Origin of the sequence: Streptomyces sp. CA-249302, assembly GCF_050936785.1 — a bacterium.
In the GTDB taxonomy this organism is placed as follows: Bacteria; Actinomycetota; Actinomycetes; order Streptomycetales; family Streptomycetaceae; genus Streptomyces.
In genome coordinates this window covers 1,818,590-2,047,178 of the sequence record NZ_JBNJMG010000001.1, presented here as the reverse complement: position 1 = coordinate 2,047,178, position 228,589 = coordinate 1,818,590, and the positions used below count along the sequence as shown (strand labels likewise).

At 70.5% G+C, this 228,589-nt stretch carries 199 protein-coding genes, 6 tRNA genes and 9 pseudogenes (2 of these 214 cut by a window edge); 142 read left to right on the top strand and 72 right to left on the bottom strand.

Annotated elements, in window-relative coordinates:
- From ACQEWB_RS09245 to ACQEWB_RS09210, 8 genes are all read right to left on the bottom strand, one after another.
- Positions 1-343, bottom strand: partial view of a FadR/GntR family transcriptional regulator gene (locus tag ACQEWB_RS09245; RefSeq protein ID WP_432828939.1) — the 5' portion only. 329 nt of this gene lie to the left of the window's left edge; 343 of the gene's 672 nt are visible here — the first part of the coding sequence; its start codon is at positions 341-343; the stop codon falls past the left edge of the window.
- A gap of 123 nt (positions 344-466) precedes the next feature.
- Entirely contained in the window at positions 467-1,774 is a 1,308-nt protein-coding gene (locus ACQEWB_RS09240; RefSeq protein ID WP_432843716.1) for an amidohydrolase, read from the bottom strand.
- Positions 1,775-1,776: 2 nt separating this feature from the next.
- Positions 1,777-2,529, bottom strand: a complete 753-nt coding sequence (locus tag ACQEWB_RS09235; RefSeq protein WP_432828937.1) for a nucleoside phosphorylase — start codon at positions 2,527-2,529, stop codon at positions 1,777-1,779.
- On the bottom strand, positions 2,526-3,392 hold the full coding sequence (locus ACQEWB_RS09230) for an ABC transporter permease (protein WP_432828935.1): 867 nt from the start codon (positions 3,390-3,392) through the stop codon (positions 2,526-2,528). Before ACQEWB_RS09230 ends, ACQEWB_RS09235 begins: the two co-directional genes overlap by 4 nt.
- Positions 3,392-4,429 (bottom strand): ABC transporter permease, encoded by a 1,038-nt coding sequence (locus ACQEWB_RS09225; RefSeq protein WP_432843714.1) that lies wholly within the window; start codon positions 4,427-4,429, stop codon positions 3,392-3,394. Before ACQEWB_RS09225 ends, ACQEWB_RS09230 begins: the two co-directional genes overlap by 1 nt.
- Entirely contained in the window at positions 4,429-5,958 is a 1,530-nt protein-coding gene (locus ACQEWB_RS09220; protein WP_432828933.1) for an ABC transporter ATP-binding protein, read from the bottom strand. The genes ACQEWB_RS09225 and ACQEWB_RS09220 overlap by 1 nt, the downstream gene beginning before the upstream one ends.
- Positions 5,939-6,991: a BMP family ABC transporter substrate-binding protein gene (locus ACQEWB_RS09215; protein WP_432828931.1), complete on the bottom strand. Its 1,053-nt coding sequence runs from the start codon at positions 6,989-6,991 to the stop codon at positions 5,939-5,941. Before ACQEWB_RS09215 ends, ACQEWB_RS09220 begins: the two co-directional genes overlap by 20 nt.
- Before the next feature lie 89 nt (positions 6,992-7,080).
- On the bottom strand, positions 7,081-7,218 hold the full coding sequence (locus ACQEWB_RS09210; protein ID WP_432828929.1) for a hypothetical protein: 138 nt from the start codon (positions 7,216-7,218) through the stop codon (positions 7,081-7,083).
- A gap of 94 nt (positions 7,219-7,312) precedes the next feature.
- Between ACQEWB_RS09210 and mtnA the strand changes: the two genes are divergently transcribed.
- Entirely contained in the window at positions 7,313-8,344 is a 1,032-nt protein-coding gene (gene mtnA, locus ACQEWB_RS09205) for an S-methyl-5-thioribose-1-phosphate isomerase (RefSeq protein ID WP_432828927.1), read from the top strand.
- Between the two features lie 58 nt (positions 8,345-8,402).
- Here the strand turns inward: mtnA and mtnB are convergent, their stop codons facing one another.
- From mtnB to ACQEWB_RS09190, 3 genes are read right to left on the bottom strand one after another with little or no spacing between them, the layout of a single operon-like run.
- Entirely contained in the window at positions 8,403-9,011 is a 609-nt protein-coding gene (gene mtnB, locus ACQEWB_RS09200) for a methylthioribulose 1-phosphate dehydratase (RefSeq protein ID WP_432828925.1), read from the bottom strand.
- Positions 9,008-9,742 (bottom strand): acireductone synthase, encoded by a 735-nt coding sequence (gene mtnC / locus ACQEWB_RS09195; protein WP_432828923.1) that lies wholly within the window; start codon positions 9,740-9,742, stop codon positions 9,008-9,010. Before mtnC ends, mtnB begins: the two co-directional genes overlap by 4 nt.
- On the bottom strand, positions 9,739-10,338 hold the full coding sequence (locus tag ACQEWB_RS09190; RefSeq protein WP_432828921.1) for a 1,2-dihydroxy-3-keto-5-methylthiopentene dioxygenase: 600 nt from the start codon (positions 10,336-10,338) through the stop codon (positions 9,739-9,741). Before ACQEWB_RS09190 ends, mtnC begins: the two co-directional genes overlap by 4 nt.
- 527 nt (positions 10,339-10,865) lie before the next feature.
- On the opposite strand from ACQEWB_RS09190, the gene ACQEWB_RS09185 reads away from it, so the two are divergent.
- The 4 genes from ACQEWB_RS09185 to mtnK are packed head-to-tail and all read left to right on the top strand — an operon-like array spanning position 10,866 to position 15,744.
- Positions 10,866-11,963: a substrate-binding domain-containing protein gene (locus ACQEWB_RS09185; protein ID WP_432828919.1), complete on the top strand. Its 1,098-nt coding sequence runs from the start codon at positions 10,866-10,868 to the stop codon at positions 11,961-11,963.
- Positions 11,950-13,485, top strand: coding sequence for a sugar ABC transporter ATP-binding protein (locus tag ACQEWB_RS09180; RefSeq protein ID WP_432828917.1), 1,536 nt, complete (start codon positions 11,950-11,952; stop codon positions 13,483-13,485). Before ACQEWB_RS09185 ends, ACQEWB_RS09180 begins: the two co-directional genes overlap by 14 nt.
- Positions 13,486-13,508: 23 nt before the next feature.
- Positions 13,509-14,552, top strand: a complete 1,044-nt coding sequence (locus ACQEWB_RS09175; RefSeq protein ID WP_432828915.1) for an ABC transporter permease — start codon at positions 13,509-13,511, stop codon at positions 14,550-14,552.
- A 22-nt stretch (positions 14,553-14,574) separates the two neighbouring features.
- Positions 14,575-15,744, top strand: coding sequence for an S-methyl-5-thioribose kinase (mtnK, locus tag ACQEWB_RS09170; protein ID WP_432828913.1), 1,170 nt, complete (start codon positions 14,575-14,577; stop codon positions 15,742-15,744).
- On the opposite strand, the gene ACQEWB_RS09165 is transcribed toward mtnK, so the two are convergent.
- From ACQEWB_RS09165 to ACQEWB_RS09145, 5 genes are all read right to left on the bottom strand, one after another.
- Positions 15,680-18,658, bottom strand: coding sequence for an NACHT domain-containing protein (locus ACQEWB_RS09165; RefSeq protein ID WP_432828911.1), 2,979 nt, complete (start codon positions 18,656-18,658; stop codon positions 15,680-15,682). The two genes, mtnK and ACQEWB_RS09165, sit on opposite strands and share 65 nt — an antisense overlap.
- Before the next feature lie 254 nt (positions 18,659-18,912).
- Entirely contained in the window at positions 18,913-20,529 is a 1,617-nt protein-coding gene (locus ACQEWB_RS09160) for an FAD-dependent oxidoreductase (protein ID WP_432828909.1), read from the bottom strand.
- Between the two features lie 47 nt (positions 20,530-20,576).
- The gene (gene glpK / locus ACQEWB_RS09155; protein WP_432828907.1) at positions 20,577-22,115 is read right to left on the bottom strand and encodes a glycerol kinase GlpK; all 1,539 of its coding nucleotides are present in this window, start codon (positions 22,113-22,115) and stop codon (positions 20,577-20,579) included.
- Positions 22,116-22,164: 49 nt separating this feature from the next.
- Entirely contained in the window at positions 22,165-22,965 is an 801-nt protein-coding gene (locus tag ACQEWB_RS09150) for an MIP/aquaporin family protein (RefSeq protein ID WP_432828905.1), read from the bottom strand.
- Positions 22,966-23,289: 324 nt separating this feature from the next.
- Positions 23,290-24,054, bottom strand: a complete 765-nt coding sequence (locus ACQEWB_RS09145; protein ID WP_432828903.1) for an IclR family transcriptional regulator — start codon at positions 24,052-24,054, stop codon at positions 23,290-23,292.
- A gap of 286 nt (positions 24,055-24,340) precedes the next feature.
- Between ACQEWB_RS09145 and metH the strand changes: the two genes are divergently transcribed.
- The 4 genes from metH (at position 24,341) to ACQEWB_RS09125 (ending at position 32,445) form a co-directional block, all read left to right on the top strand.
- Positions 24,341-27,856: a methionine synthase gene (gene metH / locus ACQEWB_RS09140; RefSeq protein WP_432828901.1), complete on the top strand. Its 3,516-nt coding sequence runs from the start codon at positions 24,341-24,343 to the stop codon at positions 27,854-27,856.
- 185 nt (positions 27,857-28,041) lie between these two features.
- Positions 28,042-28,737 carry an HAD family hydrolase gene (locus tag ACQEWB_RS09135; RefSeq protein WP_432828899.1) on the top strand — a complete coding sequence of 232 codons (696 nt, stop codon included), beginning with the start codon at positions 28,042-28,044 and terminating at the stop codon, positions 28,735-28,737.
- 452 nt (positions 28,738-29,189) lie between these two features.
- Positions 29,190-30,794: an ABC transporter substrate-binding protein gene (locus ACQEWB_RS09130; RefSeq protein WP_432828897.1), complete on the top strand. Its 1,605-nt coding sequence runs from the start codon at positions 29,190-29,192 to the stop codon at positions 30,792-30,794.
- A gap of 70 nt (positions 30,795-30,864) precedes the next feature.
- On the top strand, positions 30,865-32,445 hold the full coding sequence (locus ACQEWB_RS09125; protein WP_432828895.1) for an ABC transporter substrate-binding protein: 1,581 nt from the start codon (positions 30,865-30,867) through the stop codon (positions 32,443-32,445).
- Positions 32,446-32,547: 102 nt separating this feature from the next.
- Here the strand turns inward: ACQEWB_RS09125 and ACQEWB_RS09120 are convergent, their stop codons facing one another.
- Both ACQEWB_RS09120 and ACQEWB_RS09115 read right to left on the bottom strand, forming a co-directional pair.
- Positions 32,548-33,219, bottom strand: a complete 672-nt coding sequence (locus ACQEWB_RS09120; RefSeq protein WP_020141342.1) for a response regulator — start codon at positions 33,217-33,219, stop codon at positions 32,548-32,550.
- Between the two features lie 14 nt (positions 33,220-33,233).
- Positions 33,234-34,250 carry a RecB family exonuclease gene (locus ACQEWB_RS09115; protein ID WP_432828892.1) on the bottom strand — a complete coding sequence of 339 codons (1,017 nt, stop codon included), beginning with the start codon at positions 34,248-34,250 and terminating at the stop codon, positions 33,234-33,236.
- Between the two features lie 174 nt (positions 34,251-34,424).
- On the opposite strand from ACQEWB_RS09115, the gene ACQEWB_RS09110 reads away from it, so the two are divergent.
- From ACQEWB_RS09110 to ACQEWB_RS09100, 3 genes are all read left to right on the top strand, one after another.
- Positions 34,425-36,251 carry a site-2 protease family protein gene (locus ACQEWB_RS09110; protein WP_432828890.1) on the top strand — a complete coding sequence of 609 codons (1,827 nt, stop codon included), beginning with the start codon at positions 34,425-34,427 and terminating at the stop codon, positions 36,249-36,251.
- A 38-nt stretch (positions 36,252-36,289) separates the two neighbouring features.
- Positions 36,290-37,189: a tRNA (adenine-N1)-methyltransferase gene (locus ACQEWB_RS09105; RefSeq protein WP_432828888.1), complete on the top strand. Its 900-nt coding sequence runs from the start codon at positions 36,290-36,292 to the stop codon at positions 37,187-37,189.
- A 255-nt stretch (positions 37,190-37,444) separates the two neighbouring features.
- A complete protein-coding gene (locus ACQEWB_RS09100; protein ID WP_432828886.1) occupies positions 37,445-38,017 on the top strand; it encodes a hypothetical protein in 573 nt (190 codons plus the stop codon).
- Between the two features lie 58 nt (positions 38,018-38,075).
- Here ACQEWB_RS09100 and ACQEWB_RS09095 read toward each other — a convergent pair whose 3' ends face one another.
- Positions 38,076-38,381, bottom strand: a complete 306-nt coding sequence (locus ACQEWB_RS09095) for a ferredoxin (protein WP_432828884.1) — start codon at positions 38,379-38,381, stop codon at positions 38,076-38,078.
- Positions 38,382-38,623: 242 nt separating this feature from the next.
- Between ACQEWB_RS09095 and arc the strand changes: the two genes are divergently transcribed.
- The 6 genes from arc to prcA all read left to right on the top strand — a co-directional run bounded on the left by arc (position 38,624) and on the right by prcA (position 44,453).
- Positions 38,624-40,390, top strand: a complete 1,767-nt coding sequence (gene arc / locus ACQEWB_RS09090) for a proteasome ATPase (RefSeq protein ID WP_432828882.1) — start codon at positions 38,624-38,626, stop codon at positions 40,388-40,390.
- 246 nt (positions 40,391-40,636) lie between these two features.
- The gene (dop, locus tag ACQEWB_RS09085; protein ID WP_432828880.1) at positions 40,637-42,148 is read left to right on the top strand and encodes a depupylase/deamidase Dop; all 1,512 of its coding nucleotides are present in this window, start codon (positions 40,637-40,639) and stop codon (positions 42,146-42,148) included.
- A 189-nt stretch (positions 42,149-42,337) separates the two neighbouring features.
- Positions 42,338-42,556 (top strand): ubiquitin-like protein Pup, encoded by a 219-nt coding sequence (locus ACQEWB_RS09080; protein ID WP_432828878.1) that lies wholly within the window; start codon positions 42,338-42,340, stop codon positions 42,554-42,556.
- Positions 42,557-42,708: 152 nt separating this feature from the next.
- Entirely contained in the window at positions 42,709-42,831 is a 123-nt protein-coding gene (locus tag ACQEWB_RS09075) for a hypothetical protein (RefSeq protein WP_432828876.1), read from the top strand.
- Complete coding sequence (gene prcB, locus ACQEWB_RS09070) at positions 42,783-43,628, top strand: proteasome subunit beta (RefSeq protein ID WP_432828874.1); 846 nt, start codon at positions 42,783-42,785, stop codon at positions 43,626-43,628. Before ACQEWB_RS09075 ends, prcB begins: the two co-directional genes overlap by 49 nt.
- 60 nt (positions 43,629-43,688) lie before the next feature.
- The gene (prcA, locus tag ACQEWB_RS09065) at positions 43,689-44,453 is read left to right on the top strand and encodes a proteasome subunit alpha (RefSeq protein WP_432828872.1); all 765 of its coding nucleotides are present in this window, start codon (positions 43,689-43,691) and stop codon (positions 44,451-44,453) included.
- Between the two features lie 57 nt (positions 44,454-44,510).
- Here the strand turns inward: prcA and ACQEWB_RS09060 are convergent, their stop codons facing one another.
- Positions 44,511-45,527 carry a LacI family DNA-binding transcriptional regulator gene (locus tag ACQEWB_RS09060; RefSeq protein ID WP_432828870.1) on the bottom strand — a complete coding sequence of 339 codons (1,017 nt, stop codon included), beginning with the start codon at positions 45,525-45,527 and terminating at the stop codon, positions 44,511-44,513.
- Positions 45,528-45,643: 116 nt separating this feature from the next.
- On the opposite strand from ACQEWB_RS09060, the gene ACQEWB_RS09055 reads away from it, so the two are divergent.
- The 11 genes from ACQEWB_RS09055 to ACQEWB_RS09005 all read left to right on the top strand — a co-directional run bounded on the left by ACQEWB_RS09055 (position 45,644) and on the right by ACQEWB_RS09005 (position 56,973).
- Positions 45,644-46,903: an MFS transporter gene (locus ACQEWB_RS09055; RefSeq protein ID WP_432828868.1), complete on the top strand. Its 1,260-nt coding sequence runs from the start codon at positions 45,644-45,646 to the stop codon at positions 46,901-46,903.
- Between the two features lie 9 nt (positions 46,904-46,912).
- Positions 46,913-48,274: a Pup--protein ligase gene (pafA, locus tag ACQEWB_RS09050; protein ID WP_432828866.1), complete on the top strand. Its 1,362-nt coding sequence runs from the start codon at positions 46,913-46,915 to the stop codon at positions 48,272-48,274.
- Positions 48,275-48,400: 126 nt separating this feature from the next.
- Positions 48,401-49,405: an FKBP-type peptidyl-prolyl cis-trans isomerase gene (locus ACQEWB_RS09045; protein WP_432828864.1), complete on the top strand. Its 1,005-nt coding sequence runs from the start codon at positions 48,401-48,403 to the stop codon at positions 49,403-49,405.
- A 60-nt stretch (positions 49,406-49,465) separates the two neighbouring features.
- Positions 49,466-49,837, top strand: a complete 372-nt coding sequence (locus ACQEWB_RS09040; protein ID WP_432828862.1) for an FKBP-type peptidyl-prolyl cis-trans isomerase — start codon at positions 49,466-49,468, stop codon at positions 49,835-49,837.
- 131 nt (positions 49,838-49,968) lie between these two features.
- The gene (locus ACQEWB_RS09035; RefSeq protein WP_432828860.1) at positions 49,969-50,922 is read left to right on the top strand and encodes a helix-turn-helix transcriptional regulator; all 954 of its coding nucleotides are present in this window, start codon (positions 49,969-49,971) and stop codon (positions 50,920-50,922) included.
- An 18-nt stretch (positions 50,923-50,940) separates the two neighbouring features.
- Entirely contained in the window at positions 50,941-51,978 is a 1,038-nt protein-coding gene (locus ACQEWB_RS09030; protein WP_432828858.1) for a helix-turn-helix transcriptional regulator, read from the top strand.
- Positions 51,975-52,265 (top strand): hypothetical protein, encoded by a 291-nt coding sequence (locus ACQEWB_RS09025; RefSeq protein ID WP_432828856.1) that lies wholly within the window; start codon positions 51,975-51,977, stop codon positions 52,263-52,265. The genes ACQEWB_RS09030 and ACQEWB_RS09025 overlap by 4 nt, the downstream gene beginning before the upstream one ends.
- A 20-nt stretch (positions 52,266-52,285) precedes the next feature.
- A complete protein-coding gene (locus ACQEWB_RS09020; protein WP_432828854.1) occupies positions 52,286-52,480 on the top strand; it encodes a hypothetical protein in 195 nt (64 codons plus the stop codon).
- A 262-nt stretch (positions 52,481-52,742) separates the two neighbouring features.
- Positions 52,743-53,030, top strand: a complete 288-nt coding sequence (tatA, locus tag ACQEWB_RS09015; RefSeq protein WP_432828852.1) for a Sec-independent protein translocase subunit TatA — start codon at positions 52,743-52,745, stop codon at positions 53,028-53,030.
- 47 nt (positions 53,031-53,077) lie between these two features.
- Complete coding sequence (gene tatC / locus ACQEWB_RS09010; protein ID WP_432828850.1) at positions 53,078-54,028, top strand: twin-arginine translocase subunit TatC; 951 nt, start codon at positions 53,078-53,080, stop codon at positions 54,026-54,028.
- Positions 54,029-54,114: 86 nt separating this feature from the next.
- Positions 54,115-56,973: a DEAD/DEAH box helicase gene (locus ACQEWB_RS09005; RefSeq protein ID WP_432828848.1), complete on the top strand. Its 2,859-nt coding sequence runs from the start codon at positions 54,115-54,117 to the stop codon at positions 56,971-56,973.
- Positions 56,974-57,064: 91 nt separating this feature from the next.
- Here the strand turns inward: ACQEWB_RS09005 and atzF are convergent, their stop codons facing one another.
- The 4 genes from atzF to ACQEWB_RS08985 are packed head-to-tail and all read right to left on the bottom strand — an operon-like array spanning position 57,065 to position 63,690.
- Complete coding sequence (gene atzF, locus ACQEWB_RS09000; protein ID WP_432828846.1) at positions 57,065-58,720, bottom strand: allophanate hydrolase; 1,656 nt, start codon at positions 58,718-58,720, stop codon at positions 57,065-57,067.
- 19 nt (positions 58,721-58,739) lie between these two features.
- The gene (locus ACQEWB_RS08995; RefSeq protein WP_432828844.1) at positions 58,740-62,246 is read right to left on the bottom strand and encodes a 5-oxoprolinase/urea amidolyase family protein; all 3,507 of its coding nucleotides are present in this window, start codon (positions 62,244-62,246) and stop codon (positions 58,740-58,742) included.
- A complete protein-coding gene (locus ACQEWB_RS08990) occupies positions 62,243-62,869 on the bottom strand; it encodes an urea amidolyase associated protein UAAP2 (protein ID WP_432828842.1) in 627 nt (208 codons plus the stop codon). The genes ACQEWB_RS08995 and ACQEWB_RS08990 overlap by 4 nt, the downstream gene beginning before the upstream one ends.
- Positions 62,866-63,690, bottom strand: coding sequence for an urea amidolyase associated protein UAAP1 (locus tag ACQEWB_RS08985; RefSeq protein ID WP_432828840.1), 825 nt, complete (start codon positions 63,688-63,690; stop codon positions 62,866-62,868). The genes ACQEWB_RS08990 and ACQEWB_RS08985 overlap by 4 nt, the downstream gene beginning before the upstream one ends.
- 179 nt (positions 63,691-63,869) lie before the next feature.
- Between ACQEWB_RS08985 and ACQEWB_RS08980 the strand changes: the two genes are divergently transcribed.
- The 6 genes from ACQEWB_RS08980 to ACQEWB_RS08955 all read left to right on the top strand — a co-directional run bounded on the left by ACQEWB_RS08980 (position 63,870) and on the right by ACQEWB_RS08955 (position 69,327).
- Positions 63,870-64,496 carry a TetR/AcrR family transcriptional regulator gene (locus tag ACQEWB_RS08980; RefSeq protein ID WP_432828838.1) on the top strand — a complete coding sequence of 209 codons (627 nt, stop codon included), beginning with the start codon at positions 63,870-63,872 and terminating at the stop codon, positions 64,494-64,496.
- 279 nt (positions 64,497-64,775) lie between these two features.
- Positions 64,776-66,368, top strand: coding sequence for a sensor histidine kinase (locus ACQEWB_RS08975; protein WP_432828836.1), 1,593 nt, complete (start codon positions 64,776-64,778; stop codon positions 66,366-66,368).
- A complete protein-coding gene (locus tag ACQEWB_RS08970) occupies positions 66,365-66,772 on the top strand; it encodes a roadblock/LC7 domain-containing protein (RefSeq protein ID WP_058926362.1) in 408 nt (135 codons plus the stop codon). Before ACQEWB_RS08975 ends, ACQEWB_RS08970 begins: the two co-directional genes overlap by 4 nt.
- Positions 66,769-67,170, top strand: coding sequence for a DUF742 domain-containing protein (locus tag ACQEWB_RS08965; protein ID WP_432828834.1), 402 nt, complete (start codon positions 66,769-66,771; stop codon positions 67,168-67,170). The genes ACQEWB_RS08970 and ACQEWB_RS08965 overlap by 4 nt, the downstream gene beginning before the upstream one ends.
- Complete coding sequence (locus ACQEWB_RS08960) at positions 67,151-67,771, top strand: GTP-binding protein (RefSeq protein ID WP_432828832.1); 621 nt, start codon at positions 67,151-67,153, stop codon at positions 67,769-67,771. Before ACQEWB_RS08965 ends, ACQEWB_RS08960 begins: the two co-directional genes overlap by 20 nt.
- Positions 67,772-67,860: 89 nt before the next feature.
- Complete coding sequence (locus ACQEWB_RS08955) at positions 67,861-69,327, top strand: cytochrome P450 (protein WP_432828830.1); 1,467 nt, start codon at positions 67,861-67,863, stop codon at positions 69,325-69,327.
- Between the two features lie 19 nt (positions 69,328-69,346).
- Here the strand turns inward: ACQEWB_RS08955 and ACQEWB_RS08950 are convergent, their stop codons facing one another.
- Positions 69,347-70,291 carry an RluA family pseudouridine synthase gene (locus tag ACQEWB_RS08950; protein ID WP_432828828.1) on the bottom strand — a complete coding sequence of 315 codons (945 nt, stop codon included), beginning with the start codon at positions 70,289-70,291 and terminating at the stop codon, positions 69,347-69,349.
- Between the two features lie 1,091 nt (positions 70,292-71,382).
- On the opposite strand from ACQEWB_RS08950, the gene ACQEWB_RS08945 reads away from it, so the two are divergent.
- On the top strand, positions 71,383-72,426 hold the full coding sequence (locus tag ACQEWB_RS08945; RefSeq protein ID WP_432828826.1) for a terpene synthase family protein: 1,044 nt from the start codon (positions 71,383-71,385) through the stop codon (positions 72,424-72,426).
- 26 nt (positions 72,427-72,452) lie between these two features.
- Positions 72,453-73,841: a cytochrome P450 gene (locus ACQEWB_RS08940; RefSeq protein ID WP_432828824.1), complete on the top strand. Its 1,389-nt coding sequence runs from the start codon at positions 72,453-72,455 to the stop codon at positions 73,839-73,841.
- Here ACQEWB_RS08940 and ACQEWB_RS08935 read toward each other — a convergent pair.
- Entirely contained in the window at positions 73,827-75,389 is a 1,563-nt protein-coding gene (locus tag ACQEWB_RS08935) for an amino acid permease (protein ID WP_432828822.1), read from the bottom strand. The genes ACQEWB_RS08940 and ACQEWB_RS08935 overlap by 15 nt on opposite strands.
- Before the next feature lie 225 nt (positions 75,390-75,614).
- On the opposite strand from ACQEWB_RS08935, the gene ACQEWB_RS08930 reads away from it, so the two are divergent.
- The 3 genes from ACQEWB_RS08930 (at position 75,615) to ACQEWB_RS08920 (ending at position 78,222) form a co-directional block, all read left to right on the top strand.
- Positions 75,615-76,235, top strand: coding sequence for a PadR family transcriptional regulator (locus tag ACQEWB_RS08930; protein WP_432828820.1), 621 nt, complete (start codon positions 75,615-75,617; stop codon positions 76,233-76,235).
- Positions 76,236-76,432: 197 nt separating this feature from the next.
- The gene (locus tag ACQEWB_RS08925; protein WP_432828818.1) at positions 76,433-77,449 is read left to right on the top strand and encodes an ATP-binding cassette domain-containing protein; all 1,017 of its coding nucleotides are present in this window, start codon (positions 76,433-76,435) and stop codon (positions 77,447-77,449) included.
- Positions 77,446-78,222 (top strand): ABC transporter permease, encoded by a 777-nt coding sequence (locus ACQEWB_RS08920; protein ID WP_432828816.1) that lies wholly within the window; start codon positions 77,446-77,448, stop codon positions 78,220-78,222. Before ACQEWB_RS08925 ends, ACQEWB_RS08920 begins: the two co-directional genes overlap by 4 nt.
- Positions 78,223-78,271: 49 nt before the next feature.
- Here ACQEWB_RS08920 and ACQEWB_RS08915 read toward each other — a convergent pair whose 3' ends face one another.
- Both ACQEWB_RS08915 and ACQEWB_RS08910 read right to left on the bottom strand, forming a co-directional pair.
- Positions 78,272-79,120: a siderophore-interacting protein gene (locus ACQEWB_RS08915; protein WP_432828814.1), complete on the bottom strand. Its 849-nt coding sequence runs from the start codon at positions 79,118-79,120 to the stop codon at positions 78,272-78,274.
- 101 nt (positions 79,121-79,221) lie between these two features.
- Positions 79,222-80,165, bottom strand: a pseudogene (locus ACQEWB_RS08910) (5'-3' exonuclease).
- 281 nt (positions 80,166-80,446) lie between these two features.
- Between ACQEWB_RS08910 and ACQEWB_RS08905 the strand changes: the two are divergent.
- The 3 genes and pseudogenes from ACQEWB_RS08905 to ACQEWB_RS08895 all read left to right on the top strand — a co-directional run.
- Positions 80,447-81,153, top strand: a pseudogene (locus ACQEWB_RS08905) (glycine betaine ABC transporter substrate-binding protein); the annotation flags it as partial.
- Positions 81,154-82,088: 935 nt separating this feature from the next.
- Positions 82,089-82,667: a helix-turn-helix domain-containing protein gene (locus ACQEWB_RS08900; RefSeq protein WP_432828812.1), complete on the top strand. Its 579-nt coding sequence runs from the start codon at positions 82,089-82,091 to the stop codon at positions 82,665-82,667.
- Positions 82,667-83,392, top strand: coding sequence for a helical backbone metal receptor (locus ACQEWB_RS08895; RefSeq protein ID WP_432828810.1), 726 nt, complete (start codon positions 82,667-82,669; stop codon positions 83,390-83,392). The genes ACQEWB_RS08900 and ACQEWB_RS08895 overlap by 1 nt, the downstream gene beginning before the upstream one ends.
- Here the strand turns inward: ACQEWB_RS08895 and ACQEWB_RS08890 are convergent.
- A complete protein-coding gene (locus tag ACQEWB_RS08890) occupies positions 83,319-84,479 on the bottom strand; it encodes a TDT family transporter (RefSeq protein WP_432828808.1) in 1,161 nt (386 codons plus the stop codon). The two genes, ACQEWB_RS08895 and ACQEWB_RS08890, sit on opposite strands and share 74 nt — an antisense overlap.
- 70 nt (positions 84,480-84,549) lie before the next feature.
- On the opposite strand from ACQEWB_RS08890, the gene ACQEWB_RS08885 reads away from it, so the two are divergent.
- On the top strand, positions 84,550-85,473 hold the full coding sequence (locus ACQEWB_RS08885; protein ID WP_432828806.1) for a LysR family transcriptional regulator: 924 nt from the start codon (positions 84,550-84,552) through the stop codon (positions 85,471-85,473).
- A gap of 114 nt (positions 85,474-85,587) precedes the next feature.
- Here ACQEWB_RS08885 and ACQEWB_RS08880 read toward each other — a convergent pair.
- Both ACQEWB_RS08880 and ACQEWB_RS08875 read right to left on the bottom strand, forming a co-directional pair.
- Positions 85,588-86,279 (bottom strand): annotated as a pseudogene (locus ACQEWB_RS08880) (gamma-glutamyl-gamma-aminobutyrate hydrolase family protein).
- A gap of 72 nt (positions 86,280-86,351) precedes the next feature.
- Positions 86,352-87,086: a FadR/GntR family transcriptional regulator gene (locus tag ACQEWB_RS08875; protein ID WP_432828804.1), complete on the bottom strand. Its 735-nt coding sequence runs from the start codon at positions 87,084-87,086 to the stop codon at positions 86,352-86,354.
- Between the two features lie 93 nt (positions 87,087-87,179).
- On the opposite strand from ACQEWB_RS08875, the gene ACQEWB_RS08870 reads away from it, so the two are divergent.
- From ACQEWB_RS08870 to ACQEWB_RS08855, 4 genes are read left to right on the top strand one after another with little or no spacing between them, the layout of a single operon-like run.
- Positions 87,180-88,544 (top strand): glutamine synthetase family protein, encoded by a 1,365-nt coding sequence (locus ACQEWB_RS08870; protein WP_432828802.1) that lies wholly within the window; start codon positions 87,180-87,182, stop codon positions 88,542-88,544.
- 11 nt (positions 88,545-88,555) lie between these two features.
- Entirely contained in the window at positions 88,556-89,920 is a 1,365-nt protein-coding gene (locus ACQEWB_RS08865; protein ID WP_432828800.1) for an aldehyde dehydrogenase family protein, read from the top strand.
- A gap of 6 nt (positions 89,921-89,926) precedes the next feature.
- Positions 89,927-90,709, top strand: a complete 783-nt coding sequence (locus ACQEWB_RS08860) for a 3-oxoacyl-ACP reductase (RefSeq protein WP_432828798.1) — start codon at positions 89,927-89,929, stop codon at positions 90,707-90,709.
- Between the two features lie 25 nt (positions 90,710-90,734).
- Positions 90,735-91,970, top strand: coding sequence for a haloacid dehalogenase-like hydrolase (locus tag ACQEWB_RS08855; protein WP_432828796.1), 1,236 nt, complete (start codon positions 90,735-90,737; stop codon positions 91,968-91,970).
- Positions 91,971-91,980: 10 nt separating this feature from the next.
- Here ACQEWB_RS08855 and ACQEWB_RS08850 read toward each other — a convergent pair whose 3' ends face one another.
- Positions 91,981-93,183 (bottom strand): amino acid deaminase/aldolase, encoded by a 1,203-nt coding sequence (locus ACQEWB_RS08850; protein WP_432828794.1) that lies wholly within the window; start codon positions 93,181-93,183, stop codon positions 91,981-91,983.
- A gap of 2,273 nt (positions 93,184-95,456) precedes the next feature.
- Between ACQEWB_RS08850 and ACQEWB_RS08845 the strand changes: the two genes are divergently transcribed.
- On the top strand, positions 95,457-96,173 hold the full coding sequence (locus tag ACQEWB_RS08845; protein WP_432828792.1) for a hypothetical protein: 717 nt from the start codon (positions 95,457-95,459) through the stop codon (positions 96,171-96,173).
- Positions 96,170-97,357 (top strand): type VII secretion-associated serine protease mycosin, encoded by a 1,188-nt coding sequence (gene mycP, locus ACQEWB_RS08840; RefSeq protein WP_432828790.1) that lies wholly within the window; start codon positions 96,170-96,172, stop codon positions 97,355-97,357. Before ACQEWB_RS08845 ends, mycP begins: the two co-directional genes overlap by 4 nt.
- Here mycP and ACQEWB_RS08835 read toward each other — a convergent pair.
- Entirely contained in the window at positions 97,354-98,349 is a 996-nt protein-coding gene (locus ACQEWB_RS08835) for a serine hydrolase (protein ID WP_432828788.1), read from the bottom strand. The two genes, mycP and ACQEWB_RS08835, sit on opposite strands and share 4 nt — an antisense overlap.
- Positions 98,350-98,509: 160 nt before the next feature.
- On the opposite strand from ACQEWB_RS08835, the gene ACQEWB_RS08830 reads away from it, so the two are divergent.
- The gene (locus ACQEWB_RS08830; RefSeq protein WP_432828785.1) at positions 98,510-99,238 is read left to right on the top strand and encodes an SseB family protein; all 729 of its coding nucleotides are present in this window, start codon (positions 98,510-98,512) and stop codon (positions 99,236-99,238) included.
- Positions 99,239-99,242: 4 nt separating this feature from the next.
- On the opposite strand, the gene ACQEWB_RS08825 is transcribed toward ACQEWB_RS08830, so the two are convergent.
- Entirely contained in the window at positions 99,243-99,617 is a 375-nt protein-coding gene (locus tag ACQEWB_RS08825) for a DUF1844 domain-containing protein (RefSeq protein WP_432828783.1), read from the bottom strand.
- A gap of 339 nt (positions 99,618-99,956) precedes the next feature.
- On the opposite strand from ACQEWB_RS08825, the pseudogene infC reads away from it, so the two are divergent.
- The 10 genes and pseudogenes from infC (at position 99,957) to ACQEWB_RS08775 (ending at position 110,961) form a co-directional block, all read left to right on the top strand.
- Positions 99,957-100,656: pseudogene (infC, locus tag ACQEWB_RS08820) on the top strand (translation initiation factor IF-3).
- A 112-nt stretch (positions 100,657-100,768) separates the two neighbouring features.
- Complete coding sequence (gene rpmI / locus ACQEWB_RS08815) at positions 100,769-100,963, top strand: 50S ribosomal protein L35 (protein ID WP_003977225.1); 195 nt, start codon at positions 100,769-100,771, stop codon at positions 100,961-100,963.
- 101 nt (positions 100,964-101,064) lie between these two features.
- Entirely contained in the window at positions 101,065-101,448 is a 384-nt protein-coding gene (gene rplT, locus ACQEWB_RS08810; protein ID WP_020938960.1) for a 50S ribosomal protein L20, read from the top strand.
- Positions 101,449-101,598: 150 nt separating this feature from the next.
- Positions 101,599-102,441, top strand: coding sequence for a TrmH family RNA methyltransferase (locus ACQEWB_RS08805; protein ID WP_432828778.1), 843 nt, complete (start codon positions 101,599-101,601; stop codon positions 102,439-102,441).
- Between the two features lie 52 nt (positions 102,442-102,493).
- On the top strand, positions 102,494-103,567 hold the full coding sequence (locus tag ACQEWB_RS08800) for an ATP-binding protein (RefSeq protein ID WP_432828776.1): 1,074 nt from the start codon (positions 102,494-102,496) through the stop codon (positions 103,565-103,567).
- Between the two features lie 140 nt (positions 103,568-103,707).
- Positions 103,708-104,829: a phenylalanine--tRNA ligase subunit alpha gene (pheS, locus tag ACQEWB_RS08795; protein WP_432828773.1), complete on the top strand. Its 1,122-nt coding sequence runs from the start codon at positions 103,708-103,710 to the stop codon at positions 104,827-104,829.
- Positions 104,829-107,339: a phenylalanine--tRNA ligase subunit beta gene (gene pheT, locus ACQEWB_RS08790; RefSeq protein ID WP_432828771.1), complete on the top strand. Its 2,511-nt coding sequence runs from the start codon at positions 104,829-104,831 to the stop codon at positions 107,337-107,339. Before pheS ends, pheT begins: the two co-directional genes overlap by 1 nt.
- Positions 107,340-107,667: 328 nt before the next feature.
- Positions 107,668-108,654, top strand: coding sequence for a PP2C family protein-serine/threonine phosphatase (locus ACQEWB_RS08785; protein ID WP_432828769.1), 987 nt, complete (start codon positions 107,668-107,670; stop codon positions 108,652-108,654).
- A 351-nt stretch (positions 108,655-109,005) separates the two neighbouring features.
- Positions 109,006-110,346 (top strand): transcriptional regulator, encoded by a 1,341-nt coding sequence (locus tag ACQEWB_RS08780; protein WP_432828767.1) that lies wholly within the window; start codon positions 109,006-109,008, stop codon positions 110,344-110,346.
- A 75-nt stretch (positions 110,347-110,421) separates the two neighbouring features.
- Positions 110,422-110,961, top strand: coding sequence for an NUDIX hydrolase (locus tag ACQEWB_RS08775; protein ID WP_432828765.1), 540 nt, complete (start codon positions 110,422-110,424; stop codon positions 110,959-110,961).
- A gap of 128 nt (positions 110,962-111,089) precedes the next feature.
- On the opposite strand, the gene ACQEWB_RS08770 is transcribed toward ACQEWB_RS08775, so the two are convergent.
- Positions 111,090-111,347 (bottom strand): hypothetical protein, encoded by a 258-nt coding sequence (locus tag ACQEWB_RS08770; RefSeq protein ID WP_432828763.1) that lies wholly within the window; start codon positions 111,345-111,347, stop codon positions 111,090-111,092.
- Positions 111,348-111,563: 216 nt separating this feature from the next.
- The gene (locus ACQEWB_RS08765; RefSeq protein WP_432828761.1) at positions 111,564-112,424 is read right to left on the bottom strand and encodes a 3-hydroxybutyryl-CoA dehydrogenase; all 861 of its coding nucleotides are present in this window, start codon (positions 112,422-112,424) and stop codon (positions 111,564-111,566) included.
- Positions 112,425-112,611: 187 nt separating this feature from the next.
- Here ACQEWB_RS08765 and ACQEWB_RS08760 point away from each other — a divergent pair, with 187 nt between their 5' ends.
- Positions 112,612-113,883 (top strand): glycoside hydrolase family 10 protein, encoded by a 1,272-nt coding sequence (locus tag ACQEWB_RS08760; RefSeq protein WP_432828759.1) that lies wholly within the window; start codon positions 112,612-112,614, stop codon positions 113,881-113,883.
- Position 113,884: 1 nt separating this feature from the next.
- On the opposite strand, the gene ACQEWB_RS08755 is transcribed toward ACQEWB_RS08760, so the two are convergent.
- Positions 113,885-114,079, bottom strand: a complete 195-nt coding sequence (locus tag ACQEWB_RS08755; RefSeq protein WP_432828757.1) for a DUF1918 domain-containing protein — start codon at positions 114,077-114,079, stop codon at positions 113,885-113,887.
- 93 nt (positions 114,080-114,172) lie between these two features.
- Entirely contained in the window at positions 114,173-115,096 is a 924-nt protein-coding gene (locus ACQEWB_RS08750; RefSeq protein WP_432828755.1) for a DMT family transporter, read from the bottom strand.
- Between ACQEWB_RS08750 and ACQEWB_RS08745 the strand changes: the two genes are divergently transcribed.
- Positions 115,095-116,531 carry a PLP-dependent aminotransferase family protein gene (locus ACQEWB_RS08745; RefSeq protein WP_432828753.1) on the top strand — a complete coding sequence of 479 codons (1,437 nt, stop codon included), beginning with the start codon at positions 115,095-115,097 and terminating at the stop codon, positions 116,529-116,531. The genes ACQEWB_RS08750 and ACQEWB_RS08745 overlap by 2 nt on opposite strands.
- 34 nt (positions 116,532-116,565) lie before the next feature.
- Here ACQEWB_RS08745 and ACQEWB_RS08740 read toward each other — a convergent pair whose 3' ends face one another.
- The gene (locus ACQEWB_RS08740) at positions 116,566-116,952 is read right to left on the bottom strand and encodes an Imm32 family immunity protein (protein WP_432828751.1); all 387 of its coding nucleotides are present in this window, start codon (positions 116,950-116,952) and stop codon (positions 116,566-116,568) included.
- Between the two features lie 131 nt (positions 116,953-117,083).
- Here ACQEWB_RS08740 and ACQEWB_RS08735 point away from each other — a divergent pair, with 131 nt between their 5' ends.
- Together ACQEWB_RS08735 and ACQEWB_RS08730 are read left to right on the top strand one after the other, a co-directional pair.
- Positions 117,084-117,521, top strand: a complete 438-nt coding sequence (locus ACQEWB_RS08735) for a GNAT family N-acetyltransferase (RefSeq protein WP_432828749.1) — start codon at positions 117,084-117,086, stop codon at positions 117,519-117,521.
- A gap of 103 nt (positions 117,522-117,624) precedes the next feature.
- On the top strand, positions 117,625-118,218 hold the full coding sequence (locus ACQEWB_RS08730; RefSeq protein ID WP_432828747.1) for a histidine phosphatase family protein: 594 nt from the start codon (positions 117,625-117,627) through the stop codon (positions 118,216-118,218).
- On the opposite strand, the gene ACQEWB_RS08725 is transcribed toward ACQEWB_RS08730, so the two are convergent.
- Complete coding sequence (locus tag ACQEWB_RS08725) at positions 118,200-118,661, bottom strand: DUF6314 family protein (protein WP_432828745.1); 462 nt, start codon at positions 118,659-118,661, stop codon at positions 118,200-118,202. The genes ACQEWB_RS08730 and ACQEWB_RS08725 overlap by 19 nt on opposite strands.
- 160 nt (positions 118,662-118,821) lie before the next feature.
- On the opposite strand from ACQEWB_RS08725, the gene ACQEWB_RS08720 reads away from it, so the two are divergent.
- Entirely contained in the window at positions 118,822-121,308 is a 2,487-nt protein-coding gene (locus ACQEWB_RS08720; RefSeq protein ID WP_432828743.1) for an alpha-L-arabinofuranosidase C-terminal domain-containing protein, read from the top strand.
- Here ACQEWB_RS08720 and ACQEWB_RS08715 read toward each other — a convergent pair.
- Together ACQEWB_RS08715 and ACQEWB_RS08710 are read right to left on the bottom strand one after the other, a co-directional pair.
- Positions 121,295-121,735: a carboxymuconolactone decarboxylase family protein gene (locus tag ACQEWB_RS08715; RefSeq protein WP_432843712.1), complete on the bottom strand. Its 441-nt coding sequence runs from the start codon at positions 121,733-121,735 to the stop codon at positions 121,295-121,297. The genes ACQEWB_RS08720 and ACQEWB_RS08715 overlap by 14 nt on opposite strands.
- 81 nt (positions 121,736-121,816) lie before the next feature.
- Positions 121,817-123,049 carry a cysteine desulfurase gene (locus tag ACQEWB_RS08710; RefSeq protein WP_432828741.1) on the bottom strand — a complete coding sequence of 411 codons (1,233 nt, stop codon included), beginning with the start codon at positions 123,047-123,049 and terminating at the stop codon, positions 121,817-121,819.
- An 81-nt stretch (positions 123,050-123,130) separates the two neighbouring features.
- Between ACQEWB_RS08710 and ACQEWB_RS08705 the strand changes: the two genes are divergently transcribed.
- The 9 genes and pseudogenes from ACQEWB_RS08705 to ACQEWB_RS08665 all read left to right on the top strand — a co-directional run bounded on the left by ACQEWB_RS08705 (position 123,131) and on the right by ACQEWB_RS08665 (position 132,814).
- Positions 123,131-123,727 carry an ABATE domain-containing protein gene (locus tag ACQEWB_RS08705; RefSeq protein WP_432828739.1) on the top strand — a complete coding sequence of 199 codons (597 nt, stop codon included), beginning with the start codon at positions 123,131-123,133 and terminating at the stop codon, positions 123,725-123,727.
- Between the two features lie 176 nt (positions 123,728-123,903).
- Positions 123,904-126,564, top strand: a complete 2,661-nt coding sequence (locus ACQEWB_RS08700; RefSeq protein ID WP_432828737.1) for a YfhO family protein — start codon at positions 123,904-123,906, stop codon at positions 126,562-126,564.
- Positions 126,565-126,583: 19 nt separating this feature from the next.
- Entirely contained in the window at positions 126,584-127,534 is a 951-nt protein-coding gene (locus ACQEWB_RS08695) for a glycosyltransferase family 2 protein (RefSeq protein WP_432828735.1), read from the top strand.
- Complete coding sequence (locus ACQEWB_RS08690; RefSeq protein ID WP_432828733.1) at positions 127,534-127,944, top strand: GtrA family protein; 411 nt, start codon at positions 127,534-127,536, stop codon at positions 127,942-127,944. Before ACQEWB_RS08695 ends, ACQEWB_RS08690 begins: the two co-directional genes overlap by 1 nt.
- A gap of 45 nt (positions 127,945-127,989) precedes the next feature.
- Positions 127,990-129,018 (top strand): N-acetyl-gamma-glutamyl-phosphate reductase, encoded by a 1,029-nt coding sequence (gene argC, locus ACQEWB_RS08685; RefSeq protein WP_432828731.1) that lies wholly within the window; start codon positions 127,990-127,992, stop codon positions 129,016-129,018.
- A complete protein-coding gene (gene argJ / locus ACQEWB_RS08680; RefSeq protein ID WP_432828729.1) occupies positions 129,015-130,166 on the top strand; it encodes a bifunctional glutamate N-acetyltransferase/amino-acid acetyltransferase ArgJ in 1,152 nt (383 codons plus the stop codon). The genes argC and argJ overlap by 4 nt, the downstream gene beginning before the upstream one ends.
- Positions 130,163-131,074, top strand: a complete 912-nt coding sequence (gene argB, locus ACQEWB_RS08675; RefSeq protein ID WP_432828727.1) for an acetylglutamate kinase — start codon at positions 130,163-130,165, stop codon at positions 131,072-131,074. The genes argJ and argB overlap by 4 nt, the downstream gene beginning before the upstream one ends.
- Positions 131,071-132,258 carry an acetylornithine transaminase gene (locus ACQEWB_RS08670; RefSeq protein WP_432828725.1) on the top strand — a complete coding sequence of 396 codons (1,188 nt, stop codon included), beginning with the start codon at positions 131,071-131,073 and terminating at the stop codon, positions 132,256-132,258. The genes argB and ACQEWB_RS08670 overlap by 4 nt, the downstream gene beginning before the upstream one ends.
- A gap of 17 nt (positions 132,259-132,275) precedes the next feature.
- Positions 132,276-132,814 (top strand): annotated as a pseudogene (locus ACQEWB_RS08665) (arginine repressor).
- Between the two features lie 81 nt (positions 132,815-132,895).
- On the opposite strand, the gene ACQEWB_RS08660 reads toward ACQEWB_RS08665, so the two are convergent.
- The 5 genes from ACQEWB_RS08660 to ACQEWB_RS08640 all read right to left on the bottom strand — a co-directional run bounded on the left by ACQEWB_RS08660 (position 132,896) and on the right by ACQEWB_RS08640 (position 137,815).
- A complete protein-coding gene (locus ACQEWB_RS08660; RefSeq protein WP_432843710.1) occupies positions 132,896-133,633 on the bottom strand; it encodes an FAD:protein FMN transferase in 738 nt (245 codons plus the stop codon).
- A gap of 58 nt (positions 133,634-133,691) precedes the next feature.
- Positions 133,692-134,486, bottom strand: a complete 795-nt coding sequence (locus tag ACQEWB_RS08655; protein WP_432828723.1) for an FMN-binding protein — start codon at positions 134,484-134,486, stop codon at positions 133,692-133,694.
- A 29-nt stretch (positions 134,487-134,515) separates the two neighbouring features.
- The gene (locus ACQEWB_RS08650; RefSeq protein ID WP_432828721.1) at positions 134,516-135,898 is read right to left on the bottom strand and encodes a ferredoxin reductase family protein; all 1,383 of its coding nucleotides are present in this window, start codon (positions 135,896-135,898) and stop codon (positions 134,516-134,518) included.
- A gap of 77 nt (positions 135,899-135,975) precedes the next feature.
- Positions 135,976-136,443: an FMN-binding protein gene (locus ACQEWB_RS08645; RefSeq protein ID WP_432828719.1), complete on the bottom strand. Its 468-nt coding sequence runs from the start codon at positions 136,441-136,443 to the stop codon at positions 135,976-135,978.
- Positions 136,444-136,462: 19 nt separating this feature from the next.
- The gene (locus ACQEWB_RS08640; protein ID WP_432828717.1) at positions 136,463-137,815 is read right to left on the bottom strand and encodes a ferredoxin reductase family protein; all 1,353 of its coding nucleotides are present in this window, start codon (positions 137,813-137,815) and stop codon (positions 136,463-136,465) included.
- 149 nt (positions 137,816-137,964) lie between these two features.
- On the opposite strand from ACQEWB_RS08640, the gene ACQEWB_RS08635 reads away from it, so the two are divergent.
- Together ACQEWB_RS08635 and ACQEWB_RS08630 are read left to right on the top strand one after the other, a co-directional pair.
- Positions 137,965-138,705, top strand: coding sequence for a response regulator transcription factor (locus ACQEWB_RS08635; protein ID WP_432828715.1), 741 nt, complete (start codon positions 137,965-137,967; stop codon positions 138,703-138,705).
- Positions 138,702-140,189, top strand: a complete 1,488-nt coding sequence (locus ACQEWB_RS08630) for a sensor histidine kinase (RefSeq protein ID WP_432828713.1) — start codon at positions 138,702-138,704, stop codon at positions 140,187-140,189. Before ACQEWB_RS08635 ends, ACQEWB_RS08630 begins: the two co-directional genes overlap by 4 nt.
- On the opposite strand, the gene ACQEWB_RS08625 is transcribed toward ACQEWB_RS08630, so the two are convergent.
- Positions 140,176-140,883, bottom strand: coding sequence for a L,D-transpeptidase family protein (locus ACQEWB_RS08625; protein WP_432828711.1), 708 nt, complete (start codon positions 140,881-140,883; stop codon positions 140,176-140,178). The genes ACQEWB_RS08630 and ACQEWB_RS08625 overlap by 14 nt on opposite strands.
- A gap of 187 nt (positions 140,884-141,070) precedes the next feature.
- The gene (locus tag ACQEWB_RS08620) at positions 141,071-141,955 is read right to left on the bottom strand and encodes a hypothetical protein (RefSeq protein WP_432828709.1); all 885 of its coding nucleotides are present in this window, start codon (positions 141,953-141,955) and stop codon (positions 141,071-141,073) included.
- A 182-nt stretch (positions 141,956-142,137) separates the two neighbouring features.
- Between ACQEWB_RS08620 and argH the strand changes: the two genes are divergently transcribed.
- The 4 genes from argH (at position 142,138) to ACQEWB_RS08600 (ending at position 146,763) form a co-directional block, all read left to right on the top strand.
- The gene (argH, locus tag ACQEWB_RS08615; protein WP_432828707.1) at positions 142,138-143,565 is read left to right on the top strand and encodes an argininosuccinate lyase; all 1,428 of its coding nucleotides are present in this window, start codon (positions 142,138-142,140) and stop codon (positions 143,563-143,565) included.
- A 70-nt stretch (positions 143,566-143,635) separates the two neighbouring features.
- Positions 143,636-144,607, top strand: a complete 972-nt coding sequence (locus ACQEWB_RS08610) for an aldo/keto reductase (protein WP_432828705.1) — start codon at positions 143,636-143,638, stop codon at positions 144,605-144,607.
- An 81-nt stretch (positions 144,608-144,688) separates the two neighbouring features.
- A complete protein-coding gene (locus tag ACQEWB_RS08605; RefSeq protein ID WP_432828703.1) occupies positions 144,689-145,240 on the top strand; it encodes a TetR/AcrR family transcriptional regulator in 552 nt (183 codons plus the stop codon).
- Positions 145,237-146,763, top strand: a complete 1,527-nt coding sequence (locus ACQEWB_RS08600; protein ID WP_432828701.1) for an MFS transporter — start codon at positions 145,237-145,239, stop codon at positions 146,761-146,763. Before ACQEWB_RS08605 ends, ACQEWB_RS08600 begins: the two co-directional genes overlap by 4 nt.
- An 81-nt stretch (positions 146,764-146,844) precedes the next feature.
- Here the strand turns inward: ACQEWB_RS08600 and ACQEWB_RS08595 are convergent, their stop codons facing one another.
- Positions 146,845-147,516 (bottom strand): lysophospholipid acyltransferase family protein, encoded by a 672-nt coding sequence (locus ACQEWB_RS08595; RefSeq protein WP_432828699.1) that lies wholly within the window; start codon positions 147,514-147,516, stop codon positions 146,845-146,847.
- A 318-nt stretch (positions 147,517-147,834) separates the two neighbouring features.
- Here ACQEWB_RS08595 and ACQEWB_RS08590 point away from each other — a divergent pair, with 318 nt between their 5' ends.
- The 3 genes from ACQEWB_RS08590 (at position 147,835) to ACQEWB_RS08580 (ending at position 150,126) form a co-directional block, all read left to right on the top strand.
- Complete coding sequence (locus ACQEWB_RS08590) at positions 147,835-149,001, top strand: glycerophosphodiester phosphodiesterase (protein ID WP_432828697.1); 1,167 nt, start codon at positions 147,835-147,837, stop codon at positions 148,999-149,001.
- Positions 149,002-149,075: 74 nt separating this feature from the next.
- Positions 149,076-149,582 carry an RNA polymerase sigma factor gene (locus tag ACQEWB_RS08585; RefSeq protein ID WP_432828695.1) on the top strand — a complete coding sequence of 169 codons (507 nt, stop codon included), beginning with the start codon at positions 149,076-149,078 and terminating at the stop codon, positions 149,580-149,582.
- Between the two features lie 46 nt (positions 149,583-149,628).
- Positions 149,629-150,126, top strand: a complete 498-nt coding sequence (locus tag ACQEWB_RS08580; RefSeq protein ID WP_432828693.1) for a GNAT family N-acetyltransferase — start codon at positions 149,629-149,631, stop codon at positions 150,124-150,126.
- On the opposite strand, the gene ACQEWB_RS08575 is transcribed toward ACQEWB_RS08580, so the two are convergent.
- Positions 150,116-150,553 (bottom strand): hypothetical protein, encoded by a 438-nt coding sequence (locus ACQEWB_RS08575; protein ID WP_432828691.1) that lies wholly within the window; start codon positions 150,551-150,553, stop codon positions 150,116-150,118. The two genes, ACQEWB_RS08580 and ACQEWB_RS08575, sit on opposite strands and share 11 nt — an antisense overlap.
- A complete protein-coding gene (locus tag ACQEWB_RS08570) occupies positions 150,534-150,893 on the bottom strand; it encodes a hypothetical protein (protein WP_242770902.1) in 360 nt (119 codons plus the stop codon). The genes ACQEWB_RS08575 and ACQEWB_RS08570 overlap by 20 nt, the downstream gene beginning before the upstream one ends.
- Positions 150,894-151,026: 133 nt before the next feature.
- Here ACQEWB_RS08570 and ACQEWB_RS08565 point away from each other — a divergent pair.
- The 11 genes and pseudogenes from ACQEWB_RS08565 to ACQEWB_RS08515 all read left to right on the top strand — a co-directional run.
- Positions 151,027-151,320: pseudogene (locus tag ACQEWB_RS08565) on the top strand (HAD-IA family hydrolase); the annotation flags it as partial.
- Between the two features lie 329 nt (positions 151,321-151,649).
- On the top strand, positions 151,650-152,687 hold the full coding sequence (locus tag ACQEWB_RS08560) for a methionine ABC transporter ATP-binding protein (RefSeq protein ID WP_432828688.1): 1,038 nt from the start codon (positions 151,650-151,652) through the stop codon (positions 152,685-152,687).
- Positions 152,684-153,388 (top strand): methionine ABC transporter permease, encoded by a 705-nt coding sequence (locus tag ACQEWB_RS08555; RefSeq protein WP_432828686.1) that lies wholly within the window; start codon positions 152,684-152,686, stop codon positions 153,386-153,388. The genes ACQEWB_RS08560 and ACQEWB_RS08555 overlap by 4 nt, the downstream gene beginning before the upstream one ends.
- Positions 153,389-153,453: 65 nt before the next feature.
- Positions 153,454-154,290 (top strand): MetQ/NlpA family ABC transporter substrate-binding protein, encoded by an 837-nt coding sequence (locus tag ACQEWB_RS08550; RefSeq protein ID WP_432828684.1) that lies wholly within the window; start codon positions 153,454-153,456, stop codon positions 154,288-154,290.
- 142 nt (positions 154,291-154,432) lie between these two features.
- Positions 154,433-155,071 carry a GNAT family N-acetyltransferase gene (locus tag ACQEWB_RS08545; RefSeq protein ID WP_432828682.1) on the top strand — a complete coding sequence of 213 codons (639 nt, stop codon included), beginning with the start codon at positions 154,433-154,435 and terminating at the stop codon, positions 155,069-155,071.
- A 101-nt stretch (positions 155,072-155,172) separates the two neighbouring features.
- Positions 155,173-156,390, top strand: coding sequence for a precorrin-6y C5,15-methyltransferase (decarboxylating) subunit CbiE (cbiE, locus tag ACQEWB_RS08540; RefSeq protein ID WP_432828680.1), 1,218 nt, complete (start codon positions 155,173-155,175; stop codon positions 156,388-156,390).
- 391 nt (positions 156,391-156,781) lie between these two features.
- Positions 156,782-157,435, top strand: a pseudogene (locus ACQEWB_RS08535) (nicotinate-nucleotide--dimethylbenzimidazole phosphoribosyltransferase); the annotation flags it as partial.
- A 50-nt stretch (positions 157,436-157,485) separates the two neighbouring features.
- Positions 157,486-161,013 (top strand): nicotinate-nucleotide--dimethylbenzimidazole phosphoribosyltransferase, encoded by a 3,528-nt coding sequence (gene cobT, locus ACQEWB_RS08530; protein ID WP_432828678.1) that lies wholly within the window; start codon positions 157,486-157,488, stop codon positions 161,011-161,013.
- 158 nt (positions 161,014-161,171) lie between these two features.
- Entirely contained in the window at positions 161,172-162,404 is a 1,233-nt protein-coding gene (gene cobA, locus ACQEWB_RS08525; RefSeq protein WP_432828676.1) for a uroporphyrinogen-III C-methyltransferase, read from the top strand.
- Positions 162,405-162,468: 64 nt separating this feature from the next.
- Complete coding sequence (locus tag ACQEWB_RS08520; RefSeq protein WP_432828674.1) at positions 162,469-163,287, top strand: TrmH family RNA methyltransferase; 819 nt, start codon at positions 162,469-162,471, stop codon at positions 163,285-163,287.
- Positions 163,288-163,292: 5 nt separating this feature from the next.
- The gene (locus ACQEWB_RS08515) at positions 163,293-163,685 is read left to right on the top strand and encodes an NUDIX domain-containing protein (RefSeq protein WP_432828672.1); all 393 of its coding nucleotides are present in this window, start codon (positions 163,293-163,295) and stop codon (positions 163,683-163,685) included.
- Between the two features lie 141 nt (positions 163,686-163,826).
- On the opposite strand, the gene ACQEWB_RS08510 is transcribed toward ACQEWB_RS08515, so the two are convergent.
- Positions 163,827-165,278, bottom strand: coding sequence for a protein kinase domain-containing protein (locus ACQEWB_RS08510; RefSeq protein WP_432843708.1), 1,452 nt, complete (start codon positions 165,276-165,278; stop codon positions 163,827-163,829).
- Positions 165,279-165,474: 196 nt separating this feature from the next.
- Here ACQEWB_RS08510 and ACQEWB_RS08505 point away from each other — a divergent pair, with 196 nt between their 5' ends.
- The 4 genes and pseudogenes from ACQEWB_RS08505 to ACQEWB_RS08490 all read left to right on the top strand — a co-directional run bounded on the left by ACQEWB_RS08505 (position 165,475) and on the right by ACQEWB_RS08490 (position 167,948).
- On the top strand, positions 165,475-165,750 hold the full coding sequence (locus ACQEWB_RS08505) for a hypothetical protein (RefSeq protein WP_432828670.1): 276 nt from the start codon (positions 165,475-165,477) through the stop codon (positions 165,748-165,750).
- A gap of 196 nt (positions 165,751-165,946) precedes the next feature.
- Positions 165,947-166,141: a hypothetical protein gene (locus tag ACQEWB_RS08500; RefSeq protein ID WP_432828668.1), complete on the top strand. Its 195-nt coding sequence runs from the start codon at positions 165,947-165,949 to the stop codon at positions 166,139-166,141.
- Between the two features lie 385 nt (positions 166,142-166,526).
- Positions 166,527-167,562, top strand: a pseudogene (locus tag ACQEWB_RS08495) (phosphotransferase family protein).
- 80 nt (positions 167,563-167,642) lie between these two features.
- Positions 167,643-167,948 (top strand): zf-TFIIB domain-containing protein, encoded by a 306-nt coding sequence (locus ACQEWB_RS08490; protein WP_432828666.1) that lies wholly within the window; start codon positions 167,643-167,645, stop codon positions 167,946-167,948.
- Between the two features lie 49 nt (positions 167,949-167,997).
- On the opposite strand, the gene ACQEWB_RS08485 is transcribed toward ACQEWB_RS08490, so the two are convergent.
- The 4 genes from ACQEWB_RS08485 to ACQEWB_RS08470 form a co-directional block, all read right to left on the bottom strand.
- A tRNA-Val gene (locus ACQEWB_RS08485) sits at positions 167,998-168,069 on the bottom strand.
- Between the two features lie 34 nt (positions 168,070-168,103).
- Positions 168,104-168,175, bottom strand: a tRNA-Val gene (locus tag ACQEWB_RS08480).
- A 1-nt stretch (position 168,176) separates the two neighbouring features.
- Positions 168,177-168,250: transfer RNA gene (locus ACQEWB_RS08475), tRNA-Cys, on the bottom strand.
- Positions 168,251-168,289: 39 nt separating this feature from the next.
- Positions 168,290-168,362 (bottom strand) — tRNA-Gly (locus tag ACQEWB_RS08470).
- A 178-nt stretch (positions 168,363-168,540) separates the two neighbouring features.
- Here ACQEWB_RS08470 and ACQEWB_RS08465 point away from each other — a divergent pair.
- Genes ACQEWB_RS08465 through ACQEWB_RS08455 form a run of 3 tightly spaced genes read left to right on the top strand, consistent with a single transcriptional unit; the run spans position 168,541 to position 171,284 of the window.
- A complete protein-coding gene (locus ACQEWB_RS08465) occupies positions 168,541-169,587 on the top strand; it encodes a chorismate-binding protein (RefSeq protein ID WP_432828664.1) in 1,047 nt (348 codons plus the stop codon).
- On the top strand, positions 169,584-170,405 hold the full coding sequence (locus ACQEWB_RS08460; protein WP_432828662.1) for an aminotransferase class IV: 822 nt from the start codon (positions 169,584-169,586) through the stop codon (positions 170,403-170,405). The genes ACQEWB_RS08465 and ACQEWB_RS08460 overlap by 4 nt, the downstream gene beginning before the upstream one ends.
- Positions 170,406-170,459: 54 nt before the next feature.
- The gene (locus ACQEWB_RS08455) at positions 170,460-171,284 is read left to right on the top strand and encodes a GNAT family N-acetyltransferase (RefSeq protein WP_432828660.1); all 825 of its coding nucleotides are present in this window, start codon (positions 170,460-170,462) and stop codon (positions 171,282-171,284) included.
- Positions 171,285-171,287: 3 nt separating this feature from the next.
- On the opposite strand, the gene ACQEWB_RS08450 is transcribed toward ACQEWB_RS08455, so the two are convergent.
- A complete protein-coding gene (locus tag ACQEWB_RS08450; protein WP_432828658.1) occupies positions 171,288-171,815 on the bottom strand; it encodes a DsbA family protein in 528 nt (175 codons plus the stop codon).
- A 241-nt stretch (positions 171,816-172,056) separates the two neighbouring features.
- Here ACQEWB_RS08450 and ACQEWB_RS08445 point away from each other — a divergent pair, with 241 nt between their 5' ends.
- Positions 172,057-172,500, top strand: a complete 444-nt coding sequence (locus ACQEWB_RS08445; protein ID WP_432843706.1) for a hypothetical protein — start codon at positions 172,057-172,059, stop codon at positions 172,498-172,500.
- Positions 172,501-172,654: 154 nt separating this feature from the next.
- A complete protein-coding gene (locus ACQEWB_RS08440) occupies positions 172,655-172,807 on the top strand; it encodes a hypothetical protein (RefSeq protein WP_432828656.1) in 153 nt (50 codons plus the stop codon).
- 62 nt (positions 172,808-172,869) lie between these two features.
- Here the strand turns inward: ACQEWB_RS08440 and ACQEWB_RS08435 are convergent, their stop codons facing one another.
- Together ACQEWB_RS08435 and ACQEWB_RS08430 are read right to left on the bottom strand one after the other, a co-directional pair.
- On the bottom strand, positions 172,870-173,430 hold the full coding sequence (locus ACQEWB_RS08435) for a CGNR zinc finger domain-containing protein (protein WP_432828654.1): 561 nt from the start codon (positions 173,428-173,430) through the stop codon (positions 172,870-172,872).
- Positions 173,431-173,668: 238 nt separating this feature from the next.
- The gene (locus ACQEWB_RS08430) at positions 173,669-174,082 is read right to left on the bottom strand and encodes an SsgA family sporulation/cell division regulator (protein ID WP_004002642.1); all 414 of its coding nucleotides are present in this window, start codon (positions 174,080-174,082) and stop codon (positions 173,669-173,671) included.
- 201 nt (positions 174,083-174,283) lie between these two features.
- Between ACQEWB_RS08430 and ACQEWB_RS08425 the strand changes: the two genes are divergently transcribed.
- From ACQEWB_RS08425 to ACQEWB_RS08395, 7 genes are all read left to right on the top strand, one after another.
- Positions 174,284-174,748 carry a TIGR02611 family protein gene (locus ACQEWB_RS08425; protein WP_432828651.1) on the top strand — a complete coding sequence of 155 codons (465 nt, stop codon included), beginning with the start codon at positions 174,284-174,286 and terminating at the stop codon, positions 174,746-174,748.
- 65 nt (positions 174,749-174,813) lie between these two features.
- Positions 174,814-174,885, top strand: a tRNA-Val gene (locus tag ACQEWB_RS08420).
- A 437-nt stretch (positions 174,886-175,322) separates the two neighbouring features.
- A complete protein-coding gene (locus tag ACQEWB_RS08415) occupies positions 175,323-176,612 on the top strand; it encodes an ABC transporter substrate-binding protein (RefSeq protein ID WP_432828649.1) in 1,290 nt (429 codons plus the stop codon).
- A gap of 32 nt (positions 176,613-176,644) precedes the next feature.
- Complete coding sequence (locus tag ACQEWB_RS08410; protein ID WP_432828647.1) at positions 176,645-177,610, top strand: carbohydrate ABC transporter permease; 966 nt, start codon at positions 176,645-176,647, stop codon at positions 177,608-177,610.
- Positions 177,607-178,494 (top strand): carbohydrate ABC transporter permease, encoded by an 888-nt coding sequence (locus tag ACQEWB_RS08405; protein WP_432828645.1) that lies wholly within the window; start codon positions 177,607-177,609, stop codon positions 178,492-178,494. Before ACQEWB_RS08410 ends, ACQEWB_RS08405 begins: the two co-directional genes overlap by 4 nt.
- Before the next feature lie 10 nt (positions 178,495-178,504).
- A complete protein-coding gene (locus tag ACQEWB_RS08400; protein WP_432828643.1) occupies positions 178,505-179,101 on the top strand; it encodes a hypothetical protein in 597 nt (198 codons plus the stop codon).
- Between the two features lie 123 nt (positions 179,102-179,224).
- Complete coding sequence (locus ACQEWB_RS08395; RefSeq protein WP_432828641.1) at positions 179,225-181,963, top strand: Tat pathway signal sequence domain protein; 2,739 nt, start codon at positions 179,225-179,227, stop codon at positions 181,961-181,963.
- 4 nt (positions 181,964-181,967) lie between these two features.
- Here ACQEWB_RS08395 and ACQEWB_RS08390 read toward each other — a convergent pair whose 3' ends face one another.
- A complete protein-coding gene (locus tag ACQEWB_RS08390; RefSeq protein ID WP_432828639.1) occupies positions 181,968-184,388 on the bottom strand; it encodes an SCO7613 C-terminal domain-containing membrane protein in 2,421 nt (806 codons plus the stop codon).
- An 84-nt stretch (positions 184,389-184,472) separates the two neighbouring features.
- On the opposite strand from ACQEWB_RS08390, the gene ACQEWB_RS08385 reads away from it, so the two are divergent.
- Entirely contained in the window at positions 184,473-184,919 is a 447-nt protein-coding gene (locus ACQEWB_RS08385) for an SRPBCC family protein (protein WP_432828637.1), read from the top strand.
- A 39-nt stretch (positions 184,920-184,958) separates the two neighbouring features.
- Positions 184,959-185,030: transfer RNA gene (locus ACQEWB_RS08380), tRNA-Val, on the top strand.
- A 79-nt stretch (positions 185,031-185,109) separates the two neighbouring features.
- Here ACQEWB_RS08380 and ACQEWB_RS08375 read toward each other — a convergent pair.
- The gene (locus ACQEWB_RS08375; protein ID WP_432828635.1) at positions 185,110-185,835 is read right to left on the bottom strand and encodes a 3'-5' exonuclease; all 726 of its coding nucleotides are present in this window, start codon (positions 185,833-185,835) and stop codon (positions 185,110-185,112) included.
- Between the two features lie 169 nt (positions 185,836-186,004).
- On the opposite strand from ACQEWB_RS08375, the gene ACQEWB_RS08370 reads away from it, so the two are divergent.
- The 3 genes from ACQEWB_RS08370 (at position 186,005) to thrS (ending at position 189,891) form a co-directional block, all read left to right on the top strand.
- Entirely contained in the window at positions 186,005-186,571 is a 567-nt protein-coding gene (locus tag ACQEWB_RS08370) for a DUF4365 domain-containing protein (protein WP_432828633.1), read from the top strand.
- On the top strand, positions 186,568-187,794 hold the full coding sequence (locus tag ACQEWB_RS08365) for a hypothetical protein (RefSeq protein WP_432828631.1): 1,227 nt from the start codon (positions 186,568-186,570) through the stop codon (positions 187,792-187,794). Before ACQEWB_RS08370 ends, ACQEWB_RS08365 begins: the two co-directional genes overlap by 4 nt.
- A gap of 120 nt (positions 187,795-187,914) precedes the next feature.
- Complete coding sequence (thrS, locus tag ACQEWB_RS08360) at positions 187,915-189,891, top strand: threonine--tRNA ligase (protein ID WP_432828629.1); 1,977 nt, start codon at positions 187,915-187,917, stop codon at positions 189,889-189,891.
- A gap of 31 nt (positions 189,892-189,922) precedes the next feature.
- On the opposite strand, the gene ACQEWB_RS08355 is transcribed toward thrS, so the two are convergent.
- A complete protein-coding gene (locus ACQEWB_RS08355; RefSeq protein ID WP_432828627.1) occupies positions 189,923-190,579 on the bottom strand; it encodes a potassium channel family protein in 657 nt (218 codons plus the stop codon).
- A 79-nt stretch (positions 190,580-190,658) separates the two neighbouring features.
- On the opposite strand from ACQEWB_RS08355, the gene ACQEWB_RS08350 reads away from it, so the two are divergent.
- Positions 190,659-191,210 (top strand): HIT family protein, encoded by a 552-nt coding sequence (locus ACQEWB_RS08350; RefSeq protein WP_432828625.1) that lies wholly within the window; start codon positions 190,659-190,661, stop codon positions 191,208-191,210.
- Positions 191,211-191,225: 15 nt separating this feature from the next.
- Here ACQEWB_RS08350 and ACQEWB_RS08345 read toward each other — a convergent pair whose 3' ends face one another.
- Entirely contained in the window at positions 191,226-192,887 is a 1,662-nt protein-coding gene (locus ACQEWB_RS08345; protein ID WP_432828623.1) for a hypothetical protein, read from the bottom strand.
- Between the two features lie 240 nt (positions 192,888-193,127).
- Positions 193,128-195,326, bottom strand: coding sequence for an elongation factor G-like protein EF-G2 (locus tag ACQEWB_RS08340; RefSeq protein WP_432828621.1), 2,199 nt, complete (start codon positions 195,324-195,326; stop codon positions 193,128-193,130).
- 217 nt (positions 195,327-195,543) lie between these two features.
- Between ACQEWB_RS08340 and pgsA the strand changes: the two genes are divergently transcribed.
- The 15 genes from pgsA to ACQEWB_RS08265 all read left to right on the top strand — a co-directional run bounded on the left by pgsA (position 195,544) and on the right by ACQEWB_RS08265 (position 210,833).
- Complete coding sequence (gene pgsA, locus ACQEWB_RS08335; protein WP_432843704.1) at positions 195,544-196,287, top strand: phosphatidylinositol phosphate synthase; 744 nt, start codon at positions 195,544-195,546, stop codon at positions 196,285-196,287.
- Positions 196,284-197,213, top strand: a complete 930-nt coding sequence (locus ACQEWB_RS08330) for a phosphatidylinositol mannoside acyltransferase (protein WP_432828619.1) — start codon at positions 196,284-196,286, stop codon at positions 197,211-197,213. The genes pgsA and ACQEWB_RS08330 overlap by 4 nt, the downstream gene beginning before the upstream one ends.
- Positions 197,210-198,382: a glycosyltransferase family 4 protein gene (locus tag ACQEWB_RS08325; protein WP_432828617.1), complete on the top strand. Its 1,173-nt coding sequence runs from the start codon at positions 197,210-197,212 to the stop codon at positions 198,380-198,382. Before ACQEWB_RS08330 ends, ACQEWB_RS08325 begins: the two co-directional genes overlap by 4 nt.
- Before the next feature lie 61 nt (positions 198,383-198,443).
- Positions 198,444-198,986, top strand: coding sequence for a hypothetical protein (locus tag ACQEWB_RS08320; protein ID WP_432828615.1), 543 nt, complete (start codon positions 198,444-198,446; stop codon positions 198,984-198,986).
- Between the two features lie 139 nt (positions 198,987-199,125).
- Positions 199,126-200,031: a pyridoxal 5'-phosphate synthase lyase subunit PdxS gene (pdxS, locus tag ACQEWB_RS08315; RefSeq protein WP_432828613.1), complete on the top strand. Its 906-nt coding sequence runs from the start codon at positions 199,126-199,128 to the stop codon at positions 200,029-200,031.
- Positions 200,031-200,627, top strand: a complete 597-nt coding sequence (gene pdxT / locus ACQEWB_RS08310; protein ID WP_432828611.1) for a pyridoxal 5'-phosphate synthase glutaminase subunit PdxT — start codon at positions 200,031-200,033, stop codon at positions 200,625-200,627. The genes pdxS and pdxT overlap by 1 nt, the downstream gene beginning before the upstream one ends.
- 58 nt (positions 200,628-200,685) lie before the next feature.
- On the top strand, positions 200,686-201,438 hold the full coding sequence (locus ACQEWB_RS08305; protein WP_432828609.1) for a YebC/PmpR family DNA-binding transcriptional regulator: 753 nt from the start codon (positions 200,686-200,688) through the stop codon (positions 201,436-201,438).
- A gap of 123 nt (positions 201,439-201,561) precedes the next feature.
- Positions 201,562-202,101: a crossover junction endodeoxyribonuclease RuvC gene (gene ruvC, locus ACQEWB_RS08300; RefSeq protein ID WP_353695839.1), complete on the top strand. Its 540-nt coding sequence runs from the start codon at positions 201,562-201,564 to the stop codon at positions 202,099-202,101.
- Positions 202,098-202,703, top strand: a complete 606-nt coding sequence (ruvA, locus tag ACQEWB_RS08295) for a Holliday junction branch migration protein RuvA (protein ID WP_432828606.1) — start codon at positions 202,098-202,100, stop codon at positions 202,701-202,703. The genes ruvC and ruvA overlap by 4 nt, the downstream gene beginning before the upstream one ends.
- 10 nt (positions 202,704-202,713) lie before the next feature.
- Complete coding sequence (gene ruvB, locus ACQEWB_RS08290) at positions 202,714-203,784, top strand: Holliday junction branch migration DNA helicase RuvB (RefSeq protein ID WP_432828604.1); 1,071 nt, start codon at positions 202,714-202,716, stop codon at positions 203,782-203,784.
- A gap of 187 nt (positions 203,785-203,971) precedes the next feature.
- On the top strand, positions 203,972-204,463 hold the full coding sequence (yajC, locus tag ACQEWB_RS08285; RefSeq protein WP_432843702.1) for a preprotein translocase subunit YajC: 492 nt from the start codon (positions 203,972-203,974) through the stop codon (positions 204,461-204,463).
- A 135-nt stretch (positions 204,464-204,598) separates the two neighbouring features.
- Positions 204,599-206,389, top strand: a complete 1,791-nt coding sequence (secD, locus tag ACQEWB_RS08280; RefSeq protein ID WP_432828602.1) for a protein translocase subunit SecD — start codon at positions 204,599-204,601, stop codon at positions 206,387-206,389.
- Between the two features lies 1 nt (position 206,390).
- Entirely contained in the window at positions 206,391-207,515 is a 1,125-nt protein-coding gene (secF, locus tag ACQEWB_RS08275; RefSeq protein WP_432828600.1) for a protein translocase subunit SecF, read from the top strand.
- Entirely contained in the window at positions 207,512-208,051 is a 540-nt protein-coding gene (locus tag ACQEWB_RS08270) for an adenine phosphoribosyltransferase (RefSeq protein ID WP_432828598.1), read from the top strand. The genes secF and ACQEWB_RS08270 overlap by 4 nt, the downstream gene beginning before the upstream one ends.
- A gap of 247 nt (positions 208,052-208,298) precedes the next feature.
- Positions 208,299-210,833: a RelA/SpoT family protein gene (locus ACQEWB_RS08265; protein ID WP_432828596.1), complete on the top strand. Its 2,535-nt coding sequence runs from the start codon at positions 208,299-208,301 to the stop codon at positions 210,831-210,833.
- Positions 210,834-210,907: 74 nt separating this feature from the next.
- Here ACQEWB_RS08265 and ACQEWB_RS08260 read toward each other — a convergent pair whose 3' ends face one another.
- Both ACQEWB_RS08260 and ACQEWB_RS08255 read right to left on the bottom strand, forming a co-directional pair.
- Positions 210,908-212,137, bottom strand: a complete 1,230-nt coding sequence (locus tag ACQEWB_RS08260) for a DUF349 domain-containing protein (protein WP_432828594.1) — start codon at positions 212,135-212,137, stop codon at positions 210,908-210,910.
- A 168-nt stretch (positions 212,138-212,305) separates the two neighbouring features.
- Positions 212,306-213,124, bottom strand: a complete 819-nt coding sequence (locus tag ACQEWB_RS08255; RefSeq protein ID WP_432828592.1) for a peptidylprolyl isomerase — start codon at positions 213,122-213,124, stop codon at positions 212,306-212,308.
- Between the two features lie 191 nt (positions 213,125-213,315).
- On the opposite strand from ACQEWB_RS08255, the gene ACQEWB_RS08250 reads away from it, so the two are divergent.
- Together ACQEWB_RS08250 and hisS are read left to right on the top strand one after the other, a co-directional pair.
- Positions 213,316-214,026: an MBL fold metallo-hydrolase gene (locus ACQEWB_RS08250; protein ID WP_432828590.1), complete on the top strand. Its 711-nt coding sequence runs from the start codon at positions 213,316-213,318 to the stop codon at positions 214,024-214,026.
- 11 nt (positions 214,027-214,037) lie between these two features.
- The gene (gene hisS, locus ACQEWB_RS08245) at positions 214,038-215,300 is read left to right on the top strand and encodes a histidine--tRNA ligase (protein WP_432828588.1); all 1,263 of its coding nucleotides are present in this window, start codon (positions 214,038-214,040) and stop codon (positions 215,298-215,300) included.
- Between the two features lie 159 nt (positions 215,301-215,459).
- Here hisS and ACQEWB_RS08240 read toward each other — a convergent pair whose 3' ends face one another.
- Genes ACQEWB_RS08240 through ACQEWB_RS08225 form a run of 4 tightly spaced genes read right to left on the bottom strand, consistent with a single transcriptional unit; the run spans position 215,460 to position 218,987 of the window.
- Positions 215,460-216,086: a response regulator gene (locus ACQEWB_RS08240; RefSeq protein WP_432828586.1), complete on the bottom strand. Its 627-nt coding sequence runs from the start codon at positions 216,084-216,086 to the stop codon at positions 215,460-215,462.
- On the bottom strand, positions 216,083-217,282 hold the full coding sequence (locus ACQEWB_RS08235; RefSeq protein ID WP_432828584.1) for a sensor histidine kinase: 1,200 nt from the start codon (positions 217,280-217,282) through the stop codon (positions 216,083-216,085). The genes ACQEWB_RS08240 and ACQEWB_RS08235 overlap by 4 nt, the downstream gene beginning before the upstream one ends.
- Positions 217,279-218,124 carry an ABC transporter permease gene (locus ACQEWB_RS08230; protein WP_432828582.1) on the bottom strand — a complete coding sequence of 282 codons (846 nt, stop codon included), beginning with the start codon at positions 218,122-218,124 and terminating at the stop codon, positions 217,279-217,281. Before ACQEWB_RS08230 ends, ACQEWB_RS08235 begins: the two co-directional genes overlap by 4 nt.
- Positions 218,121-218,987, bottom strand: coding sequence for an ABC transporter ATP-binding protein (locus ACQEWB_RS08225; protein ID WP_432828580.1), 867 nt, complete (start codon positions 218,985-218,987; stop codon positions 218,121-218,123). The genes ACQEWB_RS08230 and ACQEWB_RS08225 overlap by 4 nt, the downstream gene beginning before the upstream one ends.
- Positions 218,988-219,132: 145 nt before the next feature.
- Between ACQEWB_RS08225 and ACQEWB_RS08220 the strand changes: the two genes are divergently transcribed.
- The 3 genes and pseudogenes from ACQEWB_RS08220 to rpsD all read left to right on the top strand — a co-directional run bounded on the left by ACQEWB_RS08220 (position 219,133) and on the right by rpsD (position 222,102).
- Entirely contained in the window at positions 219,133-219,795 is a 663-nt protein-coding gene (locus tag ACQEWB_RS08220; protein ID WP_432828578.1) for a vitamin K epoxide reductase family protein, read from the top strand.
- Positions 219,796-219,838: 43 nt separating this feature from the next.
- Positions 219,839-221,194: a replication-associated recombination protein A gene (locus ACQEWB_RS08215; RefSeq protein WP_432828576.1), complete on the top strand. Its 1,356-nt coding sequence runs from the start codon at positions 219,839-219,841 to the stop codon at positions 221,192-221,194.
- 294 nt (positions 221,195-221,488) lie between these two features.
- Positions 221,489-222,102, top strand: a pseudogene (gene rpsD / locus ACQEWB_RS08210) (30S ribosomal protein S4).
- Between the two features lie 27 nt (positions 222,103-222,129).
- Here the strand turns inward: rpsD and ACQEWB_RS08205 are convergent.
- Complete coding sequence (locus ACQEWB_RS08205; RefSeq protein ID WP_432828574.1) at positions 222,130-224,307, bottom strand: ATP-binding protein; 2,178 nt, start codon at positions 224,305-224,307, stop codon at positions 222,130-222,132.
- Positions 224,308-224,458: 151 nt separating this feature from the next.
- Here ACQEWB_RS08205 and ACQEWB_RS08200 point away from each other — a divergent pair, with 151 nt between their 5' ends.
- From ACQEWB_RS08200 to mltG, 5 genes are all read left to right on the top strand, one after another.
- Complete coding sequence (locus tag ACQEWB_RS08200) at positions 224,459-224,893, top strand: DUF948 domain-containing protein (RefSeq protein WP_432828572.1); 435 nt, start codon at positions 224,459-224,461, stop codon at positions 224,891-224,893.
- A 9-nt stretch (positions 224,894-224,902) separates the two neighbouring features.
- Entirely contained in the window at positions 224,903-225,262 is a 360-nt protein-coding gene (locus ACQEWB_RS08195; protein ID WP_432828570.1) for a hypothetical protein, read from the top strand.
- Positions 225,262-227,934 carry an alanine--tRNA ligase gene (gene alaS / locus ACQEWB_RS08190; RefSeq protein WP_432828568.1) on the top strand — a complete coding sequence of 891 codons (2,673 nt, stop codon included), beginning with the start codon at positions 225,262-225,264 and terminating at the stop codon, positions 227,932-227,934. Before ACQEWB_RS08195 ends, alaS begins: the two co-directional genes overlap by 1 nt.
- Positions 227,935-227,951: 17 nt before the next feature.
- On the top strand, positions 227,952-228,416 hold the full coding sequence (gene ruvX / locus ACQEWB_RS08185) for a Holliday junction resolvase RuvX (protein WP_432843700.1): 465 nt from the start codon (positions 227,952-227,954) through the stop codon (positions 228,414-228,416).
- A 120-nt stretch (positions 228,417-228,536) separates the two neighbouring features.
- Positions 228,537-228,589: the 5' portion of an endolytic transglycosylase MltG gene (gene mltG, locus ACQEWB_RS08180; RefSeq protein ID WP_432828566.1), read on the top strand. It continues 1,639 nt past the right edge of the window; 53 of the gene's 1,692 nt are visible here — the first part of the coding sequence; it begins with the start codon at positions 228,537-228,539; its stop codon lies off the right edge, out of view.

Here is a 228,589-nt window from a genome sequence, read left to right as displayed (position 1 = left end):
GCTCGCTGATGCGCGAGGCCGCCATCGCCGTCGCGGCCGGCTCCAGGATCCGGCGCACGGCCAGGAACTCCAGCACCGTGTCGTCACGGTGGAAGTCGACGACGAAGCTCAGCGCCTCCAGCAGGAGTTGCGGATCCAGGCTCGTCACATACGTGCCGTCGCCCTGCCGCACGTCCAGGATCCGGATCAGCGACAGGGCGCGCACCGCCTCCCGCAGGGAGTTGCGCGAGAGCCCGAGCTCGGAGGCGAGTTCGCTCTCCTTGGGCAGCCGGTCGCCCGGCCGCAGCGCGCCGGAGACGATCATGCCCTTGATCTTCTCGATCGCCTCGTCGGTGACTGCCATGACCGGCCTCCCTGTGGTTCCGCACCGCTCCCGCAACACCGTTCCCGCACGTCCGAGGAGACGTCCGATGTCTTACGCCATTATGGGGGTTCAACGGGGTGAACGGGACAGCGAAGGCCAAGCTCAGACGCCCGGATCGGCCAGCGCCTCCAGGTCGGCGATCAGCACCGCCTCGTCCAGCGTGGTCAGGACCCGGTCCCGCAGCAGCACCCGCCCGTCCACCACGGTGTCCCGCACGTCCGCCGAGTGCGCCGCGTAGGCCAGCGTCGACCAGGGGTCGTGCAGCGGCCGCAGATGCGGGGCGCCCAGGTCGAGCACGACCAGGTCGGCCCGCTTGCCCGCCTCCAGGGAGCCCAGGTGATCACCGAGCCCCAGCGCCCGCGCGCCCTCGATCGTCGCCATCCGTACGGCCTGTTGGGCGCCGACCGCGGTCGGGTCGCCGCCCGCCTTGTGCACGAGCGCCGCCTGCCGCACCGCCCCCAGCACGTCCAGCGTGTTGGAGCTGACGGCCCCGTCGGTGCCGAGCCCGACGGTCACCCCGGCGCTCAGCAGCCGCGGCACCGGCGCGATCCCGCAGCCCAGCTTCAGGTTCGACACCGGACAGTGGGCGACCGAGGTGCCGGTGCGGGCCAGCGCGGCGATCTCCGGGCCGGTGAGGTCCACGGCGTGCGCGAGCAGCAGGTCGGGGCCGAGCAGGCCGAGGGAGTCGAGCAACTCGACCGGGCGCTTGCCGTAGCGCACCTCGACGGTGGCCACTTCGGTCGCGTTCTCCGCCGCGTGGATGTGCAGCAGCGCCCCGAACTCCCGGGCCAGGGCGGCGATTTCGGTGAGCTGCTCGGGGGAGAGGGTGTACGTGGAGTGCGCGAAGAGGACGGGGCGGTGGCCGGGGCGGGCCGGGCCGCGAGCTGCCAGGTCGCGGCGGGCCCAGTCGAGCCGGTCCGCGTAGGGCATGCCGTCGGGCGGCTCCGGGACGTCCATGAAGGTGGGCCCCGAGTGCAGCCGCCAGCCCGCCTCGCGGGCCGCCTGCTCGGCCGCCTCGTGGAACCAGTACATGTCCAGCGCGGACGTCACCCCCGCCCGTACGCTCTCCGCGATCGCCAGCCGCACCGCCGCCGCCACGTTCTTCGGCGTCAGCAGCCGCGCCTCGGCCGGCAGCACCCGCTCCAGGAAGCCCTGGAGGGTGACGTCGTCGGCGAGACCGCGCAGCAGGGTCATCGCGAGGTGGGTGTGGGTGTTGACGAGCCCGGGCAGGACGAGGCAGCCCGCGGCGTCAATGACCTCCGTGGCTGTGAACCGAGTTCTCAGCTCCTCGGCCGCCCCGACGGCGACGATCTCGCCCTCGTGGACCGCAACTGCCCCGTCCCGTACGACGGTTCCGGCCTCGTCGACGGTGAGTACGTCCCCGCCGTGCACCAGCAGATCGACACTCACGCTCACGCCTCGTACTCCTCGGCCAGCAGCCGCAGCGCCTCCAGCGACACCACCGCACCCCGTTCGACACCGGCCGCGACGACCTCCCGGTGCGGGTCGTAGACGCTGGCGCCCCCCTCGTCCACCAGCTCGTCCGCGTTCGCCCCGTCGACGACCAGCACACCGCCCGCGAACAGACCCCGCAGCGAGGCCGTGACCAGCAGTGCGGACAACTCCATCTCGATGGCGGCGAGTCCGGCACCCTCGTAGGAGAAGAGGGGCAGCAGCCCCGGCTGGAACGCGGCCCGCGTCCACACGATCCCCCGGTGGTGCGGGGCACCCGCCTCCCGCGCCGCGCGTTGCAGCGCGAACACCGCCTCCGGCGCCGCGACCGCCGGATACTCCGGCGGCAGCAGCTGATGCGTGACCCCGTCGTCCCGTACGGCCGCCTCCGCGATCACCAGGTCGCCGTCGCCGATCCCCGCCTTCATCGCACCCGCCGTACCGAACCGCACAAAGGCGCGCACGCCCGCGTCGGCCAGCTCCTGGAACAGCAGGATCGCGCCCGGCGCACCCACCCCGTGCGAGGCCACGACGACCGGCACGCCCTTCCAACTCCCGCTGAACACACGGTATTCGCGGTGGTACGACACCTCTTCGGCACCGTCCAGCAGCGCGGCGACGGCGGCCGCGCGGGCCGGGTCGCCGACGACGACGGCGTGGGCCGGAAGGCCGGTGCGCGGTATTCGGGTGACGGGCAGCAGGTCCTGGGTCATGAGGCGACTCCGGGGGAGGGGCGGGTACGACGGCGGCGGGCCGTCGTGAGGAAGAGGGCGCCGAGCGTGACGACGTACGGCGCGGCGTCGGTCGCCTGCTGCGGCAGACCGAGGCCCTGGAGGCGGAAGCCGGCCGCCTCGGCCAGACCGAACAGCAGCGCGGCGAGCAGCACGCCGAGGGGCAGGGCGCGGCCGAGCATGACGGCGACGACGGCGATCCAGCCGCGGCCCGCGGTCATGTTCTCGGAGAACAAGGTCACGTTCCCGAGGGCGAGTTGGGCACCGGCGAGACCGCACAGCACGCCCGAGACCAGCACGGCCGCGTACTTGTACTTCGCCGGGCTCACCCCGAGCGTCGCCGCCGCGTCCGGCGCCTCGCCGACCCCGCGCAGCCGCAGCCCCCACACATGCCGGGACAGCATCACCGCGGCCAGCGCGACGGCTACGAACGCCAGATACGCCAGCGGCGTGAAGCCACCGACCAGTGGCAGCCCGGCGAGTGACGGATCGTCAAAAGTGCCCTGCACACCGAAGACCGTACGCAGCAGGAAGCTGGTCAGGCCAACCGCCAGCAGATTCATGGCGATTCCCAGCACCACCGCGTCGCCCTTGAGCGTCACCGCCCCCACGGCGAGGATCAGTGAGTACGCGGCGGACGCGAGCGCGGCGGCCAGCACCCCGAGCCACGGGCTGCCGGTGAACCAGCTCGTCGCCACGGAGGTGAAGCAGCCGAGCAGCATCATGCCTTCGAGGCCGATGTTGAACACCCCGGCCCGCTCGCAGATCGCTCCGCCGAGCGCGGCCAGCAGGATCGGGGTCAGCGCGCGCAGCGCCGACATCAGGAGATCGGAGTCGAAGAACATCAGACAGCTTCCCTTCGCTTCCCGAACCACCGCTCAGGGAACCGCAGCCGGGCGGCCAGGAACACGATGACGACCGCTTGCAGCACCTGCGTCAGCTCGCGCGGCACCTCCGTGGTCCGCTCCATCGCGAGCCCGCCGACCTGGAGGACGGCGAAGAAGAAGGATGCGATCACCGTGCCGAAGGGAGCGGCGGCCGCCAGCAGCGCGGCGGTGAGTCCCGTCCAGGTGTAGCCGGGTGCGGTGAGCGAGCCGTCCACGAAGCGGTACGGGAAGCTCAACACCCCGATGGCGCCCACGAGTCCGGCGAGCGCGCCCGAGACGGACATCAACTTCAGGGTCAGGCCCCGGCGTTCGACGCCCGCGTACGCGGAGAAGCGGGAGTTGAGGCCGGTCATCCGGATCTCGTAGCCGAAGGCGGTGCGCCGGTCGGTGAACCAGTACGCGGCCGCCGCGAGGACGACCAGCAGCAGTCCGACCGTCACCGTCGAGTCGCCGAACGCGGGCAGCGCCACGCCGTCCGGCATGGCCCGCGTCTGGGGGAGGCTGGAGCCGGGCTCCTTGAGCGGATAGCGGGCCAGGTAGGAGGCGAGCGAGACCGCCGGGTAGCTCAGCAGCAGGCTGCTGACCAGCAACGGGACGCCGAAGTGGTTCTCGCAGAGGGCGGCCAGGACGGCATACGCGGCGCCGGCCGCCATGCCCGAGAGGAGGGCCAGTACGACGGTGAGAGGCGCGGGCAACGGCGAGTAGAGGCCGGTCACGGCCGCGGTGATGCCGCCGAGCACCATCTGTCCGTCGCCACCGAGGTTGATCAGCCCGGCTCGCAACGGGATCGCCAGCGCGAGCGCCATACCGAGCACGCTGGTGCCGGTGGTGAGCGTGGAACCGATGCCGTCGGCGCCGAGCGAGCCGGTGAGTACGGCCTGGTAGGCGGCGATCGGATCGGCGCCGGTGCCGATGAGGAAGAGGGCGCCGATGAGGACACCGGCGAGGACGGAGAAGGTGATGGGGGAGCGGAAGGCCCCGGATACTCGACTGATCACCGGGCGCCCCCGGCCATCGCCAGCCCCAACACCCGCTCGTCCGCCTGATCCTTCGCGTACGTAGCCGTCACCCGCCCCTCGAACATCACCAGCACCCGGTCCGCGAGCCCTTGTATCTCGCTCAGCTCGGCCGAGACCAGCAGCACCGCATGTCCTGCGTCGCGGTAGGCGATCAGCTGGTCGTGGATGTTCTGGATGGCGCCGATGTCGACCCCGCGCGTGGGCTGCTCGACGAGCAACAGCGGGGCCTCATGGGCGAGTTCGCGGCCGATGAGCAGCTTCTGCAGGTTGCCGCCGGACAGCGCCGAGGCCGGCACATCAGTGCTCGAGGCCTTGATGCCGAAGCGCTCGACCAGCTTCCGCGCATGCGCACGCACGGCCGTCGGCGGCAGCAGCCCACGTGAGGACAGCGACGTACGGTGATGCCCCATCGCCAGGTTGTCCGCGACCGAGGCCGCCGGTGCCGTACCGACCGCGTGCCGGTCCTCCGGAACGTACGCCAGCCCCTTGGCCCGGCGTTCGGCGGCCGACGCGTGGGTGATGTCCTGGCCGCCCAGCGACACCCGCCCGGCGACGACCGGCCGCAGCCCGGCCAGCGCCTCGACCAGCTCGCTCTGCCCGTTGCCCGCGACGCCGGCGATTCCGACGATCTCACCCGCCCGGACGGTGAGTTCCACATCCTGGACGGAGTCCGTGGCCAGTCCCGACACATCGAGGACGACCTCACCCGGCGAACCCGCCGCATGGATGCGGTCCAACTCGACCGCGCGGCCCGTCATCGCCGCCGCGATCTCGTCCGCGGACGTGTCCGCGGTCACCAGCCGGGCCACCACCCGGCCGTCCCGCAGTACGGTCACGCGGTCGCTGCCCTCCAGCACCTCGCGCAGTTTGTGCGTGACGAGGATCACCGTGCGGCCTTGCGCGGCCAGCGACTTGAGCACCGCGAACAGGGCGTCCGCCTCGGCCGGCGTGAGCACGGCGGTCGGCTCGTCGAGGATGAGCGTGCGGGCGCCGCGGTGCAGCAGCTTCAGGATCTCCACGCGCTGGCGCAGACCCACCGGCAGTTCGCCGACCCGGGCGTCCGGGTCGACGGCGAGGCCGTGCTCCTCCGCCAGTTCACGCACCCGGCGGCGGGCCGCGGCGCGGTCCACCAGGCCGAAACGGCGCGGCTCGGCGGCGTAGACGACGTTCTCGGCGACCGTCAGCGAGTCGAAGAGCTTGAAGCTCTGGTGGACCATGCCGAGCCCGGCGGCCATCGCGTCGGACGGGCTCGCGAAGCTCACGTCCCGCCCGTCGATATGGATCGTCCCGGCATCCGGGCGCTCCATGCCGTACAGGACCGCCATGAGCGTGGACTTGCCGGCGCCGTTCTCGCCCATCAGGGCGTGGATCTCGCCGTGGCGGACGGCCAGGTCGACCTCGTCGTTGGCGAGCGTGCCGGGGAACCGCTTCGTGATTCCCCGGAGTTCGACGGCGAAGTCGGCCCGGCCGGCGCCCGCGTCGGCGTCAGCTCGCGGCGGGGTCATCGACCTTGAGCTTTCCGGCGACGATCTGGTCGCGCAGCGCCTCGACCTGCTTCAGCACGTCCTTGTGGTCGGCGATCACGCACTTCGACGAGTCGACACCGGCCTCCAGACCGGTGAGGCTGATGCCGCCCTCCTTCAGGCCGTACGAGACGGTGGTGCCCGCCTTTCCGCCCAGGACCGCCTCGATGCCCTTCTCCACGGCGACGTCCGTGCGCTTGATCACGTTGTCGACGACCGTGCCCGGCGCCGAGGGGCACTGGTTGACGTCGACGCCGTACGCGAACGCGCCCTTGGCCTTGGCGGCCTCGAAGACCCCGTAGTTGCCGGCCGCGGCCGCCGCCATCAGCTGGTCGTAGCCCTTGGCGAGCAGCGAGTTCGCCTGCTCCTTGGCGCGGGCCGAGTCGTCGAAGGGGGACTGGCCGCCGACGAAGCGCGTGGACGTCTCGGTCTTGGCGGCGACCTTCTTGGCGCCGGCCGCGAACGGGTCGCTGTAGCGGCGGAACTGGGGCGTGTCGAGGACGTCGACCGCGCCGACCTTGCCGGACTTGCTGAGCAGCCCGGCCTCGGCGCCCGCGAGGTAGACGCCCTCGTGCTCCCGGAAGACCGCGCAGCTGACGTTCTTGAACGTCTTCGTCGTGCACGCGTCGATCATCAGGAACTGCTGCTTCGGGTGCGCCTTGGCCTGCTGCGCCACCAGGTCGGCGAACTCGAAGCCGACCAGCACGATGACGTCCGGCTGCGCGTCCACGGCGGCCTGGACGTTCTGCTGCTGGGAGGCGGTGTCGGTGGACTCGTAGACCTTCTGCGTTCCGTCGTGCTGCTTCGCCGCGTCCTTGACGCCGGTGACGGCGAGCTTCAGGAACTCGTTCTGGCCGACGGCGTCCGGCGTGACCAGCGTGAACGACTTGCCGCTTCCTCCGCTCGCGCTCGTCGAGGCGTCGTTCTTCGCGGCGGCGTTGCAGGCCGTGGCCGCGGTGACCAGGAACGCGGTGGCGGCGGCGACTTGGAGGGTACGACGGGATCTGCGGTGCATCGGGGGACCTTCCGGATACGGCGGAGCACGCTCTGGCGGGAGCGTGTGAGGGTTTCGGGGAGGGGGGTGGGGACGCCGAGGGGGACGGGTCAGCGTCGACAGCCGTCGCTCGCGCAGTGGCCGTGGTCGAGGAAACGGCGCATCGTCAGCGGCACGCGTTCCTCCTTCGTCTCGGCCTGTGGGACACGGGTGTCGGCCTGCGGGATGCAGGTGCTGGACTGTAACACCGGTTTCCGGACACCTGCTCGACTGTCTCGAACTCTGGTTCTGGCAGGTCATGTACGGTGACGGACACCATCGGAACATCAGGAGTGTCCCGTTATGTCCCAGGAACTGCGCGCCGTCGACTGGACCGGTACCGGTCTCGCGCTGATCGACCAGACCCTGCTGCCGCACCGCACCGAGACGATGGGTGTCCGCGATGTGGACACGTTGGTGGACGCGATCCAGCGCCTGGTGGTGCGTGGAGCGCCCGCGATCGGGGCGGCCGGGGCCTACGGCGTCGCGCTCGCGCTGCTCCAGGGCGAGCGGGACGGCTGGACCGAGGCCGAGACACGCGCCGCCGTCGCCCGCATACGCGAGGCCCGGCCCACCGCAGTCAACCTCATGGTGTGCGTGGACCGGGTCATGACCCGCTTCGCCGATGGCCTGGACGCGGTGCTGGCAGAGGCCGCCGCCGTGCAGCGCGAGGACGTCGAGGGCAACCGCGCGATGGGCGCGTCCGGCGCCGACTGGCTGCTCGAACGGGTCGGCGAGGACCGCCCGTTGCGCATCCTGACCCACTGCAACACGGGCGCGCTGGCCACGGCCGGCTGGGGCACCGCACTCGGCGTCATCCGCGAACTCCACGCGCGCGGACGCCTTGAGGTCGTCTACGCCGACGAGACGCGCCCCCTGCTCCAGGGATCCCGCCTCACCGCCTGGGAGTTGGTCCAGGAAGGCATCCCGCACTACGTCCAGGCGGACGGCGCCGCGGCCGGCACCATCCTGCGCGGCGAGGTGGACGCGGCGATCGTCGGCGCGGACCGCATCGCGGCCAACGGCGACACCGCCAACAAGGTCGGCACCGTGGGCGTGGCCCTCGCCTGCGCCGACGCCGGCATCCCGTTCCTGGTGGCGGCCCCCACCACCACGGTCGACCTCTCCACCAAGACCGGCGACGACATCCACATCGAACTCCGCGGCGAGGCAGAGGTGTTGGAGTGGGGCGGGGTGCGCGTGGCACCGGCCGAGTCACGGGGCCACAACCCGGCGTTCGACGTGACGCCGGGTCGGCTGGTGACGGGGTTGGTCACCGAGCGGGGCGTGCTGGAGGTGTCGGCGGGCCAGCTCCCGTCGGAGCACCTGCGCTAGTCGGCCGTAAGACGCAGGCGGCCCGGTCTCCGTGACCGGGCCGCTTCTTGACGTGCCGTCAGCGCTGGGTGAGCTCCAACTCCAGGAGCCACTCCACCACTTCGGTGTGATGCCGGGCCTGCCGCGGATCCGAACCCCACACGTACAGCCCGTGCCCCGCGACGACCACGGCCGGCATCCGGGGATTCCGCGCCTCCTCCAGCCGGTCGCCCAGCACCTTCATGTCCTGGCTGTTGGCGATGACCGGCAGCGTCACCTCGACGTCGTGGGCCGGCTGCCCGACCCCCTTGAGCATCTCCACGTCCTTGAAGACGATCCCGCCCGGCTCGCGCTTCCCCATCGCGACCGAGGCGACCGTGTGGACATGAACAACGGCCCCCGCCCCGGTCAGCGCGGCGACCCGCGCATGCAGTTCGGCCTCGGCGGACGGCTTCCCGCCATGCACGGCAGCCCCCTGACCGTCCACCAACACCACGTCCGCCGGGGTCAGTTCACCCTTGTCGTGCCCGCTGGCCGTCACCGCGAGCCGCAGCGGCTCGTGCGAGAGCACCACGGACAGGTTCCCGGACGTCCCCCGCATCCAGCCGAAGGACGCGAAACGTGCGGACTCGGCGGCGAGAACCGCCCCCGCCTCCTCGAGGTCGAGCGCGCTGATGCCGTCGGTCATGTGGTGCTCCTGGAAGTGCTGATGGTGATCTCGTCGAACGCCCCCGCCGCCGCGTGGTCGCCGACACCCGGCTCGAAGTACGGCTCCCCGGGCCGCCGGATCCCGACCGCGTGCCAGCCGGCCGCCCGGGCCGCGTCCAGCTCGCCGGGCCGGTCGGAGAGGAAGAGCAGCCGGTCGGGGGCGATCCCGGCGGCTTCGGCGATACGGCCGTACGACTCCGGCTCCTGCTTGGGACCCGCGTTCTCGGTGTCGTACAACCCCGAGACCAGCGGCAGCAGATCGCCCTCCGGGCTCGACGCGAACCACGCGCGCTGCGCGGCCACCGACCCGGACGAGTAGACGTACAGCCGCACGCCCGCCGCGTGCCACGCGCGCAGTCGCGGTACGACGTCGTCGTAGAAGTGCGAGACGAGGTCGCCGCAGGCGAAGCCCTCCGACCAGATGACGCCCTGGAGGGTCTTCAGCGGGGTCGCCTTGCGGTCCTCGTCGAGCCAGGTGTTGAGGGCCTTCTCGATACGCGCCGGGTCGGCGTCGGGCTCGCCGAGTTCCTCGCGCACCTGCGCGATCGCGCGCGCCACGTCAGGATCACCGCTCCGCTCCGAGAGCAGCGCTCCGAAACGAGAGCGCGAGTACGGGTAGAGCACATCGACGACGAAGCCCGTGGCGCTCGTGGTGCCCTCGATGTCGAGCACCACGGCGTCCACGTCGAACTCGAGGCCCCGCAGGCTCACTTGGCGGCCCTGTCGGCCGCGTATCCGGCCGCGATCGTGTCGTAGTCCGGGAAGCCCGAGGCGATCGTCGAGCCGGTGAAGTTGCCGATCCAGCCGTCCTCCTCGTGGAAGAAGCGGATCGCGGTGAAGGACGGGTTGGTGCCCATGTCGAACCAGTGCGTGGTGCCGCGCGGCACGCCCAGCAGGTCGCCCTTCTCGCAGAAGACGGCGTGCACCTCGCCGTTCACGTGCAGGTAGAAGATGCCGGAGCCGGAGACGAAGAAGCGGACCTCGTCATCGTCGTCGTGCGTGTGCTCCTGGAGGAACTTCTCGCGGGCCGCCTTCGCCTTGGCCGGGAACTCCGGGTCGTCGCTGGGGTGCAGGCCGAGGACGTCGACGGTGGTGAAGCCCTCCTCGGCGTTCAGCTTCTCGATCTCCGGCCCGTAGGCGGCGAACACCGTCTCGCTGTCGGCGTCGAAGGGGACGTCCTCGCGGATCGGCCACTGCTCGTAGCGCACACCGAGCGGCTTGAGCGCCTCGGCGATCTCGGCGGGGTCCGAGGTACGGCGCACGAGGGTCTCGGGGCCGGACTCGGGCCAGGTCGTCAGGAGGGTCATGGGAGCAACTCCAGGAAGCTGGGAGGGAAGTCCGGATACCGAGACAAGCACCGGACGGGCGGGGAGGGAAGGGCGACTTCGGCGAACAGGGGTTCAGCCGCGACACAGCGCGCCGGGACAGCGGCGCATGCAGGGCATGAGCAGCGCGGTCGCGCGAGGGGTCGTCATCAGGGCCTCACTGTGCCGGGTCGGGTGCCGGTCAGCCGATGGTAACTCCAGGCGAGGCGCCGACCAGGTGTGACGTAGTCGTTGTCTCAAGGATTGAGAAAGCGCGTTCATCCCTTTGACGCATGGCTGAAACCGTTCTCATGATCTACCCATGAAGACGCTGCTGCTCGTGCGGCGGCTGTACGTGGACCTGCTCCGGTCGACCACGGCCAGCTGTCGCTGACCTCCCCCGGAGCCCCACCGCGCCCTCCTCCGGCGCGTGACCGCCAAGCCTCTCCGCGCTGGCGCAAATCCACCCCTGCTCCGGTTCAGGCAACCCCTCCTCCCCTCAGCGCCGCCCCTTGCACCTGGAGCCCCTCATGTCCCGTATCCGCGTACCCCTTGCCGCGCTCTCGCTGGCCTCCGTCTCCGCCCTGGTCCTCTCCGGCTGCTCGCAGTCCTCGGACGCCTCGACGAAGACCGGCGACACCGCCGCCTCGGCCTCCGCCGCCACCGGCAAGAAGCCCGCACCCTTCAGCAAGGGCACGGTCAAGGTCGCCCTGGTCCGGCAGAGCGGCGCCGGCGACTACTTCGAGCAGTGGGGCAACGGCGCCAAGGCCCAGGCCAAGGCCCTCGGCATCGACCTGACGACGTACGACGCCCAGGCCGACAACGCCAAGCAGGCCACGGACCTCTCCTCGGCGATCAACTCCGGCGCGCAGGCGATCATCATCGACCACGGCTTCCCGGCGACCATCCAGCCGGAGATCGACAAGGCCGTGAAGAAGGGCATCAAGGTCGTCGTCTACGACGTCGAGACCAAGACCAAGGGCGTGGTCTCCACCGAGCAGGACGACGCGAGCATGGCCCAGGCCGTCCTCGACGTGATGGCCGAGTCGGTCGGCAGTGACGCCAAGGTCGGCTACGTCAACGTGGCCGGGTACGCCGCCCTCGACAAGCGGAACACCGTCTGGGCGAAGGAACTCGCCGCGCAGGGCTGGAAGCAGCAGTTCAAGGTCGGCAAGGTCACCGACTCCACGGCCACCGACAACGTTCCCCTGGTCTCCGCCGCGCTCACCCAGCACTCGGACGTGACCGGCATCTTCGCCCCCTACGACGAGTTGGCGAAGGGCACGGTCCTCGCCGTGCAGAACAAGAAGCTCCAGGACAAGGTGAAGGTCTTCGGCGCTGACGTCTCCAACGCCGACATCCAGAACATGACCGCGGCGAACAGCCCGTGGGTCGCCACCGCGGGCACCGACCCGTCCGCGGTCGGCGCCGCCGTCGTCCGTACCGCCGCCCTGGAGCTGGCCGGCCGGCTCAACAAGGACACGGTCTCCTTCCCCGCCGTCGCCATCACCCAGGACTTCCTGCGCAAGAACAAGATCGAGAACATGGACCAGCTGCGCACGGCCCTGCCTGCACTGAACCTCTCCAAGGTCAGCACCGCCGACTGGATTCCCAATGTCGCCCACTGAGGCTTCCCTTGAAGAGGTGCCGGCGGTCGGCCTGACCGACGTCAGCATGGCCTTCGGCGGCAAGACGGTGCTCACCTCCGTCTCGCTGGACATCGCCCCGGGCAGCGTGGTCGCGCTGCTCGGCGCGAACGGCGCCGGCAAGTCCACGCTCATCAAGATCCTGTCGGGCGTGCACACGGACCACGGCGGGGAGGTGCGGGTCGCAGGGGAGCCCGCAGCTCTCCAGTCGCCCCTTGCGGCCCGGCAGTTGGGCATCCAGACGGTCCACCAGCGCATCGGCGAGGGCATCGTGCCCGGCCTCACGGTCGCCGAGAACCTGGTCTTCGAGGAACTGGCGCAGAAGCGCGGCAATCCCTTCCTCAACAACGGCCGCACCCTCGCCCGGGCCCGCGAGATCCAGGCGGGCCTCGGCCTCGACTGGACCGACTCCGTCCTCCGCCGCGATGTGAGCGAACTCGGTATCTCCGACCGCCAGTTGCTCATCCTGGCCCGCGCCCTGGCCACCCGCCCCCGCCTCCTGATCCTCGACGAACCGACCTCCGCGCTCTCGGCGGCCGAGGCGGAGCGCCTCTTCGCGCTCGTCGAGAAGATGCGGGACGACGGCATCGCGGTGTTGTACGTCTCCCACCGCCTCGGCGAGATCGACGCCCTCGCCGACCGCCTGGTCGTACTCCGGGACGGCCGTCTCACCGAGGACCAGGCGAGGCCCTTCGACTGGGACGCGGCCCTGCGCGCGATGCTCGCCCAGGCCCAGGAGGCCACCACGGCCCGCCCGGTCCGCGAGGGCGCCGAAGGCGAAGCGGTCCTCTCCCTTCGAGGTGTACGACTCCTCGAAGGCCGCGCCCCGCTCGACCTCGACCTGCGCACCGGCGAAGTCACCGGCGTGGTCGGTCTGTTGGGTGCGGGCAAGACCGAGCTGGCCCGCGGCCTGTTCGGCGCCGAGCCCTTCGCGGCGGGTGCGGTCGAACTGGACGGCAAGCCGTACGAGCCGAGGCGGCCGTCGGACGCGATCCGGGCAGGCGTCCATCTGGTCCCCGAGGACCGCCATGCCGACGCCCTGGTGCCGGGCTGGTCGGTCGCGCAGAACATCTCACTGCCGTTCCTCAAGTCGCTGTCCAGGCTGGGGCTGGTGCAGGGAGGCAAGGAGGACGCCCTCGGCCGCGCCACCATCGACGCCCTCGGGGTTGTCGCCCGCGACGAGCACAGCACCGTCGAGGAGCTGTCCGGCGGCAACCAGCAGAAGGTCGTCGTCGGCCGCTGGCTCGCCGAGACACCCCGGGTCCTCATCTTGGACGAGCCGTTCCGAGGTGTGGACATCGGCGCCCGCCGTGACATCGGCCGCCGGGCCCGCGCCCTGGCCGCCGAAGGCGCGGCCGTTCTCGTCCTGTCCGCCGACGTCGACGAGATCCTCGAGATCGCCGACCGGGTCGTCGTACTCGCCGCCGGGGAGATCCACCTCGACGCGTACGGCGAAGACGCGGAACGCGACCGCGTGATCCAGACCATCTCGGCGTCGGTGTGACGCCGGATCCTTGAGGAAACCCCATGACCACGACTCAGAGCGCCCCGGCGAAGACGGCGACCCCGTCCACCGCCCCCAGCACGGCCGCCCGCGTCCAGAACGCCGTCATCAAGTACGGCTTCATCTTCGTCACGGTCGCGCTGTTCCTCTACTTCGCGCTGAGCGAGGGCTCGTTCCGCGAGTCCGCGACCCTCCTCGACACCCTGCGCTATGTCTCCGTCGCCGCCATCCTCGGCCTGGGCGTCACGCTCACCATGGCCGTCGGCGGAATGGACATGTCCGTAGGAGCGGTGGCCGGCCTCGGCGTCTCCGTCGCCGCCCAGACGATGGTCGTCCACAACCAGATCGGCACGGTCGCGATCCTCTCGGTGCTGGCGGCGGGCGCGCTGGTCGGTCTGCTCAACGCGCTCCTCATCGTCGTACTGAAGATCCCGGACATGCTGGCCACCCTGGGGACCCTCTTCGTCATCCAGGGACTCAAGCTGGTGCTGGTCGACGGCCAGTCCATCACCCCCGGCATGACGCTGGAGGACGGGACGACGGCCCCCGGGAAGTTCACCGAGGGCTTCCTGAAGATCGACCGTGGCACGATCCTGGGCATCCCCATCTCCGTCCTGATCTTCGGCGGCCTGACCGTCGCCGCCTGGGTCTTCCTGGCCCGCACCCGCTGGGGCCGCGTCCTCTACGCCATCGGCGCCAACCCCGAGGCCTCCCGGCTGGCCGGCATCCGCGTCGGCGCCTACCGTGCCCTGGCCTACGTCATCTCCGGCGTCCTCGCCTCGATCGGCGGCCTGATCCTGGCCTCCCGCATCGGCCAGGGCGACGTGTCCGCCGGCACCTCCCAGCTCCTGGAGGCAGTGGCGGTCGCCCTGGTCGGCACCTCGGTCCTCGGCCGAGGCCGCCCGAACGTCTGGGGCACGGCCCTCGGCGCGGTGCTGATCGGCATCATCACCACGGGCCTGACCATCAAGGGCCTGCCGTACTACACCCAGGACGTGGTCGAGGGAGCGGTGCTCATCCTCGCCCTGGTCTTCAGCTTCACCCTGTCCAAGCGCCGTACCGCATAAGGAAGTTCGAGGAGTTCGTACGATGGGCTACCGCATCCTGGAGACCGACGACATCCCCGGCTACCTGCACGAGCGGGGCCACTGGCCGGACGTGACCGACATCCACGTCCGCGAGGTCTCGGACGGCAACATGAACCGCGTCTTCCTCGCGTCCTCCACCGACGGCACCCGCAGCGTGGCCGTGAAGCAGGCGCTGCCCTGGGTGCGGGTGGCCGGCCCGTCCTGGCCCATGAGCCCCGACCGCGCCGACGCCGAGGCCCGGGCCTACGACCAGATCGCGCGCGTGGCCCCCGACAAGATCCCGTCCGTCCACGGCTACGACCCCGAGAACTACGCCCTGGTCATGGAGGACATGTCGGACCTGGAGGTCCTGCGCACCCTCCTCAACGAGGGCGCGGCATACGGCCCCGACACCTCCGCCCGCATCGGCGAACTGGTCGCCCGACTCTCCTTCGCGACCAGCGACTTCGGCATGGACTCGGCGTCCCGCAAGGCCCTGATCGCGGCCTCGGTCAGCCCGGAGCTCTGCAAGATCACGGAGGACGTGGTCCTCTCCGAGCCGTACATCGAGCACGAACACAACCACTGGCACCAGGACTTGACAGACCTGGCGTCCGAGTTCCGCGCGGACACCCGCCTCCGTACGGAGGTCGCGGACCTGAGGCATCTGTTCATGACCAGCGCCCAGGCCCTCCTCCACGGCGACCTGCACACGGGCAGCATCATGGTCGGCGAACGCGAGGGCACCCCGGTGGTCCGGGTCTTCGACCCCGAGTTCTCCTTCGTCGGCCCGATCGGCTTCGACCTGGGCCTGTACTGGGCGAACGCACTGGTGTCGGAGGAACGGGCGAGGGCGTTGGGCCGCCTGACGGACCATGCGGACCAACTCCGCCTGTCCTGGGAGGCGTTCGAGAGGGAGTTCCGCGCTCTGTGGCCGACCCGCGTGGACACGTTCTTCGACGACGCGTACCTGGACCGCTTCCTGCGCCGGGTCTGGACGGAGTCCCTGGGCTACGCCGGCACGGAGATCATCCGCAGAATCATCGGCTTCGCCCACCTGACGGATCTGACGACGCTGCCGGACCCGGTCCCGGCCTCCCGGCGCGCGCTGCTCCTCGGGCGTGAACTCATCGTGCGTCGCGCGGAGTTGACGGGACCGCAGGAGGTACGGGTGGCGGTGGAGCAGGGCTGACCGGTACGCCCCGGCCCGATACGTCCTCCCCGGCGAGGTGCCCCTGCAGGCGCAGGTGCCGGAACTCGAAGTACGCCCCGGACCGGCGCAGCACCCCGCGCCGGTGGGCGTCCTCCAGGAACGCCATCAGCCGCCACGGCATCCGGCCCGTCGCCGCCAGCCACACCCGGGTCACCGTGAAGCGGCCCCAGGCACTGAGCGCGAGCGCCGCCGTACCCAGCGGCAGCCACAGCTGGGTGCCGATGTGCACAAGCCCGCCCCAGTCGCCGGGCAGCGCCACGACCGGCAGGCTGACACCCGCCACGACGAGGGCGACGAGGCCGCCACGGGCCAGGGACGCGATCCGGTCCGTGCGCAGGGAGGAACCCGGACCCGTGGCGCGCATCACGTCGGACGGCACGCTCAGCGCGCGATGGACACCGCACACACAGCCGCCCACCACGCCGATCAGCACCCCGGCCGCCACGAACGGCGGCAGACAACGGGCGACGACCCCCGAGACCGGGCCCCGGGCCAGCCAGGCCCGGGCCGCTTCCGGCAGCAGGGTCCGCAGCTCGGCCGCGTACGCGACTGTCACCCGCCCCCCGCCCCCGGCCGGGGTCAGCCGGACCACGACGCTGCCCTCCCGGGCCTCGAACTCCGTGCCCCGGGCGGTGAATCCGACGCAGCTGCGGTCCCGCAGCAGGGGCAGGGCGCAGTCGGGCGGCTGGGCGCCCTCGGGGTAGGCGACGGGCCGTGCGCCGTCTCCGGGCAGGAGCAGGATGCCGCGCTGCGGACGTACGGTGACGGCCGTCCTGACCCCGTCGTCCCGCTCCGTGAACCGCCAGCCGTCGATCCACCGACCGTCCAGGTCGGCCGCCGGACGGGCCTTGACGGCGGTCACCGCCACCGCTGCCAACCCGGCCGCCGTGCAAGCGGTGACGCCGACCAGCAGCGAGGCGGCGGTGCCCCGGACCAGACCCGCGGCGAACCGGCGCGCGATGTGCCCGGCACGGACGCCCTGCGTCCCGTCCTGTCCGCCCCGCCAGGTCCCGCTCAGCAGCAGCGCGCCGCCCGCTCCCGCGCAGGCGGTGCCGACGATCACCGTCCACGGGCTGCCGTTGCGGCCGAGGAGCACCACCCCGCTCGCCGCGGCGCCGCCCACCAGCAGCGCGGCACCGCAGACGCGCGCCGTCGCCCGCCCGGCGGCGCCGCTCCAGGGCAGCCCCAGCGGGGCCGGTCGCTGCGGCAGCCCGGCGATGCCGAAGAACAGCGTGAACAGCAGGGAGAACAGACAGCCGCCGAGCAGATCCGGCAGCCAGCCGTCGGTCACCCCGCCGAAGCGGAAACCGAACCGCAGGTCGTCCGCCCAGGCGAAACCGGCCCACAGCGGCACGCTCACCGCGGCGGTGAGCGTCGCGAGGCGGAGCACGAAGCGCCGGTCCGCAGGGGTCTCGTCGGCAGGCAGGAGACGGGCCACCCCGAAGGCGAAGCCCAGGGTCTGCCCGGCCAGGCCGGCGACCGTCGACGCGAGGTCCTCCACGGCGAGATCGCCCGCCGCGCGCGCCAGTGTGACCGGCAGCAGCAGCGCGCAGAGCATGGTCAGCGACAGGAGCCCGGGCGCGTACATCCCGAGGGCCCGCGGCAGCAGCGAGTCCAGCTCCCACCAGGCCAGCCGGCCGCGCCCCCGGGCCTGCAACAGCCGGGCCAGCAGCGAGAGACGACGGACGGCGTCGGAGGCGGTCCGCGCCCCGGCCGGGCCGTAGGCGGCGGGGACGAAGGCGCCGAGCAGGTGCTCCTCGACGGCTTCCTGTGTCGGGAAGCGCTCCCGGTCGAGCAGTTCGGCGGGGTCGTCGGAGGTGTCCCCGTACACGGTGCGGGCCAGCGACACCATCAACGGGGTGGTGAGGGCGCATGCCAGCGGATGCTCCGGCAGGTCGGCGAGCCGCCGCAGCACAGGTGTCCATACGGTGACCGTCGCGTCGTCGTCGGTGCGCAGTGGGCGGGCGGTCCGCTCCAGGTGGGCGCCGGCCTGACGCAGGTCGAGCGGCAGCAGTTCGACCACCTCGGCGGCGGTGAGCACGTCGCTGTCGGCGACCGCCGCCGCCCACGGCTCGCTCCGGCTGGTGAGCAGCAGCGGCAGGTCGTCGTCGAGCCCGGCGTTGAGACGGCGCACGGCTTCGCCGTAGGAGTGCGGCGCCAACTCGTCGAAGCCGTCCAGGACGGGCAGTACGAGTCCGGCGTCGAGCAGGGCACGGGCGAGCGTGCGGCCGCCGTCGGCCGGGGCGGCCAGTGGCCGGTAGTCGAGGGCGAGCCGCTCCGCCAGCCACACGCGCAGCCCGGTCCGCCTGGGGTCCCAGCCCGCCAACGGAAAGATCACCGGAACCGGTCCACCGGGCCGCCGCGCGGCCAGCCTGCTCAGCACGAACCGCATCGCCAGCACGCTCTTGCCGGACCCCGGCCCGCCCAGCACCACCAGACGCCGCCCCGGCAGCGCGGCGAACGCCCCGGTCACCTCCTCGATCCGCCCATCGCGCGGCGCGGGCAGCGCCCCGGCCCGCCTGACGTTCTGCGGATGGTCGGCCAACCGCCGGTCGGCGGGCGCCCACCGCACGTCCAGGGGCACCGGGTCCTGCAGTCGCCGTAACCGGGCCTCGGTCGCCCACTGTTCACGTACCGCCTCCGCGAGGGCGTCGGCCGCGAGGCGACGGCGTTCGTCCGCCGACCGCCCGGCGGGTTCGGGATCGCCGCGCAGGACGTCGGCGACCAGCGCGACGACGGACACGAAGGCGCCGATCGCGGAGACCAGGACACCCGCCGTCGCCGCGTCCCGCCACCACTCGCGCAGCACGCCCGCGAGCGCCACCAGGGTCAGCCCGCACACCAGCAGCCCCAGCCGCCGACGGACCCGCGCACCGTGCCAACCGCCTCGCATATGCCAGCTCCCCATGACCGCGCCACCGAGTCGAAGCCTCCCGTTCTAGCGGGCGGCACGGAGGGCGAACCCCCTGTTCGAAACACGTCTGAGGGAGCGTGCGGAGGTGTTCGAGGGGCGGTTGGGAGCGCGTGGTCATGATCCGGAAGCACAGGCCACTGGCATGGCCGTGATCGTGGCCGTGGCCGTGGACAGACAGATACAGGTAGGGGCGGCGCCCGCGATGCGGGAGCCGCCCCTACCTGTCCTGGGTCCTACTTCTTGTCGAGCAGGTCCTGCACCTTGCCCCGGACCTCGTCCGTGGCCAGGCCCCGAATGGTCAGAGTCGTCCGACGACGCAAGACGTCATCCACCGTCTCGGCCCACTCGTTGTCCCGCGCGTAAACAACCTGCGCCCAGATCTCCGGCGCATCCGCATGCACCCGCTCACCCAACTCGGGGTTCTCATTGGCCAGTCGAGCGATATCGAAGGCCAACGACCCGTAGTGCGTGGCAAGGTGCTTCGCCGTGTCGGCCGCCATCCGCGGCCCCGGCGCCGGATTGTCCACCAGCAACCGGTGCGCAACAGCACGCGGGTTGGCGACACCCGGCAGCGGCAGCTTCTTCGGCAGAGAAGAGATCGGCTCGAAGTCGTCGCCCAGCGGAGCGCCCGGCAGCGACTCCAGCTTCTGCATCACCGTACGACCGATGTGCCGGAAGGTCGTCCACTTGCCGCCCGCGACGGACAGCATCCCGCCCCGGCCTTCCGTGACCACGGTCTCCCGCTTGGCCTTGGCCGTGTCACCGGGCCCGCCCGGCAGCACCCGCAGACCCGCGAAGGAGTACGTGATCAGGTCACGCGACAGCTGCTGGTCCCGGATCGAGAACGCGGCCTCGTCGAGGATCTGGGCTATGTCCTTCTCGTTGACCGCGACGTCCGCCGGGTCACCCTCGTACTGCTCGTCGGTGGTACCGAGAAGGAGCATGTCCTCCCAAGGCAGAGCGAACGTGATCCGGTACTTGTCGATCGGCGTGGCCAGCGCGGCCTTCCAGGGCGCCGTCCGCTTCAGGACCAGATGCGCGCCCTTCGACAGCCGGATCGACGGAGCGGCATTGGGGTCCTCCATCCGGCGCAGGTGGTCGACCCACGGCCCGGTCGCGTTGAGCACCAGCCGGGCGTTGACGCCGAACTCGTCGCCGGAGGTGCGGTCGCGCAGGTCCGCGCCCGTCACCCGGCCCTTGGTGAACCGCAGTCCGGTCACTTCGGCGTGGTTCAGCACCACCGCACCCGCCTCGACGGCCGCGCGGACCGTCATCAGCGCCATGCGGGCGTCGTTCATCTGGTCGTCGCCGTAGACCGCGACGGCCTTGAGGTTGTCGGTGCGCAGCTCGGGCACGTCCTGGGCCGCCTTGGCGGGGGACAGGAGGTGACCGACGCCGTCGCCGAAGGCGGAGAGCGCGGAGTAGGCGAAGACGCCCGCCCCGAGCTTCGCGGCGCCGTGCGGCCCGCCCTTGTACACGGGGAGGTAGAACGTGAGCGGGTTCGCCAGGTGGGGAGCCACCTGGCGGGAGACCGCACGGCGCTCGAAGTGGTTCTCCGCCACCAGCTTCACCGCGCCGGTCTGCAGATAGCGCAGACCGCCGTGGAGCAGCTTGGAGGAGGCGGAGGAGGTGGCGCCGGCGAAGTCGCCGGCGTCGACCAGAGCCACCCTCAGGCCGGACTGCGCGGCGTGCCAGGCGGTGGAGATGCCCAGGATGCCGCCGCCGATGACAAGAAGGTCGTACGACGCCTTGGCGAGCTGCTCCCGGGTCTCGGCGCGGCTCGGGTTGGAGCCGGAGGCCGGGCGCGTACCGAGGGCAGGCACGGACTGGAGGGTGGTCTGACTGGTCATTTCGGGTTCTTACTCCTCATCAGAACCGACGGGCTTCCAGGTGCTCGTCAGCTCTCGTCCTCGATCCAGCCCATGGTCCGCTCGACGGCCTTGAGCCAGGTCTTGTACTCACGGTCGCGGGTCTCCGCGTCCATGCGGGGGGTCCACTCGGCGGCCCGGCGCCAGTTGGCGCGCAGGTCGTCGGTGCTGGTCCAGAAGCCGACGGCGAGACCGGCGGCGTAGGCGGCGCCGAGGCAGGTGGTCTCGGCGACCATCGGGCGCACCACGGGGGCGTCCAGGAAGTCCGAGAGGGTCTGCATCAGCAGGTTGTTGGAGGTCATGCCGCCGTCGACCTTGAGGGCCGCGAGCTCGACGCCCGAGTCCTTGGTCATGGCGTCCGTGATCTCGCGGGTCTGCCAGGCGGTGGCCTCCAGGACGGCACGCGCGAGGTGCGCCTTGGTGACGTACCGGGTGAGGCCGGCGATCACACCGCGGGCGTCGGAGCGCCAGTGCGGGGCGAACAGACCGGAGAAGGCCGGCACGAAGTAGGCGCCGCCGTTGTCCTCGACGGAGAGCGCGAGCGTCTCGATCTCGGCGGCGGTGGAGATCAGACCCATCTGGTCGCGCATCCACTGCACCAGCGAACCGGTGACGGCGATGGAACCCTCGAGGGCGTACACCGGAGCGTCGTCGCCGATGCGGTAGCCGACGGTGGTCAGCAGGCCGGAGTACGAGTTGATGATCTTCTCGCCGGTGTTCATCAGCATGAACGTGCCGGTGCCGTACGTGGACTTGGCCTCGCCCTCGGAGAAGCAGGTCTGGCCGAACAGGGCCGCCTGCTGGTCGCCGAGCGCGGAGGCGACCGGGATGCCGCCGAGCAGGTCGCCCAGCTTGCCGCCGGTGACCTCGCCGTAGACCTCGGCGGAGGAGCGGATCTCCGGGAGGATGGCCAGCGGCACGCCGATGGACTCGGCGATCTTGTCGTCCCACTCCAGCGTGTGGAGGTTCATCAGCATGGTGCGGGAGGCGTTGGTGACGTCGGTGTAGTGCTTGCCGCCGTTGACACCACCGGTCAGGTTCCAGATGACCCAGGTGTCCATGGTGCCGAAGAGGATGTCCCCGGCCTCGGCGCGCTCACGCAGGCCCTCGACGTTGTCGAGCAGCCAGCGGGCCTTCGGGCCGGCGAAGTACGAGGCCAGCGGCAGGCCGGTCTCGCGGCGGAAGCGGTCCTGCCCGACGTTGCGGCCGAGCTCCTTGCACAGGGCGTCGGTGCGGGTGTCCTGCCAGACGATGGCGTTGTGGACGGGCTCACCGGTGTTCTTGTCCCACAGCAGCGTGGTCTCACGCTGGTTGGTGATGCCGATGGCCTTGATGTCGTCGCGGGTGATGCCGGCCTTCTGGATGGCTCCGGCGACGACTTCCTGGACGTTGGTCCAGATCTCGTTGGCGTTGTGCTCGACCCAGCCCGGCTTCGGGAAGATCTGCTCGTGCTCCTTCTGGTCGACGGAGACGATACGGCCGTCCCGGTCGAAGACGATGCAGCGGCTGGAGGTGGTGCCCTGGTCGATCGCGGCGATGAAGGGGCCGGCGGTGTGCGCGTCGGTCACTGTGTGCTCCTGGGTTTCAGTAACTGAAGAGGACTGGTCTACCGGTGCTTTAAGCAAAGGCGATGTTGTAGATGCCCGCAGCGATGGCGCCGCCGATCAGCGGACCGACCACCGGGACCCAGGCGTAGCTCCAGTCGGAACCGCCCTTGTTGGGCAGGGGGAGCAGGGCGTGCACGATGCGGGGACCGAGGTCACGGGCCGGGTTGATCGCGTAGCCGGTCGGGCCGCCGAGGGAGAGACCGATCGAGACGACGACCAGCGAGGTGATCAGGGCGCCCAGGACGCCGAGGCCGTTGCCGTTGTCGTTGAGGCCCTGCGTGAGCACGGCGAGCACCAGCACGATGGTGCCGATGATCTCGGTGGCGACGTTCTGCCAGGCGACACGGACCTCGGGGCCGGTGGAGAAGATGCCCAGGACCGGGCCCGCGCCCTTCTCCTGCGCCTCGACGGCCTTCGACGTGGTGGCCTGCGCACCCGGACCGCCGACGATCTCCTTGTCGGTGAGGTGCGCGTGGAACTGGCCGTAGTAGGCGACCCAGACCAGAGCCGCACCGATCATGGCGCCGAGCAGCTGCCCGCCCCAGTAGACCGGAACGTCGCTCCAGGAGATGCCGTTGTCCTTGAGCGCGAGCGCGAGGGTGACGGCCGGGTTCAGGTGGGCGCCGGAGAGCGGTGCCGAGGTGTAGACCGCCGTGAGTACCGCGAAGCCCCACCCGAAGGTGATGGCGAGCCAGCCGGCGTTACGGGCCTTGGAGGCCTTCAGCGTCACGGCGGCGCAGACGCCGCCGCCGAGCAGGATGAGTATGGCGGTACCGATGGTCTCGCCGATGAAGATGTCGGAGCTGGACACCCGCGACTCCTTTGTCCTTCGTCCAGGGGACCGAACCCCGGGTCCCACCGGGAGTTCGAGCTGCCCTCGGGGGTGAGAGCGTTGCCGGCCCTTGGCGTTGTCACACTCTAGCGCGTATTGCCGGTAGGTGTTCGACAATGCCGACCGATGGACGGGAGTCTTGCTCCGGCGTTACGCGCACGTCAAGAGTTCTGTTGTCGAAAACACGATCGTTATTGATCGCTGTCGGCTGGTTCGCCCGTTATGTCAGAGTACGGACAAGGCCGGGACGCGCCATCGCGCCCCGGCCTTTCGCCTATGTCTCCCGGACTCCGTTACGGCAGCTCAGAACCGCCCCGCACCCAGATCCCGGGACACCGCGCGGGCGCAGTCCCGCACCGCCGCGATGAGCTCCGGACGCAGCTCCCCGTCCCGGCACAGCCGCTCCACGGCACCCGTGATCCCCACTGCCCCCACCGGCATCCGCCGACGGTCGTGGATGGGGGCGGCGACCGACGCGACGCCCTCCCAGGTCTCCTCCACGTCGGCCGCGTAGCCACGCGCGCGTGACATGTCGAGGATGTGCTCGAAGTCCTCCAGCTCGCACACGGTGCGGTCCGTGAAGGGCTTGCGGTCGGCCTCGATCACCTCGCTGTGCGCCACCGGGTCGTACGCCGACAGGACCTTGCCCAGGGCCGTGGAGTGCAGGGGCTGCATGGCCCCTATCTCCAGCACCTGCCGGCTGTCGTCGGGCCGGAAGACGTGGTGCACGATCAGCACGCCCTGCTGGTGCAGGACGCCCAGATACACGCTCTCGCCGCTGGACCTGGCCAGGTCGTCCGTCCACACCAGGGCACGCGCGCGCAGTTCGTGGACGTCGAGATAGGTGGTGCCCAGGCGCAGCAGCTCGGCGCCCAGCTGATAGCGCCCGGAGGCGTCGTCCTGCTCGACGAAGCCCTCCTGCTGGAGGGTGCGCAGAATGCCGTGGGCGGTGCCCTTGGCGAGGCCCAGCGACGAGGCGATGTCCGAGAGACCGAGCCGCCGCTCGCCGCCCGCGAGGAGCCGCAGCATCGCGGCCGCCCGTTCGAGCGACTGGATGTTCCGTGCCATCGCCGTACTGCCTCCGTCCCCTTGGACCGCCGACGTAACGTCGTCGATACTTCCGTTCGGCAATGTCGAACACTACCGGTCGATGCCGACCCACCGCTAATAGTCGGTCGGCATCCGTTGCGTCACTGGTATCCCGGGAGTGACCTGCCCGTCATCCTCGTCCGCCCCGTGGACGCCTATGACCATCCCCGGGGCGACCCGGTTACTCTGGCGAAGTGCGCCCACCGCGGAGAGTTCCACGGGCCACGCCAAGCCGACAGCCGTCGCACCAGAGGGAGCCCCTTTCATGGCCTCGTCGCCACTGACCCCTTCCGCCGACAGCCGGACCCGTGTGTCCGCGCTCCGTGAGGCACTGGCCACCCGAGTGGTGGTCGCCGACGGAGCGATGGGAACCATGCTCCAGGCCCAGGAGCCGACCCTGGAGGACTTCGAGAACCTCGAGGGCTGCAACGAGATCCTCAACGTCACCCGGCCGGACATCGTCCGGTCGGTCCACGAGGCGTATTTCGACGCCGGCGTGGACTGCGTCGAGACGAACACCTTCGGCGCCAACTACGCGGCGGCGGCCGAGTACGACATCGCCGACCGCGTCCTCGAACTGTCGGAGGCCGGCGCCCGTATCGCCCGCGAGACCGCCGACGCCTACGCCTCCCGCGACGGGCGCCAGCGCTGGGTGCTGGGCTCCATCGGCCCGGGCACCAAGCTGCCGACGCTGGGCCACATCGGGTACACCACGATCCGCGACGCGTTCCAGGAGAACGCCGAGGGCCTGATCGCGGGCGGCGCCGACGCGCTGATCGTGGAGACCACCCAGGACCTGCTCCAGACCAAGGCCGCCGTGATCGGCGCCCAGCGCGCCCGCGAGATCTCCGGCCTGGACGTCCCGATCATCGTCTCCGTCACCGTGGAGACCACCGGCACCATGCTGCTGGGCTCCGAGATCGGCGCCGCGCTGACCGCGCTGGAGCCGCTCGGCATCGACATGATCGGCATGAACTGCGCGACCGGCCCGGCCGAGATGAGCGAGCACCTGCGCTACCTCGCCCGGCACTCCCGCATCCCGCTGTCGTGTATGCCGAACGCCGGCCTCCCGGTCCTCGGCAAGAACGGCGCCACCTATCCGCTCACCCCGCCCGAGCTGGCCGACGCTCACGAGAACTTCGTCCGTGACTACGGCCTCTCTCTGGTCGGCGGCTGCTGCGGCACCACCCCCGAGCACCTGCGCCAGCTGGTCGAGCGTGTCCGGGACGTCACCCCGACCGAGCGCAACCCGCGCCCCGAACCCGGCGCCGCCTCCCTGTACCAGACCGTCCCCTTCCGTCAGGACACCTCGTACCTGGCCATCGGCGAGCGCACCAACGCCAACGGCTCGAAGAAGTTCCGCGAGGCCATGCTGGACGCCCGCTGGGACGACTGCGTGGAGATGGCCCGCGAGCAGATCCGCGAGGGCGCCCACATGCTGGACCTCTGCGTGGACTACGTCGGCCGTGACGGTGTCGCCGACATGGAGGAGCTGGCCGGCCGCTTCGCCACCGCCTCCACCCTGCCGATCGTGCTGGACTCCACCGAGGTCCCGGTCATCCGGGCCGGCCTGGAGAAGCTCGGCGGCCGCGCGGTCATCAACTCCGTCAACTACGAGGACGGCGACGGCCCCGAGTCCCGCTTCGCGAAGGTCACCAAGCTCGCGCAGGAGCACGGCGCCGCGCTGATCGCGCTGACCATCGACGAGGAGGGCCAGGCCCGCACCCCGGAGAAGAAGGTCGAGATCGCCGAGCGGCTCATCGACGACCTCACCGGCAACTGGGGCATCCACGAGTCGGACATCCTCATCGACACCCTGACCTTCACCATCTGCACCGGTCAGGAGGAGTCCCGCAAGGACGGCATCGCCACCATCGAGGCGATCCGCGAGCTCAAGCGCCGCCACCCGGACGTGCAGACCACGCTGGGCCTCTCCAACATCTCCTTCGGCCTCAACCCGGCCGCCCGCATCCTGCTCAACTCCGTCTTCCTCGACGAGTGCGCCAAGGCGGGCCTGGACTCGGCGATCGTGCACGCGTCGAAGATCCTGCCGATCGCCCGGTTCAGCGAGGAAGAGGTCCAGACGGCCCTCGACCTGATCCACGACCGCCGCGCCGAGGGCTACGACCCCCTCCAGAAGCTCATGCAGCTCTTCGAGGGCGCCACCGCCAAGTCCCTCAAGGCCGGCAAGGCCGAGGAACTGGCCGCCCTCCCGCTGGAGGAGCGCCTCAAGCGGCGCATCATCGACGGCGAGAAGAACGGCCTGGAGGCCGACCTCGACGAGGCGCTGCAGGACCGCCCCGCCCTCGACATCGTCAACGACACGCTCCTTGACGGCATGAAGGTGGTCGGCGAGCTGTTCGGCTCCGGCCAGATGCAGCTGCCGTTCGTGCTCCAGTCCGCCGAGGTCATGAAGTCCGCGGTCGCCCACCTCGAACCGCACATGGAGAAGTCGGACGCCGAGGGCAAGGGCACCATCGTCCTGGCGACCGTGCGCGGCGACGTGCACGACATCGGCAAGAACCTCGTCGACATCATCCTGTCCAACAACGGCTACAACGTCGTCAACCTCGGCATCAAGCAGCCGGTCTCCGCGATCCTGGACGCCGCCGCCGAGCACCGCGCCGACGTCATCGGCATGTCGGGGCTCCTGGTCAAGTCCACGGTGATCATGAAGGAGAACCTGGAGGAGCTCAACTCCCGGGGCCTCGCCGTCGATTACCCGGTCATCCTGGGCGGCGCCGCGCTGACCAGGGCGTACGTCGAACAGGACCTGCACGAGATCTACCAGGGCGAAGTCCGCTACGCCCGGGACGCGTTCGAGGGCCTGCGCCTGATGGACGCGCTGATCGGCGTCAAGCGGGGCGTGCCCGGCGCCCAGCTGCCGGAGCTCAAGCAGCGCCGGGTGCGCGCGAGCGCCGTACAGGTGGAGGAGGAGCGCCCGGAGGAGGGGCATGTCCGCTCCGACGTCGCCATCGACAACCCGGTCCCCGCCCCGCCGTTCTGGGACACCCGCGTCATCAAGGGCATCCAGCTCAAGGAGTACGCGAGCTGGCTCGACGAGGGCGCGCTGTTCAAGGGCCAGTGGGGCCTCAAGCAGGCCCGCACCGGCGAGGGACCGACCTACGAGGAACTCGTCGAGACCGACGGGCGGCCGCGGCTGCGCGGTCTGCTCGACCAGCTCCAGACCGAGAACCTGCTGGAAGCGGCCGTCGTGTACGGCTACTTCCCGTGCGTCTCCAAGGACGACGACCTGATCATCCTGGACGAGCACGGCAACGAGCGCACCCGCTTCACCTTCCCGCGCCAGCGCCGCGGCCGACGCCTGTGCCTGGCGGACTTCTTCCGTCCGCAGGAGTCGGGGGAGACCGATGTGGTCGGCCTCCAGGTCGTCACCGTGGGATCGCGGATCGGCGAGCGGACGGCCAAGCTCTTCGAGGCCAACGCCTACCGTGACTACCTCGAACTGCACGGACTGTCCGTGCAGTTGGCCGAGGCCCTCGCCGAGTACTGGCACGCGCGCGTGCGTTCCGAGCTCGGCTTCGCCGGCGAGGACCCGAACGAGATCGAGGACATGTTCGCCCTGAAGTACCGCGGCGCACGGTTCTCGCTCGGCTACGGAGCGTGCCCGAACCTGGAGGACCGCGCCAAGATCGCCGACCTGCTCCAGCCGGAGCGCATCGGCGTCCACCTCTCCGAGGAGTTCCAGCTGCACCCGGAGCAGTCCACGGACGCGATCGTGATCCACCACCCCGAGGCGAAGTACTTCAACGCCCGCTGAAAAACCGCCCCCGGGACGCACGGAAGCGCAGCTCACAGCGTCCCCGGGCGGTATTCAGGGTGTGCCCCGGACCACGCCGGATAAACAAGGCAATCCGTCCGCGACAGTCGTACACTGGTCGGTCCACTGCAGGCCGGTTCCCCAGCGGGAACCGGCCTGACCGTCCCTCAAGGAGGTGCGCCCGGATGACCAGTACGGTCCCCGCGCTCGGAACCCGTACGGCCGAAGGCTCAGCCCTGCAGGCCGTGCTCCTCGACATGGACGGAACCCTGGTGGACACCGAGGGCTTCTGGTGGGACGTGGAGGTCGAGATCTTCGCCGGCCTCGGCCATGTCCTCGACGACTCCTGGCGGCATGTCGTGGTCGGCGGCCCCATGACCCGCAGCGCGGGCTTCCTCATCGAGGCCACCGGCGCCGACATCACCCTCGCCGAAGTGTCCGTCCTGCTCAACGACGGGTTCGAGGACCGCATCGGCCGTGCCCTGCCGCTGATGCCCGGCGCGGCCAGGCTGCTCGCCGAACTCTCGGAGTACGAGATCCCCACCGCCCTGGTCTCCGCCTCCCACCGGCGCATCATCGACCGCGTGCTCGCCTCGCTGGGCCCGCAGCACTTCGCCCTGTCGGTGGCCGGCGACGAGGTGCCGCGCACCAAGCCGTACCCCGACCCGTATCTGGCCGCCGCGGCCGGACTCGGCGTGGATCCGGCCAGATGCGCGGTCGTCGAGGACACCGCGACCGGCGTCGCGGCGGCCGAGGCCGCGGGCTGTCATGTCGTCGCCGTACCCTCGGTCGCCCCCATCGCGGCCGCCGTCGGACGGACCGTGGTGACCTCCCTCGAAGAGGTCGACCTGGCATTTCTGCGCGGATTGATCACCCTCTGATCGCCGCCGATTACGGAATAGCGCCGGGCGTCGACCGAGCGTGCGGCGCGATTGGGAACAGGAATTCCCCGGGCGGACGTCCGAGGGAATTGCCGGTACGGCGGATGGCCGAATTCCGGTACCGATCCCGACCGTTGGGAATGTGAGGTTCCCCACTTGCAGCAGAGTCGACAGGTCGAACGACGTGTGCTGTGCACCCCCAATTCGGGGGCCTCGGCGCGCCCTTGTGTCCCGATTCATGGAAAGCTGCACGAATCCTTCCCCCGTCGGGTTTTCGGTCTGTCCACACCCGGTTTCGCTGCGTGATGGGTGCTCAACTCCGGTGACCGCGAACCCCCGTGCTGGTGCGGACTAATCTCATGGCGAGAACATCGCCGCTACCCCCGTGATCCGCCCGCGACACCCCTGCATGCCGGATACACGGACCTGAACAGCTCTGGAGTATCACGAGCATGAACCGCAAGACTTTGGTGCTGCCGGCCGTGGTCGGCCTGCTCGCACCCGTGCTCGCCGCCTGTGGTGGCTCCGACAGCGGCAGTGGCGGTTCCGGTGACATCGTCGTCGGCACCACGGACCGGTTCACCGCGACCAAGGACGCCCCCGCGCCGCTGGACCCCGCGTACGCGTACGACATCGGCGCCTGGAACATCCTGCGCCAGACCGTTCAGACCCTGATGATCGTGCCGAAGGGCGAGGGCGATCCGGTGCCCGAGGCCGCCGAGAAGTGCGGCTTCACCGACAGCGGCAACGAGCGCTACGCCTGCACCCTGCGCGACGGTCTCAAGTTCGCCAACGGCGACAAGATCACCGCGGCCGACGTGAAGTACTCCATCGACCGCGCCCGCGCCATCAACGCCGAGGGCGGCCCGGTCGGCCTGCTGTCCACCATCGACACCGTCGAGACACAGGGCGACAACCAGGTCATCTTCCACCTCAAGACCGCCGACGCCACCTTCCCGTACAAGCTGACGACCCCGGTCGCCGGCATCGTCAACCCCGACGACTACGAGAAGAACAAGCTCCGTGACGGCTTCGACGTCGACGGCTCCGGGCCCTACACCTTCTCGGCCGACGTGAAGAACGACGAGATCGTCAAGGCCACCTTCACCAAGAACCCCAACTACAAGGGGACGCTGACGGTGAACAACTCCAAGGTGGAGATGGTCTCCTACTCGGACGCCGACGCGATGAGCACCGCGCTCGACAAGGGTGACATCGACGTCATGACCCGCACGATGTCGCCGGAGCTGATCAAGAAGCTGTCCGACGGCTCGGACGAGAACGCCGACCTGGTCGAGATGTCCGGCCTGGAGATCCGCTACCTCGCGTTCAACACCGACGCCGCGACGGTGAAGAACAAGGCCGTACGCCAGGCGATGGCCCAGCTGATCAACCGTGGCGAGATCGTCTCCAAGGTGTACGGCACCCAGGCCGAGCCGCTCTACTCGCTGGTCCCCGCGAGCATCACCGGCCACTCCAACTCGTTCTTCAACAAGTACGGTGACCCGAGTGTCAGCAAGGCCAAGTCTCTGCTGACCAAGGCCGGCATCACCTCCCCGGTCAAGCTGACGCTGCACTACACGACCGACCACTACGGCTCCGCCACGGCCAAGGAGTTCGAGGTCCTGAAGAAGCAGCTCAACGACAGCGGGCTGTTCGACGTCAGCATCGAGGGCGCGAAGTGGGACGCGTTCATCCCGGCCGAGCGCAAGGGCGAGTACGACGTCTGGGGCATGGGTTGGTTCCCGGACTTCCCGGACGCCGACAACTACCTCGCGCCGTTCCTCGACGCGGACAACTTCCTCAAGCTGCCGTACCGGAACAGCCGGATCATCAACTCGCTGATCCCGGAGTCCCGCCGCGAGGCCGACCGGATCGCCGCCTCCTCCAGCCTCACCGCGATCCAGGACGCCGTCGCGGACGACGTCCCGATCCTGCCGCTGTGGCAGGGCAAGCAGTACGTCGCCGCCCGCGACGACGTGACGGGGACGGCGTACGCGCTCAACTCCTCCTCGACCCTCCAGCTGTGGGAGCTCGGCCGCGGCGTGAGCAACTGACCTTCCTCGTGCCCGGGGCCCCAGGGACGGTGGCCCCGGTTTCCCGACAACCGACGACAAGGCACAAGCAGTGAAGATGCGCAACCAGTGGCCGGTCCTGACCGCGGTGGCGGGGCTGGCCTCCGGCCTGCTGACGGGCTGCGGCTCGGGCAGTGGCGATTCCGGGGGGACCGGGTCCTCCGTGGTCGTGGGGATGTCCGACGACGTCCAGGCCACCGACCCGGCCTCCGGCTACGACCCCGGCTCCTGGCTGTTGTTCAACAACGTCTTCCAGTCGCTGCTCACCTTCCCCAACGGTGGCACCGAACCGGAGCCGGACGCAGCCGAGTCGTGCGCCTTCACGGACACCTCGACCAAGGTGTACAAGTGCACGCTGAAGGACGGCCTGAAGTTCAGCAACGGTGACAAGCTCACCTCACAGGACGTCAAGTTCTCCTTCGACCGCACGCTGAAGATCAACGACGACGCCGGTCCGGCGATCCTGTTCTCGATGCTCGACAAGGTCGAGACGCCGGACGAGAAGACCGTCGTCTTCCGGCTGACGGTGCCCGACGCCACCTTCCCGAGCAAGATCGCCTCCGCCGCGGGCTCCATCGTCGACCACACCCAGTACGACGGGAACAAGCTGCGGGAGGACGGCAAGGCGGTCGGCTCCGGCCCGTACAAGCTGGACTCGTTCGGCGACGACAAGGCCGTCTTCTCGGTCAACGAGAACTACAAGGGCACCGCCAAGGTGAAGAACTCCGGCGTCACCATGAAGCTCTTCCACGGCTCCCAGAACGCGCTGAAGAAGGCCCTCCAGGACAACAAGATCGACATCGCCTTCCGGGGCCTCACCGCGAGCGACATCGCCGACATCCAGAACTCCGACAACGACTCGCAGACCGAGGTCGTCGAGGGCAGCAGCGCCGAGGTCCAGCACCTGGTCTTCAACATGGACGACCCGGTCACCGGAAAGCTCGGCGTACGCAAGGCCATCGCCTACCTGATCGACCGCGACGCCCTCATCAAGGACGTCTACCAGGGCACCGCCACCCCGCTGTACTCGATCATCCCGGCGGGCATCGCGGGCCACAACACGGCCTTCTTCGACACCTACGGCGCCAGCCCCTCCCCGACCAAGGCCGCGGCCGCCCTGAAGGCGGACGGCATCACCGGCAAGGTCAAGCTGACCCTCTGGTCCACCCCGTCGCGCTACGGCCCGGCCACCGACCAGGAGTTGAAGGCGATCGCGGGCCAGCTGAACGACAGCGGCCTGTTCGACGCGGACGTGAAGTCGGTCGCCTTCGACCAGTACGAGAAGGACATCGCCAAGGGCAAGTACGGCGTGTACGTGAAGGGCTGGGTGCCGGACTACCCGGACGCCGACAACTTCACGGCCCCCTTCTTCGGCAAGGGCAACGTGCTGAGCAACAACTACACCAACAGCACCATCACCGGCACGCTCATTCCGCGCACCGCCGCCGAGAGCGACCGCGCCGCGACCGACAACGACTACGCCAGGCTCCAGGACATCGTCGCCGAGCAGCTGCCCGTCCTCCCGGTCTGGCAGGCCAAGCAGTACGCGGTGACCCGCGAGAACGTCTACGGCCTCGAGTACTGCCTCGACGCCTCGACGGTCTTCCGCTTCTGGGAACTCAGCAAGGGCTGACCCGCACCGCACACCAGAAGACCGCACACCAGAAGACCGCACACAAGAAGAGGGCGCCCTCCGGAAGGGGGCGCCCTTTCTTCTCGTACGACTACTGCTTGGCTACTGTGCGCCGGGGCGCACCAGCCCGCTCTCGTACGCGTACACCGCGGCCTGCACCCGGTCGCGCAGGCCCAGCTTGGTGAGCACGTGCCCGACATGTGTCTTGACGGTGGTCTCGCTGACGAACAGGTCGGCAGCGATCTCGGCGTTGGACAGCCCGCGGGCCACCAGCTTCAGCACCTCCACCTCGCGGTCGGTGAGCGTGTGCAGCGTGTCCGGCACGGGCTCGTCGCCGGACGGCAGGTGGGTGGCGTACTTGTCCAGCAGCCGCCGGGTGATGCTCGGCGCCAGCATCGCCTCGCCGGCGGCCACCACGCGGATCGCCTGCACCAGCTCGTTGGCCGGCGCGTCCTTCAGCAGGAAGCCACTGGCACCCGCTCGCAGCGCCTCCACCACGTACTCGTCGAGATCGAAGGTGGTCAGCACCAGCACCTTCGCCGGGCCGTCCCGCCCCGGCCCGGTGATCTGCCGGGTCGCCTCCACGCCGTCCATCCGGGGCATCCGGATGTCCATCAGAACCACGTCGGGCTGTAGTGCCCGCACCTGGTCCAGGGCCTGGAGGCCGTCTCCGGCCTCGCCGACGACCGCGATGTCCTGCTCGGCCTCCAGGATCATCCGGAAGCCGGTACGCAGCAGCGGCTGGTCGTCGACCAGTAGGACGCGGATGGCCACGTAAGTCTCCTTCGCTAGTCCGGCCCCATTCTGCCCTGCGGGACGTCCACGGACCCGACCGCCCTCACCGGCAACGGATAGGGCGGGGGAGTGCCGCCGAACTCCGGGCAGTGGGCCTGGTGGTCGCACCAGCCGCACAGCTTGGTCGGGCGGGGGCGCCACTCGCCCGTCTCCGTCGCCTGCCGGATCGCCTCCCACAGGGCGAGCAGCTTGCGCTCGACACGCTCCAGGTCGGCGAGGACCGGGTCGTACGTCAGCACGTCCCCGCTGCCGAGGTACACGAGCTGGAGCCGGCGCGGCACGACGTTCTTCAGGCGCCACACCACCAGCGCGTAGAACTTCATCTGGAACAGCGCGCCTTCGGCGTACTCGGGCCGGGGCGCCTTGCCCGTCTTGTAGTCGACGATCCGCACCTCGCCGGTGGGCGCCACGTCCACCCGGTCGATGATCCCGCGCAGCGTCAGCCCGGACTCCAGCTCCGCCTCGACGAACATCTCCCGCTCGGCGGGCTCCAGCCGGGTCGGGTCCTCCAGCGTGAACCACCGCTCCACGAGCTGCTCGGCCTCGCCCAGCCACCGCGCGAGCCGCTCCCCTTCGGGATCGTCCTCGAACAGCTCCACGACCTCGGGCCGCTTCTCCCTGAGCCGGTCCCACTGCCCGGGGATCAGCGACTTGGCCCGCGGCGCGGTCCGCTCCCCGGCCGGCGCGTCGAAGAGCCGCTCGAGCACGGCATGTACGAGCGTGCCCCGGGTCGCCGCCTCGCTCGGCTTCTCCGGCAGCCGGTCGATCACCCGGAACCGGTACAGCAGCGGGCACTGCATGAAGTCGTTGGCACGGGACGGGGAGAGACTGGCGGGCGCTATGGCGACAGGCCGCGTCGCGGGGGCCGCTGCCCCGTCCACCACTGTCTCCGTACCGGCCGTGGCGACCTCGGCCGCCGCCACCACTGTGGGCTCGGCGATGGCCGGCGCCTCCGCCTGCGCCGTACCGCTGTTGGGGGCCTGCGCCGCGCCCTCCGCGCTCGTCTCCATGCCCCAGACCTTACGGCCCGCCACTGACAGTGACCCAGCCGCGGCCGTGACGCGTGCGACGGGTGAGGAAACACAGGGGGTGCCGGGGCGGAACGCGTCGCGACTGCCGCATACCATCGACCCGAGACCCCTCCGCCCGGCAGGCGCGGAGGACGCTTCGAACGAGGGGACACCGTGGACCAGAGCGGCGGGAGCGGGCAGCCGCGGCCCGGCACCGACGAACGGGCCGACCACCACGCAGGGCCTGCGGCCCCGGCCACCCCCTCATCCACCCCGGCCGACCACCACCCCACGGACCCGCACCGGTCCACCACGACGAGGAACACCGCCGAGGGGGACCCCGAGATGGGCAACACGGGCAACACGGCAGAGGCCCCGACCACCGACCCGACCGAGCCGGACCCCAAGGAAGACGCCCCGACGACCGGCAGCACCCCCGAGAACCAGACCGAGAGCACCGTCGTCCACGAGGCCGCACAGCAGCAGGACGGGAACACCCCGGGGCCCGGGAGCGCGAGCGAGCAGGACGGGAGCGAGGCCGGGCGGAGTGGCGGCGCGGCGAGGCAGGATGTGAGCGGGGCCGGGCGGAGTGGCGGCGCGGCGAGGCAGGACGGGAGCGAGGCCGGGCGGGGCGGCAGTGGGGTCGGGCAGGGCGACGGGGACGACCCGCACCGGCCCACAGCTGACACGCCGGCCGACGGCACCCCTCCCGCCGCTGACACGCGGGCCGACCGCACCCCTCCCGCCGCGGACGACCACCCCTTCGCGGCCGACCGTGACCACGACTCCCACCCCGACCGCTCGCTCGCCCACTCCGGCGCGAAGAACCCCCCGCCCCAGCGCCCCGAATCCCCCCGCGGCGGTCTCCTCATGGGCCGCCCCTTCGGCGTGCCCGTCTACGTCGCCCCCAGCTGGTTCCTCGTAGCCGCGCTGATCACCTGGGTGTTCGGCGGCCAGCTCGACCGGGTGCTGCCCGAACTCGGCGTCACCCGTTACCTCGTCGCCCTCTTCTTCGCGGTCGCCTTCTACGCCTCCGTCCTGGTCCACGAACTCGCCCACACGGTCGCCGCCCTCCGCTTCAAGCTCCCGGTCCGCCGCATCCAGCTCCAGTTCTTCGGCGGCGTCTCGGAGATCGAGAAGGAGGCCGAGACCCCGGGCAGGGAGTTCTGGCTGGCCTTCGTCGGCCCGCTGCTCTCCCTCGTCCTCGCCGGTCTCTTCTACGTCGCCCTGCTCCCCGTGGAGCCCGGCACCGTACCCGGCGTGCTGCTGGCCGGCCTGATGATCTCCAACCTCATCGTGGCCGCCTTCAACCTCCTCCCCGGCCTGCCCCTCGACGGCGGCCGGATGCTCCGCGCGGTCGTCTGGAAGATCACCGGCCGTCCGATGAGCGGCACCATCGCCGCCGCGTGGGTCGGCCGTGCCCTCGCCGTCTCCGTCCTGATCGGCCTCCCGCTGCTCACCCAGTCCGGCGCGCTGGGCTCCACCGCCGAGGACAGCGTCGGCATGGACACCGTCACCGACGCGCTGCTCGCCGCGATCCTCGCCGCGATCATCTGGACCGGCGCCGGCAACAGCCTCCGTATGGCCCGGCTCCGGGAGCACCTGCCGGAGCTGCGCGCCCGCAACCTCACCCGCCGCGCGGTCCCCGTCGAGACCGACACCCCGCTCTCCGAGGCCCTGCGCCGTGCCAACGCCGCCGGTGCCCGCGCCCTGGTCGTCGTCGACTCCGAGGGCACGCCCCTCTCCCTGGTCCGCGAGGCCGCCATCGTCGGCGTACCGGAACACCGCCGCCCCTGGGTCGCCGTCAGCGGCCTCGCCCAGGACCTGACGGACGGCATGCGCGTCTCCGCGGAACTGGCGGGCGAGGACCTCCTGGACGTCCTGCGCGCCACCCCGGCCACGGAGTACCTGGTGGTCGAGGAGACGGGTGAGATCTACGGCGTACTGTCCGCGGCGGACGTGGAGCGGGCGTTCGTGAAGGCCATGGCCAGACCGTCCTAGTGGTCGGCGGCCCTGCCAAACCCCGGTAGTCTGTTCACATGTCCGAACCGACCGGTGCCGCCCGCAGGCGCGGGCCCTTCAAGGTCGGGGACCAGGTTCAGCTGACCGACCCCAAGGGTCGCCACTACACGTTCACGCTCGAGGCCGGGAAGAACTTCCACACCCACAAGGGTTCCTTCCCGCACGACGAACTGATCGGTGCTCCCGAGGGCAGCGTTGTCCGCACCACCGGGAACGTCGCCTACCTCGCGCTGCGCCCCCTGCTCCCCGACTACGTCCTGTCCATGCCCCGCGGGGCAGCCGTCGTATACCCGAAGGACGCGGGGCAGATCCTCGCCTTCGCCGACATCTTCCCCGGCGCGCGCGTCGTGGAGGCCGGTGTCGGCTCCGGCTCGCTCAGCAGCTTCCTGCTGCGCGCCATCGGCGACCAGGGCATGCTGCACAGCTACGAGCGCCGCGAGGACTTCGCGGAGATCGCCCAGCAGAACGTGGAGCGGTACTTCGGCGGCCCGCACCCCGCGTGGCAGCTCACCGTCGGCGACCTCCAGGACAACCTGTCCGACACGGACGTCGACCGCGTCATCCTCGACATGCTGGCCCCCTGGGAGTGTCTGGAGGCCGTCTCCAAGGCGCTCGTCCCCGGCGGCATCCTGTGCTGCTACGTGGCGACCACCACCCAGCTCGCCCGGACCGTCGAGTCCATCCGCGAGATCGGCTCCTTCAACGAGCCGACCGCCTGGGAGTCGATGATCCGCAACTGGCACATCGAGGGCCTGGCCGTCCGCCCGGACCACCGGATGATCGGCCACACCGGCTTCCTGCTCACCGCCCGCCGCCTCGCGGACGGCGTCGAGCCGCCCATGCGCCGCCGCCGCCCCGCCAAGGGCGCCTACGGCGAGGACTACGCCGGACCCAACGCGGACGGCGGCGGTCGCTGACGCGACCGCGTACCGCGGTCAACGCACGAACGCTGCGGCCGAGTTCCCGGGAACCCTCCGGAACTCGGCCGCAGCGCCTTTCTGTTGACGCCAGGTCCGGCACGACGCCCGACATCAGACCCGACACCGCGTCACAAACCGCACGATCCCGGCGCCCGTGTTCGTAACCCCGGACCCCGCCGTTTCCCCGCACTGTGACGTGTGGCACGATGCGTGCCACCCCCACCGGCACAGCCCTCACAGGAGACACTCCTAGTGCAGCAATCCGCCGTTCCGGAACTGGCACACACGCACACCCGTCCGATCCACTGGGTCGCCACCGCCACGGCCGTCGCCGGGGTGATGGCACTCTCCTCGCTCCTTCAGCCCAACTCCGCGACAGCGGCCCAGGCGGCCCCGGCCCGCACGAAGCAGGCCCACGCGGCCGCCGCTCCCGGTACCGCCGGCGTCGACTTCCCGATCACCTGCGGTCCGGTGAAGGCCGTCGTGCAGAAGAAGGCCACCGGGGACCTCGACGGGGACGGCAATCCGGAGACCGTCGCCGTGGTGCACTGCGACGCCCCCATGGGCACCCCGCCCGACGGCGTCTACGTCCTCACGCGCGCGTCGGACGGCCGGCCCCGCGTCGTGGCCACCCTGATCGACCCCAAGAAGGGCGACACGGTGAGTGACTTCGCGGTGCGCGACGGAGCCGTCCTCGCGACGGTCCTGGGCTACTCGTCGGACGACGTTCCGCGGTGCTGCCCGGACGAGACCGACAGCGCGAAGTGGCAGTGGAAGAACGGCGCGTTCGTGCGCTCGACATCTGCCGGTGCCCACAGCGTCTGAGTCGCGCAACCCGCGCCTGTGAGAAATCAGACAGTAGTAACAGGCCGTGGCGAAACGGTCACTCGGCGTCCGGTCCGTAGACCTCGACCCTGTCCGAAACTCGCCGTACGTGGATGCAGTCGCCCGGGCACTCCTTCGCGGAGTCGACGACATCCGTGAGAAGGGGCAGCGGTACGGGCGTTGTGGCGCCCTTGGCCTGCAGCAGTTCGTCGTCCCGGCTCTTCACGTAGGCCAGTCCGTCGATGTCCAGCTCGAACACCTCGGGCGCGTACTGGACGCAGATGCCGTCGCCGGTACAGAGGTCCTGATCGATCCAGACCTCCAGCTCCGCGCCGTCGGCCAAGGCCTCCTGCTGCACGCTCATGTCTCCTGCCGCTCGGTGTCGGGCCGACGGGAATCCGGCCAGCTCTGACGGGTGTTGAACAGTTCGACCCTACCTTCGGCGGCTTCCCAATCATGTTCGGTGGGTATTCCCCTGGCGTGAGGGAGAGCGCAAGGGTGAAGATCGGACACACCTCGACAGTCTTTGTGATCTAGGGGTTTCAATCGACACCCACCCAGGTAGGGTCTGGAAGCGTCCAGCTCCCCTTGGAGGAGGTGAGGACCGTGGCAGCCCACGACGACGACATGAACCGCGGCATCCGCCCGGGACGAGGGTCCGACGACCCGTCCGGGCAGATTGCCTACCTTGAGCAGGAGATCGCCGTCCTGCGGCGCAAGCTCGCCGACTCTCCGCGACACACGAGGATTCTCGAAGAGCGGATCGTCGAGCTGCAGACCAACCTGGCCGGCGTGTCCGCCCAGAACGAGCGACTCGCCAACACGCTCCGTGAGGCCCGCGACCAGATCGTGGCCCTCAAGGAGGAGGTCGACCGGCTCGCGCAGCCGCCGGCCGGCTTCGGCGTGTTTCTCGAAGCGAACGAGGACGGCACCGCCGACATCTTCACCGGGGGCCGCAAGCTCCGGGTGAACGTCAGCCCCAGCGTCGACCTCGAAGAGCTCCGGCGCGGCCAGGAAGTGATGCTCAACGAAGCGCTCAACGTGGTCGAGGCCATGGAGTTCGAGCGCGTCGGGGACATCGTCACCCTCAAGGAGATCCTCGAGGACGGCGAGCGGGCCCTGGTGCTCGGGCACACCGATGAGGAGCGGGTGGTACGGCTCGCCGAGCCGCTGCTGGACGTCAACATCCGCCCCGGTGATGCCCTGCTGCTCGAACCCCGTTCCGGCTATGTCTACGAGATCGTTCCGAAGAGCGAGGTCGAGGAACTCGTCCTCGAAGAGGTGCCCGACATCGGGTACGAGCAGATCGGCGGCCTCGGCGGCCAGATCGAGGCCATCCGCGACGCGGTCGAGCTGCCGTACCTCTACCCGGACCTGTTCAAGGAGCACGAACTGCGGCCGCCCAAGGGCGTCCTGCTGTACGGGCCGCCCGGATGCGGCAAGACGCTCATCGCCAAGGCCGTCGCCAACTCGCTGGCCAAGAAGGTCGCCGAGGTCACCGGTCAGGCCGCCGGCAAGAGCTTCTTCCTCAACATCAAGGGCCCCGAGCTCCTGAACAAGTACGTCGGTGAGACCGAGCGGCAGATCCGCCTCGTCTTCCAGCGTGCCCGGGAGAAGGCCAGCGAGGGCACGCCCGTCATCGTCTTCTTCGACGAGATGGAGTCGCTGTTCCGCACCCGTGGCTCCGGTGTCAGCTCGGACGTGGAGAACACCATCGTCCCGCAGCTGCTCGCCGAGATCGACGGTGTCGAGGGCCTGCAGAACGTGGTCGTGATCGGTGCCTCCAACCGTGAGGACATGATCGACCCCGCCATCCTGCGTCCCGGCCGCCTGGACGTGAAGATCAAGATCGAGCGTCCGGACGCCGAGGCCGCCAAGGACATCTTCGGCAAGTACCTCACCGAGCGCCTTCCGCTGCACGCCGACGACGTCGGCGAGCACGGCGGCAGCAAGACGACCACCGTCGAGAGCATGATCCAGACGGCCGTCGAGCACATGTACGCGGAATCCGAGGAGAACCGCTTCCTGGAGGTCACCTACGCCAACGGTGACAAGGAAGTCCTCTACTTCAAGGACTTCAACTCCGGCGCCATGATCGAGAACATCGTCGGGCGCGCCAAGAAGATGGCGATCAAGGACTTCCTCGACCACAACGCCAAGGGCCTGCGCGTCTCCCACCTCCTCCAGGCCTGCGTGGACGAGTTCAAGGAGAACGAGGACCTGCCCAACACCACCAACCCGGACGACTGGGCCCGGATCTCCGGAAAGAAGGGCGAGCGGATCGTCTACATCCGTACCCTCATCACCGGAAAGCAGGGCGCCGACACCGGACGCTCCATCGACACGGTGGCGAACACCGGTCAGTACCTGTAGCGAACAGGGCGGCTGCGGGTGCCCTCACCGGGGTACCCGCAGCCGACTGTTTTTCAGGCAACTAACCGGAACAAAGGCGAGCAAGGCAATGACGCAAATGATCTCCCCACCAGCGCAAAGCCGTTCTAGGCTCTTCGGTACCGCCGAGTCGCGCAGTGCGGGGACGGGCACCGCACACGCACCGGAGCGCCAGCGGTACTTGAGCGGCGCCCCCGACCGAGGGCGCCGCCGGGCAAGGAGGGCCGCATGACCGTACGGCGAGTAATGGGCATCGAGACGGAGTACGGCATCTCCGTTCCCGGCCACCCCAACGCCAATGCCATGCTCACCTCGTCCCAGATCGTCAACGCCTACGCGGCGGCGATGCACCGGGCCCGGCGGGCCCGCTGGGACTTCGAGGAGGAGAACCCGCTGCGGGACGCGCGGGGCTTCGACCTCGCCCGCGAGGCCGCGGACTCCAGCCAGCTCACCGACGAGGACATCGGCCTCGCCAACGTGATCCTCACCAACGGCGCACGGCTCTACGTCGACCACGCACACCCCGAGTACAGCGCTCCGGAGGTCACCAACCCGCGGGACGCCGTCCTCTGGGACAAGGCCGGCGAGCGGATCATGGCCGAGGCCGCCGAGCGCGCGGCCCAGCTGCCCGGTGCCCAGCCGATCCACCTCTACAAGAACAACACCGACAACAAGGGCGCCTCCTACGGCACGCACGAGAACTACCTGATGAAGCGGGAGACCCCCTTCTCGGACATCGTGCGCCACCTCACGCCCTTCTTCGTCTCCCGCCAGGTGGTCACCGGGGCGGGCCGCGTCGGCATCGGTCAGGACGGCCACGAGCACGGCTTCCAGATCAGCCAGCGCGCCGACTACTTCGAGGTCGAGGTGGGCCTGGAGACCACCCTGAAGCGCCCGATCATCAACACCCGCGACGAGCCCCACGCGGACGCCGAGAAGTACCGTCGGCTGCACGTGATCATCGGCGACGCGAACCTCTCGGAGATCTCGACCTACCTCAAGCTGGGCACGACCGCGCTGGTTCTGTCCATGATCGAGGACGGCTTCATCGCCGTGGACCTGGCGGTGGACCAGCCCGTCCGCACCCTGCACCAGGTCTCCCACGACCCCACCCTCAAGCGCCTGGTCACGCTCCGCAGCGGCCGCACGCTCACCGCGGTCCAGCTCCAGATGGAGTACTTCGAGCTCTCCCGCAAGTACGTGGAGGAGCGGTTCGGGGCGGACGCGGACGAGCAGACCAAGGACGTCCTGGCCCGCTGGGAGGACACCCTCAACCGGCTGGAGAACGACCCGATGAGCCTGGCCGGCGAGCTGGACTGGGTCGCCAAGCGAGAGCTCATGGAGGGCTACCGGCGCCGTGACGGCCTCGACTGGGACGCCGCGAAGCTGCACCTCCTCGACCTCCAGTACGCCGACGTACGGTCCGAGAAGGGCCTCTACAACCGCCTGGCGGCCCGTGGGCGCATGAAGCGCCTGCTGGACGAGGGCGACGTCGAGCGGGCCCGCACGAAGCCGCCGGAGGACACGCGCGCGTACTTCCGCGGACGCTGCCTGGAGCAGTACGCGGACGACGTCGCGGCCGCCTCCTGGGACTCGGTGATCTTCGACCTCCCGGGCCGCGACTCCCTCCAGCGCGTGCCAACCCTCGAACCGCTTCGCGGAACGCGAAATCACGTCAAGGAGCTACTGGACCGCTGTCGTACGGCGGAAGACCTGGTCAGGGTGCTCTCCGGCGGGTGAGCGGGCACCCGGACGGCCTCGGTCGGGCAGGGTGGAAAGTCCGCCGTCCGGGAATCATCGAGGTGGTCCTCGTACGTTGGAGAAACTGCAGGGCCATTGTCGGACCCGGCTTGTAGGGTCTGATCATCACCGATCGGCAGGAATGCCGACCTGTCGACCATGTCGGGCGAACTGAGCGGGGTGAGGGTTATGGCAACCAAGGACACCGGCGGCGGCCAGCAGAAGGCGACGCACTCGACGGAGCAGGTCGAGGAGGAGACCCAGGAAGCGCAGGCCTCCGAGGACCTCAAGGAGCGGCACGAGAAGCTGTCCGACGACGTCGACTCGGTCCTGGACGAGATCGACGACGTGCTGGAGGAGAACGCCGAGGACTTCGTGCGCTCCTTCGTTCAAAAGGGTGGACAGTAGGTCACCTTCGCCTTTGAAACCCAGGTTTACGGGTTCGAGGTGCTGAGTGGCCGGGGAGCAGACGGCGACGCGCTGCTCGCGGTTCCGGTGGGCCGGGCCGCGGGCAGCCTTCGTCGGCGGCGAAACGGCCCCTGACGGGTGCGGGATCACATGTGGATCACCCTCGCAAGACGGGTAGGGTCCGTGGCATACCGTGCTCCAACTGCTCTTACGTGGAAGGAAACTCGTGGAAGCCAACACTCGTGGCACCGGGCGTCTGCCAGCTGCCTTCCTGACGCCCGGATCCTCTTCGTTCATGGACTTTCTCTCCGCGCACCAGCCGGAGATGCTCCCGGGCAACCGGCAACTGCCGCCCACTCAGGGCGTGATCGAGGCGCCGCACGGCACCACGATCGTCGGTGTGACCTTCCCGGGCGGTGTCGTGCTCGCCGGTGACCGCCGGGCCACCATGGGCAACGTCATCGCACAGCGGGACATCGAGAAGGTGTTCCCGGCGGACGAGTACTCGGCCGTCGGCATCGCCGGCACGGCGGGCCTCGCCGTGGAGATGGTCAAGCTGTTCCAGCTGGAGCTGGAGCACTTCGAGAAGGTCGAGGGCGCGCAGCTGTCCCTGGAGGGCAAGGCGAACCGCCTGTCGACCATGATCCGTTCCAACCTCGGCATGGCCATGCAGGGCCTGGCCGTGGTGCCCCTGTTCGCCGGTTACGACGTGGACCGCGCGAAGGGCCGCATCTTCTCCTACGACGTCACGGGCGGCCGTAGCGAGGAGCACAACTACGCGGCCACCGGCTCCGGCTCGATCTTCGCGCGCGGCGCCATGAAGAAGCTCTTCCGTGCCGACCTGACCGAGGACCAGGCCACCACCCTCGTGGTGCAGGCCCTCTACGACGCGGCAGACGACGACTCGGCGACCGGTGGTCCCGACGTCGCCCGCCGGATCTATCCGATCGTCACCGTGATCACCGAGGACGGCTTCCGCCGGCTCACCGAGGACGAGTCCTCCGAGATCGCCCGCTCCGTGCTGGAGCGGCGTCTGGAGCAGCCCGACGGCCCCCGGGCCGCGCTGCTGTAGCGGCGACCGGTTCCTATCAAGGTGATCCAGTTGACCTCGACAGAAAGGGACGGATAACCGGTGTCGACGCCGTTCTATGTCTCACCCCAGCAGGCCATGGCCGACCGGGCCGAGTACGCCCGCAAGGGCATCGCCCGAGGACGCAGCCTGGTCGTCCTGCAGTACGCCGACGGCATCGTCTTCGTCGGCGAGAACCCGTCCCGCGCGCTGCACAAGTTCAGCGAGATCTACGACCGCATCGGCTTCGCGGCCGCCGGCAAGTACAACGAGTACGAGAACCTGCGCATCGGCGGCGTCCGCTACGCCGACCTGCGCGGCTACACCTACGACCGTGACGACGTGACCGCCCGCGGTCTCGCCAACGTCTACGCCCAGACCCTGGGCACCATCTTCTCCTCGACGGGCGAGAAGCCGTACGAGGTGGAGCTGGTGGTCGCCGAGGTCGGCGAGACGCCGGACGGCGACCAGATCTACCGGCTGCCGCACGACGGCTCGATCGTGGACGAGCACGGCTCGGTCGCGGTCGGCGGCAACGCCGAGCTGATCAGCAACTACCTCGACCAGCGCCACCAGGACGGCATGACCCTGGCCGACGCCCTCAAGCTCGCCGTCCAGGCCCTGTCCCGCGAGTCGAACGGCACCCAGCGGGAGATCCCCGCCGAGCGCCTGGAGGTCGCGGTGCTGGACCGCACCCGCCCGCAGGCCCGCAAGTTCAAGCGCATCGTGGGCCGCCAGCTCGCCCGGCTCCTCGAGGTCGGCGGAGCGGCCACCGAAGCGGAGAGCGCCGAGGGCGCCGAGAACGACGAGAGCTCCGACGACGAGTAACCCGCTCAGCCTCACCCTGCTGTGCCCCGGCCGGTCACCGGCCGGGGCACAGGGCGTTCAGGAGCCGTTCGGGGGCGCCGTGGAGCCCCGTACGACCAACTCGACCGGGATGTCCCCGCCCTCGGGCGTACGGCCCTCCAGGACCGCCAGCAGCGCCTGCATGCCCCGCTCGCCGAACAGCTCGGCGTCCAGGCGCACGGTCGTCAGCTCCGGGTCGAGCGCGGTGGCCAGGGCGAGGTCGTCGAGGCCGGTGACCGAGACGTCGTCCGGGACGCGCAGGCCGAGGCGGCGGGCGGCCTTGTAGGCGCCGGCCGCCAGTTTGTCGTCGTCGCAGACCAGGGCGGTGGGCCGGGGGCCGGGTGCGGCGAGGGCCGCCTCGGCGGCGGTCAGGGCGTCCTCGATGGAGATCGGCGCGCGGGTCGTGCGGACGGACGTGCCGGGCACCGCGGCGAGGCGCGCGGCGAGCTCACGCGCGCGTACCTCGAAGGTCCAGGACGGCACGTCCGCCGCCAGGTGCAGGAAGCGTCGGTGGCCCAGGCCCAGCAGATGGTCGGCGACCTGCCGGACACCGTCCGCGATGTCCAGGTTCACCGTCGCCGCGCCCAGGCTGCCCGCGGGGTCGCTGTCGAGCATCACCAGGGGCAGCTGGTCGCCGCGGATCGCCGTGAGGGCGTCGGCGGCCATCGACGAGGCGATGACGCCGTCCAGGGCCGCCTGTGCGGACGCGAAGGGGTCCCGGGCCGGGCCGATGCCCTCGGGGGAGGGGTACAGCACCACGCCGAAACCGTGCTCGGCGGCCACGCGCGCGGCGCCCGTGTAGACGCCCGCGAAGAACTCCGTGGTGAGCGCCGGGACGACCAGGAGGACGGTCCTGGTGCGGCCCAGGCGCAGGTTGCGGGCGGCGAGGTTCGGCCGGTAGCCCAGGTCGCGTGCGGCTTCCCGTACGCGCTCCGCCGTGGTCTCGGAGACGCGGCCCCGCCACTTGTCGCCGAGGACCAGGGAGACGGCCGCCTGGGAGACGCCGGCGGCCTGGGCGACGTCACGGCTGGTGGGGCGGGTGCTGCCTCGTGCCACCGTCGGCCTGCTCCTTCGTATCGACTCCGTATGGACTCGTGAACAGCGCACATGGTACGTATGAGAGCGGAAGTTATACGTAAAACTCCCGGCGTCGCGGGTGAGAGGGAGCGGACATGGCCGCGGGATACGCGCAGATCCTCAGGACCAGGCACGCCGCCCGGCTGCTCGCCGGGACGCTGGTGGGCCGGCTGCCGTGCGCCGTCGCCGCGATCGCCATCGTGCTGTTCGTGCGCGCCGAGGGCGGCTCCTACAGCCTGGCCGGCGGGCTCGCCGCGGTGTACGGCGTCGCCAACGCCGTGGGGCAGCCGCTGCTCGGCCGGCTCGTCGACATGTACGGGCAGCCGCGCATCCAGCTGCCCGCCGCGCTCGCCTCCGCGCTCGCCATGTCCGCGTTCGCCTTCACCGGGACCGAACCGGCGGGGCTCGCGTACGCGTGCGTGGCGCTCTCCGGGCTCTTCACGCCGCCCCTGGAGGGCGGACTGCGGGCGCTGTGGTCCTCGGTGCTGCGCAGCGAGAGCCAGGTGCAGACGGCGTACGCGATGGACGCCGTCGCCCAGGAAGTCATGTTCACCGTCGGGCCGTTGCTGGTGACCCTGTGCGTGTCGCTGTGGTCGGCGCAGGCCGCCCTGGTGCTCGTCAACGTCGTGGGCGTGCTGGGCGCGCTCTCCGTGGTCGTCTCGCCGCCCTCGCGCGCGTGGCGTTCGGCGCCGCGCGAGGCTCACTGGCTCGGCGCCCTGCGCTCACCCGGACTGCTCGTCCTGCTCGGCGCGTTCCTGGCCGTGGGCATGGCGCTCGGCTCCATCGCGGTCGCCGCGGTGGCGTACGCCGACGACCACGGCGGGGACGCGGTGTACGGATGGCTGATGGCGGGCATCGGCCTCGGCGCGCTCGTCGGCGGCACCGTGTACGGCGCGCGTCAGTGGAGCGGGCCGCCCGAGCGGCGACTGCGGGTCCTGGTAGCCCTTCTGGCGGTGTGTTACCTGCCGCTCACCCTGATGCCCGGCCCGGTCGCCATGACCGCGCTCACGGCCGTCGCGGGCCTCTTCCTCGCGCCCTGTCTGGCGTGCGCCTTCGTGCTCGTCGACCGGCACGCCCCGCGCGGCACGGTCACCGAGGCGTTCTCCTGGATTGTGACGACGTTCACAGTGGGTTCCTCCGTCGGAACGGGCCTCGCGGGGCCGGTCGTAGAGGCCGGAGGGGCCGTGTGGGGCTTCGCCGTACCGGGCGTCGCGGGGGGTGTGTCGCTGCTGGTTCTACTGGCCACCGGACGGGTCCTCGCAGCTCCCGCGGGGCACGCGGTGGTTGCGGCTTCATCGGAAAATGATCCAAACCGTGTGGTCGAACCCCGTTTCAGCACAGGGGATCGGGCGTAATGTTCAGTCATGGACCGCCGCATTTTCGGGCTGGAGAACGAGTACGGCGTCACATGTACGTTCAGGGGACAGCGCCGCCTGTCTCCCGACGAGGTGGCGCGGTACCTCTTCCGCCGTGTCGTGTCATGGGGCCGCAGCAGCAACGTCTTTCTGCGAAACGGCGCCCGCCTCTATCTCGACGTGGGATCGCATCCGGAATACGCGACACCCGAATGTGACAACGTGACCGAACTGGTCACCCACGACAAGGCCGGCGAACGCATTCTGGAAGGGCTTCTGGTAGACGCCGAACGACGCCTGCACGAGGAGGGAATCGCGGGCGACGTCTACCTCTTCAAGAACAACACCGACTCGGCAGGGAACTCCTACGGCTGTCACGAGAACTATCTCGTCGCACGTCACGGGGAGTTCTCCCGGCTCGCGGACATCCTCATTCCGTTCCTCGTCACGCGTCAGCTGCTGTGCGGCGCGGGCAAGGTGCTCCAGACCCCGCGCGGGGCCGTCTACTGCGTCAGCCAGCGCGCGGAGCACATCTGGGAGGGCGTCTCCTCGGCGACGACCCGCTCCCGGCCCATCATCAACACGCGTGACGAACCGCACGCGGACGCCGAGCGCTACCGCCGCCTGCACGTCATCGTGGGCGATTCGAACATGTCCGAGACGACCATGCTGCTCAAGGTCGGCGCCACCGACCTGGTGCTGCGCATGATCGAGGCGGGCACCGTGATGCGCGACCTGACCCTGGAGAACCCGATCCGGGCGATCCGCGAGGTCAGCCACGACATCACCGGCCGGCGCAAGGTGCGCCTGGCCAGCGGTCGCGAGGCCTCCGCGCTGGAGGTGCAGCGCGAGTACTACGAGAAGGCCGTGGACTTCGTCGAGCGCCGCGGCATCCGCACCGGCACCGTCGAGCAGGTCCTGGAGCTGTGGGGCCGCACGCTGGACGCGATCGAGGCCGAGGACCTCGACCGGATCGGCACCGAGATCGACTGGGTCATGAAGTACAAGCTCATCGAGCGGTACCGGGCCAAGCACAACATGACCATGTCCCACCCGCGGGTCGCGCAGATAGACCTCGCCTACCACGACATCCACCGGCGTCGTGGCCTGTACTACCTGCTCGAGAAGAGGGGCCAAGCGGCCCGGATCTGCAACGACTTGAAGATCTTCGAGGGCAAGTCCGTTCCGCCGCAGACCACTCGGGCCCGGCTGCGCGGCGACTTCATCCGCAGGGCCCAGGAACAGCGCCGGGACTTCACCGTCGACTGGGTCCACCTCAAGCTCAACGACCAGGCGCAGCGCACGGTGTTGTGCAAGGACCCGTTCCGTTCGGTGGACGACCGGGTGGAGAAGCTGATCGCGGGAATGTGAGCAACGCGTTCCGGTGAAAGGCCGGAACGCAACACGGGCGCCGTACGTTTCCAGTGCGGCGCCCTTCTCACGCCGTAGAGTTGCGCGCACGCCATCCACAAGATCGACCGATACGAGGCCCCAACCGTGCGCCGACGCTCCCTACTCATCGCCGTACCCGCAGGACTGGTCACACTCGCCGGCTGCGGTGACGACAAGAAGTCCGACACGAGCAAGGCGAGCGACAGCGCGTCGCCCTCCGCGTCGGCCACGTCCGCGGCGCCCCCGCCGAAGATCGTCGCCGGCCCGCTGCCGGCCATCACGGCGGGCACGACGTTCGGCACGAAGCCCACCCTCGCCAAGGCCACCGGGGACCCGTCGAAGCAGCTCGCGGTGAAGACGGTCATCGCCGGCAGCGGGAAAGCCGTCGCGGAGAACGACTACGTCCTGGCCCACTACCTCGGCCAGGTCTGGGGCTCGGCGAAGGACTTCTCCAACTCCTTCGACCGCAAGGCCCCGGAGTTCATCCAGCTCGCGCAGGGCACCGTCATCGACGGCTGGCGCTATGCGCTGCCGGGCAAGAAGGTCGGCAGCCGCGTCGAGTTCTCCATCCCGCCCACCTGGGCGTACGGCACGGCGGGCAACTCGCAGGCGGGCATCAAGGGCACCGACACGCTGGTGTTCGTGGTCGACGTCCAGGACACGTTCAACGCGTCGAGCTCGGCGAAGGGCACGAACGCCGCGCAGAGCGACGCGAGCCTGCCCAAGGTCGGCACCAACACCGACGGCAAGGCACCCTCCATCGACGTCCCCAAGACGGACGCGCCCACCAAGCTGGTCGCGGAGTACGTCATCGAGGGCGACGGCGAGAAGGTCGCCGCGGACAGCACCGTCCTCGTGCAGTACAAGGGCGTGCTGTGGGACACCGGCAAGGAGTTCGACTCCACGTACAGCCGCAAGGCGCTCACGTCCTTCTCGCTCCAGCAGGTCGTCAAGGGCTGGGCGCAGGGCCTGACCGGCAAGAAGGTCGGCAGCCGCGTCCTCATCGTCATCCCGCCCAAGCTGGGCTACGGCGACAACCCGCCGTCCGGCAGCGGCATCAAGAAGGACTCCGTGCTGGTCTTCTCGGTGGACATCCTCGCGAAGATGTAAGCCGCACAGGGTGTAAGACTGTGCGTGTTGCCTTTCCGCAGACAAGCAGGAGCCAGAGACGTGAGCATCGAGAAGCCCGAGATCGACTTCCCCGAGGGCGAAGCCCCGAAGGACCTCGAGATCAAGGACATCTGGGAGGGCGACGGCGCCGTTGCGCAGGCGGGCCAGACCGTCACCGTCCACTACGTGGGCGTGGCCTTCAGCACCGGTGAGGAGTTCGACGCCAGCTGGAACCGCGGTCAGCCGTTCCGCTTCCCGCTCGGTGGCGGCCGGGTCATCAAGGGCTGGGACCAGGGCGTGCAGGGCATGAAGGTCGGCGGCCGCCGCCAGCTGACCATCCCGGCGCACCTCGCCTACGGCAACCAGAGCCCGACCCCCGCGATCAAGCCGGGCGAGACCCTGATCTTCGTGGTCGACCTGGTCGCCGTCTGACCATCGGTTCCGACCGGACCCGATCACCTGGGGCCCATGCCTGTCCGGGCATGGGCCCTCGGCTTTTGCCACGCCACTTCGGGGCGGTACGGTCATCGTCGTAAAGGACCACAGGGAGGCGAAGGGCGTCGATGGCCATTGCGAAGGCCGAGCGGCTGATGAACCTGGCGCTGTGTCTGCTCGGGACCCGGCGGCCGCTCAGCAAGCGTGAGCTGCGAGAGTCCATCGAGGCCTATCTGGAAGCCAGCTCGGACGAGTCCTTCAGCCGGATGTTCGAGCGAGACAAGGACGATCTGCGCGAACTCGGCCTGGTCATCGAGACCGTTGAGAACCTCGACGGCGAGATGGGCTACCTCGCCCGGCGCGACAGCAACCGCCTCCCGCCCATCACCCTCGACGCCGAGGAGGCCGCCGCGCTCGGTCTCGCCGCCAAGGTGTGGCAGCAGGCCCGGCTCGCGGGCGCGGCCAGCGGCGCGCTCCAGAAACTGCGCGCGGCGGGGCTGCCCGAGGACGTGGACCCGTACGAGGCCCACGGCGCCCTGGAGCCCCGTATCCCGGTGCACGAGGCGGCGTTCGAACCGCTGATGCTGGCCTGCCGCGACCGCCGCCCGGTCGTCTTCGACTACCGCAAGGCCACCGCCGCCCACCCCGAGACCCGGCACATCGAGCCCTGGGCCCTGGAGTGCTGGCGCGGCCACTGGTACCTGGCCGGCTGGGACCGCGACCGGGGTGCCGAGCGGGTCTTCCGGCTGTCCCGGATCACCGGCCGAGTGCGCAGCCGTAACGGCGCCTTCACCGCCGAGGTCCCCGACGTGGTCACCGTCCGCGAGACCGTCGCGAGCTGGGCCGGCGAGACCGCCGACCGCTCCGCGCTGATCCGGCTGCGCTCCGAGGCGGGGTACCCCCTTCGGGCGAAGGCCACGGCGGTGCGGGAACTCGGCGACGGTTGGGACGAGTTGGAGATTCCGTACGGCCACGGGCTCGACGCCTGGCTGGTGGAGTTCGGGCCGGACGTGGTGGTGCTGGAGCCGGCCGAGCTGCGCGCGGACGTGGTGGACCGGCTGCGTGCCGTGGCCAAGGGCTGAGGGGGAGCGAGCAGGACAGTGGCAGGCAAACCGGTCAGGCCCGTGAACGCCATCGACCAGACCCGGCGGATGCTCTCCCTGGTGACGTATCTCAAGGAGCGCCCCGGGGCCCGGGTCGAGGACGTCGCGCGCGCCTTCGGCATCACCGAGGACGAGCTGGTCTCCGACCTCGACGTGCTGCCCATGTGCGGCACCAGCTTCCGCGGCGGCGATCTGCTGGACATCGACACGGACGGCGAGCGCATCTGGTGGCACAACCCCGCCGCCCTCGGCGAGGAGACCGCCGAGCCCCTGCGGCTCGCCGCCGACGAGGCGACCGCGCTGCTGGTGGCCGCCCGTGCCGTAGCCACGCTGCCCGGCCTGCGCGAGGGGGACCGGCAGGCGCTGCTGCGGGCCACCGCCAAGGTGGAGGCGGCGGCCGGCGAGGCGGCCGGGGCCAGCTCCCGGCTGTCGGTGACCTTCGAGGCGGAGGGCGGCGTCTTCGCCGACGTCGACCGGGCCATCTCCGAGCGCCGCCGGCTGTGGATCCGCTACTACTCGCCGGCCCGCGACGAGGTCACCGAGCGCGAGATCGACCCCATCCGCCTGGTCAGCGTCGGGCACACCTACGTGGAGGCGTGGTGCCGCCGCTCCGAGGCGCGCCGCACCTTCCGGCTCGACCGGGTCGCCGAGATCAGGATCCTGGACGAGCCCTCCGCACCGCCCGAGATCGAGCTCAGGGACCTCTCGGAGGCGCTGGTCCAGCCCGCCGCCGAGGACCCGGAGGTCGTCGTCGAGGTCGGCCCGGGCGGCCGCTGGGTCGCCGAGTACTACCCGCACGACAGTGCGGATGAGCTTCCGGACGGCGGGCTGCGTATTACCCTGCGCACCCCCGACCCGACCTCGCTGCGCCGCCTGGCGCTGCGGCTCGGCCGGGACGGCCGCATCGTCTCGCCGCACGACCTCGCCGACAGCGCCCGCCGCGCGGCCCGTGAGGCGCTGGCGGCGTACGACGGGGTCGAGGCGTCGGATCAGGGTGTGCACACGGTTCACGACAGGCAGGAGCAGGGGCTTTGAGCGAGTCGTCGGTGTCGGGTGTGCAGGGCATGTCGGTCGCGTCGGCGTTCGCCGGGATGAGAAGTGTCTCGGCCGTGGTGTTCCGGGCGGGGTGCCCGGACTGCCGGGGGAGCTTCGAGCTCGGCGCGAGCGAGATGCGTCTCGCCATCGGCGCCACCAGCCGCAGCACCTTCTACTCCTTCACCTGCCCGGCGTGCGGCGCCGCGGTCCGCAAACCGGCCGGGGAGCGGATCGTGGAGCTGCTGACCGGCGGCGGGGTCAGCACCCTGCGGCTGCACACTCCGTAGGAGGGTCTAGTCTCGGCGTCATGTTCTGGCCGATGTTCGCGGTAGCTGTGGGTTTCCTGGGTCTCGCGGTGCTCGGGGTGTTCGCCGTGCGGGTGTTCCTCGCGGCGCAGCGCCTGGGCAGGCAGGTCACGGACTCGGCGCGGCGCATCAACCGGGCCGCCGAGGACCTGGAGCGGGCCGCCGTCAGCACCGCCAGGGCTGTGGACTCCATGTGAGTCCCACTGTGCGGAAGGTGTGAGTCCTGGGCCGGAGGCGGTTTGGGTCACTTCGACCTGTCACCCGGGCCACACTGGCAGGTACGCTGCTGGTCGCGGCCCGGAGAACGAGGCCCGGACCGCTGACCGGGAGTACGCACGGGGATTGCCTGACGTTTACCCCTGAGCGTTACGATCGCTGCCATCACGGTCGATCGGACAAGTGTCCGACCGGTCGGACAGCATCCCACCCCCAGCCGCCTCGGTGAGAAGGTAAAGACTTATGTTCGGAAGGCTCGGCGCCCCCGAGATCATTCTCATCCTCGTCGTCATCATCCTGCTGTTCGGCGCGAAGAAGCTTCCCGACATGGCGCGCTCGCTCGGCAAGTCCGCTCGCATCCTCAAGAGCGAGGCCAAGGCGATGAAGGAAGAGGGCAGCAGCACGGCCACCCCGGCCGGCCCGCCGAACACCGGCGAGCAGCCCGCGGCTCAGCGCACCATCCAGGCCTCCCCCGGCGACGTGACCAGCTCGCGCCCGGTCACCGAGCCGACGGACACCACGAAGGCCTGATGCAGGGCCGGACGCCTCCGGCCTGCCGCACGAGATGAGGACGTGGGTTGCCCAAGTCTGCCCGCAACAAGGAGAAGGATCCCGAGGGGCGGATGCCCCTTGCGGATCACCTTCGTGAGCTCCGCAACCGGCTCGCGAAGGCGATGCTGGCCATCGTGGTCGTCACGGCCGTGGCCGCCTTCTTCTACAACGACATCATCAACATCATCACCAAGCCGGTGCTGGACTCCGTCGGCTGCTCGCAGACCTTCGAGCAGCTGCAGAACTCGCACCAGAAGAGCCAGCAGTGCGCGCAGATCACGATCAACGGTCTGCTCACACCCTTCACACTGGCCCTGAAGGTGTCCCTGATGGCCGGTGTCGTGCTCGCTTCTCCGGTGTGGTTGTACCAGCTGTGGGCCTTCGTCGCCCCCGGCCTGCACAAGCACGAGCGGAAGTACGCCTACGCGTTCGTCGGCACGGGCGTACCCCTGTTCTTCGGTGGCGCCTACTTCGCCTACGCGGTGCTCCCGACCACGGCAAAGGTGCTGATCGGCTTCACGCCGAAGGACGTCAACAACCTGTTGCCGCTGGATGATCTGCTCGACCTCGTGACGCGCATGGTGCTCGTCTTCGGTCTCTCCTTCGAGCTCCCGCTGCTGCTGGTCATGCTCAACCTCACCGGGGTGCTGAGCGGCAAGCGGATGCTCGGCTGGTGGCGCGGCATGATCATGGGCATCACGGTCTTCGCGGCGGTCGCGACACCGAGCACGGACCCGCTGTCCATGCTGGCGCTCGCCGGTCCGATCTGGGTGCTGTACTTCGGAGCCGCCGTCTTCTCCATCCTGAACGACCGCCGCAGGCGCCGTCGCGACGAGGAGGGTCCGGACGACGACGAGGCCTCCGACCTGGATCTCACCCCCGAGGACATCGGCGAGGTCGAGACCGTCTCCGCGAGCCGGGCGCTGCCCGAGCAGGCGGGCACGGACCGGGTCAACGGCTACGACGACGTGACCTGAGCACCTTTCCACAGCACCGACGAGAGGTGCCCGCGTCCCTGGTGACGCGGGCACCTCTCGGTGTTTGACGGACCGGGTTCCGGATAATGATCGTCCTGTTGTCAGTGGGGCCCGGTACGCTCGAAAGCACGATGACAGAGGACCTCTCACCGGCCGAGCGGTACGCGGCTGCCCGCAGTCGCGCTGCCGAGCAGGCCACCGCGCTCGCCCCCTTCCGCGAGATGTACGACTTCGGCCTCGACCCCTTCCAGATCGAGGCCTGCAAGGCGCTCGAGTCGGGCAAGGGGGTGCTGGTCGCCGCGCCCACCGGCTCGGGCAAGACGATCGTGGGCGAGTTCGCCGTCCACCTCGCCCTTCAGCAGGGCAAGAAGTGCTTCTACACGACACCCATCAAGGCGTTGTCGAACCAGAAGTACGCAGACCTGTGCCGCCGTTACGGCGCGGACAAGGTCGGCCTGCTGACCGGCGACAACAGCGTCAACTCCGAGGCGCCGGTGGTCGTGATGACCACCGAGGTGCTCAGGAACATGCTGTACGCCGGTTCCCAGACCCTCCTCGGCCTCGGGTACGTGGTCATGGACGAGGTGCACTACCTCTCCGACCGCTTCCGGGGCGCCGTATGGGAAGAGGTGATCATCCACCTCCCCGAGTCGGTGACCCTGGTGTCCCTGTCGGCCACCGTGTCCAACGCCGAGGAGTTCGGCGACTGGCTGGACACCGTGCGCGGCGACACCGAGGTGATCGTCTCCGAGCACCGCCCCGTGCCGCTGTTCCAGCACGTGCTCGCCGGGCGGCGGATGTACGACCTCTTCGAGGAGGGCGAGGGCAGCAAGAAGGCCGTCAACCCCGATCTCACGCGGCTGGCCCGCATGGAGGCCCAGCGGCCGTCGTACCAGGACCGCAGACGCGGCCGGGCGATGCGCGAGGCCGACCGGGAGCGGGAGCGCAGACAGCGCTCGCGCGTGTGGACGCCGGGCCGCCCCGAGGTCATCGAGCGGCTCGACGCCGAGGGCCTGCTGCCCGCCATCACGTTCATCTTCAGCCGCGCCGCCTGCGAGGCGGCCGTACAGCAGTGTCTGTACGCCGGTCTGCGGCTCAACGACGACGAGGCGCGGGGGAAGGTGCGCGCCCTGGTCGAGGAGCGCACGGCGTCGATCCCGACCGAGGACCTGCACGTCCTCGGGTACTACGAGTGGCTGGAGGGCCTGGAGCGCGGTATCGCGGCCCATCACGCGGGCATGCTGCCGACGTTCAAGGAGGTCGTCGAGGAGCTGTTCGTACGCGGCCTGGTGAAGGCCGTGTTCGCGACGGAGACGCTCGCGCTGGGCATCAACATGCCCGCCCGTTCGGTGGTGTTGGAGAAGCTCGTCAAGTGGAACGGCGAGCAGCACGCCGACATCACGCCCGGCGAGTACACCCAGTTGACGGGGCGAGCCGGCCGACGGGGCATCGATGTCGAGGGTCACGCCGTGGTGCTGTGGCAGCGCGGGATCAGCCCGGAGCACCTGGCCGGGCTCGCGGGCACGCGCACGTACCCGCTGCGCTCCAGCTTCAAGCCGTCGTACAACATGGCGGTCAACCTCGTCGAGCAGTTCGGGCGGCACCGCTCGCGCGAGCTGCTGGAGACGTCCTTCGCGCAGTTCCAGGCGGACAAGTCGGTCGTCGGGATCTCTCGGCAGGTGCAGCGCAACGAGGAGGGTCTCGAGGGCTACAAGGAGTCCATGACCTGCCACCTCGGCGACTTCGAGGAGTACGCGCGGCTGCGGCGGGAGCTCAAGGACCGGGAGACCGAGCTGGCCCGGCAGGGGGCCGTCGAGCGGCGGGCCGAGGCCGCGGTCGCGCTGGAGAAGCTCAAGCCGGGTGACGTCATCCATGTGCCGACCGGGAAGTACGCGGGGCTGGCGCTGGTGCTGGATCCGGGGCTGCCGGCGGGGCGGTCCAACGGCCATCGCGGGTTCGAACACCACGACGGGCCGCGGCCGTTGGTGCTGACCGCCGAGCGGCAGGTGAAGCGGCTGGCGTCGATGGACTTCCCGGTGCCGGTCGAGGCGCTGGAGCGGATGCGGATTCCGAAGTCGTTCAACCCGCGGTCGCCGCAGTCCCGTCGGGACCTCGCGTCCGCGCTGCGGACCAAGGCGGGGCACATTCCGCCGGAGCGGGCGCGCAAGAAGCGGGCGCAGGCCGCCGACGACCGGGAGATCGCGCGGTTGCGTACGGCGATCCGGGCGCATGCCTGTCATGGGTGCAACGACCGTGAGGACCATGCGCGGTGGGCCGAGCGGTATCACCGGCTGCTGCGGGACACCTCGCAGTTGGAGCGGCGGATCGAAGGGCGCACGAACACGATCGCGCGGACCTTTGACCGCATTGTCGCCCTGTTGACCGAGCTCGACTATCTGCGGGGCGACGAGGTCACCGAGCACGGGAAGCGGCTGGCCCGGTTGTACGGCGAGCTCGATCTGCTGGCCAGCGAGTGTCTGCGGGCCGGGGTCTGGGAAGGGCTCGGTCCCGCCGAGCTCGCGGCTTGTGTCTCGGCCTTGGTGTACGAGGCGCGGGTCGGGGACGACGCGATGGCGCCGAAGCTGCCTTCCGGCAAGGCCAAGGCCGCGCTGGGGGAGATGGTGCGCATCTGGGGCCGGCTGGACGGGCTGGAGGAGGAGTTCCGGATCACGCAGTCCGAGGGCGTCGGGCAGCGGGAGCCGGATCTCGGGTTCGCCTGGGCGGCCTATATGTGGGCTTCCGGGAAGGGGCTCGACGAGGTGCTGCGGGAGGCGGAGATGCCTGCGGGGGACTTCGTGCGGTGGTGCAAGCAGGTGATCGACGTGCTGGGGCAGATCTCGGCTGCGGCTCCTGTCTCCGGGCAGGAGTCGACTGTGGCGAAGGCCGCGCGTAAGGCGGTCGATCTGTTGTTGCGGGGGGTTGTGGCCTACTCGTCGGTGGGGTGACGGGGGTGGTGGCGGGTGCGGGTTGACTGTGGCTGGTCGCGCCCACGCGGCGGAGCCGCACAATGTCCCGCCCCGCGCCCCTGAAAGCACCTCAGTCCCCGCGCCTCAAATAGTGCCGCCAGCCGGAGTACCGGGTGATGTCCGTGGCGTCCCCCAGCGCGCTCGGTTCGCACAGGAAGCCCGGGACCCGGCTGCCGTCCGCAAGTTCGACGCTGCCCAAGGCCATCGGGCGGGGAAGCGACCCCAGCAGGCGGCCCAGTCCCTCTGCCGGCAGGCGCCAGATCTCCGTCTCGATCTCGGCTCCGCCTTCGCCTACGTACACGAGGCCAGGCTTGGGCGGTTGCGTTGCGAGTGCGTGCAGGCGGTAGACCGGGGCCGTCGTGGTCGTGCGGTCCAAGCGGGCGCCCAGGGACAGGAGTTGGGGGTTCAGGGGCTGTCCCGTCAGGTGGGCGCCCACCACCGCCACCCGCGTCTCCGGTCGGAGCAGGGCGGCGATTCTCGTCAACCGCTCGTCCGTGAACGCCGGGCCGATCAGCATCACGCCGAACGGGAGCGCGTTCACCTCGCCCGCCGGTACGGCTACCGCCGCCAGGTCGAAGAGATTCGTGGAGTTGGTGAAGCGGCCCAGGCGGGCGTTGGCGCCCAAGGGGTCGGCGGCCACCTCCGCGAGGGTCGGGTGGCCCGGCGTGGTGGGCAGCAACAGGGCGTCCGTGTCGGCGAGTTCGGCCAGAGCGCGGATGCGCAGGGCCGCCAGGCGGTCCATGTCGGCGTAGAGCCGGTGGGCCGGGATGTCTCGGGCTCGGGTGATGATGCCGGCGACCGTGGGGTCCAGGTCCTCGACATTGTCGGCGATCGCCTTGTCGACAAATGCACCCACCGCTGTGTACCGCTCGGCCACGAAGGCGCCCTCGTAGAGCATCGCGGCCGCCTCGGTGAAGGGCGTCAGGTCGAGGGTTCGGATTTCGGCCCCCGCCGACCTGAGTTGCTCGACCGCCGCCTCGTAGGCCTCGGCCCAGCCTTCGTCCAGTTCGCCCAGTTGGCCCGGCGCCGGGATGGCCACGCGCCATGGGCCGGCGGCGCGTTGGGGGAGCGGCGGGAGCTCGCGGGCCGATGGGGAGGCCATGAAGGACAATGCCTGTTCGGCCTCCGGGAGGGTGCGGGCGAAGACCGTCACGCAGTCGATGGAGGCGCAGGCCGGGACCACGCCCGTCGTCGGGACCAGGCCTCGGGTGGGCTTGAGGCCGACGATGCCGTTGAAGGCGGCCGGGACCCGTCCCGAGCCCGCCGTGTCCGTGCCCAGGGCGAGGTCGACGATGCCCAGGGCGACGGCCACCGCCGAGCCGGAGCTGGAGCCGCCGCTGATGCGGGTGGGGTCGTGGGCGCCCCGGACCGCGCCGTGCGGGGAGCGGGTGCCGACCAGCCCGGTGGCGAACTGGTCCAGGTTCGTCGTGCCGAGGACGATCGCGCCCGCCGCGCGGAGACGGGCGACCACCGGCGCGTCCGTCTCGGGTTCGTAGGCGTACGCCGGGCAGCCGGCGGTGGTCGGCAGGCCGGCCACGTCGATATTGCCCTTCGCCGCGAACAGACGGCCTGCGAGCGGGAGTCGCTCGCCCGATGCGACACGGTCGTCGATCGTGCGGGCCTCCGCCTCGACCTCCTCCTGGGCGCGCAGGTCGATCCAGATCTCCGGGCGGTCCACCGCCTCGATGCGGGCGTAGGCGGCGCGGACTCGGGTGACAGCGTTCATTTCCTGCTCCTCGGGATGTTCAGTGCGCCGCCGGGGCCAGGACGACCAGCGCCGTCCCCGCCTCCACCTGGTCGCCCGGCCTGGCCAGGATCTCCGTCACCACGCCGTCCACCGGCGCGTGCACCCTGGACTCCATCTTCATCGCCTCCAGGGCGAGGAGGGGTTGTCCGGCGGTCACCTCGTCGCCCGGCCCTACGTTCAACTGCCATACGGACGCGGCGAATTCGGCCTCGATCAGGCGGCCGCCGGGCGGGACCGTCACCTCGGCCGGGGGAGCCGCCGGTGCGGTGGCCGCCTCCGCCCTGGCGAACTCGCCCGCCGCTTCCCAGGCGTCCCGCTCGGCCGCGAAGGCCGTCTGTTGCCGGGTCCTGAACTCCCGTATCGAATCCGCGTGTTCGGAGAGGAAGCGCTGGTAGTCGGCGAGCGAGAAGGTGCCTTCCTCGATGCGTGGCACGAAGCGGCCGGAGGCGATGTCGGCCCGCAGGTCGAGGAGTTCGTCCGCGTCGACCGGGTACCACTTGATGCGGTCGAAGAAGTGGAGCAGCCAGGGGGAGCCGGGCTCGAAGGCGCCGCGCTGCTGCCATCCCGACCAGACCTGTGTCGTACGGCCGACGAACTGGTAGCCGCCGGGGCCCTCCATGCCGTAGATGCAGAGGTAGGCGCCGCCGATGCCGACCGAGTTCTCGGCGGTCCAGGTGCGGGCCGGGTTGTACTTCGTCGTCACCAGGCGGTGGCGCGGGTCGAGGGGGGTGGCGACGGGGGCGCCCAAGTAGACGTCTCCCAGGCCGAGTACGAGGTACTCGGCGTCGAAGACCGTGGCGTACACGTCGTTCACCGAGTCCAGGCCGTTGACCCGGCGGATGAACTCGATGTTCCAGGGGCACCAGGGGGCGTCGTCGCGGACGCCCGCCATGTAGCGGGCGATCGCCTCTCGGGTCGCCGGGTCGTCCCAGGAGAGGGGGAGGTGGACGGTGCGGGAGGGGACGACGAGTTCGTCGGTGGGTGGGAGCGCGGTCGCGATCTCCCTTACCAGGGTGAGGAGTTCGGGTTGGGGGAGGCGGGTCGGGTCCGTCTGGATCTGGAGGGAGCGGATGCCCGGTGTGAGGTCGGTGACGCCGTCCAGGTCGGCTTCCGTGACCGCTTCCATCAGGGCGTGGACGCGCATGCGCAGGGCCAGGTCCAGCTGCATGGGGCCGAATTCGACCAGCAGGTTGTCGTCGCCGCTGCGGCGGTACGTGACATCGCCGTCCCGGGCCAGCACGCCGCCGTCCATGATCTCGGGGCGGGGTGTGCCGTCGACCGTCACCGGTACGAACTTCACCGTGTCGCCCGGTCGCAGCTGGCCCAGCTTCCAGCGCTCGGTGCTCAACACCGTTGCGGGGCAGACGAATCCGCCGAGGGACGGGCCGTCGGGGCCGAGCAGCACCGGCATGTCGCCCGTGTAGTCGACGGCGCCGACGGAGTACGGGGTGTCGTGGATGTTGGACGGATGCAGGCCCGCCTCGCCGCCGTCGGTGCGGGCCCAGCGCGGCTTGGGGCCGACCAGGCGGACCCCGGTGCGGGCCGAGTTGAAGTGGACCTTCCAGTCGGCGGCGTAGAAGTCGCGGATGTCGTCCTCGGTGAAGAACTCCGGTGCGGCGTGCGGGCCTTCGACGGCGCCGATGTGCCAGGTCGAGGAGTAGGAGGGGTGGTCGGCGACCGGTGTTCCCTCGGTCAGGCCGCCTCCGTGCAGTACGTCTCCGGTGCGCAGCGCCCGGCCGCCGTGCCCGCCGAAGCGGCCGAGCGTGAAGGTGCTCGCGCTGCCGAGGAAGGCGGGTATGTCGAGGCCGCCCGCGAACAACACGTAGGTGCGCAGGCCGTGTTGGGCCGGTGCGCCGATCTCCAGTTGGCCGTCCGCGGGGACCGTCACCGGCTCCCACTGGGGGACCGCCGACCCGTTCACGGTCACGGTCGCGGGGGCACCCGTGACGCACACCGTCGTCGGGTGAGTGAACCTCAACGACGGTCCCTGGAGCGTGCATTCGAGGCCTGGGGCGCCTTCGCGGTTGCCGAGTGAGCGATTGCCCAGGCGGAAGGAGCGGTCGTCCATCGGGCCGCTCGGGGGGACGCCGACCTGCCAGTAGCCGGTGCGGCCCGGCCAGTCCTGGACGGTGCTGAGGGTGCCCGCGGAGACGACCTCGATGCGCGGGGTCGGGTCGGTGACGGTCGCCAGGGTCGCGGTCGAGTGGGTCGCCGCCGAGAAGCCGGGGTCCCTGAGGGCGGCCCGTACCAGCCCCAGGTTGGTCTCGATGCCGTCCACGCGGGTGCGGGAGAGGGCCTCGTCGAGCCGCTGCAGGGCGTGGGCGCGGTCGGTGCCGTACGCGATGATCTTCGCGAGCATCGGGTCGTACGACGTCGTCACCTCGGTGCCGGTCTCCACCCAGCCGTCGACGCGCACGCCCGGCGGGAACTCGACCCGCGTCAACAGGCCCGCGCTGGGCCGGTGTTCACGTGAGGGGTCCTCGGCGTAGAGGCGGGCCTCGACGGCGTGGCCGTGCGGTGCGTCCGGGTCGCACACGACCTCGCGCTCGCCGCGGGCCAGGCGCAGCATCCAGGCGACCAGGTCGACGCCGTAGACCTCCTCGGTGACCGGATGCTCCACCTGGAGGCGGGTGTTGACCTCCAGGAAGTAGGCCTCCTCGCGGGCGGCGTCGTACACGAACTCGACCGTCCCGGCGGAGCGGTAGCCGACCGAGGCGCACAAGTCGCGGGCGGAGGTGGCGAGTTGATCACGGATGAGAGAAGGGAGGCCGGGGGCCGGGGCCTCCTCCAGCACCTTCTGGTTGCGGCGTTGGAGCGAGCAGTCGCGGTCGCCGAAGGTGACGACCCTTCCCTCGCCGTCGCCGAAGACCTGGACCTCGACATGGCGGGCGTGCTCCACCAGGCGCTCCAGGAACACGCCGGCGGAGGAGAAGGAGGCGGCGGCGACGCGCTGCACTCGGTCCCAGGCATCGGTCAGTTCGTCGGCCGATCGGCATGCCGACATACCGATACCGCCACCGCCGCCGGTTGCCTTGAGCATCACCGGATAGCCGATCGCGGATGCCTGTGCGAGCGCCTCCTCCAAGGACGCCAGCAAGCCCGTGCCCGGCGCCAGCCGTACCCCCGCCGCCTCGGCCGCCGCCCGCGCGGTGTGTTTGGCGCCGAACAGCTCCAGCTGCTCGGGCGTCGGGCCGACGAAGACGATCCCGGCGTCCTCGCAGCGGCGCGCGAACGCGGCGTCCTCGGACAGGAAACCGTAGCCGGGGTGGATCGCCCCCGCGCCCGCGTCCTTGGCCGCCCTCAGCACCAGGTCGGCGTCGAGGTACGACTCCTTCGCGGGTGCCGGGCCGAGCCGGACCGCCTCGTCGGCGAGCCGGACGTGCGGGGCCGAGCGGTCGGGGTCGGAGTACACGGCGACCGTGCGCAGGCCGAGTTCGCGCGCCGTGCGGATGATCCGTACCGCGATCTCGCCCCGGTTGGCGATCAGCAGCTTGTCGAAGGTCATCCCGTGACTCCGGTGATCGTCATCTCCACCGCCGTCGGGTCGAAGCCGTTGCAGGGGTTGTTGATCTGGGGGCAGTTGGAGACCAGGACCAGCACGTCCCGCTCGGCGCGCAGGGTCAGCTTCAGGCCCGGCGCCGAGATGCCGTCGACGATGCCGAGGGTGCCGTCCTGCTCGACCGGTACGTTCATGTACCAGTTGATGTTGGAGACCAAGTCCCTTTTGCCGAGGCCGTACTTGGCGCCCTCGGCGAGGAAGTTGTCCACGCACGCGTGCTGCGACCAGGTGTGATGGCCGTAGCGGAGGGTGTTGGACTCTTTCGAGCAGGCGCCGCCCACTGTGTCGTGCCGGCCGACCTCGTCGTCGACGACGGTCATCAGCGGGGTGTGCTCGTTCGACATCAGCACGCTGCCCGTGGTGAGGAAGATGCCGCCTTGGGCGTGGATGGTGTCGGGGGCGCTGTAGCGGACCGACGTGTCGTGGGCGTCGTAGACGAGGAAGTCCACCGCCTGGTTGCCGTACAGGTCGGTGACGGTCAGCGTCTCGCCGCTGCGGACGACGGACGACCAGGCGGCGCGTGCCGCAACGACGGTCGTGCGCACGGTCGTTGGCGTGTTCGTGCTCATGCGAGCCCCCTCGCGGCGAGGAATTCGGCGGTGTTCAGGAAGGCACGGCGGCCCTCGGGGGTGGCCTCCCACAAGGGGTCGCCCGGTGCGGTCGGCGCGGCCCGCCAGGCCAGGACCTCCAGCGGGGCGCTGACGTAGTCGGGGCGCGGGTCGGCCGGGTGCGGCACGTTGGCGATCAGCACGGTCAGGTCCTGTTCGGCGCGGAGCGTGACGCTGCCGCCGGGGCCTGTCGAGCCGGTGAAGTCGAGGGAGCCGTCCTCGCGGACCGCCACGCCCTGGAAGAAGGAGAGGGACGGCGGCAGGTCGCGCGGCTCAAGGCCGTTCTTCGCGGCCGCCAGCTTGAACAGCTCGCGGCCGGCGGGGGAGCCGGACTGCGGGGTGCCGTCGCCGTACCGCTCGGTGTTGCGTACGAGGGTGGAGGTGCCGCACAGGGCGTCGTGCCGGCCGGAGGTGTCGTCGATGACGCTCGCCAGCACCCGGCCCTGGTCGGACAGCAGGAGCCGGTCCTCGCCGAGGTAGGCGTTCCACTGGACCTTGACCGTGTCGGCGACGTTCAGCCGCTCCCAGGGGCGGTCCGCCACGTACAGCAGCAGGTGTGCGCAGGCGTCGCCGCGCAGGTCGGTCAGGCGCAGCTCGGTGCCGCGGGCCAGGACCCGGTGCGTGTAGTTGCCGCCCGCGACGGTCTCGGCCCAGACCAGGTGGCCCGCCGCGCAGGGTGGGTCCGGCCAGTCCGCGGCCGGGATCACGGGCATGGCCTCGGCGCCGGTGCCCTCCTGGGCGCGGGCGTGGTCGCGGGCTCCGTACGTGGTCTCTGTCGCCATCGCGGGACCTCCGGGTGCGGGCTGCGGGGCAGGGCAGGTGGCTCTTATTTCTGTCGCTTGACAGAAATTAGGCGCGGGGCGCGTCACCGGCGTTGCCCGCACGTTGCCGGTCGGTTACCGACCCCTCACCGGGATCGGCCGCAGACCGCCGCTGACCTGCGTGTGCGAGGATCGAGGTCATGGGTACGACAGGTGGGCGCCGGGTCGGCCGACCGCGGGCCGCGCAGCGGCCGGACAGCGGGCTCGAGCCGCGCGACGAACTCCTGTCCGCCGCCGCCGAGTTGTTCACCACCCGCGGCTACGCGGCCACCACCACGCGGGCGGTCGCCGAGCGCGCGGGCATGCGGCAGGCCTCCATGTACCACTACGTCTCCGGCAAGGAGGAACTCCTCGCCGAGCTCCTGGAGTCCACGGTCACGCCCTCCCTGACGTACGCCCGTGAACTCCTCGCCGACGACACCGTCCCGGCCGAGGACCGGCTGTGGGAGCTGTGCCGCACCGACGTCGAGCTGTTGTGCGGCGGACCGCACAACCTCGGGGTGCTCTACCTGCTGCCCGAGGTGCGCGCCGAGCGGTTCGCCGGCTTCCACGCCGTGCGCGCCGAACTCAAGGACGCCTACCGGCAGTTGCTGGCCGCGACAGCCTCCGGCGGCGCACTCGCCAAGAGCGAGCTGGACCTGCGTACGGACCTGCTGTTCGGGTTGATCGAGGGCGTGATCCTCGTCCGCCGCTCCGACCCCGAGCGCCCGGTGTCGGTGTTCGCGGAGGCAACGGCGGACGCGGCCTTGCGCATCGCCGGCGCCTGAGACGCCCCCCGGGTCACGGGCGGAAGCCGGTCTTCACCCGTCACGGTGAGTGATATCCGTACATCCATACGCCGTGACGCATCGTGTTCGAGCGGGGGCGCAGCGTGTAAATGGAGAGAGCGTACTCGCTTCGCGCGCCCCGTTTCAGGCGCTTGCTGAATATGACACGGCGATGATCCGGTCGGACTAAGCTCGCCCGCAGCGCACCGAGTTGAGATGTATTCGTGCGCTTGTTCCCTATATGTGCGACTCCCAGCCGATTCGTTTCAGAGGGCCTACATGGTGAGTGTTCAATCCCCTCCCAGCCGGCGTGAACTTCCCTACGCGCGCGTGCTGTTGCTCCCCGCGATACTGATGGCCGCGGCGACCGGGGCCGCCGTCGCCGTGGTGACCGGCCAGGCCCGGGCCGCGGTCGGCTGGTGCGGCGCGGCCGCCACCCTCCTGGTGATCGTGACGGCCGCCGAGGCCGTACGACGTGGCCGCAGCCTGCGCACGCTGCGCGAGCAGAGCTCCCGTCACACTGCGTATCTGGAGCAGCGCCTCGCCGGGCACGAACAGCAGATGCTCCGCTTCGCACACGAGATCGCGCCGACCGCGATCTACTGGCTGCGGAAGGGAAATTCGCCCACAGAGGTGATTCGCCAACTCCCCAACGTCGATCCGAGCTACGCCGAACTGCCCGAGTCGCAGCTGCGGTTGCTCCGGGCGGTCCTCGACATCGTCGACAACGAGGAAGCGATGCGGGACTCGTCCCAGCGCTCCTTCGTCAGCATCGCCCGCCGGGTCCAGGCGATCGTGCACCAACAGGCCAAGGAACTCCGGGAGATGGAGGAGGACCACGGCCGCAACCCCGAGGTCTTCGACGACCTGCTGCGCATCGACCACGGCACCGCGCTGATCGGCCGCCTCGCCGACTCGATCTCCGTCCTCGGCGGTGGCCGCCCGGGCCGCCAGTGGCCGCAGCCCGTCCCGCTGTACAGCGTGCTGCGCGGCGCCATGTCCCGGATCCTGGAGTACCGGCGCATCTCGCTGGACAACATCGCCAAGGTCAACGTCCGCGGCATCTCCGTCGAGCCGGTCATCCACGCCTGCGCGGAACTCCTCGACAACGCCACCCGCTACTCGCCACCGCAGACCAAGGTGCACGTCACCGCCACCGAGGTGCAGACCGGCATCGCCATCGAGATCGAGGACGCCGGCGTCAGCCTCAGCGAGGAGGCCCGCACCAAGGTCGAGACCATGCTGGAGCAGGCCAAGGAGGGCGTCGACGTCCAGGAGCTCGGCGAGTCCCCGCGCCTCGGCCTCGCCGTCGTGGGCCGCCTCTGCAAGGCGTACGACATGCAGATCGCGCTGCGTGCCTCGGCGTACGGTGGAGTCCGTGCCGTGATCGTCGTGCCGCGCGCGATGCTGACCGAGGACGCGGCGCCCGGCCTCGCCCACGGTGTCGGCGCCACCTCGGCGCCCAAGCTCGACATCGGTATCGAGGGCCCCAAGCGGACCGTCAAGCGGCGCCGCCCCACCAGCCCGCGCATCCCCGCCGGCGTCTCCATGGAGGACGAGGTCCCCGTCGTCACCGAGTGGACGGCGGGCGGGCTGCCCCAGCGGCGCAGCCGGGTCAAGACCCCGCTCAGTGTGCGGCTCGCCGAACAGGCCGCCGCGGAGCAGGCCGAACGGGAGGCCCGGGAGTCCCGTCCCGCGTGGGCCGCGCCCGAACCGGAGCCGGAGCCCGAGGAGAAGGACGAGCCCGAACCCGGGCTCTGGGTCGAGGCGTTCTGGAACGGCCTGAAGGGCACCCCCGACCCGTTCGACATTTCCCAGCCGACCAACGAGCCGGCCCGCGTTGAGGCCGACGACGAGAGGGACCCCAAGTGATCCAGCAGCGAGCCAACTTCGACTGGATGCTCAAGGATCTCGCCGACGGAGTACCGGGCATCGAGATGATCGTGGTGCTCTCCGCCGACGGCCTGCGCATCGCTCGCTACGGAGGTGATCCCGACGCGGCCGACCGCGTCGCCGCGGCCTGCGCGGGCCTGCAGAGCCTGGCGGGCGCCGTCGCCCAGGAGATCCCGGACAGCGACGGCCGGATGAAGATGGTGCTCATCGAGATCAACGGCGGCTACTTCTACCTGATGGCCGCCGGCCCCAACGCCTACCTCGCGGTCCTGTCCGACGTGGTCGCCGAACCGGGCCTGATGAGCAACCGGATGCGCGACCTCGTCGTCCGCATCGGCGCCCACCTCACCAGTCCGCCCCGTCGCAACGGGCAGGCCGTATGACTCCTCCGCAACGCCGGCGGCGATATCCCAGGCAGGAACCGCCGCCACCCCCGCAACCCGCCAAACAAGGCGTCGAGAAGGCCCCGGAACGGCTGTACGTCGTCGCCGGACCGGACGGCGAGCGGGCCGACATCGACCTGGTCACGTTAATCGTGGCGTGCGCCGATCCGCCGTCCTCGGCCAGCCCGGAGCAGTCGGCGACACTCCGGCTCTGCACGGCGCCCCTCTCGGTGGCCGAGCTGTCGGCCTATCTGAACCTGCCGTTCAGTGTGGTGACCGTGCTGCTCACCGAGATGCTGACGGCCGAACTTGTGCAGGCGCGCGCCCCGATCGTCCGTCAGGCGCTCCCCGACCGTTCCCTCCTCGAAGCGGTGATGCATGGACTTCAAAGGCTCTGACACCATCCCCGGACCACGTTCGGAAGATCATCTCCCGCACACGGCACAGGCCGCGGTGAAGATCGTGATCGTGGGCGGCTTCGGAGTCGGCAAGACGACGATGGTCGGCTCGGTCAGCGAGATCAGGCCGCTGACCACCGAGGAGACCATGACGCAGGCCGGTATCGGCGTCGACGACAACTTCGGTTCCGACACCAAGACGGCCACCACCGTCGCCATGGACTTCGGCCGCATCAGCATCACCGACCAGCTGGTGCTCTACCTCTTCGGCACTCCCGGCCAGGAACGCTTCTGGTTCCTGTGGAACGGCCTGTTCGAGGGCGCCCTCGGCGCGGTCGTACTGATCGACACGCGGCGCCTCGAAGTCAGCTTCGACGTCATAGGGCGACTGGAGGAGCGCGGCGTGCCCTTCGTCGTCGCCGTCAACTCCTTCCCGGACGGCCCCCGTTACCCGGTCGCGGAACTGCGCACCGCGCTCGACCTCCCGGACGAGATCCCGATCATCGAGTGCGACGCCCGCCGCCGGGCCTCCAGCAAGGACGTCCTGATGACGCTGATGCGCTTCCTCCACTCCCTGGCGCTGGCGAAGGCGCCCGCGTAAGGCGCGCGCCGCGCGGCGCCCGCCTGCCCCTGACCCACGATCCATGACCTCCTCTACACCGGACTCACCTCAGCTTCGGAGCGACCATCGTGACGCGTGAACCCCTCTTCCCGACCGGAACGGACGAGCCCACCACCGCCCCGCCCCCCGGCTGCCCCGCACACGGCCTCGGCCCCGGCGGGGTGCGCCGGCTGTACGGGCCCGAGGCGGAGGATCTGGGGGCGGTGTACGAGGAGCTGCGTGCCGAGCACGGCACGGTGGCTCCCGCGCTGCTGCATGAGGACGTGCCGATCTGGGTGGTGCTCGGGCACAGTGAGAACCTGCACATGCTGAGCACACCTGCGCACTACAGCCGTGACACCCGGCTGTGGACCGCCCTTCAGGACGGATCGGTCAAGCCCGATCACCCGCTCATGCCGATCGTGGCGTGGCAGCCCATCTGCTGCCACGCCGAGGGCGACGAGCACCTGCGGCTGCGCGGCGCGGTGACCGGCGCGATGTCGACCATCGACCACCGGGGCATCCGCCGCTACATCAACCGCGCGACCCAGCACATCGTGAACAAGTTCTCCCAGGCGGGAAGGGCCGATCTGGTCAGCCAGTTCGCCGAGCACCTACCGATGGCGGTGATGTGCGAGATCCTGGGCATGCCCGACGAGTACAACGACCAGATCGTGCATGCCGCCCGTGACCTGCTCAAAGGCACCGAGACCTCGATCGCCAGCAACGCGTACATCATGGATGCCCTGATGCGGCTCACCGTCCGCCGCCGGGCCGAACCCGAGGACGACTTCACCAGCCACCTGATCAACCACCCGGCGGGGCTCAACGACGACGAGATCGGCCAGCACCTGCGCGTCATCCTGATCACCTCGTACGAGGCCACCGCCAATCTCCTCGCCAACGTACTGCGGGTGGTGCTCACCGATCCGGGGTTCCGCGCCCAGCTCAACGGCGGCCAGATGACGGTGCCTCAGGCGGTCGAGCAGTCCCTGTGGGACGAGCCCCCGTTCAGTACCATGCTGGGCTACTTCGCCAAGCAGGACACCGAGCTCGGCGGTCAGCACATCCGTAAGGGTGACGGCCTCCTCCTCGGCATCGCCCCGGGGAACGTCGACCCACGCGTGCGCCCCGATCTCCAGGCCAACATGCGGGGCAACCGCTCCCACCTGGCCTTCAGTGGCGGTCCCCACGAGTGCCCGGGCCAGGACATCGGCCGTGCCATCGCCGACGTCGGCGTCGACGCGCTGTTGACCCGCCTCCCGGATGTCGAACTCGCCTGCGAGGAGGACGAACTGAGCTGGAGGACGTCCATCTTGAACCGGCACCTCGTGGACCTGCCGGTGAAGTTCGCGCCCAGGCCCCAGCAGGACGTCATGCAGCGGCCCTCCGTCAACCCGATGCCGCGGCAGCGCCCGAACGACTCGCAGTTCAGTACGCCGCGGCCGCAGTCCACAGCTCAGGAGCCCGCCGCGCCGACGTCGGCGGCGGTGTCCGAACCGGCCCGTCAGCCGGGCGTGTTCCGGCGCATCCTGCGCTGGTGGCGCGGGGACTGAGCCGACCGGAGCACCCGGGCTACTCGGCCCATTCCTCGTACGACGACCAGGCCCGCAGCACCCGCGGGCTGACGAACCGGTGCTCGCGCCCCGTGACCGGATCGGTGAACTCCAGGGCTCGCGCCAGCAGTTGGAGCGGGCGCCGGAAGTCACCGTCCGCCACGGGGCCGGTCACCACGGGATAGAGCGGATCACCGAGGATCGGCACCCCCAAGGCGCTCATGTGCACCCGGAGCTGGTGCGTCTGCCCCGTGCGGGGTCTCAGCCGATAGCGAGCCAGCCCGTCGCCCCGCTCTTCCAGCAACTCCACGACGCTGACGGCATTGGGCTCGCCCTCGACCTCGCGCGCCGCCATGACCCCTCGCTCCTTGACGATCCGGCTGCGCACGGTGCACGGCAGGGCGAGCGACGGATCGTACGGGGCGACCGCCTCGTATTCCTTGGCGATGAGCCGGTCGCGGAACAGTGACTGGTACGCGCCGCGCTCCGTGGGGCGCACGGTGAACAGGACCAGCCCGGCGGTGAGCCGGTCCAGGCGGTGGGCGGTGCCCAGCGTGGGCAGGCCCAGCTCCCGGCGCAGCCGCGCGAGTGCGGTCTCCGTGACATGGCTGCCGCGCGGTGTCGTGGCCAGGAAGTGCGGCTTGTCGACGACGACGATGTGCTCGTCGCGGTATACGACGTTCAGCGCGAACGGCACCGGCACCTCGTATGGCAGCTCCCGGTGGAACCACACGAACATGCCTGGCACGTAGGCCATGTCACGCGACACGGCACACCCGTCGGCGTCCACGATCAGTCCCGCGTCCAGCATCCCGTCGATCACCCCCGCCCCGGCCGCGAGCCGCTCCACCAGATGATCACGCACGGTCGCCCACGCCGCCCCCGGGGGCAATTTCACCCGCACCGGATCGACCCCGTCGCGCTGCGGCAGGGGAGAAGGAGGGATCGGGCTTCGTCGTCTCATCGCGATCAAGCTTACGAGGGGGCACTGACAGCGGGGTACGAGCCGGTCCCGACTTCGCTCTCAGGCCGGTGGAAGGATTCGGGCCACGAGCGTGCGCCGACGATCCTGACTCGCTGCGCTCTCGACGGGGTCGGCTTGCATTCGCCTCGAATTCCTTCACGCGCCTTCCTCCATCCGGACGGCCGACGCGGCCCGGGACCGGACCCGACCTGCACGCCCGGGCAGAGCGATGGACGCCTCGCGCGTATCGAGCCGTTCCGGTCTCCGCCTCGGCTCGGCCGCCGCTCGGTCACCGACCGCAAAGGGGGGCGCGTGCAGCCTGATCGGGCGACCGTTCAAATGTGAGTGCAACACGTTCATGTCTGAATCAACGGCGGCCACTTCCGGTCTGGACCGAACTGCGATGTGATAGTAGGCGTACGGCCGAAGGTGGCGCGTCCTGTTCGCGCCGCCGTGGAAGGGGGAGCCCGTGGTGCCACTCGTTCCGTCGCCGCCCACTGTGACCGCCACTGCCTCGGCCATCCTGGAGCACACTCGTGCGCGGGCAGGCCAACAGCGCGAACGGATCTGGCCTACGGCCGGCAGAACCACACGGCCCGGCAGGGCCAGGAATTCCTGCGAGCCCTCCTGGGCCTGACTGTCACCGCAGGCACGTCACCCCCGACCACTCCGCGATCCCCGCCGCCCGCCATCGCCTCTTCGCCTGCTTCCGGAACCGAGCGACCCAGCACCTCCGCTCACGCTGTGCAACGACCCGACGGAACCGACGGGAGGCACACCTCCACTGAATGCGAAGACCCCGCCCGCTGACCCGGCGTCTGCCGCTCCTCGGTGGTCCCACGCCGGCCCGAAGGATGCGCTGCCCCGGCTTGTCGAGGCCGAGCTTCGCCGGTTGCCCCCGCTGTGTGAACCGGGGCCATCCGTCGGCGATGCGGTCGGCCACATGCTCTTCCCGTCCGGGAATCCGCTGCGGCTGATGCTGCTGCACCGCGCCCGGAGCCGCTCCCCCGGTCACCTCGAGAGCCTGTTCGCGGCAAGGCGGCGCAGCACACCTCGCCGAGGAACAAGCCGACCAGAAAGAGGTGCTCAGCATGGACAAGACCGCGACGGGCGTGTGCATACGCCTCGCCGAGGGAGGGGATGTGCGGGACGGGGCAATGGATCGCGTTCATGCCCACCTCCGTGGCACTCAGGACAGCCTGACAACGCCCTTCGTGGTGCGGCAGAACGCCTGGGCTCGCGACGTCTTCGGCGCGTCTGTGCAGTGGATGCAGGGACATGGACTGCTGACTGCTGAGCGTCGGCAGTGGCTGGAGCAATGCGACATCGGGGCACTGCTCGGTCTCACCAATCCGTACTCGGACCGCCACCTCCTCCGGCTGGCCGGGGACTGGTACGTATGGCTGTACGCCTTTGACGACGGTGTGTGCGACGAAGCGTTCACCGGTGCCCAGGCGTGGGACATGGCCCATCTGACACTGCGCCTCAAGCGATCCGTGACGGGCTACGCACCTGGCGAGGAGCCCGAAGAGAACTACGCGCGTGCTCTGTTCGACCTGCGGTGCCGTATCGCCGAACACGCCACACCCGCCCAACTCGTCCGCTGGACGGAAGCAGTCCGTGACTACTTGAACGGGCAGCTGTGGGAAACCATGTACCGCGCCACCGGGCGCACTCCCGCTCTGGACGACTACATCACGATGCGCGAGTCGGCTTCCGGCTGTCTCACCTGCTTCGCGCTCTTTCCGATGCTCAACCGCTATCACCTGGCCGAAGAAGAACGCGCCCATCCGGACGTGGAGCAGCTCTCCCGGTCCGCCAACCGGATCATCGCCTGGGACAACGACCTGTTCTCCTACTGGAAGGAACAGGGAGACCACTCGGCGATCGCCAACCTCATCACCGCAGTGGCACAGCAACGGAAGTGCGGGACCGCAGCGGCCATCACATACGCCCGAAAGCGGCGCGACGACGAACTGGCCACCTTCCTGCGCACCGAGAAGCGCATCGCCCGCCACCTGGGCGCGGACGGAAGGAACTACATCGCCAATCTCAGGAATTGGGTGAGCGGAAGCCTGGAATTCCACAAGACGAGCCGACGCTTCGCCCCCGCGCCCCGCGCCGTGCACCTCTGACCCGTCGCAGCCCCAGGGAGGAACACATGACCACCCGAGCCGGCATTCCTCGGGCACCAGGATCCTTTCCGTTGATCGGCCACGCGCCGTCTCTGTTGCGCTCCCCGCTGCCGTTCCTCAGCTCGCTCGCTTCGCACGGCACCCTGGTAGAGGTCCGAATCGGCCCCATGACCGCTCTGGTCGTGTGCGACGCACAACTGACACGTCAAGTCCTGCTCAACGACAAGGTGTTCGACAAGGGTGGCCTGTTGTACGACCGGGTCAGGGAAGGGTTCGGCAACGGGCTGGCCTTGTGTCCGCACTCGTCCCATCGGCGTCAACGCCGCCTGATTCAACCAGTGTTCAACCGCGGAAACCTGGGCCAGTATGCCGAAACGATGACTGAGATGATCTACTCGGCCATCAACGGATGGGTGGACGGACAAACCATCGACGTCCTCGCGGAGATGCAGGAGGTGACCGCGCGGACCATCGTCGCCTCGATACTGGGCCAGACCTTCACGGAAGACGAGCTTTCCGCAATGCTTCGGGACTTCGGAACACTGTCCCGCGGCAGTTACCGGAGGATGTTTCTGCCACCGTCCATGGCGAAACTCCCCACTCCCGGCAACCGGAACTACCGCGCTGCCCGAGCTCACCTCCGTCAAGCGCTGACCGCAGCCATCCATACGCGTCGTACCGGGGCCACCACACACAAGGACCTTCTGGGGGCGCTTCTTGAGTCATCCCAGGAGGGAGAGAGGCTGACGGACGACGAGGTGGTCGACCAGGCAATGATCTTCTTCTTCGCCGGCATGGAATCCACAGCGGCAACACTCGCCTGGTCTCTGCATCTCATAGCCGCTCAGCCGGAAATCGAAGGCGCACTGCACAGGGAAGTCGACGCCGTGCTGGGCGGGGCTCCGGCCACCGGCGGTTGCCTGGCCGACCTGGCGTACACCCGAAGCATCATCACGGAAACCCTGCGACTTTACCCACCCGGTAGTCTTTTCACCCGTGTGACCACCACCCGAACAGGCCTGGGCGGCTACGAGATAGGGGCGGGCACGACGATTATCTGCAGCCCCTACCTCATACACCATCAGCCCGAGAACTTTTCCGCGCCGCATGTCTTCGACCCGAGCCGCTGGAACGAGACGCGGCAGACCGAGGCGGACAGGGCGACGTTCATTCCCTTCGGCGGAGGGCCCCGAAAATGCATCGGGGACAATTTCGGCATGATGCAAGGCGTTCTCGCACTGGCCGCCATCGCATCCAAGTGGAAACTCGCTCCTGTGCCTGGAGCCAAGGTGCGTGCCGGAGTCCGGACTGTGATCAATCCGCAGGGACTGCTCATGACCGCGGTGTCGCGGCCGACCAGCTCCGCGACAGCTCCGCAGCCGCTGCTCAGGCACCGGCGATCAGCTGGATTCTGAGGGCACTGCCGGCGGTGCCTCCTTCTCCGCGATGTCCGTTCGACGGGTCCTCTGCCACCGGTACAGGCCCCCCAGTCCCAGCGTGACCACCAAGAACAACACCGTGAACCACTGGAAGTACCAGTGCCCGCCCGTCGGGTCGTACACCGCCGCCCTCGGCCACGCCAGGTTGACCGTCATCGCCAGGCCGTAGACGAGGGCCAGGGCGTTGACCGGGATACCCCAGCGGCCCAGGGAGAAGAGCTTGGCGTTCGTCTCGTCGGTGCCCTCCGAGAGGAACTCGCCGCGCAGGCGTCGTACCAGAAGCGGCCCCGTGACCATCGCGTATGCCAGGTACAGCATCACGATGCAGGTCGTGCCGATGGCCAGGAAGGCGTCCGGGGACGCGAAGTTGAGGAGGAGCAGGGCCGCTGCCAGGACACCGACCACCAGGGCGGGGGCGCTGGGCATTCCTGTGCGGGGATTGACGTGGGACAGGCGGGCGGAGAAGGGGAGTTGGGCGTCGCGGGCCATCGAGAACAGCATGCGGCAGGCCGCCGTCTGGATGGCCAGCGTGGCCACCGCGATCGCCACCACCACGTCGGCCAGCAGTGCCTTGCCGACCCCGTCGCCGAGGCTGCTCGTCAGGACGTAACTCAGGCCGTCCACGCCCAGGTGCCCGTCGGTCAGGCTCGGCGCGGCGAGCAGGCCGCCGAGGATGATCAGGCCGCCCAGGAGGCCCGCGGCGCCCAGCGCGGTGAGGATCGTGCGGGGTGCCGTGCGGCGCGGATTGCGCGTCTCCTCGCTCATCTCGCCCGCGCTGTCGAAGCCGATCATCACGTACGCCGCCGTGAAGGAACCGACCGCAAGTGCCCCGAAGAGACCGGTACTTGCCGCGCCCGTGGTGTGGAAGGTGATCCCGGGGGAGCGCTCGGAGTGGGTCAGCAGCAGGACGATGATCAGGACCGCGCCGATGATCTCGGCGGTCACCCCGACCCGGTTGATCACCGACATCACGCGGTTGTCGACGACGTTCACCAGTGTGGTGAGGATCAGCAGGATGACTCCGAGTACCGCCGCGTTCGCCGCGCCGTCCGGTGACGTCACCGTCGGGTCCGTGCCCACGAGTTGGAAGCCCGACCAGATCGCCGGCAGCACCATCTGGAGCGCGAGGGCCGCCGCCGCTACCACCACGATCTGGCCGATCACCATGATCCAGCCGGCGAACCAGCCGAAGGTGAGGTTCGAGAGGCGGGACGACCACTGGTAGATCGCGCCCGAGATGGGGTAGCGGGCGGCCAGTTCCGCGAAGCAGGCCGCTACCAGCAGCTGCCCCAGCAGCACCACCGGCCAGGCCCAGAAGAAGACGGGGCCGCCGAACGCGTACCCGAAGGCGAAGAACTGGAAGACCGTCGTCAGGACGGAGATGAAGGAGAAGCCGGCCGCGAAGGAGGCGTAGCGGCCCAGGCTGCGGTGCAGTTCCTGGCGGTAGCCGAACTCCGCGAGGGAACCGTCGTCGGGGGAGTGCGGCGGATCGGGGCGTACGTCGGAGGGGGTGGTCGTCGTCACGGCGGCACCTGCCTTGGGCGCGGGTCCTGCGAGCGGATTCCTGTCAGGCGACAGAAATTAGGGACGCGGTGTTTCGCCCGCGTCACGTCGCCATGTCCACGGCGGGCCCAAGTCCTCACGTCCTTGTGGCCGAGCCGAAAACGCGATACATCGTGTGTATTGACGGCTTGTGGTGGATCGCGATATGTTCGGACACGGATATTCGGTTACGAGGTGGTGAGGGTCATGGCGATGAAGCGCCGCAAGCTCGGCAATCCGCTGGCGCTCGCCGTGATGGTCACCCTCTGGCAGAAGCCGATGCATCCGTACGAGATCGCCCAGACCCTGCGCCGGCAGGGCAAGGACACCAGTACGAAGATCAACTACGGCTCGCTCTACACGGTCGTGCAGAACCTGGAGAAGCACGGCTTCGTCGAGGTCACGGACGTGGAGCGGCAGGGCAACCGGCCCGAGCGCACGGTCTACGGGCTCACCGAGGCCGGGCGCGAGGAGTCGACCGAGTGGATGTCGGACCTGCTGGCCGTGCCGGCCAGGGAGTTTCCGATCTTCGAGAGCGCGCTGTCCTTCATCGGGGTCGTGCATCCCGACGAGGTGGTGCGGCTCCTGGAGGAGCGGCTGAAGACCCTGGAGGTCGAGGCGGCGAGCGCCCGCGGGGCGCTGGAGAAGCTCTACGAGTCCGTGCCGCGGCTCTTCCTCGTCGAGGTCGAGTACCAGCTGCACATGGTCGAGGCGCAGGCCGAGTGGGTCGGGGGCTTCGTCGAGGAGATCAGGAAGGGCTCGATGCCGGGCGTCGAGGGATGGCGCCAATTCCATGAAACGGGGGAGCTGCCGGCGGAGTTCACCTAGCGCGTCACCACGAGAAGGACCCCGACCGGGCTGTTGCAGCAGCCCTGCCGGGGTCGCGAACCCCGAGCTGAATCCGCCGAAAGGCACATCCAGGCGATCGAGGTGCGGCACACCCAGGATAGCCCGGTGCTCTTCCAGCGGATCAGACGGATCAGACACATCGCCGTACATCCGCTCAACCATGGAGAGCAGTCGTCATGAGCAGTACCCGTGCGCCCGCCGTCGAGGCGCGTCAGCTGATCAAGACCTACCGGGGCGACGTCACCGCCCTCAACGGCATGGACGTCACCGTAGAACCGGGCACCGTCTTCGGGCTCCTCGGCCCGAACGGCGCCGGCAAGTCCACCACCGTCAAGATCCTCACCACCCTCGCCGAGCCCGACTCGGGCACGGCCACCGTCGCCGGACACGACGTGCTGCGCCACCCCGACCGGGTGCGCCGCGCGATCGGCGTGGTCGCCCAGGGCTCCGGCGCCGACCCGGTCGCCACGGGCCGCGAGAACCTCCAACTCCAGGGCAGGCTCTACGGGTTGAAGGGCGCCGCCCTCAACACGCGGGTGGACGAGCTGCTGGACCGTTTCAGCCTCGCCGATGCCGCGGGGCGCCCGGTCAAGGGTTACTCCGGTGGCATGCGGCGCCGGCTGGACGTGGCCCTGGGCCTGGTGCACCGGCCCGAGGTGCTCTTCCTCGACGAGCCGACGACCGGCCTCGATCCCGAGGCCCGCACCGCGATGTGGGACGAGATCGACCGGCTCGCGGGGGAGGAGGGGCTGACCATCCTGCTCACCACGCACTACCTCGACGAGGCCGACCGGCTCGCCGAGCGCATCGCCATCGTCGACCGGGGACGCGTGGTCGTGGAGGGCACCCCCGACTCCCTCAAGGGCGAACTCCGCGGTGACGCCGTCCACTTGGAGCTGCGGGAAGCGATCGGCGAGGCCGGTCGTGTGCTGCTCGACGGCGCCCTGACCGGGCTGCCCGGCATGCACGAGGTGCTGGTCGACGGACGCCGGATCAGCGTCCGTGCCGACGACGGGGCAGCCGCCGTACCCACTCTGCTCGGTGCTCTGGAGCGGGCCGGAGTCGGCGTGGCCGCCGCGACCGTCGCCCGGCCGTCCCTCGACGACGTCTACCTCCGTTACGCCGGCCGCCGTTACTCCGAGGCCGACGCCGAAGCCACCGAGAACCTCGTCCTCGCCGGAGGTGCGCGATGAGTACGGCCGTCTCCCAGACCTGGTACATGACGCAGCGTCAACTCATGGTGTTCACACGGCAGCCCGCCTACGCGATCATCACCTTGATCCAGCCGGTGATCTGGCTGTTCCTGTTCGGCAACCTCTTCAAGAAGGTCGTCGAACTGGGCGGCTTCGGGACGACCACGTATCTCGACTACCTCGTCCCGGGCGTGGTCGTGATGAGCGCGCTCAGCTCCAACATGTGGGCCGGCATGGGCACGTTGGAGGAGATCCAGCGCGGCACCCTCAACCGCTTCCTGACCACTCCGGTCAGCCGGGCCGCGCTGATGAACGGGAACGTCGTCAACAACGGGCTGATCACCGCGTTCCAGTCGGTCGTCATCGTGCTGCTCGCCCTGATCGGCGGCGCCGACTATCCCGGCGGCGTGGGCGGTATCGCGATCCTGGTGCTCTGCGCCGTGCTGCTCGGCACGATCTTCGGGGCACTGTCCAACGCGCTGGGCATGCTGGTCCAGGAGCGGGAGTCCATCATCGGCATCAACACCTTCCTGCTGCTGCCGCTGACGTTTCTTTCGAGTGCCTTCATGGCGCCGTCCCAGATGCCCTCCTGGATGCGGCACATCGCCGACTTCAACCCGCTCAACTGGGCGATGGTCGCGGGCCGTTCGGCACTGTCCGAGCATCCCGACTGGGGTGACGTGCTGAGCCGTGGCGGCGCGCTCCTTGCGCTCGCGGTGGCGGCGGTGTGGCTGTCGATCCGGACGTTCAGGTCGTACCAGCGCTCGGTGTGAGCATGGCGAAGGGGCGGCACCCGACAAGGGTGCCGCCCCTTCGGGCGTCTCACGCGGCCGGCGCCGCACCCTCCTGCTCCGCCTCGATACGGGCGTTCCACTCCCGCTTGGAGGCCTGCCAGCCGTCCTCGTTGTGGCCGAGCCGCCAGTAGCCGGAGATCGACAGGTCCTCGCGGGCGATCTGGAGGTCGACGCGGAGCAGTTGGCGCAGCTGCTTCACGAAGTGCGCCTCACCGTGCACGAACGCGTGCACCCGGCCCGCCGGGAACTCCAGCTCCCGTACCGCCTCGCACAGCATCTCGCCGACCGGCCGGTCGCCGCGGTGCAGCCAGACGACCTCCACGTCGGAGTCGATCTTCTGCTCCTCCTCGGGCCCGGACACCTCCACGAAGGCGTGTGCCGTGACGCCGTCGGGCAGCGCCTCCAGGGAGCGGGCGATCGCGGGCAGCGCGCTCTCGTCGCCGACGAGGAGATGCCAGTCGGCCTCCACGCTGGGCGCGTAGGCGCCGCCGGGGCCCATGAAGCGCACCGTCTCGCCCGGCTGGACGCGCAGCGCCCAGGGGCCGGCCAGACCCTCGTCGCCGTGGACGACGAAGTCCAGCGTCAGCTCGCGGGACTCCGGGTCGAAGGCGCGCACGGTGTACGTCCGGGTCACCGGCCACTGCTCGCGCGGGAGTTCCTCGCGGATCCGCTCCATGTCGAAGGGCTCCGGATAGGTCACGCCCTCGGCCGGGGGGAACAGCAGCTTCACGTAGTGGTCGGTGCAGGTGTCGGCCGTGAAACCGGCCAGTCCCTCGCCGCCGAGGACCACGCGCTGCATGTGCGGGGTCAGCCGTTCTGTGCGGACGACCTGCGCGGAATGGGGCTTCCGCGGCCTCCGAGCCGGACGTTCTGCCATGACGGCCTCCCATGCTTCCTTGCTTAGGCTTACCTAAGTTAGCACCTCTCCCCCTGACAACACCCTAATGAGAGCGACATTTCTGAAAACGGAAACAATGTTTACGTATCAAGAGTGGTCAGCAGCCGGTGCAGTGACCCGCCCAGTCCCCACCGAGTCGCCAGTGCATCCAACGCCGCCGGGTCGCGCGGGGTGCGCGGCAGCGCCGTGTCGACATCCGGAAGGGGGACGTCGTCGGCGACCTTGACGACCTTCGGCGCGACGGCGACGTAAGGCCGCGACTCGTCGAGCCGCTTGCGCTGCGACGGGGTCAGCTTCGCCTTGGGGTCGTCCACCGCGGCCATGATCCCGGCCAGGTCCCCGAACTCGGCGAGCAGCTTCGACGCCGTCTTCTCGCCGATGCCCGGCACGCCCGGCAGCCCGTCGCTCGGGTCGCCGCGCAGCAGCGCCAGATCCGCGTACCCCTTGCCGTCGACACCATACTTCTCGCGCAGCCACGCCTCGTCGGTCAACTGGAGCGTGCCGACGCCCTTGAGCGGGTAGAGCACGCGGATTCCCCGCGCGTCGTCCACGAGTTGGTACAGGTCGCGGTCGCCGGTGACGATGTCCACCGGCAGCTTCGCGCGCGCCGTGAACGTGCCGATCACATCGTCCGCCTCGTACCGCTCGACGCCCACGCGCGCGATGCCGAGTGCGTCTAGGACCGCCTCGATGACCGGCACCTGCGGTGACAGCGTGTCCGGCACCTCCTCCTCGTCCGGGCCCGCCGCGCGCTCCTCGGCGACGCGGTGTGCCTTGTAGGAGGGGATCAGGTCGACCCGCCACTGCGGACGCCAGTCCGCGTCCATGCAGGCCACCAGGTCGCTCGGCCGGTGGTCCTTCACCAGCCGGTCGATGAATTCCAGCAGCCCGCGCACGGCGTTCACCGGCGTGCCGTCCGGGGCCTTCACGGATTCCGGGACGCCGAAGTAGGCGCGGAAGTAGAGCGAGGCGGTGTCGAGGAGCATCAGTCGTCCGGTCACGTTCGCATCATGCCGTACGGCACCGACAGCCACCGATGTGAAGCACCGGCGGCGATCCCACGCACCCCCTGTGAACCGCACCGCCATCGCGTTTGCGCTGGTCGGCCAAAGGCAGGCGCGGCACCGTCCCCCACCCCCGAGATCAGAGGTACGCGTGCCAGCCAGGCTTGAGGCCCAACAGCTCTACAAGGTGTTCGGCAGACGCCCCGACGAAGCGGTCGAACGGCTCCGCCGGGGCGCCGACCGGGAGGAACTGCGCGCCGACGGCACCACGGCCGCCGTCATCGACGCCTCCTTCACCGTGGAGCCCGGTCAGATCCAGGTCGACAAGGAACTCGTCGAGGCCGCCGAGGCATTCGGCACCACACCCCGCGACACCCTGCCGCGCGTCCAGCTGCCGCTCGCGCTGCCGACCGTCATGGCCGGCGCCCTCGGCACCCAGATCTCCCCGCTCGGCCGTCGCGCCGCAGCCAAGGCCAGCGCCGCCCAGGGTCTGAAGCTCTGGCCGTACCGCCCAAGCCCGCCGCTCGCCGTGATCGGCGTGGTGATCCTCGCCCTCGTCGTGGGCGGCATGGGCATGTTCGGCAGCAGCGGCGGCACCGCCCCGGTCGCCGACGGCACGAACGTCGGCCAGGGCAAGAAGGTCAGCATCGGCTGCATCCCCTGGGACGAGGGCGTCGCCTCCACCTACCTCTGGAAGGAGGTCCTCGAACAGCGCGGCTTCCAGGTCGACGCCAAGCAGTTCGAGGCCGGCCCGCTCTACACCTCCCTCGCCGCCGGCAACGTCGACTTCCAGACCGACGCCTGGCTGCCGACCACCCACGAGCAGTACTGGAAGAAGTACGGCAGCGAGCTGGACGACCTCGGCGCCTGGTACGGCCGGACGTCGCTGAGCTGAGCGTCCCCTCGTACATGAAGGGCATCGACTCCCTCGACGACCTCAAGGGCAGGGCCTCGCAGTTCGGCGGGAGGATCATCGGGATCGGGCCCGGCATCGGTGAGATGAACCTGCAAGAAGCTCTTCGGTGAGGGCGGGCTCGGCGGCCTGGAGGCAGGGATCGGCAAGGTCGGCCAGGGGCATGAGGAGCGGGCGGTCGCCGCCTGGCTCAAGGAGGTCCCGGACATGGTGGGCCGGATGACCCCCTGGCCGGGGGCCTCGCCGCCGACGGAACCGGCGGATGGGCACTCGGGTACGAAAAGGATCCGGCCAACCACATAGCGCTACGCCATTACCCAAGCTTCGGCGCCCTCCTGGCCGGAAAATCCGCCCGATCCTTCGACGCGCCACGCACACTTTCCCGTTGCGCCGAGGGCACACCGGACATCACCGCGGTGCACGGCGACACCGTCGAACTGACCGGCCACTGCCGGGCCGACTGCGACACCGACCGCCAACTCGCCGCCGTACCAAGGCACTTCACAAGCCGGAGCACAAGGCCTGATCACAGCCTTGATCGCGCCCCGCGGGCGTGGGGAAATGCCGGGAACACATGCGGCCGCGCGCGCCTTGAAACATACGGAGGACCGCTCGTCCTGATCGAGGGGCAGCGGCGGCGCGGGGGCTTCGGGAGCCGGCGGACGTGCGCCTACGATCCCGCGACCGGACGGGCCGACCCGCCGGCGATCCGCACCCCCGGAGGCAGCCGCGCCTTCGCCCGTCCGTCCGCCGCCCTCCTCACCGCCCCGGACGGCCGCCCGGCCCCGCTGGTCAGCGTCTTCGTCCCGAAGGAGGGTTCCGGGCCCGGAGAGGCCGGGGAACTGGTCTACTGGCGAGAGTTGGCGAATTGACCGCACGCAGTGTTTACGGGTGTGTGACGGGCGCATGAAACGGTTTGCCGAACCTGCGTAAGGTGCAGAGAACTCATCAGAAGTACTTGTGAGAAGTACTCGTGAGAAGTACGCGGGAAACGTGTTCGGACCGACGAGTGAAGGAGGGAGCCGGAGCGATGGGCGACCACAAAGACGACCACAAGGAACAGCCCCTGCGCGTGGGCGCGGCCGTGCGGCGACGCCGCCGGGCGCTGGATCTCACCCTCGCCGTCGTGGCCGAGCGCAGCGGCCTGTCCGTGCCCTTCCTCAGCCAGGTCGAGAACGACAGGGCACGGCCCAGCCGGACCTCCCTGGAGAAGGTCGCCGACGCCCTGCGCACGACCGCGGTGGAGCTCCTCGCGGCGGCCGACCCGGCGTGCAGCGTGGACGTGGTGCGCGCGGAGACGGCCGAGCCCGAGGGCGCGCCGCGGGTGCGTTCCCTGGTGCGCGGTCATCACCAGATGCACGCCTCGGAGTTCATCGGCGACCATGACGCGGGCCGCGAATTCCAGTACCGCAACGACCAGTTGATGTACGTCGCCGACGGCGCGGTGGAGATCGAGGCGGAGGGCCGCGCGTACCGGCTCGGCCGCGGCGACACGCTGTACTTGACCGGCGGGGTGCGTCACCGGTGGCGGGCCACCGTGCCGGACACCCGCCTGATCGTCGTCGCGGTGGCCGAGCACATCGAGGCGGTCCGGGACCGGTCCCGGTAGTGCCGCCGCGGATCGTCTCGCTCGTCCCGTCGCTGACGGAGGCGATCGCGCTGTCCGCGCCGGGCGCCCTGGTCGGCGCCACGGACTGGTGCAGCCACCCCGCGGACCTGGACGTCACGCGGGTCGGCGGCACCAAGAACCCGAAGCTGGAGCGGATCCTCGCGCTCGCGCCCGACCTGGTGGTCGCCAACGAGGAGGAGAACCGCGAACCCGACCTGACCGCCCTGCGCACCGCGGGCGTCGAGGTCCTGGTGACCGAGGTGCGGGACGTCCCGCGGGCCTTCCGCGAACTGGACCGGGTGCTCACGGCCTGCGGCACGGCCACCCGCCCGCGCTGGCTGGACGAGGCGGAGGAGACCTGGTCGGCCCTGCGCCCACCGGGCCGCCGTACGACCGCGATCGTCCCCATCTGGCGCCGGCCCTGGATGGTCCTGGGCCGGGACACCTTCGCGGGCGACGTCCTCTCCCGCCTGGGCGTCGACCACGCCTACGCGACCCACCCCGACCGCTACCCGCGCATCCCGCTCGACGAGTTGCGGGCGACGGCCCCGGACGTCGTGGTCCTCCCCGACGAGCCCTACCTCTTCACGGCCGAGGACGGCCCGGAAGCGTTCCCGGGCCTGCCCTGCGCGCTCGTCAGCGGACGCCAACTCACTTGGTACGGGCCGTCGTTGGCCGAGGCGCCACGGGTGCTGGGCGAGGCCCTGCGAGCAGCTCACCGCTGACCAGACCGCGTGTCGTGGGTACGGCGGCGGCACCCCAGGCGGCGACGAGGACGACGTACAACCCGACCGCGAGCCAGTCGTACACGACCAGCCCGGTGTGCCGGGCCAGTGCCTCCGCGCCCGTGACACAGGTGCCGACGGGGAAGGTGAAGGCCCACCAGGTCATCGCGAACCCCATGCCGTTCCGCCGGGCCCGCACCACGTGGGCGGTCGCGAACACCAGCCACAGCATCGCGAAACCGAGGACGGGAACCCCGTACAGGACGGCCAGGACGCCGAAGCCCTCGCTGTACGGAGCCGGTACGACGCCGGGGGCGAAGTCGGCGAACTTGCCGACGGCGGTGGTGGATTGGCCGAGCGGGCCCAGCACGAGGAACAACGTCGGGGTGAGCGCGAGCGGCAGCGGTCCGCCGGTGATCAGACGCCCGAAGACCAACGGCAGCATCACCAGGGTCAGAAGCAGGCTGACCCCGAACATCGCGAAGCAGGCGAGCAGCAGCGTCTCCTGCGGTTGCCCGGCCGGCAGATACGGCACCAGCAGCGGCCCGAGAGCCGCGGACACCATCGGCGCGACCACGGGCAGCAGCCACACAGGGGTGGCCTGTCCCGGTTCGACCTTGTGTCGTACGGCCATGAGGTACGGGACGGCGACGGCGGCCGCGAGTCCGATCACCGTCCCGGCGCCGAACAGCACGGCGTCCAGGGCGAGGGCGGTGTCCAGGCCGAGCCAGTCCCGGCCGACGGTGAGGGCGCCGCCGCCGACGGCCAGCAGGGCCATGGAGAGGCAGCCGTAGAAGGGCGCCATCGCCGGGTCGAGGAGGTGGGCGCGGGCCTGGTCGCGGTGGTGGGTCCAGTGCAGGGCACGGGCGGCGAGGAGGCTGAGCAGGAGGCCGAGGGAGAGCGCCCACACGGCTGTGCAGGCGCCGCGCAGACCGGGCATGTGGACGGGCAGGCCGGCTCCGGCGGTGGCGACGATCGCGGTGCCCATGACGGTGGCGTACCAGTTGGGTCCGAGGTGACGGACGGCGGTGACGCGCGGGGGACGTGCGGTGGCACGGGGGAGGAGGGGCTGGGCTGCGGTGACCATGTCTCCACGGTCTCGCTGCCGCTCGGCCTCGACCAGGGAGTGTGTCTCTATGAGGGCATAAGCTGAGGTTATGGGTATGAGGGAGGATCAGCCGGTGGTGGCCGGGTCGCTGTCGCACCGGGTGCCGGATCTGGGCGCGCTGGAGCTGCTCCTCGCGGTGGCGCGGCTGGGGAGTCTGGGCGGGGCGGCGCGAGAGGTGGGGATCACCCAGCCTGCCGCGAGCAGCCGGATCCGGTCCATGGAGCGGCAGTTGGGCGTGGCGCTGGTGGACCGGTCGCCGCGTGGCTCGCGGCTGACGGACGCCGGTGCGCTGGTGACGGACTGGGCGCGGCGGATCGTGGAGGCGGCTGAGGCCTTCGACGCGGGGGCGCAGGCCTTGCGGGACCGGCGGGACTCGCGGTTGCGGGTGGCGGCGAGCATGACGATCGCGGAGTATCTGCTGCCGGGGTGGCTGCTGGCGCTGCGGGCGGGGCGGCCGGACACGGCGGTGTCCTTGCTCGCGGGGAACTCGGCGGCGGTGGGGGAGCGGCTGCTGTCCGGCGAGGCGGACCTCGGCTTCGTGGAGGGCGTCAGCGTGCCGGCGGGGCTGGACTCGGCGGTCATCGCCCATGACCGGCTGATCGTGGTCACGGCGCCGGGGCACGCGTGGGCCCGTCGGCGACGGCCGCTGGAGGCGTCGGAGCTGGCGGCGACGCCGCTGATCCTTCGCGAGAAGGGCTCCGGGACCCGTCAGGTTCTGGACGCTGCGTTGGGTGGGCTGGCCCGGCCCTTGATCGAGCTCTCCTCGACCACGGCGGTGAAGGCGGCGGCGGTGAGTGGGGCGGGGCCGGCGGTGTTGAGTGAGCTGGCGGTGCGGGAGGAGCTGGCGATGCGGCGGTTGGTGAAGGTGCCGGTGGAGGGGGTGGCGTTGGCTCGGGATCTGCGGGCGGTGTGGCCTACGGGGCATCGGCCGGTGGGGCCGGCGCGGGAGCTTCTGTCGTTGACGCGAGGGTAGGGGGTTCCCACCAGGGGGCTCCGCCCCCTGGGCCCCCGTCGGCCCCGAAGGGGCCTCGTCCTCAAACTCCCCCAGAGGGGGACCCCCAGACGGGCTGGGAGGTGCCGGCCGGCCTCAAGTGCGGGACGCGGCTTGCACCAAGGCCCGCATGACGCGTACGTCCTCGCCCATCTCCGGGTGCCATTGGACCCCTAGCACCCATCCCTCCACCGACGGGAGTTCCACCGCCTCCACCGTGCCGTCCTCCGCGTATGCCGAGGGGATCAGGCCGGTGCCCAGGCGGTCGAGCGACTGGTGGTGGTATGTCGGTACGGACGTCTCCTCGGGGGCGATGGACGCGTACCGCGTGCCCGGGACCGGCTTGACCGGGTGGTCGCCGAAGACGCCCACCACCTCCGCGTGACCCTCGATGTGCTGCACGAGCGTGCCGCCCAGGGCGACGTTCAGGAGCTGCATGCCGCGGCAGATGCCGAGGAGGGGGACTCCGGTCGACAGGGCCGCCTCGATCAGCGCCAGTTCCCAGGCGTCCCGGGCTCGGGCCGGGGGCCGGTGCGGGGGTCGGGCTCGGCGCCGTAGCGGAGCGGCTCGACGTCCGGGCCGCCCGCGATCACCAGGCCGTCGAGGCGGGCCACCGTCGCCGCCGCCTGCTCCGGCGCGTCCGGCGGCAGCATCGCGGCCAGGCCCCCGGCCCGCTGCACCAGCCGCGGATAGCCGGCCGGCAGCAGCGCCGCCTCCAACTCCCACACGCCCCAGCGCGCCCCGGCCTCCAGATACGTGCTGACGCCGATCAGCGGCCTGTCGGTCATCGATCCTCCCCGCAATGGATTTGCCTCATACCTTTGCCGAGAGTCGAGTCGAAGGGCAAGGGGTCCCGACCTTCACGCCAAGAACCCCCGCAACAGCGCCGCCGTCCCCGCGCAGTGCTCCCGCATCATCTCCCGCGCCCCGTCCGCGTCCCCGTCCAGGACCGCCTCGACCAGCGCGATGTGCTGCCGCTGGGAGTGTTCGAGGTTGCGTACGAGGAGCGGGATGCAGTCGAGCAGGTCGTTCACCGATGCCCGTACCGCCGCGTACTGCGCGGTCAGCGTGGGTGAGCCGCACAGTTCGGCCAGCGTCAGGTGCAGCAGTGTGTCCAGGCGGCGGTAGTCGGTGAGGGGGGCGTCGTGCGTGCGGGCGAGGGCCTCGCGGAGGCGGTCCGCCTGCTCGTCCGTCAGGCCGTGCGCCGCGCACAGTCCCGCCGCACCGACCTCCAGGACCTCCCGGAAGCGCAGCACGTCCTCGATGTCGACCTCGGCGATCCGCCGCCGCAGCTCGTCCTCGCCGCCCGCGTCCGCGCGAGGCAGTACGAAGGTGCCGCCGTAGCGTCCACGACGGGACTCGACCAGCCCCTGGTCCTGCAGCACCTTGAGCACTTCCCGCAGCGTCACCCGGCTGATCCCCAGCCGCTCCGCCAGCTCACGCTCGGCCGGCAGCCGCTCGCCCCCCGGGACCAGGCCCAGCCGTACCACCTGCAGGATCTGCTCCAGCGCCTCCTCGAAGCCGTTCCCCGCCCGCACCGGCCGCAGCACCGGCGTCAACCGGTCCTCCAGGCTGCCGTCTGGATCCAGCGACATCCGGCCGTACCCCCTTCCCAAGCAATGGTTCTCCGCAATACCTTATGGCTTCAGGCCCGGTCGAAGAAGCGCAAAAGCCGAAGGAGATCTCCCGTGGCAGACCGCACACCCCCGTTGAGCGTCGAGGAGCTGCACGCCCTCGTCGCGAGCGGTGAGATCGACACTGTCGTCCTGGCCTTCCCGGACATGCAAGGGCGCCTCCAGGGCAAGCGGTTCGCCGCCCGTTTCTTCCTGGACGAAGTGCTGCACCACGGCACCGAGGGCTGCAACTACCTCCTTGCGGTCGACACCGAGATGAACACCGTCGACGGGTACGCGATGTCCTCCTGGGACCGCGGGTACGGCGACTTCGCCATGCATCCGGATCTCAGCACCCTGCGGCGCGTCCCCTGGAACGCCGGTACGGCCATGCTCATCGCCGACCTCGCCTGGAACGACGGCTCGCCCGTGGTCGCCGCGCCCCGCCAGATCCTCCGCCGCCAGCTGGACCGGCTCGCCGAGCACGGCTTCACCGCCAAGGTCGGCACGGAGCTGGAGTTCATCGTCTTCAAGGACACCTACGAGCAGGCCTGGGACGCCAATTACCGGGGGCTGACGCCGGCCAACCAGTACAACATCGACTACTCGGTGCTGGGTACGGGCCGGATCGAGCCCCTGCTCCGCCGGATCAGGAACGAGATGGCGGGTGCCGGGCTGACCGTCGAGTCCGCCAAGGGCGAGTGCAACCCCGGCCAGCACGAGATCGCGTTCAAGTACGACGACGCCCTGGTCACCTGCGACCAGCACGCCGTCTACAAGACCGGCACCAAGGAGATCGCCGCCCAGGAGGGCGTGTCGATCACCTTCATGGCCAAGTACAACGAGCGCGAGGGCAACTCCTGCCACATCCACCTCTCGCTCGCCGACGCGGCCGGCAACAACGTCATGCCGGGGGACGGCGAGGGCGGCATGTCGGACGTCATGCGGTACTTCCTCGCCGGGCAGTTGGCGGCGCTGCGCGACTTCTCCCTCCTCTACGCGCCCAACATCAACTCCTACAAGCGGTTCCAGCCGGGCTCGTTCGCCCCGACCGCGGTCGCCTGGGGGTACGACAACCGGACCTGCTCGCTGAGAGTCGTCGGCCACGGGCGCTCGATGCGCTTCGAGAACCGGCTGCCCGGCGGTGACGTCAACCCGCATCTCGCCGTCGCCGGACTGGTCGCGGCCGGGCTGTACGGCATCGAGCAGAAGCTGGAGTTGCCGGAGGCCTGTCCGGGCAACGCGTACACGGCCGAGTACGAGCACGTCCCGACCACCCTGCGGGAGGCCGCCGAGCTCTGGGCGAACAGCCCGATCGCCAAGGCCGCCTTCGGCGACGAGGTCGTCGCGCACTACCGCAACATGGCCCGCGTCGAGCTGGAGGCCTTCGACGCCGCGGTCACCGACTGGGAGCTGCGCCGCTCCTTCGAACGCATGTGAGAGGTTCTTCCTTGTCGTACGAGCATGAGCTCCAGGTTCTCAATCCGGCGACGGAAGAGGTCGTCGCGACCGTCCCCGCGGCCACCGCGGCCGACGTGGACGCGGCCGTCGTACGGGCCACGGGCGCGCAGGCCCGGTGGGCCGCCCTGCCGCCCGCCGACCGGGCCCGGCTGCTGCGCCGGTTCGCGGTCGCCGTCGACGAACACCTCGAGGAACTCGCTCAGTTGGAGGTCCGCGAGGCCGGGCACACCGTCGGCAACGCCCGCTGGGAGGCGGGCAACGTCCGTGACCTGCTCGACTACGCGGCGGGCGGCGTCGAACGCCTGACGGGCCGCCAGATCCCGGTGGCCGGCGGCCTGGACGTCACCATCCTGGAGCCGCTGGGTGTCGTGGGCGTCATCGCGCCCTGGAACTTCCCCATGCCGATCGCCGCCTGGGGCACCGCCCCCGCGCTGGCCGCCGGCAACGCCGTACTCCTCAAGCCCGCCGAGACGACCCCGCTGACCGCCCTCCGCCTCGCCGAACTGGCGTTGGCGGCCGGGCTGCCGGAGGGCCTGTTCCAGGTGCTCCCCGGCCACGGTCCGGTCACCGGTGACGCGCTCGTCGAGCACCCGGGCGTCGCGAAGATCGTCTTCACCGGGTCAACGGCCGTGGGCAAACAGGTGTTGGCGAAGGGCTCTGCGCTCCTCAAGCGGGTCACCCTCGAACTCGGCGGCAAGAGCCCCAACATCGTCTTCGCCGACGCCGACCTGAAGACCGCCGTCGACCCCTTCTCCTTCCTCGACAACTCCGGCCAGGACTGCTGCGCCCGCACCCGGATCCTGGTCCAGGAGACGGTGTACGACGAGGTGTCCGCGCTCCTCGCCGACGCGCTCGCGGCCGTCGTCGTGGGCGACCCGGCCGACGAGAAGACCCAGATGGGCCCGCTGATCTCGCGCCGCCAGCTCGACCGGGTCCGCGGGTACGTCCCCGAGGACGCCCCCGCCCTGCGCGGCAGCGCGCCCGACGGCCCCGGCTTCTGGTTCCCGCCGACCGTGCTCACCGGCGAACGGCCCGACTCCGCCGCCGCCCGCGAGGAGATCTTCGGCCCGGTCGCCGTCCTCCTCCCCTTCACCGACGAACAGGACGCGGTCCGCCTCGCCAACGAGACGCCGTACGGCCTCTCCGGCTCCATCTGGACCCGGGACGTCGGCCGCGCGCTGCGCGTCTCGCAGGGGGTCCGGGCCGGCAACCTGTCCGTCAACTCCCATTCCAGCGTGCGCTATTCGACCCCCTTCGGGGGCTTCAAGCAGTCCGGAGTCGGCCGTGAGCTGGGCCCGGACGCCCTGACCGCCTTCACCGAAACCAAGAACGTCTTCATCAGCACGGAGGCCTGACCGCTCATGACCGAAGAGACCATCTGCCGCCGACTGGTCGGCCGTACCGCCGTCGTCACCGGAGCCGGCAGCGGCATCGGGCTCGCCACCACGCGCCGGCTCGCCTCCGAGGGTGCGCACGTCGTCTGCGGCGACGTCGACGAGGCCCGCGGCAAGGCGGCCGCCGAGGAGGTCGGCGGGACCTTCGTGAAGGTCGACGTCACCGACCCCGAGCAGGTCGAGGCGCTCTTCAAGGCCGCCTTCGACACCTACGGCAGCGTCGACATCGCCTTCAACAACGCGGGCATCTCGCCGCCCGACGACGACTCCATCCTGGAGACCGGCCTGGAGGCCTGGAAGCGCGTCCAGGAGGTCAACCTGACCTCCGTCTACCTGTGCTGCAAGGCCGCCATCCCCTACATGCGGCAGCAGGGCAGGGGCTCCATCATCAACACGGCGTCCTTCGTGGCGCGGATGGGCGCGGCCACCAGCCAGATCTCGTACACGGCCTCCAAGGGAGGCGTCCTCGCCATGTCCCGCGAGCTGGGCGTGCAGTTCGCCCGAGAGGGCATCCGCGTGAACGCCCTCTGCCCGGGCCCGGTCAACACCCCGCTCCTCCAGGAGCTCTTCGCCAAGGACCCGGAGCGGGCCGCCCGCCGCCTGGTCCACATCCCGGTCGGCCGGTTCGCCGAGGCCGAGGAGATCGCCGCCGCCGTCGCCTTCCTGGCCAGCGACGACTCCTCGTTCATCAACGCGACCGACTTCCTGGTGGACGGCGGAATCTCGGGCGCGTACGTCACGCCCCTGTAGGGGCGAACCGGTACGGTCCACGCGTATGCGACACCTTCTCGCGTGGACCCTGGTCGCGGCGGCCGCCACCCTGGCGGCCGCCCCCACCCCCCACCCAGTGGCCGCCGACTGCCCCCGCCTGACCACCACTTGGTACGGCGACAACCGCGATCACCTGCAACAGGTGATCGACGAACGCGGCACGTGCTCCGGCGGCTCTCGACACCCGGTCGCCGTCTTCGACTGGGACAACACGGTCACCAAGAACGACGTCACCGACGCCACCCTCTCCTGGGCCCTGCGCCACGACCGACTCCTGCGCCCCGCCCGCTGGAAGGACACCAGCGCCTGGCTCACGGACGCGGCCGCCAAGACCCTGACGCAGACCTGTGGCACCGGCGCGGGCGAGCCTCTGCGCACCTCCACCAACCCCCGCTGCACGGACGAGATCCTCGACATCCGCGAGAACGGCACCACCGCGTCCGGCGCCCCCGCCTTCGCCGGTGCCTGGAACCACCGCCGCACGGTCCCGCAGTACGCCTGGGTCCCCCAGCTCTTCGCCGGCCGCACCCCCGCGGAACTCACCGAGTACGCCCGCCGGGCCCGCGCCGAAGCCCTCGCGGCCCCCGTCGGCGCCACCCGCACCCTCGGCACCCACACGGTCCCGGCCTACGTCCGCTACTACACCCAGCAGCGCGACCTGATCCGCACCCTCCACCGAGCCGGATTCGACGTGTACATCGTCTCGGCCGGCTCCGAACCGATCACCGAGGTCTGGTCGCGAGGCGTCGGCATCGACGCGGCCCACACGATCGCCATCCGCTCGGTCCTCGACCGCCGGGGCCGGATCACCGTGTGGAACCAGGGCTGCGGGGGCGTCCCCGCGACCCGTGGCGCCGCGATCCCGTACATCGACGGCAAACGCTGCTGGATCAACCAGGAGATCTACGGCGTCCAGGGCCCCGCCGCCTGGCAGCGGCAGCCCTGGCCGTACCGCCCGGCCCTCGCGGCCGGGGACGCCGACACCGACGTCACCTTCGTCGGCGATGCCACGGGCGCGCACCTCGTCCTCAACCGCAACAAGCCGGAACTGATGTGCCGGGCCCACGACGACACGGACGGCCGCTGGCTGGTCAACCCGATGTTCATCGACCCAATGCCGCGCCGCCCGGCCCCCTACCCCTGCTCGACGACGGCCTACAACGCGCCGGACGGCAGTCGGCGACCCCTTCTCCGCGAGGACGGTTCGGTGGTCCCCGACCAGCCGGACAGCGCGTACTGAAGCACGGCGATCAGAGGAAGGTGTGCCCTTCCCCGCGATAGGTCGGCACCGTGGCGGTGACCGCATCGCCCTCCACCAGGTGCAGCACCTCGAAGCGCTCGCACAGCTCACCGGCCTTGGCGTGCCGGAACCACACCTTGTCGCCGATCAACAGGTCGTCGGCCGGGGAGCCGAGGAGCGGCGTCTGCACCTCGCCGGGCCCCTCCTGAGGGTCGTAACGCAGCCCCTCGGGCAGGTAGGGCACGGGGAGCCGGTCGCGTCCGGGCGCACCGGAGGCGGGGTAGCCACCCCCGAGGACGGTCACGACGCCCACCCCCGGCCGCCGCACGACGGGCTGCGCGAAGAGCGCGGCCGGACGCCCGGTGAAGGAGGTGTAGTTGTCGAAGAGCCGCGGCACGTACAGCCCCGACCCGGCACCGATCTCGGTGACGGCGTCCTCGCCCGCGGTGAACTGGACGCTGCCGGTGCCTCCGCCGTTGACGAACTCGAGGTCGGGCACGACGGCCCGCACCGCCCGGACGACCTCCCCGCGCCGCTCGGCGAGTTCGCGGCGGGCGGTGGCCTGCATCAGCCGTACCGCACGGGACCGGAACGGCTTGCCGGCGACGGAGTCGCCGACGCCGGCGATATGGCCCTCGTACGCCATGATCCCGACGACCTTGAACCCCGGCCGGCGGGCGATCTCACGGGCGAGGTCGGCGACCTGGGCGGGGGAGTGCAGCGGCGAGCGCCGGGCACCGACCCTGACCCGCCCGCCGAAAAGCCTCAGCGAGGTGTCCAACTCCAGGCAGACCCGGATGACTTCACGGCCGCCGTCCCTGGCCTCGTCGATGAGGCGGAGCTGCGCGGGGTCGTCGATCATCACGGTGACGGCGGCGGCGAGCTTGGGGTCGGAGGCGAGTTCGTGGAACCCAGTGCGGTCGGCGGACGGGTAGGCGAGCAGTACGTCGTCGAAGCCGCCGCGCGCGAGCCACAGCGATTCGGCCAACGTGAAGGACATGATCCCGGCGAACCCGTCCTTCGCGAGGACGCGTTCGAGCAGGGTCCGGCAGCGGACGGACTTGCTGGCGAGACGGATCGGCTTGCCGCCGGCCCGGCGGACGAGATCGTCCGCGTTGGCGTCGAAGGCCTCCAGGTCCACGATGGCCAGAGGTGCGTCGAGATGGGCGGTGGCCCGGTCGTAACGGGCCCGGTCGGCGGCGCGCGCAGTCATGAACGAAGCCTGCCAGACAGGATTACCGCAGGGTAGGGGGACGTTCCGGGCAGATGCCCCGGGCTCGTGGACTGGTTCCCGTTCGGACGGGGGCAACCCGTAGAGTGACGCGCACGTACGACGGAACGGCGCCGGTTGCTTGGCCTGCGCCGGGATGCCGGTCCGCGGGTACGGGTATGCGTGCCCGGGAGGGGCGACACGCGCCGGATTCGGTGGCGAGCGGTTGAGCAGGAGGACGTCGGCCCGCGTACGACGTAGGACCGGACGGCCCGGGCATGAGGGAAACGGGGGGCGCATGAGCACGGAAGCGCAGCACGCCTCCTTTCCTCCACGCCCGACGACGCCACCGCGGCCACCGCATCCGCCTTCGGTGGGGCAGGAGCCGGGGGATGACGGTGCGCCCGAGAGTCCTGGCACGGAGGGTTACGGCGTGCCGGGCGGCGAGGCCTGGGGGGCTGAGGCGTCGGGGGGCGGGGTGCCTGGTGCCGGGGAGCGTGGGTCGGGTGCGGGTGGGTCGGGAGCGTCGAGGGGCTCGGCCGTGTACGGGTCGGGAGCCTCGACGGACAGTGGCGGTTCCCGTGGCGTGACGGACAGTGGCAGTTCCCGTGGTGTGTGGTCGCCGTGGCGGGGTGCCGAGCGGTTCGAGGCTTTCGGACGGCCCGTGGGCTTGACCGGTGCGGGAGCGAGCGCGGACCGTGACTCGTCGGCCGCGGCACCCGGAACCGGTGGACCCGCGTCACGTCGCCCCAACCCGGACAATTCCACGAGCACCCGCCCGAACACCGGCAACATCCCGCCCGCGGCTCGGCGTCCGGACGCCGGCAACATGTCGTCCACCGCCCCGCGTCCGGACGCCGGCGCTTCCTGGGACGCCCCGGTCGACCCACCCCCTCCGCAAGCCTCCGCCCGCTTCCCGGACACCGCTCCGTCGGTCGGCCGCGAGCCGAGGGGCGACACCACCGGAACGCCGCCCCGGGATGCCGCTGCGTCGGCTGGTTCCGATCCGCGCCGCGACGCCGCCGGCACGCCTACCCCGGACGCCGCTCCGCGGATGACCCGCGACCCGCGCCGCGACACCACGGGCACCCCGGCTTCGGACGCTCGGCGGTCGGCCGCCGGCCAGTCGTACCGCGACACCACGGGCACCCCCGTACCGGACGCCGCGCAGTCGGCCGCCGGCCGGTCGCGCCGTGACACCGTCGGCACCTCCGCACCGGACGCCGCGCAGTCGGTCGCCCGCGAGCCGCGCCGCGACGGCACCGGCGCGCCCGCGCCGGACACCGCCGTACCCCCACGCCCGAACCACCGCCCGACGACGGCCCCCAGGGAATCGGCCCAGGAAACCACCACTCGCCTGCGCCCGATCCCCTCCGAGCCCTCCACTCCCACGCGCCGCCCCAACACAGCGCCACCCCCCATGCCGGACACCCATCCGACTTCCACCCCCACCGACCCGCCCCGGCGCTCCCCGGCACCCACGGACGCCTTCGACCGCCCTGGCCGAGCCGCACAGCCGCTCCCGGAGCCCCGTCCGGCCACCGCCCCCGCGGACCCACCCCGGCACCCCGGGGCGCCCTCGCTCGACCGGTCGGCCGGGTTCAGCGACGGCGTCCGCCGTCCTGGTCCGGTTGGGCAACCGCTTCCGGACGCGCGCCCGGTGCCGGCGCCGGTTGATCAGCCTCGCCGCCCCGGTTCGCCCGCGCAGCCCCTTCCCGAGGCTCGCTCGGCCTCCACTCCCGCCGATCCGGCCCGTCACCCGGGATCGGCCGCTCCGTCGGCGTCGGAACTCCGCTCCGGTTCAACCGCGCCTCACGTCCCGACCGGTCATCCGGGCCCGACCACTCCTCCCACCTCGCCAGCGTCTGCGCACCGCCCGGGCTCGGCTGTTCCCCCGTCCCTCCCGCGTCTGCGCACCGCCCGGGCTCGGCTGTTCCCCCACCCCTTCCGCGCCCGCACACCGCCCGAGCCCGACCGTTCCCCCACCCCTCCCACCCGCCCCGCACCGACCGCCCCCGTACCCCCCGCCCAGAACACCCACCCGATCCCCACCCCCACCATGCCCGCCACCCCTCCAGCCCGTCCCCCACCACACCCCCACCGCCGTAACCCCCGACCCCTCCCTCTCCTGGAGTGCCCCCATGGCGCCCGGTGGGGTTCCCGGGGCCGGTCGGCCTGTTGTGTCGTTCGGGGAGCCCGAGGGGTATGACGGGCGGGGGCGGCCGCGGATGTTGGGGTGGGTTCGGTCGCGGGCCGGGGCCGTTGCCGGGTGTGTCGTGCTCGGGCTCGGGCTCATCGGCGGTGCTGTGACCGGGAGTTGGCTGGCCGGGGACGACGGGGACGGTGGTGGGAACGACGGTTTCGCCGCCGCCGGTGGGCTGTGGCACAGCGTGCCCGTCGACCAGCTGTTCCCGCGCACCGTCAAGGGACAGGGCGCCGGCCCCGGTGGTGCCGACCGGACCTGGACGCGTATCGCCGTAGCGCCGGACAGTGGGTGTACGGGGGCCTTCGACCCGTTGCTGAGCAAGGCTCTCGCGCCGGTGGGGTGCCAGCGGTTGATCCGGGCCACCTACACCGACGCCACACAGAGTTACGTCACCACCGTCGGCCTCCTCTTCACCGACGCCGACGCCACCGCCATGGACTCCCTCGCCGAACGCTTCCGGGACGAGAACCTCGGCACTCGTACCGACCTCATGCCCCGCCCCTACGCCGCGAAGGACACCGCCGCCGCCGACTTCGGCACCAAGCAGCGCGCCTCCTGGACGGTCTCCGTGCTGACGGACGCCCCCGTCGTCGTGTACGCGGTCTCCGGCTGGGCCGACGGCCGTACCGTCGACACCCCCCAGTCCGCCGAACAGGCCATGCAGTCCGGCGCCACCACACCCGCCGCCCAGGCCGGCCTCGGCAACGAGGCCCAGGGCCTCGCCGACCGTATCGAACGAGCCCTGAGGAAAGACGTGAGCAGTCCGGCCCCGGAGCGGTCCTCATGAGGGGGCTCTCCAGCCGTCGGCGCGTCGGCGCCCTGAGCGTGCTGCTCGCCGCCTCGCTCGCCCTCGTCCCGGCCACCGCCGCCCACGCCGACGGCATCCGCGCCCAGCAGTGGGCCCTGGACGCCATGCACACGCAACAGGCCTGGCAGACCACCAAGGGCAAGGGCGTCACCGTCGCAGTACTGGACACCGGCGTCGAGGACGACCACCCCGACCTCGTCGGCAACGTCCTGGCGACCAAGGACATGATCGGGTTCGGCGCGACCAAGGGGCAGCGGGACTGGGCCCGGCACGGCACCGCCATGGCCGGCATCATCGCCGGGCACGGCCACGGCGCCGGCAACGCCGACGGCGTCATGGGCATCGCCCCCGAGGTCAAGATCCTGCCGGTGCGGGTGATCCTGGAGGACGACGACCCCGCGCGCACCAAGGCCCGTTCCACCCGCGGCAACGCCCTCGCCGAAGGCATCCGCTGGGCCGCCGACCACGGCGCCGACGTCATCAACCTCTCGCTCGGCGACGACTCCGCCTCGGCCCACCCCGAACCCGCCGAGGACGAGGCCGTCCAGTACGCCCTCAAGAAGAACGTCACCGTCGTAGCCTCCGCCGGCAACGGCGGCAAGAAGGGCGACCACGTCTCCTACCCGGCCGCCTACCCGGGCGTCATCGCCGCCACCGCCGTCGACCGCTACGGCACCCGCGCCGACTTCTCCACCCGCCGCTGGTACGCCACCGTCAGCGCCCCGGGCGTCGACATCGTCATCGCCGACCCCGACCACAAGTACTACGAGGGATGGGGTACGAGCGCGGCCTCGGCCTTCGTCTCGGGCGCGGTCGCTCTCATCAAGGCCGTCCATCCCGGTCTGACCCCGGCCCAGATCAAGAAGCTGCTCGAGGACACCGCCAGTGACGCCCCGGCCGGCGGCCGCGACGACTCCCGCGGCTTCGGCATGATCGACCCGGCCGCTGCCATCAAGGCCGCCGGTCGCCTCGAGCCGCAGGGCCTGAAGGCCGCCGCGTACGACAAGAAGTACTTCGGTTCGGGTCCTGACGCCGCCAAGTCCGGTGACGACACCAGCGGTTGGGCCGCCCCGCTCGCGGGCAGCCTGGGCGGGGTCCTGCTCGTCGTGGCCGTACTGCTGTGGCGCGGCCGCCGCCGCGCCCGCTACGACGACGGGTTCTAGGAGGCCGAGGCCGAGGAGGACGGCGACGCGGTGTCCGTGTCCCCGGTGAACACCGACACCGCCGCCTTCGCCGCCGCCTCGACCAGCGAAATCCCCTTCGCCTGGGTCGAGTTGCCCTTGGACAGCGTGGCCACCAGATAGTCGTGGCCGTCCACCGTGACCCGCCCGATGCTGTTGATGTCCCAGAGGTTCGTGGTGCTGCGGGCCAGCCAGCCGTTCTTCAGCGCCCACTTCGAACCGTCGGCCGCCGCCGAGACACCCCAGTGCTGGTCGGCCTCTATCTGCCCCATCAGCCCCCGGATGTACGCCCGCGAGGCCTTGCTCAGCTTCGAGTCGTCCCCGAACACCTGCTTGAGCAGGGTGAGTTGGTCGGTGGCCGTGGTCTGGGTCAGCCCCCACAGCGCCCCGTCGCCGCCCTCCGTGCCGGTGAGCCCGAGCGTCTTGTTCGCGGCGTCCAGCCCGTCGGCCTTGCCGATGACGTCCCACAGCGCGGAGGCGGACGTGTTGTCGCTGTTCTCGATCATCTTGACGGCGTACGCCTTCTCGGTCGCCGTCAGCTGCCGGTCCGCGTCCTGCGCCTGGAGCAGCAGCGTCGCCAGGATGTCGACCTTCACGATGCTCGCCGTGTCGAAGGCGCCCTTGCCGTACGAGGCGCTGTCGCCGGAGTCCATGTCGAGGACCGCCACCGACACCTCGGCCTTGTCGCCGACCGCGACCGACTTCATCGCCTTGGCGAGCAGCGCGTCGTAGTCCACCGCGGGTTCCGCCACAGGTTCCACCGACTCCTCCCCGTCCGCCGTGGCCGACGTGGAGGCCGTCGGCGACCCGGCCGACGATACGGGGATCACACCCGAGTGCGCCTGGGCCTTCACGTACACGGTCCCGGCGGCCGTACCGCCGACGATGGCGACGGTGGCGAGGGCGGTGTAGAGCATGGGGCGGGTCCGGGACGGACGGCCGCGGCGGCTTCGGCGGGCTCTGGAGGACTCCATACCCGCGATGCTCGGGGCGGCGACTGTGTGCGCCGTTAGACGAAAGTTAGATGTGTGTCAGGGGAATCTGAGAAAGCCGTGAAGGCTGTGAACGACCGGTTTCCGGGGCCGCACAAGCCCAGCAGCATCCCCCGATACCCGCCCGATAGGGTCGGTGACCGTGGCGAACAAGAACATTCCCGACTCCGGCTTCTCCGACGACGACGGTTCCGCCGACCCCCGGCTGAGCGCCGCGCTCGCCGTCTGGGCCGAGGACCGCACCGCCCTGGCGCCGGTCCTGGAGGCGCTGAAGGGCGCCCGGCTCCTGGTGCCCGTGGTCGCCGTGCTCGGCGAGGTGGAGGAGGACGAGAACGGGCTGCGCCACGAGAAGACCAGCGACATGGCCGTGCCGACCCTGAAGGCCGGATCCCGGACCGCGCTGCCGGCCTTCACGTCCACCGGGTCGCTGGCCCGCTGGGACCCGGCGGCGCGTCCCGTCGCCGTACCCCTGCACCAGGCGCTGCAGGCCGCCGCGCACGAGAAGGCGGACACGGTGGTGCTCGACCTGGCCGGTCCGGTGCCGTTCGAGCTGACGGGGCCCGCGCTGCTCGCGCTCGCCGAGGGGCGTACGACGGCCGATCCGCTCGCCGATCCGGCCGTGCGGGAGGCGGTGCGCGGCGCGGTGGCCGACGTGCCCGCGGTGGTACGTGCCTACCTCGGCCCGGGGCAGGCGGACGGCACCCTGGCCCTGGTCTTCGAGCCCGCGGTGCCGCACGACGCCGGGGTCCACGCGGTCGCCCGGCGCATCGCCGCCGACGAAACACTGAGGGCCCGCCTGGTGCGCGGCCTCGACCTGGCGGTTCTGCCGGCCGGGGCCACGCCGCCGGGCGAGCCCTTGTACGTACGGTGATCGACTAGCCGTAGACCGGCCCGGTGTACTTCTCGCCCGGGCCCTGGCCCGGCTCGTCCGGGACCAGGGACGCCTCGCGGAAGGCCAGCTGGAGGGACTTCAGGCCGTCGCGCAGCGGGGACGCGTGGAAGGAGCTGATCTCGGTCACGGACGCGTCCAGCAGACCGGCGAGGGCGGTGACCAGCTTGCGGGCCTCGTCCAGGTCCTTGTACTTGTCGCCCTCCTCGGTCAGACCGAGCTTCACCGCGGCGGCGCTCATCAGATTGACGGCGACCGTCACGATCACCTCGACGGCGGGCACCTCGGCGATGTCGCGGGTCATCTCGTCGAAGTCGGCGGGCTGCGAGACCTCGGGGGACTCGGCGGGGGTGTCACTCATGTCCCTCAGCCTAGGCCCCGGTGCACGCCGGTTCGCACCACCCCCGGACAGCTGCTAACCTTGTGTGACGACCGGCCGGACATGTATGTGCCCGGCCCACAAGTGGAGGCTCCGAACTCCCACCTGACCGCCCTCCGGGACGGCAGGTCACCCCGGTCAGGCGGCCGCCATCGTTCCGTACGGACGATGGAGTCGCCCGAAAGCGCGCCCCGCGGCATCGCGGCGGTGCTCCGGCAGTGTCTTTGGAGCCCCGTCTGTGATCGTCCGGGGCATTTTTTGTGCTTCGGCGCGGTTAGGTCTGTCGAAAAGAAGACAAACGCGGCTGTCCGCCAGACCGCCGTGTGGTGCTAACCGAGGAGGATCCATCAGCGCCGAGCCCCGCATCAACGACCGGATTCGCGTTCCCGAGGTGCGACTTGTCGGTCCCAGTGGCGAGCAGGTGGGCATCGTCCCGCTGGCGAAGGCACTGGAGCTTGCCCAGGAGTACGACCTCGACCTCGTCGAGGTAGCGGCGAACGCCCGTCCGCCCGTGTGCAAGCTCATGGACTACGGGAAGTTCAAGTACGAGTCGGCCATGAAGGCCCGTGAGGCGCGCAAGAACCAGGCGCACACGGTCATCAAGGAGATGAAGCTCCGGCCGAAGATCGACCCGCACGACTATGACACCAAGAAGGGTCACGTCGTCCGGTTCCTCAAGCAGGGCGACAAGGTCAAGATCACGATCATGTTCCGTGGTCGCGAGCAGTCCCGGCCGGAACTCGGCTACCGACTGCTGCAGCGTCTCGCGGAGGACGTCCAGGACCTCGGTTTCGTCGAGTCGAACCCGAAGCAGGACGGCCGGAACATGATCATGGTTCTCGGTCCGCACAAGAAGAAGACCGAGGCGATGGCCGAGGCCCGCCAGGCGCAGGAAGCCCGCAAGGCAGAAGCGAAGGCCAACCCCGGCAAGTCGCAGAACGCCGCGGACGCCGACAGTGCCGTGGACGCCGAGAGCGTCGTGGACACCGAGGCACCTGCCGAGGCTTCCGCCGAGGCGTGATCCCGGGGACGCGAGTCCCAGGACGCAGTAACCGATACAAGAGCGACGTTCCGATGTGCCCGGTTTTCGTGACCGGGCACCGGAGCGCCACCGACGAGGAGAGAACGGCGCTATGCCGAAGAACAAGTCGCACAGCGGTGCCAGCAAGCGCTTCAAGATCACCGGCTCCGGCAAGGTGCTCCGTGAGCGCGCCGGCAAGCGCCACCTGCTCGAGCACAAGTCGTCCCGCGTGACGCGCCGCCTGACCGGCAACGCCGAGATGGCCCCGGGCGACGCCGCGAAGATCAAGAAGCTTCTCGGCAAGTGACGTACGCGGTGCTCGACCCGAGCGCCGTACGTCAGGACCGGGACCCAATCGTTTCCGGGCCGTGTGAGTCCAACCACGGCCCCGCTACAAGGAGTTAACAAGTGGCACGCGTCAAGCGGGCAGTCAACGCCCACAAGAAGCGCCGGGCGATCCTCGAGGCGGCCTCCGGCTACCGCGGTCAGCGTTCGCGCCTGTACCGCAAGGCCAAGGAGCAGGTCACCCACTCGCTGGTCTACAACTACAACGACCGCAAGAAGCGCAAGGGTGACTTCCGTCAGCTGTGGATCCAGCGCATCAACGCCGCTGCCCGCGCCAACGGCATCACGTACAACCGCTTCATCCAGGGCCTGAAGGCCGCGAACGTCGAGGTCGACCGCAAGATCCTCGCGGAGCTGGCCGTCAACGACGCCAACGCGTTCGCCGCGCTGGTCGAGGTCGCGCAGAAGGCGCTGCCGTCGGACGTCAACGCGCCGAAGGCCGCGTGACGCTGCGCCGGCCTAGGCCGACGTGACATTCGGACCCGTGGGCTCTTGCCTGCGGGTCCGTTGTTGTTGAGTGGCTCGGTGGGTTCGGCACCGCCGGAGTCCGCCGTCGTGATTGATCGCCGTTGCGGCGGAAAAGAGTTGGTGATCTGCATGCCCCCAGTTGCCCCCGAGCTGATCTCCCCCCGTTCGCCCCGGGTGTCCGCCGCGCGGCGGCTCGCCAAGCGGAACTTCCGGGGGAAGGAGCGGCTGTTTCTGGCCGAGGGGCCGCAGGCCGTTCGGGAGGCCGCCGGGCACGGGCTGGTGGAGCTGTTCGCCACCGTCGAGGCCGCGGAGCGGTACGCCGACATCGTGGCGGAGGCCCGGGACGCCGGGGTCCGGGTCCATCTGGCGGCCGAGGACGTGATCGCCGACATCTCGACGACCGTCACCCCGCAGGGGCTCGTCGGGATCTGCCGGTTCCTCGACACCCCCTTCGTGGAGATCCTCGCCGCGAGGCCCAAGCTGGTCGCCGTCCTCGCGAACGTGCGGGACCCCGGGAACGCCGGCACCGTGCTGCGGTGCGCCGACGCCGCCGGGGCCGAGGCCGTCGTACTCACCGACGCGTCCGTGGACTTGTACAACCCCAAGGCCGTCCGGGCGTCGGTCGGCTCGCTCTTCCACCTTCCCGTCGCCGTCGGCGTGCCCGTGGAAGAAGCGGTTCAGGGGCTCAAGGGCGCCGGCGTGCGGATCCTCGCCGCCGACGGGGCCGGCACCGACGACCTCGACGACGAGCTCGACAAGGGGACCATGGGCGGGCCGACCGCCTGGGTGTTCGGCAACGAGGCCTGGGGGCTCCCGGAGGAGACCCGCGCGCTCGCGGACGCCGTCGTGCGCGTTCCGATCCACGGGAAGGCCGAGAGCCTGAACCTCGCCACCGCGGCCGCCGTATGTCTCTATGCATCGGCCCGTGCACAGCGCGCCTCCGGAGGGTGCCGCTCCGTCACCGAGAGCTAGTAGGGTGACCAGCTCGGGGGCCCCTCAGCCGTCTGAGAGGTGGGGTACGGGGATGAGTGTCGGTACGAGCGGGGGCGTCGATCCCGACGAGCTGCCCGACGGTCTGGTCGTCGCCGACGAGGACGGCCGGGTCGTCTGCTTCAACGCCGCCGCCGAGCGCATCACCGCCCTCCCCGCCGACGAGGCCCTCGGACAGCGCCTGGAGAAGGCCCTGCCGTTAGAGGACCTGGAGGGCCGGCGCTGGTGGCAGCTGACCGATCCGTACGGCGGCCTCGCCATCCGGCGGCGGCAGCCCGAGCGCAACCTCCTCCTCCCCGGCGGCCGTGAGGTGCTGGTCTCCGCGCGCTACGTCCGCGCCGAGCCCACCGGCCCGGTCCGCCGGGTCGTCGTCTCGCTGCGCGACACCGAGGCCCGCCGCCGCACCGAGCGCAGCCACGCCGAGCTGATCGCCACCGTCGCCCACGAGCTGCGCTCGCCCCTGACGTCGGTCAAGGGCTTCACGGCCACGCTCCTTGCCAAGTGGGAACGGTTCACCGACGACCAGAAGCGGCTGATGCTGGAGACCGTCGACGCCGACGCCGACCGGGTCACCCGGCTCATCGCCGAGCTGCTCGACATCTCGCGGATCGACAGCGGACGGCTGGAGGTCAGGCGCCAGCCCGTCGACATAGGCGCGGCCGTCGGACGGCACATCCAGGCGTACGTCGCCGCCGGGCAGACCGCCGACCGGTTCCTGCTCCGCATCGAACAGCCGCTGCCCTCGCTCTGGGCCGACCCCGACAAGGTCGACCAGGTGCTCAGCAATCTGCTGGAAAATGCCGTGCGGCACGGCGAGGGAACCGTCACCATCGACATCACGGCCACGGCGTCCCCCCGCGAGGACGAGGACACCGGCACGTCGGTCACGGTGAGCGACGAGGGGCCCGGCATCCCGGAGGAGTCCATGAACCGCGTCTTCACCCGCTTCTGGCGGGGCAGCAAGCGCGGCGGCACGGGCCTCGGGCTCTACATCGTCAAGGGCATCGTCGAGGCCCACGGCGGCACCATCACGGTCGGCCGCGGCCCCCAGGGCGGCGCCGAGTTCCGATTTACGTTGCCCGTGGCGGCCCCGGCATATCTCACCTGAGAGCCGGAGACCGGCCCACGGGCGCATTCGTATACCTCCACCCCGTTAGACTCGGCCTTTGGCACCTTTGTGTCCTTCACTCGGCCGTTGCGAGTCGGTGACGGGGACCTTCAGCCAGCCAATCGGAAGCACGGGAAGAGATGTCGGCACCGAATAAGTCGTACGACCCTGTAGAGGTCGAGGCGTTGAAACCGGAAGAGATCGAGCGCATGCGGGACGAGGCGCTCGCCGCCTTCGCCGCCGCGGACTCCCTCGACGCGCTCCAGGAGGCCAAGGTCGCCCACACCGGGGGCACCTCCCCGCTGGCCCTCGCCAACCGCGAGATCGGCGCCCTGCCCCCGCACGCCAAGGCCGCCGCCGGAAAGCTGGTCGGCCAGGCCCGCGGCGCCGTGAACAAGGCCCTCGCCGGCCGCCAGACCGAACTGGAGGCCGAGCGGGACGCCCGCGTACTGGTCGAGGAGTCGGTGGACGTCACGCTGCCGTACGACCGCGTACCGGCCGGCGCCCGTCACCCGCTCACCACCCTCTCCGAGCGCATCGAGGACGTCTTCGTGGCCATGGGCTACGAGGTCGCCGAGGGCCCGCAGGTCGAGGCCGAGTGGTTCAACTTCGACGCCCTGAACATCGGCCCGGACCACCCGGCCCGCGGCGAGGCCGACACCTTCTTCATCGAGGGCCCCGACGGCGGCACCGAGTCCGGCGTCGTGCTGCGCACCCACACCTCGCCCGTGCAGATCCGTTCGCTGCTCCAGCGCGAGCTGCCGGTGTACGTGATCTGCCCTGGTGTCGTCTACCGCACCGACGAGCTGGACGCGACCCACACCCCGGTCTTCCGCCAGGTCGAGCTGCTCGCCGTCGACGAGGGCCTCACCATGGCCGACCTCAAGGGCACCCTCGACCACATGGTCCAGTCGCTGTTCGGCGAGGGCATGAAGACCCGGCTGCGGCCGAACTTCTTCCCGTTCACCGAGCCGTCCGCAGAGATGGACATGGTGTGCTACGTCTGCCGTGGCGACTCCGTCGGCAACCCCGACCGCCCCTGCCGCACCTGCTCCTCCGAGGGCTGGATCGAGCTGGGCGGCTGCGGGATGGTCAACCCCAAGGTGCTGACCGCCTGCGGCGTCGACCCGGAGAAGTACAGCGGCTTCGCCTTCGGGTTCGGCATCGAGCGGATGCTGATGTTCCGCCACAACGTCGAGGACATGCGAGACATGGTCGAGGGTGACGTCCGGTTCACCCGGCCGTTCGGGATGGAGATCTGATGCGGGTCCCGCTTTCTTGGCTGCGGGAGTACGTCGACCTGCCGGCGACTCAGACCGGACGTGACGTCCAGGCCAAGCTCATTTCCGCCGGCCTCGAGGTCGAGACCGTCGAGCACCTCGGCGCCGACCTCAAGGGTCCCCTCGTCGTCGGCCAGGTGCTGACCATCGAGGAGCTGGAGGGCTTCAAGAAGCCGATCCGCTTCTGCACGGTCAACGTCGGCCAGGCCAACGGCACCGGCGAGCCCCAGGAGATCGTCTGCGGCGCCCGGAACTTCGCCGTCGGCGACAAGGTCGTCGTCGTGCTCCCCGGTGCCACGCTGCCCGGCGGCTTCTCCATCTCCGCCCGCAAGACCTACGGCAAGACCTCCCACGGCATGATCTGCTCCAGCGACGAGCTGGGCATGGGCGACGACGGCACGCACGGCATCATCGTGCTGCCGCCGGAGACCGAGGTCGGCAAGGACGCCATCGAGCTGCTCGAACTGGTCGACGAGGTCCTGGACATCGCCGTCACCGCCAACCGCGGCGACTGCCTGTCCATCCGCGGCGTGGCCCGCGAGACCGCCATCGGCTACGGCCTGCCGCTGCGCGACCCGGCCCTCATCGACGTACCCGGCCCGAACGCCTTCGGCTACCCGGTCCAGGTCTCCGACCCGTTCGGCTGCGACCGTTTCACGGCCCGCACCGTGACCGGCCTCAGCCCCGAGGCCCGCTCCCCGATCTGGCTCCAGCGCCGCCTGCAGAAGGTCGGCATGCGCCCGATCTCGCTCGCGGTCGACGTCACCAACTACGTGATGATGGAGCTCGGCCAGCCCCTGCACGCCTACGACCGCTCCCTGGTCCAGGGCACGATCGGCGTCCGCCGTGCGGCCGAGGGCGAGAAGATCGTCACCCTTGACGGCGTCGAGCGGAAGCTGCACGCCGAGGACCTGGTCATCACCGACGACCGCGGCCCCATCGGGCTCGCCGGTGTCATGGGCGGCGCGAACACCGAGATCGCCGACCACGCCGAGGGCGAGGGCACCACCGACGTCGTCATCGAGGCCGCGCACTTCGACCAGGTGGCGATCGCGCGTACGGCCCGTCGCCACAAGCTGTCCTCGGAGGCCTCCCGCCGCTTCGAGCGGGGCGTCGACCCGCAGGCCGCCGCCGCTGCCGCGCAGCGCACGGTCGACCTGCTGGTCCTCCTCGCGGGCGGCACCGCCGAGGCCGGCGTCACCGAGGTCGTCGCGCCGTCCGCGCCGCACACCATCACCGTTCCGGCCAACCACCCGGACAAGGTGGCGGGCGTCGACTACGGCCGCGAGATCGTCGTACGGCGGCTCCAGGAGATCGGCTGCGACGTGTACGGGCAGGACGAACTGATCGTCACCGTCCCGTCCTGGCGGCCCGACCTCACCGAGATCAACGACCTCGCCGAAGAGGTCATCCGCCTGGAGGGCTACGAGAACCTGCCCTCCACGCTGCCCAAGCTCCCCTCGGGCCGCGGCCTCACCCACCGGCAGCGGCTGCACCGCCGGGTCGGCCGGGCGCTGGCCGGGGCGGGCTATGTCGAGGCCCCGAACTACCCGTTCATCAGCGAGCAGGTCTTCGACCAGCTGCTCCTCGACGCGGACGACCCGAAGCGCAGGGTCGTCAAGCTCACCAACCCGCTCAGCGACGAGGAGCCCGCGCTGCGGACCTCGCTGCTGCCGGGTCTGCTGGGGGCGCTGCGGCGCAACAACGGCCGTGGCTCGCACGACCTCGCTCTGTTCGAGACCGGACTGGTGTTCCTCCCGCGCGGGGAGCAGAAGGTCGCCGTCGCGCTGCCGGTGGACCGGCGGCCGACCGACGAGGAGATCGCCGGGCTCGACGCCGCGCTGCCCGAGCAGCCACGGCACGTGGCCGCCGTTCTCGCCGGTGCGCGTGAGCAGGCCGGCTGGTGGGGCAAGGGCCGTCCCGCCGACTGGGCCGACGCCGTCGAGGCGGGGCGCGCGGTGGCGCGGGAGGCCGGGGCCGAACTGGTCGTCCGCAAGGGGCAGTACGGGCCGTGGCACCCCGGTCGGTGTGCCGAGTTCGTGGTCGTCGTGGACGGTACGGAGACGGTCGTCGGGCATGCGGGTGAGCTGCATCCGCGGGTGGTGAAGGCGCTGGGGCTGCCCGAGCGGACCAGTGCGTTCGAGTTGGACCTCGATGCGGTGGAGTCGGTCGGCAACGACACGCCTCAGGCGCCGAGCATCTCCACGTTCCCCGTTGCCACGCAGGATGTCGCTCTCGTCGTCGACAAGGTCGTGCCGGCCGCAGAGGTCGAGGCCGCGCTGAGTGCGGGGGCGGGTGAACTCCTTGAGTCGATTCGGCTATTCGACGTGTACGAGAACGAAGAGCAGCTGGGTGACGGGAGGAAGTCGCTGGCGTACGCGTTGCGCTTCCGCGCGGGCGACCGGACGCTGACCGTCGATGAGGCGTCCGCTGCGCGGGATGCGGCGGTTGCGCTTGCGGGTGAGCGTACGGGGGCGGCTCTGCGGGGCTAGTTCGCCCAAGGGGCGGGGAGCTGCTGTCCGTTGGCGGCCGCGGGTTCGTCGTGGCTTGTCGCGCAGTTCCCCGCGCCCCCAAAAGACGGGACGCTGCGCAACCCTCCGTGAATATGCCTCCCACCTGCATAAATGCGGGTGGCTGGAGTGGTGTCACTCATCTGGGTGATGAATTCGGGTGATCTGGTCCTCGCGGGTCATGTCGTCGACAGAATCGGACCGGCCTTTCGGGGTCGGTCCGGCTGTGCTCTCGGGGCCTGTATGGGGGGCCATCGGCATGATTCGCAAGCGCTTGCTCGCGTTCGGGCTTCCCATGGCATGGGGAGCCATGGCGATCACCTACAAGGTGGTCTGTCCGCTCGCCCAGCAGAACGGGTTGGGGGCTCGGATCGTCACCAGTGCCGTGTTCTTCGCCGTGGGGACCGGGCTGATACTCCATGTCCGGCATGCGCTGCTGCGTGAGCTGCGGGAGGTCAAGAAGGTCGCGGGGGTTGCGCAGAGTGTGCTGTTACGGCCGTTGCCGCCTCGGGTTGACGGGTTGAATGTCGCCGCCGCTCAGTTGTCCGCGGATCGGGGTGCCGTCATCGGTGGGGACCTGTACGAGGTCATCGCCACCGAGCACGGGGTACGGGTCGTGATGGGGGACGTGCGGGGACACGGGCTGGCGGCCGTCGGGACCGTCGCCGCAGTGCTCGGGAGTTTTCGGGAGGCCGTGCACGACGAGGTGGACCTCGGGTGTGTGCTGCGGCGGCTGGAGCGGGCGTTGGGGCGGCACCTGAGGGAGCGGGCGCGGGCCGAGCATCCCGCGGTCGGGGGCGAGCCGGAGAGTCCGGTCGCCGAGGAGTTCGTCACCGTGCTGCTGCTGGAGATCCGGCCGGACGGCGAGGTGCGCGTCCTCAACTGCGGGCACCCGTGGCCGTATCTGCTCAGCGGGGCCCGGGCGGAGCCCCTCACCCGGGCCGAACCGCTGCCTCCCCTCGGGCCGTTCCCGCTCCCGGCCGAGCTGCCCGCCGTCCGCTGCGGTCAACTCCTGCCCGGCGAGAGCCTCTTCCTGCACACGGACGGTGTCGAGGACGCCCGTGACGGTCATGGCCGGTTCTTTCCGCTGCCGGCCGCGCTCGCCGAGGCCGTCGCCGCCGGCCCGGTCTCCCCGCAGTCGGTGTTGCGCGCCGTCCTCTCCGGGCTGCTCCGCCACACCGGGGGACGTAGACCCGCCGACGACGTCGCGCTCCTCGTCCTGCGCAACGACCGTCGACACGTCGTACGGCAAGCCCCTGGTGAGCCGGTCGGACACCGGGCGCACCGCCTCACGTGACGTCGAGGCCGCGAACCGCCACGTACCCCCGCGGTGCGCCCGGCGCTCCCGCGTGGTCTCGGCGGGTCGGTTGGTTCTTCGGCGTCGGTGTCGGTCTGTTCTGGTCGGCTACGCCGTCCGCCCCGCCACGGAGTGTCGGGCAGGCAGCTGGGCGGACGGCGCGGAAGCGGGCCGCCGCACTGTACGAGGGGGAGCCGGCGGCCCGGCCGGCCTCTTGCGAGGCATTTCAGTCAACCGGGTGGAAACTCTCCGCGACAGTGCGCGCACGCTGCGGATTCGGGCACTCCGTTCACACCCCGTGTGAAGGCGTTCGCACTACTCTGACGGCACCGAGGCTCCCGGGGGGCATATATGCAGCCCAACACTCTGCTCGACGCGATCCTGGACGAGGCCGGGATCTCGCACGCGGGGTTGGCGGCACACGTCAATCAGGCGGGGCGGGCACGCGGTCTCGCGCTCCGGTACGAACACACCGCCGTGGCACGGTGGTTGAAGGGCCAGCGGCCCCGGGGACAGGTGCCCGACCTCATCTGCGAGGTCCTCGCGGTACGGCTGCACCGGCCGGTGACGCTGGACGACATCGGCCTGGGCGTACCGGGCGAACCGTCGGCTCCGCACGGCACTTCGCTCTCCGGCTTCGTCGAGCGGGCCACCGCGCTGTGGCGCTCCGACGAGCAGCAGCGCCCGCACATACTGGGTGCGCCGGCGGTGACCGGCACGCCCGCGGTCATGCCCGTGTGGGAGTGGGAGAACCCGCCCGAGGACGTGGACGTGTCGCGCGGCGGGCGGCACCGGGTCACCCCGGCCGACCTGGAGATGCTGCGCGCGGCCCGTACCCACTACGAGCAGATGTACCGGAAGGCGGGTGGCATAGCCACCCGCACCCGGATCGTCGGTTTCCTCAACGCCGAGGCCGCGCCGCTGCTGCGGGGCAGCTACACCGACGCGACGGGCCGTCAACTGCACCGGGCGACGGGCGGGTTGGTGGCGATCGCGGGCATCTGCGCCTACGACTCCGACGCGCACGGGCTCGCCCAGCGCTACTTTCACCAGGCGCTGAGGCTGGCCAAGGCCAGCGGGGACCGGGGACTTGGCGCGTATGTGATCGCCCTGCTGGTCAACCAGGCCCTGTTCATGCGGGAGTACCGGCAGGCCGTCGCCTTCGCGGAGGCCGCGCTGCGGGCCGCCGGCAAGCACATCACGCCGGCGCTCGCCTGCGACCTCTACGCGATGCAGGCCAAGGCGTACGCACACCTCGGCGACGGCACGACCGCGCTGTCCTGCATCCGGCGTGCCGAGCAGGCCGCCGAACGCATCCGGCGCGGATACGAACCCGACGAGACCGGCTATGTCCAGCCGGGCCTGGTCAACGTCCAGGTGGCGGAGGCGCTGCTGAGTCTCGGGGAACTGGTGGCGGCGGGGGAGCACGCCGCGGCCGCCGTGGACAATCCGGCGCACGACCGGGGGCGGGTGCACCGGCTCGCCATGCTGAGCACGATCGAGCTGCGCCGCGGAAACGCCGACAAGGCGGTGGCCACCGCGGTGCAGATGGCCGAACAGGCCCGTGGAATGGAGTCCCAGCGGCTGCGCGACAGACTCCGGGCGGTGCGCGAACACCTGGTGCGCAGTGGCTGCGCGGGCACCGCCGAGGCCGCCGAACTCATCGACGGGGCACTGCGCGTACCGCTGTAGACCGGTTCCCGAGCACCGCCGACCCACAGTCCCTGCTGCGATATTGCCACTTACTCGACGGAAGGTGGCAGAACCGTGCAGTGGACGAAACAGAACGAACAACCTGTGTACTCAAACCGCTGGTTCAGCGTCAATCTCGCCGATGTGGAGCTGCCGGACGGTCGGCACCTCGATCACTTCTTGATACGGCTGCGGCCGGTGGCCGTGGCGACGGTGGTGAACGAGGCGGGCGAGGTGCTCCTCCTGTGGCGGCACCGTTTCATCACCGACAGCTGGGGGTGGGAACTCGCGGCCGGGGTGGTCGAGGACGGCGAGGACATCGCCGTCGCGGCCGCCAGGGAACTGGAGGAGGAGACCGGCTGGCGGCCGGGGCCCCTGCACCACCTCATGACGGTGGAGCCGTCCAACGGCCTCACCGACGCCCGGCACCACATCTACTGGTCGGACGAGGGCGAGTACACCGGACACCCCGTGGACGACTTCGAGTCGGACCGCCGGGAGTGGGTCCCGCTCAAGCTCGTCCCCGACATGATCGCCCGCGGGGAGGTCCCGGCCGCCAACATGGCGGCCGCGTTACTGCTCCTGCACCACCTCAGGCTCGGGCAGGACGCGTAGCGCTCCGCGGGTGGGCCGCGCCGGGTTGTGGGTCGTCTGCGGGTCCGTTGTGGCTGGTCGCGCCCACGCGGCGGAGCCGCAGATCGATACAGCCCCGCGCCCCTTCGGGGCGCTGCCCGAGCCGTGCGTCAGTGGCCCAGCGCCTGCCACAGTGTCGCTACCAGTGCGCCTACCGCGGTCAGTGTCGCTATCGCCGGCAGGGGCCAGCGGGCGTGCTCCAGCGCGATGATCCGGGCGCTGAGGTCGTCCATCTCCTTGTCTGTCTCCTTGGTGCGATGGTTGAGCAGAGCCAGCCCTCCTTCGACACGCGCGTAGGCGACGTCGAGGCGACGGCGTAACTCTGCGAGTTCTCCAAGTGCCACGGGATGCTCGGGGTCGGCGGTCACGAGTCCGCTCCTTTCCGTAGTCGTCTCATCCCTTGCATGCGCATGAAGAGTCAACTCGCCTGGTGGGCGCGTGGGGAGCGTGTGCGAGCGGCATATGCGGGCCCGCCGCGCACACGGTGTGTGAATGCCGCGGGCCCGGCACTCCGGAGAGTGCCGGGCCCGCGGTCGTCGCACTGTGTAATCAGCACCCTGGAACGGGCACTGTGCAATCGCCCGTCAGCCGTAGGTGTAGAACCCCGAGCCGGTCTTCCGGCCCAGCCGGCCCGCGTCGACCATGCGCTGGAGCAGTGGGGGAGCGGCGTACAGCGGCTCCTTGTACTCGTCGTACATCGAGTTGGCGATCGAGACGATGGTGTCCAGGCCGATCAGGTCGGACAGCTTCAGCGGGCCCATCGGGTGGGCGCAGCCCATCTCCATGCCGTTGTCGATGTCCTCGCGGCCCGCGATGCCCGACTCGAACATCCGGATGGCGGACAGCAGATACGGCACCAGGAGCGCGTTGACCACGAAGCCGGAGCGGTCCTGGGCGCGGATCGCGTGCTTGCCGAGCACCTTCTCGGCGAAGGCCTGGGCGCGGCTGAGCGTGCCCTCGGAGGTGGTGAGCGCCGGGATCAGCTCGACGAGCTGCTGCACCGGGGCCGGGTTGAAGAAGTGGATGCCGACGATATGGTCCGGGCGCGAGGTGGCGACCGCGAGCTTCACCAGCGGGATCGAGGAGGTGTTGGAGGCGAGGATCGCGTCCGGGCGGGTCACCACCTGGTCGAGCACCTGGAAGATCTCCGTCTTCACCTGCTCGTTCTCGACGACGGCCTCGATCACCAGGTCGCGGTCGGCGAACTCGCCGAGGTCGGTGGTGAAGCTGAGCCGTGCCAGGGTGGCGTCCCGCTCCTCCTCGGTGATCTTGCCGCGCTCCGCGGCCTTGTTGAGCGAGTTGAACAGCCGGGTCCGGCCGATCTCCAGGGCCTCGCCGGTGGTCTCGGCGACCTTCACGTCCAGTCCGGACCGGGCGCACACCTCGGCGATGCCCGCTCCCATCTGGCCGCAGCCGACCACTCCGACGCGCTCGATGTCGGTCACATCGTCCCCTTCGCTGATCTACGAATCCGGCAGGTTACCCGCTGGTTCGGTCCCTGCTCCAAACCTGCACGTTACCTCCGGCGATCGTTGATCGATCGTTCGGGTACCGCGTGGCAGGCTGACGCGGCAGGTGGCCCGGGTCCAGAATCGCGCCTTGGCACGCGCATCGGCACATGGAGGTAGGGGAATGCTGCACCGGAGGTCTGGGCTGTCGCGGCGGGCGTTCGCGGTGACGACCCTGTCGGCACTCGTGGCGGGGGGTGGCGCGGTGGCGGCCGGTGCGGCGATGGCGGGCGGCACGGACGACAAGGGGGCGTCTCGCAGGCGGGCGACCGGTGAGATGCGGGGCGTGTGGGTGGCCACCGTGACCAACCGGGACTGGCCGTCCAAGCCGGGGCTGACCGTCGCGCAGCAGAAGGCCGAGCTGATCGCGATCCTCGACCGGGCCGTCAAGGACCGCCTCAACACGGTGATCTTCCAGGTACGGCCGGCCGCGGACGCCCTGTGGCCCTCGCCGTACGAGCCCTGGTCGAGCGTCCTCACCGGCACCCAGGGCAGGGCCCCGGGCTGGGACCCGCTCGGCACGGCGGTCAAGGAGGCGCACGCCCGCGGCCTTGAGCTGCACGCCTGGTTCAACCCGTACCGCGTCTCCAACCAGGCCGACCCCACCAAGCTCATCGCCTCACACCCCGCGCGCAAGCACCCGGACTGGGTGGTGACGTACGGCGGAAAGCTCTACTACAACCCGGGGCTGCCGCAGGTCCGCGCCTTCGTCGAGAACGCGATCCTCGACGCGGTGAAGAAGTACCCCGTGGACGCCGTCCACTTCGACGACTACTTCTACCCGTACCCGGTGGCCGGCCAGACCTTCAACGACGATGCCGCCTACGACCGCTACGGCTCGGGCTTCCCGAACCGGGCCGCCTGGCGCCGCGACAACATCGACAAGCTGATCCGCGAGACGGCGGCCCGCATCAAGGAGATCCGGCCCGGCACGCAGTTCGGTATCAGCCCGTTCGGTGTGTGGCGGAACATCGCGACCGACTCGCGGGGCTCGGACACCAAGGCGGGTGTGCAGACGTACGACGATCTCCACGCGGACACCCGCAAGTGGGTGCGGCAGAACTGGGTGGACTACATCGTTCCGCAGGTCTACTGGAACATCGGCTTCGCCGCCGCCGACTACGCCAAGCTCGTGTCCTGGTGGGCGGGCGTCGCGAAGGGCACCGCGACGAAGCTGTACATCGGCGAGGCCCTGTACAAGGCCGGCGACCCGGCGCAGCCCGCCGCCTGGCAGGAGCCCGCCGAACTCTCCCGGCACCTCACGCTGGCCGCCAAGTACACGCAGGTACGCGGGCACGTCTTCTTCGCCGCCAGGGAAGTGGCGAAGGACCCGATCGGTGCGATGGCGCGGGTGGTCGCCGACCACTACAAGAAGCCGGCGAAGCCCCCGCGCTGAGCTACTGCTGCGTTTCCTTGTGCCGGATCTCGGTGTCCGGGCCGGGGGAGCAGATGCCCGTGTGCCCGTCCTCGAAGCGGACGCGGTACGGAGGGGTGCCCTGCTGGCCCATGACTTCGATGATCTCGCCGACCTTGTCCTGCTGTCCGACCACCCTGCCATGCTGGACAAGCTGGTCGCCCACGGTTGCACGCATCTGTAGGGCCTCCTCACCAGGAGCGGGAGCAACGGTCCGTGGCCTCGATTTTACGGCGCCGGGCCGTGGTTGGAACCGGCGCGTGCGCGCCGGTCAGCCTCGCGCCCGCTGGGTGACGGCGATGCACACGAGCACCGCCGCGGCCGTCAGCGGTGCGGCCACCGTCAGGTGCTCGCCCAGCAGCAGCACCGACCACACCAGTGTGAGCAGCGGCTGGGCCAACTGCAACTGGCTGGCCTTGGGGATCCCGATCGCCGCCATGCCCCGATACCAGACGACCAGACCGAGGAACTGCGAACCCGCCGCGACCCACAGCAGTCCGGCCACGCTGTGCGCGGTCAGGTGCACGGGTTCGTACGACAGCGCGATCGCGGCGGCCGGCAGGCTCAGCGGCAGACACAGCACCAGCGCCCAGCCGATGACCTGCCAGCCCGGCATGACCCGGGCCAGCCGGCCACCCTCGGTGTAGCCGGCCGCGCACACCAACAGGGCGGCGAACAGGTAGAGATCGGCGGTCGTGAGCGCGCCGCCGCTCTGCTGCACCGTGAACGCGACGACCGCGGCGGCACCCGCGAGCGCCGCCGTCCAGAAGGTGCGCGAAGGACGGGTGCCCATGCGCAGGGCCGAGAACAACGCGGTGGTGAGCGGCAGCAGCCCGACCACGACGGCCGCGTGCGCGGTGGTGGACGTCTGCAGCGCGAGGGTGGTCAGGAGCGGGAAGCCGACCACGACTCCGCCGCCGACGACCGCGAGCCCGGCCCAGTGCCGCCGCTCCGGCACCGGGATCCGCAGCGCCAGCAGACAGATCCCCGCGATGAGCGCGGCGAGCACACTCCGCACGGCGACGAGCGCCCAGGGCCCGAAGCCCTCAAGGCCCCAGGCGGTGGCCGGGAACGTGAGGGAGAAGGCGGTGACGCCGAGGGCGGCCTGGAGGGTGCCGGTACTGGTGGTGTGCACCTTCGGTGGGGTGGTCACCGCTATCGGAGTCTGGGCAGTAGCGCTACTCTTTGCTCTCATGCAAGAGAGTAGCAGTGTCGGCGAACTGGCAAAACAGCTGAAGCGGGAGCTCGACCGCTACTCGCCGGGTGGAAAGCTCCCGTCGAGCCGTGCCCTCGTCGAGCGCTACCGGGTCAGCCCGGTGACCGTGTCGCGGGCCCTGGCCCAGCTGGCCGCCGAGGGCCTGGTCGTCACCCGGCCGGGAGCCGGTGCCTTCCGCGCCGAGCCGCGGGCCACCGTCACCCCGCCCGCCGGTGACACCTCCTGGCAGGAGGTCGCCCTGAGCGCGGACGGCGCCGCCGACCTCGTACCGCGCACGGTGGACGCGTCCGGCGTGGTCGTCTCGCTGGCCGCGCCCCCGCCCGGGGTCGTGGAGTTCAACGGCGGCTATCTGCACCCGTCGTTGCAGCCGGAGCGGGCCATGGCGGCGGCGCTTGCGCGAGCGGGCCGGCGGCCCGGCGTCTGGGGCCGGCCGCCGATGGAGGGGCTCCCGGAACTGCGGGAGTGGTTCGCGCGCGGGATCGGCGGCGGGGTCACGGCGGCCGAGGTGCTGATCACCGCGGGCGGCCAGTCGGCGCTGACCACGGCGTTGCGCGCACTGGCCCCGCCCGGCGCACCGGTCCTCGTCGAATCGCCCACGTATCCGGGCATGTTGGCGATCGCCCGCTCGGCAGGCCTGCGTCCCGTCCCGGTCCCCGTGGACGCGGACGGCGTGAAACCGGCCCTCCTCGCCGACGCGTTCCGCGCGACCGGCGCCCGCGTCTTCGTCTGCCAGCCCCTGTTCCAGAACCCGACCGGCGCGGTCCTGGCCCCAGATCGCCGGGGCGAAGTCCTCCGTATCGCCCGCGAGGCGGGTGCGTTCGTGGTCGAGGACGACTTCGTACGACGGCTGGTGCACGAGGACGCGGGACCGCTGCCGAGTCCGCTGGCCGCCGACGACCCCGACGGGGTGGTCGTCCACGTCAGCTCACTCACGAAGGCGACCTCACCGAGCTTCCGCCTCAGCGCCCTCGCCGCGCACGGCCCGGTCCTGGAACGCCTGCGCGCCATCCAGATCGTCGACACCTTCTTCGTCCCCCGCCCGCTCCAGGAGGCGGCCCTCGAACTCGTCGGCTCCCCGGCCTGGCCCCGCCACCTCCGCACCATCTCGACGGAGCTGAAGTCCCGCCGGGACACGATGTCCACGGCCGTCCGCCTCACCCTCCCCGACCTCGCCCTCCCGCACATCCCCTCGGGCGGCTACCACCTCTGGCTCCGCCTCCCCGACGGCACCGACGACACGGCCTTCACCTCCGCCGCGCTACGAGCGGGCGTGGCCATCACCCCGGGCCGCCCGTACTTCAGCGCCGAACCCCCGGCGGCCCACGTGCGGTTGAGCTTCGCGGCGGTCGCCGGGGCGGGGGAGATCACGGAGGGGGTACGGCGGTTGCGGACGGCTTGCGACGAGGTGCTCTAGACGAGCGGATCCGATGCTCCGCAGGCTCGCCCGTTCACCGGGTGGGCATGCCTCCGTGCGGGCTGTTGACCACCAGGGACAGGGTCCCCTCCATGAGGTAGGGGTGGTCGGGGAAGTAGTCGATGTGGAGGTGGCCACCGTCCTCGGCGGCGGCCATGGCGCGCAGGTCGTCCGCGAGTGCCGCCCTGGCGACGGGGTCACCGCTGATCACCAGGACATGCCGAGGGGCGTCGAGACGGATCCGGACCCCGGGGCCGGAACTCGTCTCGACCTCGACACCCGCCAGGTGGTCACCGCCCGGCGCGGACGTGGGTCCGAGCAGCCCCTCGCCGTCACCCACCGCGCTTGCCAGGCGGTTCAGTTGCTCCGCCGACGCGGTGAGGTCCACTTCGCCGTACGCGCGGTCGAGGACAAGCTTCACGGGCGGCACTCCTCCAAGATCGAACAAGGTCGAACTCCTATGGTCCCGCCGAGATCGTCCGTCCACCACCCTCGCGTCGGCACCGGGAAAAACCCTCGACGCCGCACCGCCCGACCTGCAAGCCTCCCACCATGACCGACACCCCGCCTCTCCCCGACGGCTACGAGATCTCCACCGACCCCGAGCGCCTCGATGCCGATCGTGTGCACCGGTGGCTGTCCACCGACGCCTACTGGGCAACCGGCCGTCCGCGTGAGAAGCAGGAGCGGGCCATGGCCGGGTCGCTCAACTTCGGGGTGTATGACACCGGTTCGGGAGAGCAGGTGGCTTATGCGCGGGTCGTCACCGATCACGCCACCTTCGCCTGGCTCTGCGACGTGTACGTCGACCCCTCCGTCCGCGGCAAGAGCATCGGTACGGCTCTGGTGGGTGCCGTCCGCGACCACCTGGCCCCCTTCGGTCTGCGCCGCATCATGCTCGCCACCGCCGACGCGCACGGCGTCTACGCCAAGCTCGGCTTCGAGCCGCTCGCCGATCCCGGCATCTGGATGGCCCTCGTTTTCGAGTGACTTGTCCGGCAGGTCCTGACCTTGAAGTAAGGTTTCGGCCACCGTCGGTGAATCCTCACCAACACCCCTTGACCTGCGCACTTTCACGTCACACCATCGCCGCATGCCACTTCGGGTCACTTTCGTCGCCGCCGCGCGCAGCTCCCCGCTGCTCGCCGAGCACTTCGAGGACGACCGTCCGCTGGATCAGGCCGGCTGGGACGAGGTCCAGCGCGTCGCCCACGACCTGGTCCCGCTGGCGGCGGCGGAACTGCGCTACTGCTCGCCGACCCCGCGCAGCCGTGCGACCGGCGACGCCCTCGGCTACGCACCCCTGGTGCAACTCGCCCTGCGCGACTGCGACATGGGCCGCTGGCGCGGGCTGACCCTCGGTGAGGCGATGGCGCGCGAGCCGGAAGCCGTGGACGCCTGGCTCGCCGACCCGCGCTCCGCCCCGCACGGCGGCGAGTCCCTGATGGCCTTCGTCGCCCGCGTCGGCAACTGGCTCGACACCCGCCCCGTCGAGGACGGCGGCCGTATCGTCGCCGTCGCCGAGCCGTCCGTCGTCCGGGCCGCGTTGGTGTACGCCCTGAAGGCGCCCCCGTCGACGTACTGGAACATCGACGTCCGCCCGCTGTCCACGACCACCGTCACCGGCCGCGCCGGCCGCTGGAACCTCCGCTTCGACGGGTCGCCGGCTCAGGCCTCGCGCACGTAGTCGGTCACCAGCACCAGGTCCTTGGCCGGACCGCCCACCCGCCACACCGTCCGCCAGTGGTCCTCGTCCCGCACGGTGAACTCACCCCGGTAGAGGTCGGCGGAGCAGGGGTGATCGGCGACATGCCGTCCGGTGCTGAGATCCAGGTCGTGAAAGGGACGGCCGTCGGCGAAGCGGACGTCCGCCGCTCCCGGTGACCCGCCGGGCAGAAAACGCAGCGTGCGCTCGGCCGGGCGGGCGACTCCCTGCCAGGTGAACGTCCCGGACTCGTGGTGCAGCAGCCCGCCCCCGTCCAGCGGCCCGAAGACGGTGACGCCCTCGAACCGCCCCTCGTCTCCGCTCACCAGATCCCGAACGGCGCGCTCCACCCGCCAACTCCCGGCGAGAAACGCCAGCACATCCGCCACCGGCCAGAACTCGCCCGTCACCGGCCTCTCTTCCATGCCCCCGACCCTACGTCCCCCCGTCGGCCCCATTGACGTGCACACACCCCTTCCCTATCTTGCCGTTCGAAGTGCTGACCGCTGTCTGATATTTCGAACGATCGAGCCGTTCAGAAGACCCGCCAGAGCAGAACGACCCATCAAGAGCCGCGGAGTATCCATGTCACGCACCACCCGCACCCGCCTGAGACTCGGCCTCGGTGCAAGCGCTTTCCTGCTGGCCGCCGGACTCATTCCGTCCCCCGCCCACGCCGAGGACGTCACCGACTACTCGATCACCGTCGACCCCGGCACCAAGGGCGCCAAGATCGACAAGACGATGTACGGCGTCTTCTTCGAGGACATCAACCGGGCCGCCGACGGCGGGCTGTACGCCGAGCTCGTGCAGAATCGGTCCTTCGAGTACTCGACCGCCGACAACACCTCGTACACCCCGCTGACCGCGTGGACCGTCTCCGGCAGCGCGCAGGTCGTGGACGACGACGGGCGCCTGAACGCCCGTAACCGCAACTACCTCTCCCTGGGCGCCGGTTCGTCCGCCACGAACGCCGGATACAACACCGGCGTCCGGGTCGAGGAGGGCAAGAAGTACGACTTCTCGGTGTGGGCCCGGGCGGACGGTGGCACCGCGCTGACCGTGTCGCTGCAGGACGCCGACGGCACCCTGGCCGCCGCCCGCCAGGTGAAGGTGGGCGAGAGCGGCTGGGCGCAGTACAAGGCCACCTTCACCGCCACCCGAACCAGCTCCAACGGCCGTCTCACCGTGGGCTCTTCGGCCGCCGCCGCCCTCGACATGGTGTCCCTCTTCCCGCGCGACACCTACAAGCACGAGCCGAACGGCCTGCGCAAGGACCTGGCCGAGAAGGTCGCCGCCCTGCACCCGGGCTTCGTGCGCTTCCCCGGCGGCTGCCTGGTCAACACCGGTTCCATGGAGGACTACAGCGAGGCCTCCGGCTACCAGCGCAAGCGCTCGTACCAGTGGAAGGACACCGTCGGCCCGGTCGAGACGCGCGCGACCAACTCCAACTTCTGGGGCTACAACCAGAGTTACGGCCTCGGCTACTACGAGTACTTCCGCTTCGCCGAGGACATCGGCGCCATGCCACTGCCCGTCGTCCCGGCGCTGGTGACCGGCTGCGGCCAGAACAAGGCCGTCGACGACCCCGCGCTGCTCAAGCGGCACATCCAGGACACCCTCGACCTCATCGAGTTCGCCAACGGGCCGGTGACGAGTGAGTGGGGCAAGAAGCGGGCCCGGATGGGGCATCCCAAGCCCTTCCACCTCACCCACATCGAGGTCGGCAACGAGGAGAACCTCCCGACGGAGTTCTTCGCCCGCTTCACGCAGTTCCGGGCCGCCATCCAGGCGAAGTACCCGTACATGCAGGTGATCTCCAACTCCGGTCCCGACGACGCGGGTTCGACCTTCGACACGGCCTGGCAGCTGAACAAGGACGCCAAGGTCGACATGGTCGACGAGCACTACTACAACAGCCCGCAGTGGTTCCTGCAGAACAACGACCGCTACGACTCCTACGACAGGAGCGGGCCCAAGGTCTTCCTCGGCGAGTACGCCTCCTGGGGCAACGCCTTCAAGAACGGGCTGGCCGAGGCGGCGTACATGACCGGCCTCGAACGCAACGCGGACCTCGTCAAACTCGCCTCCTACGCACCGCTGTTCGCCAACGAGGACTACGTCCAGTGGAGCCCGGACATGGTGTGGTTCAACAACCACGCCTCCTGGGGCTCGGCCAACTACGAGGTCCAGAAGCTCTTCATGACCAACGTCGGCGACCGGGTCGTGCCCTCGACCGCCACCGGCACGCCCTCGCTGCTCGCCCCGATCACCGGCGCCGTCGGCCTGTCCACCTGGAACACCAGCGCCGCGTACGACGACGTGAAGGTGACCGACGCCGACGGGAACACGCTGCTCGGCGACGACTTCTCCGGTGACGCCTCGCAGTGGACGCACACCGGCGGCGGGAGCTGGGCGATCCAGGACGGGCAGTACGTCGAGACCTCGGACACCGCCGAGAACACCATGGTCTCGGCCGGTGACCCGAGTTGGCACGACTACGACCTGCATGTGAAGGCCACCAAGAAGTCCGGCAAGGAGGGCTTCCTCGTCGCCTTCGGCGTCAAGGACACCGGCAACTACTACTGGTGGAACCTCGGCGGCTGGAACAACACCCAGTCGGCCGTCGAACAGGCCGTGGACGGCGGCAAGTCGACGCTGATCTCCAAGGCCGGGTCGGTCGAGACCGGCCGTGCCTACGACGTCGACATCAAGATACGGGGCCGCCAGGTCACCCTCTACCTCGACGGCCAGGAGTGGGGCAGCTTCAAGGACGACAAGCCGGCCGAGCCGTTCCGCCAGGTCGTCACCAAGGACAAGAAGACCGGCGACCTGATCGTCAAGGTCGTCAACGCCCAGTCCTCGGGGGCCCGTACGGCGATCGACCTCGGTGGTGCCAAGGTCGCCTCCAAGGCCCGCGTCACCACGCTGGCCGCCGCGCCCGACGCGGTGAACACCGAGACGAACACGGCCGTCGCCCCGGTGACGTCCACCTTCGAGGGGGTCGCCGACAGGTTCACGTACACCTTCCCGGCGAACTCCGTCACCTTCCTGCGGATCAGGCAGAAGTAGCCGGGGCCTCATCGGCGGGCTGCTGTCCGAGCGGCAGCAGCCCGCGCTCGGTGAAGACCTTCTTGGCGACGAAGGTGGCGTTCAGGGCCTTGGGGAAGCCGCAGTAACCGGCGGAGTGCAGCAGCGCCTCGACGATCTGCGCCGGCGTCAGGCCCACGTTCAGGGCCGCGTTGACGTGCACCTCCAGCTGGGGCTCGCAGCCGCCGAGCGCGGTGAGCATGCCCAGGGTCACCAACTGGCGGTCGCGCGGCTCCAGTTCGGGACGGGAGTAGATCTCGCCGAAGCCCCAGGCGACGATCTGGTGCCCCAGCTCGGGGCTGATGTCGGAGAGCGAGTCGATGACCCGCTGCCCGGCCTCGCCGTCCACGCGCCGCAGCACCTCCAGGCCGCGGGTGAAACGCTCGTCACGGGTGGTGCTCTCGTTCATGTCTGCGCCGCTCATGTCTGCGTTGGTCATGAACAAGACCGTAGGAGTTCGAGCGCACTCCAGGTCAAGCGGACCCGGCGGTCACTGCCCGAAGTACTTCTGAGCGGCGCGGACACCCGCCACCAGCGCGTCCACCTCGTCCGGGGTGTTGTACACGTAGAAGCTCGCCCGGGTCGTCGCCGGGATGCCGTACCGCTTCACGATCGGGCGGGCGCAGTGGTGGCCGACGCGGACGGCGACGCCCCGCTCGTCCAGGACCTGGCCGACGTCGTGCGGATGGATGCCGTCGACCGTGAAGGAGACGGCCGAACCGCGGTCGGTGAGGTCGGCCGGGCCGACGATCCGTACGCCCGGGACCTCGCCGAGCAGCCGCAGCGCACGGGCGGTGAGCTCCTCCTCGTGCGCCGCCACCTCCGCCATGCCCAGCGCCTCCAGGTACTCGACCGCCGCCGCGAGTCCCACCGCCTGGGACGTCATCGGCACGCCCGCCTCGAAGCGCTGCGGTGGCGGCAGGAAGGTCGTGCGGTCCATCTCGACCACCTCGATCATCGAGCCGCCGGTGAGGAACGGCGGGAGTCCGGCGAGGAGTTCGCGCCTGCCCCACAGCACGCCGACGCCGTTCGGGCCTAGCATCTTGTGGCCGGAGAAGGCGAGGAAGTCCGCGCCCAGCTCGGTCACGTCGACCGGGCGGTGGGGGACCGACTGGGCGCCGTCGACCACGACGAGGGTGCCGAACTCATGGGCCCGGTCGGCGAGTTCGCGGACCGGGTTGAGGGTGCCCAGGACGTTCGACTGGTGGGTGACGGCCAGCACCCTGGTGCGTTCGTCGAGCAGTTCGTCGATCCGGGTCAGGTCCAGGCGGCCCTCGTCGGTGAGGCCGAACCAGTCCAGCGTCGCGCCGGTGCGCTCGGCCTGCTGCTGCCAGGGCACCAGGTTGGCGTGGTGCTCCATCTCCGTGACCACGATCCGGTCGCCGGGGCCGAGTCGGCGGGCGTTGCCGAGGGCGTAGGCGACCAGGTTGATGCCCTCGGTGGTGTTCTTGGTGAAGACGATCTCGTCGTCCCGTGCCCCGACGAAGCGCGCGATCGTCTGCCGCGCGTTCTCGTACGCCTCCGTCGCCTCGCCGGCCAGCTGGTGCGCGCCGCGGTGCACGGCCGCGTTGTGCGTCAGGTAGAACTCGCGCTCCGCGTCGAGCACCTGGAGCGGCTTCTGGGTGGTGGCGCCGGAGTCCAGGTAGACCAGCCGGGCGCCGCTGTCCACCGTCCGCTCCAGGATCGGGAAGTCCCTGCGCAGCGCGTCCACGTCGAAGCCCACGGCCTCTCACCTCTCACGGTTTCGTTGTCCTTTTTCCGTGAGGCACGCTAGGCCTCCTCACGGAGAATCGCAAGCATTACCATGAGGTCCGTGGAATCCGACGCCCCCGTCTACCTGTCCCACCTCCCGGTCCCCGGCGAGGAGCGCTACCTCTCGCTGGCCCTGGTCAACACGCGGTTCACCCTCAGTCACGGCGAGATCGACCTGCTCGACGACACCGAGTCCGCGCACCTGTGGCTCGTACGGCACGAGCTGCTGCCCGACCGGGTGGCTCTGAACGGCCGCCAGTTCGGCAGGCTCCTCGCCCTGCGCGAGGCGCTCCGCGCACTCTTCGAGGCATACGGCGCTCACGCGCGCCCGCCGGCCGAGCACCTGGCCACCCTCAACACCGCGCTAGCCGCCGCCCCCTCCACCCCACGGCTCGCCTGGGGTGCCGACGGCCCGCACCGCGCCGACGAGCCCGACGTCGGCAACCCGTCCGCCGCCGCGCTCTCCCTCCTCGCCGAGGACGCCACCGACCTGCTCACCGGCGCCGAGGCGGACACGCTCACCGAGTGCGCCGCACAGGGCTGCGACCGCTGGTTCCTGCGCTCCCACGGCGCCCGGCGCTGGTGCACGACGAAGTGCGGCAACCGGGTGCGGGCGGCGCGGGCCTACGCGGCCCGGAAAACACGGTGAGTTCACCATTAAATTGCATGCCGGGATATTTGCGTTTCCCGGCCGTTAACCAAGTTATTGAATAAGAAGTGCCGCCATTCGGAACTAACCTTGCCACTTCCTGTGAGGGGGGCAACCAAAGGGAAAGTCGGTCCGTCTAACTCCGCGAATCAATGACCCGCGGGGAGTGCCAAGGAATGGATCGCTCGACCCTGTCCAAAGCCGTTTCGAGCGGCCATTTCCCATTCCCGGGGATCTCACCGAAGAAGGCTGCCGCCCTGCTCGCGGCCGTGCTCACCACAGCCGTGTTCTGCGCCGCCGACGCCCTCGCCGGCAGCTACCCCTTCGGGTCCCGCACCCGCGAGGTCAACGACCTCGGCAACCAGTACGTACCCTTCCACGCCCACCTGTGGGACCTGCTGCACGGCCGGGCCCACGGCGGTCTCTTCGTCAACTGGCAGTCCGGGTTGGGCTCCAGCTTCCTGCCCGACGTCGGCACGTACCTCGGCAGCCCCTTCGCCCTGCTCGTCGGTGTCTTCCCGCGGGACGAGATCGACCTCGCGGTGTACGTGATCACGGTGCTGAAGACGGCGTCCGCCGGGGCCGCCATGGCCTGGCTGCTGCTCGCCCTGCGCCGCGGCCGCTGGTGGGGCGCGGGCCTGCTCGGGGCGTCGTACGCCCTCTGCGGCTGGAGCCTCGCGGTCGCCTCGTACAACCCGATGTGGCTCGACGGGCTGCTCGCCCTGCCGCTGCTGTGCCTGGTCGGCGAGTGGACGGTGCAACGCCGGCGACCGCTCCTCGGCGTGCTGATCGTGGCGCTCGCCTGGATCGCCAACTTCTACACGGCCTACATGGCGACCCTCGCCGCCGCCCTGGTGCTGCTGCTCCGGCTGTGGCTGTCCGACCTCTCCAACCGGCAGCGCCTGCGGTCCGTCGGCCGCGCGGCGCTCACCGTCGGCCTGGGCGTGGGCCTGGCCGCCCCGCTCGTGACGGTCGTGTACTTCGGCACCAGACACGCCTACCCCGGACGGGTGGTGGACTTCAGCCCGGTCCCGACCCAGGACCTGCTGGCCCGCCTGCTCCCGACGACGTACAGCTTCGGCAGCCCGGCCGTCTACGCCGGCACCGCGGCCCTTCTGCTCGCCCTCGCCCTGCCCTTCCACCGGGCGGTCCCGCGCCGGACGCGGCTCGCCTGGACGGTGCTGGTCGTCGCGGTGACGCTGTCGCTCCAGTGGGCCCCGACCCACCTGGTCTGGCACGCCTTCGCCACCCCGCAGGGCAGCCCGTACCGCCAGGCGTTCGTCCTGTGCGGCCTGCTGGTGATCGCGGCCTGGCACGCACTCGCCTACGGCCCGCCCGACCGGCGCGCGCTGGGCGCGGCGGGCGCGCTGCTGGCGCTGATCGCGGCCGCGGCGAGCCGGAGCGCCCTGGTGCACCACGTGACCTGGGCGGTGTTCGGGCTCGCGGTCGTCGGCGCGGCGGGCGGGCTGGCCCTGCTGCGGTACACCGAGCTGCGGTCCACCGGTAAGGGTCATCGCACCGCCCTCGCCGCCCTCGCCGTACTCCTCCTGTTCGGCGGCCAGTTCGGCGAGGCCATGGCCACCTCCGCCCAGGCCACCCGGCTGCGTCTCGGCCACATGGACGACTACGCGCCCTGGGGCGACCGGCAGCAGGAGCAGGCGGCCGTGATCGCGCGCGCTGACGGCTGGCCCCGCTATCGGACCGACCCGGGTCGCGAGCAGACCGTAGCCAACGACCCGATGGTGGTCGGCGGCGAGGGCACCCAGTACTACAGCAGCCTGACCTCGGACGACCTCAGTCGTATGCTCACCGCCCTCGGCGGCGGCTGGACCTCCCGGGGCCGCAGCCTGCAGAGCCTCGACAACCCCGTCACCGACGCGGTGTTCTCCATCGGCGCCCGGGTGCACTCCCCGCCGGACCCGCACCAGAACTGGTTCGAGCAGGGCGGCACCCGTCCGACGGTGACCCGGCAGGACGTGCCGCCCCTGGTGACGGTACGACCGTCCGACGCGTCCGCGTCCCAGTGGGGTCCGTCGCCGTACCGGAACCAGGAACTCCTGCTGGGCGCCCGCGTCTACACCGTCCCCAGCGTCACGATCCGCACCGGCACCGGCAAGCCCCCGGCCGCCGGCGACGCCGCGCACCCCGGGCTGCTCGTCCCCGCCCGCGCGCCCGGCGCCACCGAGAAGCCGTCGATCACCGCCAACTGCCCGGCAGGCAGCGAGGTCTACCTCTGGGCACCGCACTACTCCGGCACCGCCCAGACCGGCAACGGCCCGACCGGACGGTTCCGTTCGGACGCCCTCGTCACCAAGATCGCGGCGATGCAGCGCCTGGGCACGGTCCCGGCCTCCGGCCGCCTCCGGATCGAGCTGACGCCGAACCGCGACAGCCGCGTCCCGCAGGGCGCCGTCGGCTGCCTCGACACCGCCCGCCTGCACACCGCCGTCGAGCACCTGAAGTCCACCGGCGCGACCAGTGTCTCCGTCGACGACGCCACGGTCCGGGCCCGACTCCCCGCGGGCAGCAAGGGAGTCGCGGTGGTCGCGGCCCCCCGCATCGCCGGCTGGCGCTGTGCCGCCGGCGACGCCACCGCCGTACCGGCAAAGGCGTACCACGGCCTGATCGCCGTACCCCTGGACGGCTCGTCGACCAGCCTCACCTGCACGTTCCATCCGCCCGGGCTGCGACTGGGTACCACCGTCGGGGCCGCTTCGCTGCTGTCCCTCGTCCTGCTCGGCGTCCTCTCCGCCGTCCGCCGCCGGCGCACCCCGCAGCCGCCGGCACCCACGACCACACCTGTCCGCCCGCGTGAGCGCGTGACCGGCGCTCTCTGAACCGCCCCAGGGGGGAACCATGCTCATATCGATCATCGCACCCTGTTACAACGAGGAAGACGTCCTCGAACGCTTCCACGACGAGGTCCAGAAGGTCGCCGAGGAACTCCTTCCGCTCGGCCACGACATGGAGTTCGTGTACGTCGACGACGGCAGCCGCGACCGTACGCTGCACGTACTCCAGCGGCTGGCCGACCTGGACGCGCGGGTCCGGTACGTCTCCTTCAGCCGCAACTTCGGCAAGGAAGCAGCCCTGTTGGCCGGTCTGAAGCACGCCTCGGGCGACTCCGTGATCGTCATGGACGCGGACCTCCAGCACCCGCCGGAGCTGATCAAGCGCATGGTGCAGCTGCGCGCCGAGGGCCACGACCAGGTCATCGCCCGCCGCACCAGGACCGGCGACGGCATGGCCCGCACCCTCACCGCCCGCCTCTACTACCGGCTCGTCAACCGCCTCGTCGACGTCGAACTCGTCGACGGCGTCGGCGACTTCCGCCTGATGTCCCGCCGGGTGGTGGACGCGGTCCTGGACCTCACCGAGTACAACCGCTTCTCCAAGGGCCTGTTCGCCTGGGTCGGCTTCCCCAGCACGACCTTCGAGTACGAGAACGCCGTGCGCGAGGCCGGCCGCAGCTCCTGGACCTTCAAGGGCCTGCTCAACTACGGCCTGGACGGCCTCATCTCCTTCAACAACCGCCCGCTGCGCGCCGCCCTCTACCTGGGCATGGGCCTGCTCACGGTCGCCGGCGTCTACACCGCCTGGATCGTGGCGGCCGCCCTCGTCAACGGCGTGCAGACACCCGGCTATGTCACCATCATCACGGCCGTCACGGGTGTGGCCGGGGTCCAGATGGTCATGCTGGGCGTCATAGGGGAGTACACCGGCCGGATCTACTACGAGGTGAAGGGCCGCCCGCACTTCCTGGTGAAGGCCAGCAACGTGAAGCGAGCGAAGGATCTCATTCAGTGATGACGCGGCAGATGCTCACCTTCGCCGCCATCGGCGTCCTGAACACGGGCACCTATTACGCGCCCTATCTGCTGCTCCTGCCGCACATGCCCTATCTGGCCGCGCATATCCTCGCGACCTTCATCAGCATGACTGGTTCCTTTTTCCTCAATGCTCGGTTCACCTATCGGACGCGTCCGACCCTGAGGAAATTCCTGCTGTTCCCGCTGACGAACGCGGCGAATTTCGTGATCACCACGACGGGTGTGTACGTCCTCGTCGACCTGCTCCACTTCAGCAGCCGCCTCTCCCCGCTGCTCGCGTCCCTGGGAGCCATCCCGGTGACCTTCGTGGTCTCCCGCTGGATCATGCTCCCCAAGGCGGAGGCCGCCGCGGCCGAGGTGGAGGCCGAGAGCGCCGGGATTGCATAAACATGCAGCGATACGTATAGTCGTGCCATCCAGGAGGAGGATGACATGGCGGTACGTGCGGCAGTGGCCGGTGCGAGCGGATACGCGGGCGGAGAGCTCCTGCGTCTGCTCCTGGCGCACCCCGAGGTCGAGATCGGTGCCCTGACCGGCAACTCCAACGCCGGCCAGCAGCTCGGCGCGCTCCAGCCGCATCTGCTGCCGCTGGCCGACCGCGTGCTCCAGGAGACCACCCCCGGGGTCCTCGCCGGACACGACGTCGTCTTCCTCGCCCTGCCCCACGGCCAGTCCGCCGCCGTCGCCGAGCAGCTCGGCCCGGACGTCCTGGTCGTCGACATGGGCGCCGACTTCCGGCTGAAGGACGCGGCCGACTGGGAGCGGTTCTACGGCTCCGCACACGCCGGGACCTGGCCCTACGGCCTCCCTGAACTGCCGGGTGCCCGCGCCGCGCTGGAGGGGTCCAAGCGCATCGCGGTACCCGGTTGCTACCCGACCGCCGCCTCGCTGGCCCTCTTCCCGGCCTACGCGGCCGGACTCGCCGAGAACGAGGCCGTGATCGTCGCCGCCTCCGGCACTTCGGGCGCCGGCAAGGCGGCCAAGCCGCACCTGCTGGGCAGCGAGGTCATGGGCTCCATGTCGCCGTACGGCGTCGGCGGCGGTCACCGGCACACGCCCGAGATCATCCAGAACCTCAGTGCGGCGGCGGGGGAGCGGGTCTCCGTCTCCTTCACGCCGACGCTCGCGCCGATGCCGCGCGGGATCCTCGCCACGTGCAGCGCCAAGGCCGTCGCGGGGGTGACGGGGGAGTCCCTCCGGGCCGCCTACGAGAAGGCCTGTGCCGACGAGCCCTTCGTCCATCTGCTGCCGGAGGGGCAGTGGCCCGCGACGGCGTCCGTCTACGGTTCCAACGCCGTTCAGATACAGGTCGCGTACGACGCGGCGGCGGGCCGCATCATCGCGATCAGCGCCATCGACAACCTGACCAAGGGCACCGCGGGCGGTGCCGTCCAGAGCATGAACCTCGCCCTCGGGCTCGACGAGTCCACCGGGCTTTCCACGATCGGAGTCGCACCGTGAGCGTCACGGCAGCCAAGGGATTCCGGGCTGCGGGCATCGCAGCCGGGATCAAGGAGAACGGCAACCCGGACCTGGCCCTCGTGGTCAACGACGGACCCCGCCGTGCCGCCGCCGGTGTCTTCACCTCCAACCGCGTGAAGGCCGCGCCGGTGCTCTGGTCCGAGCAGGCCCTCAAGGGCGGCCAGATCTCCGCGGTCGTCCTCAACTCCGGTGGCGCCAACGCCTGTACGGGCCCCAAGGGCTTCCAGGACACGCACGCGACCGCCGAGAAGGTCGCCGAGGTGCTGGGCCGGGGCGCGATCGAGGTCGCCGTCTGTTCCACCGGTCTCATCGGCGTCCTGCTCCCGATGGACAAGCTCCTCCCGGGAGTCGAGACCGCCGCGGCCCAGCTCTCCGAGCACGGCGGCGAGAAGGCCGCCATCGCCATCAAGACCACCGACAGCGTCCACAAGACGTCCGTCGTCACCAAGGACGGCTGGACCGTCGGCGGCATGGCGAAGGGAGCGGGCATGCTCGCCCCGGGCCTGGCCACCATGCTGGTCGTCCTCACCACGGACGCGGTCGTCTCGAGTGACCTGCTGGACAAGGCACTTCGCGACGCGACCCGGACCACCTTCGACCGCGTCGACTCCGACGGCTGCATGTCCACCAACGACACCGTGCTGCTGCTCGCCTCCGGCTCCTCCGAAGTCACCCCGGAATACGCGGAGTTCGCGGAGGCGGTACGGCAGGTCTGCGACGACCTCGGTCAGCAGCTGATCCGGGACGCCGAGGGCGCCAGCAAGGACATCAAGGTCGAGGTCGTCAACGCGGCCAGCGAGGACGACGCCGTCGAGGTGGGCCGCTCCATCGCCCGCAACAACCTCCTCAAGTGCGCGATCCACGGCGAGGACCCCAACTGGGGCCGCGTACTGTCCGCGATCGGCACCACCAAGGCCGCCTTCGAGTCGGACCGGTTGAACGTCGCCATCAACGGCGTCTGGGTGTGCAAGAACGGCGGCGTCGGCGAGGACCGGGAGAAGGTCGACATGCGCTACCGCGAGGTGCACATCGTCGCCGACCTCGCCGCCGGCGCCGAGACCGCCACCATCTGGACCAACGACCTCACCGCCGACTACGTCCACGAGAACAGCGCCTACTCCTCATGAGCAATGTGACCCGCAAACACACCGCGCTGCCCAAGGCCCAGATCCTCATCGAGGCGCTGCCCTGGCTGGTCAGGCACAACGGCAAGACGGTCGTCATCAAGTTCGGCGGCAACGCCATGATCGACGAGGACCTCAAGGCCGCCTTCGCCCAGGACGTCGTCTTCCTGCACCACGCCGGCCTCAAGCCGGTCGTCGTGCACGGCGGCGGCCCGCAGATCAGCGCCGCCCTCGACAGACACGGCATCGTCAGCGAGTTCAAGGCCGGCCTGAGGGTCACCACCGAGGACGCCATGGACGTCGTACGGATGGTGCTGGCCGGGCAGGTGCAGCGCGAGCTGGTGAACCTGCTCAACCAACACGGGCCGCTGGCCGTCGGGTTGACCGGCGAGGACGCGCACACCATCACCGCCACCAAGCACCAGCCCGAGATCGACGGGGAGTTGGTCGACATCGGGCGGGTGGGCGAGATCACCGAGATCGACACGGGCGCGATCGAGGCACTGCTCGCCGACGGCCGTATCCCGGTCGTCTCGTCGATCGCCCGTAGCCAGGACGACGGACATGTCTACAACGTCAATGCTGATACGGCGGCTGCGGCACTCGCTGCTGCGCTTGGCGCCGAAACCCTCATGGTCCTCACGGACGTCGAGGGCCTCTACGAGGACTGGCCGAACAGCGACGAGGTGATCAGCCGCCTCACGGCTTCCCAACTGGAGAAGCTGCTGCCGGAGTTGAGCTCCGGCATGGTGCCGAAGATGGAGGGCTGTCTGCACGCCGTACGAGGCGGCGTGACCACCGCCCGCGTCATCGACGGCCGGGTCCAGCACTCGATCCTGCTGGAGATCTTCACCGACGAGGGCATCGGCACGATGGTCGTGCCCGACGAGCCGCAGGGGGACTCGGTATGACAGGCAATCAGGAGCTGACCCAGCGGTGGCAGGGCTCGCTCATGAACAACTACGGCACCCCCCGGCTGCCCCTCGTACGCGGCGCCGGCGCCAAGCTGTGGGACGCCGACGGCAAGGAGTACACCGACTTCGTCGGCGGTATCGCGGTCAACGCGCTCGGGCACGCCCACCCGGCGATCGTGGAGGCCGTGAGCACGCAGATCGCCTCGCTGGGCCATGTCTCCAACCTCTTCATCGCCGAACCGCCGGTCGCGCTCGCCGAGAAGCTGCTCCAGCTCTTCGGCCGGGACGGCAAGGTCTACTTCTGCAACTCCGGCGCCGAGGCCAACGAGGGCGCCTTCAAGATCGGCCGGCTGACCGGGCGCACCCACATGGTCGCCACCCAGGGCGGCTTCCACGGCCGCACCATGGGCGCCCTCGCGCTCACCGGCCAGCCCGGAAAGCAGGAGCCGTTCCTGCCGCTGCCCGGCGACGTCACGCACGTCCCGTACGGCGACGCGCAGGCCCTCGCGGCCGCCGTCACCGAGGAGACCGCGCTCGTCGTCATCGAGCCGATCCAGGGCGAGAACGGGGTCGTCGTCCCGCCCGCCGGCTACCTCAAGGCGGCCCGGGCGATCACCGCCGCGCACGGGGCACTGCTGGTCCTGGACGAGGTACAGACCGGAATCGGTCGTACCGGGAACTGGTTCGAGTACCAGGCCCACGAGGGCGTGCTGCCGGACGTGGTCACGCTGGCCAAGGGGCTCGGCGGCGGGCTGCCGCTGGGTGCGACCGTCGCCTTCGGGCGGGCCGCGGAGCTGCTCCGGCCCGGGCACCACGGCACGACCTTCGGCGGCAACCCGGTCGCCTGCGCCGCCGGACTCGCCGTGCTCGACACGATCGAGAACGAGGGGTTGCTGGAGAACGTCAAGCGGCAGAGCGGGAAGTTGCGGGACGGAATCGAGTCACTGGGCCACCCGTTGATCGACCATGTCCGGGGCGCGGGTCTTCTCCTGGGTATCGTGCTCACCGGGCCGCTCGCGCCGAAGGTGCAGCAGGCGGCTCAGGAGGCCGGTTTCCTGGTGAACGCGCCAGCCGCCGACGTCGTACGGCTGATGCCGCCGCTGACGCTCGGGGACGGTGAGGCGGACGCGTTGCTCCGGGCGCTGCCGGGCATCCTGGACGACGCCCACGGGGACGGATGATCCGGAGTGAGACGACGATGAGTCAGGCGCAGGACGACGCACAGCACGCGGGGCCGGCCGTGCCGCAGACGCGTACCGCACGCCACCGCCGGATCGTGGACATCCTCAACCGGCAACCGGTGCGCTCCCAGAGCCAGTTGGCGAAGTTGCTGGCCGACGACGGGCTGACCGTCACTCAGGCCACCCTTTCGCGGGACCTGGACGAGCTGAACGCGGTCAAGATCCGCAACAACGACGGCGACCTCATCTACGCGGTGCCCAGCGAGGGGGGCTTCCGGACCCCCGGGCACCGCTGGGCGAGTCGGCGAAGGAAGAGCGGATGCGGCGGCTGTCCCAGGAGCTGCTGATCTCGGCGGAGGCCTCGGCGAACCTGGTCGTCCTGCGCACCCCGCCCGGCGCCGCACAGTTCCTCGCGTCGGCCATCGACCAGGCGGAACTGCACGACATCCTGGGGACGATCGCCGGTGACGACACGTTGTTGTTGATCAGTCGGGATCCGGTTGGGGGGCAGGCGCTGGCGGAGCATCTGTTGCGCTTGGCTCAGAACGGCCACTGAGAGGGGTGGGGCTGCCGGTTGCCGAGTGCGGCTCGTTGTGGCTTGTCGCGCAGTTCCCCGCGCCCCCTCAGGGCGATTCACCTAGCCAAGTCGAGATGCCAGGCCCCCTGTGCATCTCACCTCGTCGCCTGCCGTGATCAGCAGCGCCTCCACGTCCGGCAGTGACTCCAGCCAGCGCAGGCCGTCCCGGGAACCCATCGCGAAGGCGGCCGTCGCCCAGCAGTCCGCCCAGGTCAGGCTCGGGGCCACCACCGTCACCGCCACCAGGTCGGTCACAGCCGAGCGGCCCGTGCGCGGATCGACGATGTGGGCGCCGCGTTCCGCCGTGCCGGAGGTGGCGACCGCCAACTCGTCGGCGCCCGCTGCCGAGACGACCGCCGCGAGGCCGCCGGGGCGGAGCGGGTCCGCCACTCCGACGCGCCAGGGGCGGTGCGGTTCCGGGGTGCCGTACATCTGGACGTCCCCGCCGCCGTTGACGCTCACCCCCGTCGCGCCGGCCGCCCGCAGGCGGCGGGCCGCGCGTTCGGTCGCCCAGCCCTTGACGATCCCGGTGGGGTCGAGGCGGCCCTCGTAACGGAGGCTGAACCAGCCGTCGCTCGTGCGCTCCGCCTCCGCGCCCAGGCCGAGGATCTCGGCGACCTCGGGATCGCACTCCTCGACGGTCAGTTCACCCCGCGCCAGCCGGGAGACCTGGCTGTCCTCGCGGTAGGTGCTGAACACCTCGTTCACCCGGTGCAGCCCGGCGATCGCCTCCCCGAGCGCCGCCTGCACCGCACCGGGCTCCCCGCCGCGGACGTCGAAGGAGAAGACGGTCCCCATGACCTCCTCCGCATGCCGGCGCACCGAGGCGGGAGCTTCCGCGGACTCCGCCACCGACTCAGCCACCGGCCTGGTCCAGCGCGGACTGGAGCGACTGTTTGTAGCCGGTGCTCGTGTAGGTCGCCCCGGACACCGAGTCGATCTGCGCGCTGCCGGCCGCCACCGCCTCCTGGTTGAGCTTGGGGATGGACAGGGCCGTCTTCTGGTCGCTGGTGCCGCCCTTGGGCGCCTGCACCGCGTCCGCCTTGGTGATCTTCCCGCCCGAGACGGTGATACGGACCTGGACCGGGCCGTACTGGGTCTGCACGACGCTGCCGGTGACCGTCTTGGCCTGGGTCGAACCGCCGGCCGAACCCTGGGACGTACCACTCGACGCGCCCTGGGAGGGAGTACTGCTCGCCTTCATCTTGTCCAGCGCCGACTGCAATGACTGCTTGTAGCCGGTGCTCGTGTACGTGGCACCCGACACCGAGTCGATCTGCGCGCTCTGCGCGGCGACCGTCTCCTGGGTGAGCTTGGGGATCGACAGGGCCGTCTTCTGGTCGCTCGTGCCGCCCTTGGGCGCCTGGATCGCCTCGGCCTTGGTGATCTTGCCGCCGGCGACGGTCAGCCGCACCTGGACGTTGCCGTACTCCGTCTGCACCACGCTGCCGTCGACCGTGCCGTTGGCGGCCCCGGCCGCGGAGGATCCGCCCTGCGGCGAGTCCTGGGCTGCCGCGGTCTGCTGCGGGGCCGCGCCGGCCGCCTGGGCGTTCGGGTCGGACGCCGGTTTCAGCGACAGCAGCAGTACGACACCCGAGACGGTGGCGGCGCTGGCCAGCACGACACGCCTGATGGGGTGACTCTTCTTCATCGGTACCCAGTCTCCTGAAGTCCCGTCGCTCACATCTCGAACGACTCGTGATGGATGCGGCGGGCGGGCACTCCCGCGCCGCGCAGTGCTTCGTACACGGACTGCGCGAACCCGGCGGGGCCGCACATGAACACGTCGTGCTTCTCGATGTCCGGCAGCTTCTGCCGCAGCCGGTCCGCCGAGATGTCGGGGCGCTCCCCGTCCGGGCTGTTCACGGCGTACATCAGACGCGCACCGCGGTCGTCGGCGATCGCGGCGAGCTCGTCCCAGAGGGCAAGGTCCTGTGTGGTGTTGGCCCGGTACAGGAGCGTGATGTCACCGGCCGCGCCCGGCAGCGTCTCGAACAGCGCCCGCATCGGAGTGATGCCCACGCCACCCGCGACCAGCAGCACCTTGCCGCGGCTGCGCCGCTGCGCGGTCATCGCGCCGTACGGCCCCTCGGCCCACACCTTGGTGCCGGGCGTCAGCTCCCGCAGCCGGGCGCTGTGGTCGCCGATCGCCTTCACGGTGATCCGCAGCATGTCGGGGCGGGGCGCCGCCGACAGCGAGTACGGGTGGGAGCTGAACCGCATGCCCGGCGCGAGGAAGCGCCAGCGGAAGAACTGCCCCGCCTCCGCGCCCATCCGGTGCAGCTTCCGCCCGCCGATCAGCACCGACACGATGCCCGGCGTCTCCTCGATGACCGCCTCGACGCGCATGCGGTGCCGCATGTTCAGCCGGATCGGGATCAGCACGCGGTACCAGATCACCAGCGCGGTGACCGACCCGTACAGGGCGTACCAGAAGGTCTTCGCGGTCGGCTCGACGGCGAAGTCGTTGCCGGTGGTGATCTGGTGCCAGAAGGTGAAGAACACCGCCGCGTACGTCAGCAGATGGACGTGGTACCAGGTGTCGTACGGGATCCGGCGGCGGACCGGTCCGATCGACGTCAGGCCGATCACCACGAACAGTCCGGTGCCGATGGCCGCCTTGCCCATGTCCGGCAGCTGGTTCACGGAGTCGATCGTCTGCTGGACGATGTCGCCCAGCGTCTTGCCGGCCTGCAGCGCGTAGCCCCACATGGTCAGGAAGACGTGCGCGACGATCAGGGAGAGCGTGTAGCGGCCGCTCATCGCGTGCCAGCGCGCCACCCGGTCGGAGCCGACGCGCCGCTCCAGGGCGGGCACGCGGGCCATCTGGAGCACGACCAGCGCCATCAGATAGCCCGCCAGCAGACCGGTGATCCGGCCCGCGTTGAGGATCTTGCCGTTCTGGTCGGCGATGGAGGGCGTGTTGTGCCACCAGAGCCACATCACGCCCACCGCGCCGGCGAACACGGCGAGCAGCAGGACGGTCGCCGGGGAACGGCGCGGGCGGATGCGGCGCATCGTCTGGCGGCGGGCGGCGCGGCCGCCTGCGAGCGTGGTGGTCACGATTCCTCCGGGGCGGGGGCAAGGGGGGGATGGCGTGGTCCCTTGGCCCTGGAGTACGTGCCGTGACGCCGGTGTGTTCAGCTCTTCGCCGAGTCCAGTGCCGACTGGAGTGACTGGCGGTAACCGTCACTCGTGTACGTGGCCCCGGAGACGGTGTCGATGCCGGCGCTCTGGGCCTGCAGCGCCTCGGTGCGCAGCTTCGGTATCGCGTAGCTGTTGATCTCCTGGTCCCTCGGGTTCTCGGTCGGGTAGACGACCGCGGTGACGTCGGTGAGCTTGCCGTTCTTGATCGTGATCTTCACCTGGACCGGACCCCAGCGGGTGTCCACCGAGTCGCCGGTCACCGTCTTGCTGACGCCGGTCGAGCCACTGGAACCACTGGAGCCGCCGGACGTGGCCGAGCTGCTGGACGGCGCGGGCACGGCCAGGCCCACGTCCGGCGTCGAGTGCGGCTTCAGCGACAGCAGCAGCACCATCCCGGAGACGGTGGCGGCACTCGCCAGCACGATCCGGCGCAGGGGGCGGTTCTTCTTCAACGCGTGCACGGCGACTGCCTCACAGCTCTCAGAGTTCGAAGGACTCGTGGTGGATACGGCGGTCCGGCACACCGGCGGTGCGCAGCGCCTCGTACAACTCGCGGGCGAAGCCGTGCGGGCCGCATATGTATACGTCGTGGCCCGCCAGGTCGGGGAAGGTCGCCCGCAGGGACTGGGCGGACAGGCTCGGGCGCCGTCCGTCCGGCCCGTTGAGGGCGTACAGCACCTTCGCCCCGCGCCACTGGGCGATGGCCTCCAACTCCCCGCCCAGGGCGAGGTCTTCGGCCGTCCGCGCCCGGTACAGCAGGGTGACCTCGCCGGGCAGCGTCTCGAACAGGGCCCGCAGCGGGGTGATGCCGACGCCGGCCCCGATCAGCAGGGACTTCGCCGAGGTCCGCCGGTCCTCGGTCATCGAGCCGTACGGCCCCTCCGCCCACACCCGCGTGCCGGGCCGCAGCAGGGAGACGGCCGCGCTGTGGTCGCCGAGCGCCTTGACGGTGATCCGCATCAGGTCCGGGCGCGGCGGTGCCGACAGGGAGTACGGCGTAGACGTCCAGCCCATGCCCTCCCCGAAGAACCTCCAGCGGAAGAACTGCCCGGCGCGCGCACCGAGTTCGTCCAGCCGCCGCCCGCGGACGACGACCGAGTACACCCCCGGCGACTCCCGGTGCACCGACTCGACCCGCATCCGGTGCCGCACATTGAGCCGTACCGGCACCAGCACCCGGAACCAGACCACCAGGGCGGCGACGCCCAGATACAGCGCGTACCAGGCGGCCGTCGCGCCGGCGTGCCCGTTGAACTCGTTGCCCAGCGTGATCTGGTGGAAGAACGCCAGGAACACGGCCGCGTACGTCAGCAGATGGACGTAGTACCAGAACTCGTAGCTGGTACGGCGGCGCACCGCGCGGGCCGAGGTGATGCCGACCGCGAACAGGATGACCGTGCCGAAGGTGGCCTTCAGCATGTCCGGGTAGTCCAGGACCACCGTGACCGTCTCGTGCCAGATCGAGGCGCGGTCCTGGGCGGCGTAACCGAGCAGGATCAGCGTGATGTGCGCGAGCAGCAGACAGACGGTGTAGCGGCCGGCCATCGCGTGCCAGCGGGCCACCCGGTCGGAGCCGATCCGCCGCTCCAGCAGCGGCACCCGCGCCATCATGCCGACCAGCACCGCGCAGGCGTACCCGCACAGCAGTCCGGCGATCCGCCCGGCGCCGGTCAGCCAGCCCGCCGACCCGACGACCGAGCCGGTGTCCGCCCACCACAGGGCGACCACGGCCGCCGCTCCGGCCCACAGCAGCGCCAGCACGGCGCCCGCCGGGGAGCGGCGCGCGCCCGGCGCCACGGCCGGTGCCGTCCGCCGCTCGTACACGGTGGTCATGTGTGCGTCCTTTCGCCTGTTCCGGACGCAACTGTGCAGCGCGAACTTCTCAGGACCCTCTCAATGGGCGACCGCTGAGCCCACTCAGAGGAAACTCAGAGCATCCGGCGGCGCCCCCGGCCCGTGTGAGGGGTGATGCTGGTAGGGCGATGAACACCACCCGCTCCGGCCGACCCGCCCTCACCCGCCCCGACGGCACCCCGCTGCGCGTCCTGGTCGTCGACGACGACGAGGACCTCGCCGAGGTGCTCTCCGGCGCCCTGCGCTACGAGGGCTGGCGGGTCCGCGCGGCAGGCGACGGCGCGACCGCCCTCGCCGAGGCCCGGGAGCTGATGCCGGACGCGGTCGTGCTCGACGTGATGCTCCCGGACACCGACGGCTTCACCGTCCTGCGCTCCCTGCACACCGTGAAACCCGACGTCTGCGTCCTCTTCCTCACCGCGCGGGACGCGGTCGAGGACCGTATCGCGGGCATCACCGCGGGCGGCGACGACTACGTCACCAAGCCCTTCAGCCTGGAGGAGGTGGTCGCCCGGGTCCGCGGCCTGCTGCGCCGCGCCGGCATGGCACGCCAGCTGGAGGAGGGCCCGCGCCTGACCGTCGGCGACCTGGTCATGGACGAGGACTCCCGCGAGGTCACCCGCGCCGGCGAGCTGATCGAACTGTCCCCGACCGAGTTCGAGCTCCTGCGCTTCCTGATGCGCAACCCGCGCCGCGTCCTGAGCAAGGCGCAGATCCTCGACCGCGTCTGGTCGTACGACTTCGGCGGCCGCGCCCACGTGGTCGAGCTGTACATCTCGTATCTGCGCAAGAAGGTGGACGCGGGCCGCGAGCCGATGATCCACACGGTGCGGGGCGCCGGGTACGTGCTCAAGCCGGTGGCGTCATGAGGCTCCAGTGGCGCCGCCTGCCGCGCCCGCGCACCCTCCGGGCCCGCCTCACCGTCGGCCTGGTGGTGCTGCTCGCGGTGAGCTGTGCCGCGGTCGGGGTGGCCGCCGTCGTCGAGCTCCAGGGCTTCCTCACCAGCCGTCTCGACGAACAGCTGACCCAGGCCGGGAACCGCTTCGCCCTGAGCCTGGAGCACAAGGACCAGCTGCCGAACGACCACGACGGCGACGAGCACGGCGACACCCGCCGCCAGTCGACCGGGACCTTCGGTGCCCGGCTGGTCGACGGGACGGTCACCAACGCGGCGGTCGTCCGAACGAACGGAACCCACAACGTCTCCCTCAGCGAGCGCGACAGGAAGCGGCTCGCCGCGATCCCGGCCGACGGCAAGGGCCACACCCTCGAGCTCTCCGCGCTGGACCACTACCGGGTCGTCGCCTCCCAGGGCATCGACGGCGACGTGCTGGTCACCGGCCTGCCCCTGGAGCCGGTGGAAGCCACCGTCCACCGCCTCGAACTGGTCGCCGGAATCGTCTTCGGTGCCGCCCTCACCCTCGCCGGTGTCGCGGGCGCCCTCTGGGTGCGCTGGTCGCTCCGGCCGCTGAGCCGGGTCGCGGCGACCGCCACCCGGGTCAGTGAACTCCCACTGGCCAGCGGTGAGGTGGCGCTGCCGCCCCGGGCTCCCGAGTCCGATCCGCGCAGCGAGGTGGGCCGGGTCGCCGGCGCCTTCAACCGGATGCTGGGCCACGTCGAGGACGCCCTCACCAAACGGCACGCCAGCGAGGAGCGGCTGCGCAGCTTCGCGGCGGACGCCAGCCACGAACTGCGCACGCCGGTCGCCTCGGTCCGCGGGCACGCCGAACTGGCCCTGCTCCACCCGGGCCCGGTCCCGCCGGAGATCACCCGCGCCCTGGGACGCATCGCCGCCGAGTCGTCCCGCATGGGCGCGATGGTCGACGACCTGCTGCTCCTGGCCCGCCTGGACGCGGGCCGTCCCCTGGCGTCCGAGCCGGTCGACCTCACCCGGCTGGTGCTGGACGCGGTGACGGACGCGCGGGCCGCGGGCCCCGACCACCGCTGGGAACTGGACCTCCCGGAGGACCCGGTCACGGTCACCGGCGACGAACACCGCCTCCAACAGGTGTTGGCCAACCTGTTGGCCAACGCGCGTTTGCACACGCCCGTTGGCACGAAGGTCACGGTGACCCTGGAGACGGAGGACGGCACGGCACTCCTGCACGTTCACGACGACGGCCCGGGCGTCCCCGAGGACATCCGCCCCGGCGTCTTCGAACGCTTCACCCGGGCCGACCGCCGCACCAAGGAGGCGACGGGCGGCGCGGGCCTGGGCCTGTCGATCGTGGCGGCCGTGGCCGAGGCGCACGGGGGGAGCGTGGAGCTGGAGAGCAGGCCGGGGTCGACCACGTTCTCCGTGCGGCTCGGTGCTGCCAGTACCGAGTCCAGTGCTGAGTTCAGTACTGAGTGATGACCGTGGATCCGCCGGTCGTCCCGATCGCGATGTGCGGCTTCTTCCCGGGAGCCGCCCACTTGAGGATCGCCTTCATGGCGTCGCCGGACACGGACACACAACCGGCCGTCGCCCCACGTCCGTTGACGTGCAGGAAGATGCCCGCTCCCCGTTTGCGCACCGGCGCGCGGTAGTTGAAGCCGATGACGAGCCCGTACGCGTACTGCGTCGGGTACGCGCCGAGCCGCTCCGACTCGGAGGCCCGGCAGTCGGCGGCAAGGGGCTCGGTCCAACGGTTGTAGGAACGCGAGTCGTTGTCCTCGCACCACCACGAACTCCTGTGCACCGCCCGGTACTTGTAGGACGTACCGCTCGGAGCCGCCTTGATGCCGAAGGCGAAGGGCAGGTCGTACAGCCCGGCGGGCGTGGTGTTGGTCCCCTGCTTGCGCTCCGTGCCCTCGACAAGACCCTTCGCCCCGAACCGGGCGGCGGCCGAACCGGCCTTCACCCACTGCCCGTCACGAAGGTCCCACCAGGTCACCGTCCCCGTCGTGGAGCTCGACTTCGCGGCCACGGCGGTGATCAGCTGCGTACCACCACCGGTGTCGTCCATCCGCGCCGGCAACGGCGGGACGGCGACGCTCGGCGCCGCGGCACCGAGCACGAGAAGGGACGCGGACACCAGGGCACCGGCGGCGAGAGCGCTTCGCATGGCTCAGACCGTAGACGGAGAAGGCGGCGACGGCAGCCCGGTTGGGCCAACCAGGCTCCACCGGACCGGCGCGCGAACCGCGCGCCGGTCCAGGGAATTGCGGGGTCCGGTTGCCGGGAGGCCGCCGGACCCCCGCCGCGGCCGCCCCGGCCGGCGCAGAAACGGGGCGGCCGCAGCGCCTGTCACGTCACTTGGTGAGCGTGCAGGCAGCCAGGGAGTCGAGCCCGGCCGGCTTCTCGGCGGTGCGGCCGATCGCGATGGCGATCCGGTCGATGGTCGACTTCCGCTTGTCGGCGAGCGGGCCGAGGATGGCGTTCTGGACGAAGTTGTCGCCGCCCTGGCCGACGGTGTCGACGAGCCGCTTGTTGGCCTCGTCGATCTGGGTCTGGAGCAGGGTGAGGTTGCGGGTGACCTCGGCCTGGGCGGAGGCGGGGATCGCGGGAAGCTGCGAGGCGACGTCCGGGCAGGTGATGGTGCCGACCCCGGTGTTGCCGGTCTCACCCGCGGCGTCGTCGGCGGCCGAAGCCGTGGCGCTCGGCGTGGCCGAGGCCTCCGCGCCCGTGCCGGACTCGTCGCCCGCCCCGGTGTCGGTCCCCGTCTCGGCGCCGGTGCCCGCCGCCCCGTCGGCGTTGAGCGTGCAGGGCGCGAGCGCCTCCAGGCCCTGCGGCTTGTCCGCCGTACGCCCGATCGCCGTGGCGATACGGTTGACGGTGGCGATCCGCTTGTCCTCCAAGGGGCCGAGGATGGCGTTCTGGACGAAGTTGTCGCCGCCCTGGCCGACGGTGTCGACGAGCCGCTTGTTGGCCTCGTCGATCTGGGTCTGGAGCAGGGTGAGGTTTCTGGTGACCTCGGCCTGCGCGGAGGCCGGGATCGCCGGGAGCTGCGAGGCGACGTCCGGGCAGGTGATGGTGCCGGGGGACGCGGCCAGGGTGCGGGCGTTGTTCCCGCTGCTCTTGGACGGTGTCCCGGCGAGGGCGGTGCCGGCGATCACCGCTCCGGACAGCGCCACCGCGGCAGCGCCGCCGATGATCGCGACGCGACGCTTGTTGTACTTCGGAAGAGCCCTGGACATGCGGATGCCTCACTCGGGTCGGGAGTGGTCTTCGTTTACAAACGCGGCGCCTGCGTTCGGCGAGAGGTACGGGAAAGCGGTTACGGGTGTTCAAGGCTTCCTCAGATTGACGAATCATGCATAACTCTGCATACTCATGCATGAGGACATCGACCCACCCTCCCTCCCTAGGAGCAACGCAAGTGAGCAGCAACAGCGGTGACGTACGGCTCTGGGGCGGCCGTTTCGCCGACGGTCCCGCCGAGGCCCTGGCGAAGCTGTCCGCGTCCGTCCACTTCGACTGGCGGCTGGCGCCCTACGACATCGCCGGTTCGCGTGCCCACGCGCGCGTGCTGCACAAGGCGGGGCTGCTCACCGAGGACGAGCTCCAGCGGATGATCGCCGGGCTCGACCAGCTGGAAGCGGACGTGGCGGCGGGCGAGTTCGTCGGCACCATCGCCGACGAGGACGTGCACACCGCTCTGGAGCGCGGCCTCCTGGAGCGCCTCGGGCCCGACCTCGGCGGCAAGCTCCGCGCCGGCCGCTCCCGCAACGACCAGGTGGCGACCCTCTTCCGGATGTACCTGCGGGACCACGCCCGCACGGTCGGCGGCCTGATCGCCGAGCTCCAGGACGCGCTGGTCGGCCTCGCGGAGGCCCACCCGGACGTGGCGATGCCCGGCCGCACCCACCTCCAGCACGCCCAGCCGGTCCTGTTCGCCCACCACGTCCTGGCCCACGTCCAGTCCCTGTCCCGGGACGCGGAGCGGCTGCGCCAGTGGGACGAGCGCACGGCCGTGTCGCCGTACGGCTCGGGCGCCCTCGCGGGCTCCTCCCTCGGCCTGGACCCGGAGGCGGTGGCCGCGGACCTGGGCTTCGAGCACGGCAGCTCCGCGAACTCCATCGACGGCACGGCCTCCCGCGACTTCGTGGCGGAGTTCGCCTTCATCACCGCGATGATCGGCGTCAACCTCTCCCGGATCGCCGAGGAGGTCATCATCTGGAACACGAAGGAGTTCTCCTTCGTGACCCTGCACGACGCCTTCTCCACCGGCTCGTCGATCATGCCGCAGAAGAAGAACCCGGACATCGCGGAGCTGGCGCGCGGCAAGAGCGGCCGTCTGATCGGCAACCTCACCGGCCTGATGGCGACCCTCAAGGCCCTCCCGCTCGCGTACAACCGCGACCTCCAGGAGGACAAGGAGCCGGTCTTCGACTCCATCGACCAGCTGGAGGTCCTGCTCCCGGCCTTCACCGGCATGATGGCCACCCTCACCGTCCACCGCGAGCGCATGGAGGAACTGGCCCCGGCCGGCTTCTCCCTCGCCACCGACATCGCCGAGTGGCTGGTCAAGCAGGGCGTCCCGTTCCGGGTGGCCCACGAGGTGGCCGGCGAGTGCGTGAAGGCGGCGGAGGCCGAGGGCAAGGAACTCGACGAGCTGACCGACGACCAGTTCGCGAAGATCTCCGCCCACCTGACCCCCGAGGTCCGCACGGTCCTCAACGTCCCCGGCGCCCTCGCCTCCCGCAACGGCCGCGGCGGCACCGCCCCGAGCGCGGTGGCGATCCAGCTGGCCGAGGTGAAGACGGACCTGGCGGCCCAGCACGAGTGGGCGAACGCCAAGAAGTAGTCGGCACGCATGTCCGAGGGGCATCGCGGTTACGTTGGTCATGAGCCGTACCGACCGAACGGAGCCCGCGATGCCCTTCGCCCGTCTTGCCTCAGCGACGACCCCCACCTGCCACATCGGCCTGGGCCTCGCCGCGGTCGGGCGGCCCGGCTACATCAACCTGGGCCGCGACGAGGACCTGCCGGAGGGCCGCAGCGTCGACGCCCTGCGCGCCCGCACCCACGAGCTCCTCGACGCCGCCTACTTCCAGGGCGTCCGCTACTTCGACGTGGCCCGCTCCTACGGCCGCTCCGAGGAGTTCCTCGCCGACTGGCTGAACTCCCGCCCCGACATCGACGACATCGTCGTGGGCAGCAAATGGGGCTACACCTACACCGCCGGCTGGACCACCGACGCGGAGAAGCACGAGGTCAAGGACCACAGCCCCGCGACATACGACCGCCAGCGCGCCGAGACCGCCGAACTCCTCGGCGAGCACCTCGACCTCTACCAGATCCACTCGGTGACCCCGGACAGCCCGGCCCTCACCGACAAGGAACTCCACGCGAAGCTCGCCGAGGCCGCCGCCGCGGGCACCACCATCGGCTTCTCCACCAGCGGCCCGGCCCAGGCCGACGCGATCCGCGCCGCCCTCGCCGTGACGGTCGACGGCGAGCCCCTCTTCCGTACCGTCCAGTCGACGTACAACGTCCTGGAGACCTCGGCCGCCCCCGCCCTCGCCGAGGCGCACGACGCCGGCCTCACGGTGATCGTCAAGGAGGGCATGGCCAACGGCCGCCTCGCGGACCCGTACGCACCGGACGCCCTGAAGGCCGTAGCCGCGGAAACGTCTCTGGGGTGCGACGCCGTGTCCCTGGCCGTGATCCTGCGCCAGCCGTGGGCCGGGGTCGTCCTCTCCGGCGCGGCGACGGTCACCCAGCTCGCCTCCAACCTCCACGCGGCGGTCGTGGACCTGGACGAGAACCAGCTGACCCGCCTGGCGGAACTGGTGGAGGAGCCGCAGGCGTACTGGGAGCGGCGCGGCAGCCTGCCCTGGCACTGAGAGCGGGCATGACCCACTGAGCCATGAGACGAGCATGCTTATTCTGAGACATTGATGTCTCACATGGGCTATGCTCGTCTCATGGCTGTCGATCGTGACCACGTACTGCGCGCCGCCGCGGCGCTGCTGACCCGCAAGTCCACCGCGACGATGGACGAGGTCGCCAAGGCGGCCGGGATCAGCCGCGCCACCCTGCACCGCCACTTCGCGGGCCGTGACGCGCTGGTACGGGCGCTGGAGTCGCTCGGCATCGCCGAGTGCGAGTCGGCGCTGGACACGGCCCGCGCGGACCAGGGTCCGGCGGCAGAGGCCGTACGGCGTTTCATCCGGGCGATCGAACCGTCGGCCGCCCTGCTCGCCTTCCTCTACACCGAGAACCAGCTCTTCGAGGGCGGGCAGCAGAACGCCGGCTGGACCCGGATCGACGACCGCATCTCCGCGCTGTTCCGGCGCGGACAGGAGAGCGGCGAGTTTCGCATCGACCTGACCCCGGCCTGGCTCACCGAGGCGCTGTACGGCCTGCTGGCCTCCGGCGCCTGGGCGGTGCTGGAGGGCCGGGTGGCATCCAAGGACTTCACCTTCATGATCACCGAGCTGTTGCTCGGTGGCGCACTACGGAGAGAGGAATCATGACCAGCACCCTGCAGCCGGCGACCACGACCGAGGCGGTGAAGCGACCGGGCCGTTGGCTCGCGCTGTCCGTCCTCGTCCTCGCCGTGCTGCTGGTGGCCGTCGACGCGACCGTCCTCGGCCTGGCGACCCCGTACATCAGCGAGGACCTGAAGCCGTCCGGCACCCAGCTCCTCTGGATAGGCGACGTCTACTCCTTCGTCATCGCCGGCCTCCTGGTCTCGATGGGCAGCCTGGGCGACCGAATAGGCCGCAAGCGGATCCTGCTCGTCGGCGCCACGGCGTTCGGCGCGATCTCGATCCTCAACGCCTACGCCTCGACACCCGAGTTGATGATCCTGGCCCGAGCCCTGCTCGGCGTCGCGGGCGCGACCCTGATGCCCGCGACCCTGGCCCTGATCCGCAACCTCTTCCACGACCCGCGCGAACGCAGCCTCGCGGTGGGCATCTGGGGCGCAACTGCCTCGGCAGGCACGGCAATCGGCCCGATTGCGGGCGGCTTCCTGCTCGAACACTTCTGGTGGGGCTCGGTGTTCCTCATCAACCTGCCGGTGATGGCGGTGCTGGTGGTGGTCGGCATCAAGCTCCTCCCGGAGTCGAAGAACCCCAACCCCGGCCCCTGGGACGTGCTGAGCGTGGCGCTGTCCCTGATCGGCATGATCGCGGTCGTGTACGCAGTCAAGGAGGCGGCGGCACACGGCTTGTCGTGGGAGGCAGCGGCGGTGGCGGCGCTGGGCCTGACCGCGCTCTACTGGTTCGTCCGGCGCCAACTGACGCTCCCCACCCCGCTCCTGGACATGCGCCTGTTCCGCAACCGCGGCTTCAGCGGCGCGGTCCTCGCCGACCTCCTGACCATCCTCGGCCTCTCCGGCCTGGTCTTCTTCCTCTCCCAGTACCTCCAACTCGTCCAGGGCAGGCGCCCGTTCGAGGCGGGGCTGGCGGAGGTGCCGGCGGCGGTGGGCGCGGTGGTTGCGGGCCTGATCGCAGGCCGAGCGGCCCGCCGCTTCTCGGTCCGGGCGGTGGTCTCGGGCGGCCTGGCGGCGATCGGCCTCGCCCTGGCAGCCCTCACGGTGATCGACGAGTCAACGGGCTACCCGCTCCTGGGCACCGCCCTGCTCTTCGTGGGCATAGGCGCCGGCTTCTCCTTCACGGTGACGTCGGACGTGATCCTGTCGTCGGTCCCGAAGGAACAGGCGGGCGCGGCATCGGCGGTCTCGGAAACGGCGTACGAACTGGGCGCGGCCCTGGGCATCGCAGTCCTGGGCTCGATCGTGACGGGCGTCTACCGCGGCTTCCCGTCCCCGGCGGGCACACCGGAAGGCGCCCACGAGTCACTCGGTGCGGCGGTGGAGGCGGCACAGGCCATGCCCGCGGAGAGCGCACAGCAACTGCTGTCGTCGGCCCGTGAGTCCTTCGTCGACGGCTTGTCGATCGCAGCGGGAGCAGGCGCAATCGTCCTGCTGGCAACCGCAGTCGCAGCGTGGTTCATGCTCCGAAACCAACGACTGGACAACGCCGCTTCTTAAGGGGCGCGGGGCTGTATCGACATGCGGCTCCGCCGCGTGGGCGCGACAAGCCCCCACTCACCCGCACCCGACAACGAACCCCTACGCGGCCTTCGCCTTCGTCGCATACATGTCCACGTACTCCTGCCCGGACAACCGCATGACCTCAGCCATCACGGAGTCGGTCACGGCCCGCAGCACATACCGATCCCGGTCCATCCCCTCGTAGCGGGAGAACTCCATCGCCTCGCCGAACCGGACCGTCACCTTCGAAGGCCGAGGCATCCCCGCCCCACCCGGCTGGATCTTGTCCGTGCCGATCATCGCGAAGGGAACAACCGGCGCACCGGTCATCAGCGTCAACCGCGCGATACCGGTGCGCCCCCGGTACAGCCGCCCGTCGGGCGACCTCGTGCCCTCGGGGTAGATGCCGAACACCCGGCCCTCGTCCAGGATGCGTCGGCCGGTCATCAGCGCGGCCACCCCGCCCTTGCCGCCGTCCCGGTCCACCGGGATCATGCCGACGCCCGTGAAGAACCAGGCCATGAGGCGGCCCTTGAAGCCCTTGCCGGTGACGTACTCGTCCTTGCCGATGAAGAAGACCTGCCGGTCGCAGACCAGCGGCAGGATCATCGAGTCGATGAAGGTCACGTGGTTGCCGGCCAGGATCACCGGACCGTCCCCCGGGATGTGCTCCACGCCCTCCACCTGTGGGCGGAACATCAGGCGCATGATCGGTCCGAGCAGTGCCTTGATGAGCGCGAAGCGGGACAACGGGCCCTCCGGTGTCAAGGGTTTTGGTATGAGTCTGTGCAGGTGAGGACGATACTCCCGGTCTCCGGGGTCGTGCACATCGGGGACGCGGGGTTCACCGAGGTCTTACGCACTGTTGACGTGTGTTCACCTGCAGTGGCGCCGCGTTGCCTGCCCGTAATCACGCCGGAACCATGTGAGGGATGTCGCACGCCTCAGACATTCGTTCCCATGCGACATGCCGAGTCATCCGTGTGTTCCGGTCGAGGTCTCCCTCGCGTCATGTACACGCACCTACGATCGGCCCGCATCGAAGAGCTCACGTCAGGGGAGGCGCTCATGGGAACGCAGGAGAACGAGCAGACAGGCACCACCGGGCGGCGGGCGCTCCTCGGCGCGGCGGTGCTGGGCGCGGGCGGAGCCGTCCTCGGCCTGTCCGGTACGGCGAGAGCGGCCGGGTCGGCCTCGTACGGGAACGGCGGGCTCAAGAGCCTGCCCAAGCCGACGATCATCGGTCACCGGGGTGCGAGTGGTTACCGGCCGGAGCACACCTTCGGCTCGTACAACCTCGCCCTCGACCTGGGCGCCGACATCGTCGAGGCCGGCGACCTGGTCCCCACCAAGGACGGTCACCTCGTCTGCCGCCACGAGCCGGAGATCGGCGGGACGACGAACGTCGCCGACCACCCCGAGTTCGCCGGCCGCAAGACCACCAAGGTCCTGGACGGCGTCTCCACCACCGGCTGGTTCACCGAGGACTTCACCCTCGCCGAGCTGAAGACGCTGCGCGCGATCGAGCGCATCCCGGCCAACCGCCCGCACAACACCCTCTACAACGGCCGCTGGGAGATCCCCACCTTCGAGGAAGTCCTCAAGTGGCAGGACGAGCAGACCCGCAGGCGCGGCAAGCAGGTCTGGATCTACCCCGAGACCAAGCACCCCACCTACTTCCGCAAGCTCGGCCTCGGCCTTGAGGAGCGGGTCGCCAAGCTGCTGCACAAGTACGGCAAGGACAAGCGGAACTCGCCGGTCATCCTCCAGTCCTTCGAGCCCAGCAGCATCCAGCGCCTCAACACGCTGGTCGACAACCCCCTCGTGGTGCTGCTGTCCGCGGCGGGCACCCGGCCCTGGGACTTCGTCGAGGCCGGTGACCCGCGCACCGTCGCCGACCTGATCACCCCCAAGGGTCTGCGGGAGATCGCCGGCTACGCGCAGGGCCTCGGCCCGACCCTCGACCTGGTCATCACCAGGAAGGCGGACGGCAGCCTCGACCAGGAGACCACCCTGGTCTCCGACGCGCACAAGGTCGGCCTGATCCTGCATCCGTACACGATGCGCAACGAGAACCCCTTCCTGCCGCTGGAGTACCGCAAGGGCACGGCCGTGGACGCCTACGGCGACCCCTTCGGTGCCTTCAAGCGGTACTTCGCCACCGGCATCGACGGTGTCTTCACCGACAACGCCGACACGGGCGTCCTCGCCCGCCAGGACTTCGTCAACGGCTGAGCCGTAGGCCCCGGTTGGGGTGACAGTCGGCCGCCCGGGCAACCTGCCGCCCGGGCGGCCGCGTCGTGCCGCATATGACGCACGATCTCCTCACCGCCCTGCGCCCCCTGCTCACCGCCGAAGCCGGCGCGGAGGCACATGCCTCCGGTACCGAGCCGGGCGACCTGGAACAGGCGGTCTGGCTCCGCCTCCTGGAGCGCCTCGACACGGACGGCCCACCGCTCGACCCGCCGGGCTGGCTGCGCCGGGCCGTCCGTTCCGAGGCTCGACGCACCCGCCGTACCCACCGCATCGAACGGCCGTACGACACCGAACCGGTGGACGACACCGACCCGGACCCCGAACACCTCGCCCTCGCCGCCGCCTCCCGCCGGGCCCTGCGGGACGCGGTCCGTCGGCTGCCCGGCCGCTGCCCCAGCCTGATGGAGGCCCTGCTCTCCCCGAAAGACCTGACATACCGGGAAATCGCCGGGGAGTTGGGTATCTCACAGGGCAGTCTCGGCCCGGAACGTTCCAGATGCCTGGGTTGTCTCCGTCGTTTGCTCACGCCGGAGGTTGCGGCCCGCGAAGTGCGGGGATAGGAGTGAGGGACGAAATGGCGATCAGGTGAGCGGGAGGCGTGCGCACATGGGCATGAGCGTGACCATCTCGGTGGCGACCGAGCAGGATGCAGAGCAGATCTTCAAGCTCCAGTACCTGTGCTTCCAGAGCGAGGCGGCGCTGTACGGCAACTACCGCATCGACCCGCTCGTCCAGAGCCTGGACTCGGTCCGTCAGGAGGTGGTCGCGGACTGCGTCTTCGTGGCTCGGCTCGGCGAGGAAGTGGTCGGCTCGGTGCGCGGCCGGGTCACCGAGGACGGCTCGGCCGCCATCGGCAAGCTCTGCGTCCACCCGCGCCTCCAGGGCCACGGCATCGGTGCCCGGCTGCTCCGCGCGGCCGAGTCGGCGCTGGCGGAGGAGCGCGGCGCCAAGCGCTTCCGGCTGCACACCGGCCACCGCAGCGAGGGCAGCCTGCGCCTGTACCGCCGGGTGGGCTACGAGACGGTGGGCACCTCCGAGGGCACCGACGGCGTACCCATGATCGTCATGGAGAAGCCGGTCGAGGCGTACGTGGCTACTGCGTGACCGTGCGGTTCTTCCGCAGCCAGTACAGCGCGGACAGCGGCAGCAGTACGGGGATGAAGACGTACCCCATGCCGTAGTCCGACCAGACCGTCGCGTCCGGGAAGGCCGACTTGTCGACCAGGGTCCAGGTGCCGACGATCAGCACACCCGCGAGTTCGGCGGCGCAGCAGACCTGTGCCGCCCTGCGGGCCCTCTCGCCGCCGCGGACCAGCGAGTACGTGATGAAGCCGTACACGACACCCGCGACCGCCGACAGCGAGTAGGCGAGCGGTGCCCGGTCGAACTCGGTCGCGATCTGGTACACGGAGCGCGACACCGCGCCGACGACCATCACGCCGTAGAACCAGACGAGCAGCATCCCCGGCCCGCTGATGAGGCGCTTCGGCTTCTGTTCCACGGTGGTCAACTCACCCTCCCCAGATGTCATAGAGCCGCACCTCCAGCACGGCCAGCACCACACCGCCGGCGGCCACCGTCACCGAGCCCCACCGGGTCCGCTCCGCGAGCGACATGAACCCCGCGGCCGGAACGCACGCGAAGGCGCCGATCAGATACGCCACGAAGATCGTCGTGCCCTGCTCCGGCTTCTCGCCCCGCGCCAGCTGCACGATCCCGATCACCAGCTGCACCACGGCCAGCAGCGACACCACGGCCATGCCGATGAAGTGCCAGTCCTTCGTGGGCTGGTCCCGGTAGGCGGCCCAGCCGCACCAGGCGGCGAGCAGCAGCGCGGCGACACCGGTCGCCAGCGTCAGGGCAGTGAGCATGCCGTGACCTTATTACGGCCGAAATGGCCCGACGCCGCCGACCCCGCCGGGACTTCCTCGACTCGCTGCCCTACCCCCCCCACGCTCGGCTTCGCTCGCGCGGGGGGACCCCCATGCGCTGGGCCCGACGCCCGTCGGGATCCTGCCCAAGACGCTGATCACCGCCGACGACATCACCCGCGGCAAGCCCGACCCCGAGCCCTATCTCCTCGCCGCCCGGCAGCTGGGCGTCGATCCGGCCCACTGCGTCGTCTTCGAGGACGCCCCAGCGGGGCTGGCGGCCGGTCGCGCTGCCGGGATGACCACCGTGGCGTTGACCACAACCCACCAGGCCCACGAGCTCGACGCCGACCTCGTGGTGAAGGACCTGTCGGCCCTGTCCGCACTGGTCACCGACGGGGGAGTGGAGATCTCCGTCCGCGGCTGAAACCCGTCCGCCGCTGTCCATCATGCGGACAGCGGCGCTTTGTCAGGACCGTACTTCTGTTTTACTGATCGCATGACTACGACGAGCAGCCGCAGCTTTGCGACCGAGGCGACCCTGACGCCCGGTGCTCGTTGTATGTGTCGAATGTGCGCCTTCTAGAGGGCCCCCGCACCACCTCTTGAGCCTCGCGCCCCGAAGCGAGCCCTTGTGGCATGTCCGTACGCCGTTCGCCGAACGCCGTACGTGAACCGTTGCCCGCGCACCGCACGACTTCCCTCCCGTACCAGGGCACACCCACGCCCGCGTACTCGACAGTGATGGAAACCCCAGTGATCACCACCACGGGCCTGACCAAGGTCTACCGCTCGCGCGGCCGTGAGGTCACCGCCCTCGACGGCGTCGATCTGCACGTCCGCGAAGGCGAGGTGTACGGCGTCATCGGCCAGTCCGGTGCCGGCAAGTCCTCGCTCATCCGCTGCGTCAATCTGCTGGAACGCCCCACGGCCGGGACGGTCACCGTCGCCGGACAGGACCTCACCGCCCTCGCCGGACGCGGACCCCGGGCCGGCAAGGAGCTGCGGCAGGCGCGCAGCCGTATCGGCATGGTCTTCCAGCACTTCAACCTGCTCTCCTCGCGGACCGTCCAGGACAACGTCGAGCTGCCGCTGGAGATCCTCGGGAAATCCGGCAAGGAGCGGTCGCGGAAGGCGCTTGAGCTGCTCGACCTCGTCGGGCTCGCCGACAAGGCGAAGGCGTACCCGGCTCAGCTCTCCGGCGGTCAGAAGCAGCGGGTCGGCATCGCCCGCGCGCTGGCCGGCGACCCCAGGGTGCTGCTCTCCGACGAGGCCACCAGCGCCCTCGACCCGGAGACCACCCGCTCCATCCTCCAGCTGCTGCGCGACCTGAACCGGCAGCTGGGCCTCACCGTCCTGCTCATCACCCACGAGATGGACGTCGTGAAGTCGATCTGCGACTCCGCCGCCCTGATGGAGAACGGCCGGATCGTGGAGTCCGGGACGGTGAGCGAACTGCTCGCCACCCCCGGCTCCGAGCTGGCCTCCGCGCTCTTCCCGGTCGGCGGCGAGGCCACCGGCGACGACCGCACCGTCGTCGACGTCACCTTCCAGGGCGAGGCCGCGACCCAGCCGGTCATCTCCCAGCTCTCGCGCACCTACAACATCGACATCTCGATCCTCGGCGCCGCCATCGACACCGTCGGCGGACTCCAGGTCGGCCGGATGCGCATCGAACTGCCCGGCCGCTACGAGGACAACGTGGTGCCCATCGGCTTCCTGCGCGAACAGGGCCTGCAGATCGACGTGTTGGGCCAGGAGCCCGTACTGCTGAAGGAAGGTGCCCGGCCGTGACCTGGTCCGAGATGCAGCCGCTGCTGTCCCAGGCGTGTTGGGACACCCTCTACATGGTCGGCTGGTCCACGCTGATCGCCGTCGTCGGCGGGCTCCCGCTCGGCATCCTGCTCGTCCTGACGGACCGGGGCGGGCTGCTGCAGAACGTCTTCGCCAACAAGGTGATCGGGCAGGTCGTGAACGTCGCCCGGTCGATGCCCTTCATCATCCTGATGGTCGCGCTGATGACCTTCACGCGCTGGATCACCGGGACGACCATCGGGCGTGAGGCCGCGATCGTGCCGCTCGCGATCGGTGCGATCCCCTTCTTCGCGCGGCTCGTCGAGACGGCGGTCCGCGAAGTGGACGGCGGCCTTGTGGAGGCCGTGCAGTCGATGGGCGGCAACACCTGGACGATCGTGCGCAAGGTCCTCGTACCCGAGTCGCTGCCCTCGCTGATCGCCTCCACCACCACCACGATCGTCGCCCTCATCGGCTACTCCGCGATGGCCGGCACGGTCGGCGCCGGCGGGCTCGGCGACATCGCCATCCGCTACGGCTACCAGCGCTTCGAGACCCAGCTGATGTGGATCACCGTGGCGATCCTCGCCGTGGTCATCTCGCTCATCCAGTTCGCCGGCGACTTCGCGGCCCGCTCGCTGCACGGTCGCGGCGGACGCTCCGGACCGGCGCCGAAGCTGCGCCTGCTGAAGGCGAAGTAGCCCACCTCAGACTCCCCGCACCACCCATCGCGGGGTCGCTGCACCCATAAGGAAAGGCACTTTTCGTGCGTAACACCGCAAAGCTCACCGCCGCCGTCCTCGCCGCCGGAGCCCTCACCTTCGGGCTCACCGCCTGCGGCTCCGGCACGGACTCCGCCTCCAGCTCCTCCGACTACAGCGGACCGCTGGTCGTCGCCGCGAGCCCGACCCCGCACGCCGAGATCCTGGATTTCGTCAAGAAGAACCTGGCGAAGAAGGCCGGACTCGACCTGGAGGTCAAGGAGTTCCAGGACTACATCGTCCCGAACACCGCGACCGAGGACGGCTCGGTGGACGCCAACTACTTCCAGAACCAGCCGTACCTGGACGACTTCAACAAGAAGCGCGGCACCCACATCGTGCCCGTCGTCACGGTCCACCTGGAGCCGCTCGGCCTCTACTCCCACAAGGTCAAGAAGGCCGACGCGCTGAAGAGCGGTGCGACGATCGCCGTCCCGAACGACGCCGTGAACGAGGCGCGCGCCCTGAAGCTGCTCGCCGCGAACGGCCTTATCACCCTCAAGGACGGCGCGGGCAGCGAGGCGACCCCGCAGGACATCACCAAGAACCCGAAGAACCTCAAGTTCAAGGAGGTCGAGGCGGCCCAGACCGCGCGCTCCCTGGACGACGTCGACGCCGCGGTCGTCAACGGCAACTACGCCATCTCCGCGGGCATCAAGCCCGCCAAGGACGCCCTCGTCCTGGAGTCCGCGAAGAACAGCCCGTACGGCAACTTCCTCGCGGTCAAGGAGGGCAACGAGAAGGACCCGCGCGTGAAGAAGCTGGCCAAGCTGCTCACTTCGCCCGAGGTCAAGAAGTTCATCGAGGACAAGTACCAGGGCTCGGTCATCCCGTCCTTCTGACGGCACGTATACGGCGTATCGCCACGCACGGGGTCCACTCGCTCACCCGGAGTGGACCCCGTGGTGCGGTTCCGGACCGTCATGCTGCATGCTGGGCAGTTCAGCAGGCACTGAACATTGTCCAGAGGTTACGGAGCGGCGCATGGCTGGCACCTTCCCCAACATCTCCATCAGCACGGAGCGGTTGGTGCTGCGTCCCCTCGACGAGGACGACGTGCCCGCGCTGGCCGAGATGATGAACGACGAACAGGTCGGGGCCTGGACTGCCGTGCCGCAGCCCTACTCGGCGGAACAGGCCCGCGGCTGGATCACCGAGTACGCGCCCGCCGAGCGGGAGGCCGGCCGCGGACTCGACTTCGCCGTCACCGAGTTCCTCACCCAGCGCCTGGTCGGCATCGTCCAGCTCGCCAAGACCAACTGGCGGGTGCGGTCCACCGAGATGTCGTACATCATCGCCCCCTGGGCCCGCGGCGAGGGCTACGCCTCCGAGGCCGCGCTCGCCACCGCCCAATGGCTGTTCACCGACCAGAAGTTCGAGCGCCTAGAGCTGCGCACGGCCGCCGACAACACCGCCTCCCAGCAGGTCGCCCAGAAGATCGGCTGCATCAGCGAGGGCGTGCTGCGGGGCGCCTGCATAGCGCGCGTGCGGGCGGACGACGGCACCTGGAGCGACGTGCGCACCGACTACATCGTGTGGAGCCTGCTGCCCGAGGACCTCGACGGCGCGGACGAGGAACTCGCCGACTCCGGTGGTTTCACCTCCTTCACCGACTGGAACTGAACCCCGGGGGCAGGAGAGGGACGGCACCGCCCGGTCCGCTGCGGCCGCCACCAGGTACCCTCACAGCCCGACCTGCGTAAACCTCCTGGAGACCGACGACGATGGCCGACCGTGTCACGGTGATCGGCTGGGACGGCTCACCGCTGACCGCCGCGGCCCGCTCCGCCCTGGGCGCCGCCACGCTGGTGGCCGGTGCCGCCCACCACCTGGCGCTCCCCGAGGTGCCCCCGGCCGCCGAGCGCATCCGCCTCGGCAGCGTCGCCCTCGCCGCCCGCCGGATCGCCGGCCACCGTGGCACCGCGGTGGTGCTCGCCGACGGCGACCCCGGGTTCTTCGGAGTCGTACGGACCCTGCGCGCCCCCGAGTTCGGCCTCGAGGTCGAGGTCGTCCCCGCCGTCTCCTCCGTCGCCGCGGCCTTCGCCCGTGCCGGTATGCCCTGGGACGACGCGCAGGTGGTCGTCGCACACCGGCGCACCCTGCGACGCGCGGTGAATGTGTGCCGGGCCCACACCAAGGTCGCCGTCCTCACCTCCCCCGGCGCCGGCCCCGCCGAACTCGGCCTGCTGATGGAGGGCGTCCACCGCACCTTCGTCATCTGCGAGGAACTCGGCACCGAGCGCGAACAGGTCACCATCCTCACCTCCGACAAGGCGGCCGACCACACCTGGCGCGACCCCAACGTCGTCATCGTCATCGGCGGACCCGTCGGCCCGGCCCGCGCGGGCGAGGGCGGCTGGCTCGCCGGACGCGACCCGGGCGCCGGACCCCGCGGCTGGACACAACCCGGTGAGGGATACGACGGTCCGCTCGGCGAAGGCGAAACGGATCTGCTCCGCGCCGCCCAACTCGCCCGGCTGGGACCGCACGTCGGGGACCTCGTGTGGGACATCGGCTGCGGCAGCGGCGCCTTCGCCGTCGAGGCCGCGCGCGCCGGCGCCGCCGTCATCGCGGTCGACCGCACCCTGGACTCCTGCGCCCGCACCGATGCCGCCGCCCGCCGCTTCGGCGTGCAACTACAGATCGTCCAGGGCACCGCCCCGCACGTCATGGAGAACCTCCCCGAACCCGACGTCGTGCGCGTCGGCGGCGGGGGAGCGGCCGTGGTCTCCGCGGTCGCCGACCGGCGCCCGCAGCGCATCGTCGCCCACGCCTCCACCCGCGACGAGGCCGAACTCGTCGGCCGCGACCTCACCGAGCACGGCTACCGCGTCGAGTGCGCCCTCATCCAGTCCGTCGAACTCGACACCAGGGCCTGGAGGGAGACGGAGCGGAGCGTCGCGTTCCTGCTCAGCGCCGTGCTCCCGGAGCGCGTGTCGTGACCCCGCCCGCGTCCCAGTGATCCTGTTTTCTGCCGTCCCGGTGATCCGGTAGTCGTACCGCTCGCGGTAGGCTGGCCGATCGTTGCACCGCACCGGGTGGCCCGGCACTTCGTTCGCCAATGTCCGGAAAACGCGCCCCTTTTGGGGTGGGTGTGGTACGGCAGAACCGGAGGACGCGCAACGTGGCGCAGTCCACAGCGGGCCGTCGCGGATCAAGCTGTCGCGGCGGTCGAACGGCCGAGAGAATGCCACTGAATGGCTTTGTCGCCTTTTAGGGGCGGGTCGTTCGTGCCGCTGGGCACGCACGCTCGTTCTTCACTACGGGGGCGGTCAGTGCGCCGTTTTCGGTGAGCTGGTTGCAGAAGCACTAAACGATGGGCGAGGGGTACGCATGACGGACACCGGCCAGGTCCCGGGCGAGGGACTGCCGGAGAGCGCAGGCATGGTGGAACAGCCGGGCGTGACCGCGCACGGTGCGTACACCTACCTCTCCGAGACCACCGCCGAGGACGAAGACCTGTTGCTGCTGCCGGGCGCGCAGAGCCCGTGGGGCAACGAGGTCGCGCCGCCCGCGCCGGAGCCGGTCGTCGAGACCGTCCACGAACCCGGCCCGCACGAGACGGCGGGCCGTGACAGCGGCTCGGTCGACCTCGGCGGCGTCCGCCTCCCGAACCCGACGCCGGCCCCCGCGCCGACACCGCTCCAGGGTGCGGTACAGGGCTCCGTGCAGGCGTCGGTCACCCCGCGCCGCCCGCTCCACCTCGGCCCGCCCATCCCCGACGCCTCCGCCAGCCCGGTCCGCTCCCTCGCCGACCGCGGCCCCGCAGGCGCCCCGGTCCGCCACCCCGGCCCCCCGACGGTCGGCCCGGAATACCTCGACACCCCCCAGCTCCACGAGGCGTACCCCCAGCCCGCGAGCCCATGGACCGCCCAGCCGCCGGTGCCCGCGGAGGCCCCGGCTGCGGAAACGGTTGTCCCGGCCCAGGACCAGAGCGTCGAGTCGGTGGGCGCGGCCCAGGCGGTCATGACGCGCATCGCCTCGGAGACGGGGGCCCGACGCAGCCTGCCGGGCAGAGCGGTGAGGGTGCGTACGGTGTGCAGGCGGCGGAGGCCGCCGGTGCGGCGTACGGGCCGCAGAGCGGGCAGGTTCCGGTGGGGGTGTCCGCCGAGAGCGGGCAGTTCGCCGTCGGTTCGGCCGGACTCGCTGCGGAGGGCGGGCAGCTTCCGCCCCTTGGACTCGGTGCGGATGTACGGCAGGCAGCCGCGGGCGAGCTCCTTGCGGACGGCGGCCGGGTGGCCGTCGGCGGGCTCGCTGCCGCCGGCGATGCCGTCCCTCCGGGCGGGCTTGTCGCGGCGGACGGGCCGGTCGGATCGACCGGAGGGTCTGCGGACAGCGGTCAGGGCACCGGTTCTGCTTCTACGCCCGCTGCCGATGCCGACCTGATCCAGGCCGTCGGCGCTGGTCCTGACGCGGAGGCCGTTGTCGGCGTCGAGACCGCCCCCGAGGCCGGTCAAGGTCCCCACGGCGGTCCGGTCTTCGAGGCGGGGCCGGCGCCCGAGGCGGGCCAGGCTTCCGACGCCGTTCCTCTTCCGGGAGCCGTGCACACACCGGAAGCCGCACCGGCGCCCGAGGGCGCGCAGGCCGACGAAGCTGCTGTGCCGGAGACCGGTCAGGCGCCCGAGGCTGTCGCCCTTGGGAGCGGTCAGGCGCCCGAGGCTGTCGCGCTTGGGAGCGGTCAGGTCGCCGAGGCGGTCGTGCCGGAGACCGGTCAGGTCACCGAAGCAGTCCTGCCCGAGAGCGGCCAGTTCCTCGACGCCGTCGCACCTGACGCCGCCCAGCTGCCCGACGCTGCCCAGTCGGCCCACTTCCCGGAGGCCCTGTCCCCCGAGGCGGTCCAGGTCCCCGGCGCCGGAGCAGCCGACGCCCCCCTCACTCCGGAGCCCGTCGCACCGCACGCCGTCGACGTCCCGGAGGCACCGGTGGCCGACGCCGACGGCCCGACCGCCGCTCACGCCATCGCCGTGGACCCCGCGTACCTCGCCGCCGCCGAGTCGGCCCAGGCCGCCGACATCGTCGTACCCGCGCAGGCGCCCGGCACCGCCGTACCCGCCGAAGCCACCCCCTTCCCACCTGCTCCGGACGCGACGCAGCCCGCGCACCCGGCGGACGCCTTGACGGCCCTGCCCGAAGACGCCTCCGTCGCTGCGGGCGCCGAACACGCTCACGAGGACCCGGCCTTGAGTCCCGTCGCGGCCGCGCAGCCGGCCCTCGACGCCGAGCCGCCCGCGAACGCTCCGGCCGCAGTCTTGGCGCCGGACAGCTCCGCCACGGACCCGGCCACCACCGCCGTACCGGACGCACCCCAACCTCTGGCCGCCGGGAACGTCCCCGACGCCGCCGTAGCCCCCACCGAGGACCAGCCGGTACTCGCGCCGGAAAGCGCCGCTCTCCCGCTCGCGGCCGACGCACCCGAGCAGCCCGTTGCGGCCCCGGCCGAAGCCTCCGCGACCCCGGCTGACGCCCCTGCCGACCCGCACCCCGAGGCTCCCGCCGAAACCCTCGGTGAGCTTCCCGCCGAAATCGTCGCCGAGGCCCCCACCGAACCCATGTCCCAAACCCCCCTCAGTCACCCCGAACCGGACCAGTCCCTCGGCCAGTTCGTCCCCGTGGCGGGATCCGTCCCGACCACCCCCCACCTCGCCCCGACACCGCCGCACCCGCTCACCCTCCCCCCGGAGGAGGAGCCCGCGGTGGAGCCCGTCGGTGCCATGGTCCCCGCGCCGCGGGAGGCCGACATCGAACTCGTACAGCACGCGGAGGACCTGGAGACCCGGGCCGCCGACCAGGAAGAGAGCACGGCCGCAGTGGAAGAAGCACGACAGTCCACCGGCCCGGCCGCGCCCGCCTACGACGACGCCGAGCGCGAGGCCGTCCTGAAGGTCATGCGGGAGCGCCGTGACATCCGCAACGGCTTCCGCAGTGATCCGATCCCGCACGAGGTGCTGCTCCGGGTGCTGGAGGCCGCGCACACCGCTCCCTCCGTCGGCCACTCGCAGCCGTGGGACTTCGTCGTCATCCGTTCCGCCGACACCCGGCGCAGCATGCACGAGCTGGCCATGCGGCAGCGGGACGCGTACGCGAAGTCGCTGCCCAAGGGCCGGGCGAAGCAGTTCAAGGAACTGAAGATCGAGGCCATCCTCGACACCCCGGTGAACATCGTGGTCACGGCCGACCCGACGCGCGGCGGCCGCCACACCCTCGGCCGGCACACCCAGCCGCAGATGGCGCCCTACTCCGCCGCCCTCGCCGTCGAGAACCTCTGGCTCGCCGCCCGCGCCGAGGGCCTCGGCGTCGGCTGGGTCAGCTTCTTCGACGAGCGGGAGATGGTGCGGGCGCTCGGGCTGCCCGAGCACCTCGAGGTCATCGCCTACCTGTGCGTCGGGTACGTCGACGAGTTCCCGGACGAGCCCGAGCTGATGCAGGCCGGCTGGTCCAAGCGCCGCCCGCTGTCCTGGGTCGTGCACGAGGAGACGTACGGCCGACGCGCGCTGCCCGGCGAGGACCCGCACGACCTGCTCGCCGAGACCGTCGCCCAGATCCGCCCGCTCGACGCCAAGGCGCTCGGCGAGGCCTGGGAGCGGCAGAAGCGGATGACCAAGCCGGCCGGTGCGCTCGGCATGCTGGAGATCATCTCCGCGCAGCTGTCCGGGCTCTCGCGCCAGTGCCCGCCGCCGATCCCGGAGCCCGCGGCCGTCGCGATCTTCGCCGGTGACCACGGGGTGCACGCCCAGGGGGTCACCCCGTGGCCGCAGGAGGTGACCGCTCAGATGGTCGCCAACTTCCTCGGCGGCGGCGCGGTCTGCAACGCCTTCGCGGGTCAGGTCGGCGCCGAGGTGTGCGTGGTGGACGTGGGTGTCGCGGCCGAGTTGCCGGCCACGCCCGGGCTGCTGCCCCGCAAGGTCCGTGCCGGTACCTCCGACATGACCACCGGTCCCGCGATGACCCGCGAGGAGGCCCAGCAGGCCATCGAGGTCGGCATCGAGACGGCCCGAGACCTGGTGGCGGCGGGCAACAAGGCGCTGCTGACCGGTGAGATGGGCATCGCCAACACGACGGCGTCCGCGGCCCTGATCTCCGTCTACACGGACACCGACCCCGCCGAGGTCACCGGCCGCGGCACCGGTATCAACGACGAGACCCTCGCCCGCAAGACCGAGGTCGTCCGCCGTGCCATCGAACTGCACCGGCCCGACCCGGCCGACCCCATCGGCGTACTCGCCGCGATCGGCGGCTTCGAGCACGCGGCGATGGTGGGCCTGCTGCTGGGCGGTGCCTCGCTGCGTACGCCGGTGATCCTGGACGGCGTCAGCGCCGGTGCCGCCGCCCTGGTGGCCCGCGCGATCGCCCCCGAGGTTCTCGCGGCCTGCATCGCGGGCCACCGCAGCGCCGAGCCCGGCCATGTGGCCGCGCTGAACAAGCTCGGTCTGCGTCCGCTGGTCGACCTCGACCTCCGGCTCGGCGAGGGCACGGGCGCGCTGCTCGCCCTGCCGCTGGTGCAGAGCACCGCCCGGGCCATGCACGAGGTCGCGACCTTCGACTCGGCGGGCGTCACCGAGAAGTGACCCCGTCCGGGGTGGGGTACGCGCTCCTGCGTGCACCCCACCCCGGCCGTACGCTGAACCCGTCCGACCCCGTCTGCATTCGTCTTTGAAATCCGCACGTCAGGGCTGCTCCAGAGCCGTAGCACCCATCGCCTTGCCTGCACGAGGAGCCGCACCTCATGGCCGAACACCCCGCCTACCCCGTAGGCCTCCGCCTCACCGGCCGCCGGGTCGTCGTCCTCGGCGGCGGCCAGGTCGCCCAGCGCCGCCTCCCGGCCCTGATCGCGGCCGGCGCGGACATCCTCCTGGTGTCTCCCGAGGTGACCCCCTCCGTCGAGGCGATGGCGGACGCCGGTGAGATCGGCTGGCAGCAGCGGCGGTACGCCGACGGTGACCTGGCGGACGCCTGGTACGCCCTGATCGCCACCAGCGACGCCGAGGCCAACGCCGCAGCCTCCGCCGAGGCCGAGCGCCACCGTGTGTGGTGCGTCCGCTCCGACGACGCGGACGCGGCCACCGCCTGGACGCCGGCCACCGGTCACAGCGAGGGCGTCACGGTCGCCGTCCTCACCACCGAGGCCCGCGGCCGCGACCCCCGCCACACCGCCGCCATCCGCGACGCGGTGGTGGAAGGCCTCCGTGACGGCACCCTGGTCGCGCCCCACCACCGCACCCGCACGGCCGGCGTCGCCCTCGTCGGCGGAGGTCCCGGCGACCCGGACCTGATCACCGTCCGAGGCCGTCGTCTGCTCGCCGAGGCCGACGTGGTCATCGCCGACCGGCTCGGCCCCCGCGACCTGCTCGCCGAACTCCCGCCGCACGTCGAGGTGATCGACGCGGCGAAGATCCCCTACGGCCGCTTCATGGCCCAGGAGGCCATCAACAACGCCCTGATCGAGCACGCCAAGCAGGGCAAGTCGGTCGTACGGCTCAAGGGTGGCGACCCCTATGTCTTCGGCCGCGGCATGGAGGAACTGCACGCCCTCGCCGAGGCCGGCATCCCCTGCACCGTCGTCCCCGGCATCTCCAGCTCGATCTCGGTGCCGGGGGCGGCCGGCATCCCGGTCACCCACCGCGGTGTCGCCCACGAGTTCACGGTGGTCAGCGGCCATGTCGCCCCCGACGACGAGCGCTCCCTGGTCGACTGGCCGTCCCTCGCGAAGCTCACCGGCACTCTCGTGATCCTCATGGGCGTCGACAAGATCGGGAAGATCGCCGAGACACTCGTCGCGCACGGCAAGCCCGCCGACACCCCGGTCGCCCTGATCCAGGAGGGCACCACGGCCGCCCAGCGCCGCGTGGACGCGACCCTGGCGACGGTCGGCGAGACGGTCCGCACGCAGGAGGTCAGGCCGCCGGCGGTCATCGTCATCGGCGAGGTCGTCTCCGTGGGTCCGCAGCCGTCCGCGTAACCGCGGGTAACCCAACTCGTACACAGCCGTTGGCACCACACCCAGGACAAGGCAGTATCACCCTGTGGCCGATCTCATCACCGTCGAGGATCCAGACGACCCCCGCCTGCGCGACTACACGGGCCTGACCGACGTCGAGCTGCGCCGGAAGCGAGAACCGGCCGAGGGCCTGTTCATCGCCGAGGGCGAGAAGGTCATCCGGCGGGCCAAGGACGCCGGGTACGAGATGCGTTCCATGCTGCTGTCCGCGAAGTGGGTCGACGTCATGCGGGACGTCATCGACGAGCTCCCGGCCCCGGTGTACGCGGTCAGCCCGGAGCTCGCCGAACAGGTCACCGGCTACCACGTGCACCGCGGCGCGCTCGCCTCCATGCAGCGCAAACCGCTGCCCACGGCCGCCGACCTCCTCCAGACCACCCGCCGGGTCGTCGTCATGGAGTCGGTCAACGACCACACCAACATCGGCGCCATCTTCCGCTCGGCGGCGGCCCTCGGCATGGACGCGGTGCTGCTGTCGCCCGACTGCGCCGACCCGTTGTACCGCCGCAGCGTCAAGGTCTCGATGGGCGCGGTCTTCTCGGTGCCGTACGCCCGGCTCGACAGCTGGCCGAAGAGCCTGGAGTCGGTCCGCGAGGCCGGTTTCACGCTGCTCGCACTCACCCCCGACGAGAAGGCGCGGTCCCTCGACGAGGCCGCCCCGCACAAGATGGACCGGGTGGCCCTGATGCTCGGCGCCGAGGGCGACGGCCTCTCCACCCAGGCCCTGGTCGCCGCCGACGAATGGGTGCGCATCCCCATGGCGCACGGCGTCGACTCCCTCAACGTGGGCGCGGCGGCCGCGGTCGCCTTCTACGCGGTGGCCACCGGCCGCCCGCAGGGGTGAGGGCCTTGGCTCAGCGCGACGCGATCGTCGCGGTGCTGCGCCGGGACGACCGGGTACTGGCCATCAGGCGTGGCCCCACCGTCTCCCGCCCCGGCTACTGGCAGCCTCTCAGCGGCAAGCTCGAACCGGGGGAGACCCAGCAGCAGGCCCTGGTCCGCGAGGTCCACGAGGAGGTCGGCCTGACCGTCACCCCGGGCGCCAAGGTCTGGGAGTCGGAGACCGACGACGGCCACTTCCGCCTCCACTGGTGGACGGCCGACGCGGACCACGGGGAGATCGTCCCCGACCCGGTCGAGGTGGCCGAGACCCGCTGGGTCACCCCGGAGGAGTTCCTCACCCTCGCCCCGATCTTCGACGGCGACCGGGAGTTCTTCGAACGGATCCTGCCGAGCCTGTGACACCCCGCCGTCCGGCGACCGTCACCCCGCCGGCCGCGGTCGGCCTTCCCTCGGCCGCACCTGGTCCCGGATCGTCGGCTGCCGCCGGTCTCCCGTAGCCCGCCGCCGGCCGGCTTCCGGCGGCCGACGGCCGATCCGTGGCTAATCCGTGCCTGCGCCGGGCTTCCCTTCGGGCACCTGCGACGCCTGCCCCGGCCGTACCTGCCGCTGCTCGTTCTTTACGACACCTCGGTCGCCGCCGAGTCCGCGCGGCGGCCCCTGGCAGCCCTGCGCCGCGGCGATGCCGAGCGCCACCAGCAGGGTCACGACGACGAACACGAACAGCCGCTGCCGCAGCAGCCGCGGATTGGCCGGCCGCCGACCGGTCCCCGTGGTCCTGGGCGCCGGACGTCCGGTACCGCTGCGCGGACCGGGCCGGTTGCCACCACCGGGACGGGCACCGTTGCGCGAGGTGGGCGTGGGCCGCGCGCCGGAACGCGAGGCGGACGCCCCGGCACCGCGCGAGGACGATCCCGTGCCACCGCGGGACGCGGGACCTCCGGGCGCCGTACCACCGCGCGACGCGCCGCCCGCACTTCCGCCCCGCGAGGGAACCCCGCCACCGCGCACCGGAGCGGGCCCACGGGACGACGACGGAGAGGCCCCGCGCGGCGGCGGGGTCCCCTGCGGTCGCCGCTGCTGCTCGGGGTAGGTGTCGGCGAGCCGCCCGGTGGGCCGGTCGGCCTCGCTCGCCCGCGGCCCGGGCGGACGCACATCGGCCGGCCCGTTGGCCTCGCGGGCGGCGATCTCCTTGAGTCGCAGCGAGAGTTGGAGCGTGCTGGGCCGCTCGGTGGGGTCCTTCGCCAGACAGGCGCGCACCAGCGGAGCGAGTGCGTCCGGAACGCCGTGGAGCTGCGCCTCCTCGTGCACGACCCGGTACAGCATCACCTCGGAACTGCCGTGCCCGAAGGGCGAGTCGGCCATGGCCGCGTAGGCCAGGGTGGCGCCGAGCGAGAACACGTCCGTGGCCGGGGTCACGGCCGCCCCGCGCACCTGCTCGGGCGCGAGGAAGCCGGGGGAGCCGACGGCCGTGCCGACGTGCGTCAGCGTGGAGGCCCCGGTCGCCCAGGCGATGCCGAAGTCGATGATCCGCGGCCCCTTCGGGGACAGCAGGATGTTGGACGGCTTCAGATCCCGGTGCACGACCCCGGCCTCGTGGACGGCGACGAGCCCCTCGGACAGCGCGGCCCCCACGGCCGCGACGTCGGCCGCGCTGAGCGGACCTTCGTCGGCGACCTTGTCGTGCAGCGAGGGCCCGGGCACGTACTGCGTCGCGAACCACGGCCGGTCCGCGTCGAGATCCGCCGCGACCAGCCGGGCCGTACACCCGCCCCTGATCCGCCGCGCGGCCGAGACCTCGCGCGCGAACCGCGACCGGAACTCCTGATCCTCCGCCAGATCCGGCCGGATGACCTTCAGCGCGACCCGCTGCCCCTTCTTGTCGGAGCCCAGGTAGACAACGCCCATCCCACCCGCGCCGAGCCGTCTGTGAAGCCTGAACGAGCCGACGACGCGCGGGTCCTCGCGCCTCAGGCGCATCATCGCCATGTTCATCCCCGCTGCCCGGTCCGTGTGACGTGGCACAGCTTACGTTTACCCGGCCGCCCGCGCGCAGAGGCCGCGCCCTCTGGCCCAGATGGATTGTCAGTGCCGGGTGGGAGACTTGAAGGACGGTCAGGGAGCGCGCGAACAGGCGCACTTAGCCCTACGTCCGCTTCCAACCACCCATCACAGAAGGGGGATTGAACACGTGAAGGGTGATCGCGTGGAGATAGTCGTGGACGCGGGCGACACGACCCGCACCTATGAGGTGGTGGCGAGCAGAGCGGGCCGCAGGGTGGAGACGGCGGTACGGCGAGGTGTCGTCGAAGTGAGCGAAGTCACCCGGAGCGGCTCGGTCATCCGCACGGCCCGCTTCATGGCCACCCGGGTGCTGGCACTGGTCGAGCAGCCGGTACCCCGCGAGGACAGCTCGGAGAAGCCCGGACACACCGGGCGTCCCCTCCGGGAAGACCCTGAGACCTAGGTCCACGTCTCCACCCAGGGGAGTACGCACCGGCTGATGGCTCATCCTCCGGGAGGCCCGGCAATCGGTACGAGGGCATGACGTGCGACGAGCGCCGGACGCCTAGATTTGAGGTCAAGCGGCGGGTGCAGCACTCGTCCCCCGAGGTCAGACACCCGCCGCTGCCAACGACAACTGAACGGTCAGGAGAGGGACCATGGCTCTGACGGCACCGCGGGCAGTGATCCGCACAAGGGAGCGCACCGAGCTCCGCCGCCGCACGGGCCGCCGCCACCCCTTGGTGGCGACGATCATGGTCCTCCCCCTGGCGGCCCTGCTCTTCTTCGTCTTCGACGGCTGGGAGACCGTGGCCACACAGGCGTCGTCCGTGGGAGTGATGCTGGGGCGCTGAGCGGCGACCCCAGGCCCGGAAGAGCGGTCCGGGCGGGGACATCCACCCATGAAACCCCGTGGGGACGGGGGTGCGGCGGACGGCAAAAATGCCGGCGCAGCTGGGGAGCTGCGCCGGCATTGCTTTGCCCGAAAACGGGACGGTCACTCATTGAAGCAGCGCCGGTCCCCCCCCAGCCCCTCCAGCCCGTCCGGCGTTTGAGGACGAGGCCCTTCGGGCCGACGGGGGTCCAGGGGGCGAAGCCCCCTGGTGGGGTCGAAGGGGCGAAGCCCCTGGTGATGGGACGGGTAGGGGCGGCGGGGGCGAGAAACTCCCGAGCCCGACAACCCTGCCGCGCCTCCCCGCCGTACCCTCACGACCAGACCCACCGCCCGCAGGGAGCCCCGTGACCGCCACCCCCTTGCTCACCGACCTCACCGCCCGAGCCAAGGCCCAAGCCCACGCGCGCCCCGCCCCCGCCCCCTGCCTCTGCAGCGGATCCGTCCTCGCCGACCGCCCCGACGCCACGGTCGTCCGCCACGCGGACACGGTCGCCAAGGCCCACGCCCCCGGCACCCCCCTCCCCGACCTCACCCTCCGCCTGGCCACGGCCACCCACCTCCCCGGCATCCTCTTGCCCCCACTCACCTCGACCCCGATCGACCTGCACGGCCGCCACGTGACTTTCTGGCCTTACGGCGCCCCCGTAGACCCGGACGACCCGGACGCGGCCCCCTGGGAAGCCGCCGCCACCCTCCTGGCCCGCCTCCACCGAACACCTGTCCCAAGCCCCACCCCACCCTCGCCTCCGACTCCGCGGCTGCCTCGCCCTCGGCCCGCGTACCCAGCTCCGCCACGCCGCCCCTGCCCTCGCCTCGGCCCCCTTGCCCCCCATGCGAGGCCCCGCCAAAGCAGCCCAAGCCATCACCCGCCTCAACACCACCGCCCCCACCCACCCGGCCGCCGCACCCGTCCTCCACGCCTGGCGCACCCTCCCCGCCTGGGCCCGCGCCGAGGCCCCCATGCCGGACACCACGACCCTCTGCCACGGCGACCTCCACCTCGGCCAGCTCGTCCGGCACCCCGCCCCCGACGGGCCCTGGCTGCTCATCGACGTCGACGATCTCGGTACCGGCGTCCCCGCCTGGGACCTCGCCCGCCCTGCCGCCTGGTACGCCTGCGGTCTCCTCCCGCCCGACGAGTGGACCCGCTTCCTCGCCGCCTACCGCGCCGCCGCCGGCCCGGCCGTACCCCCCGACGGCGACCCCTGGCCGGCACTGGACGTCCCGGCCCGCGCCCTCACCGTGCAGACCGCCGCCCGCGCGATCACCAAGGCCGTCGCGGAGAACCGCGCCCTCGACGAGATCGAGATGTCCTTGATCGACGCATGTGCCCGAATGAGTTCCCTCCCACCGGAGTTGGCTCGGGATTCCGCGAAGTAGGGTGCAACCGACCGTCGCCGGACAGAGTCTGTCCTGGCGAAACGCGAAGCAGGACCGACGGGCGAGGAGTTGAGCCGACGATGCAGTGTCCGAAGTGCCATGCGCCGATGCACACGTACAACCGAAACGGCGTCCAGATCGAGCAGTGCAGCGGCTGCCGCGGGATCTTTCTCGACTACGGCGAGCTGGAGGCGCTGACCCGTGTGGAGTCCCAGTGGTCCCAGCCCGCGCCGCCGCCCCCGGGCGCCCCGCAGGCGTACCCGGCCCCGCCCGCGCCCGCCTGGGGCGCCCAGCACGGCGGCGGCCACGGCGGTGGTCACTACGGCGGCCACCACGGCGGTCACCACCGCCACAAGAGCTTCGGCCACATGCTGTTCTCCAGCTGACCGGAACCACGAGGAAGCCCCCGGCCGCAGGGCCGGGGGCTTCGGTGTGTGCGCGATACTGGGATTGAACCAGTGACCTCTTCCGTGTCAGGGAAGCGCTCTCCCGCTGAGCTAATCGCGCGGGTCGGACCATCGAAGATCTCTCGAAGATCCAGTGGACGATACTGGGATTGAACCAGTGACCTCTTCCGTGTCAGGGAAGCGCTCTCCCGCTGAGCTAATCGTCCTTGGAGGTGGAGACGGGATTTGAACCCGTGTAGACGGCTTTGCAGGCCGTTGCCTCGCCTCTCGGCCACTCCACCAGGAGTGCAGGGGCTCGGGAAGATCCCCTGTTTCCATCGAGCGGACGACGAGGCTCGAACTCGCGACCTCAACCTTGGCAAGGTTGCGCTCTACCAACTGAGCTACGTCCGCTTGTCGTTTCGTTCCGCTCTCGCGGCCCGGCGACGTGTTGAACTCTAGCGGATTCCGGGGCCAGTACAAAAACGCGTTTGCGCAGCGTGCTGCGCTGCGCCTGCTCACGGGCGTGGCCAGGGCGGACGCCGGGACATGCGGAGGTCACCTTTCGGACACCCGCCATAGACTCGACCGCGTGCACGACCTCCCTCCCCTCGCCCGCTTCGGCCCCCGCGTCGCCACCGGCCTCCTCGACGTCACCAGCGATCCCGCGGCCCTGGACTCCGCCGGCTTCTGGGCCGTCGCCGCGGACTTCGAGGGCCGACTGACCTGCGCGCGCTTCGGGGACGTACGGGAAGAGCCCGTACCCGCTCCGGTGCCGGGGGAGTGGCACGGTCCCGCCGCCGGTGACTGGACGTCGTCCCTCGACCGCGCCGCGTACACGGCAGGCGTGCGCCGGATCCGCGAGCACATCGCGGCCGGCGAGGTCTACCAGGCGAACCTCTGCAGGGTCCTCACCGCGCCCGTGGCGCCGGACGCCGACGTGGACGCCCTGACCGCGCTGCTGGCCCGCGGCAACCCGGCGCCGTACGCAGGAACGATCCGGCTGCCCGGGCACGGTGTCGAGATCGCGACCGCCTCGCCCGAGCTCTTCCTGCGCCGCGACGGGCGGATCGTCGAGTCCGGGCCGATCAAGGGCACCGGGCGCACCGAGGCCGACCTGCTGGAGAAGGACTACGCCGAGAACGTGATGATCGTGGACCTGGTCCGCAACGACATCGGGCGGGTCTGCGCCACCGGCAGCGTCACCGTCCCCGACCTGTGCGCCGTCGAGAAGCACCCCGGCCTCGTCCACCTCGTCTCCACGGTCCGCGGCGAGCTGCGCGACGGCGCCGGCTGGCCCGAGCTGCTCGACGCGGCCTTCCCGCCCGGCTCGGTCACCGGAGCGCCCAAGTCCAGCGCGCTGCGGATCATCGACGCCCTGGAGGCGGCGCCCCGCGGCCCGTACTGCGGCGGCATCGGCTGGGTCGACGCCGACCGGGGAACCGGCGAGCTGGCCGTCGGCATCCGCACGTTCTGGATCGACCGCGCGGCCGGGGAGCTCCGCTTCGGCACCGGCGCCGGCATCACCTGGGGCTCCGACCCCGAGGCGGAGTGGCGGGAGACCGAGCTGAAGGCGTCCCGGCTGCTCGCGGTAGCGTCAGGCACGTACGAGGTGAGTGGAGAGGGACTGACGACGTGAAGATCTGGCTCGACGGCGGGTTGCAGGACATCGAGTCCGCCCGTGTCTCCGTCTTCGACCACGGACTGACCGTGGGCGACGGCATCTTCGAGACGGTGAAGGCGACGGACGGGAAGACGTTCGCGCTGACCCGGCACCTGGACCGGCTGACCCGCTCGGCGCGCGGCCTCGGCCTGCCCGACCCCGACCACGACGAGGTCCGCCGCGCCTGTGCCGCCGTCCTGGCGGCCAACCCGATGCCGCTCGGCCGCCTGCGCATCACCTACACCGGCGGCCACGGCCCCCTCGGCTCCGACCGCGGCGAGCACGGCCCAACCCTCGTGGTCGCCCTCGGCGAGACCACCCGCCGCCCCGACTCCACGGCCGTCATCACGGTCCCGTGGACCCGCAACGAGCGCGGCGCCCTCACCGGCCTGAAGACGACTTCGTACGCCGAGAACGTCGTCGCTCTCGCCCGCGCCCACCAACACGGCGGCTCCGAGGCCCTGTTCGCGAACACGGTCGGCCAACTCTGCGAGGGCACCGGCTCCAACGTCTTCGTCGTCCTCGACGGCGAGATCCACACCCCGCCGGTCGCCTCCGGCTGCCTCGCGGGCATCACCCGCGCGCTGACGGTCGAGTGGACCGGCGCCAGGGAGACCGACCTGCCGCTGGACGTCCTGGAGCGCGCGGACGAGGTCTTCCTCACCTCCACCCTGCGCGACGTACAGGCGGTCCACCGCGTCGACGACCGCGAACTGCCCGGCGCACCGGGCCCGGTGACCGCCAAGGCCATGCGGATCTTCGACGAGCGTTCCGGGGACGACCTGGATCCGTAGCCGCCCGGAAAAAACTGGCTGACATGGGTGGGTACGGCGGGTAGAACACCCCTGATGACGACGACCCTGCGGCCGACCGAGCCGCTCCAGCACAACGCCGACGGGACGCGGTCGCGCCGCTACCGAGTGTGCGTGAACAGCCGTCCCGTGGGCGGGATACACCTCGCCACACACCCCGAGTACGGCCTGGGCGTGGCCCGTCTCACCGAGCTGCACATCGAGGAGCCGGACCGCGGGCGGGGCCGCGGCACGGTGGCCGCGCTCGCCGCGGAGGAGGTCGTACGGGGCTGGGGCTGCCGGCGTATCGAGGTGTCCGTGCCGGGTGGTGCCGAGGCCGCGCTCCGGCTCGCCACGGCGCTCGGGTACGTCCCGCGCAGCCGCAACATGGCCAAGCGGCTGGACGGACCCGTGCCGGTACTGCCGGCCGGGAGCCTCGCCCGGCCGATGACCGAGGCCGAGTTCGGCCCCTGGCTGGCGGAGGACGGTCAGCGCTTCGCGCAGAGCCTGATCGACCGGGGCGTGCCCCGAGCGGAGGCGGAGGCCAAGGCGAAGCAGGGGCACGCCCGGTGGCTGCCGGACGGCCTGGCGACCGAGAACACTCAGATCAGCGTCCTGGAGCACGACGGCGAACCGGCCGGCACCCTGTGGCTGGGGCTGTGGCCCGACATGGCCTACGTGCTCAACGTCGAGGTCCACGAGGGCCATCGGGGGCGCGGACACGGCCGTACGTTGATGCTGCTGGCGGAGGCCCAGGGAGCCGAGGGCGGCAAGGACCGTATCGCCCTGCACGTCTTCGCCGACAACACCCCCGCCGAACGGCTCTACGAGTCCCTCGGCTACGAGACCACCGACCACAACCTGGTCAAGGAACTCCTCTGAGGCTCAGGCCCCTTCGGCCTCGGCCAGCAGCCGGTCCGCGATCTCCGCGATCCGCTCCCGCAGCCCCTCCTGGCTCTTCCCGCCGTCCAGCCGCTCCCCGCCGATGACGTACGTCGGCGTGCCGGTCACGCCGATCGCCTTGCCCTCGGCCTGGTCGGCGTCGACGATCAGGATGTGCCGGCCGTCGATCAGCGCGGTGTCGAACTCCTCGGCGTCCAGGCCGAGTTCACCGGCCACCTCGACCAGGAGGGGTTCTCCCTTGCGGTCCAGCTCCTCGACCCGGCCGAGGACGGCCTCGACGTACTCCCAGCCCTTGCCCTGTTCGAGGGCCTCCTCGGCGGCCTGCGCGGCGGCGAAGGCGTGCTTGTGCTTCTCCAGCGGGAAGTGCCGCAGCCGCAGTTCCAGCCGGTCGCCGTAGCGGGCGCGCAGGGCGCTCAGGTCGGCCAGGGCGCCGCGGCAGTCCGGGCACTGGAGTTCGCACCAGACCTCGAGGACGGGCGCGGCGGTGGGCACGGGGGAGGAGTCGCTCATGCGGTCAGTCTCCCAGGTCGGGCGGGGGCGACCCAACCGAAGGCGGCGGGCACCTCGCGGGTGACCTGCGCCGGTGCCCCTGATCCACACCCAGGGGTGGGCGCGGGACCGGCACCTGCGGAGGAGCCGACCCGGAGATGTCCCTGATGTCCTCCCGAGGCATGGCCCGTCGGGGTCCGGGCGGTGCAGGATGGAAGGGACGAAAAGTGCCCTGCTCGCCAAGCCCTGCCTGGAGGACCGGATGATCGCCGAGACAGTCTGCTCCGCCGTCGCCGCGGCCGGCCTGGGCATCGCGGCGGTCACGGCGTACCGCAAGCGCTTCCTCAAGGCCGCCCGTATCGCGGCCTACTCACTCGTGCCCCTCGGCCTGGTGATGACCGGGACCGTGCAGTGGCTGGCGGACACCGCCTTCAGCCCGGTGGCCTGGGCCGGCTTCGGCGTGCTCGGCGCGGCCTGGCTGCTGCTCTCCAGCACGCGCGCGGTGGAGCGCCGCCGCGGCGGCACCCGCAAGGAGCGCAGGGAGGCCAGGGCCGCGGCCGAGCGCGGAGCGGTGGCCCCCACGGCTTCGGCACCCTCGCTCGGTCCGGGTACCCGAGCGGCGACCCGGCCCGCGACCGCGCCCCGCTCCGGCTCCGGCGAGGACTTCAGCGACATCGAGGCGATCCTGAAGAAGCACGGCATATGACCAGCGCATGACGAGTGAAACGACACAGTGGATCATCGCGCCGTTCCGAAGTGATCACGACCCGAACCGGACATCACGGAATTCGGCGAACTCCCGCTCATTCCGGGCGTGTTGATCGCGCCGGGTGTCCTGTCTGCGCCATCATCGCCGCGAGATGCTGGACACGACACAAGGCGAGACCGCGCCGCCGAAGGACGAGCCGCGCGGGTGCCTCTTCGCCCTTTCCCAGCCACCGCTGATGATCTTCCTTGCGGTGATCGGGTGTCTGCTGCTCATGGCCTCGTTGCACGACCTGCTGATGCTGTGAGCCGTACCCGTGATCCCCGACGCCACCCGTCGGGGATCACGTCGACGCCGCCCCGGGCCGTGTCAGCCCGCGGCCTCCTTGCGCCGCGCCCGGTACGCGGCCACATGCAGCCGGTTCCCGCAGGTCCGGCTGTCGCAGTACCGCCGCGAGCGGTTGCGGGACAGGTCGACGAAGGCGCGCCGGCAGTCCGGCGCCTCACAGCGGCGCAGTCGCTCCTGCTCACCGGCGACCACGAAGAAGGCCAGCGCCATCCCGCAGTCGGCCGCAAGGTGATCGGCGAGGGAGGCGCCGGGTGCGAAGTAGTGCACATGCCAGTCGTAGCCGTCGTGGTCGGTGAGGCGGGGCGTGGTGCCCGCCGCGGCGACCAGCTCGTTGATCAGCGCGGCCGCGCTCCGGGCGTCGGGCGCCGCGAAGACCGAGGCGAACCGCCCGCGGATCTTCCGCACGGCGGACAGGTCGAACTCCGACAGTGCCCCGACATCGCTGACTTCGTGGTTTCGTACGAAATCCGCCAGAGCCGCGACGTCCAGCAGTCCGTCCGGCGTGGTGTCGTCCTCCGGTGCGGTGTTCACCAGATCCACCACGGTGTCGAGTGCGCACCGGGTGTCGTGGGTGATCAGCACGTTTCGCTCCCTGGCCTGTGGGTCGGGCGCAAGCCCGCCGATGCTGGCCGATGGTAATTGGTTTCGCCGGGGCGGGGCGGATCACGACCCCGGCACGGTCCGTCCCGCAGCGCTGCGGACGCGGACGTGCCGACGCCGTCCCGGTGCGGGACGGCGTCGGCATGTTCCCTATGCGGTTGTCCTGGCCCGAGCCGTCACCCCGAGTCGACGGCGCCGGGCGGCTTGTGGGGCCTCGCCCTCAGCTCTCCGCCAAGATGTGCGAGAGCTCCTGATCGAGATCGAAGTGCCGGTGCTCCGTGCCCGGAGGCACGGCGGCGTCCGTCCGCTTCAGGAAGGACTCCAGGGCTCGCGCCGGGGCTTCCAGCAGGGCCTCGCCCTCAGGAGAGCTCAGGGCGATGCACACGACGCCCTGACCGTGACTGCGCGAGGGCCAGACACGGACGTCGCCGGTGCCGGTCGGCCGGTGCAGGCCTTCCGCGAGGAGGTCGCGGGCGAACACCCACTCGACGGTCTCCTCGGCTCCGGTGTGGAAGGTGGCGTGCACGGCGTAGGGGTCGGCCGTGTCGTACCGCAGGCCTGCGGGGACAGGCAGGGAGGACTCGCTCGACACAACGAGGCGCAGGTGCAGCTCGCAGCTGACCGTGGTGTTCATAAGCGCCAGGGCCTTTCGCTCAGTGTGCGCTCGGGGATTCGCACGTCGGCGAAATCGACATGCCACCTACGGTGCCGTTGTAAACCCCTCTGAGTGTTTTGCGTGTCTTTACGTAACTCTTCCGGCCGAGGGGCCCTTCGCACCCTACGGCCATTCCGGTGACTGGTTTCCGCTCGGTAAAGTAAGGTAAAGTTTGGCCGTATGAATACGGGGAGTAGCGGGACCGAAGGGGCGTCGGGCGAGGTCGCCGTGGCATCGGAAGAGGCGAAGCCGGACGGGGCGGGGAGTGAACAGCCGCTCGGCTCCAGGGCGCCGGAGTTCGTCAAGCGGCGTCGCGCACTGCATCTGAGCTGGCAGGTCGGCGTCTTCGTCATCGGTCTCGCGGTCGTGGCGGCCGGCATCGTCATGCTGCCCCTGCCCGGACCGGGCTGGGTCGTGATCTTCGGCGGCATGGCGATCTGGGCGACCGAGTTCGTCTGGGCCCAGCTGGTGCTCCGCTGGACCAAACGCAAGGTCACCGAGGCGGCACAGAAGGCCCTCGACCCCAAGGTGCGGCGCCGCAACATCACGCTGACGGCGATCGGCCTGACGATCGTGGCCGTCCTGGTCGGCGTCTACCTCTGGAAGTTCGGCTTCGTGATGCCCTGGAAGATCGAGGACCAGTGATCCGCTGATCCGTGCGGGGAGTGCGGAGGCACCCCCTGACATGGGGTAATGTTCTTCCTGCGTCCGGGCGATTAGCTCAGTGGGAGAGCGCTTCGTTCACACCGAAGAGGTCACTGGTTCGAACCCAGTATCGCCCACCCGGATATGGCGGCCCATCTGCATCAGTGCAGGTGGGCCGTTGTCGTGTTGTGCGGCTGCCTGGCTCGTCGTGAGGGTGCGCCGGTGTGTGCCGCGCACGGCGCCCGGGAGCCGCCGACCGCGTTCGACCACGCCCCGCTTCCCCTCACCGGACACCCTGTCAACTCCCGGACGCCGGAACCAATCTGGGCCGTGCGGCACCCCCGCCCGACAGGCTGCCTCTTGTTCGGCCGACCGGCCACGCCTCTCTCACCTGCTGGTTCGCCGAGCCCGTCGCGCCGCTCCGCCTTCCCGCGCAGCCCGGCCGCTCAGCTGAGCCACAAGAAATTCCTGTCCGAATCATTGACGCACCCCGAGGCCCTCCGTAACTTGTGCCAGCAAGCGCTTACTTGAAACGATTCATGCAGGCGGCGACGATGCCGGGGAGGGCCCGACTGTGGGAACCAGCAGGAATGTTGAGAGGCGTACGATCCTCAAGGCCGCCGGAGCCGGAGCGGCCACGCTGGGGCTGGCCGCGACGACCGGGTGCGGGGGGAACAGCGGGACGTCCGCCGACGGGACGGTGACGATCCGTTACTCGTGGTGGGGAGCCGACGAGCGCGCCAAGAAGATCAACCAGACCATCAAGCTCTTCGAGAAGAAGTACCCGAAGATCAAGGTGAAGACGGACTTCCAGGACTACGTCTCTTTCTGGGAGAAGTTCCAGACGCAGGCCTCGGGCGGAAATCCCCCGGACGTTTTCCAAAACGCCGTCACATTCCTTAGGAAGTACGACAAGAGAAGCGTTCTGCTCGACCTCAAGTCGCAGATCGACGCCGGCAATCTCAGCCTCGACGACTTCCGCGCCGGCGTCACCAAGGTCGGCGAGGTCGACGGCAAGCAGCTCGGCGTCCCGGTCGGCTCCAACACCATGGCGCTGGTCATCGACAAGAAGGTCTTCCAGAAGGCGGGCGTCGATCCGCAGACCGGCTGGACCTGGGACGAGTACTTCAAGGCCCTCAAGACCATCCACGACAAGACCAAGGTCCCCGGGGACACGGGCTACTTCAGCATCATGTACCTGTACGACCTCTACCTGCGGCAGAACGGAAAGGCCTTCTACACCAAGGACGGCCTGGGCTTCGACAAGGCCGATCTGACGGAGTGGTGGCAGGACGGTTACAACCGCGCGAAGGCCGGCATCATCACCGACCCGAAGATCGTCGCGCAGGACCGGCCCAAGTCCTCGCTCTCCGCCGGGCACGGGGCCTCGGAATTCACCTGGGACAACTTCACCGTCCGCTACTCGGCCGAGGGCGACAGCGAATACGGCCTCGCGCCGATCCCGACCATGGACGGCAAGCACACCGGCCAGTACCTCGCCTCCCTGATGCTGAGCGGCTCCGCGCGCACCCAGCACCCCAAGGAAGTCGCCCAGTTCATCAACTTCATGGTCCACGACCCCGAGGTCGGCAAGATCATGGGCTACGACCGCGGCATCCTCGCCAGCACCGAGCAGTACGAGGCCTTCAATCCGACGGACACCGTCAACAAGGAGATCGCGCAGTACGAGACCGACACCGCCAAGGCCGGCGTCCTCGGCACGATCACCCCGCACCCCTCCGGCGCGGACACCATCGAGGCCGCCTTCCTGCGCATCGGCGGCGACCTCGCCCTGGGCAAGTCCAAGGTCTCCGACGCGGTGAAGCAGTTCTTCGACGAGTCGCAGGCCGCCTTCCAGGCCTGAACGGACCTCACCGGAACCGATTGGGAAGCACCGTGACGCTCGTCAAGGACTCACCGCCCGCCACCCGGAAGGTCCGCTCCGCCGCCCCCGCCGCCGTCAAGCGGCGGGGCCGCCGGGAGAACCTCGCCGGCTACCTCTTCATGTCCCCGTGGATCGCGGGCTTCCTGCTCCTGACCGCGGGCCCCATGGTCGCCTCGCTCTACTTCGCCTTCACCGACTACAACCTCTTCAACAGCCCCAAGTGGATCGGGCTCGACAACTTCACCAAGATGTTCGACGACCCGCGGTGGCAGAAGTCGGTCCAGGTGACGGCCAAGTACGTCATCATCGGCACGCCCCTCAAGCTGCTGCTCGCCCTCGGCGTCGCCCTCCTGCTCTCCCAGAGCCGACGCGGACAGGCCTTCTACCGGGCCGCGTTCTACGCCCCCTCGCTCATCGGCGCGAGCGTCTCGGTCGCCTTCGTCTGGCGGTCGATCTTCTCCGACGACGCCATCGTGGACCGTACGCTCTCCGCCGTCGGCATCCACGCGGGCGGCTGGGTCGGCAACCCCGACTGGATCCTCTACTGCCTGGTCGCGCTCACCGTCTGGCAGTTCGGCGCGCCCATGGTCATCTTCCTGGCCGGACTCAAGCAGGTGCCCAGGGAGCTCTACGAGGCGGCCGAGATGGACGGAGCCGGACCCTTCCGGCGCTTCTGGAACATCACGCTGCCGATGATCTCGCCGGTGCTCTTCTTCAACATCCTGCTGGAGACCATCCACTCCTTCCAGATCTTCGGCTCGGCCTACGTCGTCTCCAACACCTACTGCGGTCCGGCCGACAGCACGCTCGTCTACACCTGCTACCTGTACCAACAGGGCTTCAAGAACGCCCAGATGGGCTTCGCCTCCGCGATGGCCTGGATGCTGCTGCTCGCCGTGGCCCTGGTGACCGCCGTCCTGTTCTGGTCGCAGAAGAAGTGGGTGCACTACGAGAACGACACGGAGGGCGCCCGATGAGCGCGACCACCACAAGGCCGACCACGACCAAACCCCTGGCCCTGAACCGGAAGCGGACCGGCTCGCTCGTCTGGCACATCGGCTCGCTGCTGGTCCTGGCGGTCGTCCTCTATCCCGTTCTCTGGGTGCTCGGCGCGTCCTTCAAGCCCAGCAAGGACATCATCAACAGCCTCCAGCTGTTCCCGTCCCACCCGATCCTGGCGAACTTCAAGGGCCTGGCCGACGGCATCGCCGACATCTCCATCTGGACCTTCTTCCAGAACTCCCTCTTCTACGCCGACGGCGCCGTCGTCGGCATCCTGATCTCCTGCTCCCTGACGGCGTACGCCTTCGCCAAGATCAGGTTCACCGGCCGGAACCTGCTGTTCTCCCTGATGATCGGCACGCTCCTGCTGCCGTACCACGTGCTGCTCATCCCGCAGTACGTGATGTTCCAGAAGATGGAACTGATCAACACCTATGTGCCGCTGCTGCTCGGCAAGTACCTGGCGACGGAGGCCTTCTTCGTCTTCCTCATGGTGCAGTTCATGCGCAACCTGCCGAGGGAACTGGACGAGGCCGCGCGTATCGACGGCTGCGGCCACTTCCGGATCTACTGGTCGATCGTGCTGCCGCTGTGCCGGCCCGCGCTCATCACCAGCGCCATCTTCACCTTCATCAACGCCTGGAACGACTTCATGGGCCCGCTGATCTACCTCAACGAGCCCGGCAAGTACACCGTCTCCCTCGGCATGATGATGTTCCGCGACTCCGACGGCGTCGCCGCCAACTACGGCGGCCTCATCGCGATGTCGCTGGTGGCGCTGCTGCCCGTACTCCTGTTCTTCCTCGCCTTCCAGCGCTATCTGATCGACGGAATGGCGACCTCCGGACTGAAGGGCTGAGGCGGTCGTCATGGCCCAGGCGCGGGTGAAGGCACGTAGACAATCCGAGTCCGTCCTGGCGGAACGGTTCGCCGTGTTCGCCGAGTGTCTGCTGACCGGCGTGTGGATCGCGGTCGCCTCCTTGGGCGTGATCACCTACCCGGCGGCCTTCGCCGCGGGCGCCCGGCACCTGCGGCGGCGGACGGCCCATCAGGGCGGTGGGTGGCGGGAGTTCGTCGCCGACTTCCGTACGGCGGTGCGCGGCGGGTGGGTCGTCGGACTCGGCGGGTGGGTCGCGGTGGCGGTGGCCTGGGTGGACGTCCAGGCCGTGCGCGCCGGGATACCGGGCGGGCCCTTCGTCGGGGCCGTCGGGCTGTTCGCGCTGATCGGCGTCGCCGTCGCCGGGCTGCGTGCGGCGGCGGTATGGACGCCGGGGGAGCGGTGGCGGGCGCTGCTCGCCACCGCCGGCCGCCGTACCGTCCTCGACCCCGCCGGGTCCTTCCTGATCATCGGCGGGCTGGCCGTGGTGGCCCTGTCCGCCTGGTTCGTCGCGCCGCTCGCGGTTCCCGTGCTGGGGGCTGTCGTGGCGGGTGGTGTTGCTGTGGAGGAGCGGCAGCGGCGTCGGTGAGCGTCAGATCAGTGCCATGTCACATATCACTGATCAGTCAGTGATATGTGACATGACACCGAGTGCTCCTCCCCTCTGTCATGCCCCTGACCATCCGCAATGGAAAGGAAAGGCCGAACTCTCATGTCTCCCATCCCCCGCAGGTCCCTCCTCAAGGCCGCCGCCGTCGCCGGAGCCGCCGCGCAGTTCAGCTGGGCGCCAGGAGCCAAGGAGGCGCAGGCCGCGCCGAGAGCCGAGGCCGCCGACGCCGATCCGGTGACCCTGGACTGGCTGGAGGACGGCGGTCTGGGCGCCGCGCCCGGTTCGACCGTGGGCGTGCCCTGGCCGAAGGGCGTGTACCAGGCCGACCAGGCCTTCGCGGTCTCGGACGCCGACGGCAAGGACGTACCCGTACAGTCCTGGCCGATCGCCTACTGGCCGGACGGATCTCTCAAGTGGTCGGCGCACGCGGTGAGTTCGGGCAACGGCAAGCTCACCCTCGCCGCCGGTGAAGCGGCCGAGCCCGCCCGGAAGGTCACCGTCGACAAGACCGGCAGCACGATCGACGTGTCGACCGGCGTGATCACGGCGAAGATCGGCAAGAACGGCTCGACCATCGTCACTTCCGTCACCCGCGGCTCGACCGAGATCGCCAGGAACGGGCGGCTGGTCCTCATCCGCCAGCCCGAGATCGAGGACGAGGACCAGGGCGCGGTGAAGACCGAGCGCTTCGACGGCGCGATTGGGGAGGTGACCGTCGAACAGGACGGCCCGGTGCGGGCGGTGGTGCGGATCGACGGCAAGCACCGCAAGGGAGAACGGAGTTGGCTGCCGTTCTCCATCCGGCTGTACTTCTACGCCGGCGCCGACTCCTTCCGCATGGTGCACACCATCACCTTCGACGGGAAGCAGGAACCCGGCAAGGCGAGCGGGGACTTCATCCGCGGGCTCGGCGTGCGCTTCGACGTGCCGATGCGGGACGAGTCGTACGACCGGCACATCCGGATCGGCGGCGAGGGCACCGGCCTGCTGCGGGAGGCCGTGAAGGGCATCACCGGCCTGCGCCGGGACCCCGGGGCGGCCGTGCAGGCGGCGCAGTACGCGGGGCAGAAGCTGCCCGACCCGGCCACCTGGGACCAGCGGGTGACGACCCGGCTCCAGTACATCCCGGAGTGGGGCGACTACACGCTCTCGCAGCTCTCCGCCGACGGCTTCACGCTCCGCAAGAGGACCAAGAAGGGGTACGGCTGGATCGGCGCCGGCGGTGGCAAGCGGGCCTCCGGGTTCGGTTACGTCGGCGGCGCGAGCGGCGGATTCTCCTTCGGGCTGCGGGACTTCTGGGAGAAGTACCCGGCGCAGCTCGACATCCGCGACGCGCACACGGACGCGGCCGAGGTCACCCTCTGGCTCTGGTCGCCCGAGGCGCAGCCCATGGACCTGCGCTTTTACCACGACGGCATGGGCCAGGACACGTACGCCGAGCAACTCGAAGGCCTCAACATCACCTACGAGGACTACGAGCCCGAGTTCGGGACGCCGTACGGCATAGCCCGCACCTCCGAACTCCTCTTCTGGGCCAACGAGTCGACGCCGACCCCGGAGACCCTGGCCGGGCAGGTCGAGGCCGTACGGGTGTTGCCGCAACTGGCCGCGCCGCCCAAGCAGCTCATCAAGGCGAAGGTGTTCGGGCCGGGGCTGTACTCCGAGCCGGACCGTTCCACGCCGGCCAAGGCGAAGATCGAGGACCACCTCGACTTCCTCTTCACCTACTACAAGGACCAGGTGGAGCAACGCCGTTGGTACGGCTTCTGGGACTACGGCGACATCATGCACACCTACGACACGGTGCGGCATGTGTGGCGCTACGACATCGGCGGTTACGCCTGGGACAACTCCGAGCTCTCGCCGGACCTCTGGCTGTGGTTCGCGTACCTCAGAAGCGGCCGGTCCGACGTCTTCCGGTTCGCCGAGGCGATGACACGGCACACCGGCGAGGTCGACGTCTACCACATCGGGCAGTGGGCGGGACTCGGTACGCGGCACGGCGTGCAGCACTACGCCGACAGTGCCAAGCAGCAGCGCATCGCCAACACCACCTACCGGCGCTACTACTACTTCCTCACCGCGGACGAGCGCGTCGGCGACCTCATGCACGCCAACGTCGACTCCGACGAGACCTTCCTCGTCCTCGACCCCCAGCGCAAGGTGCGGACCGATCCCTACACACCGGACCGGCACGCGCTGTCGGTCGGGTTCGGCACGGACTGGAGCGGGCTGGTGTCCGCCTGGCTGACCGAGTGGGAACGCAAGGGTCCCAAGTGGGAGAAGGCCAGGGCGCGGGTGCTGTCGACGATGGAGGGCATCGCCGCGCAGCCCAACGGCTTTGTGCAGGGGAGTGGGCTGTACGACCTCGACACCGGGAAGTTCGCCGTCGCCACGACCCCGGTGGTCGGCGTCTCGCACCTCTCCGCCGTCTTCGGACTCAACGAGCTGTGCGCCGAGTTGATCGACCTGGTGGACATGCCGAAGTTCAACGAGGCGTACTTCGACTACTGCCGGTTCTTCAACGCCACGAAGGCCGAGCAGAAGGCCCGGTACGGCTCGGACTTCGGGACCTTGCTGCTCTTCCAGGGGCACTCGCGGCTCGACGCGTACGCCGCCGTACAGACCGGGGACGCGGTGCTGGCCAAGCGTGCGTGGACGAAGTTCTACAGCTCGGACGGGTACATGGAGTCCTCACCGTGGAAGACGGAGAAGGTCAGCGGTCCCATGGCCCTGGTCGCGGGCGGCGAGGCGAGCTGGGTGTCCACGAACGACACCGCGCTCTACGGCCTCGCCGCCATCGAGAACCTCGCGCTGCTCGGCGACAAGATGCCGTCGTAGCGGGCTAGTTCATCCGCCCCAGGACCTCCCGCACCCGTCGGACGTCCCTGATGCGGCGCTCGTAGGTGGCACCGAGCGCGAGCAGCAGCAGTCCGGCGAGTGCGGGAGGTACCCAGCGGGGGAGGGTGTCGGTCATCTGGACCAAGTACGGGGCGAGTTCGTGCAGGGCGTCCAGGGCGAGGACCGAGCCGCCGAGCACGAGGGGTGCCTGGAGCCGGTGCCGGGCACCGAGCACGGTGATCAGCAGGGCCGCGGTGCCGAGCAGCAGAGGGCGGGTCCAGTGGACGTCGTCCCAGGCCGCGGCGAGGCTCGGCAGCAGGGTGGCGGTGAGTCCGGGGGCGTATGCCGTCCAGGACGAGGTCTGCGGGGCGCGGCTTCTGCGCAGGGCGCCGACCAGCAGCGCCGGGATGGTGACCGGGAGCGTGTAGGCCTCCGGGGTGCCGACGTCCCAGGCCGCCAGGCGTACCCAGGTGGCGAGGACGAAGAGGGCGGCTGCCGCGTAGCCGACGGCGCGGCGGTCGGGGCGTACGGCTGTACCCGCGGCGATCACTCCGCAGAGGGCCAGGACCAGCGCGAGCATCGGAGGGTCGGTGACCGCGAGGCCGATGGCGAGGAGCGCGGCGGCTGCGCCCGTCACCTCGACCGGCACGCGCGCGTGGGCGAGGCGGGGCGCGAGGAGGGCTGCCGCCACCGGGATCGCCAGGACCGGCAGGGCCGTGTACTGCGGCGACCAGTCCGCCGCCGCCCCCGTCGCGCAGGCGAGGGCGGTGGCGTGGACGAGTGCCGTCGGGGCCGTGACCGGGGCGAGGTGCGGACGCAGGGAGGCCGTGGCGAACAGGGCGGTGAGGACGGACAGCAGGGTGAGGGTGGCCGCCTCGGAGGGCAGCGCGAGGAAGGCCAGGACGACGGAGGTGGCCAGGGCGAGGGCGGTCGGGAGCAGAGGGCGGGGACGGAAGGCGGCGGCTGCGAGGGTTGCGACGGTGACTGCCGCCGGCAGCAACAGGGCTACGGTGTAGGGGAGTTGGAGGGTCGGGGCGACTGCCATGGCGGTCGCCCAGAGGAGGACCGTGGCACCGGTCGTGGCTCGCGGGCGCCAGGTCTCGGAACGGGCCAGGACGAGTAGTACGGCGGCCACGACCACCGGCGCGAGCAGCAGCTGTGCGGGATGCGGCGGCCATGGCGTGTCGGCGGTCACCGCGGCCCGGGCGTCCGCCGGCACGCCGGACCACGCCCGCCCCGTCCACCCGAGCGGACCCAGCAGCGCGACGCTGACCAGCGGCAGCGCACAGGCGACGGCGACTGCCTGGACGGCGGCCGAGGCCTGCACGAAGCCACGCCGGACGGTCGCGGGCAAGGGCGCCCGCAGTGCCCCCAACAGCGCGACACCGCAGGCCAGATACCCCGGCACGGTCCAGCCGCCGGGCAACGCCGTCCGGAGCAGGCCGCCGACGGCCGCGACCAGCAGCAGCCCACCGGCGACGGCGTTGACGCCGGCCGCGACGCCGCCGGCGGTGGCCTTGGAGGTGCCGTTCGCGCTGGTCGCCGTATCCCCGTCGGCCGGGCTTTCTCCTCGCCAGGCCGCCCCCACGGCGATCGCCGCCGCCAGAGTGAGGAGCGCCGCCGCACGGGCGGCGGCGCTCGGGCCGGCTGCGTCCCAGGTGAGCCAGCCGGCCGTCAGTGCGCCCCACGCGCCCGTGCCGTACGCGCCGAGGGCGGCGACGAATCGTACGGACCCGGCGGTGCCGCGGAGCGCCACAATCGTGTCGAGCCCGGCCGTCAGGAGGAGCGCGGCCGTGACGCCGTACGCACCCGCGTCGGCGGCGATCGCCCAGAGGAGCAGCGGGAGTTGGGCCGTCGTCAGCGCGGCGGGGAGCGGCAGACGGAGGGGGCCGCTCGTCGCGGTCAGGGCGCGGTCGTACGCCGCCCAGACCGTGGCCAGCACTGCCGTGGCCGCTGCCGCGTACGCCGTACCGTCCGTTCCCGTGAACGCGGTCTCGTGCAGCGCGTACGCGTCCAGCGCCGTCAGCGCCAGGCCCAGGCCGGCCACCGACTCGGCCGTCGAGCGCAGCCCGCGGCGCAGCAGCGGCAGCGGGGTCGCGAGGACGGCGAGGGTGAGGGCGCCGAGCACGAGGGCCCGGCCGGTGATGCCCAGGTGTCCCCAGCTGACCAGCGTGAACACCATCGCGGCGATGGTGAGCAGGACGCCGCCGAGCAGGAGCAGCATGTTCTGCACGCGGGGTGCCGCGGGCTCCGGTCGGGGCGGCTGGGCGGGCGGCACCTGCCGGGCGGGCAGCTGCGCTGCGGACTGGAGGGTCGAGACCAGCCAGGCGCGGCGGTTGAGCAGCTGGAGCCGGCGGGCGTCCAGGTGCCACAGCTCGGCGTCGAGGAGCCGCAACTCCTCGGCCGGGGGCGGAACATGCGTCATGCCTCGGAGTGTGGTCCGGGTCACGTCCGCGCGACATGAGTGCGGGTACTCAGAACGTACTCAGATCCCGGGCAGACTCCCCACATGGACTGGACGCACTACCGCTTCCGCACCCTGTGGGCCCTGCCCGCGCCGCTCCCCACCGTGTACGAGGTGCTGGAGCGGGCCGAGGAGTATCCGCGCTGGTGGCCTCAGATCCGCGAGGTCACCAAGGTCGACGACACCACCGGCGTCATCCGCATCCGGTCGGTCCTGCCGTACGACATCACCTTCACGGCGCGTGCGGTACGGCGCGATCCCGTGGCCGGCGTCCTGGAGATCGTCATGTCCGGCGACCTCGACGGCTGGGCGCGCTGGACCCTCACCGCGGACGCGGTCGGCACCCTCGCCCGCTACGACCAGGTCGTCGACGTGAACAAGCCGTTGCTCAGGCGGCTCGCCGTGCCGGGGCGACCGCTGTTCCGCGCCAACCACCGGTTGATGATGAGTGCCGGACGGCGGGGACTTGTGGCCCACCTCGAAGCGGTTTGAAGGAAACCGGCGGGGGCCTGTATTGTTCAGTCCGTTCCCGGGCGATTAGCTCAGTGGGAGAGCGCTTCGTTCACACCGAAGAGGTCACTGGTTCGAACCCAGTATCGCCCACCGGGAAAGAGCCGGTTCGTATGATCATCATGCGGACCGGCTCTTTTTGTGTTCCTGTGACAGGGATACGCTTCCGATCTTACGCCGCCGCCGGCAGGTCCGGTCGTAGTGGCCACTCCGTGTTCACTGTCTCCGGCGTGCCGCTCTTGGTGAACCACGCCTGCAGACCGCGTGCCTGGGCGGCGTGCCAGGTCGTCTGCAGGGTGTGCAGTTCGGCGGGGGAGAGGCGCTCGAGGCGGGCCGCGAAACGGCGCCCGAGGGCCCGTACGAGATCCAGCGAGGCGAGTGCGTCGGCCGCCGCGTCGTGCGCGCCCTCCAGAGTCACGCCGTAGTGCGCGCACAGGTCGGTCAGGGTGCGGCGGCCCTTGCGGTAGCGGTCCAGATGTTTGTCCAGGACCCGCGGATCGAGCACCCGCAGCGGCGGGCCCTCGAACCACGCGTCGAGCGAGGAGGCGCGATGGCGGCGCAGCTCGCGGTCGAGGAGAGTCAGGTCGAAGGGCGCGTTCATCACGACCAACGGGCGTGTCATCGCGGCCTGTTCGGCCAGTTCCTCCGCTATCTCGTACATCACCGGCGCCGGCCAGCGGCCGTTCCGCTGAAGGTGTTCGTCCGTCAGCCCGTGCACCGCCGTCGCCGCCTCCGGCACCGGCATGCCCGGGTTGACCAGCCAGCGGGTCACCCGGGGCCGGGTGCCCGGGGCGTCCTGGACGACGACGGCGGCCGACACGATCCGGTCGGTCTCGACGTCAACGCCCGTGGTCTCCGTGTCGAATGCGGCCAGGGGCCCCTCGTACCAGCACGTCATGCCTACACAACTCCTCGTTCACCCACGGCAGCTGACGTCCCGTCTTCTGCCTGTTTGGTGATACCCGGGCTGTTTGCGCACTACGCCGGAAGGACACAACAGGAGTACGGGTCTTTGCAGTTCAGCGGCCCGACGCGGGGATTCACTTGGCTTGGAAGGCTGTTTGGTCATGGCGATAGCGCAGCCCGAACGGGGCGGGCTGCTGCCCGAACGTACGGGCCCCCTTCGCGGTTCACTCGCCACCACCGCCTGCATGGAGACACTGCAGGTGGGATATCTGCACGCCGTCGCCGCGGCGGCCGGCTGCTCGCTGTCGCAGCCGTTTCCGGACAACGGCATCGACTGGCACGTCAGTCACGGCTCGCCCGGGCACACCGTCGACGACGAGGTGACCATCAAGGTGCAGCTGAAGTGCACGTACCAGCTCGCGCCCAACCCACCAGGCCGGTTCTTCTCCTTCACGCTGGACAACGACCACCTGCGCAAGCTCGCGCGCACCCCGGTCTCGGTCCACAAGATCCTGGTCGTGATGATCGTCCCCCGGTCCCAGGACCAGTGGCTCAGAGCCGGGCACGACCGGCTCGACCTGCGGCACTGCTGCTACTGGGTCAACCTGGCCGGGCACCCGATCACCGGACGGACCCGGACCACCGTGCGGATACCGACCTCACGCATCTTCGACGACCGAGCGCTGTGCGAGATCATGACGCGGGTCGGGACGGGAGGCAGACCATGACGCACCGCCCCCTGGAGGAGCCAGTACGGCCGGTGAGGCCGCATCCCGTCGAAGCGGCCTGGCACCGGCCCCCCGAGCCCGACGAGGTCGATCCCGCCGTCCTGAGCGCCCTGCTGCGCCGGCACGGCTGGCAGCGGCGCGGCGGTGCCGCCGGACGGTACGGCCGCTGGACCCCACCCGGGCCCGGCGGCAGCGGCACGAGCCTGCTGGTGCCCGAGAGCCGGGCCTTCCCCGACAGCGACGACCTGCTCGGCGAGGCGCTGACCGCCCTGTCCCGCAGCGGCACGCCCTCCGCCCGCGAGGTGCTGGTCGGGCTCGCCGTGCCCAGCGACGAGATCCGCTGGTGGCGGGACGTGCCTACCGGCCCGGCCGACTCCGCGCACTGGGTCGTCGAGGAACAACTGCGCACCGCCGCCCGCCAGATGCTGCTCGCCGCCGCGCTCGCCACACGCGCGCGTGCCGGTTACTACGGCGCCCGGCACCGCCGCGCAGCCGCCGCACAGCTGGAAAGCGTCCTGGTCGGCTCCGCGACCGGCGGCGACCGCCTGACCGCCTTCGTGCCCGTCGGCACCGGACGCCCCCTTGCGGTACGCCTCCACCAGGCCCTTTACGCCGCCCGCGAGGCCATCGACTACCAGCGGGCCACCGGCGGCATGGACGCCTTCGACGGCGCCGTCGAGGCAGGCGTCAGCCGGGAGCTCACCGAGGCGCTGATCGCCTTGGTGCGCGGCACCGAGGGCGCCCGGATCGGCGTGGAGTGGGCCCCCGCGGCCGGCGTGCCCGAGGACGGCGCGGCCACCACCGAGCCGGTGGAGTTCTCGCCGGGCGACCTGCCCGTGCTGCGCGAGGCCGGCGCCCGCTATCTGCGCGACGAGCCGTCCGTGCCCGTCCGGATCACCGGCACGGTGGTACGACTGCGCAGGTCGGGGACGCGCGGGGACGGCAGCGTACGGCTGCGGGTGATCGCCGGGGCCGAGATACCGCACGTCCGCATCACCCTGGACGAGGAGGACTACCGCATCGCCGGGCACGCCCACCTCGTGGGGCTGCCGGTGCGCGTGCACGGGCGGCTGGAGAGCCGGGGCGGCTTCCGGCGGCTCACCGGCGCCTGTGGGGTCGTACCGATACAGGTGGACGAGGCGGAGCGGGACCGGCTGATGAAGTCGCTCCACGAGAACCTCGACTTCTTCGAGGAGGCGTGCAGCGGGGACGACTGCGACTGAGGCCGGACCGGCCTTCTCGAAAGGCAACCGTTTCGCGGTCGGCGGGTCGGGGTCGGTACGATCCCCTATTGCGCGCGCTCCTGGTATGGCGCCGCACCCACCTTCAGTCAGGAGAGACCGGTGTCAGACGTCCGTGTGATCATCCAACGCGATTCCGAGCGGGAAGAGCGCGTGGTGACGACGGGCACTACGGCCGCCGAGCTCTTCGCCGGCGAGCGCTCGATCGTCGCCGCGCGCGTGGCCGGCGAGCTCAAGGACCTCGCCTACGCGCCCGCCGAGGGCGAGGTCGTGGAGCCGGTGGAGATCACCTCCGAGGACGGCCTCAACATCCTGCGCCACTCCACCGCGCACGTGATGGCGCAGGCCGTGCAGGAGCTCTTCCCCGAGGCCAAGCTGGGCATCGGCCCGCCGGTCAAGGACGGCTTCTACTACGACTTCGACGTCGAGAAGCCGTTCACGCCCGAGGATCTCAAGGCCATCGAGAAGAAGATGCAGGAGATCCAGAAGCGCGGTCAGCGTTTCTCGCGCCGCGTGGTGACCGACGAGGCCGCCCGCGAAGAGCTGGCTAACGAGCCCTACAAGCTCGAACTGATCGGCCTCAAGGGCTCCGCGTCCAGCGACGACGGCGCGGACGTCGAGGTCGGCGCCGGCGAGCTGACGATCTACGACAACCTGGACGCCAAGACCGGCGAGCTGTGCTGGAAGGACCTCTGCCGAGGCCCGCACCTGCCCTCGACCCGCAACATCCCGGCGTTCAAGCTGATGCGCAACGCGGCCGCCTACTGGCGCAGCAGCGAGAAGAACCCGATGCTGCAGCGCATCTACGGCACCGCCTGGCCCTCGAAGGACGAGCTCAAGGGCTACCTCGACTTCCTCGCCGAGGCCGAGAAGCGCGACCACCGCAAGCTGGGCAACGAGCTCGACCTGTTCTCCATCCCGGAGCAGATCGGCTCCGGCCTCGCCGTCTTCCACCCCAAGGGCGGCATCATCCGCCGGGTCATGGAGGACTACTCGCGCCGTCGGCACGAGGAGGAGGGCTACGAGTTCGTCTACACCCCGCACGCCACGAAGGGGAAGCTCTTCGAGACGTCCGGGCACCTGGACTGGTACGCCGACGGCATGTACCCGCCCATGCAGCTCGACGAGGGCGTGGACTACTACCTCAAGCCCATGAACTGCCCGATGCACAACCTGATCTTCGACGCGCGCGGCCGCTCCTACCGCGAACTGCCGCTGCGCCTCTTCGAGTTCGGGACCGTGTACCGGTACGAGAAGTCGGGCGTCGTGCACGGTCTGACCCGCGCCCGGGGCTTCACGCAGGACGACGCGCACATCTACTGCACCCGCGAGCAGATGTCGGAGGAGCTCGACAAGACGCTCACCTTCGTCCTCGGCCTGCTGCGGGACTACGGCCTGACCGACTTCTACCTGGAGCTGTCCACCAAGGACCCGGAGAAGTTCGTCGGCTCCGACGAGGTCTGGGAGGAGGCGACCGAGACGCTCCGCCAGGTCGCCGAGAAGCAGGGCCTGCCCCTGGTCCCGGACCCGGGCGGCGCCGCCTTCTACGGCCCGAAGATCTCCGTCCAGACCAAGGACGCGATCGGCCGCACCTGGCAGATGTCGACCATCCAGCTCGACTTCAACCTGCCCGAGCGCTTCGACCTGGAGTACACGGGTCCGGACGGCTCCAAGCAGCGCCCGGTCATGATCCACCGCGCGCTCTTCGGCTCGATCGAGCGCTTCTTCGCCGTCCTCCTGGAGCACTACGCGGGCGCCTTCCCGGCGTGGCTCGCGCCGGTCCAGGCGGTCGGCATCCCGATCGGCGACGCGCACGTCGAGTTCCTGGAGAAGTTCGCCGCCGAGGCCAAGAAGAAGGGCCTGCGGGTCGAGGTGGACTCCTCCTCGGACCGTATGCAGAAGAAGATCCGCAACGCCCAGAAGCAGAAGGTGCCCTTCATGGTCATCGCGGGCGACGAGGACATGTCCAACAACTCGGTGTCCTTCCGCTACCGCGACGGCTCGCAGGAGAACGGCATCCCGTTCGACGAGGCCATCGCGAAGATCGTGAAGGTCGTGGAGGAGCGGGCGCAGGTCTGATCCGACGTCCTGTACGGAGGCCTCCGGGAGCTCAGCTTCCCGGGGGCCTCTCGTCGTCCTCCCGGGCGAACACCTGTAGCAGCCACGAGGCGAAGGTGCCGGTCACCGCGCCGAGCAGGGCCAGCCCGATGGCCATCATCCCGACCGCGATCAGCCGGCCCAGCGGCGTGACCGGCGTGATGTCGCCGTAGCCGACGGTCGTCAGGGTCGCGCAGGTCCACCAGACGGCGTCCCCGAACGTCTTCATGGACGCTCCCGGTGCGCCGCGTTCCTGCTGGTAGACGGCGAGGGCGCCGGCGAAGCCGAGCAGTACCGTGGCGAGCCCGGAGTAGGCGATCACGCGCGCGTGCAGGGCCAGCCGCGGTTTGCCGTGCCGTCGTTGCACGGCCTCGTAGACCTTGACGACCCGAAGCGGGCGCAGCAGCGGCAGGATCACGACCACTGCGTCCAGCGGGTGCTTCCGTACGAAGCGCAGCCCCTGCCCGCTCAGCCGCCACAGCACGGCGTAGTTGACGGCGAACAGTGCCCAGGAAGCCAGCAGTACCGCGAGGGCCAGGTCCTGCACGGGGTCCGTCAGACCGGGCGCCAGGACGCGGACCGCGTACGAGGCGAGGAAGGCCAGCGACGCGACGGCGAGGGGAAGCTCGGTGCGCTGCTCCCAGCGGGCTCTGCGAGTGTCATCGTCCACGAGCCCAGCTTGGCGCGGCAGGCTTTTCGCGGAACCCCGCCGACACGCCGCGAACGGGCGACGCCATATGCTGCATGGCATGACGAGTGAGCCGGAGCAGCAGTTGGGAGTGGGGATCCAGGACGCCTTCCAGCGCCTGTGGACGCCCCATCGGATGGCCTACATCCAGGGTGAGAACAAGCCGACCGGCCCCGGTGCCGACGACGGCTGCCCCTTCTGCTCGATCCCGGCCAAGTCCGACGAGGACGGGCTGATCGTCCGGCGCGGTGAGCACGTCTACGCGGTCCTGAACCTCTACCCCTACAACGGCGGCCACCTGATGGTCGTCCCCTACCGTCACGTCGCCGACTACACGGACCTCACGGACGCGGAGACGATCGAGCTCGCGGCCCTCACCAAGCAGGCGATGACGGCCCTGCGCACCGCCTCCGGCGCGCACGGCTTCAACATCGGCATGAACCAGGGCACGGTCGCCGGCGCCGGCATCGCGGCCCACCTCCACCAGCACATCGTCCCGCGCTGGGGAGGCGACACGAACTTCATGCCGGTGGTGGGGCACACGCGGGTGCTGCCGCAGCTCTTGGCCGACACCAGGAAGATGCTGGCCGAGGCCTGGCCGACGGGAGCCTGATCGGCTCCCGCACACCTACGCGTCGTACACGTCGGCCTTTCGCGGCGACGCGTCCTGCACGTTCGTCGACAGGAACGCCGACCGGGTCCCGAACTTCTCCGTGTCCACGCCGTTCTCCCCGAGCACCCGTATCGCGGCGGCATGAACAACCCGCAGCACCGGCGTGGCCGCCCGCAGCGCGTCGTCCGCCATGAAGCGATGCCGCCATGGCTGGTCGGCCCAGGCGTGCCGCAGACCGAACGGCTCGGGCAGGCCTATCGTGCCGCCGAGCCAGTTGAGCAGCGGCGGGTACCAGCTGATCGGCGCTCGCACCGCCAGCCGTACCACCTCGTCGGTGTTGACCAGGGGGAGGGCCACCTTTCGCGTCTCCCACGGCTTGAAGGACTTCTGGACCTCCTTCGTCGGCGCCTCGGGCTTGCTGGTGAACAGCGAGTTCACGGGACCGAGCGCATGCCCGGTGATCTCGATGCGCAGCGTCTGGTGCAGCACCGTCACCGTGATCATCATGGTGATGATCAGCTGCCCGTCCCACAGCGTCCACTGCACGCCCAGGTAGTGCCGGTCACCCGCGCCGAACTGCTGCTTGTTGCAGATGTCCTGTATCGCGTGCGACTTGACCTGGTACGCCTCCACGTCGGTGCCCTCGGGCCGGGACACCGCCTTGGCGCCCTCCCCGATCGGCGTGACGACCCAGTGCCGTACCGAAGGCGTCGGGAAACCACCGGTGTTGATGGTGTTCCGCTCCAGCATCCGCAGGTCGTCGTGGATCGCCCGGATCACGTCCCAGCTGCGGAACGGGTGGATCTCCCGCGTCGGGTCCGCCGACTCCAGGTCCTCCGCGAGCTGCCAGCTGCCCCAACGCGTGCCCATGCCGAGGATGCCCTTGGGCCCGGCGTAGAACACCGAGTTGGACTGCTGCTCGGCGGCGAGCTTGGCCAGGTTCTGGCGCATCGCGTCCGCCTTGGTCTCGCCCGGGCTGGTGGGCACCGCCTCGGGCACCTTGGCGCCCACGCTGCTGCCGGCCAGCAGGCTGTCCCAGCGCTCCCGCAGGTCCTTCGCCGTGCGCTCGCAGATCTGCTTGGCCCAGAACCAGCCGATGACCGGCATCACGACGCAGGCACGCGCGTACCAGGCCCAGAAGCCGGTGAACGGCATCTTGATCAGGAAGAGCACCGCGAGCGCGCCCACCGCCACCAGCAGCGTCGTCGCCAGCGTGCCGGCCCGCTTGTCCTCGCGCTTGGCGACGCTGGTGCGGATCGAGAAGATCAGCAGCCAGACGAGCAGCCCGGGCAGGAAGAGCAGGCCGCACAGCACCATGACGATCGAGAGCAGGTTGTCCCGGTCCTTGCGGATGTTGTTCGCCGCGAGCGCGTGCTCCACGACGACCTGCGGCTCGGCGCCGAAGGACTGGATCAGCGGCTTGCGGCCGGGGCCGATCATGCGGTCCGCGACCGCCCGGGAGTAGGCCTCACCCAGGTTGGGCCGGAAGATCTTCGCCCACGGGCGGCCCGCCTTGACGTCGGTCTGGTGCCACTCGTTGTCGGCCTTCTTTATGTCCTCGACCGGATTGTCCCGATACGCGGCCGAGGCCAGGGCGTACGTCGCCGTCTGGCCCGCGTCACCCGTGCGGGGCACCTGGGGACCGAAGATGTCCCCGTAGCCGCTCTCAACGGTCATTCCCGCCCCCGATCGCCGTCGGACGTCGCCTCGGGGGCTCTTCCCGACTTCCTTGCTCCGCACACCTGTTGATCAGGTCATCGCGGTGATCCCGTGACAACTTGATCACGTCATCAGAGTATCCGCAGCCTCTGACATTCGTAGGCGGACGGCCGAAGCCGCCCGCCTACGCGGAGGGAAGCGTTCCGCAAAGGCCACTCCTGAGCCGCCGTACGCCACTTGCGCGGCGCCCGGTCCCAACTACGAGGCGTCGCGCGCCTCTTCGCGGATCCTCTCGGCGATCTGCGGCGGCATCGGCTCGTGCCGCGCGTAACTGCGGTTGAAGCGGGCGGTGCCGTGCGACAGGGAGCGCAGGTCCACGGCGTACCGCCCGATCTCGATCTCGGGCACCTCGGCCCGGATCAGGGTGCGGTTGCCGCTCGTCTGTTCCGTGCCGAGGACGCGGCCCCGCCGCCCGGACATGTCGCTCATCACGGCGCCCACGTAGTCGTCGCCGACCAGCACGCTCACCTCGGCCACCGGCTCCAGGAGGTGGATCTTCGCGTCGGCCGCGGCCTCCCGCAGCGCCAACGCGCCCGCCGTCTGGAAGGCCGCGTCCGAGGAGTCCACGGAGTGCGCCTTGCCGTCGAGCAGCGTCACCCGCACGTCGATGAGCGCGTAACCGGCCGCGACCCCCCTGGCCGCCTGGGCCCGCACGCCCTTCTCGACCGACGGGATGAACTGCCGCGGCACCGCGCCGCCGACCACCTTGTCCACGAACTCGATGCCCGAGCCGCCGGGCAGCGGCTCCACCTCGATCTCGCAGATCGCGAACTGCCCGTGCCCGCCGGACTGCTTCACATGCCGCCCACGCCCGGCCGACCTGCCGGCGAACGTCTCCCGCAGCGAGACCTTGTGCGGTACGACGTCGACCTGGACGCCGTACCGGCTGCGCAGCCGTTCCAGCGCCACGTCCGCGTGCGCCTCGCCCAGGCACCACAGCACCACCTGGTGGGTGTCCTGGTTCTGTTCGAGCCGCATCGTCGGGTCCTCGGCGACCAGCCGGGACAGCCCCATGGAGAGCTTGTCCTCGTCCGCCTTGCTGTGCGCCTCGATGGCGAGCGGCAGCAGCGGGTCGGGCATCTCCCACGGCTCCATCAGCAGCGGGTCGTCCTTGGCGGAGAGGGTGTCCCCGGTCTCCGCGCGGACCAGTTTGGCCACGCACACCAGGTCGCCCGCGATGGCGTGCGTCACCGAGCGCTGCTGCTTGCCGAAGGGCGTGGACAGCGCGCCGACGCGCTCGTCGACGTCGTGGTCCTCGTGGCCGCGGTCCGCGAGCCCGTGCCCGGAGACGTGCACCGTCTCGTCGGGGCGCAGCGTGCCCGAGAAGACGCGCACGAGGGAGACCCGGCCGACGTAGGGGTCGGACGCGGTCTTCACGACCTCGGCGACCAGCGGGCCGGCCGTGTCGCAGGCCTTGATCTCGCGCGGCTTGCCGTCGATGGTCGTGACCCCCGGTGTGGGGTGCTCGAACGGCGTCGGGAAGCCGCCCGTGACCAGTTCGAGCAGCTCGATCGTGCCGAGCCCCTGACGGGCGCCCTCGGCGGCCGGGGCGGCGGCCAGGACGGGGAAGAAGACCCCGCGCGCGACGGCCCGCTCCAGGTCCTCGACGAGCGTCTTGAAGTCGATCTGCTCGCCCCCGAGATAGCGGTCCATGAGGGTCTCGTCCTCGCTCTCCGCGATGATCCCCTCGATCAGCCGGTTGCGGGCCTCCTCGATCCCCGGCAGCTGGTCCGCGCCCGGCTCGGACTCCTTGCGCTCGCCGGAGGCGTAGTCGAACAGCTTCTGCGACAGCAGCCCGGTCAGTCCCGTCACGGGCGCGTGCCCGTCGGGCCCCTGCGCGCCGTGCAGCGGCAGGTACAGCGGGAGCACCGCGTCGGGGTCGTCGCCGCCGAAGGCCTCCGCGCAGGTCCGGGTCATCTCCTCGAAGTCCGCCCGGGCGGCCTCCAGGTGCGTGATCACGATCGCCCGCGGCATGCCGACGGCGGCGCACTCCTCCCACACCATGCGGGTCGAGCCGTCCACGCCGTCGGAGGCCGAGACGACGAAAAGGGCCGCGTCCGCCGCTCGCAGACCGGCCCTCAACTCCCCGACGAAGTCGGCGTATCCGGGGGTGTCCAGAAGATTGACCTTGATGCCGTCCCATTCCACCGGCACCAGCGAGAGCTGTACCGAACGGTTCTGCCGGTGTTCGATCTCGTCGTAGTCCGAGACGGTGCCGCCGTCCTCCACGCGGCCCGCCCGGTTCACTGCCCCCGCCGTCAGCGCGAGGGCTTCCACCAATGTCGTCTTGCCCGATCCGGAGTGGCCGACCAGCACCACATTCCGTACGGACGCGGGGTGGTCGGCCGCTGTAGCCCTGCCGGCGGCTCCGGGGTGTGCGCTTGCCTTGTCGCCCATGGCCTTGCCTCCCGTGCACGGTGAGGTCACTGTGGGCGCGGGCATGCCGGGCCGCGTGCGGTGGCGGCTCCGATGACGCCCGCGGTCCTTCGAGCTTTCCACTCCCGTCACGGTGCGTCCATACGGACGACGCGATCCCGCCGTTACCCGTATGCCGTCCGGTCGTGACATGGGGCTCAGGGTGCCCGGACGTCGTACACACGCGCGCGTGGCTACGATGGGCCAGCCGGTGGCCAGCAGGGGCCGCGCGGCCACACCGACCGTCGGGAAGGCCATGCTGAACAAGTACGCGCGTGCATTTTTCACGCGTGTCCTCACACCGTTCGCCGCGTTTCTCATCCGCCGGGGCGTCAGCCCCGACACGGTCACGCTCCTCGGCACCGCCGGAGTGGTCGCGGGTGCGCTGGTCTTCTACCCCATGGGGGAGTTCTTCTGGGGCACGATCGTGATCACGCTGTTCGTCTTCTCCGACCTGGTCGACGGCAACATGGCGCGCCAGCTGGGCCGCTCCAGCCGCTGGGGCGCCTTCCTGGACTCCACGCTCGACCGGGTGGCCGACGGCGCGATCTTCGGCGGCTTCGCCCTCTGGTACGCGGGCGGGGGCGACGACATCGCCCTGTGCGCGGTCTCCATCTTCTGCCTGGCCAGCGGCCAGGTGGTGTCGTACACCAAGGCCCGTGGCGAATCGATCGGCCTGCCGGTCGCCGTCAACGGCCTCGTGGAGCGCGCCGAGCGCCTGGTCATCTCGCTGGTCGCGGCCGGCCTCGCGGGCCTGCACAAGTTCGGCGTGCCCGGCATCCAGTACCTGCTGCCCGTCGCGCTGTGGATCGTGGCCGTGGGCAGTCTGGTCACGCTGACCCAGCGGGTGGTCACCGTCCGCCGGGAATCGGCCGAGGCGGAGGCCGCCGCGGCCGCCCAGGAGAGCGAGAATGCCTCCCAGGGGAGGGAGGCGGCGAAGTGAGTCTCCGGGATCAGCTGACGGACGGGCTGTACGGACTCGGCTGGGGCACGGTCAAGAAGCTCCCCGAGCCGGTCGCCGTACGGCTCGGCCGGACCATCGCCGACGTCGCCTGGAAGCGGCGTGGTAAGGGCGTGCAGCGCCTGGAGAGCAACTACGCGCGCGTGCTGCCGGACGCGAGCCCCGAGCGCCTGGCCGAGCTCTCGCGCGCGGGCATGCGCTCCTACCTGCGCTACTGGATGGAGTCCTTCCGGCTCCCGGCCTGGAGCGCCGAGCGCATAAAGGGCGGCTTCGAGCCCAAGGACGTCCACCACCTGACCGACGGGATCGCCTCCGACAGGGGCGTCATCCTCGCGCTGCCGCACATGGCCAACTGGGACCTGGCCGGCGCCTGGGTCACCACCAAGCTCGAAACCCCCTTCACCACGGTCGCCGAGCGCCTCAAGCCCGAGACGCTGTACGACCGTTTCGTCGCCTACCGCGAGGGCCTCGGCATGGAGGTCCTCCCGCACAGCGGCGGCACCGCCTTCGGCACCCTGGCCCGGCGGCTGCGCGACGGCGGCCTGGTCTGCCTGGTGGCCGAGCGCGACCTGTCGTCCTCGGGCGTCGAGGTCCAGTTCTTCGGCGAGGCCACCAGGATGCCGGCCGGCCCGGCTCTGCTCGCCCAGCAGACCGGCGCGCTGCTGCTGCCGGTCACGCTCTGGTACGACGACTCGCCCGTCATGCAGGGACGAGTGCATCCCCCGATCGAGGTACCCGAGTCAGGCAGTCGGGCCGAAAGGACGTCTGTCATGACACAGGCGCTGGCCGATGCCTTCGCCACGGGGATCGCCGACCATCCGGAGGACTGGCACATGCTCCAGCGCTTGTGGCTCAAGGACCTCGACCCGGCGAAGAAACCCTCCGCTCCGGAGAAGGGCCAGTCGTGAGGATCGGCATCGTCTGCCCGTACTCCTGGGACGTCCCGGGCGGCGTCCAGTTCCACATCCGCGACCTCGCCGAGTACTTCATCCGCCTGGGCCACGAGGTCTCCGTGCTCGCCCCGGCCGACGACGACACCCCGCTGCCGCCGTACGTCGTCTCCGCCGGCCGCGCGGTCCCGGTGCCGTACAACGGCTCGGTGGCCCGCCTCAACTTCGGTTTCCTGAGCGCCGCCCGGGTCCGGCGCTGGCTGCACGACGGCGAGTTCGACGTCGTGCACATCCACGAGCCGACCTCGCCGTCGCTCGGCCTGCTGACCTGCTGGGCGGCGTCGGGGCCGATCGTGGCCACCTTCCACACCTCCAACCCGCGCTCGCGGGCGATGATCGCCGCCTACTCGATCCTCCAGGCGGCCCTGGAGAAGATCAGCGCCCGGATCGCGGTGAGCGAGTACGCCCGCCGCACGCTGGTCGAACACCTCGGCGGCGACGCGGTCGTCATCCCGAACGGCGTCGACGTCGACTTCTTCGCCCGGGCCAGGCCCAAGGAGGAGTGGCAGGGCGACACCATGGGCTTCATCGGCCGTATCGACGAGCCCCGCAAGGGTCTGCCGGTCCTGATGAAGGCCCTGCCGAAGATCTTCGCCGAGCGTCCGCGGACCCGGCTGCTGGTGGCCGGCCGCGGCGACGAGGAGGAGGCGGTGGAGTCCCTCCCCGCCGAACTCCGCTCCCGGGTCGAGTTCCTGGGCATGGTCAGCGACGAGGACAAGGCCCGCTTCCTGCGCAGCGTCGACCTGTACGTCGCCCCCAACACCGGCGGCGAGAGCTTCGGCATCATCCTGGTCGAGGCGATGTCGGCCGGGGCACCGGTCCTGGCCTCCGACCTGGACGCCTTCGCGCAGGTGCTGGACCAGGGCGCGGCGGGCGAACTCTTCGCCAACGAGGACCCGGAGGCACTGGCCGAGGCGGCGGTACGGCTGCTCGGTGACCCTCAGCGGCGGGCCGAGCTGCGGGAGCGGGGGAGCGCGCACGTGCGGCGCTTCGACTGGTCGACGGTCGGCGCGGACATCCTGTCGGTGTACGAGACGGTGACGGACGGGGCGGCGGCCGTGGCCGCGGCCGAGGACGACGAGCGGGGACAGGGGTTCCGGGCGCGGTTCGGGCTGGCGCGGGACTGACCGGCCGCAGGAGGACCGGGCATGATCCCGGTCCCTCCGGCGCCGCGTAGTGTGTGCGCCCGTGACCCCAACCCTCATCTGGATCCTCGTCGTTCTGGTCGCGATCGGCCTCTACCTGAGCTGGACCGCGGGCCGCCTCGACCGCCTGCACGCCCGCATCGACGCCGCCCGCGCCGCCCTCGACGCCCAGCTGCTGCGACGCGCCTCCGTGGCCCAGGAACTGGCCACCTCCGGCGTCCTGGACCCGGCCGCGTCGATCGTCCTCTACGAGGCCGCACACGCTGCCCGGCAGGCCGAGGAGGAGCAACGCGAGGTCGCCGAGAGCGAGTTGAGCCAGGCGCTGCGCGCGGTCTTCGCGGAGGCCCAGCAGGTCGAGGCCGTGCGCGAGGCACCGGGGGGAGACTCGGCGGCCCACGAGCTCACCGAGGCCGTACGGCGGGTTCCGATGGCCCGCCGCTTCCACAACGACGCGGTCGGCGCGGCCCGCCGGCTCCGCGAGCACCGCAAAGTCCGCTGGTTCCGCCTGGCCGGTCACGCCCCCTTCCCGATGGCCTTCGAGATGGACGACGAGCCGCCTACGGCACTGGTCGACAGGGCTGCCTAGGAGCCTCGCACCCCAGCGGCCCACGCGCCCCCGGGCACGAAAAGGATCCACCGGCTTCCCATTGGCCCTTGCCGTGGACTGGTCCACTCACGTTTCCTCGGTGTCTGCAGAAACCCTCTTTCACCGAGTGAGGTCACCCGTGTCCAGCACCGACAACCAGGCCCCCGAGACCGGCACCGCGCGCGTGAAGCGCGGCATGGCCGAGCAGCTCAAGGGCGGCGTGATCATGGACGTAGTCACGCCGGACCAGGCGAAGATCGCCGAGGACGCGGGCGCCGTGGCCGTCATGGCCCTGGAGCGGGTCCCGGCCGACATCCGCAAGGACGGCGGCGTGGCCCGGATGTCCGACCCGGACATGATCGAGGGCATCATCGAGGCCGTCTCGATCCCGGTCATGGCGAAGTCCCGCATCGGCCACTTCGTCGAGGCCCAGGTCCTCCAGTCGCTCGGCGTCGACTACATCGACGAGTCCGAGGTCCTCACCCCGGCCGACGAGGTCAACCACAGCGACAAGTTCGCCTTCACGACCCCCTTCGTCTGCGGCGCCACCAACCTCGGCGAGGCCCTGCGCCGGATCGCCGAGGGCGCCGCGATGATCCGCTCCAAGGGCGAGGCCGGCACCGGCAACGTCGTCGAGGCCGTCCGCCACCTGCGCCAGATCAAGAACGAGATCGCCCGCCTGCGCGGCTACGACAACAACGAGCTGTACGCCGCCGCCAAGGACCTGCGCGCCCCGTACGAGCTGGTCAAGGAGGTCGCCGAGCTCGGCAAGCTCCCCGTGGTCCTGTTCTCCGCCGGTGGCGTCGCCACCCCCGCCGACGCCGCCCTGATGCGTCAGCTCGGCGCCGAGGGCGTCTTCGTCGGCTCCGGCATCTTCAAGTCCGGCGACCCGGCCAAGCGCGCCGCCGCCATCGTGAAGGCCACCACCTTCTACGACGACCCCAAGATCATCGCGGACGCGTCCCGCAACCTCGGCGAGGCCATGGTCGGTATCAACTGCGACACCCTCCCCGAGGCCGAGCGTTACGCGAACCGAGGCTGGTGATGACCGATCCCGTGATCGGAGTGCTCGCACTCCAAGGGGACGTCCGGGAACACCTCATCGCCCTGGCCGCGGCGGACGCCGTGGCCAGGCCGGTCAGGCGCCCCGAGGAACTCGCCGAGGTGGACGGCCTGGTCATCCCCGGCGGCGAGTCCACCACCATCTCCAAGCTGGCCGTCCTGTTCGGCGTGATGGAGCCACTACGCGCGCGCGTGCGCGCCGGGATGCCGGTCTACGGCACCTGCGCCGGCCTGATCATGCTCGCCGACAAGATCCTCGACCCGCGCTCGGGCCAGGAGACCGTCGGCGGCATCGACATGATCGTGCGCCGCAACGCCTTCGGCCGCCAGAACGAGTCCTTCGAGGCGGCGGTCGACGTCAAGGGCGTCGAGGGCGATCCTGTGGAGGGCGTCTTCATCCGCGCTCCCTGGGTCGAGTCCGTCGGCGCCGAGACCGAGGTGCTCGCCGAGCACGACGGCCATATCGTCGCGGTCCGCCAGGGCAACGCGCTCGCCACGTCGTTCCACCCGGAACTGACCGGCGACCACCGCGTGCACGCTCTCTTTGTCGACATGGTGCGCGCGAACCGGACGCCGTAGTCCTTGTAGGATCTCAGGCGTTGGTTGCAGAGATGGGTTACGCGAAGGAGACAGGCAGATGTCCGGCCACTCTAAATGGGCTACGACGAAGCACAAGAAGGCCGTGATCGACGCCAAGCGCGGCAAGCTCTTCGCGAAGCTGATCAAGAACATCGAGGTCGCGGCCCGCATGGGCGGCGTCGACATCGAGGGCAACCCGACGCTCTACGACGCCATCCAGAAGGCGAAGAAGCAGTCGGTCCCGAACAAGAACATCGACTCCGCGGTCAAGCGCGGCGGTGGTCTTGAGGCCGGCGGCGCCAACTACGAGACGATCATGTACGAGGGTTACGGCCCGAACGGTGTCGCGGTGCTCATCGAGTGCCTCACCGACAACCGCAACCGCGCCGCCTCCGACGTGCGCGTCGCGATGACCCGCAACGGCGGCTCCATGGCCGACCCGGGCTCCGTGTCGTACCTGTTCAACCGCAAGGGCGTGGTGATCGTCCCCAAGGGCGAGCTGTCCGAGGACGACGTCCTGGGCGCCGTGCTCGACGCCGGTGCCGAGGAGGTCAACGACCTGGGCGAGTCCTACGAGGTGCTCTCCGAGGCCACCGACCTGGTCGCGGTCCGCACCGCGCTCCAGGAGTCCGGCATCGACTACGACTCGGCCGACGCCAACTTCGTCCCGACCATGCAGGTCGAGCTGGACGAGGACGGCGCCCGCAAGATCTTCAAGCTGATCGACGCGCTCGAGGACAGCGACGACGTGCAGAACGTCTTCGCCAACTTCGACGTCAGCGACGAGGTCATGGAGAAGGTCGACGCGTAGCGCCGCCGCGGGCTGAGCGGATTTCGGCGGGCCGGTGGGACAACACGTCCCACCGGCCCGCCGCCGTTGTCGGTGGCAGCGGCTAGCCTGGCGTGAAGTCAAAGATCACCGAGGGGAGGGGCCGTGCGCGTACTGGGTGTGGACCCCGGTCTGACGCGGTGCGGTGTCGGTGTCGTCGAGGGGGTCGCGGGCCGGCCGCTCACGATGATCGGCGTCGGTGTCGTCCGCACGCCCGCCGACGCGGAGTTGGGGCACCGGCTCGTCGCCATCGAGCAGGGCATCGAGCAGTGGCTGGACGAGCACCGGCCCGAATTCGTCGCCGTGGAGCGGGTGTTCAGCCAGCACAACGTACGGACCGTGATGGGCACCGCCCAGGCCAGCGCCGTCGCCATGCTCTGCGCCGCCCGCCGTGGCATCCCCGTCGCCCTGCACACCCCCAGCGAGGTCAAGGCCGCCGTCACCGGCAGCGGACGCGCCGACAAGGCCCAGGTCGGCGCCATGGTCACGCGCCTGCTGCGGCTCGACGCGCCCCCGAAGCCGGCCGACGCGGCCGACGCCCTCGCGCTCGCCATCTGCCACATCTGGCGCGCCCCCGCGCAGAACCGGCTCCAGCAGGCGGTCGCCCTGCACGCAGCCAACGCAACGAAAGGCCGTACGGCATGATCGCCTTCGTGAGCGGCACGATCGCCGCACTCGCCCCCGACGCCGCCGTCGTCGAGGTCGGTGGTGTCGGCATGGCCGTGCAGTGCACGCCGAACACGCTGTCCACGCTCCGCCTCGGCAAGCCGGCCAAGCTCGCCACCTCCCTCGTCGTACGGGAGGACTCGCTGACGCTCTACGGCTTCGTGGACGACGACGAGCGCCAGGTGTTCGAACTGCTGCAGACGGCGAGTGGCGTCGGCCCCCGCCTGGCCCAGGCGATGCTCGCGGTGCACACCCCCGACGCGCTGCGCCAGGCCGTCTCGACCGGCGACGAGAAGGCGCTGATCGCCGTCCCCGGTATCGGCAAGAAGGGCGCCCAGAAGCTGCTCATCGAACTCAAGGACCGGCTCGGCACGCCGATCGGCGCGCCCGTGGTCGGCGCCCCGGTCAGCCAGGGCTGGCGCGACCAGCTGCACGCCGCCCTGATCGGGCTCGGCTACGCCACCCGCGAGGCGGACGAGGCGGTCGCGGCCGTGACCCCGCAGGCGGAGGCCGCCGAGGGCACACCTCAGGTGGGCCACCTGCTGAAGGCCGCCCTGCAGACCCTGAACCGCGCCCGCTAGGAGAACGTCAGTGAACTGGGACGACACGACCGAAGAGACCGCCCCCGAGCGGCTCGTGGGCTCGGTCGCCGACCGTGAGGACCAGGCCGTCGAGGCCGCCCTGCGTCCCAAGGACCTGGACGAGTTCATCGGTCAGGAGAAGGTGCGCGAGCAGCTCGACCTGGTGCTGCGCGCCGCACGCGCGCGTGGCGCCACCGCCGACCACGTGCTGCTCTCCGGCGCCCCCGGCCTCGGCAAGACCACCCTCTCGATGATCATCGCGGCCGAGATGGGCGCCCCCATCCGCATCACCTCCGGCCCCGCCATCCAGCACGCCGGCGACCTCGCCGCGATCCTCTCCTCCCTCCAGGAAGGCGAGGTCCTCTTCCTCGACGAGATCCACCGCATGTCCCGGCCCGCCGAGGAGATGCTGTACATGGCGATGGAGGACTTCCGCGTCGACGTCATCGTCGGCAAGGGCCCCGGCGCCACCGCCATCCCGCTCGAACTGCCCCCGTTCACGCTGGTCGGCGCCACCACGCGCGCGGGTCTGCTGCCGCCCCCGCTGCGCGACCGCTTCGGCTTCACCGCGCACATGGAGTTCTACGAGCCCGCCGAGCTGGAGCGGGTCATCCACCGCTCCGCGAACCTGCTCGACGTCGAGATCGAGGCCGACGGCGCCGCCGAGATCGCCGGCCGCTCCCGCGGCACGCCCCGCATCGCCAACCGCCTGCTGCGCCGCGTGCGCGACTACGCCCAGGTCAAGGCCGACGGACTCATCACCCGCGACATCGCGGCGGCCGCGCTCAAGGTCTACGAGGTCGACGCCCGTGGCCTCGACCGGCTCGACCGCGCCGTCCTGGAGGCCCTGCTCAAGCTCTTCGGCGGCGGCCCGGTCGGCCTGTCCACCCTCGCCGTGGCGGTGGGGGAGGAGCGCGAGACCGTGGAGGAGGTGGCCGAGCCCTTCCTCGTAAGAGAAGGACTTCTCGCGCGCACCCCGCGCGGACGGGTCGGCACGCCCGCCGCATGGGCGCATCTCGGCCTCACCCCGCCCCGCTCCGCGGCCACAGGAAACGGACAACAGGACCTGTTCGGGACGTGATGCCATTGTGACGGCGCGGGCATTGGCCGGGTCAGGAACCCAGGTGCCATGCTGAGCGTTGTTCCATGCGCGCGGACTCGCTTAGACTCCGCCGATGCCGCCTTTGTCGGCGGTATACATACCCCCATCCATGAGGCCGCTCTCCATCGCGGTCGTGCGAAGGAAACTCCGTCCCGTGAATATCACCATGCTCCTCCCGTTCATCGTGCTCATCGGGGCCATGTTCCTCATGACCCGTTCGGCCAAGCGCAAGCAACAGCAGGCCGCGACAATGCGCAACGAGATGCAGCCCGGCAGCGGCGTCCGCACGATCGGGGGCATGTACGCGACGGTCAAGGAGGTCAACGAGGACACGGTCCTCCTCGACGCCGGCCCGGGTGTCGACCTCCTCTTCGCGAAGAACGCCATCGGTTCCGTGCTCAGCGATGACGAGTACAACCGCATCGTCCACGGCATCGAGCACGACCTGAAGTCCGACTCCGACGTCGTCCCGGACGACGCCTCCTCCCTCACCGAGACCGACGACTCCGCCGACGAAGCTGCCGCCGCCTCCGACGACAAGTCCGTCGACCTCGGGAAGAAGGAAGCGCCCGAGGAGCCGGCCGACGAGACCGTCGCCGCCGAGGCGAAGTCGGACGAGGAGCCGAAGAAGACGGACGGGGACTCCGAGGCGAAGTAGTCACCTCCAGGGGCGTGCGGCCGACCCCGCGCGCCCCTGGACGTGCGCATCTCGCACACGGGGATCCCGACACCATGTCATGGCCGCCCACCGCGCTGACCCGGCGCGGAGCGGCCCGAGAGGGAGTACGAGAAGGTGGCAGCACCTAAAAAGGGCCGAAGCGCGAGCGCCCAGAGCAAGCCGGGGCGCTCGCTGGCCCTCATCCTGATCGCCATCGTGGCGCTCACCGGCGGAATGTTCGCCTCCGGGCACACCACCCCGCGCCTCGGCATCGACCTGGCCGGTGGTACGAGCATCACGCTCAGGGCGGTCCCGGAGAAGGGCCAGGAATCCGCGATCAACAAGACCAACATGGACACCGCGGTCGACATCATGAACCGCCGTGTCAATGGTCTTGGCGTCTCGGAGGCCGAGGTTCAGACCCAGGGCGACAGGAACATCATCGTCAACATCCCCAAGGGCACGAACTCCAAGGAAGCACGGCAGCAGGTCGGCACCACCGCCAAGCTGTACTTCCGCCCGGTGCTCGCCACCGAGCTCTCCGGCGCGGCGGCCACGACCAGCCCGTCGCCGAGCGCCTCCGGCAGCGCTTCGAGCAGCCCCTCCAGCTCGGCTTCGGAGAAGGCCACCGACAAGGCGACCTCGTCCTCCTCCGCGACCCCGACGGCCACGGCCACCTCCCAGGGCCGCGCCGTCACGGACGCCCTCAAGGCCGACTCGACGCCGAGCGCCACCGCCTCCTCCAGCGCGAAGGCCTCCTCGAGCGCCTCCGCGAGCGATTCCCCGTCCGCGAGCAGCAGCGCCGCCGCCACCGCCGCGGCCGCCAAGCTCGAGGCCGAGTACACCGCCCTGGACTGCACCAAGAAGTCGGTGCGCGCCACGGCCGGCAAGGGCGCCAAGCCCACCGACTCGACCGTCGCCTGCGGCCAGAACTCGTCGGGCCAGTGGCAGAAGTACGTGCTCGGCCCGGCCGCCGTCGACGGCACGGACGTCAAGAAGGCCCAGGCCGTCTTCAACACGACGACCGCCGCCGGCTGGACCGTCACCATGGACTTCACGGGCAAGGGAACCAAGAAGTTCGGGACCATCACCGGACAGCTGGCGCAGAACCAGTCGCCGCAGAACCAGTTCGCCATCGTCCTCGACGGTGAGGTCGTCTCCGACCCGTCGGTCAGCGAGGCGCTCACCGGCGGCAGCGCGGAGATCTCCGGCAGCTTCACCCAGGAGGAGGCGCAGAGCCTCGCCAACATGCTGTCGTACGGCGCCCTGCCGCTGACCTTCAAGGAGGACAGCGTCACCACGGTGACCGCCGCGCTCGGCGGCGAGCAACTGCACGCCGGTCTGATCGCGGGCGCGATCGGCCTCGCGCTGGTCGTCATCTACCTGCTGGTCTTCTACCGCGGACTGTCGGTCATCGCCATCCCGTCGCTGCTGGTCTCCGCCATCCTCACCTACGTGATCATGGCGCTGCTCGGCCCGGCCATCGGCTTCGCGCTGAACCTGCCGGCCGTGTGCGGTGCGATCGTCGCGATCGGTATCACCGCGGACTCGTTCATCGTGTTCTTCGAACGCATCCGGGACGAGATCCGCGAGGGCCGCACCCTGCGCCCGGCCGTCGAGCGGGCCTGGCCGCGCGCCCGGCGCACCATCCTGGTCTCCGACTTCGTGTCGTTCCTCGCCGCCGCCGTGCTGTTCATCGTGACGGTCGGCAAGGTCCAGGGCTTCGCGTTCACGCTCGGTCTGACCACCGTGCTCGACGTGGTCGTCGTCTTCCTGTTCACCAAGCCGCTGATGACGCTGCTGGCCCGCCGCAAGTTCTTCGCGAGCGGCCACAAGTTCTCCGGCCTCGACCCGAAGGCACTCGGCGCCAAGCCGCCACTGCGCCGCACCCGTCGTTCCGCCCCCGTCGACCCGAAGGAGGCGTGAGATGTCGAAACTCGGCAGCCTCGGCGCCCGTCTGCACCGCGGCGAGGTCGGCTACGACTTCGTCGGCAACCGCAAGATCTGGTACGGCATCTCGATCCTGATCACCATCACGGCGATCCTGGGCCTCGCGGTGCGCGGCCTGAACATGGGCATCGAGTTCCAGGGCGGCGCCGTCTTCACCACCCCGAAGCACATGACCACCTCGGTCGCCTCGGCGGAGAGCTACGCGGAGGAGGCGTCCGGTCACGACGCGATCGTCCAGAAGCTCGGCGACGGCAGCCTGCGCATCCAGATCGCGGGCATCGACACCGACAAGTCCGACGCGATCAAGGAGAAGCTCGCGACGGACCTGAAGGTCAACTCCGAGAACATCAACGCGGACCTGGTCGGCCCCAGCTGGGGTGACCAGATCGCCAACAAGGCCTGGCAGGGCCTGGCGATCTTCATGGTCCTCGTCGTGATCTACCTGGCGATCGCCTTCGAGTGGCGCATGGCGCTCGCGGCCCTCGTCGCCCTGGTCCACGACATCACCATCACCACCGGCATCTACGCCCTCGTCGGCTTCGAGGTCACGCCGGGCACGGTGATCGGTCTGCTCACCATCCTCGGTTACTCGCTCTACGACACGGTCGTCGTCTTCGACAGCCTCAAGGAGCAGACGAAGGACATCACCAAGCAGACCCGCTGGACCTACAGCGACGTCGCGAACCGCTCGATCAACAGCACCCTGATGCGGTCCATCAACACGACCGTGGTCGCCCTGCTGCCGGTCGGCGCCCTGCTGTTCATCGGTGGCGGCGTGCTCGGCGCCGGCATGCTCAACGACATCTCGCTGTCGCTGTTCGTCGGCCTCGCGGCCGGTGCGTACTCCTCGATCTTCATCGCCACGCCGCTCGTCGCCGACCTCAAGGAGGCCGAGCCGCCGATGAAGGCCCTCAAGAAGCGCGTCCTCGCCAAGCGGGCCCAGGCGGTCACCGAGGAGGAGCAGGCGGAGGCCCGCGGCGCGGACCTGGCGCACGACGAGGAGCCGGAGGACGAAGCGGCCCCGGCGGTCGTCGGCCCGCGCAACCAGCCGGCCTCCCGCAACCGCGGCCGCGGCCGTCCGTCCGGGAAGCGCGCGCGATGACCGGCATCGAGGAGCTGCTCCTCAGCCGCATCCGCGATGTGGCCGACTACCCGGAGCCGGGCGTGATGTTCAAGGACATCACCCCGCTCCTGGCGGACCCGGCGGCCTTCACGGCCCTCACGGACGCGCTCGCCGAGATCGCGGCGAACTCCGGCGCGACCAAGGTCGTCGGCCTGGAGGCCCGCGGCTTCATCCTGGGCGCCCCGGTCGCCGTCCGGGCCGGCCTCGGCTTCGTCCCCGTACGCAAGGCGGGCAAGCTCCCCGGAGCCACGCTCAGCCAGGCGTACGACCTGGAGTACGGCTCGGCCGAGATCGAGGTCCATGCCGAGGACCTCTCGGCCGACGACCGCATCCTGATCGTCGACGACGTGCTGGCCACGGGCGGCACGGCGGAGGCCTCGATCGAGCTGATCCGCCGGGCGGGTGCCGAGGTCGCCGGCCTCGCGGTCCTCATGGAGCTGGGCTTCCTGTCCGGCCGAGCCCGCCTGGAGCCCGCTCTGGGCGGAGCTCCCCTGGAGGCCCTGCTGGTGGTCTGACGCCCGCAGCAGGCCTCGTGTGCGATACGAGAACGGCCGCCCCGGCATCTGTCCGGGGCGGCCGTTCTCGTATCGCACACCTCTCAGGCACCCCCACTTCACCCTCCGGAATGCCGGCGGAAGCCTCCCGCGTTGCACGGGTAGACGTCCCTCACATTGGCCTGAAGGCGATCCCGGAGCCCAGGATCGCTACCATGGGGTCTCCGGAGCCTGACCGGGGGACCCGGATCGCGCACGAGGAGTCCTCTTGCCAGACGAGGCCCAGCACCTGACCGCCGCCAAGCCCGAGCCCGCCTCGGCAGCCGCGGCCAAGCCCGCGCCGAGCACACCGCAGCCGACGAACGACAGCCCCGGGCCGGTCGAGCACGCCCAGTCCGCGCCCGTCGACAAGTCGGCCGAGCAGTCGCGCCCCAAGCCGGCCCCGCCCGAGCGCCCGGTCCCCACCCCCGCCGCGGTCCGCCCGAACACCGGCCAGCCCCCGCGCTCCGGCTCCTCCAACCGCGTCCGCGCCCGCCTCGCCCGCCTCGGCGTCCAGCGCTCCAACCCGTACAACCCGGTCCTGGAGCCCCTGCTGCGGATAGTGCGCAGCAACGACCCGAAGATCGAGACGGCCACCCTCCGCCAGATCGAGAAGGCCTACCAGGTCGCCGAGCGCTGGCACCGCGGCCAGAAGCGCAAGAGCGGCGACCCGTACATCACGCACCCGCTCGCGGTGACCACGATCCTCGCCGAGCTCGGCATGGACCCGGCCACCCTCATGGCGGGCCTGCTGCACGACACCGTCGAGGACACCGAGTACGGCCTCGACCAGCTCCGCCGCGACTTCGGCGACTCCGTCGCGCTGCTCGTCGACGGCGTCACCAAGCTGGACAAGGTCAAGTTCGGTGAGGCGGCGCAGGCCGAGACCGTGCGCAAGATGGTCGTCGCCATGGCCAAGGACCCCCGCGTCCTGGTCATCAAGCTCGCCGACCGTCTGCACAACATGCGCACCATGCGCTACCTCAAGCGCGAGAAGCAGGAGAAGAAGGCGCGCGAGACCCTCGAGATCTACGCGCCCCTCGCCCATCGCCTGGGCATGAACACCATCAAGTGGGAGCTGGAGGACCTCGCCTTCGCGATCCTCTACCCCAAGATGTACGACGAGATCGTACGGCTGGTGGCCGAGCGCGCGCCGAAGCGTGACGAATACCTGGCCATAGTGACCGACGAGGTCCAGCAGGACCTGCGCGCGGCCCGCATCAAGGCGACCGTCACCGGCCGCCCGAAGCACTACTACAGCGTCTACCAGAAGATGATCGTCCGCGGTCGCGACTTCGCGGAGATCTACGACCTGGTGGGCATCCGCGTCCTGGTGGACACCGTCCGCGACTGCTACGCGGCCCTGGGCACCGTCCACGCCCGCTGGAACCCGGTTCCGGGGCGGTTCAAGGACTACATCGCGATGCCCAAGTTCAACATGTACCAGTCGCTGCACACCACGGTCATCGGCCCCAACGGCAAGCCGGTCGAACTCCAGATCCGTACGTTCGACATGCACCGCCGCGCCGAGTACGGCATCGCCGCGCACTGGAAGTACAAGCAGGAGGCCGTCGCCGGCGCCTCCAAGGTGCGCTCGGACGTGCCCAAGAGCACCGGCAAGGACGACCACCTCAACGACATGGCGTGGCTGCGCCAGCTCCTCGACTGGCAGAAGGAGACCGAGGACCCCGGCGAGTTCCTGGAGTCCCTGCGCTTCGACCTCTCGCGCAACGAGGTCTTCGTCTTCACGCCGAAGGGCGACGTGATAGCGCTGCCGGCCGGTGCCACACCCGTCGACTTCTCCTACGCGGTGCACACCGAGGTGGGCCACCGCACCATAGGAGCCCGGGTCAACGGCCGCCTCGTACCGCTGGAGTCGACTCTGGACAACGGCGACCTGGTGGAGGTCTTCACCTCCAAGGCGGCCGGAGCCGGACCGTCCCGGGACTGGCTGAACTTCGTCAAGTCGCCCCGCGCCCGCAACAAGATCCGCGCCTGGTTCTCCAAGGAGCGCCGCGACGAGGCGATCGAGCAGGGCAAGGACGCCATCGTCCGGGCGATGCGCAAGCAGAACCTGCCGATCCAGCGCATCCTCACCGGCGACTCGCTCGTCACGCTCGCGCACGAGATGCGCTACCCCGACATCTCCGCGCTGTACGCGGCGATCGGCGAGGGCCATGTCTCCGCGCAGAACGTCGTGCAGAAGCTCGTCTCCGCGCTCGGCGGCGAGGAGGCGGCCACCGAGGAGATCGACGAGGCGGTCCCGCCGACCCGGAGCCGCAGCCGTAAACGCCGCTCCAACGCGGACCCGGGCGTCATCGTCAAGGGCGTCGAGGACGTGTGGGTCAAGCTGGCCCGCTGCTGCACTCCCGTCCCCGGCGACCCCATCATCGGCTTCGTCACACGCGGTAGCGGAGTATCGGTTCACCGCAGCGACTGTGTGAACGTGGAGTCACTGTCCCGCGAGCCCGAGCGCATCCTGGAAGTCGAGTGGGCGCCCACCCAGTCCTCGGTCTTCCTGGTCGCCATCCAGGTCGAGGCCCTGGACCGCTCCCGGCTCCTCTCGGACGTCACCCGCGTCCTGTCCGACCAGCACGTCAACATCCTCTCGGCGGCCGTCCAGACCTCCCGCGACCGCGTCGCCACCTCCCGCTTCACCTTCGAGATGGGCGACCCGAAACACCTCGGGCACGTGCTGAAGGCGGTGCGTGGCGTGGAGGGCGTGTACGACGTGTACCGGGTGACGTCGGCGCGCAGGTCATAGGGCATACGACGAGAAGGGCCCCGTACGTCACGTACGGGGCCCTTCTCGTCGTGCCGGCGGATGCTCCGAGGGGATCAGCCGCCGAACTCCTGCAGACCCTTCAGAGCCTGGTCCAGAAGCGCCTGGCGGCCCTCCAGCTCACGCTCCAGCTTGTCGGCCCTGGAGTTGTTGCCCTGGGCGCGGGCCTGCTCGATCTGGCCCCGCAGCTTGTCCACGGCCGCCTGGAGCTGTCCGGTCAGACCCTCGGCACGCGCGCGCGCCTCCGGGTTGGTCCGGCGCCACTCCGTCTCCTCGGCCTCCTGGATCGCCCGCTCCACGGCGTGCATCCGGCCCTCGACCTTCGGCCGGGCGTCCCGCGGGACGTGGCCGATGGCCTCCCAGCGCTCGTTGATCGAACGGAACGCGGCACGCGCCGTCCTGAGGTCCGTGACCGGGAGGATCTTCTCGGCCTCCTCGGCCAGCTCCTCCTTGAGCTTCAGGTTCTCCGTCTGCTCGGCGTCCCGCTCCGCGAAGATCGAGCTGCGGGCGGCGAAGAAGATGTCCTGGGCACCGCGGAAGCGGTTCCACAGGTCGTCCTCGTGCTCGCGCTGGGCGCGCCCGGCGGCCTTCCACTCCGTCATCAGCTCGCGGTAGCGCGCGGCCGTGGGACCCCAGTCCTGCGACGCGGACAGCGACTCGGCCTCGGCGACCAGCCGCTCCTTGGTCTTGCGGGCCTCCTCGCGCTGCGCGTCCAGCGCCGCGAAGTGGGCCTTGCGACGCTTGGAGAACGCCGAGCGGGCGTGCGAGAAGCGGTGCCACAGCTCGTCGTCGGACTTGCGGTCGAGCCGCGGCAGGCCCTTCCAGGTGTCCACCAGGGCGCGCAGCCGCTCGCCGGCGGCCCGCCACTGGTCGGACTGCGCCAGCTGCTCCGCCTCGACGACCAGCTCCTCCTTGGCGTGCCGCGCCTCGTCTGACTGCTTCGCGCGCTGCTGCTTGCGCTCCTCGCGGCGGGCGTCGACCGTCTCGACCAGCTTGTCCAGGCGGACCTTGAGGGCGGCCAGGTCGCCGACCGCGTGGTGGGCGTCGACCTGCTCGCGGATGTGGTCGATCGCGGTCTGCGCGTCCTTCGCCGACAGGTCGGTGGTCTTCACTCGCTTCTCGAGGAGGCCGATCTCGACAACCAGGCCCTCGTACTTGCGCTCGAAATAGGCCAGCGCCTCCTCGGGAGTGCCGGCCTGCCAAGAACCGACGACCTGCTCGCCGTCGGCCGTACGCACGTACACGGTCCCCGTCTCGTCGACGCGGCCCCACGGGTCGCTGCTCACAGCGCCTCCTCCACATGATGCCTGCGAGGGGCTTCGGCGCCCCCGGGCATCGTCCACAGTTTCGTCACGGCCAACATAGGCGACCGGCGGGTTGCCTGTCCGCATCCCGCGCGACCGAAATTTCGCACCTCGGGGTCCTGATGCGGTCCCGATGAGGCGCTGGTGGGATCAGGATTTCGTGACCGTCGCCTTGTTGATCACGACCGTCGCGTTCGGGGCTCCGTCACCCTGGCCCGTGCTCTCGCCCGCCGCGGCGATCTTCTTCAGCACCTTCATGCCCGATTCGGAAACGGTGCCGAACGGTGTGTAGCTGGCCGGCAGCTGACTGTCCTGGTAGACGAGGAAGAACTGGCTGCCGCCAGTGTGCTTCTGGCCGGTGTTCGCCATGGCGACCGTGCCCGCCGGATAGACGCCGCCCTTGAGGGTTTTGTCCTTCAGGTTCTCGTCCGGAATCGTGTAGCCGGGGCCGCCGCTGCCGCTGCCCGTGGGGTCGCCGCACTGGAGCACATAGATGCCGTTGGTGGTGAGGCGGTGGCACTTCGTGTGGTCGAAGTAGCCCTTTCCGGCCAGGAAGTCGAAGGAGTTCACGGTGTGCGGGGCCGCCGACGTCTTGAGCGCGATGTCTATGTCACCGCACGTCGTGGCGAGCTTCATCGTGTACTTCGCCGACTTGTCGATGGTGACCGCCGGCTCCTTCTTCCAGCTGAGCTTCTTCACGGAGCCTTCGGCGGCCTTCTCGCACGGGTCCGGCGCCTTGCTGGTCGCCGACGCGCTCGGCGTCGTCTCCGAGCTGGCGTTGGCCTTGTCGTCGTCCTTGAGCACCCCGGTCGTGTAGATCGCCACGCTGCCGATCACGACCACGCCGAGCACCGACGCGATCACCGAGTTGCGCATGCGCGCCTTGCGCCGCGACTCCGTGCGCCGCTGCTGCTGCCGCAAGAACTTCTCCCGCGCGAGCTGCCGCTTCCGCTGTTCCTGGGTGACCACGGGGTTTTCTCCTCATGCGTCTCGTACGCCGACCGATACGCGTGCGACTGGTGAGCCGACCGCTTGCGTGTGCCCCGTACCGTATATGGGTTCGCTGAGGATTCGGCAGCGCCGGTAGGCTCTGACAGGCAGCTGTGTCCATTCGTTGACATCGGCTGCGGCCGCCCGTATCGACACAACGAAGGACGATCGTGCTCATTGCCGGGTTCCCCGCCGGGGCCTGGGGGACGAACTGTTATCTCGTCGCCCCCGCCGCCGGTGAGGAGTGCGTGATCATCGACCCGGGCCATCAGGCCACCGAAGGCGTCGAGGAAGCACTGAAGAAGCATCGGCTCAAGCCCGTCGCCGTCGTCCTCACCCATGGCCACATCGACCACGTGGCCTCGGTCGTCCCGGTGTGCGGCGCGCACGACGTGCCCGCGTGGATCCACCCCGAGGACCGCTTCATGATGGCGGACCCGGAGAAGGCGCTCGGCCGCTCCATCGGCATGCCGCTGATGGGCGAGCTGACCGTGGGGGAGCCGGACGACGTCAGGGAGCTGACCGACGGCGCGCGCCTGGCGCTCGCGGGTCTGGAGTTCTCCGTCGCGCACGCGCCCGGCCATACCAAGGGGTCGGTGACCTTCCGGATGCCCGAGACGACCGAGATCCCCTCGGTCTTCTTCTCCGGGGATCTGCTCTTCGCCGGCTCCATCGGACGCACCGACCTGCCCGGCGGTGACATGGCCGAGATGCTCGACTCGCTGGCCCGCGTGTGCCTGCCGCTCGACGACTCGACCGTGGTCCTGTCCGGCCACGGCCCCCAGACGACCATCGGCCAGGAGCGCGCCACCAACCCGTACTTGCGGCAGGTGGCCTCCGGCCCGGGAGCGGATGTCGACGCTCCCCGACGAGGAATGTGACGAGACCTTCCGTGAGCACCTTCAAGGCCCCCAAGGGCACGTACGACCTCATCCCGCCGGACAGCGCCAAGTTCCTGGCGGTCCGCGAGGCGATCGCCGCGCCGCTGCGCAATTCCGGTTACGGCTACATCGAGACCCCCGGCTTCGAGAGCGTGGAGCTCTTCGCGCGCGGTGTCGGCGAGTCCACCGACATCGTGACCAAGGAGATGTACGCCTTCGAGACCAAGGGCGGCGACAAGCTCGCTCTGCGCCCCGAGGGCACGGCGTCCGTGCTGCGCGCGGCGCTCGAGGCCAACCTGCACAAGCTCGGCAACCTCCCGGTCAAGCTCTGGTACTCGGGCTCCTACTACCGCTACGAGCGCCCGCAGAAGGGCCGTTACCGCCACTTCTCCCAGGTCGGCGCCGAGGCGATCGGCGCGGAGGACCCGGCGCTCGACGCCGAGCTGATCATCCTGGCCGACCAGGCGTACCGCTCCCTTGGCCTGAGCAACTTCCGCATCCTGCTCAACAGCCTCGGCGACAAGGAGTGCCGTCCGGTCTACCGGGCCGCCCTCCAGGACTTCCTGCGCGGCCTCGACCTCGACGAGGACACCCTGCGCCGAGCCGACATCAACCCGCTGCGCGTCCTCGACGACAAGCGAGAGTCGGTCCAGAAGCAGCTGGGCGACGCCCCGCTCCTGCGCGACTACCTCTGCGACGCCTGCAAGGCGTACCACGAGGAGGTCCGCGAGCTGATCACGGCGGCGGGCGTCGCCTTCGAGGACGACCCGAAGCTGGTCCGCGGCCTGGACTACTACACCCGTACGACCTTCGAGTTCGTGCACGACGGTCTGGGCTCCCAGTCCGCGGTGGGCGGCGGCGGCCGCTACGACGGCCTGTCGGAGATGATCGGCGGCCCCGCGCTGCCGTCCGTCGGCTGGGCCCTAGGCGTCGACCGGACGGTCCTGGCGCTGGAGGCGGAGGGCGTCGAGCTCGAACTCCCCTCCACCACCAGCGTGTTCGCGGTCCCGCTCGGCGAGGAGGCCCGGCGGATCCTGTTCGCCAAGGTCACCGAGCTGCGCAAGCTCGGCATCGCGGCGGACTTCTCCTACGGCGCCAAGGGCCTCAAGGGCGCCATGAAGAACGCCAACCGCAGCGGCGCCCGCTACACGGTGGTCGCCGGCGAACGCGACCTCGCCGAGGGCGTCGTCCAGCTCAAGGACATGGAGTCCGGCGAGCAGACGGCGGTCGGCGTGAACGAGATCGTGGCGGAGCTGGAGGCACGGCTCGGCTGAGCGCTCCGCCGGATGGGGCGTGTCGGGTCGTTGTTTGGCTGCGGCGCCGTCGTGGCTGGTCGCGCAGTTCCCCGCGCCCCTAGGGGGTGTGCCGTACCGCAGTTGACTTCGCCCAGTCCGCTTGGAAATGGGAAAGGGCGCCCGATCGGGGCGCCCTTTTCATGTGTCCAGCAACCCGAACCGCATCGCGCTCGTCACCGCCGCCGTCCGGTCGGTCACGCCCAACTTGCCGAAGATCCGCAGGAGATGGGTCTTCACCGTCGACTCCCCGATGAACAGCCGTCGGCCGATCTCGGCGTTCGTGCAGCCCTCTGCGACCAGGCGCAGTACCGCCGTCTCGCGCTCCGACAGGCGGGGGCGTTCCGGTTTGGTGCGGAGCTGGTCGACCAGGCGGGCCGCGACCGAGGGGGCGAGGACCGTCTCGCCGCGGGCGGCTGCCCGTACCGCTTCGGCGAGTTCGCCGCGGGGGAGGTCCTTCAGGAGGTAGCCCGCCGCACCCGCTTCGACGGCGCGCAGGATGTCCCGGTCCGTCTCGTACGTCGTCAGGACGATCACCCGGCACGGCAGTCCGGCCTCGTTCATCCGGACGATCGAGTCCACGCCACCGCCGCCCGGCATACGCAGGTCCATCAGCACGATGTCGGGGCGGAGTTCGGCGGCGAGGGCCTCCGCCTGCGGGCCGCTCGCCGCGTCGGCGACCACCTCCAGGTCCGGTTCGGCGCTGAGCATCGCCCGCAGCCCCTCCCGTACGACGGGATGGTCGTCGGCCAGGATGATCCGGATCACGTGGAACTCCTCGAAGGGGACACCGGCAGGCTGACCGTCACCGTCGTGCCGTCGCCCGGCGCGCTGCGGATCCGTGCCGTGCCGCCGACCTCGCCGGCCCGGGCGCGCAGCCCGGCGAGACCGTAGCCCTCGCACGGGGTACCCGGGTCGAAGCCACAGCCGTCGTCCCGTACGGACAGGGTGAGCGTGTCGTCGGCGTACGCCAGCTCGACGCCCACCGACACCGAACTCCCCGCGTGTTTACGGGCGTTGGCCAGCGCCTCCTGGCAGGAGCGCAGGGCCACCACCTCGGGGCCCGCGGGCAGCGGACGTACCGGACCGGTCACGTCCAGGGTCGCCCTGTGGCGGGCGGCGAGGCGGTGCAGGGCGTCGGGGAGGGACGCGCCGTCGAGGTCGGCGGGGGAGCCGCCGGCGACCAGGGCCCGGGCCTCGGCGAGGTTCTGCCGGGCCGTCTCGTCCATCAGGGCGAGGTGGCGGCGGGCCTGCGGCAGGTCGTGGTCGAGCTCGGCCTCCACCGCCTGGGTCAGCATCAGCAGGCTGGTGAAGCCCTGCGCGAGGGTGTCGTGGATCTCCCGGGCCATGCGCTCGCGTTCGGTCAACGCGCCGTGCGCGGCGGAGAGTCGGGAGATCTCATGGCGGCTGGCGTCCAGCTCGGCGATCAACTCGGCCCGCTCCATGCTCTGTTCGATGATGCGGATGATCCACCTGCCGATCACCACGGCGAAGACCAGAGTGACCGCGGAGAACAGGAAGTTGGCGATCAGCGACTCGGCGTCGGGCCGCCACAGCAGCGCCCAGCCCGCGACCGGCGCCAGGTTGATGACGGTGACGACCACCAGGGACCAGCGCATGCGCAGGGTCATGAAGCACTGGGGGATGAGCGCGAACGCCATCAGCCGCGTCTCGCCGACCAGCACGGCCGACGGCAGGAACAGTGCGATCGCGCCCGCGAGATAGCGCAGCGCCCGCCGCTGTTCCGGCGGATCCTCCTGGAGCAGCGGGCGGCCCACCACCACGTACCAGGGCACCAGCGGGACCAGCAGCAGGGTCGCGGCGACCCGGACCGGTGAGCCCGGGTGCGCCGCGTTGAGCACGAAGGCGAGGGTGGCCGCCCAGGCGACCGCGAAGTACGCGTCCCAGAGCCGGATCGTCCGGTCCCAGGCGTGCACGTCACGCGCGACGGCCCGGTCGTTCATCCGGTGCGCCGGTCCTTCCAGCGGAACGTCAGCAGACACAGCACCAATCCTCCGACGCACCAGGCCCCGAGCACCAGTGCGATCCGCCCGAACTCCCAGCTCCCCGCCTGCTCCAGCACCCGCGCGGAGTCGGGCAGGAACACGCCCCGCAGCCCCTGGCACAGCCACTTCAGCGGGAACAGCGCGCCGATGTTCAGCATCCAGTCCGGGATCGTGTCGATCGAGATGTAGACCCCGGAGATGAACTGGAGCACCAGGAAGGGGAGTACGACGACCGAGCTGGCGCTCTTGGCCGACTTGGGCACCGAGCTGATCGCGATGCCGAGCAGTGAGCACCCGGTCAGCCCGAGCACGAAGATCCACGCGAAGTCGAACCAGCGGGACGCGTCCGTCGGCAGGTCGACGCCGTAGAAACCGGTCCCGACGAGCAGCAGGATCGCCGTCTCCACGATCCCGGTGAACAGAACCAGCCAGATCTTGCCCAGGAAGTACGCGGCCGGCGGCATCGGTGTGCCGCGCAGCCGGCGCAGCACCTTCTCGTCGCGCTCCACGGCGATCGAGATGCCCAGCGACTGGAAGCTCGTCGACATGATGCCGGAGGCCATCATCGCGGGGACGTACAGCTGCGAGGCGGTGACGCCGCTGCCGTGCACGTCGTCGTGGAAGATCGACGCGAACAGGAACAGGAAGACGACCGGGAAGGAGAAGGTGAAGACCACCTGGTCCTTCTGCCGGAAGAACTGTTTGATCTCCAGCGCGCCCCGGCGCAGGCCGATCGTCCATGCCCCCGGGAGCCGTCCGGCGGGTGCCGCGGTCCGGGTCGGTACGGCGGTCGTGGTCATCGCGCGTCCTCCTGTCCGGTCAGCCGGAGGTACACGTCCTCCAGGGTGGGGCGGGTCACCAGGAGTCCCGGGATCTCGCCGTCGAAGCGGCGCATGAGCTCGGCGACCGTCCTGGTCGGGGTGTCCGTGTGCTCCTCGCGCGGGCTGCCGTCGGCCTCGGTCCACCGGACGGTTGCCCCGGTGCCGTACCGCTCCCGCAGCGCGCCCGGTTCGCCCTCCGCGACGATCCGCCCCTTGGCGACGACCGCGAGCCGGTTCGCGAGCGCCTCGGCCTCCTCCAGGTAGTGCGTGGTCAGCACGATGGTCGTGCCCTCGTCGGAGAGCAGCCGGATCAGGTCCCAGAACTGCCGCCGGGCCGCCGGGTCGAAGCCGGTCGTGGGCTCGTCCAGGAGCAGCAGCTCGGGGTCGCCGATCACCCCCAGGGCCACGTCGAGGCGGCGCCGCTGGCCGCCCGACAGGGCCTTGATACGGCTGCCCGCCTTCGCCTCCAGACCCACCAGGCCGATGACCTCCTCCGGGTCGCGCGGCCTCGGGTAGTAGCGGGCGAAATGCCGGACGGTCTCGTTCACCGTCAACTCGGCGGGCGCCGATTCGTCCTGCCAGACGATTCCGACACGGGACCTCCACGCGCGCGTGCCGGTTGCCGGGTCGGAGCCGAGCACCGACACCTCGCCGCCGTCCCGGTCGCGGTTGCCCTGGAGGATCTCCACCGTGGTGCTCTTGCCCGCGCCATTGGGTCCGAGCAGGCCGAACACCTCGCCCCTGCGGATGCCGAGATCGATGCCGTCCACCGCGGTCACGTCCCCGTACTGCTTGCGCAGCCCCCGTACGTCCACCGCGAGTTCGTTCGCGTGTGCTGTCATGCGAGAAGCCTCGTCCGGAACCGAACGCTCGGGGACGACCGTGCGTACTTCCTTATGTCCACCGAACGGTGGACAGCGGCTCTTGTACGGCACAATGGCCCCTGCCCGAAGAAGGTCCAACTCTCCAGCAGACGGAATCGGCGTGATGAGCAAGACGACAGTCAAGGACGTCTCCACCGAGCCCGAGCCCTCCGAGGAGCGCGCGCCCGACGGGCCCCGGACGGTGGGCGGCAGCCGAGCGTTCTCGCTGCTGCTGATCATCACCGGCGCGGCCGGTCTGCTCGCCGCGTGGGTCATCACGGCCGACAAGTTCAAGCTCCTCGAGGCGAAGGTCGCGGGCAAGAGCTACACGCCCGGCTGCAGCCTCAACCCGGTCGTCTCCTGCGGCAGCGTCATGGAGTCCAAGCAGGCCGCCGCCTTCGGCTTCCCCAACCCGATGCTCGGCCTGGTCTGCTACGGCATCGTCATCTGCGTCGGCGTGAGCCTGCTGACCCGCGCCAGCTTCCCGCGCTGGTACTGGCTCACCTTCAACTTCGGCACCCTCTTCGGCGTCGCCTTCTGCACCTGGCTCCAGTTCCAGTCCCTGTACCGGATCAACGCGCTGTGCCTGTGGTGCTCGCTGGCCTGGGTCGCGACGATCACCATGTTCTGGTACGTCACCTCGTTCAACATCCGCAACGACCTCCTGCCGGCCCCGCGCTGGCTGAAGAGCTTCTTCGGCGAGTTCACCTGGGTCGTGCCCGTGCTGCACATCGGCATCATCGGCATGCTGGTGCTCACGCGCTGGTGGGACTTCTGGACCAGCTGACAGCGCCGACCGCGTTGTCAGTGCGGTGATTTAGGGTTTGAGCGTGGAGCCCGACCTGTTCACCGCCGCCGCAGAAGAACGCCAGGAGAAGGACCCGACCGGGAGCCCCCTGGCGGTGCGGATGCGCCCGCGCACCCTCGACGAGGTGGTGGGCCAGCAGCACCTGCTCAAGCCCGGCTCGCCCCTGCGCCGCCTGGTCGGCGAGGGCGCGGGCGGCCCGGCGGGACCGTCCTCGGTGATCCTCTGGGGCCCGCCCGGCACCGGCAAGACGACCCTCGCCTACGTCGTCTCCAAGGCCACCAACAAGCGCTTCGTCGAACTGTCGGCGATCACCGCGGGCGTCAAGGAGGTCCGCGCGGTCATCGACGGCGCCCGCCGCGCCACCGGGGGATACGGCAAGGAGACCGTCCTCTTCCTCGACGAGATCCACCGCTTCAGCAAGGCCCAGCAGGACTCCCTGCTCCCCGCGGTCGAGAACCGCTGGGTGACTCTCATCGCGGCGACCACCGAGAACCCGTACTTCTCGGTGATCTCCCCGCTCCTTTCCCGCTCCCTGCTCCTCACCCTCGAACCCCTCACCGACGACGACGTCCGCGGCCTGCTCCGGCGGGCGCTGAGCGACGAGCGCGGCCTCAAGGACGCCGTCGCCCTCCCCGAGGACACCGAGGACCACCTCCTGCGCATCGCCGGCGGGGACGCCCGCCGTGCGCTGACCGCCCTGGAGGCCGCCGCCGGGGCCGCCCTCGACAAGGGTGAGACGGAGATCTCCCTCACCACCCTGGAGGAGGTCGTCGACCGCGCGGCGGTGAAGTACGACCGCGACGGCGACCAGCACTACGACGTCGCCAGCGCCCTCATCAAGTCCATCCGCGGCTCCGACGTCGACGCCGCCCTGCACTACCTGGCCCGCATGATCGAGGCCGGCGAGGACCCCCGCTTCATCGCCCGCCGCCTGATGATCTCGGCGAGCGAGGACATCGGCCTGGCCGACCCGAACGCCCTGCCCATCGCGGTCGCCGCCGCCCAGGCCGTCGCCATGATCGGCTTCCCCGAGGCAGCCCTCACCCTCAGCCACGCCACCATCGCCCTCGCCCTGGCCCCGAAGTCGAACGCCGCGACCATGGCGATCGGCGCCGCCCTGGAGGACGTACGCAAGGGACTGGCGGGATCGGTGCCCCCGCATCTGCGGGACGGCCACTACAAGGGCGCCGCCAAGCTCGGGCACGCGCAGGGGTACGTGTATCCGCACGACCTGCCCGAGGGGATCGCCGAGCAGCAGTACGCGCCGGACGTCATCAAGGACCGCGAGTACTACACGCCGACCAGGCACGGCGCCGAGGCCCGGTACGCGGACGCCGTCGAGTGGACCAGGAAGCACCTCGGTCGGAAACGGTCCTGAGCACCCTGTAGAATCCCTCGGAGTGCCGAGTCCCGCGCAGTCAGAGCGGGACACCCGGCCGGAACCCCCAGCGGGTTCCAGGAGCGTCGCGCACCTTCGAAGGTGTCGCTGGCAGCCCACCACCATCCGTCGCAGGACGGGACCGGTCGGTGGGCCACTCGCGTGCTGCACGTACGTGCCCAGACCAGGGGAGCGGCTGCCCGCCCCGTCCATGTGGACGAGGAGGGTTTCCCCGGCTGCGGATGCGACCTCCCTCAACCCTGACGAGCCGATAGCAGAAGGAAGAAAGAAACAGTGGCGAATCAGTCCCGCCCCAAGGTCAAGAAGTCGCGTGCCCTCGGCATCGCGCTGACCCCGAAGGCCGTCAAGTACTTCGAGGCCCGCCCCTACCCGCCGGGTGAGCACGGCCGTGGCCGCAAGCAGAACTCGGACTACAAGGTCCGTCTGCTGGAGAAGCAGCGTCTGCGCGCGCAGTACGACATCTCCGAGCGCCAGCTGGTCCGCGCCTACGAGCGTGCCTCCAAGGTGCAGGGCAAGACCGGTGAGGCCCTGATCGTGGAGCTCGAGCGCCGTCTCGACGCCCTGGTCCTGCGTTCGGGCATCGCCCGCACGATCTACCAGGCCCGTCAGATGGTCGTGCACGGCCACATCGAGGTCAACGGCCAGAAGGTCGACAAGCCGTCGTTCCGCGTCCGTCCCGACGACGTCGTGATGGTCCGCGAGCGCAGCCGCCAGAAGCCGCTGTTCGAGATCGCCCGCGAGGGTGGCTTCGCGGCCGACGGTGAGACCCCCGCTACCTGCAGGTGAACCTCAAGGCCCTGGCGTTCCGCCTGGACCGCGAGCCGAACCGCAAGGAAGTTCCGGTCATCTGCGACGAGCAGCTCGTCGTCGAGTACTACGCCCGCTGATCTTCCTCAGCAGGCGGTAGCACCACCTCAGCCCGCCGTCTCCCCGCCCTTTCGGGCGCGGGAGGCGGCGGGTTCGTGCATCTCCACCGCCTCGTGCGACTCCATTGCCGCCGTGGCCGTCGCGTGGCGCGCAGGCCCGCGCGGCGCCGGCATCGCGTCCAGCGGCCGCTCCAGCGCCCGCGACACCGCCGCCTCCCGCACCAGCCGGGCCCCTTCCCGTACGCACTCCTCGTACCGCTCGTCGCCCAGCCGCTCCCGGGCCGTCGCCTCGCACAGCTCGTGCGGGCCGTTGTAGTACGCCGAGCCGAACAGCGGCAGGCCCACCGACGGCCACATCCGCCCCGCCGCGCCCTGGAGCACCGCGGCCTCCGCCGCATCGCCCTCCACCACGGTGACCAGGGCCAGCAGCTCCACCGCCAGCACCGAGCCCAGCAGGTCGTGGAAGGAGTGCGCGTTGCCCAGGCACTCGGTCAGCAGCGCACGGGCGCGGGCCGGATCGCCCTCGGCCCAGGCCGCGTACGCCAGGACGTACAGCGCGTACGAGCGGGTCCACCGTTCGCCGTGGTCCTCGCAGACCCGGCGCACGTCCTCGCACATCCGCACCGCGCCCGGCAGATCGTCCTGGAAGGCACGGGTCATCGCCAGCTCGACCTGGCCCATCAGCACATTGCTGTTGAGCTCGCCGATCTCCTGATAGCGGTCGAGGGCCGAACGCAGCAGCGCCTCCGCGCGCGGCATGTCGTCCGTGACCAGGGCCAGACAGCCGGTGCGGTGCTCGGCGTACGCCACCGCCGTGGGGTCGGTGGAGCGCTCCGCCTCCTCGCGGCACTCCTGGAGCGCGGCCAGCGCGGGCACGGTGTCGCCCTGGAGGATCGCCACGTAACCGAGCACCCACAGGGCCTTCAGCCGGGACTGCTCGTGGCCCGAGTCCAGCTGCACGACCTGCTCCAGCCAGTGCCGCCCCTCCGACAGCCGCCCGCAGCCCGCCCAGTAGAACCACAGCGAGCCCGCGAGGTACTGGCCCAGATGGGCCTCGCCCGGCTCGGTCAGACAGTGTTCGAGGGCGCTGCGCAGGTTCGGCAGCTCCGCCTCCGCCCGGGCGGCCACCTCCGCCTGGCGCGGCGAGAACCAGTCCAGCTCGCACCAGGTCGCCAGGCCCAGGTACCAGTCCCGGTGCCGGCGCCGCAGCCGGGCCGCGTCCCCCGTCGCCGACAGCCACTCGGCGCCGTACTCCCGCACGGTGTCGAGCATGCGGTAGCGGGAGCCCGCCGGTGTCTCCTCGCGGGCGACCACCGACTGCGCGAGCAGTTCGCCGAGCACGTCGAGGACGTCGTCGGCGTCCAGACCCTGCCCGCTGCACACGTACTCCACGGCCTCCAGCTCGAACGGCCCGGCGAACACCGAAAGACGCGACCACAGCAACCGCTCCCGGGGCGTGCACAGTTCATGGCTCCAGCCGATCGCCGTACGCAGCGTCTGATGGCGGGGGAGCACGTCCCGGCCACCGCCGGTCAGCAGCCGGAACCGGTCGTCCAGCCGCTCCAGCAACTGCCCCGGCGACAGCGCCCGCAGCCGCCCCGCCGCCAGCTCGACAGCAAGGGGAATCCCGTCGAGGCGCCGGCACAGCTCCCGTACCTCCGGACCCTCCACCGGCACCGGCCCGTGCTGCGCCGCCCGCTCCCGCAGCAGCTCGACCGCCTCCACCTCGCCCAGTGGCGCCAGCCGGACCACCCGCTCACCCGCCAGCGCCAGCGGCCGGCGCCCCACCGCGAGCACCCGGAGTCCCGGCACCTCGCGCAGCAGCTCGGCCACCAGACCCGCGCACTCGTCCACCAGATGCTCGAACCCGTCCAGCACCAGCAGGAGTTGGCGCTCGGCGAGATGCGCGAGCAGCGTCTCGCGCGGCAGCCGGGTCGTGTGATCGGTCAGACCCAGGGCTTCCACGACGGCGTAGTCGACGAACTCCGCGTCGCGCACCGGCGCCAGCTCCACCCGCCACACCCCGTCGAGCGGTGCGCACCGCGCGGCCGCCCGGGCCGCCAGCCGTGACTTGCCGACGCCGCCCGGCCCGGTCACGGTCACCAGCCGTGCGGCGTCGAGCGCCCGGGCCAGCCCGGCGAGTTCGGCCGTACGTCCGACGAAGGCGTTGAGCTCCAGGGGCAGATTGCCGTCCGTGGAGCCGCCGCTGCGCTGATGATCCCGCATGGAATACGGAGCGTACTGAACCGTGTTCAGTCCGTACAATCGCTTCGCGCAACTCGGCCCGCGCGGGGAGGGTAATCCGGTACGGAGCGCCGTCCGTGGCGCGATAGGCTCGGCACCGTTATCTACAGGTGTTCACGAGAGCAGGTGCCAGGTGTCCGGTGGAGAGGTGGCCGGGATCCTGGTGGCCGTCTTCTGGGCGATCCTGGTCTCGTTCCTCGCCGTGGCCCTCGCGAGGGTGGCCCAGACGCTCAAGGCGACCACCAAACTGGTCGCGGACGTGACCGACCAGGCCGTGCCGCTGCTGGCCGACGCCTCCGCGGCGGTGCGCTCCGCGCAGACCCAGATCGACAAGGTCGACGCGATCGCGACCGACGTCCAGGAGGTCACGTCGAACGCGTCGGCCCTCTCGACGACCGTCGCCTCCACCTTCGGCGGCCCCCTGGTCAAGGTCGCGGCCTTCGGCTACGGCGTCCGCCGGGCCCTCGGCGCCCGCCGGGAGGACGTGCCCGCCAAGGAGTCCCGGCGTACCGTGATCGTGGGCCGGACGGTCCCGGCGTCGCGGCGGGGCAAGCGGAAGAAGGACTGAGACCTAGCGATGTTCCGCCGTACGTTCTGGTTCACCACAGGCGTCGCCGCCGGCGTGTGGGCCACCACCAAGGTCAACCGCAAGCTGAAGCAGCTGACGCCCGAGAACCTCGCCGTCACCGCCGCCAACAAGGCCATCGACGCCGGTCACCGGCTCAAGGACCGCGCGGTCGGCTTCGCGCTGGACGTCCGCGACAACATGGCCCAGCGGGAGGAGGAACTGGGCGACGCGCTCGGGCTGAACGCCTCCGTCGACCCCGAACTCCCCGCACCCCGGCGGTACGCCGCCATCGAGAACCGCAACAGCCCGAAGTACGTCGAGGGCTCGACGTACCAGACGTACTCGTACAACCGGAATGAGGACCACTGATGGAGTCGGCCGAGATTCGCCGCCGCTGGCTGAGCTTCTTCGAGGAGCGCGGGCACACCGTCGTCCCTTCGGCGTCGCTCATCGCGGACGACCCGACTCTGCTCCTGGTCCCGGCCGGCATGGTGCCCTTCAAGCCCTACTTCCTGGGTGAGGTCAAGCCGCCCTTCGACCGCGCCACCAGCGTCCAGAAGTGCGTCCGCACGCCGGACATCGAAGAGGTCGGCAAGACCACCCGGCACGGCACGTTCTTCCAGATGTGCGGCAACTTCTCCTTCGGCGACTACTTCAAGGAAGGCGCCATCAAGTACGCCTGGGAGCTGCTCACCAGCCCCCAGGACAAGGGTGGTTACGGCCTCGAGGCCGACCGTCTGTGGATCACCGTCTACAAGGACGACGACGAGGCCGAGCGCATCTGGCACGACGTCGTCGGCGTGCCGAAGGAGCGCATCCAGCGCCTCGGCATGAAGGACAACTACTGGTCCATGGGCGTCCCCGGACCCTGCGGCCCCTGTTCCGAGATCAACTACGACCGCGGCCCCGAGTTCGGCGTCGAGGGCGGCCCCGCCGTCAACGACGAGCGGTACGTGGAGATCTGGAACCTCGTCTTCATGCAGTACGAGCGTGGCGAGGGCATCGGCAAGGACAACTTCGAGATCCTCGGCGAGCTCCCCAGCAAGAACATCGACACGGGCCTCGGACTCGAGCGCCTCGCGATGATCCTGCAGGGCGTGCAGAACATGTACGAGATCGACACCTCCATGGCCGTCATCAAGAAGGCCACCGAGCTGACCGGTGTCGCGTACGGCGACGCCCACGCCTCGGACGTCTCCCTGCGCGTGGTCACCGACCACATGCGTACGTCGGTGATGCTCATCGGTGACGGCGTCACCCCCGGCAACGAGGGCCGGGGTTACGTCCTGCGCCGCATCATGCGCCGCGCCATCCGCAACATGCGTCTGCTCGGCGCCACCGGCCCGGTCGTGCTCGACCTGATCGACACGGTCATCGCGATGATGGGCCAGCAGTACCCCGAGCTGGTCACCGACCGCGAGCGCATCGAGAAGGTCGCCGTCGCCGAGGAGAACGCGTTCCTCAAGACGCTGAAGGCCGGCACCAACATCCTCGACACCGCGGTCACCGAGACCAAGGAGTCCGGCGGCACGGTCCTCGCCGGCGACAAGGCGTTCCTGCTCCACGACACCTGGGGCTTCCCGATCGACCTCACCCTCGAAATGGCCGCCGAGCAGGGCCTTTCGGTGGACGAGGACGGCTTCCGGCGCCTGATGAAGGAGCAGCGGGAGCGCGCCAAGGCCGACGCCCAGGCCAAGAAGACGGGCCACGCCGGGACCGGCGCCTACCGCGAGATCGCCGACAAGTCCGGCGAGACCGAGTTCTTCGGCTACTCGGACACCGAGGGCGAGTCCACCGTCGTCGGCATCCTCGTCGACGGTGTCTCCTCCCCGGCCGCCACCGAGGGCGACGAGGTCGAGATCGTCCTCGACCGCACCCCCTTCTACGCCGAGGGCGGCGGCCAGATCGGCGACACCGGCCGTATCAAGGTGGGTTCCGGTGCCGTGGTCGAGATCCGCGACACCCAGAAGCCGGTCCCGGGCGTCTACGTCCACAAGGGCGTCGTCCAGGTCGGCGAGGTGGCCGTCGGTGACCTGGTCCACGCCTCGATCGACTCCCGTCGGCGCACCGCCATCGCCCGCGCCCACTCGGCCACCCACCTCACCCACCAGGCGCTGCGCGACGCGCTCGGCCCGACGGCCGCGCAGGCCGGTTCCGAGAACCAGCCCGGCCGGTTCCGCTTCGACTTCGGTTCCCCGTCCGCCGTTCCCACGGCCGTGATGAGCGACGTCGAGCAGAAGATCAACGAGGTGCTCGCCCGCGACCTCGACGTCCGCGCCGACGTCATGGGCATCGAGGAGGCGAAGAAGCAGGGCGCCATCGCCGAGTTCGGTGAGAAGTACGGCGAGCGGGTCCGCGTGGTGACCATCGGCGACTTCTCCAAGGAGCTCTGCGGCGGCACGCACGTGCACAACACCTCCCAGCTGGGCCTGGTGAAGCTGCTCGGCGAGTCCTCGATCGGCTCGGGTGTCCGCCGTATCGAAGCCCTCGTCGGTGTCGACGCCTACAACTTCCTCGCCCGCGAGCACACGGTCGTCAACCAGCTGACCGAGCTGCTCAAGGGCCGCCCGGAGGAGCTGCCGGAGAAGGTCTCCTCCATGCTCGGCAAGCTGAAGGACGCCGAGAAGGAGATCGAGAAGTTCCGCGCGGAGAAGGTTCTCCAGGCCGCGGCCGGTCTTGCCGAGTCCGCCAAGGACGTACGGGGGATCGCCGTCGTCACCGGCCAGGTCCCGGACGGCACGACCCCCGACGACCTGCGCAAGCTGGTCCTCGACGTGCGCGGCCGTATCCAAGGTGGACGGGCCGCCGTGGTCGCGCTGTTCACGGTCAACAACGGCAAGCCCCTCACCGTCATCGCCACCAACGAGCCCGCCCGCGAGCGCGGTCTCAAGGCCGGTGACCTGGTCCGCACGGCCGCCAAGACCCTCGGCGGCGGCGGTGGCGGCAAGCCGGACGTCGCCCAGGGCGGCGGCCAGAACCCGGCCGCGATCGGCGAGGCCGTCGACGCGGTCGAGCGGCTCGTGGCGGACACGGCCAAGTGACCGAGGAGGGACAGTCCATGCGCCGGGGCCGCCGACTCGCGATCGACGTCGGGGACGCCAGGATCGGGGTCGCCTCCTGCGACCCCGACGGGATCCTCGCCACTCCGGTCGAGACGGTCCCCGGCCGGGACATCCCGCAGGCACACCGCCGACTGCGCCAGCTGGTCGAGGAGTACGAGCCGATCGAGGTCGTCGTCGGACTCCCTCGCTCCCTCAAGGGGGGCGAGGGCCCGGCCGCGGTAAAGGTTCGCGCCTTCGCCCAGGAGCTGGCCAAGGGCATCAAACCCGTCCCGGTCCGCCTCGTCGACGAGCGGATGACCACGGTGACGGCCAGTCAGGGACTGCGCGCCTCAGGGGTGAAGGCCAAGAAGGGCCGCTCGGTCATCGACCAGGCAGCCGCTGTGATCATCCTGCAGCAGGCCTTGGAATCCGAACGGGTGTCAGGTAAAGCACCCGGCGAGGGCGTCGAAGTGGTCATCTGATCGCGATACGGTAACGTTCCGCGCGATGTCGGCGTTCGAACAGGCGCTGCACAGAATGAGACGGAACGATGACAGGCCCGAAAGGCCCCGTGATCACCGCCTCGCGGCTCTAGGGGTTTGATGACTGAGTATGGCCGGGGCCAAGGCTCCGAACCGTGGCATCCGGAGGACCC

What these genes read in the sequence shown, in the direction of transcription:
- ACQEWB_RS09235 (WP_432828937.1), bottom strand. Translation starts at nt 2,529, where the DNA reads ATGACCCAGGACCTGCTGCCCGTCACCCGAATACCGCGCACCGGCCTT.
- ACQEWB_RS09230 (WP_432828935.1), bottom strand. Translation starts at nt 3,392, where the DNA reads ATGTTCTTCGACTCCGATCTCCTGATGTCGGCGCTGCGCGCGCTGACC.
- ACQEWB_RS09220 (WP_432828933.1), bottom strand. Translation starts at nt 5,958, where the DNA reads ATGACCCCGCCGCGAGCTGACGCCGACGCGGGCGCCGGCCGGGCCGAC.
- ACQEWB_RS09215 (WP_432828931.1), bottom strand. Translation starts at nt 6,991, where the DNA reads ATGCACCGCAGATCCCGTCGTACCCTCCAAGTCGCCGCCGCCACCGCG.
- mtnA (WP_432828927.1), top strand. Translation starts at nt 7,313, where the DNA reads ATGTCCCAGGAACTGCGCGCCGTCGACTGGACCGGTACCGGTCTCGCG.
- mtnB (WP_432828925.1), bottom strand. Translation starts at nt 9,011, where the DNA reads ATGACCGACGGCATCAGCGCGCTCGACCTCGAGGAGGCGGGGGCGGTT.
- ACQEWB_RS09190 (WP_432828921.1), bottom strand. Translation starts at nt 10,338, where the DNA reads ATGACCCTCCTGACGACCTGGCCCGAGTCCGGCCCCGAGACCCTCGTG.
- ACQEWB_RS09185 (WP_432828919.1), top strand. Translation starts at nt 10,866, where the DNA reads ATGTCCCGTATCCGCGTACCCCTTGCCGCGCTCTCGCTGGCCTCCGTC.
- ACQEWB_RS09180 (WP_432828917.1), top strand. Translation starts at nt 11,950, where the DNA reads ATGTCGCCCACTGAGGCTTCCCTTGAAGAGGTGCCGGCGGTCGGCCTG.
- ACQEWB_RS09175 (WP_432828915.1), top strand. Translation starts at nt 13,509, where the DNA reads ATGACCACGACTCAGAGCGCCCCGGCGAAGACGGCGACCCCGTCCACC.
- mtnK (WP_432828913.1), top strand. Translation starts at nt 14,575, where the DNA reads ATGGGCTACCGCATCCTGGAGACCGACGACATCCCCGGCTACCTGCAC.
- ACQEWB_RS09165 (WP_432828911.1), bottom strand. Translation starts at nt 18,658, where the DNA reads ATGCGAGGCGGTTGGCACGGTGCGCGGGTCCGTCGGCGGCTGGGGCTG.
- ACQEWB_RS09160 (WP_432828909.1), bottom strand. Translation starts at nt 20,529, where the DNA reads ATGACCAGTCAGACCACCCTCCAGTCCGTGCCTGCCCTCGGTACGCGC.
- ACQEWB_RS09145 (WP_432828903.1), bottom strand. Translation starts at nt 24,054, where the DNA reads ATGGCACGGAACATCCAGTCGCTCGAACGGGCGGCCGCGATGCTGCGG.
- metH (WP_432828901.1), top strand. Translation starts at nt 24,341, where the DNA reads ATGGCCTCGTCGCCACTGACCCCTTCCGCCGACAGCCGGACCCGTGTG.
- ACQEWB_RS09135 (WP_432828899.1), top strand. Translation starts at nt 28,042, where the DNA reads ATGACCAGTACGGTCCCCGCGCTCGGAACCCGTACGGCCGAAGGCTCA.
- ACQEWB_RS09130 (WP_432828897.1), top strand. Translation starts at nt 29,190, where the DNA reads ATGAACCGCAAGACTTTGGTGCTGCCGGCCGTGGTCGGCCTGCTCGCA.
- ACQEWB_RS09115 (WP_432828892.1), bottom strand. Translation starts at nt 34,250, where the DNA reads ATGGAGACGAGCGCGGAGGGCGCGGCGCAGGCCCCCAACAGCGGTACG.
- ACQEWB_RS09105 (WP_432828888.1), top strand. Translation starts at nt 36,290, where the DNA reads ATGTCCGAACCGACCGGTGCCGCCCGCAGGCGCGGGCCCTTCAAGGTC.
- ACQEWB_RS09095 (WP_432828884.1), bottom strand. Translation starts at nt 38,381, where the DNA reads ATGAGCGTGCAGCAGGAGGCCTTGGCCGACGGCGCGGAGCTGGAGGTC.
- dop (WP_432828880.1), top strand. Translation starts at nt 40,637, where the DNA reads ATGACCGTACGGCGAGTAATGGGCATCGAGACGGAGTACGGCATCTCC.
- ACQEWB_RS09080 (WP_432828878.1), top strand. Translation starts at nt 42,338, where the DNA reads ATGGCAACCAAGGACACCGGCGGCGGCCAGCAGAAGGCGACGCACTCG.
- ACQEWB_RS09055 (WP_432828868.1), top strand. Translation starts at nt 45,644, where the DNA reads ATGGCCGCGGGATACGCGCAGATCCTCAGGACCAGGCACGCCGCCCGG.
- pafA (WP_432828866.1), top strand. Translation starts at nt 46,913, where the DNA reads ATGGACCGCCGCATTTTCGGGCTGGAGAACGAGTACGGCGTCACATGT.
- ACQEWB_RS09035 (WP_432828860.1), top strand. Translation starts at nt 49,969, where the DNA reads ATGGCCATTGCGAAGGCCGAGCGGCTGATGAACCTGGCGCTGTGTCTG.
- ACQEWB_RS09020 (WP_432828854.1), top strand. Translation starts at nt 52,286, where the DNA reads ATGTTCTGGCCGATGTTCGCGGTAGCTGTGGGTTTCCTGGGTCTCGCG.
- tatA (WP_432828852.1), top strand. Translation starts at nt 52,743, where the DNA reads ATGTTCGGAAGGCTCGGCGCCCCCGAGATCATTCTCATCCTCGTCGTC.
- ACQEWB_RS09005 (WP_432828848.1), top strand. Translation starts at nt 54,115, where the DNA reads ATGATCGTCCTGTTGTCAGTGGGGCCCGGTACGCTCGAAAGCACGATG.
- atzF (WP_432828846.1), bottom strand. Translation starts at nt 58,720, where the DNA reads ATGAACGCTGTCACCCGAGTCCGCGCCGCCTACGCCCGCATCGAGGCG.
- ACQEWB_RS08995 (WP_432828844.1), bottom strand. Translation starts at nt 62,246, where the DNA reads ATGACCTTCGACAAGCTGCTGATCGCCAACCGGGGCGAGATCGCGGTA.
- ACQEWB_RS08990 (WP_432828842.1), bottom strand. Translation starts at nt 62,869, where the DNA reads ATGAGCACGAACACGCCAACGACCGTGCGCACGACCGTCGTTGCGGCA.
- ACQEWB_RS08985 (WP_432828840.1), bottom strand. Translation starts at nt 63,690, where the DNA reads ATGGCGACAGAGACCACGTACGGAGCCCGCGACCACGCCCGCGCCCAG.
- ACQEWB_RS08980 (WP_432828838.1), top strand. Translation starts at nt 63,870, where the DNA reads ATGGGTACGACAGGTGGGCGCCGGGTCGGCCGACCGCGGGCCGCGCAG.
- ACQEWB_RS08975 (WP_432828836.1), top strand. Translation starts at nt 64,776, where the DNA reads ATGGTGAGTGTTCAATCCCCTCCCAGCCGGCGTGAACTTCCCTACGCG.
- ACQEWB_RS08965 (WP_432828834.1), top strand. Translation starts at nt 66,769, where the DNA reads ATGACTCCTCCGCAACGCCGGCGGCGATATCCCAGGCAGGAACCGCCG.
- ACQEWB_RS08960 (WP_432828832.1), top strand. Translation starts at nt 67,151, where the DNA reads ATGGACTTCAAAGGCTCTGACACCATCCCCGGACCACGTTCGGAAGAT.
- ACQEWB_RS08950 (WP_432828828.1), bottom strand. Translation starts at nt 70,291, where the DNA reads ATGAGACGACGAAGCCCGATCCCTCCTTCTCCCCTGCCGCAGCGCGAC.
- ACQEWB_RS08945 (WP_432828826.1), top strand. Translation starts at nt 71,383, where the DNA reads ATGGACAAGACCGCGACGGGCGTGTGCATACGCCTCGCCGAGGGAGGG.
- ACQEWB_RS08940 (WP_432828824.1), top strand. Translation starts at nt 72,453, where the DNA reads ATGACCACCCGAGCCGGCATTCCTCGGGCACCAGGATCCTTTCCGTTG.
- ACQEWB_RS08930 (WP_432828820.1), top strand. Translation starts at nt 75,615, where the DNA reads ATGGCGATGAAGCGCCGCAAGCTCGGCAATCCGCTGGCGCTCGCCGTG.
- ACQEWB_RS08925 (WP_432828818.1), top strand. Translation starts at nt 76,433, where the DNA reads ATGAGCAGTACCCGTGCGCCCGCCGTCGAGGCGCGTCAGCTGATCAAG.
- ACQEWB_RS08920 (WP_432828816.1), top strand. Translation starts at nt 77,446, where the DNA reads ATGAGTACGGCCGTCTCCCAGACCTGGTACATGACGCAGCGTCAACTC.
- ACQEWB_RS08915 (WP_432828814.1), bottom strand. Translation starts at nt 79,120, where the DNA reads ATGGCAGAACGTCCGGCTCGGAGGCCGCGGAAGCCCCATTCCGCGCAG.
- ACQEWB_RS08900 (WP_432828812.1), top strand. Translation starts at nt 82,089, where the DNA reads ATGGGCGACCACAAAGACGACCACAAGGAACAGCCCCTGCGCGTGGGC.
- ACQEWB_RS08890 (WP_432828808.1), bottom strand. Translation starts at nt 84,479, where the DNA reads ATGGTCACCGCAGCCCAGCCCCTCCTCCCCCGTGCCACCGCACGTCCC.
- ACQEWB_RS08885 (WP_432828806.1), top strand. Translation starts at nt 84,550, where the DNA reads ATGGGTATGAGGGAGGATCAGCCGGTGGTGGCCGGGTCGCTGTCGCAC.
- ACQEWB_RS08875 (WP_432828804.1), bottom strand. Translation starts at nt 87,086, where the DNA reads ATGTCGCTGGATCCAGACGGCAGCCTGGAGGACCGGTTGACGCCGGTG.
- ACQEWB_RS08860 (WP_432828798.1), top strand. Translation starts at nt 89,927, where the DNA reads ATGACCGAAGAGACCATCTGCCGCCGACTGGTCGGCCGTACCGCCGTC.
- ACQEWB_RS08855 (WP_432828796.1), top strand. Translation starts at nt 90,735, where the DNA reads ATGCGACACCTTCTCGCGTGGACCCTGGTCGCGGCGGCCGCCACCCTG.
- ACQEWB_RS08850 (WP_432828794.1), bottom strand. Translation starts at nt 93,183, where the DNA reads ATGACTGCGCGCGCCGCCGACCGGGCCCGTTACGACCGGGCCACCGCC.
- mycP (WP_432828790.1), top strand. Translation starts at nt 96,170, where the DNA reads ATGAGGGGGCTCTCCAGCCGTCGGCGCGTCGGCGCCCTGAGCGTGCTG.
- ACQEWB_RS08835 (WP_432828788.1), bottom strand. Translation starts at nt 98,349, where the DNA reads ATGGAGTCCTCCAGAGCCCGCCGAAGCCGCCGCGGCCGTCCGTCCCGG.
- ACQEWB_RS08825 (WP_432828783.1), bottom strand. Translation starts at nt 99,617, where the DNA reads ATGAGTGACACCCCCGCCGAGTCCCCCGAGGTCTCGCAGCCCGCCGAC.
- rpmI (WP_003977225.1), top strand. Translation starts at nt 100,769, where the DNA reads ATGCCGAAGAACAAGTCGCACAGCGGTGCCAGCAAGCGCTTCAAGATC.
- ACQEWB_RS08805 (WP_432828778.1), top strand. Translation starts at nt 101,599, where the DNA reads ATGCCCCCAGTTGCCCCCGAGCTGATCTCCCCCCGTTCGCCCCGGGTG.
- ACQEWB_RS08800 (WP_432828776.1), top strand. Translation starts at nt 102,494, where the DNA reads ATGAGTGTCGGTACGAGCGGGGGCGTCGATCCCGACGAGCTGCCCGAC.
- pheS (WP_432828773.1), top strand. Translation starts at nt 103,708, where the DNA reads ATGTCGGCACCGAATAAGTCGTACGACCCTGTAGAGGTCGAGGCGTTG.
- pheT (WP_432828771.1), top strand. Translation starts at nt 104,829, where the DNA reads ATGCGGGTCCCGCTTTCTTGGCTGCGGGAGTACGTCGACCTGCCGGCG.
- ACQEWB_RS08785 (WP_432828769.1), top strand. Translation starts at nt 107,668, where the DNA reads ATGGCGATCACCTACAAGGTGGTCTGTCCGCTCGCCCAGCAGAACGGG.
- ACQEWB_RS08780 (WP_432828767.1), top strand. Translation starts at nt 109,006, where the DNA reads ATGCAGCCCAACACTCTGCTCGACGCGATCCTGGACGAGGCCGGGATC.
- ACQEWB_RS08760 (WP_432828759.1), top strand. Translation starts at nt 112,612, where the DNA reads ATGCTGCACCGGAGGTCTGGGCTGTCGCGGCGGGCGTTCGCGGTGACG.
- ACQEWB_RS08755 (WP_432828757.1), bottom strand. Translation starts at nt 114,079, where the DNA reads ATGCGTGCAACCGTGGGCGACCAGCTTGTCCAGCATGGCAGGGTGGTC.
- ACQEWB_RS08745 (WP_432828753.1), top strand. Translation starts at nt 115,095, where the DNA reads ATGCAAGAGAGTAGCAGTGTCGGCGAACTGGCAAAACAGCTGAAGCGG.
- ACQEWB_RS08750 (WP_432828755.1), bottom strand. Translation starts at nt 115,096, where the DNA reads ATGAGAGCAAAGAGTAGCGCTACTGCCCAGACTCCGATAGCGGTGACC.
- ACQEWB_RS08735 (WP_432828749.1), top strand. Translation starts at nt 117,084, where the DNA reads ATGACCGACACCCCGCCTCTCCCCGACGGCTACGAGATCTCCACCGAC.
- ACQEWB_RS08730 (WP_432828747.1), top strand. Translation starts at nt 117,625, where the DNA reads ATGCCACTTCGGGTCACTTTCGTCGCCGCCGCGCGCAGCTCCCCGCTG.
- ACQEWB_RS08725 (WP_432828745.1), bottom strand. Translation starts at nt 118,661, where the DNA reads ATGGAAGAGAGGCCGGTGACGGGCGAGTTCTGGCCGGTGGCGGATGTG.
- ACQEWB_RS08720 (WP_432828743.1), top strand. Translation starts at nt 118,822, where the DNA reads ATGTCACGCACCACCCGCACCCGCCTGAGACTCGGCCTCGGTGCAAGC.
- ACQEWB_RS08715 (WP_432843712.1), bottom strand. Translation starts at nt 121,735, where the DNA reads ATGAACGAGAGCACCACCCGTGACGAGCGTTTCACCCGCGGCCTGGAG.
- ACQEWB_RS08705 (WP_432828739.1), top strand. Translation starts at nt 123,131, where the DNA reads ATGAGGTCCGTGGAATCCGACGCCCCCGTCTACCTGTCCCACCTCCCG.
- ACQEWB_RS08700 (WP_432828737.1), top strand. Translation starts at nt 123,904, where the DNA reads ATGGATCGCTCGACCCTGTCCAAAGCCGTTTCGAGCGGCCATTTCCCA.
- ACQEWB_RS08695 (WP_432828735.1), top strand. Translation starts at nt 126,584, where the DNA reads ATGCTCATATCGATCATCGCACCCTGTTACAACGAGGAAGACGTCCTC.
- ACQEWB_RS08690 (WP_432828733.1), top strand. Translation starts at nt 127,534, where the DNA reads ATGACGCGGCAGATGCTCACCTTCGCCGCCATCGGCGTCCTGAACACG.
- argC (WP_432828731.1), top strand. Translation starts at nt 127,990, where the DNA reads ATGGCGGTACGTGCGGCAGTGGCCGGTGCGAGCGGATACGCGGGCGGA.
- argB (WP_432828727.1), top strand. Translation starts at nt 130,163, where the DNA reads ATGAGCAATGTGACCCGCAAACACACCGCGCTGCCCAAGGCCCAGATC.
- ACQEWB_RS08670 (WP_432828725.1), top strand. Translation starts at nt 131,071, where the DNA reads ATGACAGGCAATCAGGAGCTGACCCAGCGGTGGCAGGGCTCGCTCATG.
- ACQEWB_RS08660 (WP_432843710.1), bottom strand. Translation starts at nt 133,633, where the DNA reads ATGGGGACCGTCTTCTCCTTCGACGTCCGCGGCGGGGAGCCCGGTGCG.
- ACQEWB_RS08655 (WP_432828723.1), bottom strand. Translation starts at nt 134,486, where the DNA reads ATGAAGAAGAGTCACCCCATCAGGCGTGTCGTGCTGGCCAGCGCCGCC.
- ACQEWB_RS08640 (WP_432828717.1), bottom strand. Translation starts at nt 137,815, where the DNA reads ATGACCACCGTGTACGAGCGGCGGACGGCACCGGCCGTGGCGCCGGGC.
- ACQEWB_RS08635 (WP_432828715.1), top strand. Translation starts at nt 137,965, where the DNA reads ATGAACACCACCCGCTCCGGCCGACCCGCCCTCACCCGCCCCGACGGC.
- ACQEWB_RS08630 (WP_432828713.1), top strand. Translation starts at nt 138,702, where the DNA reads ATGAGGCTCCAGTGGCGCCGCCTGCCGCGCCCGCGCACCCTCCGGGCC.
- ACQEWB_RS08625 (WP_432828711.1), bottom strand. Translation starts at nt 140,883, where the DNA reads ATGCGAAGCGCTCTCGCCGCCGGTGCCCTGGTGTCCGCGTCCCTTCTC.
- ACQEWB_RS08620 (WP_432828709.1), bottom strand. Translation starts at nt 141,955, where the DNA reads ATGTCCAGGGCTCTTCCGAAGTACAACAAGCGTCGCGTCGCGATCATC.
- ACQEWB_RS08610 (WP_432828705.1), top strand. Translation starts at nt 143,636, where the DNA reads ATGCCCTTCGCCCGTCTTGCCTCAGCGACGACCCCCACCTGCCACATC.
- ACQEWB_RS08605 (WP_432828703.1), top strand. Translation starts at nt 144,689, where the DNA reads ATGGCTGTCGATCGTGACCACGTACTGCGCGCCGCCGCGGCGCTGCTG.
- ACQEWB_RS08600 (WP_432828701.1), top strand. Translation starts at nt 145,237, where the DNA reads ATGACCAGCACCCTGCAGCCGGCGACCACGACCGAGGCGGTGAAGCGA.
- ACQEWB_RS08590 (WP_432828697.1), top strand. Translation starts at nt 147,835, where the DNA reads ATGGGAACGCAGGAGAACGAGCAGACAGGCACCACCGGGCGGCGGGCG.
- ACQEWB_RS08585 (WP_432828695.1), top strand. Translation starts at nt 149,076, where the DNA reads ATGACGCACGATCTCCTCACCGCCCTGCGCCCCCTGCTCACCGCCGAA.
- ACQEWB_RS08580 (WP_432828693.1), top strand. Translation starts at nt 149,629, where the DNA reads ATGGGCATGAGCGTGACCATCTCGGTGGCGACCGAGCAGGATGCAGAG.
- ACQEWB_RS08575 (WP_432828691.1), bottom strand. Translation starts at nt 150,553, where the DNA reads ATGACATCTGGGGAGGGTGAGTTGACCACCGTGGAACAGAAGCCGAAG.
- ACQEWB_RS08570 (WP_242770902.1), bottom strand. Translation starts at nt 150,893, where the DNA reads ATGCTCACTGCCCTGACGCTGGCGACCGGTGTCGCCGCGCTGCTGCTC.
- ACQEWB_RS08545 (WP_432828682.1), top strand. Translation starts at nt 154,433, where the DNA reads ATGGCTGGCACCTTCCCCAACATCTCCATCAGCACGGAGCGGTTGGTG.
- cbiE (WP_432828680.1), top strand. Translation starts at nt 155,173, where the DNA reads ATGGCCGACCGTGTCACGGTGATCGGCTGGGACGGCTCACCGCTGACC.
- cobA (WP_432828676.1), top strand. Translation starts at nt 161,172, where the DNA reads ATGGCCGAACACCCCGCCTACCCCGTAGGCCTCCGCCTCACCGGCCGC.
- ACQEWB_RS08510 (WP_432843708.1), bottom strand. Translation starts at nt 165,278, where the DNA reads ATGAACATGGCGATGATGCGCCTGAGGCGCGAGGACCCGCGCGTCGTC.
- ACQEWB_RS08500 (WP_432828668.1), top strand. Translation starts at nt 165,947, where the DNA reads ATGGCTCTGACGGCACCGCGGGCAGTGATCCGCACAAGGGAGCGCACC.
- ACQEWB_RS08490 (WP_432828666.1), top strand. Translation starts at nt 167,643, where the DNA reads ATGCAGTGTCCGAAGTGCCATGCGCCGATGCACACGTACAACCGAAAC.
- ACQEWB_RS08455 (WP_432828660.1), top strand. Translation starts at nt 170,460, where the DNA reads ATGACGACGACCCTGCGGCCGACCGAGCCGCTCCAGCACAACGCCGAC.
- ACQEWB_RS08450 (WP_432828658.1), bottom strand. Translation starts at nt 171,815, where the DNA reads ATGAGCGACTCCTCCCCCGTGCCCACCGCCGCGCCCGTCCTCGAGGTC.
- ACQEWB_RS08445 (WP_432843706.1), top strand. Translation starts at nt 172,057, where the DNA reads ATGATCGCCGAGACAGTCTGCTCCGCCGTCGCCGCGGCCGGCCTGGGC.
- ACQEWB_RS08440 (WP_432828656.1), top strand. Translation starts at nt 172,655, where the DNA reads ATGCTGGACACGACACAAGGCGAGACCGCGCCGCCGAAGGACGAGCCG.
- ACQEWB_RS08430 (WP_004002642.1), bottom strand. Translation starts at nt 174,082, where the DNA reads ATGAACACCACGGTCAGCTGCGAGCTGCACCTGCGCCTCGTTGTGTCG.
- ACQEWB_RS08425 (WP_432828651.1), top strand. Translation starts at nt 174,284, where the DNA reads ATGAATACGGGGAGTAGCGGGACCGAAGGGGCGTCGGGCGAGGTCGCC.
- ACQEWB_RS08405 (WP_432828645.1), top strand. Translation starts at nt 177,607, where the DNA reads ATGAGCGCGACCACCACAAGGCCGACCACGACCAAACCCCTGGCCCTG.
- ACQEWB_RS08400 (WP_432828643.1), top strand. Translation starts at nt 178,505, where the DNA reads ATGGCCCAGGCGCGGGTGAAGGCACGTAGACAATCCGAGTCCGTCCTG.
- ACQEWB_RS08395 (WP_432828641.1), top strand. Translation starts at nt 179,225, where the DNA reads ATGTCTCCCATCCCCCGCAGGTCCCTCCTCAAGGCCGCCGCCGTCGCC.
- ACQEWB_RS08390 (WP_432828639.1), bottom strand. Translation starts at nt 184,388, where the DNA reads ATGACGCATGTTCCGCCCCCGGCCGAGGAGTTGCGGCTCCTCGACGCC.
- ACQEWB_RS08385 (WP_432828637.1), top strand. Translation starts at nt 184,473, where the DNA reads ATGGACTGGACGCACTACCGCTTCCGCACCCTGTGGGCCCTGCCCGCG.
- ACQEWB_RS08375 (WP_432828635.1), bottom strand. Translation starts at nt 185,835, where the DNA reads ATGACGTGCTGGTACGAGGGGCCCCTGGCCGCATTCGACACGGAGACC.
- ACQEWB_RS08370 (WP_432828633.1), top strand. Translation starts at nt 186,005, where the DNA reads ATGGCGATAGCGCAGCCCGAACGGGGCGGGCTGCTGCCCGAACGTACG.
- ACQEWB_RS08365 (WP_432828631.1), top strand. Translation starts at nt 186,568, where the DNA reads ATGACGCACCGCCCCCTGGAGGAGCCAGTACGGCCGGTGAGGCCGCAT.
- ACQEWB_RS08350 (WP_432828625.1), top strand. Translation starts at nt 190,659, where the DNA reads ATGACGAGTGAGCCGGAGCAGCAGTTGGGAGTGGGGATCCAGGACGCC.
- ACQEWB_RS08345 (WP_432828623.1), bottom strand. Translation starts at nt 192,887, where the DNA reads ATGACCGTTGAGAGCGGCTACGGGGACATCTTCGGTCCCCAGGTGCCC.
- ACQEWB_RS08340 (WP_432828621.1), bottom strand. Translation starts at nt 195,326, where the DNA reads ATGGGCGACAAGGCAAGCGCACACCCCGGAGCCGCCGGCAGGGCTACA.
- pgsA (WP_432843704.1), top strand. Translation starts at nt 195,544, where the DNA reads ATGGGCCAGCCGGTGGCCAGCAGGGGCCGCGCGGCCACACCGACCGTC.
- pdxT (WP_432828611.1), top strand. Translation starts at nt 200,031, where the DNA reads ATGACCGATCCCGTGATCGGAGTGCTCGCACTCCAAGGGGACGTCCGG.
- ACQEWB_RS08305 (WP_432828609.1), top strand. Translation starts at nt 200,686, where the DNA reads ATGTCCGGCCACTCTAAATGGGCTACGACGAAGCACAAGAAGGCCGTG.
- ruvA (WP_432828606.1), top strand. Translation starts at nt 202,098, where the DNA reads ATGATCGCCTTCGTGAGCGGCACGATCGCCGCACTCGCCCCCGACGCC.
- yajC (WP_432843702.1), top strand. Translation starts at nt 203,972, where the DNA reads ATGCTCCTCCCGTTCATCGTGCTCATCGGGGCCATGTTCCTCATGACC.
- secF (WP_432828600.1), top strand. Translation starts at nt 206,391, where the DNA reads ATGTCGAAACTCGGCAGCCTCGGCGCCCGTCTGCACCGCGGCGAGGTC.
- ACQEWB_RS08270 (WP_432828598.1), top strand. Translation starts at nt 207,512, where the DNA reads ATGACCGGCATCGAGGAGCTGCTCCTCAGCCGCATCCGCGATGTGGCC.
- ACQEWB_RS08235 (WP_432828584.1), bottom strand. Translation starts at nt 217,282, where the DNA reads ATGAACGACCGGGCCGTCGCGCGTGACGTGCACGCCTGGGACCGGACG.
- ACQEWB_RS08230 (WP_432828582.1), bottom strand. Translation starts at nt 218,124, where the DNA reads ATGACCACGACCGCCGTACCGACCCGGACCGCGGCACCCGCCGGACGG.
- ACQEWB_RS08225 (WP_432828580.1), bottom strand. Translation starts at nt 218,987, where the DNA reads ATGACAGCACACGCGAACGAACTCGCGGTGGACGTACGGGGGCTGCGC.
- ACQEWB_RS08220 (WP_432828578.1), top strand. Translation starts at nt 219,133, where the DNA reads ATGAGCAAGACGACAGTCAAGGACGTCTCCACCGAGCCCGAGCCCTCC.
- ACQEWB_RS08205 (WP_432828574.1), bottom strand. Translation starts at nt 224,307, where the DNA reads ATGCGGGATCATCAGCGCAGCGGCGGCTCCACGGACGGCAATCTGCCC.
- ACQEWB_RS08195 (WP_432828570.1), top strand. Translation starts at nt 224,903, where the DNA reads ATGTTCCGCCGTACGTTCTGGTTCACCACAGGCGTCGCCGCCGGCGTG.
- alaS (WP_432828568.1), top strand. Translation starts at nt 225,262, where the DNA reads ATGGAGTCGGCCGAGATTCGCCGCCGCTGGCTGAGCTTCTTCGAGGAG.
- ruvX (WP_432843700.1), top strand. Translation starts at nt 227,952, where the DNA reads ATGCGCCGGGGCCGCCGACTCGCGATCGACGTCGGGGACGCCAGGATC.